General features: G+C 66.6%; 203 protein-coding genes, 3 tRNA genes, 1 other RNA gene and 3 pseudogenes (2 of these 210 cut by a window edge). 86 read left to right on the top strand and 124 right to left on the bottom strand.

The window, feature by feature from the left end; translation table 11 throughout:
• Window positions 1-746, top strand: the 3' portion of a protein-coding gene (locus C7R54_RS20780; protein ID WP_129152326.1) for an SDR family oxidoreductase. The gene continues 13 nt to the left of window position 1, outside the view; the window shows 746 of its 759 coding nt (coding positions 14-759); the start codon falls outside the window, past its left edge; the stop codon is at window positions 744-746.
• 47 nt (window positions 747-793) lie between these two features.
• Here the strand turns inward: C7R54_RS20780 and adhP are convergent, their stop codons facing one another.
• Entirely contained in the window at window positions 794-1,846 is a 1,053-nt protein-coding gene (gene adhP / locus C7R54_RS20775; protein WP_129152325.1) for an alcohol dehydrogenase AdhP, read from the bottom strand.
• 190 nt (window positions 1,847-2,036) lie between these two features.
• Here adhP and C7R54_RS20770 point away from each other — a divergent pair, with 190 nt between their 5' ends.
• From C7R54_RS20770 to C7R54_RS20760, 3 genes are all read left to right on the top strand, one after another.
• The gene (locus C7R54_RS20770) at window positions 2,037-2,546 is read left to right on the top strand and encodes a sigma-70 family RNA polymerase sigma factor (protein ID WP_129152324.1); all 510 of its coding nucleotides are present in this window, start codon (window positions 2,037-2,039) and stop codon (window positions 2,544-2,546) included.
• Between the two features lie 41 nt (window positions 2,547-2,587).
• On the top strand, window positions 2,588-3,679 hold the full coding sequence (locus C7R54_RS20765) for a FecR domain-containing protein (RefSeq protein WP_240039632.1): 1,092 nt from the start codon (window positions 2,588-2,590) through the stop codon (window positions 3,677-3,679).
• Window positions 3,680-3,853: 174 nt separating this feature from the next.
• Window positions 3,854-6,334, top strand: coding sequence for a TonB-dependent siderophore receptor (locus C7R54_RS20760; RefSeq protein WP_129152323.1), 2,481 nt, complete (start codon window positions 3,854-3,856; stop codon window positions 6,332-6,334).
• Between the two features lie 12 nt (window positions 6,335-6,346).
• Here the strand turns inward: C7R54_RS20760 and C7R54_RS20755 are convergent, their stop codons facing one another.
• Entirely contained in the window at window positions 6,347-7,120 is a 774-nt protein-coding gene (locus C7R54_RS20755) for an IclR family transcriptional regulator (RefSeq protein WP_129152322.1), read from the bottom strand.
• Window positions 7,121-7,280: 160 nt separating this feature from the next.
• Here C7R54_RS20755 and C7R54_RS20750 point away from each other — a divergent pair, with 160 nt between their 5' ends.
• The 4 genes and pseudogenes from C7R54_RS20750 to C7R54_RS20735 all read left to right on the top strand — a co-directional run bounded on the left by C7R54_RS20750 (window position 7,281) and on the right by C7R54_RS20735 (window position 11,852).
• Window positions 7,281-7,667 (top strand): SDR family NAD(P)-dependent oxidoreductase, encoded by a 387-nt coding sequence (locus C7R54_RS20750; RefSeq protein ID WP_129152321.1) that lies wholly within the window; start codon window positions 7,281-7,283, stop codon window positions 7,665-7,667.
• Between the two features lie 19 nt (window positions 7,668-7,686).
• Window positions 7,687-7,890, top strand: coding sequence for a hypothetical protein (locus tag C7R54_RS28995; RefSeq protein ID WP_192903719.1), 204 nt, complete (start codon window positions 7,687-7,689; stop codon window positions 7,888-7,890).
• A 16-nt stretch (window positions 7,891-7,906) separates the two neighbouring features.
• Window positions 7,907-8,173, top strand: a pseudogene (locus tag C7R54_RS20745) (homogentisate 1,2-dioxygenase); the annotation flags it as partial.
• 511 nt (window positions 8,174-8,684) lie between these two features.
• Window positions 8,685-11,852 (top strand): autotransporter outer membrane beta-barrel domain-containing protein, encoded by a 3,168-nt coding sequence (locus tag C7R54_RS20735; protein ID WP_129152319.1) that lies wholly within the window; start codon window positions 8,685-8,687, stop codon window positions 11,850-11,852.
• A 68-nt stretch (window positions 11,853-11,920) separates the two neighbouring features.
• Here C7R54_RS20735 and C7R54_RS20730 read toward each other — a convergent pair whose 3' ends face one another.
• Window positions 11,921-12,430 (bottom strand): thioredoxin family protein, encoded by a 510-nt coding sequence (locus C7R54_RS20730; protein WP_129152318.1) that lies wholly within the window; start codon window positions 12,428-12,430, stop codon window positions 11,921-11,923.
• Window positions 12,431-12,894: 464 nt separating this feature from the next.
• On the opposite strand from C7R54_RS20730, the gene C7R54_RS28990 reads away from it, so the two are divergent.
• The 3 genes from C7R54_RS28990 (at window position 12,895) to C7R54_RS20720 (ending at window position 15,341) form a co-directional block, all read left to right on the top strand.
• A complete protein-coding gene (locus tag C7R54_RS28990) occupies window positions 12,895-13,032 on the top strand; it encodes a hypothetical protein (protein WP_192903712.1) in 138 nt (45 codons plus the stop codon).
• Window positions 13,033-13,228: 196 nt separating this feature from the next.
• Window positions 13,229-13,963, top strand: a complete 735-nt coding sequence (locus C7R54_RS20725; RefSeq protein ID WP_129152317.1) for a response regulator — start codon at window positions 13,229-13,231, stop codon at window positions 13,961-13,963.
• Between the two features lie 7 nt (window positions 13,964-13,970).
• Complete coding sequence (locus C7R54_RS20720; RefSeq protein WP_129152316.1) at window positions 13,971-15,341, top strand: ATP-binding protein; 1,371 nt, start codon at window positions 13,971-13,973, stop codon at window positions 15,339-15,341.
• Here the strand turns inward: C7R54_RS20720 and C7R54_RS20715 are convergent.
• On the bottom strand, window positions 15,298-15,489 hold the full coding sequence (locus C7R54_RS20715; RefSeq protein WP_240039631.1) for a SapC family protein: 192 nt from the start codon (window positions 15,487-15,489) through the stop codon (window positions 15,298-15,300). The two genes, C7R54_RS20720 and C7R54_RS20715, sit on opposite strands and share 44 nt — an antisense overlap.
• A 40-nt stretch (window positions 15,490-15,529) precedes the next feature.
• On the bottom strand, window positions 15,530-16,624 hold the full coding sequence (locus C7R54_RS20710; protein WP_129152315.1) for an alpha/beta fold hydrolase: 1,095 nt from the start codon (window positions 16,622-16,624) through the stop codon (window positions 15,530-15,532).
• Between the two features lie 345 nt (window positions 16,625-16,969).
• Here C7R54_RS20710 and C7R54_RS20705 point away from each other — a divergent pair, with 345 nt between their 5' ends.
• From C7R54_RS20705 to C7R54_RS20670, 8 genes are all read left to right on the top strand, one after another.
• On the top strand, window positions 16,970-17,734 hold the full coding sequence (locus tag C7R54_RS20705; protein ID WP_129152314.1) for a FadR/GntR family transcriptional regulator: 765 nt from the start codon (window positions 16,970-16,972) through the stop codon (window positions 17,732-17,734).
• Window positions 17,735-17,767: 33 nt separating this feature from the next.
• On the top strand, window positions 17,768-19,129 hold the full coding sequence (locus C7R54_RS20700) for an aromatic ring-hydroxylating oxygenase subunit alpha (protein WP_192903711.1): 1,362 nt from the start codon (window positions 17,768-17,770) through the stop codon (window positions 19,127-19,129).
• Entirely contained in the window at window positions 19,126-19,716 is a 591-nt protein-coding gene (locus tag C7R54_RS20695) for a 3-phenylpropionate/cinnamic acid dioxygenase subunit beta (protein ID WP_240039630.1), read from the top strand. Before C7R54_RS20700 ends, C7R54_RS20695 begins: the two co-directional genes overlap by 4 nt.
• 108 nt (window positions 19,717-19,824) lie before the next feature.
• Entirely contained in the window at window positions 19,825-20,826 is a 1,002-nt protein-coding gene (locus C7R54_RS20690; RefSeq protein ID WP_129152313.1) for a Bug family tripartite tricarboxylate transporter substrate binding protein, read from the top strand.
• A 4-nt stretch (window positions 20,827-20,830) separates the two neighbouring features.
• Window positions 20,831-22,012 (top strand): FAD-dependent oxidoreductase, encoded by a 1,182-nt coding sequence (locus C7R54_RS20685; protein ID WP_129152312.1) that lies wholly within the window; start codon window positions 20,831-20,833, stop codon window positions 22,010-22,012.
• Between the two features lie 17 nt (window positions 22,013-22,029).
• Window positions 22,030-22,356, top strand: coding sequence for a 2Fe-2S iron-sulfur cluster-binding protein (locus tag C7R54_RS20680; RefSeq protein ID WP_129152311.1), 327 nt, complete (start codon window positions 22,030-22,032; stop codon window positions 22,354-22,356).
• A 39-nt stretch (window positions 22,357-22,395) separates the two neighbouring features.
• Complete coding sequence (locus C7R54_RS20675) at window positions 22,396-22,605, top strand: hypothetical protein (protein WP_129152310.1); 210 nt, start codon at window positions 22,396-22,398, stop codon at window positions 22,603-22,605.
• 15 nt (window positions 22,606-22,620) lie between these two features.
• Window positions 22,621-23,598, top strand: a complete 978-nt coding sequence (locus tag C7R54_RS20670; RefSeq protein WP_129152309.1) for a 2-hydroxyacid dehydrogenase — start codon at window positions 22,621-22,623, stop codon at window positions 23,596-23,598.
• A gap of 10 nt (window positions 23,599-23,608) precedes the next feature.
• On the opposite strand, the gene C7R54_RS20665 is transcribed toward C7R54_RS20670, so the two are convergent.
• The 5 genes from C7R54_RS20665 to C7R54_RS20645 all read right to left on the bottom strand — a co-directional run bounded on the left by C7R54_RS20665 (window position 23,609) and on the right by C7R54_RS20645 (window position 29,083).
• Entirely contained in the window at window positions 23,609-24,607 is a 999-nt protein-coding gene (locus tag C7R54_RS20665) for a Bug family tripartite tricarboxylate transporter substrate binding protein (RefSeq protein ID WP_129152308.1), read from the bottom strand.
• 140 nt (window positions 24,608-24,747) lie between these two features.
• Window positions 24,748-25,677, bottom strand: a complete 930-nt coding sequence (locus C7R54_RS20660) for a dihydrodipicolinate synthase family protein (RefSeq protein ID WP_129152307.1) — start codon at window positions 25,675-25,677, stop codon at window positions 24,748-24,750.
• 38 nt (window positions 25,678-25,715) lie between these two features.
• A complete protein-coding gene (locus C7R54_RS20655) occupies window positions 25,716-26,888 on the bottom strand; it encodes an L-rhamnonate dehydratase (protein WP_129152306.1) in 1,173 nt (390 codons plus the stop codon).
• A 104-nt stretch (window positions 26,889-26,992) separates the two neighbouring features.
• Window positions 26,993-28,039, bottom strand: a complete 1,047-nt coding sequence (locus C7R54_RS20650; protein WP_129152305.1) for a 4-hydroxythreonine-4-phosphate dehydrogenase PdxA — start codon at window positions 28,037-28,039, stop codon at window positions 26,993-26,995.
• 39 nt (window positions 28,040-28,078) lie between these two features.
• The gene (locus C7R54_RS20645) at window positions 28,079-29,083 is read right to left on the bottom strand and encodes a Bug family tripartite tricarboxylate transporter substrate binding protein (RefSeq protein WP_129152304.1); all 1,005 of its coding nucleotides are present in this window, start codon (window positions 29,081-29,083) and stop codon (window positions 28,079-28,081) included.
• A gap of 133 nt (window positions 29,084-29,216) precedes the next feature.
• Between C7R54_RS20645 and C7R54_RS20640 the strand changes: the two genes are divergently transcribed.
• Window positions 29,217-30,284 (top strand): LysR family transcriptional regulator, encoded by a 1,068-nt coding sequence (locus C7R54_RS20640; protein ID WP_129152303.1) that lies wholly within the window; start codon window positions 29,217-29,219, stop codon window positions 30,282-30,284.
• Here C7R54_RS20640 and C7R54_RS20635 read toward each other — a convergent pair.
• Together C7R54_RS20635 and C7R54_RS20630 are read right to left on the bottom strand one after the other, a co-directional pair.
• A complete protein-coding gene (locus tag C7R54_RS20635) occupies window positions 30,217-30,777 on the bottom strand; it encodes a hypothetical protein (protein ID WP_240039629.1) in 561 nt (186 codons plus the stop codon). The genes C7R54_RS20640 and C7R54_RS20635 overlap by 68 nt on opposite strands.
• Before the next feature lie 130 nt (window positions 30,778-30,907).
• Window positions 30,908-31,291, bottom strand: a complete 384-nt coding sequence (locus C7R54_RS20630) for a DUF3597 domain-containing protein (protein ID WP_129152302.1) — start codon at window positions 31,289-31,291, stop codon at window positions 30,908-30,910.
• Between the two features lie 206 nt (window positions 31,292-31,497).
• Here C7R54_RS20630 and C7R54_RS20625 point away from each other — a divergent pair, with 206 nt between their 5' ends.
• The 8 genes from C7R54_RS20625 (at window position 31,498) to C7R54_RS20590 (ending at window position 41,098) form a co-directional block, all read left to right on the top strand.
• Entirely contained in the window at window positions 31,498-32,583 is a 1,086-nt protein-coding gene (locus C7R54_RS20625) for a permease (protein ID WP_129152301.1), read from the top strand.
• Between the two features lie 2 nt (window positions 32,584-32,585).
• A complete protein-coding gene (locus C7R54_RS20620; RefSeq protein WP_129152300.1) occupies window positions 32,586-33,254 on the top strand; it encodes a GntR family transcriptional regulator in 669 nt (222 codons plus the stop codon).
• Between the two features lie 274 nt (window positions 33,255-33,528).
• A complete protein-coding gene (locus tag C7R54_RS20615) occupies window positions 33,529-34,533 on the top strand; it encodes a Bug family tripartite tricarboxylate transporter substrate binding protein (RefSeq protein ID WP_158021253.1) in 1,005 nt (334 codons plus the stop codon).
• Between the two features lie 32 nt (window positions 34,534-34,565).
• Window positions 34,566-35,489 (top strand): isocitrate lyase/PEP mutase family protein, encoded by a 924-nt coding sequence (locus C7R54_RS20610; protein ID WP_129152298.1) that lies wholly within the window; start codon window positions 34,566-34,568, stop codon window positions 35,487-35,489.
• The gene (locus C7R54_RS20605) at window positions 35,464-36,864 is read left to right on the top strand and encodes a 3-isopropylmalate dehydratase large subunit (protein WP_129152297.1); all 1,401 of its coding nucleotides are present in this window, start codon (window positions 35,464-35,466) and stop codon (window positions 36,862-36,864) included. The genes C7R54_RS20610 and C7R54_RS20605 overlap by 26 nt, the downstream gene beginning before the upstream one ends.
• Complete coding sequence (gene leuD, locus C7R54_RS20600) at window positions 36,865-38,598, top strand: 3-isopropylmalate dehydratase small subunit (RefSeq protein ID WP_129152296.1); 1,734 nt, start codon at window positions 36,865-36,867, stop codon at window positions 38,596-38,598.
• Complete coding sequence (locus tag C7R54_RS20595; RefSeq protein ID WP_129152295.1) at window positions 38,595-40,034, top strand: MmgE/PrpD family protein; 1,440 nt, start codon at window positions 38,595-38,597, stop codon at window positions 40,032-40,034. The genes leuD and C7R54_RS20595 overlap by 4 nt, the downstream gene beginning before the upstream one ends.
• Before the next feature lie 110 nt (window positions 40,035-40,144).
• The gene (locus C7R54_RS20590; protein ID WP_129152294.1) at window positions 40,145-41,098 is read left to right on the top strand and encodes a Bug family tripartite tricarboxylate transporter substrate binding protein; all 954 of its coding nucleotides are present in this window, start codon (window positions 40,145-40,147) and stop codon (window positions 41,096-41,098) included.
• Window positions 41,099-41,133: 35 nt separating this feature from the next.
• Here C7R54_RS20590 and C7R54_RS20585 read toward each other — a convergent pair whose 3' ends face one another.
• The 12 genes from C7R54_RS20585 to C7R54_RS20530 all read right to left on the bottom strand — a co-directional run bounded on the left by C7R54_RS20585 (window position 41,134) and on the right by C7R54_RS20530 (window position 54,388).
• Window positions 41,134-41,823, bottom strand: a complete 690-nt coding sequence (locus C7R54_RS20585) for a carboxymuconolactone decarboxylase family protein (protein ID WP_240039628.1) — start codon at window positions 41,821-41,823, stop codon at window positions 41,134-41,136.
• Window positions 41,824-42,076: 253 nt separating this feature from the next.
• Window positions 42,077-43,648 (bottom strand): TolC family protein, encoded by a 1,572-nt coding sequence (locus C7R54_RS20580; protein WP_129152293.1) that lies wholly within the window; start codon window positions 43,646-43,648, stop codon window positions 42,077-42,079.
• Complete coding sequence (locus C7R54_RS20575) at window positions 43,635-45,551, bottom strand: FUSC family protein (protein WP_129152292.1); 1,917 nt, start codon at window positions 45,549-45,551, stop codon at window positions 43,635-43,637. Before C7R54_RS20575 ends, C7R54_RS20580 begins: the two co-directional genes overlap by 14 nt.
• Entirely contained in the window at window positions 45,532-46,581 is a 1,050-nt protein-coding gene (gene mdtN, locus C7R54_RS20570) for a multidrug transporter subunit MdtN (protein WP_129152291.1), read from the bottom strand. The genes C7R54_RS20575 and mdtN overlap by 20 nt, the downstream gene beginning before the upstream one ends.
• A 4-nt stretch (window positions 46,582-46,585) precedes the next feature.
• Window positions 46,586-46,831, bottom strand: coding sequence for a hypothetical protein (locus C7R54_RS20565; protein ID WP_240039627.1), 246 nt, complete (start codon window positions 46,829-46,831; stop codon window positions 46,586-46,588).
• Window positions 46,832-46,869: 38 nt separating this feature from the next.
• The gene (locus C7R54_RS20560; RefSeq protein ID WP_240039626.1) at window positions 46,870-47,592 is read right to left on the bottom strand and encodes an ABC transporter ATP-binding protein; all 723 of its coding nucleotides are present in this window, start codon (window positions 47,590-47,592) and stop codon (window positions 46,870-46,872) included.
• Entirely contained in the window at window positions 47,579-48,331 is a 753-nt protein-coding gene (locus C7R54_RS20555; protein WP_129152289.1) for an ABC transporter ATP-binding protein, read from the bottom strand. Before C7R54_RS20555 ends, C7R54_RS20560 begins: the two co-directional genes overlap by 14 nt.
• 4 nt (window positions 48,332-48,335) lie before the next feature.
• Window positions 48,336-49,289 (bottom strand): branched-chain amino acid ABC transporter permease, encoded by a 954-nt coding sequence (locus C7R54_RS20550; protein WP_204524363.1) that lies wholly within the window; start codon window positions 49,287-49,289, stop codon window positions 48,336-48,338.
• Window positions 49,282-50,151, bottom strand: coding sequence for a branched-chain amino acid ABC transporter permease (locus C7R54_RS20545; RefSeq protein ID WP_129152288.1), 870 nt, complete (start codon window positions 50,149-50,151; stop codon window positions 49,282-49,284). The genes C7R54_RS20550 and C7R54_RS20545 overlap by 8 nt, the downstream gene beginning before the upstream one ends.
• Window positions 50,152-50,174: 23 nt before the next feature.
• Window positions 50,175-51,353 carry an ABC transporter substrate-binding protein gene (locus C7R54_RS20540; protein ID WP_129152287.1) on the bottom strand — a complete coding sequence of 393 codons (1,179 nt, stop codon included), beginning with the start codon at window positions 51,351-51,353 and terminating at the stop codon, window positions 50,175-50,177.
• A 47-nt stretch (window positions 51,354-51,400) separates the two neighbouring features.
• Window positions 51,401-52,882, bottom strand: a complete 1,482-nt coding sequence (locus C7R54_RS20535; protein ID WP_129152286.1) for an FAD-dependent oxidoreductase — start codon at window positions 52,880-52,882, stop codon at window positions 51,401-51,403.
• A gap of 24 nt (window positions 52,883-52,906) precedes the next feature.
• A complete protein-coding gene (locus tag C7R54_RS20530; protein WP_129152285.1) occupies window positions 52,907-54,388 on the bottom strand; it encodes an aldehyde dehydrogenase in 1,482 nt (493 codons plus the stop codon).
• 138 nt (window positions 54,389-54,526) lie between these two features.
• Here C7R54_RS20530 and C7R54_RS20525 point away from each other — a divergent pair, with 138 nt between their 5' ends.
• Window positions 54,527-55,510, top strand: coding sequence for a LysR family transcriptional regulator (locus tag C7R54_RS20525; RefSeq protein ID WP_129152284.1), 984 nt, complete (start codon window positions 54,527-54,529; stop codon window positions 55,508-55,510).
• 132 nt (window positions 55,511-55,642) lie between these two features.
• On the opposite strand, the gene C7R54_RS20520 is transcribed toward C7R54_RS20525, so the two are convergent.
• From C7R54_RS20520 to C7R54_RS20500, 5 genes are all read right to left on the bottom strand, one after another.
• Complete coding sequence (locus C7R54_RS20520; protein WP_129152283.1) at window positions 55,643-57,751, bottom strand: acetate--CoA ligase family protein; 2,109 nt, start codon at window positions 57,749-57,751, stop codon at window positions 55,643-55,645.
• Between the two features lie 27 nt (window positions 57,752-57,778).
• The gene (locus tag C7R54_RS20515; RefSeq protein ID WP_129152282.1) at window positions 57,779-58,771 is read right to left on the bottom strand and encodes an acrylyl-CoA reductase family protein; all 993 of its coding nucleotides are present in this window, start codon (window positions 58,769-58,771) and stop codon (window positions 57,779-57,781) included.
• Complete coding sequence (locus C7R54_RS20510; RefSeq protein WP_129152281.1) at window positions 58,758-59,945, bottom strand: acyl-CoA dehydrogenase family protein; 1,188 nt, start codon at window positions 59,943-59,945, stop codon at window positions 58,758-58,760. The genes C7R54_RS20515 and C7R54_RS20510 overlap by 14 nt, the downstream gene beginning before the upstream one ends.
• A 14-nt stretch (window positions 59,946-59,959) precedes the next feature.
• Window positions 59,960-60,934: a Bug family tripartite tricarboxylate transporter substrate binding protein gene (locus C7R54_RS20505; RefSeq protein ID WP_129152280.1), complete on the bottom strand. Its 975-nt coding sequence runs from the start codon at window positions 60,932-60,934 to the stop codon at window positions 59,960-59,962.
• A gap of 61 nt (window positions 60,935-60,995) precedes the next feature.
• A complete protein-coding gene (locus tag C7R54_RS20500) occupies window positions 60,996-62,162 on the bottom strand; it encodes an acyl-CoA dehydrogenase family protein (RefSeq protein ID WP_129152279.1) in 1,167 nt (388 codons plus the stop codon).
• Window positions 62,163-62,332: 170 nt separating this feature from the next.
• Here C7R54_RS20500 and C7R54_RS20495 point away from each other — a divergent pair, with 170 nt between their 5' ends.
• The 4 genes from C7R54_RS20495 (at window position 62,333) to C7R54_RS20480 (ending at window position 64,742) form a co-directional block, all read left to right on the top strand.
• A complete protein-coding gene (locus tag C7R54_RS20495) occupies window positions 62,333-63,127 on the top strand; it encodes an IclR family transcriptional regulator (RefSeq protein WP_129152278.1) in 795 nt (264 codons plus the stop codon).
• Complete coding sequence (locus tag C7R54_RS20490) at window positions 63,120-63,890, top strand: IclR family transcriptional regulator (RefSeq protein WP_129152277.1); 771 nt, start codon at window positions 63,120-63,122, stop codon at window positions 63,888-63,890. The genes C7R54_RS20495 and C7R54_RS20490 overlap by 8 nt, the downstream gene beginning before the upstream one ends.
• A gap of 180 nt (window positions 63,891-64,070) precedes the next feature.
• Window positions 64,071-64,445, top strand: coding sequence for a VOC family protein (locus tag C7R54_RS20485; protein WP_129152276.1), 375 nt, complete (start codon window positions 64,071-64,073; stop codon window positions 64,443-64,445).
• 45 nt (window positions 64,446-64,490) lie between these two features.
• The gene (locus C7R54_RS20480) at window positions 64,491-64,742 is read left to right on the top strand and encodes a UPF0175 family protein (RefSeq protein WP_129152275.1); all 252 of its coding nucleotides are present in this window, start codon (window positions 64,491-64,493) and stop codon (window positions 64,740-64,742) included.
• Window positions 64,743-64,767: 25 nt separating this feature from the next.
• Here the strand turns inward: C7R54_RS20480 and C7R54_RS20475 are convergent, their stop codons facing one another.
• The 10 genes from C7R54_RS20475 to C7R54_RS20430 all read right to left on the bottom strand — a co-directional run bounded on the left by C7R54_RS20475 (window position 64,768) and on the right by C7R54_RS20430 (window position 74,924).
• Window positions 64,768-65,550, bottom strand: coding sequence for an SDR family oxidoreductase (locus C7R54_RS20475; RefSeq protein ID WP_129152274.1), 783 nt, complete (start codon window positions 65,548-65,550; stop codon window positions 64,768-64,770).
• 68 nt (window positions 65,551-65,618) lie between these two features.
• Window positions 65,619-66,803, bottom strand: a complete 1,185-nt coding sequence (locus tag C7R54_RS20470; RefSeq protein ID WP_129152273.1) for a CaiB/BaiF CoA transferase family protein — start codon at window positions 66,801-66,803, stop codon at window positions 65,619-65,621.
• 21 nt (window positions 66,804-66,824) lie between these two features.
• Window positions 66,825-67,616 (bottom strand): IclR family transcriptional regulator, encoded by a 792-nt coding sequence (locus C7R54_RS20465; protein WP_129152272.1) that lies wholly within the window; start codon window positions 67,614-67,616, stop codon window positions 66,825-66,827.
• Window positions 67,616-68,401, bottom strand: a complete 786-nt coding sequence (locus C7R54_RS20460; RefSeq protein ID WP_129152271.1) for an IclR family transcriptional regulator — start codon at window positions 68,399-68,401, stop codon at window positions 67,616-67,618. The genes C7R54_RS20465 and C7R54_RS20460 overlap by 1 nt, the downstream gene beginning before the upstream one ends.
• A 40-nt stretch (window positions 68,402-68,441) precedes the next feature.
• Entirely contained in the window at window positions 68,442-70,388 is a 1,947-nt protein-coding gene (locus C7R54_RS20455; protein WP_240039625.1) for an AMP-binding protein, read from the bottom strand.
• Window positions 70,389-70,437: 49 nt separating this feature from the next.
• Window positions 70,438-71,160: an ABC transporter ATP-binding protein gene (locus C7R54_RS20450; protein ID WP_129152269.1), complete on the bottom strand. Its 723-nt coding sequence runs from the start codon at window positions 71,158-71,160 to the stop codon at window positions 70,438-70,440.
• Window positions 71,150-71,905 (bottom strand): ABC transporter ATP-binding protein, encoded by a 756-nt coding sequence (locus C7R54_RS20445; RefSeq protein WP_129152268.1) that lies wholly within the window; start codon window positions 71,903-71,905, stop codon window positions 71,150-71,152. Before C7R54_RS20445 ends, C7R54_RS20450 begins: the two co-directional genes overlap by 11 nt.
• A complete protein-coding gene (locus tag C7R54_RS20440) occupies window positions 71,902-72,846 on the bottom strand; it encodes a branched-chain amino acid ABC transporter permease (protein ID WP_129152267.1) in 945 nt (314 codons plus the stop codon). Before C7R54_RS20440 ends, C7R54_RS20445 begins: the two co-directional genes overlap by 4 nt.
• Complete coding sequence (locus tag C7R54_RS20435; protein WP_129152266.1) at window positions 72,839-73,714, bottom strand: branched-chain amino acid ABC transporter permease; 876 nt, start codon at window positions 73,712-73,714, stop codon at window positions 72,839-72,841. The genes C7R54_RS20440 and C7R54_RS20435 overlap by 8 nt, the downstream gene beginning before the upstream one ends.
• 34 nt (window positions 73,715-73,748) lie before the next feature.
• Complete coding sequence (locus tag C7R54_RS20430; RefSeq protein ID WP_129152265.1) at window positions 73,749-74,924, bottom strand: ABC transporter substrate-binding protein; 1,176 nt, start codon at window positions 74,922-74,924, stop codon at window positions 73,749-73,751.
• Window positions 74,925-75,177: 253 nt separating this feature from the next.
• Between C7R54_RS20430 and C7R54_RS20425 the strand changes: the two genes are divergently transcribed.
• Both C7R54_RS20425 and C7R54_RS20420 read left to right on the top strand, forming a co-directional pair.
• A complete protein-coding gene (locus C7R54_RS20425) occupies window positions 75,178-76,329 on the top strand; it encodes an acyl-CoA dehydrogenase family protein (RefSeq protein WP_129152264.1) in 1,152 nt (383 codons plus the stop codon).
• Between the two features lie 73 nt (window positions 76,330-76,402).
• Complete coding sequence (locus C7R54_RS20420) at window positions 76,403-77,221, top strand: enoyl-CoA hydratase/isomerase family protein (protein WP_129152263.1); 819 nt, start codon at window positions 76,403-76,405, stop codon at window positions 77,219-77,221.
• Between the two features lie 152 nt (window positions 77,222-77,373).
• Here the strand turns inward: C7R54_RS20420 and C7R54_RS20415 are convergent, their stop codons facing one another.
• The 4 genes from C7R54_RS20415 to C7R54_RS20400 all read right to left on the bottom strand — a co-directional run bounded on the left by C7R54_RS20415 (window position 77,374) and on the right by C7R54_RS20400 (window position 80,846).
• The gene (locus C7R54_RS20415) at window positions 77,374-78,045 is read right to left on the bottom strand and encodes a trimeric intracellular cation channel family protein (protein WP_129152262.1); all 672 of its coding nucleotides are present in this window, start codon (window positions 78,043-78,045) and stop codon (window positions 77,374-77,376) included.
• A gap of 126 nt (window positions 78,046-78,171) precedes the next feature.
• A complete protein-coding gene (locus tag C7R54_RS20410) occupies window positions 78,172-79,539 on the bottom strand; it encodes a type II toxin-antitoxin system HipA family toxin (protein WP_192903710.1) in 1,368 nt (455 codons plus the stop codon).
• Between the two features lie 5 nt (window positions 79,540-79,544).
• Window positions 79,545-79,826, bottom strand: a complete 282-nt coding sequence (locus C7R54_RS20405; RefSeq protein WP_240039624.1) for a type II toxin-antitoxin system Y4mF family antitoxin — start codon at window positions 79,824-79,826, stop codon at window positions 79,545-79,547.
• A 369-nt stretch (window positions 79,827-80,195) separates the two neighbouring features.
• Window positions 80,196-80,846, bottom strand: a complete 651-nt coding sequence (locus tag C7R54_RS20400) for a hypothetical protein (protein ID WP_129152260.1) — start codon at window positions 80,844-80,846, stop codon at window positions 80,196-80,198.
• Between the two features lie 493 nt (window positions 80,847-81,339).
• Between C7R54_RS20400 and C7R54_RS20390 the strand changes: the two genes are divergently transcribed.
• Window positions 81,340-81,597 carry an IclR family transcriptional regulator domain-containing protein gene (locus tag C7R54_RS20390; RefSeq protein WP_158021252.1) on the top strand — a complete coding sequence of 86 codons (258 nt, stop codon included), beginning with the start codon at window positions 81,340-81,342 and terminating at the stop codon, window positions 81,595-81,597.
• A 229-nt stretch (window positions 81,598-81,826) separates the two neighbouring features.
• On the opposite strand, the gene C7R54_RS20385 is transcribed toward C7R54_RS20390, so the two are convergent.
• From C7R54_RS20385 to C7R54_RS20360, 6 genes are all read right to left on the bottom strand, one after another.
• Window positions 81,827-81,903 (bottom strand) — tRNA-Pro (locus C7R54_RS20385).
• An 81-nt stretch (window positions 81,904-81,984) separates the two neighbouring features.
• Complete coding sequence (locus C7R54_RS20380) at window positions 81,985-82,956, bottom strand: OmpA family protein (protein ID WP_240039623.1); 972 nt, start codon at window positions 82,954-82,956, stop codon at window positions 81,985-81,987.
• Window positions 82,957-83,115: 159 nt separating this feature from the next.
• Window positions 83,116-85,302 (bottom strand): phosphocholine-specific phospholipase C, encoded by a 2,187-nt coding sequence (locus C7R54_RS20375; protein WP_129152258.1) that lies wholly within the window; start codon window positions 85,300-85,302, stop codon window positions 83,116-83,118.
• Between the two features lie 20 nt (window positions 85,303-85,322).
• Complete coding sequence (locus C7R54_RS20370; RefSeq protein ID WP_129152257.1) at window positions 85,323-85,559, bottom strand: hypothetical protein; 237 nt, start codon at window positions 85,557-85,559, stop codon at window positions 85,323-85,325.
• 10 nt (window positions 85,560-85,569) lie between these two features.
• Window positions 85,570-87,834, bottom strand: a complete 2,265-nt coding sequence (locus C7R54_RS20365; RefSeq protein WP_129152256.1) for a hypothetical protein — start codon at window positions 87,832-87,834, stop codon at window positions 85,570-85,572.
• A gap of 303 nt (window positions 87,835-88,137) precedes the next feature.
• Complete coding sequence (locus tag C7R54_RS20360) at window positions 88,138-88,902, bottom strand: alpha/beta fold hydrolase (protein ID WP_129152255.1); 765 nt, start codon at window positions 88,900-88,902, stop codon at window positions 88,138-88,140.
• A gap of 155 nt (window positions 88,903-89,057) precedes the next feature.
• Here C7R54_RS20360 and C7R54_RS20355 point away from each other — a divergent pair, with 155 nt between their 5' ends.
• A complete protein-coding gene (locus C7R54_RS20355) occupies window positions 89,058-89,843 on the top strand; it encodes an AraC family transcriptional regulator (protein WP_129152254.1) in 786 nt (261 codons plus the stop codon).
• 75 nt (window positions 89,844-89,918) lie between these two features.
• On the opposite strand, the gene C7R54_RS20350 is transcribed toward C7R54_RS20355, so the two are convergent.
• From C7R54_RS20350 to ppk1, 7 genes are all read right to left on the bottom strand, one after another.
• Window positions 89,919-90,800, bottom strand: coding sequence for an OmpA/MotB family protein (locus C7R54_RS20350; protein WP_129152253.1), 882 nt, complete (start codon window positions 90,798-90,800; stop codon window positions 89,919-89,921).
• 23 nt (window positions 90,801-90,823) lie between these two features.
• Window positions 90,824-91,792 (bottom strand): motility protein A, encoded by a 969-nt coding sequence (locus C7R54_RS20345; protein ID WP_192903709.1) that lies wholly within the window; start codon window positions 91,790-91,792, stop codon window positions 90,824-90,826.
• A 302-nt stretch (window positions 91,793-92,094) separates the two neighbouring features.
• Window positions 92,095-92,868, bottom strand: a complete 774-nt coding sequence (gene pstB / locus C7R54_RS20340) for a phosphate ABC transporter ATP-binding protein PstB (RefSeq protein ID WP_057653238.1) — start codon at window positions 92,866-92,868, stop codon at window positions 92,095-92,097.
• 55 nt (window positions 92,869-92,923) lie between these two features.
• Window positions 92,924-93,781 (bottom strand): phosphate ABC transporter permease PstA, encoded by an 858-nt coding sequence (pstA, locus tag C7R54_RS20335; RefSeq protein WP_129152252.1) that lies wholly within the window; start codon window positions 93,779-93,781, stop codon window positions 92,924-92,926.
• An 11-nt stretch (window positions 93,782-93,792) separates the two neighbouring features.
• The gene (gene pstC, locus C7R54_RS20330) at window positions 93,793-94,809 is read right to left on the bottom strand and encodes a phosphate ABC transporter permease subunit PstC (RefSeq protein ID WP_129152251.1); all 1,017 of its coding nucleotides are present in this window, start codon (window positions 94,807-94,809) and stop codon (window positions 93,793-93,795) included.
• A 143-nt stretch (window positions 94,810-94,952) separates the two neighbouring features.
• The gene (gene pstS / locus C7R54_RS20325) at window positions 94,953-95,987 is read right to left on the bottom strand and encodes a phosphate ABC transporter substrate-binding protein PstS (protein WP_129152250.1); all 1,035 of its coding nucleotides are present in this window, start codon (window positions 95,985-95,987) and stop codon (window positions 94,953-94,955) included.
• Window positions 95,988-96,262: 275 nt separating this feature from the next.
• Window positions 96,263-98,332 (bottom strand): polyphosphate kinase 1, encoded by a 2,070-nt coding sequence (gene ppk1, locus C7R54_RS20320; protein ID WP_129152249.1) that lies wholly within the window; start codon window positions 98,330-98,332, stop codon window positions 96,263-96,265.
• Between the two features lie 178 nt (window positions 98,333-98,510).
• On the opposite strand from ppk1, the gene ppx reads away from it, so the two are divergent.
• Window positions 98,511-99,998 carry an exopolyphosphatase gene (ppx, locus tag C7R54_RS20315; protein WP_129152461.1) on the top strand — a complete coding sequence of 496 codons (1,488 nt, stop codon included), beginning with the start codon at window positions 98,511-98,513 and terminating at the stop codon, window positions 99,996-99,998.
• 108 nt (window positions 99,999-100,106) lie between these two features.
• On the opposite strand, the gene C7R54_RS20310 is transcribed toward ppx, so the two are convergent.
• The 5 genes from C7R54_RS20310 to C7R54_RS20290 form a co-directional block, all read right to left on the bottom strand.
• Entirely contained in the window at window positions 100,107-100,943 is an 837-nt protein-coding gene (locus tag C7R54_RS20310) for a GNAT family N-acetyltransferase (protein WP_129152248.1), read from the bottom strand.
• Window positions 100,944-101,193: 250 nt separating this feature from the next.
• On the bottom strand, window positions 101,194-102,534 hold the full coding sequence (glmM, locus tag C7R54_RS20305; RefSeq protein ID WP_129152247.1) for a phosphoglucosamine mutase: 1,341 nt from the start codon (window positions 102,532-102,534) through the stop codon (window positions 101,194-101,196).
• A complete protein-coding gene (gene folP, locus C7R54_RS20300; RefSeq protein WP_129152246.1) occupies window positions 102,531-103,370 on the bottom strand; it encodes a dihydropteroate synthase in 840 nt (279 codons plus the stop codon). Before folP ends, glmM begins: the two co-directional genes overlap by 4 nt.
• 21 nt (window positions 103,371-103,391) lie before the next feature.
• The gene (ftsH, locus tag C7R54_RS20295; protein ID WP_129152245.1) at window positions 103,392-105,278 is read right to left on the bottom strand and encodes an ATP-dependent zinc metalloprotease FtsH; all 1,887 of its coding nucleotides are present in this window, start codon (window positions 105,276-105,278) and stop codon (window positions 103,392-103,394) included.
• Between the two features lie 185 nt (window positions 105,279-105,463).
• Complete coding sequence (locus C7R54_RS20290) at window positions 105,464-106,099, bottom strand: RlmE family RNA methyltransferase (RefSeq protein WP_129152244.1); 636 nt, start codon at window positions 106,097-106,099, stop codon at window positions 105,464-105,466.
• Window positions 106,100-106,116: 17 nt separating this feature from the next.
• On the opposite strand from C7R54_RS20290, the gene C7R54_RS20285 reads away from it, so the two are divergent.
• Window positions 106,117-106,731: a YhbY family RNA-binding protein gene (locus tag C7R54_RS20285; protein WP_129152243.1), complete on the top strand. Its 615-nt coding sequence runs from the start codon at window positions 106,117-106,119 to the stop codon at window positions 106,729-106,731.
• 118 nt (window positions 106,732-106,849) lie between these two features.
• Here the strand turns inward: C7R54_RS20285 and greA are convergent, their stop codons facing one another.
• Both greA and C7R54_RS20275 read right to left on the bottom strand, forming a co-directional pair.
• Complete coding sequence (gene greA, locus C7R54_RS20280) at window positions 106,850-107,326, bottom strand: transcription elongation factor GreA (protein WP_129152242.1); 477 nt, start codon at window positions 107,324-107,326, stop codon at window positions 106,850-106,852.
• Window positions 107,327-107,686: 360 nt separating this feature from the next.
• The gene (locus C7R54_RS20275) at window positions 107,687-108,997 is read right to left on the bottom strand and encodes a solute carrier family 23 protein (protein WP_129152241.1); all 1,311 of its coding nucleotides are present in this window, start codon (window positions 108,995-108,997) and stop codon (window positions 107,687-107,689) included.
• 367 nt (window positions 108,998-109,364) lie between these two features.
• Here C7R54_RS20275 and C7R54_RS29295 point away from each other — a divergent pair, with 367 nt between their 5' ends.
• A complete protein-coding gene (locus tag C7R54_RS29295; RefSeq protein WP_240039622.1) occupies window positions 109,365-109,796 on the top strand; it encodes a hypothetical protein in 432 nt (143 codons plus the stop codon).
• Window positions 109,797-110,052: 256 nt separating this feature from the next.
• Window positions 110,053-110,694 carry a histidine phosphatase family protein gene (locus tag C7R54_RS20265; protein WP_129152240.1) on the top strand — a complete coding sequence of 214 codons (642 nt, stop codon included), beginning with the start codon at window positions 110,053-110,055 and terminating at the stop codon, window positions 110,692-110,694.
• Between the two features lie 99 nt (window positions 110,695-110,793).
• Here the strand turns inward: C7R54_RS20265 and C7R54_RS20260 are convergent, their stop codons facing one another.
• From C7R54_RS20260 to carA, 4 genes are all read right to left on the bottom strand, one after another.
• Entirely contained in the window at window positions 110,794-111,567 is a 774-nt protein-coding gene (locus C7R54_RS20260) for an SDR family oxidoreductase (protein ID WP_129152239.1), read from the bottom strand.
• A 174-nt stretch (window positions 111,568-111,741) separates the two neighbouring features.
• Window positions 111,742-112,638 (bottom strand): lipid A hydroxylase LpxO, encoded by an 897-nt coding sequence (gene lpxO / locus C7R54_RS20255; protein WP_129152238.1) that lies wholly within the window; start codon window positions 112,636-112,638, stop codon window positions 111,742-111,744.
• A gap of 91 nt (window positions 112,639-112,729) precedes the next feature.
• On the bottom strand, window positions 112,730-115,975 hold the full coding sequence (gene carB, locus C7R54_RS20250) for a carbamoyl-phosphate synthase large subunit (protein WP_129152237.1): 3,246 nt from the start codon (window positions 115,973-115,975) through the stop codon (window positions 112,730-112,732).
• Window positions 115,976-115,985: 10 nt separating this feature from the next.
• A complete protein-coding gene (carA, locus tag C7R54_RS20245; RefSeq protein ID WP_192903708.1) occupies window positions 115,986-117,149 on the bottom strand; it encodes a glutamine-hydrolyzing carbamoyl-phosphate synthase small subunit in 1,164 nt (387 codons plus the stop codon).
• Between the two features lie 203 nt (window positions 117,150-117,352).
• Between carA and tal the strand changes: the two genes are divergently transcribed.
• A complete protein-coding gene (tal, locus tag C7R54_RS20240) occupies window positions 117,353-118,303 on the top strand; it encodes a transaldolase (RefSeq protein WP_129152236.1) in 951 nt (316 codons plus the stop codon).
• 166 nt (window positions 118,304-118,469) lie between these two features.
• Here the strand turns inward: tal and C7R54_RS20235 are convergent, their stop codons facing one another.
• From C7R54_RS20235 to ffs, 9 genes are all read right to left on the bottom strand, one after another.
• Window positions 118,470-119,009, bottom strand: coding sequence for a carboxymuconolactone decarboxylase family protein (locus tag C7R54_RS20235; RefSeq protein WP_129152235.1), 540 nt, complete (start codon window positions 119,007-119,009; stop codon window positions 118,470-118,472).
• A 23-nt stretch (window positions 119,010-119,032) separates the two neighbouring features.
• On the bottom strand, window positions 119,033-119,827 hold the full coding sequence (locus tag C7R54_RS20230; RefSeq protein WP_129152234.1) for an ABC transporter permease: 795 nt from the start codon (window positions 119,825-119,827) through the stop codon (window positions 119,033-119,035).
• A 5-nt stretch (window positions 119,828-119,832) separates the two neighbouring features.
• A complete protein-coding gene (locus tag C7R54_RS20225) occupies window positions 119,833-120,642 on the bottom strand; it encodes an ABC transporter ATP-binding protein (RefSeq protein ID WP_129152233.1) in 810 nt (269 codons plus the stop codon).
• On the bottom strand, window positions 120,635-121,675 hold the full coding sequence (locus tag C7R54_RS20220) for an ABC transporter substrate-binding protein (protein WP_129152232.1): 1,041 nt from the start codon (window positions 121,673-121,675) through the stop codon (window positions 120,635-120,637). The genes C7R54_RS20225 and C7R54_RS20220 overlap by 8 nt, the downstream gene beginning before the upstream one ends.
• A complete protein-coding gene (locus tag C7R54_RS20215) occupies window positions 121,672-122,949 on the bottom strand; it encodes a CaiB/BaiF CoA transferase family protein (RefSeq protein WP_129152231.1) in 1,278 nt (425 codons plus the stop codon). Before C7R54_RS20215 ends, C7R54_RS20220 begins: the two co-directional genes overlap by 4 nt.
• Window positions 122,950-123,022: 73 nt before the next feature.
• Window positions 123,023-123,631 carry a recombination mediator RecR gene (gene recR, locus C7R54_RS20210; protein ID WP_129152230.1) on the bottom strand — a complete coding sequence of 203 codons (609 nt, stop codon included), beginning with the start codon at window positions 123,629-123,631 and terminating at the stop codon, window positions 123,023-123,025.
• 14 nt (window positions 123,632-123,645) lie between these two features.
• On the bottom strand, window positions 123,646-123,972 hold the full coding sequence (locus C7R54_RS20205) for a YbaB/EbfC family nucleoid-associated protein (RefSeq protein ID WP_129152229.1): 327 nt from the start codon (window positions 123,970-123,972) through the stop codon (window positions 123,646-123,648).
• A gap of 182 nt (window positions 123,973-124,154) precedes the next feature.
• The gene (dnaX, locus tag C7R54_RS20200) at window positions 124,155-126,734 is read right to left on the bottom strand and encodes a DNA polymerase III subunit gamma/tau (RefSeq protein WP_129152228.1); all 2,580 of its coding nucleotides are present in this window, start codon (window positions 126,732-126,734) and stop codon (window positions 124,155-124,157) included.
• A 107-nt stretch (window positions 126,735-126,841) separates the two neighbouring features.
• An RNA gene (ffs, locus tag C7R54_RS20195) (signal recognition particle sRNA small type) lies at window positions 126,842-126,939 on the bottom strand.
• 107 nt (window positions 126,940-127,046) lie between these two features.
• Between ffs and C7R54_RS20190 the strand changes: the two genes are divergently transcribed.
• Window positions 127,047-127,121: transfer RNA gene (locus C7R54_RS20190), tRNA-Arg, on the top strand.
• A gap of 349 nt (window positions 127,122-127,470) precedes the next feature.
• Window positions 127,471-130,395, top strand: coding sequence for an HD domain-containing phosphohydrolase (locus C7R54_RS20185; RefSeq protein ID WP_129152227.1), 2,925 nt, complete (start codon window positions 127,471-127,473; stop codon window positions 130,393-130,395).
• 31 nt (window positions 130,396-130,426) lie between these two features.
• Here the strand turns inward: C7R54_RS20185 and C7R54_RS20180 are convergent, their stop codons facing one another.
• Window positions 130,427-131,194, bottom strand: a complete 768-nt coding sequence (locus C7R54_RS20180; protein ID WP_129152226.1) for a hypothetical protein — start codon at window positions 131,192-131,194, stop codon at window positions 130,427-130,429.
• A gap of 641 nt (window positions 131,195-131,835) precedes the next feature.
• On the opposite strand from C7R54_RS20180, the gene pbpG reads away from it, so the two are divergent.
• Window positions 131,836-133,059: a D-alanyl-D-alanine endopeptidase gene (gene pbpG, locus C7R54_RS20175; protein ID WP_240039621.1), complete on the top strand. Its 1,224-nt coding sequence runs from the start codon at window positions 131,836-131,838 to the stop codon at window positions 133,057-133,059.
• Between the two features lie 64 nt (window positions 133,060-133,123).
• Here the strand turns inward: pbpG and ybaK are convergent, their stop codons facing one another.
• The 3 genes from ybaK to fumC all read right to left on the bottom strand — a co-directional run bounded on the left by ybaK (window position 133,124) and on the right by fumC (window position 136,485).
• On the bottom strand, window positions 133,124-133,615 hold the full coding sequence (gene ybaK, locus C7R54_RS20170; RefSeq protein ID WP_129152225.1) for a Cys-tRNA(Pro) deacylase: 492 nt from the start codon (window positions 133,613-133,615) through the stop codon (window positions 133,124-133,126).
• Between the two features lie 176 nt (window positions 133,616-133,791).
• On the bottom strand, window positions 133,792-134,772 hold the full coding sequence (locus C7R54_RS20165; RefSeq protein ID WP_129152224.1) for a tripartite tricarboxylate transporter substrate binding protein BugE: 981 nt from the start codon (window positions 134,770-134,772) through the stop codon (window positions 133,792-133,794).
• A gap of 321 nt (window positions 134,773-135,093) precedes the next feature.
• Window positions 135,094-136,485, bottom strand: a complete 1,392-nt coding sequence (gene fumC / locus C7R54_RS20160; protein ID WP_129152223.1) for a class II fumarate hydratase — start codon at window positions 136,483-136,485, stop codon at window positions 135,094-135,096.
• A gap of 187 nt (window positions 136,486-136,672) precedes the next feature.
• Between fumC and tsaE the strand changes: the two genes are divergently transcribed.
• Together tsaE and C7R54_RS20150 are read left to right on the top strand one after the other, a co-directional pair.
• Window positions 136,673-137,194 (top strand): tRNA (adenosine(37)-N6)-threonylcarbamoyltransferase complex ATPase subunit type 1 TsaE, encoded by a 522-nt coding sequence (gene tsaE, locus C7R54_RS20155; RefSeq protein ID WP_129152222.1) that lies wholly within the window; start codon window positions 136,673-136,675, stop codon window positions 137,192-137,194.
• Complete coding sequence (locus C7R54_RS20150; protein ID WP_158021251.1) at window positions 137,140-138,531, top strand: N-acetylmuramoyl-L-alanine amidase; 1,392 nt, start codon at window positions 137,140-137,142, stop codon at window positions 138,529-138,531. Before tsaE ends, C7R54_RS20150 begins: the two co-directional genes overlap by 55 nt.
• 154 nt (window positions 138,532-138,685) lie before the next feature.
• On the opposite strand, the gene C7R54_RS20145 is transcribed toward C7R54_RS20150, so the two are convergent.
• Window positions 138,686-139,333: a VTT domain-containing protein gene (locus C7R54_RS20145; protein ID WP_129152221.1), complete on the bottom strand. Its 648-nt coding sequence runs from the start codon at window positions 139,331-139,333 to the stop codon at window positions 138,686-138,688.
• A 164-nt stretch (window positions 139,334-139,497) separates the two neighbouring features.
• Between C7R54_RS20145 and mutL the strand changes: the two genes are divergently transcribed.
• A complete protein-coding gene (mutL, locus tag C7R54_RS20140) occupies window positions 139,498-141,705 on the top strand; it encodes a DNA mismatch repair endonuclease MutL (RefSeq protein WP_129152220.1) in 2,208 nt (735 codons plus the stop codon).
• A gap of 71 nt (window positions 141,706-141,776) precedes the next feature.
• Complete coding sequence (gene miaA, locus C7R54_RS20135) at window positions 141,777-142,745, top strand: tRNA (adenosine(37)-N6)-dimethylallyltransferase MiaA (RefSeq protein WP_129152456.1); 969 nt, start codon at window positions 141,777-141,779, stop codon at window positions 142,743-142,745.
• A 77-nt stretch (window positions 142,746-142,822) separates the two neighbouring features.
• Here the strand turns inward: miaA and purM are convergent, their stop codons facing one another.
• Window positions 142,823-143,872 (bottom strand): phosphoribosylformylglycinamidine cyclo-ligase, encoded by a 1,050-nt coding sequence (purM, locus tag C7R54_RS20130; protein WP_129152219.1) that lies wholly within the window; start codon window positions 143,870-143,872, stop codon window positions 142,823-142,825.
• A 284-nt stretch (window positions 143,873-144,156) separates the two neighbouring features.
• Between purM and hda the strand changes: the two genes are divergently transcribed.
• From hda to C7R54_RS20110, 4 genes are all read left to right on the top strand, one after another.
• Window positions 144,157-144,861, top strand: a complete 705-nt coding sequence (hda, locus tag C7R54_RS20125) for a DnaA regulatory inactivator Hda (protein WP_129152218.1) — start codon at window positions 144,157-144,159, stop codon at window positions 144,859-144,861.
• On the top strand, window positions 144,858-145,559 hold the full coding sequence (locus tag C7R54_RS20120) for an HAD family hydrolase (RefSeq protein ID WP_129152217.1): 702 nt from the start codon (window positions 144,858-144,860) through the stop codon (window positions 145,557-145,559). The genes hda and C7R54_RS20120 overlap by 4 nt, the downstream gene beginning before the upstream one ends.
• A 6-nt stretch (window positions 145,560-145,565) precedes the next feature.
• The gene (pcnB, locus tag C7R54_RS20115) at window positions 145,566-146,927 is read left to right on the top strand and encodes a polynucleotide adenylyltransferase PcnB (protein WP_129152216.1); all 1,362 of its coding nucleotides are present in this window, start codon (window positions 145,566-145,568) and stop codon (window positions 146,925-146,927) included.
• Between the two features lie 116 nt (window positions 146,928-147,043).
• On the top strand, window positions 147,044-147,511 hold the full coding sequence (locus tag C7R54_RS20110) for a 2-amino-4-hydroxy-6-hydroxymethyldihydropteridine diphosphokinase (RefSeq protein ID WP_129152215.1): 468 nt from the start codon (window positions 147,044-147,046) through the stop codon (window positions 147,509-147,511).
• Between the two features lie 17 nt (window positions 147,512-147,528).
• Here C7R54_RS20110 and C7R54_RS20105 read toward each other — a convergent pair whose 3' ends face one another.
• Both C7R54_RS20105 and C7R54_RS20100 read right to left on the bottom strand, forming a co-directional pair.
• Window positions 147,529-149,052, bottom strand: a complete 1,524-nt coding sequence (locus C7R54_RS20105) for a fumarate hydratase (RefSeq protein WP_129152214.1) — start codon at window positions 149,050-149,052, stop codon at window positions 147,529-147,531.
• Between the two features lie 331 nt (window positions 149,053-149,383).
• Window positions 149,384-150,151, bottom strand: a complete 768-nt coding sequence (locus C7R54_RS20100; RefSeq protein WP_129152213.1) for a crotonase/enoyl-CoA hydratase family protein — start codon at window positions 150,149-150,151, stop codon at window positions 149,384-149,386.
• Between the two features lie 256 nt (window positions 150,152-150,407).
• Between C7R54_RS20100 and glyQ the strand changes: the two genes are divergently transcribed.
• The 16 genes from glyQ (at window position 150,408) to C7R54_RS20020 (ending at window position 166,130) form a co-directional block, all read left to right on the top strand.
• Window positions 150,408-151,316: a glycine--tRNA ligase subunit alpha gene (glyQ, locus tag C7R54_RS20095; RefSeq protein WP_129152212.1), complete on the top strand. Its 909-nt coding sequence runs from the start codon at window positions 150,408-150,410 to the stop codon at window positions 151,314-151,316.
• Window positions 151,317-151,327: 11 nt separating this feature from the next.
• The gene (gene glyS / locus C7R54_RS20090) at window positions 151,328-153,475 is read left to right on the top strand and encodes a glycine--tRNA ligase subunit beta (protein ID WP_129152455.1); all 2,148 of its coding nucleotides are present in this window, start codon (window positions 151,328-151,330) and stop codon (window positions 153,473-153,475) included.
• Window positions 153,472-154,011 carry a D-glycero-beta-D-manno-heptose 1,7-bisphosphate 7-phosphatase gene (gene gmhB, locus C7R54_RS20085; protein WP_129152211.1) on the top strand — a complete coding sequence of 180 codons (540 nt, stop codon included), beginning with the start codon at window positions 153,472-153,474 and terminating at the stop codon, window positions 154,009-154,011. Before glyS ends, gmhB begins: the two co-directional genes overlap by 4 nt.
• A 4-nt stretch (window positions 154,012-154,015) precedes the next feature.
• A complete protein-coding gene (locus C7R54_RS20080) occupies window positions 154,016-154,744 on the top strand; it encodes a lysophospholipid acyltransferase family protein (protein ID WP_129152210.1) in 729 nt (242 codons plus the stop codon).
• Window positions 154,731-155,828, top strand: a complete 1,098-nt coding sequence (locus C7R54_RS20075) for a M48 family metallopeptidase (RefSeq protein WP_129152209.1) — start codon at window positions 154,731-154,733, stop codon at window positions 155,826-155,828. Before C7R54_RS20080 ends, C7R54_RS20075 begins: the two co-directional genes overlap by 14 nt.
• 81 nt (window positions 155,829-155,909) lie before the next feature.
• Window positions 155,910-156,305: a lactoylglutathione lyase gene (gloA, locus tag C7R54_RS20070; protein WP_129152208.1), complete on the top strand. Its 396-nt coding sequence runs from the start codon at window positions 155,910-155,912 to the stop codon at window positions 156,303-156,305.
• Window position 156,306: 1 nt separating this feature from the next.
• Window positions 156,307-156,840: a peptide deformylase gene (gene def, locus C7R54_RS20065; RefSeq protein ID WP_129152207.1), complete on the top strand. Its 534-nt coding sequence runs from the start codon at window positions 156,307-156,309 to the stop codon at window positions 156,838-156,840.
• Between the two features lie 4 nt (window positions 156,841-156,844).
• Window positions 156,845-158,071: a nucleoside recognition domain-containing protein gene (locus C7R54_RS20060; protein ID WP_129152206.1), complete on the top strand. Its 1,227-nt coding sequence runs from the start codon at window positions 156,845-156,847 to the stop codon at window positions 158,069-158,071.
• Between the two features lie 65 nt (window positions 158,072-158,136).
• On the top strand, window positions 158,137-159,057 hold the full coding sequence (locus C7R54_RS20055; RefSeq protein WP_129152205.1) for a LysR family transcriptional regulator: 921 nt from the start codon (window positions 158,137-158,139) through the stop codon (window positions 159,055-159,057).
• A gap of 67 nt (window positions 159,058-159,124) precedes the next feature.
• Window positions 159,125-160,105 (top strand): Bug family tripartite tricarboxylate transporter substrate binding protein, encoded by a 981-nt coding sequence (locus tag C7R54_RS20050; RefSeq protein ID WP_129152204.1) that lies wholly within the window; start codon window positions 159,125-159,127, stop codon window positions 160,103-160,105.
• An 85-nt stretch (window positions 160,106-160,190) separates the two neighbouring features.
• Window positions 160,191-161,324: an NAD(P)/FAD-dependent oxidoreductase gene (locus C7R54_RS20045; RefSeq protein ID WP_129152203.1), complete on the top strand. Its 1,134-nt coding sequence runs from the start codon at window positions 160,191-160,193 to the stop codon at window positions 161,322-161,324.
• Complete coding sequence (locus C7R54_RS20040) at window positions 161,314-161,673, top strand: (2Fe-2S)-binding protein (RefSeq protein ID WP_129152202.1); 360 nt, start codon at window positions 161,314-161,316, stop codon at window positions 161,671-161,673. Before C7R54_RS20045 ends, C7R54_RS20040 begins: the two co-directional genes overlap by 11 nt.
• 1 nt (window position 161,674) lies before the next feature.
• On the top strand, window positions 161,675-163,066 hold the full coding sequence (locus tag C7R54_RS20035) for an FAD-dependent oxidoreductase (RefSeq protein WP_129152201.1): 1,392 nt from the start codon (window positions 161,675-161,677) through the stop codon (window positions 163,064-163,066).
• 74 nt (window positions 163,067-163,140) lie between these two features.
• Window positions 163,141-163,494, top strand: coding sequence for a RidA family protein (locus C7R54_RS20030; RefSeq protein WP_129152200.1), 354 nt, complete (start codon window positions 163,141-163,143; stop codon window positions 163,492-163,494).
• Between the two features lie 138 nt (window positions 163,495-163,632).
• Window positions 163,633-164,652, top strand: coding sequence for a hypothetical protein (locus C7R54_RS20025; protein WP_129152199.1), 1,020 nt, complete (start codon window positions 163,633-163,635; stop codon window positions 164,650-164,652).
• A 41-nt stretch (window positions 164,653-164,693) separates the two neighbouring features.
• Window positions 164,694-166,130: an MBOAT family O-acyltransferase gene (locus tag C7R54_RS20020; protein WP_129152198.1), complete on the top strand. Its 1,437-nt coding sequence runs from the start codon at window positions 164,694-164,696 to the stop codon at window positions 166,128-166,130.
• 26 nt (window positions 166,131-166,156) lie between these two features.
• Here C7R54_RS20020 and pyk read toward each other — a convergent pair whose 3' ends face one another.
• Window positions 166,157-167,599: a pyruvate kinase gene (gene pyk / locus C7R54_RS20015; RefSeq protein ID WP_129152197.1), complete on the bottom strand. Its 1,443-nt coding sequence runs from the start codon at window positions 167,597-167,599 to the stop codon at window positions 166,157-166,159.
• A gap of 126 nt (window positions 167,600-167,725) precedes the next feature.
• Between pyk and C7R54_RS20010 the strand changes: the two genes are divergently transcribed.
• Window positions 167,726-168,871: a glycerate kinase gene (locus C7R54_RS20010; RefSeq protein WP_129152196.1), complete on the top strand. Its 1,146-nt coding sequence runs from the start codon at window positions 167,726-167,728 to the stop codon at window positions 168,869-168,871.
• A gap of 111 nt (window positions 168,872-168,982) precedes the next feature.
• Here C7R54_RS20010 and rsmA read toward each other — a convergent pair whose 3' ends face one another.
• Genes rsmA through C7R54_RS19995 form a run of 3 tightly spaced genes read right to left on the bottom strand, consistent with a single transcriptional unit; the run spans window position 168,983 to window position 173,863 of the window.
• Entirely contained in the window at window positions 168,983-169,801 is an 819-nt protein-coding gene (gene rsmA / locus C7R54_RS20005) for a 16S rRNA (adenine(1518)-N(6)/adenine(1519)-N(6))-dimethyltransferase RsmA (RefSeq protein WP_129152195.1), read from the bottom strand.
• Between the two features lie 19 nt (window positions 169,802-169,820).
• A complete protein-coding gene (locus tag C7R54_RS20000) occupies window positions 169,821-171,389 on the bottom strand; it encodes a peptidylprolyl isomerase (RefSeq protein ID WP_129152194.1) in 1,569 nt (522 codons plus the stop codon).
• Complete coding sequence (locus C7R54_RS19995; protein WP_377815152.1) at window positions 171,386-173,863, bottom strand: LPS-assembly protein LptD; 2,478 nt, start codon at window positions 173,861-173,863, stop codon at window positions 171,386-171,388. Before C7R54_RS19995 ends, C7R54_RS20000 begins: the two co-directional genes overlap by 4 nt.
• 175 nt (window positions 173,864-174,038) lie before the next feature.
• Between C7R54_RS19995 and C7R54_RS19990 the strand changes: the two genes are divergently transcribed.
• The 3 genes from C7R54_RS19990 (at window position 174,039) to C7R54_RS19980 (ending at window position 176,684) form a co-directional block, all read left to right on the top strand.
• Window positions 174,039-175,079 (top strand): aminoglycoside phosphotransferase family protein, encoded by a 1,041-nt coding sequence (locus tag C7R54_RS19990; protein ID WP_240039620.1) that lies wholly within the window; start codon window positions 174,039-174,041, stop codon window positions 175,077-175,079.
• Window positions 175,080-175,092: 13 nt separating this feature from the next.
• Entirely contained in the window at window positions 175,093-175,800 is a 708-nt protein-coding gene (gene murU / locus C7R54_RS19985) for an N-acetylmuramate alpha-1-phosphate uridylyltransferase MurU (protein ID WP_129152193.1), read from the top strand.
• A 182-nt stretch (window positions 175,801-175,982) separates the two neighbouring features.
• Window positions 175,983-176,684, top strand: coding sequence for a DUF6776 family protein (locus C7R54_RS19980; RefSeq protein WP_129152192.1), 702 nt, complete (start codon window positions 175,983-175,985; stop codon window positions 176,682-176,684).
• A gap of 21 nt (window positions 176,685-176,705) precedes the next feature.
• Here C7R54_RS19980 and C7R54_RS19975 read toward each other — a convergent pair whose 3' ends face one another.
• The 12 genes from C7R54_RS19975 to hrcA form a co-directional block, all read right to left on the bottom strand.
• On the bottom strand, window positions 176,706-177,266 hold the full coding sequence (locus tag C7R54_RS19975; RefSeq protein ID WP_129152191.1) for a cytochrome b: 561 nt from the start codon (window positions 177,264-177,266) through the stop codon (window positions 176,706-176,708).
• A 95-nt stretch (window positions 177,267-177,361) separates the two neighbouring features.
• Window positions 177,362-178,363 carry a Bug family tripartite tricarboxylate transporter substrate binding protein gene (locus C7R54_RS19970; protein ID WP_158021250.1) on the bottom strand — a complete coding sequence of 334 codons (1,002 nt, stop codon included), beginning with the start codon at window positions 178,361-178,363 and terminating at the stop codon, window positions 177,362-177,364.
• A 101-nt stretch (window positions 178,364-178,464) separates the two neighbouring features.
• Window positions 178,465-179,424: a tripartite tricarboxylate transporter substrate-binding protein gene (locus C7R54_RS19965; protein ID WP_129152189.1), complete on the bottom strand. Its 960-nt coding sequence runs from the start codon at window positions 179,422-179,424 to the stop codon at window positions 178,465-178,467.
• Between the two features lie 48 nt (window positions 179,425-179,472).
• Window positions 179,473-180,477: a Bug family tripartite tricarboxylate transporter substrate binding protein gene (locus C7R54_RS19960; protein WP_129152188.1), complete on the bottom strand. Its 1,005-nt coding sequence runs from the start codon at window positions 180,475-180,477 to the stop codon at window positions 179,473-179,475.
• Window positions 180,478-180,605: 128 nt separating this feature from the next.
• Entirely contained in the window at window positions 180,606-181,457 is an 852-nt protein-coding gene (locus C7R54_RS19955; RefSeq protein WP_158021249.1) for a Bug family tripartite tricarboxylate transporter substrate binding protein, read from the bottom strand.
• 321 nt (window positions 181,458-181,778) lie between these two features.
• Entirely contained in the window at window positions 181,779-182,906 is a 1,128-nt protein-coding gene (gene dnaJ, locus C7R54_RS19950) for a molecular chaperone DnaJ (protein ID WP_129152186.1), read from the bottom strand.
• Window positions 182,907-183,052: 146 nt separating this feature from the next.
• Window positions 183,053-184,978, bottom strand: coding sequence for a molecular chaperone DnaK (gene dnaK, locus C7R54_RS19945; RefSeq protein WP_129152185.1), 1,926 nt, complete (start codon window positions 184,976-184,978; stop codon window positions 183,053-183,055).
• Window positions 184,979-185,067: 89 nt separating this feature from the next.
• Window positions 185,068-185,481 (bottom strand): thioredoxin family protein, encoded by a 414-nt coding sequence (locus C7R54_RS19940; protein ID WP_129152184.1) that lies wholly within the window; start codon window positions 185,479-185,481, stop codon window positions 185,068-185,070.
• A 12-nt stretch (window positions 185,482-185,493) separates the two neighbouring features.
• Window positions 185,494-186,051, bottom strand: a complete 558-nt coding sequence (gene grpE / locus C7R54_RS19935; protein ID WP_129152183.1) for a nucleotide exchange factor GrpE — start codon at window positions 186,049-186,051, stop codon at window positions 185,494-185,496.
• 307 nt (window positions 186,052-186,358) lie between these two features.
• Complete coding sequence (locus tag C7R54_RS19930; protein WP_129152182.1) at window positions 186,359-186,541, bottom strand: hypothetical protein; 183 nt, start codon at window positions 186,539-186,541, stop codon at window positions 186,359-186,361.
• Window positions 186,542-186,632: 91 nt separating this feature from the next.
• On the bottom strand, window positions 186,633-187,715 hold the full coding sequence (gene hemH / locus C7R54_RS19925; RefSeq protein WP_129152181.1) for a ferrochelatase: 1,083 nt from the start codon (window positions 187,713-187,715) through the stop codon (window positions 186,633-186,635).
• A 56-nt stretch (window positions 187,716-187,771) separates the two neighbouring features.
• On the bottom strand, window positions 187,772-188,776 hold the full coding sequence (gene hrcA / locus C7R54_RS19920) for a heat-inducible transcriptional repressor HrcA (RefSeq protein ID WP_129152180.1): 1,005 nt from the start codon (window positions 188,774-188,776) through the stop codon (window positions 187,772-187,774).
• A gap of 118 nt (window positions 188,777-188,894) precedes the next feature.
• On the opposite strand from hrcA, the gene C7R54_RS19915 reads away from it, so the two are divergent.
• Together C7R54_RS19915 and recN are read left to right on the top strand one after the other, a co-directional pair.
• Complete coding sequence (locus C7R54_RS19915; protein WP_129152179.1) at window positions 188,895-189,794, top strand: NAD kinase; 900 nt, start codon at window positions 188,895-188,897, stop codon at window positions 189,792-189,794.
• 13 nt (window positions 189,795-189,807) lie between these two features.
• Window positions 189,808-191,451, top strand: coding sequence for a DNA repair protein RecN (recN, locus tag C7R54_RS19910; protein ID WP_129152178.1), 1,644 nt, complete (start codon window positions 189,808-189,810; stop codon window positions 191,449-191,451).
• A gap of 39 nt (window positions 191,452-191,490) precedes the next feature.
• Here the strand turns inward: recN and fur are convergent, their stop codons facing one another.
• A complete protein-coding gene (fur, locus tag C7R54_RS19905) occupies window positions 191,491-191,910 on the bottom strand; it encodes a ferric iron uptake transcriptional regulator (RefSeq protein WP_129152177.1) in 420 nt (139 codons plus the stop codon).
• 79 nt (window positions 191,911-191,989) lie between these two features.
• Between fur and C7R54_RS19900 the strand changes: the two genes are divergently transcribed.
• Both C7R54_RS19900 and dapB read left to right on the top strand, forming a co-directional pair.
• Window positions 191,990-192,631, top strand: a complete 642-nt coding sequence (locus C7R54_RS19900; protein ID WP_129152176.1) for an outer membrane protein assembly factor BamE — start codon at window positions 191,990-191,992, stop codon at window positions 192,629-192,631.
• 38 nt (window positions 192,632-192,669) lie between these two features.
• On the top strand, window positions 192,670-193,461 hold the full coding sequence (dapB, locus tag C7R54_RS19895; protein ID WP_129152175.1) for a 4-hydroxy-tetrahydrodipicolinate reductase: 792 nt from the start codon (window positions 192,670-192,672) through the stop codon (window positions 193,459-193,461).
• Window positions 193,462-193,550: 89 nt separating this feature from the next.
• Here the strand turns inward: dapB and murB are convergent, their stop codons facing one another.
• The gene (murB, locus tag C7R54_RS19890; RefSeq protein WP_129152174.1) at window positions 193,551-194,747 is read right to left on the bottom strand and encodes a UDP-N-acetylmuramate dehydrogenase; all 1,197 of its coding nucleotides are present in this window, start codon (window positions 194,745-194,747) and stop codon (window positions 193,551-193,553) included.
• 52 nt (window positions 194,748-194,799) lie between these two features.
• Between murB and C7R54_RS19885 the strand changes: the two genes are divergently transcribed.
• Window positions 194,800-194,875 (top strand) — tRNA-Gly (locus tag C7R54_RS19885).
• Window positions 194,876-194,976: 101 nt separating this feature from the next.
• Here the strand turns inward: C7R54_RS19885 and C7R54_RS19880 are convergent.
• Entirely contained in the window at window positions 194,977-196,185 is a 1,209-nt protein-coding gene (locus C7R54_RS19880) for an arabinose transporter (protein WP_129152173.1), read from the bottom strand.
• Window positions 196,186-196,294: 109 nt separating this feature from the next.
• The gene (locus C7R54_RS19875; RefSeq protein WP_129152172.1) at window positions 196,295-196,954 is read right to left on the bottom strand and encodes an O-methyltransferase; all 660 of its coding nucleotides are present in this window, start codon (window positions 196,952-196,954) and stop codon (window positions 196,295-196,297) included.
• A gap of 371 nt (window positions 196,955-197,325) precedes the next feature.
• On the opposite strand from C7R54_RS19875, the gene C7R54_RS19870 reads away from it, so the two are divergent.
• Complete coding sequence (locus C7R54_RS19870) at window positions 197,326-197,970, top strand: TetR/AcrR family transcriptional regulator (RefSeq protein ID WP_129152171.1); 645 nt, start codon at window positions 197,326-197,328, stop codon at window positions 197,968-197,970.
• Window positions 197,971-198,075: 105 nt separating this feature from the next.
• Window positions 198,076-198,534, top strand: a complete 459-nt coding sequence (locus tag C7R54_RS19865; protein ID WP_129152170.1) for a nucleoside deaminase — start codon at window positions 198,076-198,078, stop codon at window positions 198,532-198,534.
• 98 nt (window positions 198,535-198,632) lie between these two features.
• Here the strand turns inward: C7R54_RS19865 and C7R54_RS19860 are convergent, their stop codons facing one another.
• The 3 genes from C7R54_RS19860 to C7R54_RS19850 all read right to left on the bottom strand — a co-directional run bounded on the left by C7R54_RS19860 (window position 198,633) and on the right by C7R54_RS19850 (window position 201,965).
• Complete coding sequence (locus C7R54_RS19860) at window positions 198,633-200,192, bottom strand: TRAP transporter large permease (protein ID WP_204524370.1); 1,560 nt, start codon at window positions 200,190-200,192, stop codon at window positions 198,633-198,635.
• A gap of 59 nt (window positions 200,193-200,251) precedes the next feature.
• Entirely contained in the window at window positions 200,252-200,839 is a 588-nt protein-coding gene (locus tag C7R54_RS19855) for a TRAP transporter small permease (RefSeq protein WP_129152452.1), read from the bottom strand.
• Between the two features lie 124 nt (window positions 200,840-200,963).
• Entirely contained in the window at window positions 200,964-201,965 is a 1,002-nt protein-coding gene (locus tag C7R54_RS19850) for a TRAP transporter substrate-binding protein (protein ID WP_129152168.1), read from the bottom strand.
• Between the two features lie 103 nt (window positions 201,966-202,068).
• On the opposite strand from C7R54_RS19850, the gene C7R54_RS19845 reads away from it, so the two are divergent.
• Both C7R54_RS19845 and C7R54_RS19840 read left to right on the top strand, forming a co-directional pair.
• A complete protein-coding gene (locus C7R54_RS19845) occupies window positions 202,069-204,108 on the top strand; it encodes a sensor histidine kinase (RefSeq protein ID WP_129152167.1) in 2,040 nt (679 codons plus the stop codon).
• Window positions 204,105-204,716: a response regulator transcription factor gene (locus tag C7R54_RS19840; RefSeq protein WP_129152166.1), complete on the top strand. Its 612-nt coding sequence runs from the start codon at window positions 204,105-204,107 to the stop codon at window positions 204,714-204,716. The genes C7R54_RS19845 and C7R54_RS19840 overlap by 4 nt, the downstream gene beginning before the upstream one ends.
• A gap of 15 nt (window positions 204,717-204,731) precedes the next feature.
• On the opposite strand, the gene C7R54_RS19835 is transcribed toward C7R54_RS19840, so the two are convergent.
• From C7R54_RS19835 to C7R54_RS19800, 8 genes are all read right to left on the bottom strand, one after another.
• Window positions 204,732-206,201 carry an N-acyl-D-amino-acid deacylase family protein gene (locus C7R54_RS19835; RefSeq protein ID WP_129152165.1) on the bottom strand — a complete coding sequence of 490 codons (1,470 nt, stop codon included), beginning with the start codon at window positions 206,199-206,201 and terminating at the stop codon, window positions 204,732-204,734.
• An 87-nt stretch (window positions 206,202-206,288) separates the two neighbouring features.
• Window positions 206,289-207,941, bottom strand: coding sequence for a dipeptide ABC transporter ATP-binding protein (locus C7R54_RS19830; protein WP_129152451.1), 1,653 nt, complete (start codon window positions 207,939-207,941; stop codon window positions 206,289-206,291).
• Between the two features lie 143 nt (window positions 207,942-208,084).
• Entirely contained in the window at window positions 208,085-208,993 is a 909-nt protein-coding gene (locus C7R54_RS19825; RefSeq protein ID WP_377815131.1) for an ABC transporter permease, read from the bottom strand.
• 32 nt (window positions 208,994-209,025) lie between these two features.
• A complete protein-coding gene (locus C7R54_RS19820; protein ID WP_129152164.1) occupies window positions 209,026-209,967 on the bottom strand; it encodes an ABC transporter permease in 942 nt (313 codons plus the stop codon).
• 7 nt (window positions 209,968-209,974) lie between these two features.
• Window positions 209,975-211,570 (bottom strand): ABC transporter substrate-binding protein, encoded by a 1,596-nt coding sequence (locus C7R54_RS19815; protein WP_129152163.1) that lies wholly within the window; start codon window positions 211,568-211,570, stop codon window positions 209,975-209,977.
• A 69-nt stretch (window positions 211,571-211,639) separates the two neighbouring features.
• Window positions 211,640-212,884, bottom strand: coding sequence for a D-amino acid dehydrogenase (locus C7R54_RS19810; RefSeq protein ID WP_129152162.1), 1,245 nt, complete (start codon window positions 212,882-212,884; stop codon window positions 211,640-211,642).
• A gap of 4 nt (window positions 212,885-212,888) precedes the next feature.
• Complete coding sequence (locus tag C7R54_RS19805; protein ID WP_129152161.1) at window positions 212,889-213,548, bottom strand: TetR/AcrR family transcriptional regulator; 660 nt, start codon at window positions 213,546-213,548, stop codon at window positions 212,889-212,891.
• Complete coding sequence (locus tag C7R54_RS19800; RefSeq protein ID WP_129152160.1) at window positions 213,535-214,461, bottom strand: DUF6963 family protein; 927 nt, start codon at window positions 214,459-214,461, stop codon at window positions 213,535-213,537. Before C7R54_RS19800 ends, C7R54_RS19805 begins: the two co-directional genes overlap by 14 nt.
• A 656-nt stretch (window positions 214,462-215,117) precedes the next feature.
• Here C7R54_RS19800 and C7R54_RS29070 point away from each other — a divergent pair.
• From C7R54_RS29070 to C7R54_RS19785, 3 genes and pseudogenes are all read left to right on the top strand, one after another.
• Window positions 215,118-215,768 (top strand): annotated as a pseudogene (locus C7R54_RS29070) (c-type cytochrome); the annotation flags it as partial.
• A gap of 132 nt (window positions 215,769-215,900) precedes the next feature.
• Window positions 215,901-216,773: a c-type cytochrome gene (locus C7R54_RS29065; protein WP_204524369.1), complete on the top strand. Its 873-nt coding sequence runs from the start codon at window positions 215,901-215,903 to the stop codon at window positions 216,771-216,773.
• A 116-nt stretch (window positions 216,774-216,889) separates the two neighbouring features.
• Entirely contained in the window at window positions 216,890-217,759 is an 870-nt protein-coding gene (locus tag C7R54_RS19785; protein WP_129152158.1) for a class I SAM-dependent methyltransferase, read from the top strand.
• Window positions 217,760-217,784: 25 nt separating this feature from the next.
• On the opposite strand, the gene C7R54_RS19780 is transcribed toward C7R54_RS19785, so the two are convergent.
• From C7R54_RS19780 to C7R54_RS19755, 6 genes are all read right to left on the bottom strand, one after another.
• Window positions 217,785-218,417: a Vgb family protein gene (locus tag C7R54_RS19780; protein ID WP_129152157.1), complete on the bottom strand. Its 633-nt coding sequence runs from the start codon at window positions 218,415-218,417 to the stop codon at window positions 217,785-217,787.
• Between the two features lie 29 nt (window positions 218,418-218,446).
• Window positions 218,447-219,682, bottom strand: coding sequence for a helix-turn-helix domain-containing protein (locus C7R54_RS19775; protein WP_129152156.1), 1,236 nt, complete (start codon window positions 219,680-219,682; stop codon window positions 218,447-218,449).
• A gap of 248 nt (window positions 219,683-219,930) precedes the next feature.
• Window positions 219,931-220,929: a Bug family tripartite tricarboxylate transporter substrate binding protein gene (locus tag C7R54_RS19770; RefSeq protein WP_129152155.1), complete on the bottom strand. Its 999-nt coding sequence runs from the start codon at window positions 220,927-220,929 to the stop codon at window positions 219,931-219,933.
• Between the two features lie 83 nt (window positions 220,930-221,012).
• Complete coding sequence (locus tag C7R54_RS19765; protein WP_129152449.1) at window positions 221,013-222,269, bottom strand: CaiB/BaiF CoA transferase family protein; 1,257 nt, start codon at window positions 222,267-222,269, stop codon at window positions 221,013-221,015.
• A 97-nt stretch (window positions 222,270-222,366) separates the two neighbouring features.
• The gene (locus C7R54_RS19760; RefSeq protein ID WP_129152154.1) at window positions 222,367-223,539 is read right to left on the bottom strand and encodes an acyl-CoA dehydrogenase family protein; all 1,173 of its coding nucleotides are present in this window, start codon (window positions 223,537-223,539) and stop codon (window positions 222,367-222,369) included.
• Window positions 223,540-223,571: 32 nt separating this feature from the next.
• Window positions 223,572-224,780 (bottom strand): acyl-CoA dehydrogenase family protein, encoded by a 1,209-nt coding sequence (locus C7R54_RS19755; RefSeq protein WP_129152153.1) that lies wholly within the window; start codon window positions 224,778-224,780, stop codon window positions 223,572-223,574.
• Between the two features lie 146 nt (window positions 224,781-224,926).
• Here C7R54_RS19755 and C7R54_RS19750 point away from each other — a divergent pair, with 146 nt between their 5' ends.
• On the top strand, window positions 224,927-225,820 hold the full coding sequence (locus C7R54_RS19750; protein WP_129152152.1) for a LysR family transcriptional regulator: 894 nt from the start codon (window positions 224,927-224,929) through the stop codon (window positions 225,818-225,820).
• Window positions 225,821-225,865: 45 nt separating this feature from the next.
• On the opposite strand, the gene C7R54_RS19745 is transcribed toward C7R54_RS19750, so the two are convergent.
• The 3 genes and pseudogenes from C7R54_RS19745 to C7R54_RS19730 form a co-directional block, all read right to left on the bottom strand.
• Window positions 225,866-226,978: an HPP family protein gene (locus C7R54_RS19745; protein ID WP_129152151.1), complete on the bottom strand. Its 1,113-nt coding sequence runs from the start codon at window positions 226,976-226,978 to the stop codon at window positions 225,866-225,868.
• 393 nt (window positions 226,979-227,371) lie between these two features.
• Window positions 227,372-227,476, bottom strand: a pseudogene (locus tag C7R54_RS19735) (NmrA family NAD(P)-binding protein); the annotation flags it as partial.
• Window positions 227,477-227,511: 35 nt separating this feature from the next.
• Window positions 227,512-227,675 carry the 3' portion of an NADP-dependent oxidoreductase gene (locus C7R54_RS19730; RefSeq protein WP_129152150.1) on the bottom strand. 772 nt of this gene lie beyond the right edge of the window, so only the last 164 of its 936 coding nucleotides appear in the window; the start codon falls outside the window, past its right edge — the gene reads right to left on this strand; its stop codon occupies window positions 227,512-227,514.

The following is a 227,675-nucleotide window of genomic DNA, read 5'->3' as shown; positions in this document are numbered from 1 at the left end:
GTAACACAATATTCATCACCGGCGGCACGTCCGGCATCGGGCGCGCCCTGGCCGAGGCCCTGCACACGCTGGGCAACACCGTCATCATCGGCGGGCGCCGCAAGGCCTTGCTGGATGAAATCACCGCGGCCCATCCCGGCATCGGCGCCGTCGAAATGGATGTGTCGGACCTTGCCAGCATCGACGCCGCGGCCGCCACGCTGATGGAGCGCTATCCGTCGCTGAATGTGCTGGTCAACAATGCCGGCATCATGCCTTTCGACGACGCCGGCGGGAAAATCGACGACGCCGTCTCGCGCCGGATCCTGGACACGAACCTGCTGGGGCCCATCCGCCTGACGTCGGCGCTGGTGGAGCATCTCAAGCGGCAGCCGCGCGCGACGATCATCCACAATACCTCGATGCTGGCCTACGTACCGCTGGCCGCCACCGCCGTGTACTCGGCGTCCAAGGCCGCGCTGCACTCCTATGCCATGTCGCAGCGTTTCATGCTGCGCGACACCAGCGTGCGCGTCCAGGAGATCGCGCCGCCCTGGGTCGATACCGACCTGATCCGGAAAAGCGGCGACCCGCGCGCCATGCCGCTGGACGCCTTCATCGAACAGACCCTGGCCAGGCTGGGCAGCGACGCCGAGGAAATCATCGTCGACGCGGTCAAGCCCTTCCGCGCCAACCCCGGCCCCGACGAGCACGCGCTGGTCAACCAGTTCAACGCGGCCGTGGTCGCGGATCCGATTCCGGTCTGAAGCGGTCGGACGGCCGGGCGGTTGGACGCCCGACCGGCACGTCGCGGCTAGGCGCCGGCGGCCTGGACGCCGTTGCGCAGGTCCAGCACCACGCGCGACGGGACCTTGCCGTGTTCCAGGCGGTCCAGCACCGAGTTGATGTCGGATAGGGGAGCCAGTTCGATGTCGGCCTTGACCGAACCCTCGTCGGCGAAGGACAGCGCTTCCACCATGTCCTGCCGGGTGCCGACCAGCGAGCCACGGATGGTGATGCGGTTGAGCACGACGTCGAACAAGGGCGTGGGGAAGTCTCCGGGCGGCAGGCCGACCAGGACGCAGGTGCCCAGCTTGCGGGTCATGGCGATGCCCTGGTGGAAGGCCGGGATGGACGGCGCGGTGATCAGCACGCCATGCGCGCCGCCGCCGATTTCCTTTTTCAACGCGGCCGCGGGATCGCCGTTCTTCGCATTGAAGACCAGGTCGGCGCCCAATTTCTTCGCGTGTTCGAGCTTGCCGTCGTCGACGTCGATGGCCGCCACGTGCAGGCCCATGGCCTTGGCGTATTGCACGGCCAGGTGGCCCAACCCGCCGATGCCCGAAATGGCGATCCACTCGCCCGGCCGCGCTTCCGTTTCCTTGACGCCCTTGTAGGTGGTGATGCCCGCGCACACGATGGGCGCGGCCTGGAGCGGATCGATGCGGTCCGGGATCCGCGCGACATAGTCGGCGGCGGCGAGTATGTATTCGGCAAACCCCCCGTTGCGCGTATAGCCGCCGTATTCGGCGCTGTCGCATTGCGTTTCCCACCCCTTGCGGCAGAACTCGCAATGGCCGCAGGCGGAATACAGCCAGGGGACGCCGACCCGGTCGCCTTCCTTGACTGTCGTCACGCCCTCGCCCACCGCGATAACGCGGCCGATGCCTTCATGGCCGGGGACGAAGGGTGCGTGAGGCTTGACGGGCCAGTCGCCCTTGGCGGCGTGCAGGTCCGTATGGCAGACGCCGCAGGCTTCGGTTTTCACCAGGATCTCGCCACGGCGTGGGGCGGGAATCGGCAATTCGCGTAGAACCAGCGGTTGGCCCAACTTCTCGACAACCGCTGCAATCATGGTGCTAGGCATGGCATACCTCCGGGAAAGTAAGCATTCGACCGCGAACCAACAGACCTGTGAACCAGCGAACAAGAATACGCAATGTTAGGTGAAGGGTGTTGATAAAAGTCATAACTCATTGCCCAACCTGTACCGATCAGGTTATAAATGATAACTATTCCTATTCAATTCCGAGGACCGCGTGACCAGCGGTTGACCGATGCCGACCGCCAACCTCCCGGCGCAGCAGGATCTGCATACGCTGTACAGCAACCATCACGGTTGGCTACTCGGCTGGCTGCGCAAGAAACTCGGCAATAGCTTCGACGCCGCCGATGTGGCGCAGGACACCTTCGTAAGCGTCATGACGGCGAAGGCGGCACCGGCCATTCGAGAGCCCCGTCCTTTTCTCGCGACCGTGGCGCGCCGCCTGGTGGCGCACCGCCACCGCCGCCACCTGCTCGAATCCAGCTACCTGGAAATGCTGGCGACATTGCCGGAAGCGCTGGCGCCCTCGCCGGAAAACAGGCTGCTGGCGCTGGAGGCCCTGCAACAGGTGGACCAGGTGCTCGACGGCCTGCCGCCCAAGGTGAAGGAAGCCTTCCTGCTGGCTCACCTCGAAGACCTCAGCTACGCCGACATCGCGGCGCGCCTGGGCGTGTCCGCCAGCTCCGTCAAGCAGTACCTGACTCGAGCCAATCGGCAATGCCTGTTCGCCCTGGCGTTCTAGTGCCGATGCACAGCCGTCCGCCCAGAGATCAGCCCTGCCCCATGCCGATACCCAGCCCCGCCGCGCAGCCCCCGTCGCCGCCCGCGTCCGCCGACCACCGCATGTCGACGCGAGGAAGCACGACGGGCACGGCCGCCGGCGCGCCGCCCATGGCCTGCGGGCAGCCCATCAGCGAGGCCACCGCCGACGCCGCGGCCGAATGGCTGACGCTCATGATGTCGGGCGCGGCCACCGACGGCGACCGGCAGCGCTGGCAGGAATGGCGCGCCGCCGACCCCGAGCACGAACTCGCCTGGCGCCACATCGAAGCGGTGACCCAAAGGCTGTCGGCCATGCAGCCGCGCGCGGCCTACCGGACGCTGTCTCCCTATGCGGGGCCTGCCGCTCGGGGACGCCGCAAAGCCGTGCGCCTGCTGCTGTGGGGGACCGCGTTCGGCACGTCCGCCCTGCTGGCCTCGCGCACGCAAGCCTGGCGGCAGGCGGCGGCCGACTACAGCACCGGCGTCGGCCAGCAGCACGCGGTGGCGCTGAGCGACGGCACCCGCATCCTGCTCAATACCGGCAGCGCCATCGACGTGAAATTCGATGGGCAGCGCCGCCTGCTGCGGCTGGTCGCGGGTGAAGCCATGATCATCACCGGCCACGCGCTGGTCGACGGCCAGCCGGATCCGCGGCCTTTCATCGTGCAAACGGAGGAAGGCCGTATCCGGGCCTTGGGCACGCGCTTCATGGTGCGCCAGGACGACGGCTACAGCGCGGTGGCCGTGCTGGAAAGCGCGGTCGAGATCGTGCCCGTCGAGGATGCCGCCGGGCTCCGCCTGCTGCGCGCCGGCGAGCGCGCCACTTTTACCCGCTACGCCGTCGAGGGCGCCGCGGCCTTATCCGACCGCGACCTGGCCTGGCCGCGCGGTCAGATCGTCGCCGAGGATCAAAGGCTGGCCGACTTCCTCGCCGAGCTGGCCCGCTACCGGACCGGGTTCCTGCGCTGCGACCCCGCTGCGGCCGACCTGCGCGTATCCGGCGTTTTCCCGCTGGCGGACACCGACCGCATCCTCGATATGGTGACCAGGGTGCTGCCGGTGCGCATCCGGCGACTCACGCGCTACTGGGTCACGCTCGAACTTGCCGCCTGATCGCGGCGGGGCAGCACGAAAGGCCGCGGCAAGGGTGGCGGAGAAAGCCGACATGGCAACCCACCGCCGTTACAACTTTCTTTCGAAAAACAGCCCCGGCGACTGCCCGATCCGCCTTCTGGCGGCACCTCTCCCATAAGGACTTCGTTTCAACCGCCATCCTGTGGGGTATCCATGCCTATCGTCGGCCGTCGCCGCGCGCGTTTCACCAACCAGAACCGTAGCCAGCACTCCCATCCCGTCCCGCCGCGCCTGGCTGCGTCCCAGCCCCGCGCCGTCGCTTGCGTCACCGCGGCCGCCTGCGGCCTGGCCTTATATGCGGGCCTGCCCGCGCCAGCCCAGGCCCAGGCGGGCGTGACAACGGCGCAGGCGGCCGCCCAGGTCTACGACATTCCCGCCGGTTCGCTGGCGCCGGCACTGCGCAAGCTCGCCAGCTCGGCCAACGTGCTGCTGACCTTCACGGAAGACCAGACCAGCGGCAAACGCACCCCCGGCATCGAGGGCCGCTATACGCCGGACGCCGCGCTGGCGTCCCTGCTGGCCGGCACCGGCCTGGAGGCCGTGCGCCAGGACAACGGCGGCTACCTGCTGCGTCCGGCGCGCATCGCCGCCGCCACGCTGCCCGACGTGAGCGTCACGGGCAAGGCCATCTCCGACGGGACGACGGAGGGCACCGGTTCCTACGCTGCCACCACCGCGACCGTGGGCAAGATACCCGTGCCGATCAAGGAAATCCCCGCGTCGGTATCGGTCCTGACGCGCGAGCGCATGGACGACCAGAACATTGCCACCATCCAGCAAGGCTTGCGCTACGTGACCGGCGTCGGCTCCGTGGACTACGGCGACGGCACGGGGTACTTCCGCGCGCGCGGCAACCAGATGGGCATCGAATTCGATGGCGTATCCGTCATGAACGGCCTGCAGTACCAGCAGCAGTTCGACATGGCCATGTACGACCGCGTCGAAGTGCTGCGCGGCCCGGCCGGGGTCACCGACGACGCGCTGGGGCAACCCGGCGGCACGGTCAACCTGGTGCGCAAGCGCCCGCAGGATGAATTCCATTTCTCCAGCGAAACGCAGACCACCACCTTCGGCGGCGCGCGCCAGGTATTCGATGTGGGCGGCCCGCTGAACCAGGAAGGCACGCTGCGCGGCCGCGTGGTGCTGGCGGGCAACAACTGGGGGCAGTCGATCGACACCACGCGCAACAGGAACGGCATGGGTTATGTCGCGCTGGACTACGACTTCTCGCCGCGCACGATCCTGTCCTTCTCGGCCGGCTACCAGGTCACGAAGATCACCGGCCAGGACTACGGCGCGGGCGGCGTCATCAACGATGCCCGCACGGCGCTGGTCGGCCGGGTGCCCGGGTCCTACCACGACAACTACAGTCCCGACTGGAACCACTCCTACGAAGCGATCAAGGAGGCCAACGCCAACCTGACGCATCGCTTCGACAACGGCTGGACCTGGGATTCGACCGCGTTCTACCGCGAAGCCGACCTCAGCTCCAAGTACGCCTACTCCGGCCCCGCCGCGACGGCCGACGGGCTCGCGTATTTCGGCGACCAGCGCCAGCTCTCCGCCCTGGACTGGGCCGGCTTCGACACGCACGCCTCCGGACCGGTCCAGGCCTTCGGCCAGACGCATATCCTCACCGTGGGCGCCAACTACGCCCAGGCGAACGACCGCAATAAATCCGGCTACGTCTCCGTGCCCGGGCCATACCCGGGCGGCTTGTTCAGCCTCTACGACCCCAACCAGGTCCCCGAAGTCAGCGTCCCCTTCAAGAATGACGCCAAGGACCGCCTCGAACAGTACAGCTTCTACGCGCAAGGCCGCGTCAAGGTCGCCGATCCCCTCACCCTGGTGCTGGGCGCGCGCGAGGCCTTCCTGAAGGAACGCACCAAGAACATGATGGCGGACCAGCCCAGCTGGGACACCATCGCCGACGTGAACCACCGTTTCCTGCCATCGGCGGGCATCGTCTGGGACATCGCGCCGTCGACCACCGCTTACGCGAACTTCTCGCGCTTCATGACGGCGCAGACGGACACGACCTACACCGGCGCCCTGTTGCCGCCGCGCACCGGCGAACAATATGAAGTCGGCGTGAAGAATTCATTCCTGGACGACCGCCTGAACACCACCGTGGCCCTGTTCCGCATCAACGACAATAACCGCGCGGTCGCCGACCCCGACCATGCCACCGGCAGCATCCCGGGCGGCAAGGCGCGCAACCAGGGCGTGGAGCTGGAGCTCAACGGCCAGCCGACGCCGAACTGGAACGTCTACGCAGGGTATACCTACCTGAACGTCAAGTTCGACAACGACCAGGCCAACCTGACCGACGGCACCGACCCCAAGCACCTCTTCAAGCTGTGGACCAAGTACAAGTTCACCGACGGCCCGCTGCAAGACGTCAGCGTGGGCGGCGGCATGCTGGCGCAGACCGCCATCACGCGCGGGGTGACGCAAGGCGGGTACGCCATCTTCAACGCGACGCTGGGATATCAGGTCAACAAGAACGTGGACGTGTCGATTGCCTTGAACAACATATTCGACCGCGACTACTACATTCGGCCACCCGGCCGCTTCTACAGCGTGTATGGCGACGGCCGCAACGCGATGCTGACGCTGCGGTATCACATGTAAGGCAGCGGGCGTTCAAACGCCGGCCCAGCGCAGGGCCGTCTCGGCCTGCGCCACCGCGGCGCGCAATTGATCCGCCAGCATGGGGATGCGCCGCGTCGTCACGCGCTGGCTCATGGCCGCCACGCTCAGGGCCGCGACCGGCTGGCCGGCGGCATTGCGCAAGGGCAGGCCTACGGCGCTCACCCCCAGGTTCAGGCGGTTCCGTATCACCGCCATCCGCGCCTCGCGCGCCTGGGCGCAAGCCGCGGCGAGATCCTCCACGGTCAGGTTGCGATAGCGGTCCAGCGAAGGCGCGATGCGCTCGATGATGTGGGCCTGCTCCTCCAGCGGCACGGCCGACAGGATCGCCAGGCCGCCCGCGCCTATTCCCAGCGGCCTGCGGCTGCCCACGTCCAGCACCAGCGTCTTGATCGGGAAGCTGCCCTCGTGGCAGTGCATGCACACCGCATCGAAGCCGCTGCGCACGACCAGGTAGATCGTGTCCTCGGTCTGCTTCGCCAGGGCCGCCATGGCCGGCTCGCAAAGGTCCCGTATGTCGTACATCATCGAACTGGCCACGCCCAGCTCGAACGCCAGCGGACCCAGCCGGTAGCGGCGCGTCTCGCCGTCATGGTCCGCCAGCCTCTCCTGCACCAGTTGTCGCAGCACGCGGTGCGCCGATGGATGCGGCAAGGCGGCCCGCGCGGCGATCTCGGTCAACGCCAGCCCCCGCATTCCCGCGCTGGCCAGGATCTTGAGCAGCAAGACCCCGCGCTTGAGGGAGCCTCCCTCCACAGTCATGTCCATTTATCGGAATTCCCCCTGTTCGGATCCGGCCGATTAGAAAACAATCGCAGCCAGGCGTCCAGGCTGGGAGCGGCTTGTAGTCCGGCCTACCGGGCACGACAGGCAGCACAACAGGCGGTCCAGCCCGCCGGGCAGTGACGTTCACTATACGGACAGATTCATGACGACAAATTCCAGCGCCGCCCTCCTGGCGGGCAAGATCGCCCTGGTCACGGGCGGCAGCAGCGGCATCGGCGCCGCCACGGCGAAAACATTCGCCGCCCAGGGCGCGACGGTCGCGATCGGCTACCACCAGGGCGCCGACCGCGCGCAAGCCTTGCTGGCGGAACTGCCCGGCGCCGGCCACCTGGCGCTGCGCCTGCCGCTCGCCGACGATGACGCCCATGCGAGCGCCGCCCAGGTCCTGCAATCCACCTACGGCCGGGTGCCCGTGGCGGTCTTCAGCAAGGCGGCGGCGGCGAGGATGCTGTCGGCCACGTCTTGCGGCGACGTCACGCGGCCCAGCGGAATGTGCCACGATCCACGCCTCGATCGACGCCACCCATGACCCCGACCTGCGCAGCTGGGTGGCATCCGCCAACGCGCCGGGCTGCGACTTCCCCATCCAGAACCTGCCCTACACCCGGTTCTCGCCCGACGGCGACGAGATCACGCTGACCGGCTATTGCAGCGCGGCCGGACGCGTGCGCATCGGCTTCGGCGAGTGCCGGGGCCGCATCTCCGCCGCCAACGCCGCCCCCGAAGAAAAGGCGCCGCCCAGCGGACGCTGACGACAAGGAGACAACCATGGCCGGCACCGCCACGCCTGCGCTTACCCACCCTGCGCTCACTTACCTCAGCGGCTTCGGCAATCGCTTCGAAACGGAAGCGATTGCCGGCGCGCTACCCGTGGGCCGCAATTCCCCGCAGCGCGCACCGCACGGCCTGTACACGGAACTGCTGTCCGGGTCGGCATTCACCACGCCGCGCGACCACAACCTGCGCACGTGGATGTATCGCATCCGTCCTTCCGCCATGCACCGGCGCTTCGACGAAATCTCCGCCGGCGCCTGGCAGACCGCGCCCTTCACCGACGCGGTCTGGAACGGTTTCACCGCGCATTTCGATGGCGGTACGCCACCGTCCGCATAATCCGCGAATACCGGGACAAGAAAAAAGCAAAAACCCAGATGGCAAGCACCAGGAGGAGAGAACACATGGACATCCATCGCCGACACCTGCTACGCGCCGGGTTCGCCCTGGCGGCGGCGACCGGCCTGGCGCCCGCGCCCGCGCGCCCTACGACCCGGTCAAGGACTTCACCCTTCCTGTCCACCGTCTCCACGTTCCCTTTCGTGATCGCGGTGCGCGACCGCCATCCCGCCCGGACGCTGCGGGACCTAATAGTGTCGCCAGGCGGCGCTTGCCCGCCGACTGAATCCTGTCGCTTTCCAACCGGCGGGGCCCGCGAATCTCGACTCGCGGGCCCTTTTTTTCATCTTTTTTTCTTCGTCATGGAAGTGTCACACGGTATCCCGACAATTCACGGCCACTTATAACCAACCGATACAGAACAACGAAGCGCATGAAACGTCTCGCCTTTTCGCCACTGGCCCTGGCCATCGCCGCCGCACTTCCCGCCCTTGCTCCGTCCACCGTCGTTTTCGCCGCCGGGGGCAGCTTCGACATCGCGACGGGCACGACCAGCACCACGGCCCAGACACTGGCCACCGGCGACACCGGCACCGTGGAACAGGGCGGTACGCTGAAAACCTCCGGCATTTCCGTCTCGATCAACGGTAACGCCACGGTCAGCAACTACGGCACCATCGTGTCCACCGGCAAGCGGGCCATACGGGACAACACCGGCAGCCTGACGCTGACGGTCACCAACGCCGCGGGCGCCCTCATCCAGGCCACGACCGACGACGCCTTCCAGATGAACGTCGGCAACAGCAACGTCACGCTGACCAACGCGGGCACCATCATCTCCGGCAACAGCACGACCAAGGGCGGCCAGGCCATCGACTGGAACGCCATCACTACCGGCGCGAACGTGCTGCGCAACCTGTCCACCGGCGTCATCCAGGCCTATGACGCCGACGCCGTGCGGCCGGGGGTCAACGGCGCGGTCTATAACGACGGCCTGATCCAATCCATATACACCGCGGACGCCAACGATGGCGTGGATGCCCAGAACAATACCGGCGTGACCATCGTCAACGCCAGCAATGGCGGCGCCACGACGGCGGGCACCGGCCGCATCATCGGCTCACGCCACGGCATCACCGGCGGCGCGGCCGACGACAGCACGCCCTTCGTCATCACCGTGACCAACAACCTGGGCGGCACCATCGAAGGCCAGGCGGGTTCCGGCATCAACATCGACGGCGTCACCTCCGTCGCCACGATTACCAACTACGGCACGATCATCGGCAACAACAGCACGGGCGACGGCGATGGGGTGGACGTGGACGGCATCGTCCATATCGTCAATACCGGCACCATCATCGGCAAGCAGTCCTACAACGACGTCAGCGAAGGCGTGACGGTCGGCGGAGGAACCATCATCAACAGCGGACTGATCGAGGGCGACAACGTCGGCGGCGGCCTCGGCCGCGGCATCACGCTGGCCGGCATCGACCACATCGACAACGACGACGGCACCACGACGACCTTTCCCGCCCAGGGCATCTACGCGGACAGCGTGATCACCAACAGCGGCACCATCCGCGGCCAGACGGACTCGGCCATCGTCATCACCGGCGGCGCCACCACCCACACGGTCACCATCAACAACCTGGCCGGCGGCCTGATCGAAGGCGGCGGCGCGACGGCGGCGGCCATCGACACCGGGGTGACCAACACCAGCATCGTCAACTACGGCACCATCAAGGCCGACAGCAGCGGCCTGGCCATCAACTTCGGCAGCAGCAACAGCAGCCTGCGTATCCTGGGCGGCAGTGCGCGAATCATCGGCGATATCGACGGCGGCACGGGTACCAGCACCGTCGCCATCGCCCCGGGCGCCGGCAACGCATTCACCTATGACTACGCGTTGCGCAACCTTGCCAGCGTGGAAATCGGCGCCGGCACCACTACGCTGACCGGCGCCAGCACCTACACTGGCCCCACCAGCGTCGACACGGGCGGCGCCCTGGTGGTGAACGGCTCGGTCGCCAGCGCGGTCAACGTCGGCAGCGGCGCCACGCTGGCCGGCACAGGGACGGTAGGCAGCACCACGCTGGCCAGCGGGTCGACGCTGTCGCCGGGCGCCATGAGCGCAGCCGGCGTGAGCAGCATCGGCACGTTGACCGTCAATGGCGACCTGACGTTCGCGCAGGGATCGACCTACGCCGTGCAGGCCGATCCCGCCAGCACCGCCAGCGACCTGGTCCACGTCACCGGCCTGACCACGCTGGCCGGGTCGGTGGTCCACATCGGCACCGACGGCAGCTATGCGCCCTTCCGCAGCTACACCATCCTGACCTCGGACGGCGGCCTGAGCGGCACCTTCGGTTCAGTGCAGTCCAACTACGCCTTCCTCACGCCGACGTTGGCCTATACGGCCAACAACGTCGACATGACGCTAGAGCGCAACGACACGTCCTTCGAAGCCCTGGGCATGACGCGCAACCAGCGCGCCGTGGCCCGCTCGCTGGACGGCCTGCCGCTATCGAACTCGCTGTACCAGCAAGTCGTCACGCTGTCCGGCGGCGACGCGGCCAAGGCCTTCAACCTGCTGTCGGGCGAAGCCCATGCCAGCAACGTCACGGCCCTGCAGACGGTCTCCACCACGGCCGTCAGCCTGCCGCTGTCGCACTTGCGCGCCAACATGGACGCCGGCATGCTGCCCGGGCGGCCGACCGCGGACCTGGGCAAGGGCGATGCGTCTTCCCTGCCGACCTCGGGCGCCTATCCGGTCTGGGTGCAGGTCTTCGGCAACTGGAACAAGGTAGGCGGCAGCGATGGGATCGCCAAGACGTCCGGCACCGACGGCGGGGTCTATATCGGGGCGGACCGCGATGTCGGCGGCGGCCTGCGCCTGGGCGGAGCGCTGGGCTACACCGGCAGCCACCTCAGCACGCGCGATGTCGATTCCAAGGCCGACGTCGACAGCTACACCGCCACCCTGTACGGCGGCAAGGCCTATGCCGCCGGTCCCGGCCAGATCCGCCTGAGCGGCGGCGCGGCCTACACCTGGCATGACTTGAGCACCAAGCGCGGCGTGAACGCCGGCACGATCAACCAGACGCTGACGGCCGACTACAGCGGCAGCACCTCCCAGCTCTTCGCCGAACTGGGCTACAAGCTGCCCATCGCCGACCGCGCCAGCGTCGAGCCTTTCGTCGGCGCGGTCTGGAGCGACATGCGCCTGCGCGGCTTCTCGGAGTCGGGCGGCAGCGCGGCGCTGGACGGCGAGAGCGAGCGCAACCAGACCACCACCACCACCCTGGGCCTGCACGCCAGCACCGACTTCAACGCCGGCGAAATGGCGGGCACGCTGCGCGCCACGGTGGGCTGGCGCCATGCCTTCGGCGACGTGCAGCCGCGCACGACGCTGGCCCTGCAGGGCAGCGACACGTCGTATTCCGTGGCGGGCGCCCCCATCGCGCGCAACGCGATGGCACTGGAACTGGGCGCGGAAGTCGCGGTCACGCGCAGCACCAAGGTCAGCCTGACCTACGCCGGCCAGTACGGCAGCGGCAATTACCAGAACACGGGCCTGGTCAACGTCAGCTATCGCTTCTGAGGCTTGTCGACCGGCAGTCAGGACTGCCGGGGCCCTCTTGCGCACCGCGCGGAGCGGGCGGCGACCGGTCACTGCGCAAGCAGGCGCTGGATCGCCGCTTCGGTCTCTTCGTAGCGTCCCTCGCCGAAATGGGTGTAGGCGATACGGCCCTGCTTGTCGATGAGATAGAAGGCGGGCCAGTAGAGGTTGCTGTAGGCCTTCCATGTGGCGTAGCGATTGTCCTGGGCGACGGGATAGGTGATGCCGAAGCGTTCGATGGCCTGTTTCACGTTGGTCTCCAGGCGTTCGAAGGGGAACTCCGGCGTGTGCACCCCGACCACGGTCAAGCCCTGGTCCTTGTATTTCTCGTGCCAGCGCTTGACGTAGGGAATGGTGTGGATGCAGTTGATGCAGGTGTAGGTCCAGAAATCGACCAGCACGACCTTGCCGCGCAATTGCGCCATCGTCAAGGGTGCGCTGTTCAGCCATTTCTCGATGCCGGTGAACTCGGGCGCCGGGTCGTTGGGCATGGCGGCGGCGTGGCCGACAGATGTGAGGAAAACGGTGGCCAGCGCCAGTTTCTTCAAGGTCTTGAGCATGGTGGGCTCCTGTGCGATCGCTGTAAAGGGTCGGTGATCCCGGCGCGCCGCCCCGGGGGGCCGGCGCGGTGCCGGATGACGCCATTTCAACGGGGCCAGGTATCCGGCCTGTGCCCGAAATGGGCCTTTTTTTCGAGTTTGTGTATCGGGCGCCGGGGCCGATACATTGCGGTACACAAGCCTTGCGGGCGGTGGCTATAAAGCGGCTACGGATTGCTTTCTCTCCCCGACACAAGACCCGCAAGGAGCTCACCCATGGCTGCCCAGACTCTCCCCGCTTTCCGCCGCCACGACACCCGGCTCGCCCATGCGGCGCCCGCCGCGCCGCTCTCCGCCGGGGAGCCGGCGCGGCGACGCGCCGGCCCGAGCGACGTGGACGCCTGGACGCTGCCTTTCGACCTGGCGTCCGGGACGGGAGCCCCGCCGCCGCGAATACTCCGCGATGACACCCAGGAGGTGTGGTCATGAGGCGCCTGCTCGCGGTGCTCGCCCTGCTGCTCGGCGGCCTGGCGACCGAGGCGGCCAGGCCGCTGCAGTGCGACCTGGTCCCCAGTACGCAGGCGCGGCGGCGCGAGGCGCCCGGCAGGCGGTCCGGACCATAAGGCGGCGTCCCCATCCTCCCGCTCCGCATATCGCGGCCCGCTCCGGATACATAGGCGTACAAAAGCCGCTTTCCCCTGCCCACCGCCTGCCGTACATTTGCGTCGGACAGGCGGTCGGCGCATGGCTCGGCCGGCCGGACCCCGCAAGCAGTCAAGAAAAGACCAACGCCAAGGCATACACGAAAGGACCCCGCGCATGGAGCACACCGACCACATCCTCATCGTCGACGACGACCGCGAGATCCGCGAGCTCGCCGGCAATTTCCTGCGCAAGAACGGCATGGACGCGACGTTCGCCGCCGACGGCCGGCAGATGTGGGCGCAACTGGAACGGGGGACCTTCGACATGATCGTGCTGGACATCATGATGCCGGGCGACGACGGCCTGGTGCTGTGCCGGGAGCTGCGCAGCGGCAAGCATCGCCGCATCCCCATCCTGCTGCTGACCGCCCGCGCCGACGACATGGACCGGGTGCTGGGCCTGGAAATGGGCGCCGACGACTACCTGACCAAGCCTTTCGTGGCGCGCGAACTGCTGGCCCGCATCAAGGCGGTACTGCGCCGCACCCGCATGCTGCCGCCCAATTTCCAGGTCACGGAGCCGGGCCGCCATCTGCGCTTCGGCGACTGGCGCCTGGATACGACGGCCCGCCATCTGCTGGACAAGGACGACACCATCGTATCGCTCAGCGGCGCCGAGTATCGCCTGCTGCGGGTCTTCCTCGACCACCCGCAGCGCGTGCTGACCCGCGACCAGCTGCTCAATCTCACCCACGGCCGCGAGGCGGATCTTTTCGGCCGCTCCATCGACCTGCTGGTCAGCCGCGTGCGCCAGCGGCTGCGCGAGGATGCGCGCGATCCCGCCCTCATCAAGACCGTGCGCAGCGAGGGCTATGTCTTCGCGTCGGCGGTGGAAGTCCTGGAGGCGTAGCGCCGGCATGTCCCCCACCGCCCCCGTATCACAGCCATCCCCCCGCCCGCCGCTCTCGCGGCTCTGGCCTCGCACCCTGGTCGCGCGCCTCTTCCTGATTTTCGTCCTGGGGCTGGTGGTGGCCCATGCCTTGTCGTTCTCGCTGCTGTTCTACGAGCGCTACACCACCACCAGAATGATGATGCTGGGCGACCTGGAGCGCGATGTCGGCATCGCCATGGACATCCTGGACCGGCTGCCCCCGCAGGAACGCGCCGCCTGGTATCCCCGCCTGACGAACGGCAACAAGCAATACCTGCCCGGCCCGGCGACGGTGCGCCAGCCGCTTGAGTCGGCCGCGCAGCGCACCGCCGCCGCGGCCATCGAAGATGCGCTGGGAGGCCGGCGACCGCTGGCCATCCTGGCCGACGCGGACGATCCCCGCCACATCCAGGCGCAGGTCACGCTGGGCGACGGCAGCACCGCGGTGCTGGACATCCACCTGCAAATGCCTGCCCTGGCGCGGTGGCTGCCCGTCGTGCTGTGCCTGCAGTTGCTGCTGCTGGTGGGATGCGCGTGGCTGGCCGTGCGGCTGGCCGTCAGGCCGTTGACGCGCCTGGCCCAGGCCGCCGATGCCATGGACCCGAACCGCAAGCCGCCTCCCGTTCCGGAAGACGGCCCGCGCGAGGTCGCGCGCGCCGCGACGGCGTTCAACGCCATGCAACGCCGCATCGCGTCGCACATGGCCGAACGCATGCAGATGCTGGGGGCGATTTCCCATGATCTGCAGACCCCCATCACCCGCATGAAGCTGCGCGTGGAAAGCATGGACGAGAGCGCCGACCGCGACAAGCTGGAGCGCGATCTCGACGAGGTGGGGCGACTGGTCCGCGAAGGCATCGACTATGCGCGCAGCGCGCATGGCAGCCAGGAAAAGGAAGCCCGCACGGACCTGGGCGCCTTCGTCGAAAGCCTGGTGTACGACTACGAGGACACGGGGCGGAGGGTCACCCTGGCGGGGCAGGAGAGCCTGCCCTGGTCCACCCGTCCCCAGGCCTTGCGACGGGTGCTGAGCAACCTGATCGACAACGCCCTCAAGTTCTCGGGCGCCGCCGAAGTGGCAATGCGCCGCCATGGCGACGGCGCCGTCTCGATTTTCGTGCTGGACCGTGGCCCCGGCATTCCGCCCGGCGAACTGGACGCGGTCTGCGAGCCGTTCTATCGGGTGGAATCCTCGCGCAACCGCGCAACCGGCGGCACGGGCCTGGGGCTGGCCATCGCCAGGCAACTGGCCGCGGCGCTAGGCGCGGAATTGGTCCTGAGCAACCGTCCCGGCGGCGGCTTGTCCGCGGAACTCAGGTTGCCGTCCCAGTCTCCGCGACAGGCTGGACCTGGTTGATCTGGGCCGGCCAGGTGTTGATCGACAGCAGATGGCAGTAAACCAGCGGCAGCCAGCCGTTCGCGCGCCAGCGCAGGAAGGTCTCGTCGGGCAGCTTGTTGAACCTGGCCTCGTCCACGACCGTGAAGGAGAGCGTATTCGAGGTCATGATCACCGCGACGCCGCACGGCGCCGCGGCCGCGACTGCCTTACAACTTCACGACTTGCAGCACCGCGTCCGCGAACTCCCTCGGCGCCTCCTGCGGCAGGTTGTGGCCGATGCCGCCCCGGAGATCGCGGTGCTGGTATTTGCCGGTGAACTGCCGGGCGTAGGCCGCCGGCGCCGGATGGGCCGCGCCGTTGGCATCGCCCTCCATCGTGATGGCGGGAACCGTGATCTTCGGCGCCGCGGCCAGGCGGCGCTCGTAATCGTCGTACCTGGATTCGCCCTGCGCCAGGCCCAGGCGCCAGCGGTAGTTGTGGATCACCACCGCCACATGATCGGGATTGTCGAAGGACCGCGCGGACCGTTCGTACGTCGCATCGTCGAACGCCCATTTCGGCGAAGCCTGTCGCCAGATCAGCTTGTTGAAGTCGTGCACATTGGCCGCATAGCCCTGCGCGCCCCGCTCCGTGGCGAAATAGAACTGGTACCACCATTGCAGTTCGGCGGCCGGCGGCAAGGGCTTGGCATTGGCTTGCTGGCTGCCGATCAGATAACCGCTGACCGACACGAGGCCGCGGCAACGCTCCGGCCACAACGCGGCCAGGATATCGGCGGTGCGCGCGCCCCAGTCGAAGCCGGCGATCACCGCCTTCTCGATCTTCAAGGCATCCATCAGGGCGATGATGTCCAGGGCCACCGCGGCTTGCTGCCCATTGCGCGGGGTATCCGCCGAGAGGAAACGCGTCGAGCCATAACCCCGCAGGTAGGGCACGATCACGCGATAGCCGGCAGCCGCCAGCATGGGCGCGACGTCGGCGAAGCTGTGGATATCATAGGGCCAGCCGTGCAGCAGGATGGCAACGGGCGCCGTGTCCGGTTCCTTCCGTGGCTCCCTCTGTAGCACATTACCCGGGCCCACCTCCGCATAGCCGATATCCAACGTACCCGCTTCCACCTGGCGGATCGCGCCGAATGCGCTGGCCCCCCCTGCCCGCCCCGCTCCGGCATCCGTCCGCGGCGCGCCTTGCGCACGGGCGGCACCGGTCCGGCCCAGGCCCAGGTCCAGCAGTCCAAGGGCGGCCAGGGCCGAGGTCGAGCCCAATAGGCGACGGCGTTGGGAATTCGGAAGGTTCGACATGATGCATGCTCCAAATAGAGGTGGGTAAGGTGCGCGTGATCGCTGCGCCCGAGCCCGTCTGGAACCGATCGCGCCGACGGGCGCTCCGGCGTTGGAGACTTTTTAGCGAACCGTGACCAGCGTTTGGTTTTTCCTTGTGTCTGGCCCGGGGAGACATACAGTGCGATACAAAAACGCCGCGACCGGCCACGCTGTGGCGCGGGCTTTCCCTAGTAGGCGCATCGGCAGCTGTACGATTATCGTATTTTCAACGGCGACGGACGGCCGGCCCGCAAGGCGCCCCGCAGTCCGCGGCCACAGGCAGTTATGGACGCTCACGGACGTTTTTCGAAAACGAACCTGCTCATGCCGACATCGCCTTCCCTCCCGCTGCTGAAGAAGAATGCCGCCGCGCCCGCCCAGTCGGAGCCCAACCTGACGGACCGCATCGCGGAAATGCTGCTGGACGAAATCACCAGCGGCGACTATCTGGTCGGCGAAGTCCTGCCGCCGGAACAAGCCATCGCCACCCGCCTCGGCGTCTCGCGCACCGTGCTGCGCGAAGCGGTTTCCCGCCTGAAGGTGCACGGCGTCGTCCAGAGCAAGCAAGGACGCGGACTCACCGTCATGCAGACGACGCGGCCGTCGGTGCTGCGCATGCAGGCCGCCGACGTCGGCGATGCCGACCAGGTGCTGCGTATCGTGGAGTTGCGCCGCGGTTTCGAGATCGAGGCGGCCGCCCTGGCCGCGCAACGGCGCGATGACAACGACCTGGCCGCCATGCGCCAGGCCTTGCGCAAGATGAGCGACGCCATTGCCTCCGGCGACGTCGCCATCGGCGTGGACGCCGACATGGAATTCCACCGCTGCGTCGCTCGCGCGACTCGCAACGAGCACTACCTGAACTTCTTCGACTTCCTGGCGGTACTGCTCAAGAAGAACCTGCGCGTCTCGCGCTCCCGCTCGGCCAAGATCGCCGGCCGGGGCAGCCAGGCGCAAAAGGAACATGAAGCGCTTTTCACCGCCATAAATAAAGGCGATGCGGAGCTGGCCCGCCAAGAGGCTCGCACGCACGTTGACAACACCGAATCCAGATTGCGCACGGCGGCTGCCACGACCGACAAGGCATAAAGCGGCCGGCCGCGATTCCAAGGGGAATGGACGATGGGGCAAAAATCGATAGATGAACTGGTGCGGGCTGACGAAGGATTGGTCAGCCGATCCATTTTCGTCGACGACGAGATTTTCCAGCAGGAGCTACGGCAGATCTTCTCCCGCGCCTGGCTGTTCGTCGGGCATGAAAGCCTGGTGCCCAAGCCGGATGACTATTTCGTGTCGCGCATGGGCACGGAATCCGTCATCCTGACGCGCGATCGCCAGGGCCAGATCCAGGTCATGCTCAACAGCTGTACGCACCGCGGCATGAAGCTATGCCGCTACGACCACGGCAACAACCGTACCTTCACCTGTCCGTATCACGGCTGGAGTTTTTCCACTGACGGCAAGCTGGTGGAGCGTCCGGGTGAACTGGTGGGCGTGCCCGGCCATGCCACCCACTACAAGGGAGAGCTGGACAAGAAGCAGTGGGGCCTGAAGACCGTCGCCAAGGTCGTGAACTACAAGGGCGCCATCTGGGCAACCTGGGATCCCGGCGCGCCGCCCTTTCTCGACTACCTGGGCAATATGCGCCTGTACCTGGATGCCGCCCTGGATCACCGCGACGGTAGCCCCGGCGGCTCCGAGGTCATCGGCGGCGTGCAGAAGTGGCGCGTCAAGTGCAACTGGAAATTCGCGCCCGAGAATTTCATCGGCGATCTTTATCACGACATCAGCCACCGCTCTGTCGACATCGTCGGCATCGGGCCCGGCGGCGGCAAGGGACGGCGCGATCCGTCTGTCAGCCGCTCCGCGATCTGCTTCCCCGATCTTGGCCATGGCCTGCTGGGCCGCCTGCCCTATCATGAAGAAGGCCCTTATGCGCCGCAGTACGCCCGTTACCCGGAGGTCGAGGCTTACTACCGCGAGATCCACGAAAAGCGGACGAGAACGCTGGGTTCGGCCATGCGCGTGCAGACCAGCGTCGGAACCATCTTCCCCAATATGTCCTTCCACGGACGCCAGCCGCGCACACTGGCCGTATTCCATCCCATCAGCCCGACCGAAATGGAGATGTGGCGCATGTACCTGGTGGACAAGGACGCGCCGGACGCGGTCAAGGAGGCGGCGCGCCACTACTTCCTGCGCTACTCCGGGCCCGGCGGCATGACCGAGTCCGACGACATGGAGAACTGGACCGGCGCCACCGAGGCCAGCATGGGCACGATGTCGCGCGAGTTGTACTTCAATTACCAGATGGGCGTCGGCCATGCCCAGCCGGTGCCCGAGATCCCCGGCTGCGCCGTCAACGGCGAGTACACCGAGGAAAACGCCCGCGCCTTCTACCGCCGATGGGGTCAATTCATGAACGGCAGGGACTGGACGCAGTTGATGGCGCGCGCCGTGCGCATCGAGGAGCAAGCCGCATGAACGCGCCTACCGCAACCGAGGATGCCGTGCCCGTCGTGGCCTCCATGTCGGCCACGGATGCAAGCGTGGACGACATGGAGATCTGGTGGCAGGCGCAACGCTTCCTGCACTACGAAGCCGACCTGCTGGACCACCGCGAATTCGAGGCATGGCTGGAGCTGCTGGACGAAGATATCGCCTACCGCATGCCCCTGACCCGCAACGTGCGTCGCGACGCCACCAGCCAGGAGTACTCAGGCCCGCGCGACGTGGCTTGGTTCGACGAAGGCATCGAAACGCTGCGCCAACGGGTGGCCCAGCTCAAGACCGGCATCCACTGGGCGGAAGAACCCGCCTCGCGCGTTTCGCACCTGGTCACCAATATACGCGTGCTCGATGTCGCACCGGAGGCAGGCGGCGGCGAACGGATACGCGTGCGCTCGCGCTTCCTGATCTACCAGAACCGGCTGCAGGCCGAAGTCAATCTCTACGCCGGCAAGCGCGAGGATGTACTGCGGCGCCGCGATGGCCGCTGGACGCTGCTCTCCCGGGAAATCCACCTGGACCAGAACGTCCTGCTTTCCAAGGCGCTCACCATCTTCTTCTAGCACGAGGCCGCGGTGCGCCGGCCCGCGTGCCGGCACACGCCACCCTGTCCCTTCACGACGACCCGCCCCGGCGGCGGGTCTGGTTCGTCCGTACCTGGAGCCGCCAGCATGCAAAGACGTTCCTTATTGAAACTGCTCGCCGCCAGCGCCGTCCCGGCCCCGTTCACATGGATGCGGACCGTCCGTGCCGCGGAGTCCGGCTACGCCACCAAGCCGATACGCCTGGTGGTGCCCTATCCGCCGGGTGGCGTGACCGATGTGGCCGGCCGCCTCGCGAGCGATATTCTCTCCACGCGTTTCGGCCAGCCCGTGGTGGTGGAGAATCGGCCAGGCGCCAATGGCATGATAGGCAACCAGCACGTAGCGGCCGCGCCGCCCGATGGCTACACGCTCCTGCTCAACGGCCTGGGCGGCATGGTGCTTCCCATGGCCACGGTCACGGGCCTGCCGCTGGATACGTCGCGCGCATTCACCCCCATCGGCGAAATGGCCGAGTTCATCAACGTACTGATCGTACGGGCCGACTCGCCCTTGCGCACGGTCGACGACCTGATCGCGCTGGCGCGCTTGCGCAGCAAGGAGGGCCTGAGCTACGGCTCCAACGGCATCGGCACGTCGGTGCACCTGACCACGGCCTTCTTCGCGCAGCGCACGGGACTGCACCTGCTGCACGTTCCCTACAAGGGCAGCAACGAGATGCTGGTCGACGTGATCAACGGCAATCTCGACTTCAGCTTCAGCAACCTTCCCCCCGTGCAGGGACTGCTGCGCAAGGGCTCCCTGCGCGCCATCGCCGTGACCAGCAGCTATCGCAGCCAGCAATTGCCCGATGTGCCGACCATGGCGGAACAGGGGCTGGCCGATTTCAACGTCACCAGCTGGCTGGGCCTGTACGGCCCTGCCGGCATGGCGCCCGCACTGGTACAGACCCTTAGCGCCGCCTTGCAGGAAGGCATGGCCACGCCCAGGGCGCGCGAAACGCTCAGCGTGGCGGGCTTCGAGCCCAAGGGCTCCACCGCGGCGGCCTTCGCCGAACTGAATCGCACCGAGCTGGCGCGCTGGAAGCAGGTCGCCCAACGCGCCGACATCTCGCTGAAATTCGGAACCTGATCCCATGCCGACCGTTTCAACGCAACACGTACATACCGCCATCATCGGCGCCGGGCACGGGGGCGTGGAGTGCGCCTGGGCGCTGCGCGCTGCCGGCATCGAGGACGGCGTCATGCTGTTCGGCGCCGAACCCCATGCGCCGTACGAGCGCCCGCCGTTGTCCAAGTCCTTGCTGACCGGCGGCACCAGTGCCGACCGCATCGCCCTGCGAGCGGGCGACGCCTACGAAAAATCGCGTATCGACTTTGCGAGCGGCGACCCCGTCGTCCACCTCGATACGGCGCAACGCGTCTTGCACACCCGCGCCGGCCGCCGCGTGGGCTATCGGCATTGCGTGCTGGCCACCGGCGCGGGCGCGCGCGCCATCGCGGGACTGGACGGCGAACATGTCCACGCGGTGCGCGGCCTTGACGATGCCCACCGCCTGCGCGAGGCCATCCGCCCTGGGCGGCGGCTGCTGGTGGTGGGCGCGGGCTACCTGGGCCTGGAGGCCGCCTGCTCGGCGCGCAAGCTGGGCGCCGAAGTGCGCGTACTGGAACAGCAGCACGGCATCCTGCCAGGCAGGGTATCCGCGGCCACCGCCGAACGCATGAGCGCCCTGCATCGCGACGCCGGCATCGACATCCGCCATGGCGTCACCGTGGCCGCCTGGCGCCACGTAGCGGGCATCTGGCGCGCGAGCCTGGCCGATGGCGGCACGGAGGAGGCCGAACTGGTGCTGGTATCGATCGGCGCCGTCGCGGCGACCACGCTGGCGGAGGCTGCCGGGCTGGCTTGCCGCGACGGCGTGGTGGTCGATGCGCAATGCCGCGCCTCGGCTCCGGATGTCTATGCCATCGGCGATTGCGCCAGCGCCTACCGCGAGGAGCTGCAACGCCACGCCCGCATCGAAAGCGTGCAGAACGCCTTGATGCAGGCACGCATCGTGGCCGCCGTCATCGCCGGCACGGCCGTACCCGCTGCCAAGCCACCGACATTCTGGTCCGAACAGCATGGCCGGCGCCTGCAGATGGCCGGGCTGGTCAACCCCGCCCTGCCTTGCCGCGACATCCTGCACACGACCGCCAGGGGGTGGCTGGTCGAACGCTACCAGCAAGACCGCCTGGCAGCGGTGGAGGCGGTCGACAGCCCGGTCGAATTCATCAAGGGCGTGCCACGCATCGGCACGCCGCAAGCCTACGCCTGAGCACGAGAGGAAGCATCATGCCTGTAGCCGTATTCGAATTGCCCGATGGCGCCGAGCAGACGCTCGATGTCCCCGAAGACTGGTCCCTGATGGAAGCCGCCCGCCGCGACGGCCTGCAGGGCATCGTCGCCGAGTGCGGCGGCGGCGCCATCTGCGGCACCTGCCACGTACAGGTCGGGGCCGAATGGTACGCGCGCCTGGAAGCGCCGGGAATTGCCGAGGAAGCCTTGCTGGAAGTCGTGCCGGAACGCTGTCCCACGAGCCGCCTGTCCTGCCAGGTCATCATGACCCAGGGGCTGGACGGCATCCGCGTGCGCGTCCCGGCTACCCAGCTGGAACTGTAGCCGGGCCGACCGGGAAAGGGATATAGCAAGGAACAACGCATGGCCGACAACAAAACCCTCAATCTCGTCGAACTGCAAGCCGGCATGCGCGTGCGCATGAACGACGGCGCGCTCGCCGAGATCGTCGAGAATCCGCGGGACGGCTTCTGGCTGATCGTGCGCTACATCGACCACCCGACCGACCCTTCCCTCATCGATGCCGGCGAGCAACAGGTCTTCGCCACCGACGTCGCCACCCTCGAAACTTGAACCCTTGGAATCCCCATGAGCCAGAAACCCAAAGTCATCGTCTCCGTGCCGCTGCCGCCCGACCTGCGTGAACGCCTGGCCGCCGCCTGCGACCTGGTCGACGTCCCGATGGGCCAGTCCCCCGCGGACGCCGTTCCCGCCGACGTGCGGGCCCAGGTCAGCGGCATGGTCTGCACCATGAAGACCAGGATCGACCAGGCCTTGCTCGACGCGCTGCCGGCGCTGAAGGTCAGCTCCAACTTCGCGGTCGGCTTCGACAACGTCGACGTCGCCGCCGCCACCTCCCGCGGGGTGCTGATCTGCAATACGCCCGGCGTGCTGGACGGCGCCGTGGCCGACGTCACCATCGGCCTGATGCTGTGCCTGGCCCGCAACCTCGTGGCAGGCGATGCCTTCGTGCGCAGCGGCGCCTGGGCCCAGGGCCCGTTCCCGCTTACGCGCGACATCCGCGGCAAGACGCTGGGCTTGCTGGGCATGGGCCGCATCGGCCGGGTGGTGGCGCGCACCGCACGGGCCTTCGACATGCCGGTGATCTACCACAACCGGCGCGAGGATCCGGAAGCCGGGGGCCTGGCAACGTTCGTGGAACGCGACGAACTGTTCAAGTCGGCGGACGTCCTCAGCATCCACATTCCGCTCTCGGCGCAGACCCGTCACTCCGTGGGCAAGCGAGAACTATCGTTGATGAAACCCACCGCCTACCTGATCAACACCGCGCGCGGCCCGGTGGTGGACGAGGCCGCCCTGGTGGACGCCTTGCGCGCAGGAACCATCGCCGGCGCCGGCCTGGACGTGATGGAGCAGGAGCCGCTACCGGCGACCCATCCCCTGTGCGGACTGCCCAACGTGGTGCTGCAGGCCCACGTCGGCAGTGCCACGCATGAAACGCGGCGCGCCATGATAGACCTGGCCGTGGCCAATCTGCTCGATGCGCTGGGCGGCAGGCAGCCCGCGGCCATGGTCAATCCGGAGACCTGGAAGGCCGCGGCCTGACGTCCCCCGGCTACCCCTTCGCGCCGCCGTACTCCACGACAATCCCGGCCTGCCTCGCCACGTCGCCCCAGCGCTTGAGCTCCGCCGCCGAAAACGCCTGGAATTCGGCGGCGTTGCGCAGCTTGGGTTCGAAACCGGCGCCGATGATGCGCTTCTGGTATTCGGGCGTCGCAAGGCCCGTGACAATGGCGGAGGAAAGCTGGTCGATGATGGCGGGCTCGACCTTGGACGGGGCGTAGATACCCAGCCAACTGGTCACGTCGAAGTCCTTGACGCCCTGCTCCTGCATCGTGGGCACTCCCGGCAGCTGCCGGGCCCGGTAGGAACTGGTGACCGCCAGCGCCTTCAGGTGCCGCCCCTCGACCATGGGCAGCGTGGGAGGCAGGTTCATGAAACAGAAATCGAGGTCGCTGTTGGCCGTGCCGACCAGCACCTCGGTCGCCCCTTTATAGGGCACGTGGTCGAATTTCATGCCGACGCGCAAGGCGAAGAGTTCAGCGGTCATCTGCGAGGAGCTGCCCACCCCATTGCTGCCATACAGGGGTTTGCGCTTGCTGGCGCGCAGGTACTCGATCAGTTCCGGCACGGAATTGGCCGGATGGTCCACGCGCACCACCAATGCATTGACGAACTCCGCGACTTGGGCGACAGGCCGCAGCGCCGCCGGGATATCCAGCGGCAGGCCGCGCAGGGTCACTGGCGGCAGCACGTTATTACCCAGGCCGCCCGTCGCCAGCGTATAACCGTCGGGCCGGGAGGACGCGGCGGCCTGCATGCCGATCACGCCTCCCGCGCCGGCGCGGTTCTCCACCACGACGCCCTGGCCGTACTTGACGTTGAGCAGATCGCCGACCAGGCGTCCCGCCAGGTCCGTGGCGCTGCCCGGCGTCGCCGATACTATGATTTTTATCGGCCGGGCGGGATAGGCGCCGCCTTCCCCCCAGGTCCTGGCTGCCTGGCCCATCCCGGCTATCAGCGCCATTATTTTCAATGCGCTTCGACGCTCCATTGCTTTCCCCTTGCACTAGTTGGCCTGCTACACGTTGCGCTCCAAAAGTCGTGACCCGGCATCTCGCGGCATACCGGACTTTGTACGATAAACATATTTGTCACAACGTAGCGCCAAATCGGGCAAGGGGCAGCTATGGCTTACCCTAGCCAGCGCAACACCAGCGGGTCCAGGCGCCGCGCCGTCTCCAGCAGGCCGGCGCGCACCTCCGGGCGCATGGCCGGGAAAGGATGGCGCGGCGCCTCGCAGGCGATGATGCCGCCGGCCTTCATCAGCGCCTTGGCGGTAAGGATGCCGCCCTGCCGGTTCTCGTAGTTGATCAGCGGCAGCCAGCGCTCGTACAGCCGGCAGGCCTCGTCCCGCCGGCCCGCGCGGTGCGCCTCGATGATGGGACGGATGCCGTCGGCGTAGCCGCCGCCTGTCATGGCGCCGGTGGCGCCGGCATCCAGGTCCGGCAGCAAGGTAATGGCTTCCTCGCCGTCCCACGGTCCCTCGATGGCCTCGCCGCCCAGGGCGATCAGGTCGCGCAGCTTCGTGGCCGCGCCCGCGGTCTCGATCTTGAAATACGACACCTGGGCGATGTCGCGCGCCATGCGCGCCAGCAGCGGCGCGGACAGCGGGGTGCCGCTGACCGGCGCGTCCTGGATCATGATGGGAATGTCGATCGCGTCGGAGATGCGCTGGTAGAAACCCACGACCTGGTCCTCCGGCGCCCGTATGGTCGCGCCGTGGTACGGCGGCATGATCATCACCATGGCCGCGCCCATCTCCTGCGCGCGCCGGCTGCGCTCGGCGCAGACGCGGGTGCTGAAATGCGTGGTCGTCACGATCACGGGCACGCGCCCGGCCACGTGTTCGAGTATGGTGCGCGACAGCACCTCCCGCTCGTCGTCGGCGAGGACGAATTGTTCCGAGAAATTGGCCAGGATGCACAGGCCGTCCACCCCCGAGTCGATCATGAAGTCGACCGCCCGCTTCTGGCTGGCGAGGTCCAGGTCGCCGATTTCGGTGAAGGTCGTGGGCACGACCGGAAAAATGCCGCGATAGCGCGGCGTTCGCGTCGTCGTCATGGGGCTTGCTCCCTGTTTGCTGGATGTTCGATCGAGGGTTATTCGATGATGTTGAAGTCGCCCAGATAGTCCGTCTTCAACGTCAGCCCCAGCCCCGGCTTGTTGTCGTCCAGGTCGAGAAAGCCGTCCTTTGCCACCGGTTCGCCGTCGAAGATGTAGTAGAACAGCTCGTTGCCCACCTCCACGTCGAACATGGGGAAATACTCGCTCATGGGCGAGGCCAGCGTGCTCATGGTCAGATGGTAGTTGTGCATCTGGCCGGCATGGGGAATGACCGGCACGCTATAGGCCTCGCACAGCGCGTTGATCTTGTGCGCCGCGGTAATGCCGCCCACGCGGTTGGTGTCGTACTGCACCACCGACACGGCCCTGCGGTCCAGCAATTGCTTGAAGCCGTGCAGCGAAAACTCATGTTCGCCGCCGGAGATGGGAATCGACGTCAGCCGGTTCAGTTCGGCATAGCCATCGATGTCGTCGGCGATCACGGGCTCTTCCAGCCAGCGGGGCTGGAATTTCTCCAGCTTGGGCAGGATGCGCCTGGCATACTCCAGGTTCCAGCCCATATAGCACTCCAGCATCAGGTCGTTGTCGTAGCCGATGACTTCCCGCACCGCTTCCACCGACTTCAGGTTTTCCACCACGCCCTTCTGCAAATGCGCGGGGCCATAGCCGAAACGCATCTTGAAGGCCTTGAAGCCCTGGTCCAGGTAGGTCTGCGCCTCCTCCTGCATGGCGCGCAGGTCCGTGCGATAGAGCTTGGAGTAGTAGCAAGGTATCTTCTCCTTGGTGCGGCCGCCCAGCAGCTTGAAAACCGGCTTGCCCACGGACTTTCCGAGGATGTCCCAGATGGCGAGGTCGACGCCGGAAATGGCGGCCATGGTCACGCCCTTGCGTCCCCACGCGAGCGTGGCGCGGTACATGCGCTGCCACAGGTATTCGTAGTCCCAGGGATCCTGCCCGGTCACCAGGGGCGCGAGATACTGGTCGATGATGGTCTTGGCCACGCGCGGCGCCAGCGCCACATTGCCCAGGCCGACGATGCCGTCGTCCGTTTCCACCTCCACCACGGTCCAGCCATGGAAGCGGAAAGTGCTCATGGTTTCCTGCGGCGAGTACAGCAGGTCCATGGCGTTGGAGCAGAAATTGCCTTGCGGCGGCACGGTCTTGCCGGTCCATTCATAAACGCGGGCGCGGACGGATTTGATCTTCATGGGCGGAGTTCCAGCGTGGAGGCCTCGGGGGACAAGAAAAGGGGCAAAAAAGGGGCGAAAAGGAAAGCGCGGGGAGACGGGCAAGGCCGGGACATGCGCGGCGCTCAGCCCTCCGCGCGATGGGCCAGGCCCATGCGGCAAGCGATCCATAGCGCCTGCGCCATGGCGTCGACATTGGCCTTGCCCTGGCCGGCGATGTCATAGGCCGTGCCATGGGCCGGCGTGGTGATGGGAATGGGCAGGCCGCCCTGCACCGTGACGCCGCGCGAGAAACCCAGCAGCTTGAGCGCGATCTGGCCCTGGTCGTGATACAGGGTGACGATGGCGTCGAATTCGCCGGCCTGCGCCTTCAGGAAGATGGTGTCGGCAGGAAACGGCCCTTGCACGGGCAGCCCCTCGGCATTGAGCGCGCGCACCGCCGGCTCGATGATGTCCACTTCCTCGCGGCCGCAGGTGCCGCCGTCGCCGCCATGCGGATTGAACGCGGCGACGGCCACGCGCGGCCGCGCGACGCCGTTGGCCACCAGGGAGCGGTATATCAGCCGCGCGGCGTCCTTGATGCCGTCCACGCTCAGCGCGGCGGCCGCGTCCTTGAGCGGGATGTGGGACGATACCCGCGAAGTCCACAGCGTTCCCAGCGTATTGAACTCGCAGAAGTAGCCGGTCACGCCCAGGTACTGGGCAAAGTGATGCAGTTCGTCGCCATGCCGCAGGCCGCCCAGCTTCATGGCGTGCTTGTTCAGGGGCGCGAAGCAGATCGCGTCCGCCATCCCCGCCAACGCGGCGTCCATGCAGGCGTCCAGCACGCGCAGCACGGAAGCGCCTCCCGGCGCCCCGGCCTGCCCCACGGTCACTTCATCTTCCCGCACCGTCTCCATGGCCAGCAGGGCGGGCAAGTGCGTATCGACGCGGTCGCGCACGGCCCCGAAGCCTGGCACGGCGCGGGTGGCCACCGTCACGCCGGCCACGCGCTGCCCCGCCTGCCACAGCCAGGGGTCGCCGACCAGGACGATATTGGCGCGGGCGCAGGCTTGCGGCAGGGCCAGCAGCCGGGCGATGAGCTCGGGGCCGACGCCCGCGGGGTCGCCCAGCGTCAGCGCGACAACAGGCTTGCGTTGCCCGGGCCTGTTTTGCAGGGTTTCTTGTTGCATGGGATCTTGTTGCATGGGCGCTTGCCGGGTCTGCATGGGTCATTCCACGGAGATATGGTTCTTCTTGATGATGGCGGCGTAGCGCTGGTTCTCCGCCTGCTGAAACTGGATGAACTGCGCCTGCGTCATCGGGGTGATATCGGCGCCTATGGCTTCCAGGCGCTTGCGCGTTTCAGGCATGGCCAGCACCTCGTTGACGGCGTCGTGCAGGCGCCGCTGGATGGCCGGGGGCGTGGTGCCCGGCATGTAGATGCCATACCAGGCGCTCATCTCCAGGCCCGGCACGCCGGCCTCGGCCATGGTCGGCACATCGGGGATCTGCGGATTGCGGCGGGCGCTCAACACCGCCAGCGCGCGCAGCTTGCCGCTCTTGATGTGTGGGATCACGGACGACGCGGTCTCGAACGTCATCTGCACCTGCCCTCCCATCAGGTCGACGATGGCCGGGCCGCTGCCGCGATAGGGAACATGGGTCATCGAAACGCCGGTGGCGTCCTTGAACAGCTCGGCGGCGATGTGCTGCGTACTGCCCGCCCCGCTGCTCGCGTAGTTCAACTCGCCCGGCTTGCGCTTGAGCAATGCGATGAGGTCCTGCACGGACTTGACCGGCAGGTCGTTGTTGACCACCAGCACATTGGGCACCGCGCCGACGAACGCCACCGGCACCAGGTCGCGGTCGTTGTCGTACCCCAGCTTGAGCAGGTGCGGCGCGATGGCGTGCGCGGTGGAGACGCCCATCACCAGGGTATGGCCGTCCGTGGACTTGGCGGTCAGGTCGGCGGCCAGGGTGTTCGACGCCCCCGGCTTGTTCTCCACCACCACGCTTTGCTTGAGCAAGGGACCCAGCTTGTCGGCCACGGCACGCGCCATGGCGTCGGTGCCGCCGCCGGGGGCCGACCCCACCAGCAGGCGCAGGGGCTTGGTCGGCCAATTCAAGGCCGGGCCCTGGGCCGGCCCCTGGGTCTGGCCCTGTGCCTGGACCTGGGCCTGCGCCGCCAGGCAGAACGCCACCGCGCCCAGCGCGGCCAGCAGACGAGTTTTCATGGATGGTCTCCTCGTTCCGATGGGCGTCCGCGCCATGACGCGGACGCCTGTTTTTGTGCGCCCATCTTAAGAAGCTTCGCTGTTTCCGTAAAATGAAACTTTCGAACCAACCGTTCACCACAGGCGATCAATCATGGAACGTCTCGCCCACATGCCCGGATTGCTGACGCGGCTGCGCATGCGACAGATCGTGCTGCTGCTCACCATCGAGGAACGCGGCACCCTGCGCGCGGCCGCCGCGCAGTTGAACATGACCCAATCGGCCGCCAGCAAGATGCTGCACGAGCTGGAACTGGCGATCGGCCAGCCGCTGTTCGAACGGGTGGGCCGGGGCCTGGTGCTGGCGGCCGCCGGCGAATGCGTGATGGGGTATTTCCGCGGCATGCGCGGCACGGTCTCCTCGCTCGGACGCGAACTGGAGGAGCTGCGCCTGGGCAGCGCGGGCAAGCTGTTCATCGGCAGCATCATGGCCGCGTCTCCCGGCCACCTCACCGACGCCCTGCTACGGCTGAAGCAGACCTACCCGCTGCTGGCCGTGGAGATATCCACCGGCACCAGCGACCTGCTGATCAAGCAGTTGGACGAGGGGCGGCTGGACGTGGTGATCGGCCGCATGGTGACGCTATCCCAGCGCGACTATGTATTCCGTCCCATCGGCGAGGAGGCCTTGTCCGTCATCGCGGCCGTCGACCATCCGCTGGTCCGCCGCAAGCGCGCCACCTTCGAAGCCATGCAGGCCTACCCCTGGATCCTGCAGCCGCATGGCAGCCCCATGCGCGATGTCATGGAACAGGAATTCCGCGCCCACGGCCACGAGACGCCCAAGGGGCTGATCGAATCGGCGTCCATCCTGACCACCACCAACCTGGTGATGAAGTCCGCCATGCTGGGCGTGATTCCGGAATCGGTGGCGAGCCGCTATGCGCGACACGGCCTGCTGGCCATCCTGCCCTACACGATAGACAATGCGCTCACCGCGTTCGGCAGCATCGTGCCGCGCAATCGGCCGCTCAGCGCCGCGGCGGGCCATTTCGTGCACTTGTTGCACGAAACGACGCCGGACGCCGTCGCCGCGGCGAGCCCCGCGCGGGGCGGCCGCGAAAAAAACCAAGAGAAGGCCAGCCGGGAGAAAATCAGCCGCGGTGGGTCTCGGCCATCTTCGCCAGCGCCACGGTCAACGCGGCGCCGCCCAGCGTCTTGATGAGGCTGGCGTGTTCGGCATAGAACGCGCTCATGTGCTCGATGATGTCCGGATTCTGCTGCTCGGCATGGCTGGCGATCTGCGCCACTTGATCGGGCGTGACGGTGGACGCCTGTTCAGGCGTGAGGGTCGGCTTGCCACCGTCCCGCGGCGCCGCCTGGCCAAGAAGGGAAGCCAGCCCGCTGCCGGCGGCGCCGCTCATGAGCGAGGCCAGCACCGCGGGCCCCATGCCGCTCAACAGCTGGTTGAGCATGCCGGCCTGCTGGTTCGGATTGGCCTGGCCGAACATCTGCGCCGCGGCTTGCGCGAACGGCGGCGTCTGGTCGGACCGCAGCATCGCGGCCAGGCCCTGGCTCAAGAGATCGGACGGCGCGTTCTGGGCCGCCTGGTCGAAATGGTCGGACACGTCGCCGGCCGGGGGCGCGGCGTTGGCGTTATTGCCGTTGGCCGCATTGACGAACTGGGAAAGCAGGTTGCCGAGATCGAAACCCATGATGGGCCTCCTGGTCCAACGACCACGACGTCCGCGTAGCGCGGTTGTCGCAAGAGGGCAGCCGCACGGGAATGCGGCCGCCGTCGAAGATGCGCCGCAAGATGCGGCGCGGGATGCACTGCCTGGACGCTCAGTTCTTCAGGTCGTCCGGCACCTTGCCGCCGTTTTCGGCCAGCTTGGTCATCACGGCCTTATGCAGCCAGATATTCATGGCCGCCGAATCGTCCGTGTTGCCCGTGTAGCCCAGCTCGCCCGCCAGGGTCTTGCGTGCCGCGAGGCTGCTGTCCAGGCCCAGCAGCTTCATCAGGTCGACGATGGACGTCTTCCAATTGAGCGTTTGCCCGCTGCTGGCCTGCTTGGCGGCGAGGATGGCCTCCACATCGACGGGAGGCAGGCTGGCGCCGGCCGGCGCGGCCGCGGGCGCCGACGCGCCGCCGCTTGCCGCCGGGGCTTCCGTATTGGCCGGATGATCCGACGGGAAGATCTTCGCGAGTATCGTGGAAAAAATGCCCATGAGCTTGCTCCTCCATACGTTGAACGGTACGGCGAATGGTAGCCGCGCCACGGGGCAAGATCCCGCACAAATGCACATGGTTACGATTATTGGATACCGCCGGCAAGCGCGGTCTGGCCCGGGCGACATGTTTACAATGCCAGCGGGCGTCCGGCCGGTCCATGCTTCGGACGGATTAGCCCCATCCTGGCCACCGATTTCCCACCATGACCACTACCTCCGACCAACGCCGTGCCGTCCATCCCGGACTGGGTATCGCTGTCTTCGTCCTGCTCGCCGTCGCGGGCCTGTTCTATGTGAAATGGTCGCCCTATTACCAGCGCGCCTTCGTGGCGGCGGAGAACCACTCCATCGGCGCGTCCATCCTGATGGGCGCCGACGCCGCGCCGCCGGCGCCGTCGCTGGCGGCCGCCCTGAACTATGCCCTGGCCTATGGCAAGGCCATCTGGCAAGCCATGGTGCTGGGCCTCTTGCTGGGTTCGGCCGTGCAGGCGCTGCTGCCGCGCCGCTGGATCGTACGGGCCCTGGGCGGCACGGGGCTGGGCAGCGTCGTCGCCGGCGGCCTGCTGTCCCTGCCCGGCATGATGTGCACCTGTTGCGCCGCGCCGGTGGTGGCCGGCTTGCGGCGCTGCCAGGCCGCGCCCGGCAGCGCTGTCGCCTTCTGGCTGGGCAATACCATGCTCAATCCCGCCACGCTGGTCTTCATGGGCTTCGTCCTGGGCTGGAAATGGACCGGACTGCGCCTGGCGCTGGGCATCGTCATGGTGTTCGGCCTGGGCTGGCTGATCAATCGCATGAGCCGCGGCGAAACGCGCGGCTTCGACGAGGCACAGGCCCGGGCCATGCAGGCGGGCGCCGCTGACGGCAACGGCGGCGAAGACGGTATGCATCCCTTCGCGCGCTGGCTGCGCCTGTTCGTGCGCATGGCGCTGCGTTTGATTCCCGAATACATCGTCCTGGTCCTGCTGCTGGGCGCGGCCCGCGCCTGGCTCTTTCCCCACGTCGATGCCGGCATCGGCAACGAGCTGCCGTGGATCGTCGGCCTGGCGGTGGCGGGACTGCTATTCGTCATTCCCACTGCCGGCGAGGTGCCCATCGTGCAGGCCATGCTCTCGCTGGGCATCGCCGCCGGCCCCGCCGCCGCGCTGCTCATGACGCTGCCGCCGGTCAGCCTGCCCTCCCTGGCCATGGTCGCCCGCTCTTTCCGGGCCGCCGAACTCGCCACCCTGGTCGCGGGCGTGCTGGTCATTGCACTGGCCGCCGCGGGGCTGGCCATCGCGTTGGGATTCTGACGATGACGGTTACCGTCCAGCGCCGCAGCGGCACCACCGTCGACCAGTTGTTCGACCGGCTGCGCCAGGCGGTCCAGGAGGGACGCTACGCGCCGGGCCAGCGCCTCATCGAGGCCGATCTCACGCGCGAATATGGCGTCAGCCGCGGCCCCGTCCGCGAGGCCCTGAGGCGATTGGCCACCGAGGGCGTGGTCGACTTCGTGCCGAACCGGGGCGCGCTGGTGAAGCGCTTCACCTCGCGCGAAATCCTCAACGTCTTCCGTATCCGGCAGTCGCTGGAAGGGCTGGCGGCCAGCCTGGCCGCGGAACACTTCCGCGCCGACGTTCATCTTGACGAAGCGGCCACCCTGCGCAGGATCGCGGCGGGCAAGCAGGATACGCAACGCCCCTTCTCCGAAGAGAACCGCGAGTTCCACAACGCGATCCTCAGGCTCAGCGACAACCCGCAGCTGGAGACCTTGATCCAGCAGCTCCTGCTGCCGCTGGTGCGCTACCAGATCCGCGGATCACTGGACGCGGCTTACCTCAAGCGCTCGCGCCGCGAGCACATGGCCATCGCCAAGGCCATCCTGGCCAATGACCCCAAGGCCGCCGGCAAGCACATGCACACCCACCTCGGCCACGCCGCTGACCGCCTGTTGGGCTTCGCCGACCTCTTCCCCAACGGCTGATTCCACCGTGTCCGACCCGCACGCTACCCGGCGCCCGGCCGGGGGCATGCGTACCCACACCCGTTCGCGACCCGGCGCGATGGCTGCAGGGGCATTTTTCTATAGCAAAATTGGTAAAATTCTCTCTATTACTGTAGGACACTTTTAAGGGGGTTTTTTGGAAGAACATCCATTAATCCTCCAGGAAAGTCGTCCAGGCGCCATGGATGGCCCTTGTTTGTCTAGCTATTTTGTCCTACACTTTTTCAATACAATTCCAAGGACGAGACAAGCAATGACTACGCCGCCCCCCTGCCGGCGAACGGCACGCAGCCGCTACGCGGCCGCCCTCTTCTCCCTCGCCGCCCTGTGCTTCGGCGCCGTCGTTCACGCGCAAGACGCCTATCCGAGCCATCCCATACGCATCGTGGTGGGCTATCCCCCCGGCCAGACCGTGGACGTGACGGCGCGCGCCTATGCCGCCTCGATGGCGAAGACCCTGAAGCAATCCGTCTACGTCGACAACAAGCCCGGCGCCAACGGCATCCTGGGCGCGCAGACCGTCGCCCAGGCCGCGCCCGACGGCTATACGGTACTTTTCGGCACCTCGGGCCAGTTGGCCATCAATCCCGCCGTCTACCGCAAGCTCAGCTACGACCCCGTCCACGGCATGACGCCGCTGGGCCTGGGCGCCCTGGGCCGCCTCTACCTGGTCGTGCCCGTCGACTCGCCCTACCGGACGCTGGGCCAGTTGTTCGACGACATCCGGGCCCACCCCGGAAAACTGAGCTACGGTTCCGGCGGTATCGGCATCACGGCGCACCTGGCCATGGAAATGCTCAAGCACGAAGCCGCGCTGGACATCGTCCATGTGCCTTACAAGGGGTCGCCCGCCGCGCTCAACGACCTGCTGGGCGGACGCGTCCAGGTCATGATGGACGCGGGCAATCTGCTGCTGCCCCAGATCCGCAACGGCAAGCTGCGCGCACTGGCGGTATCCAGCGGCAAGCGCTACACGGAACTTCCCGACGTGCCCACGCTCGCCGAAGCCGCCGTGCCGGGCTTCGAGGTCGGCTCCTGGAGCGCCGTCATGGGCCCGCCGGGCATGCCGCCGGAGATCGTCCGCAAGATCGACGATGCCCTGGTCCAGGCCGCGCAAGACCCGGACGTCATTCGCATCGTGCGCGCCGCCGGCAGCGAACCCACGCCCATGGCGTCCGCGGATTTCGCGCGCTTCCTGCAAGCCGAGACGCAACGCTGGGCGCGGGCGGTGCGGGACGCGGGGATCAGCGAGCAATGAATTCCCGATTGACCACCGCAGGAGTATCCAGCATGAACCAAGCCAGCCGCCTACGCGCCATGATCCGCGCGGACGGCATGATCGTCGCGCCCGGGGCTTTCGACGGCATCACCGCGCGCCTGACCGAACAGGCGGGCTTCCAGGCCGTCTACATGACCGGCGCGGGCACGTCGGCGTCCAAGGGCTATCCCGATTTCGGCCTGCTGACCATGAGCGAGATGGCCGACAACGCCGGCCTCATCGCCCGCGCCGCGCGCATTCCCGTCATCGCCGACGCCGATACCGGCTATGGCAACGAGCTCAATGTCACGCGCACCGTCCAGGAATACGAAATGCGCGGGGTCGCCGCCCTGCACATCGAAGACCAGGTGTCGCCCAAGCGCTGCGGGCACCTGGACGGCAAGGAGCTCGTGTCGCGCGAGGACTATCTGGCCAAGATACGCGCGGCGGTGGCCGCGCGGCGCAACCCGGACTTCACCATCATCGCCCGCACCGATGCGCGCGCCGTGGCAAGCCTGGACGAAGCGTTGTGGCGCGCCAACGCGGCCCTTGCGGCAGGCGCCGACATGGCGTTCGTGGAAGCCGCGCAGACCCTGGAGGAAATCGCCCTTGTTCCCAAGGCGGTGCGGGGTCCCTGCCTGTTCAACCTGGTCAAGGGCGGCAAGTCGCCGGACGTCACCCTCGAACAGCTGCGCGGCTTCGGCTACAAGCTGACCATCCTCCCCAGCCTGCTGCTGGTGGCGGTGGTGCAGGCGTGCGACCAGGCGCTGGGCGACCTCCAGCGTACCGGCGTGGCGCCCAGCGCCGAGTCCGGTCCGAAGTTGCAGGAACGCTCGCGGCGCTTCGGCGCCGACGAATGGAACGCCCTGCGCACACGCTTTCGCGAGCCGCCGGAGGCCGCCGCGAATCTCGATACGGAGCACGCCGGACATGAGCGCGAAAACACTGTTCGATAAGGTCTGGGACCAGCATGTCGTCAAGGTGCTGGACGGCGGCTGGGTGCTGCTGCACATCGACCGGGTCCTGTTGCACGACCTGTCCGGCACCGCCAGCCTGAATGCGCTGCGTGGGCGCGCGCTGCCCGTCGCCCAGCCCACGCTGGCCTTCGCCACGCCGGACCACGCGGTGTCGTCGGCGCCGGGACGCGGCCCGCACAGCTATCCGCCCGGCGGCCGCCTGTGGAACGACCTGCGCGCGCGCTGCGACGAGGCCGGTATCCGCTTCTTCGACATCGGGCAGCCCGGCCATGGGATCGTCCATGTCATGGGACCGGAGCTGGGTCTCATCCAGCCCGGCCTGACGGCGATATGCGGCGACAGCCACACCTGCACCAACGGCGCGCTGGGCGCGCTGGCTTTCGGCGTCGGCACCTCCGAACTCGCGCACGCGCTGGCCACGCAGACACTGCGCCTGCGCAAGCCCAGGACCATGCGCCTGCGCCTGGTCGGCACGCGCGCCGAAGGCGTGACGGCCAAGGACGTCATCCTGCACGCCATCGGCGTGCTCGGCACGGGCGCGGGCACGGGATACGCCATCGAATATGCCGGCCCGATCATCGAGGAAATGGAGATGGAGGAGCGCATGACGGTATGCAATCTTTCCATCGAAATGGGCGCGCGCATCGGCATGATCGCGCCGGACAGCCGCTGCCTGGACTTCCTGCGCGGCCGGCCCCATGCCCCCTCGCCCCTGCAATGGCCCGCCGCCGCCCAGGCCTGGCTGGCGCTGCGCGGCGACGCCGACGCGGTCTTCGACCGTGACGAGACCCTGGATATCACCGCCCTCTCGCCCACCATTACCTGGGGCACCAGTCCGGAACACGTCATGCCCATCGACGGGCGGATCCCGGACCCCGGCGACTGCGCCGATGCCGACGACCGCCTCGCCCGGCAACGCGCACTGGCCTACATGGGCCTGGCCGCGGGCGCGCCCATCGCCGGCCAGCGCATCGACCGGGCCTTCATAGGGTCCTGCGCCAACGGCCGCCTCTCCGACCTGGAAGCCGCCGCACGCGTGGTGCGCGGCAAGCACGTGGCGGCCCATGTGCAAGCCTGGGTCGTTCCGGGTTCCGAAGCGGTCAAGCGCGCGGCCGAGGCGCAAGGACTGGACCAGGTCTTCCGCGCCGCCGGCTTCGAATGGCGCGAGCCGGGCTGCAGCATGTGCGTCGCCGCCAATGGCGAAATCGCCGCGCCGGAAGAGCGGGTCGTCTCCACCACCAACCGCAATTTCGTCGGCCGGCAGGGTCCACGGGTACGTACCCACCTGGCCAGCCCCGCCACGGTCGCCGCCTCGGCGCTGGCGGGCGTCATCACCGCCGCCGGGAGACTTTGAATGCAACCCTACTCCACCGTCGAAGGACGCGCCGCCGCGCTCATGCGCGACAACGTCGACACCGACGTCATCATCCGCATCGAGCGCCTGAGCACCTTGTCCCGGGACGCCTTGGGCGACGTGGTCTTCGAATCGCTGCAAGGCACGCCCGACTATCCGTTCACGGCCGGCGATCCCAGCCCCATCCTGTTGGCGGGCCGCAATTTCGGCTGCGGCTCGTCGCGCGAGGGCGCGGTCTGGGCCTTGTCCGCGCGTGGCGTGCGCTGTGTCATCGCTCCCGGGTTTGGCGACATCTTCTTCAACAACTGCTTCCAGAACGGCCTGCTGCCCATCGTGCTGCCGGAGGAGCAGGTCCACCGCCTGGCCGCGCAGGCCGGACCGGGCTTCCGGGTCGACCTGCAAGCGCAGCGCATTACCACGCCCGACGGGGCATCCGTCGCATTCACCGTCGATCCGCTGCGGCGGGCGGCGCTGCTCGAAGGACTGGACGACATCCAGCAGACCTTGCTCCGCGCGGCGGATATCCGGCAATGGCAGGCCCGGGACCAGGCCGATCATCCCTGGCGCTGGCCGGACGAGGAAATCGGCGTGCCGTGCACGCTGATGCGAGGCGGCACCAGCAAGGGGGCATTCTTCAACGCCGAGGACCTGCCGCCGGCCGGCCCCCGGCGGGACGCACTGCTCAAGGCCGTCATGGGCAGCGATGACCTGCTGCAGATCGACGGCCTGGGCGGCTCGCGCCTGGTGACGGCCAAGCTGGCCATCGTCGGCAAGAGCAGCCGGCCCGACGCCGATGTCGACTACACCTACGGCATCGTGCCGCCGGGCCGGGGCATCGTCGTCTACACGAGCAACTGCGGCAATATCTCGGCGGCCGTCGGCCCCTATGCCATCGCGGCGGGCCTGGTGCCGGCGGGCGACGGCGTCACGGAAGTCCGCATCCACAACACCAATACCCGCAAGATCCTGATCGCCCATGTGCCCACGCGCAACGGCCGCGTCCGCGTGGAAGGCGATTTCGCCATCCCGGGGGTCCCGGGCCAGGGCGCCGAGATCTTCATGGACTATCGCGCCACCACGGGCGCCAAGACGGGCCGCGTGTTGCCCACCGGCAAGCCGGTCGATGAATTCCAGCTGGAGGACGGGCGCCGCCTGGCCGCGACGCTGGGAGACGTCGCGAATCCCTGTGTCTTCCTGCGCGCGGCCGACCTGGGCCTGGACGGCAGCGAGCTTCCCGACGCCATCAATGCCAATGACGCACTGCTGGACACGCTGCGCGAACTGCGCGGCAAGGCGGCGCAGCGCATCGGGCTCTGCGCGGACTGGCACAAGGCCGAGTCGGACTCCCCTGCCTTGCCGCTCGTCGTCATCGTCGCGCCCCCCGCGGGTTACGCCGACAGCGAGGGCCGCGACGTGCCGCGCGACGCCATGGACCTGCGCGCGCGCCTGATCTTCTACAACAAGTGCCATGAGAGCATGGCCGGCACCGGTTCCATGTGCACGGCGGCCATGTCGGCGATTGCCGGCACGCTGGTGCACGAAGCGGCGGGCGGCGGCGACAGGCATCGCCTGCGCATCGGCCATCCGCTGGGCGTCATGGAGGTGGTCGTGCGCCTGGCGCAAGACGGCCAGGGCGCCGGCGCCGAACAACCCCGCTACGAACGCCTCGGTTTCGGCCGAACCGCGCGCCGCCTGATCGCCGGCACCGCCTACGTGCGCCGGGAGGCCCTATGAGCGGGCCGGGCCGCCCCAAGCGCGAATCCTCCCTCGGGGAGGAAGTCGCGCAGCGACAGGCGGGTCATTCAACCAGCGCGACGGCCATCCTTGCCGGCTATGCCGTCCGCCCGCCGCTGGCGCTCACGGCGGCCCAGGCCGAATGCTGCGCCCGTTCGCTGGCCGACACCGTGGCCGTGTGCCTGGCGGGCCGCGCCGAGCCGGCCACCACCGCGGCGCACCGTTACCTGGAGGAAGCCGGCCTACTCACGCTGGACGGCGCAACGGCCTCGTCCACGCTGTGGGGCGCGCCCTATCGCGCCGCGCCGGAGATCGCGGCCTGGGCCAACGGCCTGGCCGGCCATGTCCTCGACTATGACGACGTGACCGTGCCCATGCGCGGCCATCCCAGCGTCGTCCTGTGGCCCGCCATCCTGGCCCTGGGCGAGGCGCGCGACCTGACCGGCCGGCAAGCCTGCTCGGCCTTCGCCATCGGCATGCAGGCCATTTGCCAACTCTCGCGGGCTTTCGCCTCCCGTCAATACGAGCATGGCTGGCACACCACCGCCAGCATAGGCATCCTCGGGGCGACGATCGCCTGCGCGCACCTGCTGGGGCTGGACGAGGCGCGCACCCGCCATGCCCTGGGCCTGGCCCTGGCCCAGGCCGCCGGCGCGCGCGCCAATGTCGGCAGCCAGGCCAAGGCGTTCCAGGCGGGCCAGGCGGGCGCCGCCGGCTTGCGGGCCGCCTGCCTGGCGGCGGCGGGGCTCGAAGCCGGCACGCATGCCCTGGAGCATCCGCAAGGCTATTTGAAACTCTACGCCGGCACGCCGGACGCCGCGCTCGAACCCTGGTCAGATGACGCGCTGGAACTCGAACGCAGCGGCCTGGACGTCAAGCAGTACCCGATGTGCTACGCCACGCACCGGGCGCTGGACGCCGTGCTGGCCCTGCGCGAAGCGCACGGCGTGGTCGCCGACGACGTCGTGGCCATCCATGTCGAGACCAGCCATGCCGCCCTGCTGCCCTTGATCCACCCCCGCCCCGCCACCGGCCTGCAAGGCAAGTTCAGCCTGCCCTATGCCATGGCGGCGGCGATCCTGGATGGTCATGTGCGGCTATCCAGCTTCACCGACGAGGCCGTGCAACGCCCCGCCGTCCAGCGCCTGCAGGCCTTGGTTACATCCGAGGAAACAGCGGGCCCGATCAACCCGCGCTGGGCCCGCGTCACGCTGGACTTGCGCGACGGCCGCCGGTTGACGCGGCAAGTGCGGACCCTCAACGGCTCGCACGAACAGCCGTTGAGCGAACAGGCCCTGTGCGCCAAGCTCGACGATTGTCTCGCGTGGGGCGGCTTCGGCGCCGGGGGCGAAGCCTTGCTGGAGCGCTGCCGTGACCTGCCGGCGCAGGGCTGCCGCGACTTCATGCGGGCGCTCGATGCGGGCCTGCGGCGGTAGCCGCGCCGGCCATCGATGCCGGACATCGACGCCAATGGCCGACGCCAACGCCCGTCGCCAACGATCCTCACCAATGACCACACCAACAATCAAACACACCGGAGACTACCTTGAAAATCCTCGCCTCGATCGCGCTGAGCGTGCTCGCGTTGGTCGCCACCGCCCCCGCCAATGCCGCCTATCCCGACAAGCCGGTCACCATCATCGTCCCCTATCCGGCGGGCGGCGGCACCGATACCGTCGCGCGTAAACTGGCGCGCAACTTCTCGCAGCGCTGGAAAATCCCCGTCATCGTCGAGAACGTCCCGGGCGCCGAAGGCCTGGTGGGATCGGAGCGGGTGCTGCGGGCGCCTGCCGACGGCTACACCCTGTTGTTCCAGATCAGCCAGATGATGCTCTGGAAGAAGACCATGCCCCAGGCCCGGGTCAATGCCGTCGAGGACTTCCGCTACATCTCCAAGATCCAGACTTCGCCGCTGGCGTTCGGCGTCTCTCCCAAGCTGGGGGTGAAGACCCTGGCCGACTACGTGGCGCTGTGCAAGGCAGGCCGCGCCGACTGCTCCTGGGGATCCGGCAGCGCCTATGCGCAGTTGATCGGCAAGCAGTTGATGGACGTGGCGGGCATCCCGAATGCGATCAATATCCCGTACAAGGGCACCGCCCCCATGATGACCGACGTTGCCGGCGGGCACATCGCCATGGCCGTGCCGGCCGTGACCTCCAGCCTGGGGCAGATCCAGGGCGGCCTGTTCCAATTGCTGGCGGTGGGCTCCGACCGCCGCTCCAGCCAGGTCCCGAACGCGCCCACCCTGGCCGAGGCCGGCTACGACGTCCACGGTGAAACCTGGTACGGGCTTCTCGTCGCGAAGAAAACGCCGCAGCCGGTCGTGGACGAAATCTCCGCCGCGGTGCGCGTGGCATCCCAGGACGCCGACCTGGTGGCCCAGATCCGCCACGATGGCGGCGAACCGGTCTTCAGCACGCCGGAGGACTTCACCCGCGACGTGACCCAGGAAAGCAAGCGGCTCGAATCCTTGCTGGAGAAGTACTGGACGGCGCCCTGAGGTCCGGCCGGGCGGTGGCCGCCACGCCCGCCCCCCTACTTCTTCGCGGACGAAGGCGCAAGCGTGGCCAGGTGCCGCTGGAGCGCTTCCCGCGCCCGCGCCGCGGCGTCCGCGTCCACGCGGTCGGCCAGCACGTCGGCGACCTGCCGCAGCTGCGACGCCGTGAGCCCCACGTTCATGCCGATGCGCATGTGCGCCTGCAATTGCGCTTCGGCGCCGGGCAGCGCGGAGAGCATGCCCAAGGTCGCCAGTTCGCGGCTTTGCCAATCCAGGTTGTCCCGCTCGAAGATGTCGCCGAACAAATGCGCGCGCAAATACTCGTTGGCCATCGGCGCGAACTCGAACAAGGGTCCCTCGACCGGTCCCCCCGACAGGGCGGTCTGGTTCGCCGTGCCCGCCGCCAGCAAGGCATCGCCCTTGGGTATGGGGCGGCTGGGCGCGCTGCCGGGGGCGTCCTGGATGCCGCGCTGCCTGCGCGCCTGCAGCACTTTCATCATTTCGCCCAGCGCATTCAGGCTGCGCGGGAAGCCGGCGTAGGCATAGAGCTGCACCAGCACTTCCCTGGCGTCGCTGACCGTCAAGCCTGCATCCAGGCCGCATTCCAGCGCGGCGCCGAGCCGGCCGATGTCGCCCGCGGCCGCGAACGCCGCGATGGGCACGAAGGCCTGCTGGCGCACCGTAAGGGTCGCGACGGCGTCGGCCATGGAGGAGGGGGATGGGTTCATGGATGTGGTTTCCTGCGCGGGAGATACGTGGACCGATACGCCGGTCAGGCTCGGCGCCAAGGCCCGCGCAACGGCGCGTTTCTGAAAGTGTCCGTCTCGCGGGCGATATCGCCGGCGTGCATGACACCGGCTTGCATGACACTTTAGGACGTCGGCTATCGATTGAGAAGATAGCTATTCCGCATACAGTGGTACAACAGATTCACCAATCGGCGCCAGATCTTGTCCGCGCGCGCCTTGGTGGCGGACACGGTTAGGGAGACAGGTCCGACAGCTTCTGCGCAGGACCCGCCTCGCCCGTGGCCAGCGCCAGTCCCGCGATCGCCGACAATGCCCCGCTATAGCTGTCCACGTAGGCATTCTCGGCCACCAGTATCTGGATTTGCGCCTGCGTGACTTCGATCAGGGATCCCACGCCGCTACGGTACGCGGCCAGCGCGGCGTCGTACGCGGTGCGGGAGGTCTTCATCAGGACGGTGGCCGCGTCATGAGACGCCAGGCTGGTCCGCAAGGCATTCTGGCCGGCGACGATCTGCCGCGCCGCCTCGTCCCGGGCGCGCGCCAGCCGCTGTTCGGCGCTGGCGGCATCGTTGCGCGCCTGCGCCAGCACGGCCGAACGCAGTCCGCCGTCATAGAGCGGCACCGTCACGCCCAGCAAGACGCTGGAACCGTACCGGCGGTTGTCCAGATTGACGGTGGCGGACTGTTGCCCGACGGCGGGAATGGCGTTGATGGCGGAGTGGCTGGAGTTGTACGCGGTCGAGGCCGACAGGAAGACCTTGGGCAGGAACGTGGTCTCCGCGGCCTTGGCCTTGGCCTGCTCCGCCTTCATGGCCGCATAGGCGCCCAGCACGTCGGGACGGCGCGCCAGCGACTCGGAGACAAGCGCGTCCACCGAATGGTCCAGGCTCGCCGGCAAGGGCCGCCGCGGCAGCGCCGCGATGCGCGGCTTGGACAATGGCGATACTCCCAGGGCAGTGACCAGGCCCAGATACGCATCGCTTTCCACGCCCTCCGAGGAAACCAGCGCCAGCCTGGCCTGCGCGACATTCTGTTCGGCCATGGCGGTTTCGATGACCGTGCCCACGCCCCGCTTGTAGCGGGCCCGCGCCGCGTCCAGCAGGATGCCAGCATTGTCCAGCGCCTGGCGATAATTCCGCGTACGCCCGCGCGCGGCATCGTACCGGTAGTACGCGATGCTGACCTCGTGGATGATCTGCTGGTGCACGCCGGTCCAGGCGATGTTGGCGGCGATGGACACCTGTTCGGCGGCTTGCACGCGCGCGTCCCGGCCACCGAAGTCGAACAGCAGCCATTGCAGGGACAGCGCGGCGACCCCGCCATGTATCGTGGAATCCAGCGACGAGCCGGAGTAAAGCCGGGTCGACGTATCGCCATGGCCGGTGAAATAGCCGCCCATGGCGGTGGCCGCCACATAAGGCAGGTAGGCGCTCTTGCCGATGCCGACCGCCAGCGCGGCGTTGCGCGCGGCGTTCCACGCGACCAGCGTGCGTGGATTGGACGACTGCGCCAGGTCGATCAACTCGGGCAGGTCATAGTCATGCGCGGGATCCAGGTCCGCGGCGGCAGGCAGTTGCGCCAGCTTCCTGTTGGCGGGCAGGGTGTAGTCGCCGCTGCCCTTGCCACCCGCAAGCGTGGGTGGCGCGGCGAGGATCTCGCCCTCGCCATCCGTGCTGGGATGCCAGGCGCCCCCGGGCTGCGCCGGCGCCAGGTCCAGCGAGGACGTGGCGCAGCCCGCCAAGCCCAGGGCGGCGGCCAGCACGATGAAGGAGGCGGTCTTGGCGTACACGTCAGGCCGACGCATGGACGGCGGCCTCCTTGTGCGCCAGGCGGGCGGCAATAGCATCGAGGCGATGCAGGCGTGCCCGTGTCGCCCCCGCGGCATCGGGTGCCTGCCCGCCCGCGAGGAAGAGCGGCGCCTCCAGCGTCGCCAGTTCGGCCAATGCCTGGCGGCGGGACGAGATCCAGGCCGGGGCGGGACGCACCCACGAAGGCTCGTAGGGAATCACCACGAGATCATCTTCGATGGCCTGGCCGCGGGCCAGGGCGTCAGCCGCCCGCGCGCGGCGCGCCACGGGATCGGCCAGTTGCGCAAGGCTGCGCCACTGCCGCAGCAAGGCCGCGAGCGCGTCGTCGATACGGGCGGCCACGCTTACCGGCCAGATGCGCGTGAAGACCAGGTAGACGACGAGATTGCCAAGCAGGATGCCGATGCTGCGGTCGCGCGCGACGGTCAGGTCGAAGCCGGGCGCCGGTCCCTGGAGCACGCACAGGAAAAAGGCGAAGGCGATCTGCAAGCCGGCATAGGCAATGCGCGGAGAGCCCACCGCGACCCAGGCCGACGCCGCGGCGCCCGCGAAGACGAGCAGCATCAATGCGCCGATCGAATCGATGGACGGCACGATGAAGGCCACCGCCACGCTGCCGGCGACCGCGCCCACCACGCAGCCCGCCAGCCGCAACGTCAGCTTCTGCACGGTCTCGGCGGTGGTGCCCAGGGACACTACGTAGCACGTGATGAAGCAGGTGTGTATGCCCTGCCAGTCCAGCTGCGTGTAGAGCAGATAGCAGAACATCGCCGCCCCCGTCGTCTTCAGGGCATAGACGACATGATCGGGATTGGTGCGCGCGTCGGGCAGGAAGAATCCATCCTTATGCCCCGCTTGCGGAGGGGGCGTCGCGGGTCCGGCGGGTGCGGGCGCCGCCGTGAAATGCACGATCGCCTCGCCCAGGCAAAGCCACGCCGCCCGCGCCAAGGGCGGCAGGTCGTCGGCCTCGGGCAGTTCCAGCGCGATGTCCACGGGGTAGCCGCCTTGCGCCAGCATGCCCGCCATGGCATCGAGCACGCCTGCCACCCGGTCGGCCATCGGCTCAGTCACCCGCTCGGCCGTCCGCCGTTCACCGAGCGTAGCCGACGCTTCCGCCGCGGGATCGCCATCGAGGGCCGCCACGGCCAGCATGATGGCCGTGCTGGCGGACGCGGCCTGCTTAAGGGCAGCGAGATCGGCCGCGTCGGCGCTGCCCTCCAGCCTGGCCAGCCTGAGCCAGGTCTCGACCTGTCCGTTGCCTTCGCGCAGGCAGGCGTCGAACGCCTCCCGCCCAGCCTCCGGCTGCCGCAGGCGCCGTGCCGACGCCGTCAGCCGCGCGGCGATCCGCAGGCTCGCCAGGCGGCGGGGCGAAGGCGCGAACAGCAGGTTGACGATGATGGTCAGCCCGGCGGGAATGGCCACCACCAGCCACATGTACAACAGGGCGCGCGTGGCGGCCTCTCCGTAAGGCAGCAAGCCCAGCTCGTCCAGCGCGAAACCGACGACCATGGCGATGATGCCGCCGACGGGCCGCAGCTTGCTTGCCGAGGTCAGATAAAGCAGGACGAAGGACAGCCCCGCCATGAAGCCCAGCCGCAGCACCGGATAGTCCAGGCTGGCCATCGCGATCAGCATCACCAGCCCGATAAGCAGCGTAACGAGCGTCATCATGAGCAGGACGAGGATGATGCTCGTCACCCGGTCCGACCGGTTGAGAAAGAACACCACATAGGCCGAGAGCGCCATTTCCGGCGTGCCGTACAGGGCGGCCACCAACACGGCCAGGGCGCAGATCAGCGCCAGCCGCAAGGACATCGCGCCGCGCCCGGGAAACGGCGCCAACAGCGCCGCCAGGCCGCGCAGGGGCGACACCCGCGGGTCAGCGGCAGGCCGGGCCATGGCGCACCTCGACGATGGCGCTGGCGCCCACGCGCAGCAGCTTGCTGTCGATTTCCTCCAACCGCACCCGGACCGGAAAGCGCTGGGCCACGCGCACCCAGTTCACCGACTTTTCCACCAGGGGCAGCGCACGCGGCAAGGTTACGCTGCCCGTATCGAGCACCCCGGCGCCGATGCCGATGACCTTGCCCGGCAGCGCGACGCGCCGATCGATCATCGAATAGACCGTCGCGCAGTCGCCCGGCGCGATGCCGGTCAGGTCGGTCTCGCGGAAATTGGCCACGGCGTACCATACGCCGGCATCGATCAGCGTGAAGATGGGCTGGGTGGGCAGCACCGTCTCGCCAGCCAGGACGGACAGCCCGGTAACGTAGCCATCGTGCGGCGCCCGCACCACGGTGTCCTCCAGCGCGTGCCGGGCGCGGGCCAGCGCGGCCTCCCGCGCGTGCAGGGCGGCCACCGCGTCGGCATCGTCGCCGATGGTGAGGACCGCCGCTTTCTCATGTTCCTGTGCCTGCCGCAGCGACACCGCCGCGTCCCGCTGCGCGACCTGCGCCTGGTCGTACTGCTGGGCGGGGATGTACCCTTGCGCGGCCAGCGGCGCCAGCCGTTGCGCCGTGCGGGCGGTCAGCGCGTAGTTCTGCTCGGCCCGCTGCCGCTGTTCCTGCGCGACGGCGGCGCGGCTGCGCTCGTCGATGAGGGTCCGGCGCCTTGACGCCAGCGCGGCCTGCGCCACCTCGACGTCTGCCTGGGCCTGGGCCACGGTCAGCCGATAGGACACCGGATCGATCTCGAACAGGATATCGCCCTTGGCGACGCGCTGGTTCTCGCGGACCGGCAGGCGGACGATGCGGCCGCCCACCGGCGAGGCGATATGCACGCGGTCGGCGTCTATGGTGGCATCGTCGGTGGACGGATAGCTGGCGCTGCGCTGGTAGGCATAGACCAGCGCGGCAAGCCCCAGCACGATGATCACCGCGGCGATGACGCGGCCCTTGAGCGTAGGTTTGCCGACACCCGCGAGCTTCATCGGTTCAGCCCGCGCCCAGCGCCCAGGCCAGCACCGCTGCCACCAGCCCGATGGCGGTGCAAACGGAAAGCTGGAGGGGAATGGTTCGCGACCAGCCCGTGGCGACGAACAGCCGGTGGGCCGCCAAGGCGACGAAGATACCGAGCACCGCACTGAACAACCAGTGCGGAAAATAAGCCCCGAACAGGGCGTAAGACGGCGCACCCATCGATTGCGTTCCCCGGCGAGAAGTCCCGTTGCCCCGGAGCATATCGCGCCGCGCCCCGGGAGTACATCCCCCGGTTACGTCTAAAGGTAATACTCCCGCGCCAGATGCTCGTGGTCGCGCTCCAGTTCGCTGGCCACGCCTTGCGCCACCACTTGCCCGGCGCGCAGCATATAGAAGCGATCCACCACCCGCGCCGCCAGCCGCATGTTCTGCTCCACCAGCACCAGCGCCACTTCCCCCTCGCGTTTCAAGGCCTGCATCATGGCGCCGATTTCCTGCACGAACAGGGGGGAAAGTCCCGCCGACGGCTCGTCCAGCAGGATCACGCGCGGCTCGGCCATCAGCGCGCGGCCGATGGCCAGCATCTGCTGTTCGCCGCCGGACATGGTGCAGGCACGCTGGTCGATGCGCTCCTTCAGGCGCGGGAAATAGCCGAACACCCGTTCCAGGTTGCGCGCATGGCGCGACTTCGCGCGCGCCAGGCAGCCCAGGCGAAGGTTGTCGCGCACGCTGAGGTCCGGAAACAGGTCGCGGTCCTGCGAAACTTGCAGCAGGCCGGCGCGCGCGATCCGATGCGGCGCGCCGGACCGCATCGTCTCGCCGAACAGGATCACCCTGCCGCTTTCATGCGGCAGGAAACCCGACAGGGCGTTCAGCAGCGTCGTCTTGCCGGCGCCGTTCGCGCCCAGCAGGCCCACGGCCTCGCCCTTGCGCAATTCGATGTCGATGCCCGCCAGCGCGGGTACCCGGCCATGGCGTACCGTCAAGCCGGCGACTTCGAGCAGGATGTCACTCTTGACCAAGATAGGCCTCCAGCACCGCTTTGTTGTTGCGCACGGCCTCGGGCTCGCCCTCGGCCAGGCATTTGCCGTAGTTCAGGACCAGGATGCGATCGGAGACGGCCATCACCAGATCCTGCACGTGCTCCACGAGCACGATGGCGATGCCCTGCCCGGCCAATCCCCGCAGGACGATGCCGAGCTGGTGCCGGTCGCTGGGCGACAGCCCCACCGCCGGCTCGTCCAGCATGATCAGTTGGGCATCGGCCACCAGGGCGCGCGCGATCTCGACCAGCCGCTGCTGGCCGAAGGACAGGTCGCCGGCGGTGCGGTCGGCCAGTTCCGCGATGCCCAGGCGCGCCAGGATGGCACGCGACCGGGCGACCGCCTCGCGCTCCGCCCGCCGCGCCGACGGCGCGCCCACCACGGTGCGCCAGAAGGCGTGCGGAATGGCCAGCTCCAGGCCGGTCAACACGTTTTCCAGCACGGTCATCTCGCGCAGGATGCCGTTGTTCTGGAACGTGCGCCGAATGCCCAGCGCGGCGATGTCGTCCGGCGCGCGGTCCAGCAAGGACTGGCCCTTGTACGAAACCTGTCCCGCCGCCGGCCGCACGAAGCCGGTAACGGCATTGAAGGCCGTCGTCTTGCCTGCGCCGTTCGGCCCCATCATGGTGAAGATTTCGCCCTGTTCCACCTGGAAAGACAGATCGTTGACGGCGGTCAATCCTCCGAAGCGCACCGTCATGTTCTCGACACGCAGCATGGGGCTACTCCTGGTACAGGCGCTCGCGGGCGCCTGGAATACGGTCGGCGATCAAGCCGCCTATGCCGCGCGGCATCAGGAACAGCACCGCCATCAGCAAGAGGCTGAACACGATCTCCTCCAGCCCCGGGAAATTGCGCAGCAGCTCCGGCGCGCCGGTCAGCAGCACCGCCCCGATGATGGAGCCGGCCAGGCTGCCCAGTCCGCCTATCATGACGATGGCGAAGTGCATCAGCATCTGCGAAAGGCCGAAGGTATCGGGCGACACCCGCCCATTGAGCAAGGCGTACAGCCCGCCCGCCAGGCCAACGATCAGGCCGCTCCAGGCGAAGGCGACCACCTTGGTGCGCAGTACCGCCACGCCGGTGGACGCGGCCGCCGCCTCGCTGTTGCGCACCGCCACGAAGGCACGGCCGACGCGCGACTTCACCAGCCCCCGGGTAGCGCCCAGGCCCAGCAGGACGACGAGCAGGAAAACATAATATTTGCCGGTTTCGTTCAGGCCGCGCCCGAACAGCGACACCTGGGGCACGTTGAAGCCGCTGGCGCCATAGGTGATGCCGTCGGCGTGCACATACACCCAGCGCATCAGCTCGCCGAAGGCCAGCGTGACGATGGCCAGGTAGTATCCCCGCACGCGCAGGGCCGGCAGGCCCACCAGCGCCCCCGCCAGCCCGCCCACCACCGCGGCTGCCACCAAGGCCAGCGGATAGGGCAGGCCCAGGTGCGCCATCGACAGGCCCGCCGCATAGGCGCCGATGCCGAAGAACGCCGCATTGGCGAAGGCCAGCTGGCCCAGGTAGCCGATCACCACGTTGAAGCCGATGGCCGCCAGGCTGTACACCAGCATGGTGTTGACCACGAACTGCACATAGTTGTTCACCGCCAGCGGCAAGGCCAGCAGCAGCAACAGCGCGACCAGCCAGGGCAGCTTGTTTTTCTTCTGTCGTTCAGCCACGATCCCGCCTCCAGTTTCCCAACAATCCCTGCGGACGTATCAGCAGCACGATGATGATGACCACGTACGCGGTGATCTCCACCAGCGCGCTGGACACGTAGCCGCCCGCCAGGTTCTCCACCACGCCCAGCGTGATGCCGCCCACCACCGCGCCGGGCAGCGAACCGAAGCCGCCCAGGGTCATGGCCGCGAAGCCGCGCACCAGCATGTGCCCGCCCATGTCCGGATAGACCAGGGTATTGGGCGCGATCAGGATGCCCGCCAGGGCCCCCATGGCGGCGCCCGCGCCCCACATCAGGTTGCGCAGCAAGGGCACGTTGATCCCCGACAGGGACGCGCCCCGCGGCGTCTCGGACGCGGCCTCCACCACCTTGCCCAGCTCGGTCCGCTGGAAGAAGACGAAGGACGCGGCCACGACCACCAGCACCACACCCATGATGAGCATGTCCTGCGGCGCCAGGACCACGTCGCCGAAGAACACCGGATCGCCCGCCATCAGGGGAGGCAGCGCGACGACCTCGCGGCCGTAGAAAAAGCGCGCGATCCCCTTGAACAGGTAGGACAGCGCCACCGTCATCATGGCCAGGCTGATATGCGGCGCGTGCTGCAGCGGCCGCATCAACCCCCGCTCCACCGCCATGCCCACCGCGAACAGCAGGCATAGCGAGAACAGCAGGCTCCAGCCATAGCCCCAGCCCAGGGTCTGCAAGGGCACGAGCACGGCGAAGGCGCCCAGCATGAAGAATTCGCCGTGGCAGAAGTTGACGATGGTGGTGGAACGAAAGAGGATGGTCATCCCCAGGGCGATCAGCGCGTACACGCACCCCACCGCGACGCCGCTGACGATCAATTGCGCGAGCATGATGGCTTACCGTCCCCGCGCGCTCACAGGCCCGAAGGATAGGCCGAGACGATCGTGGGCTTGCCGTCCTTCATGTAGATCATCTTGCCCTGCTTGATGCCCGCGTGGTCCTGCGCCGTGAACGTGAGCGGCCCGGACTGGATGCCCGGATCGAAGTTGTTCAGCTTGTCCAGCTCGGCCATGAACTTCTCGCGCGTCAGGTCCGGACCGGCATTCTTCAGGGCCTGCACGATCGCCAGCGCGCCCGTCATGCCCATGAAGCTCAAGGTCTCGACCGGGTCCTTGGGATGGGCGGCCGTGTAGATGTCCTTCCACTTCTTGAAGCCCGCGGCATCCAGCGTGGCGGAAAGCGGATAGAACACGAACAGCTCCCTGGTCGCCGCCGGATTGCCCACCCGCTTGACCATGTCCTCCAGCGACACGCCCTGCGTCGCGATGGTGGGCGCCTTGATGCCGTACTTGTTGGCGTCCCGCAGGTAGATCGTCAGCTCGGGGGGATAGAGGATCGCCAGCACGGCGTCCGGCTTGGCGGCCCGCAAGCGCAACAGCTGCGACGTGGCGTCGGTGCTGCCGCGCTCCAGGTAGACCGTCTCGACGGGTTCCAGGCCCTTGGCCTTCAGCGCCGCGATGGCGGGATCGATGTGCGACTTGCCCCATTCATCCGAGTGGCTGATGATGGCCACGCGCTTGGCGCCCGGCTTGCTGAGCGCGAAATCCACCATGGCATTCGCCACCGTGGCCGTGGTCGCGACCGGATGGAAGATATTCGCCTGGAACGGCGAGGAGATCGCCGTGCTGGCCGCACCCAGCACCATGAACGGCAGATCCGGATGATTCTTCAGCTCAGGCTTGATCGCCATCACGGTGCCGCTGCACCAGCCGCCGTGGATCATGAAGACCTGGTCCTGCGCGATCAGCTTCTTGGTGGCGGCGATGGTCTTGTTCGGATCGCAGGCGTCGTCCTCCACCACCACGTCGATCTTGCGGCCGTTGATGCCGCCGTTATCGTTGACGTTCTTGTAGATCGCCGTCGCGCCCAGCAGCGGCAGCGAGCCGACCGCGGTCGGGCCGGTCAGCGGACCGAACATGCCGATGCGGATGGTGTCCTTGGTAATGCCCGTGGTATCGGCGGCGTGGCCGGCGAGCGGCAGGAGGGCGAACGTTGCCACCGCCAGACGATGGCGCAGGGATTTGCCTAGCATGATTGTCTCCTTGGGGATTTTTTGTATCGTTTTTACTGGCCTGCCCTTCAACCCGGCTTGGCGAGCCTCGCGGCTTCCGCGCCGGACAGGCGTCCGAACACGGCGCCGCGCAGCACCGACGTGGCGCCCGTATAGGTTCCGTAGTACAGGCCCACCGTTTCTCCGGCGGCATACAGCCCCGGTATCGGATCGCCGTCGGTATTGAGCACCTGGCCGCGGATATTCACCTTCAATCCGCCGAAGGTAAAGCAGTTTCCGCAAATAATCGGATAAGCCATATACGGCGCACGGTCGATGGGCCGCGCCCAGTTCGACTTGCGTGGCCGGTAGCCGTCGCGCGTCGCCAGGCCGTCCGTCTTCAAGGGATCGAACGCGCCGCCGCCGCAGGCGCCGTTGTAGGCCTGCAGGGTGGCCTGCAAGCCGGCGGCATCCACGTCCAGGGCCGCGGCCAGCTCCGCCACGCTATTGGCGCGGATGGGCGGCTGGTCCGAACGCACGCTGCTGCGCCAGTTGGGAACATCCTCGATGCGCGCGTCGAACACCGCCCAGGCGATGCCGTCGGGCTGCTCGTGGATCACGCGGGTGATCGATTCGTAGGTCGCATCCACGGTGGCGGGCGCTTCGTCGATAAAGCGCTCGCCACGCTTGTTGACCAGCACGCCGTAGTTGAAGACCAGCACGATGGGCTCGGGCGCGCCGGAGCGCGGATCCAGCGGCTCGGCGTGGAACTGGCCGAAATCCCCGGACGGCGCCGCACCGGCGGCCAGCGCCATGCGCAGGCCTTCGCCCTTGTTGTAGTAGCCGCCGCGCGCCACGGGGCGCAGATAGCGTGCGCGCGGTCCCAGGTACTGCGCCAGCATTTCCGGGTTGCCCTCGAAGCCGCCGCACGCCAGCACGGTCGCCGGCGCGCGCAGCGCGAAGGGGCGGGCGTCCGGACCGGTCGCCACGACGCCGGCGATGGTGCCGTCGTCGCCGCGCAGGAATTCGCGCGCCGTGGTGCGGTAGTAGAAATCCGCGCCGTGCTTTTCGGCCCAGGCCGCCAGGGCCTCGACCAGCGCCAGGCCGCCTCCCACCGGTCCCATGCGGCTGGTGCAGGTCGTGATGAAATAGCCCGGCAGGAAATCGAAGCGCACGCCGAAGGTCTTGAGCCAGGCAATCGCGTGGCCGGCATTGTCGGCGAAGGTCGATATCAGCTCGGGGTCGGCGAAGCCCAGCACCTTGACGATGGACGACCAGTTCTCGTAGGCGCCGGCGGCTTCGGACACCAGCTCGGGATCCAGGTAATGGCCCGCATTCTCGGCGAAATGCGATTCGAAATCGTCGGCGACCTCGGCCTCGCTTTTCATGCGCATCATGGCTTCGGTCCAGCGCGTGTTGCCGCCCCGGTCCTCCATCGGCGCGCGCTCCAGGATCGCCACCCGCGCACCGGCCTGCATCGCGGTCACCGCGGCGCTCAGCCCCGCGATGCCGCAGCCCACCACGACGACGTCGTATTCGCGGGCCTGGTTTTTTATGTTTGTCTCGCTCATTTCCACTCCTGGCGGCATAGATGGTCAGTATTTGCGCACGAACGGATTCGGCATGTCCAGGTCCGAGGACATCCACACGCTCTTGACCTCCATGTACTCCTTCACCGACTCGAAGCCGCCTTCGCGTCCCAGGCCGCTATCCTTGAACCCGCCGAACGGCGTCATATAGCTGGTCGACCGGTAGTTGTTGACCCATACCGTGCCGGCGCGCAGCTTCTCCGACATCAGCATGGCCCGATGCAGGCTGCGGGTCCAGACGCCGGCGGCCAGGCCGAAGCGGATGTCATTGCCGATGCGGATGGCATCCGCCTCGTCCTTGAACTTCAGCACCGCCAGCACCGGTCCGAACACTTCTTCCTGCGCGATGCGCATATCGTTCCTCACATCCGCGAAGATGGTCGGCTCGACGAACTGGCCGGCGCCGTATTCGGGCCCCGACAGCGCGCGGCCGCCGGTCACGCAGCGGGCGCCCTCCTGCTTGGCGATATCGATGTACTGCAGCACCTTTTCATACTGGGGACGCGTGGCGACGGGACCGATCTGCGTATCGGCCTTCCTGGGGTCGCCGATCTTGGCCGAACGGGTAATTTTCTCGATGCGCGCCAGGAATTCGTCGTGGATGGATTCCTGCAGCAGCAGGCGCGAACCCGCCATGCAGGTCTGTCCGCCGGCGGAAAAAATACCGGTGATGACGCCGTTGGCCGCGCGATCCAGGTCGGCGTCGTCGAACACGATATTGGGCGACTTTCCGCCCAGTTCCAGCGACACCCGCTTCAAGCCTTCCGCCGCCGTCGTGTACACGCGCCGGCCCGCCGCATCGCCGCCGGTGAAGGCCACCCGGCCCACGTCCGGATGGCGAATCAGCGGTTCGCCGACCTCGGCGCCGTAGCCGGTCAGCACGTTGATCACGCCGGGCGGAAAGCCCACTTCCCTGGCCATCTCGGCCAGTACCAATAGGGACGCCGGCGTGAATTCCGACGGCTTGCAGACGATGGTATTGCCCGCGCACAGCGCCGGTCCCAGCTTCCAGGCCGTCAGCAGCAGCGACGAATTCCAGGGGGTGATGCTGGCCACCACGCCGATCGGCTCGTAGCGCACGGTATTGAACACGCCCGGCTTGTCCATCGGCACCACGTGTCCCTGGATCTTGTCGGCCAGGCCGCCGTAGTAGTAGAAATACTTGGCGCAGTACTTCACCTGGCCCAGCACCTCGCTCATCAGCTTGCCGTTATCCCGGCTTTCCACCTCCGCCAGGCGCTGCGCGTCGCGCTCGATCCGCTCGCCCAGCTTGTAGATCAAGCGGCCCCGGTCGCTGGCCGACATGCGGGACCACGGGCCGTCCTCGAAGGCCGCCTTGGCGGCCGCCACGGCGCGGTTCACGTCGGCCGCCCGGCCGCGCGGCACCTGGGCCCAGGGTTTTCCCGTGTAGGGGTCATCCGTCTCGAAGGACTCGCCGGCCTGCGCGTCCACCCATTCGTTGTTGATGAAAAGCTTGAATTGCTCCATTTTGTCCCGGCCCTCTTCAATTGCGGTTATCGAATCAGTTCGTCGATTATGATCAGGACATCCCAGGGGCGGAACTGATGAATCATCAGCAATAGATGCGGTTTCGTCATCGATCTGGTTCAGGCGGAGGAGGCCCACATGAAGCGCAAGATCCCCAGCACGGTGGCGCTGTCCATCTTCGAAGCCGCGGCGCGGCACGAGAACTTCGCCAGGGCCGCCGATGAACTGTGCCTGTCCGAAAGCGCGGTCAGCCGCCAGATCTCGGCCCTGGAAACCTATCTGGACGCCAAGCTGTTCACCCGGGTCGGCCGGCAGGTAGTGCTGAACGACGCGGGCCGTTACTACGCCAACCGCATCGCGCCGCACCTGGAGGAAATCGAACTTCACACCCAGACGCTGATGGCCAATCGCGGCGCGGGCGGCATACTCGAACTGGCGGTCATTCCGACTTTTTCCAGCCGCTGGCTGTTGCCCCGCCTGCATGAATTCCGGGCGCTGCATCCGGACATCACGATCAACTTCAGCGAGAAGCCCGAACCCTTTCTTTTTCGGGGCACGCATTTCGACGCGGCGCTGCATTTCGACCATCCGGCGTGGACCGGCGTGGTCAAGCTTGAACTGTTCGACGAGGAAGTGGTCCCTGTGTTGAGCCCGCATCACCACGATCTCGGCTCACTGCGGAATCCGGCCGACCTGGGGCACCTTACCCTGCTGCACAAGGCCGGCAAGAACGATGTGTGGCGGCGCTGGTTCGAGACCGCGGGCGTGCGCGACGATCGCGCCCTACGCGGCATGCGCTTCGAGCTGTACTCGATGGTGATCGAGGCGGCTTGCGCGGGGCTGGGGGTGGGACTGGTCCCCCGGTTCTACGTCGACCGCGAGCTCAAGCGCGGCGACCTGGCCATTCCCTTCGACATCGCGGTCAAGCACGCCAAGCGATATTGCGTGGTGTATCCCGAATACAAAAAGGATTCCCCGGTCGTCATTGCGTTTCGCGACTGGGTGGAGGGATTGGCGCAGCGGTTCCTGCGGGAACACTCGGCAGGGCTGTCCGCGCCGTCCCTGGCCGACATGGCGCCTGTCGCGCCACGTCGGCGGGAAGTCGTGTCGACGCCCGAATAGGCGCTTGGCGGGCACGCGCCCGCCGCCGGCCCGGCGCAAGAGCACCGCCATCAGTGTATCGGTGCGTGTTGCCGGTATGCCCATGGCGCAATTTCTGGCGGAGGCGGGTTTCGGTCGCCTTATGTACCCTCCTTATGTGCCCTTATCCGCCGAACGTCCGGCCAGCACCGCGTCCAGCGCGAGCACGCCCTGGCCCGCGGGCAGCGCCAGCAGCGGATTGATCTCTACCGAGTCGAGCGTGTCGCGATGCCGGTGCGCGAATCGGGACAGCGCGACCAGGGCGTCGGCCAGGGCGCCGATATCGGCCGCGGGCATACCTCGCGCCCCTTGCAGGAGGGCGTGCCCCTTGGTGTCCCGTATCATCGCAAGCGCCTCCGGTCGTTCGAACGGGGCGATACGGAAGCTGACATCCTTCAGCACTTCCACGAAGATGCCGCCCAGCCCGAACATCACGACAGGGCCGAAGACCGGGTCCCGGTGCACGCCGGCGATGCACTCCACGCCGGCCGGCGCCATCGGAGCCACCAGCACGCCGTCTATTCGCGCCTGGGGGCAATTGCGCCGCACGGCCTGGACGATCGCATCGTAGGCCTCGCGCACTGCGGCCTCGCCCCGCAGGCGCAGCTTGACGCCGCCCACGTCGCTCTTGTGCAGGATATCGGCGGAAACGATCTTCATGGCCACCGGCGCGGAAAAATCACGAGCCGCCGCGACGGCGGCATCCGCGCTGGCGACCAACTGGCACGGTGTCACGGGTATTCCCGCACGCGCCAACACGGTCATCGCCCGCACCTCGTTATAGGTCTCCTCAAGTCGCTCGCCGGGCGCCGCGTCCCCGGCAGCAAGCGGCTCGTCGCGTGCTTCCCGCGCGGCGATGGCGCCTATGGTCTTGACCGCCGCGCTAGGGTCGGCGAACACCAGGCACCCCAAGGCCTCCAATGCGCGTCGCCGCTCAGGCGAAAACAGCGCGCTGATGGCCAGCGGCACACCGGGATGACGCGCCTGCATGGTCCGTGCGAAGTTTTCGAAGGTGGGCCACAAGGCCTCCGACGATCCGGCGGCGGCCAGAAATACCGCCATCGCATCATAGGCATCGCCCTCCAGCGCTTCCTCCACGGCGTCCAGCAGCAGGCCCGGTTCGGACACCGCCTGCCCCGTGACATCGATGGGATTGCGTGCGCTACCGAAAGGGATCCGTGCCAGCAAACGCGCCTGCGCGGCCTCCGAGGGCGCGGGCAATGCCAGCCCCGCATCGACGGCCTCGTCCGCCATCAACGCGCCCACGCCTCCCGAAATGGTAAGGACCGCCAGCCGCTTCCCCCGCGGTGGACTGCGCCACGTATCGAACGCATACCCCAGGTTGAAAAATTCCTCGACGGTACGGGCGCGCACCGCCCCATACTGGCGGAACAGCGCGTCGTAGACCGCATCGTCGCCGGCAAGCGCGGCGGTATGCGACGCAGCGGCTTGCGCCCCGGCCTGGGTTCGCCCGATCTTGGCGACGACCACCGGCTTGCCGGCGGCGCGAGCGGTGGCAAGCGCGCGACGAAGCTTCTCGCCGTCCCGGCAGCCTTCCATGTAGGTCATGATGACGCGTGTGTGCGCATCGTTGGCGAGCCAGGCGATGCAGTCGGCGACATCGATATCGGCCTCGTTCCCGGTACTGATCCAGTGCGACAGGCCCAATCCCCGGTCGCGCGCCATGGAGAATGCATACGCCCCGAATGCGCCGCTCTGGCTGACCATCCCTATGCCGCCGGCGGCGATGGCCCCATTGGCTGGCGCGGGGGAAAAAGTGGCATAGACCTGCCTGCGTACGTTCATGAACCCCAGGCAGTTCGGACCCAGCAAGCGGATCCGGCGCTCGGCAGCAATTGCGCACAACCGCGCCTGCAAGGCTGCGCCTTCGTCGCCGGTCTCCGCGAATCCGGAGGTGAAGACGACCGCCCCGCCTATCTGTCCGACGCGCGCGCGGGCCAGGGCCGCCGCCGCGTGGGCTGCTGGAACGGCCAGGATCGCGAGGTCGACGTCATCCAGCGCATCCAGGTCCGGATAGGTTTCCAACCCCTGAATCTCGTCCACGCGAGGATTCACCGGCAGGATGCGGCCGTCGTAGCCGTATTTTCGCAACAGCGTGACGGGCATGGCACCTATCTTTCCAGGCGTCGCGGATGCGCCCACCACCGCGATGCCGCGCGGTGCGAACAAGCGGGACAGCGAGTCATCGTTATGCTCGATCATGATGAGTTGGAGTATCCAAGGAAGACTTCAAGAGAAACGCACGACGCAACGGCCGATGTTTTCGCGCGCCAACAAGGCGGCCAGGGTTTGCGGCAATTCGCGCGGCTCGATGACGCGCGTCGCGGTGTCCAGCCGGGCTGGCCGATAATCGTTGGCCAGCCTGTGCCACAAGCGCTTGCGCAATGGCATGGGGCTGTTGGCGTTGATGCCGATCAACTTGACGCCGCGCAGGATGAAAGGAATGACCGACGCCGGCAGTTCCGCCCCGCCCGCGTTGCCGAAGGCGGCCGCCACGCCGTCGGGCCGCAGGCATGCGATCACCTGGGCGAGCAGCCGGCCACCGACGGAATCGACCACGCCATCCCATCTAGCGGACATCAAGGGCCGCAAGGGCGCGCCCTCATCCAGGGGCGGGATCACGTCGGCTGCACCCAGGGCGCGCAGGTAGGCCTGCACGCCCGGCTTGCCGGACATGGCACAGACCCGAAACCCCCGGCGGTCCAGGATATCGATCGCGATGCCCGCCACGCCCCCCGTCGCGCCCGTTACCAGTACGTCGCCCGCCGTCAGGCCGCAATGTTCCATCCAGTGCAGGGACAGGGCCGCAGTGTAGCCCGCCGCACCCAGCGCGGCGGCCTCCCGCAAGGTCATCCCGGCGGGCAAGGGCAGCACCCATTCGGCAGGCACGCGCGCATACTCCGCATAGCCGCCGTCGTGGTCCACGCCCGCGCCGAATCCATGCACCACGACAGGCGTCCCCGGCGCCAGGGCTGCTTCGGAGGAATGCACGATCGTGCCGGAAAAATCGATCCCCCCCACGCGCGGGTAGGCGCGAATGATCTTGCCTCGTCCCGCCTGGGCCAGCGCGTCCTTGTAGTTCAAGCCCGCATACGCAACCTGAATGAGCGTGTCGCCCCCGGAAAGGTCTTCCGTCCGGAGCGACTCGAAACGCCCTTGCGGCGCTGCCCCCGCTTCATTGCCCGCATGCAGCCGATAAGCCAGGAATTCATCTTTCGCCATGCGTATCGCCCTCCCGGGATGGATAATTTGACAACAGGCGCCGCGCGAGCGTCGCGCGATGCAACTCATTGGCGCCGTCATAGATGCGGAAGGGCCGCAACTCCTGCCAGATCATGGCCACGGGGCTATCCTCCGACATTCCCAGCGCCCCCATCATCTGCACCGCGCGGTCCGCCACCCGATTCACCGTTTCGGACACGAAAACCTTGGCCATGGCGCTGTGTTGCTTGACGGACAGGCCCTCATCCATTCTGCTTGCGCATTCCAGCGTCATGAGCCGGCTGGCATGCAGTTCGATGTACGAGTCGGCTACCATGGCCTGGACCTGCTGCAGGTCGGCCAGGCGGGAGCCGAAGGAGACGCGCTGAACCACGTACTCGCGCGCGCACGCCAGCGCCCGGCGGGCGCGGCCGATATACCGCATGCAGTGCAGGAGCCGCGCCGGCTCCAGCCGCAGCTGCGCATGCGCCAGCCCCTGCCCCGGCACCCCCAGGACCGCGTCGTCGGGGACTTCGCAGTCATCCAGGAATATTTCGGCGTGACCGCCGATCTGATAACCCGTCACCATGCCGATATCGCGCGCCACGCGGTAGCCTGGCGTATCCGCGGGAACGAGGAACAGCGTTGGCCCCTCATCCGCGCGCGCCAGCACCAGGGCGAAGTTCGCACCCACGCCGCCGCTGATGAACTTCTTGTGCCCTCGCAGCACCCATCGGCCGTTGCGCCGGTCAGCGCGCGTGCGCAACATGGACGGATCGGACCCCGCGCCCGGGCCGGGTTCGGTCATGGCAAAGCACGCCCGCTGGGTCGCCTGCGCCAAGGGCTCCAGATAACGCGCCTGTTGCGCGGACGTTCCCAGGTGCAGCAGAGTGAGCATATTGGGCTGGTCCGGCGCCGCGCAATGCAAGGCGGCCGGTCCCAGGAAGCCCCGCCCGGCTTCCTCCAGCACCTGCGCCAGGTCCCTCCATCCCAGTCCCAGGCCGCCCAGATGCGGCGGCAGTTGTGGCGCGTACAGGCCGGCCTCCCGCGCTTGCTGGCGCAAGCGCGCCACGGTCCGGTCCAAGGCTTCGACATCGCGTGCGATGGCCGGCGACTCCGCCGGAATAGCCACCTCGTCCACGAAGCGGCGCACGCGCGCGCACAGGTCGGCGACTTCGTTCGCTTGCTGCTGCATGGCTGGTCCCTCGCTTATTGGATTTGCGTACCCGTCGACTTCACCAGCTTCGCCCACCAGGCGGTTTCTTCGGAGATTTGCCGGGCGAACTCAGCGGGCGTGCTGCCCAGCGGCTCCGCGCCCAAGTCCTGGAAGCGCGTCCGCAACTGCGGATCCTGCAAGGCCTTGACGACGGCCGCGTGCAGGCGTTCGATGATCGCCGGATCGGTGCCGGCGGGGGCCATCAGGCCTTTCCAAGCCATCACGACAAAGCCTTTCTCCCCCGCCTCGTCGAAGGTGGGAATATCCGGCGCGGCGGTGGCGCGCCGGTCGCTGGGGACGGCGAGCGCGCGCAGATTGCCCGCCTTCACCTGCGGCAGCAAGGCCGGCATGTTGTCGATGATGAAATCGATATGGCCGGCCACCAGGTCGGTAACCGCGGGTCCCGTGCCCTTGTAGGGCACGTGCTGGGTCTGCAATCCCGCCCGCTGGTTGAGCAATTCGCCGGCCAGCTGGGCTGGCGAGCCATTGCCGGGAGAGCCGAAGGACAGCTTGCCGGGATGCGCGCGGGCATACTTCAGGAAATCCTGCAGGTTGGCGACCGGCAGCGACTTGTTGACCACCATCAGGTTGTGCTCGCGCTCCAGGCAACTGATCGGCGCCAGGTCCTTGGCGGGATCGAACGGCATGCTGCGATACAGGCTGGGATTGATGACGGTGGGCCCGGCGGCCGCCAGCAGCAGCGTATACCCATCGGGTGCGGAGCGGGCGACGAAATCCCCGCCGATGTTGCCTCCCGCGCCCGGCTTGTTTTCCACGATGACGGCCTGTCCCAGGATGGGATGCAGCGCCTCGGCAAGCAGGCGTCCGAGCACATCGGTGGAACCTCCCGGTGCAAATGGGATGATCAGGCGTATGGGCCGGTCCGGATAGGCTGCGCGAGCCGGCGCGCCGCCGAAGGCGGCCACAGCCGCCAAAACCGCGACCCATCTTGAAAAATGCTTGAACATGGACGTCTCCTTTGGTGAGCGGGCCATCGGTTTCTTGCACGACCGAGGTCCCTGGAAGTAACTATCTGCCAGCGATGTAGCCAGCCTGGCTCAAGGTATGCCTGGCAATGGTCAGCTGATGGATCTGGCTCGTGCCCTCATAGAGCCGGAACAGCCTGACATCTCGATAAAAGCGTTCGATCCCGTAATCGGCGATGTACCCGTAGCCGCCATGCATCTGGACGCAGCGGTCGGCCACGCGGCCACACATCTCCGAGGCGTAATACTTGCAGATGGACGCGTTCAGCGTCACGTCTTGTCCGGCATCGCGCTCCCTCGCCGTCTGCAGCACGAGCGCGCGCGCCGCCTGTATCTCGGTCTGGCAATCGGCCAGCATGGCCTGCACCAGCTGGAACTCCATGAGTGGGCGTCCGAACTGCTCGCGCTCGGCCACGAAGCGCATGGTGTCGTCCAGCATGCGGATCGCCGGGCCTATGCATAGCGCAGCCAGGTGTATGCGCTGCTTGTTCAGCACCCGCATCGCGGTCTTGAATCCCTGCCCCTCCCGTCCGCCGATGATGTTGGCCGCCGGCACACGGCAATCGTTCAGGTAGACAGCCGACACCGGCGATCCCGCCTGCCCCATCTTTTCATAGGGTTGGCCCGTGGACAGGCCCGCCATGCCCCTTTCGACAATGAAGGCAGTGATGCCGCGCGCGCCGGGTTCGTCCGGATCGGTTCGCGCCATCACGGTGAACAGGCCGGCAAGCGGCGCGTTCGTGATAAAGCACTTCTCGCCGTTCAATACATAGCTGTCGCCGTCGCGCCTTGCGGTCGTCCGCAGTGCGGTGGCGTCCGACCCCGCTTGCGGTTCGGTCAAGGCGAAGCAGCCCGTAACCGCGCCGCTGGCGAGGCTGGGCAGATAGCGCGCCTTCTGCGCCTCGGTGCCGTCCGCCACCAGCGCCTCCGAGCCGATGCCCGTATTGGTGCCCACGCGGGCGCGAAAAGCCACGGCGCATTGGGACAATTCCAGGGCCGCCAGGATCAATTCCTCGGTGGTCATGCCCGCGCCCCCGTAGGCCTCCGGAATGGAATAGCCGAACAGGCCTTGCGCCGCCATCTCGGCCACCAGGTCGGCCGGCACATCGTCCAGGCGAGCCACCTCGGCTTCGCGCGGAACCAGGCGCTCTCGCACGAAGCGCCGCAAGGAATCGATGAAAGCGGCAAAGCTTTCAGGGTCCCGGATCATCGTTGTCTCCTCACTTATCGCCGCGCCCGGCCGGGAACACGGTTGGAGCAGACTAGCAAAACGACACCTACTGCGAGACTAGTGTTTCGATATCTTGAACGCCGGGGCAACCATCCGAAGCCGGCGCGTACTATCATCGAACCACCTTAGCGGCCCCATCGAGACTCGTCATGCCCACCCACGCCGACCCCGCGTTCGCGACGACCCTGGCGCACGGGCTTGCCGTGCTGCAGACGTTTCGTCATGGGGAACCCGCGCTCAGCAACCGCGAATTATCCGAGCGGACAGGACTGTCCAAGGCCACTATTTCGCGCCTGACCACCACGCTGATGCAGCGCGGGCTGCTGCGCTTCGATCTGTCCCTGCGGCGCTATCTGCTGGGCCCGGCGCTGTTGTCCCTGAGTTATCCCTTGCTGACCAGCATCAAATTGCGGCAACTTGCCCGTCCCGCCATGTATCGCCTGGCGCAGGCTGCCGGAGGCTCGGCGTCGCTGGGCATGCATCACGGCATGCACATGGTCTACCTGGAGACGTGCCGGGGCCATGATGCCATCGCCTTTCGGCCGGACATTGGCGCCCTGCTGCCCCTAATGCCCTCGGCCATGGGCCGGGCCTGGCTGGCGCAGGCGGTCGCGCGCGATGATCGGCAAGGGATTGCCATATTGGACGCCCTGCGCGGCGCCGATCCTGCCGGCTGGCGCCGCCATCAAGCGGCCTGGGAGCAGGCCAGGCGCGATTATGCGGACTTCGGATATTGCGTGTCGGAGGGTGACTGGCATGCCGACGTGCATGCAGTCGCGGTGCCGCTGCGCCGGCAGGTGGACGGCGAAACCCTGGTCTTCAACTGCGGCGTGCCGCGGCGCAGAATACGGGGCAAGGAATTGCGCTCGCGAATCGCGCCGCGCCTGCTCACACTGGTGGCCCGCATGGAGAAGGCGATCGCCACGGAGACGAGCGATGGCTAGCGGCAATCCGGACTTCGCCACCACCCTCGCGCGCGGCATCGACATCCTGTCCTGTTTCAGCGCTGGCCGGCCGATACTGGCCAACAAGGACTTCGCGCAACAGACGGGACTGTCCCGGAGCGCCGTGGCGCGGCTGACGCACACGCTCGTAGCGTTGGGCTACCTGCGGCGCATGGGAACGCCGCCAAGGTACCGCCTCGGCGCGTCGGTGCTCGCGTTGAGCTACCCGCTGCTGGCCAGCATGCAAATACGACAACTGGCCCGCCCCTTGATGAAGCAGTTGGCCGATCATGCGCGCGGCGCGGTTTCCCTGGTGGTGCGCGACAGGCTGCAGATGGTGTATGTGGAAACCGCGCGCTCCAACGAGGCCTTGCAAACACGTCCCGACATCGGGGCGGCGCTGCCCCTGCTATCCAGCGCGGCTGGCAAGGCCTGGCTCGCCCGCGCGCCCGAGACCGACCGCGCCACCGTGCTGAATCAATTACGGGTGGCCGATCCGGCATACTATGCCGCGCACATCGAGACCCTGCCGGCAGCGAGGCGCGACCTGGAGAGCAAGGGGTACTGCGGCAACAACAGGCAATGGCGCTGCGATGCCCACGGCTTTGCCGCGCCGCTGAGCAGGCCATACCAATCGCTGCTGTATGTCTTCAACTGCGGCGTACCAGCCGACGACGGTCCCTACCGCGAACGGGCGGCCGATATCGGACCGAAGCTCGTCGGCCTGGCGAGAGAAACCGAGCGGCTCCTCGGAATGGATTAGCGCGCTCATTCCGCGCCATGTGCTGCCTAGCCTGCGACACGCTCCATGCGCACATCGTCCTGGCCCGATGGACGGTGCAATAATCCCTCTTGAGTTCTATCGCGACTTCCATCGCGCCGGCGCTTCTTCCTTGAAGGCGGCGGCGACTCCACGCAGCCCTACATCGAAGGAGAAAAACCCATGACTTGGAAGCCCCGGAACTATCCCTCGATGAGTCCGTACATCGTCTGTTCGGACGCGGAGGCATACATCGGTTTTGTAGAACAGGCGTTCGGAGGAGTGCTGCTGCGCCGCTTCAATCGACCGGACGGTTCACTGATGCATGCGGAAATCCGGATAGACGACAGCGTGCTGATGATAGGTGGCGGCGCGCCTGCGCAACCCGGTGGGCCGCACATTCATCTTTACGTACCGGACGTGGAAGCGACCTTCAATCGCGCGGTGGCCGCCGGTGCGACCGTGGTGCAAGCGCTGCAGCGAAAGCGCGCGGACGACGATCTGCGCGGCGGCGTACAGGACGCCGCGGGAACGACCTGGTGGATTGCCACGCAGTAGGTCTGTCCGCGCCCGTGAAAAGGGGCGTCGACCAAGGCAGGGGACATGCCCATCTCCGTCTCGGTCAGCGTTCCCTTTACAGAGGACCTGCTGCAAGCAGGCGTCCATACCGCGTTGGCCGTCAGCCTGTTCAAGTGCGGTGCACTGACACAAGGACGGGCGGCCAAGCTGGCGCGCATGACCGTGCCGCAGTTCCTTGAACATGTCAGTTCTCGCGGAATTCCCGTGGTCGATCACGACCCAACGGAGTTGGAGGATGAGTTAGCCGCCTTCGGAACCGGCGCTGGCGATAAATGAGCCGACCGGTCGTAGTCCACCAGCCTCAGGTAATCGACCGGCACGACGAAATGCCGCCGTCCACGGTGAAAATGGCGCCACTGGTGTACTGCGAACGGTCGGAAGCCAGATACACGAACAGGTCGGCCACCTCTTCCACGGTGGCGGCGCGGCCCAGCGGCCAGGCTCCCATCATGGCTCGCACCGCGGCCTGGCCGTCCGGCTCGTTTTCGGCGCGGGCGTGCACCACCCGGGCAAGGCGCTCGGTCGCCACGGGCCCCGGATTGACGCCGACGACGCGAATCCCGTGCTGCAGGCTGCGGCCGCCCAGCGCCCGCGTGAACGCCATCAGCGCCGCATTGCCCGTCGTCCCGGCGATGTAGTCGAAGTCGAAGTTCTCTCCTCCGTTGCCGATGTTGTTGAGGATCACGCCCGACCCGCGCGCCTGCATCGCCGGATAGAAGGCGCGGGTCAGGTTGATGTAGCCGAACACTTTCAACTCCCAGCCCTCGCGCCAGCGGGCTTCATCCACTTGCCACAGCGTCCCGCCCGGAATGCTGCCCGCATTGTTGACCAGCACGTCGGCCTCGCCCGCGAAGTCCAGCACCTGGCCGACAGCACCGGCGGCGGTAAGGTCGCACGCCAGCAAGTGCGCGCGGCCACCATGCTCCACCTCGATACGGCGCGCCAGGCGTTCGAGCTTCTCGCCGGAGCGCGCCACCAGGTAAAGTTCGCAACCCTCGGCCGCGAACGCCTTGGCCAGGCCCTCGCCTATGCCCTGGGAAGCGCCCGTCACCAGTACCTTGCGTCCCTTGAGTCCAAGATCCATGTCCATCTCCTCCTAATTCCGCAACGGCCGCCCCAGCGTATCGATTGCGCGCGGGCAGCCCTGGCGATTCAGATCACTCCCTGCTCGCGCAGTTGCCCGATATCGCTCGTCGAATAGCCCACCTCCGCGAGCACCTCGTCGGTATGCTCGCCCGTCCGCGGCGCCCGTCGCTCGATGCGGGGAGGCGTGCGCGACAGCGACACCGGCGACGCCACCAGCGGCACCTCCTCGCTCACGCCGGGATAGCGCGTCCATTCGAACGCCCCGGAACCGCGCACGATATCGTCATCCAGCACCTGGCTGGGGGAGTACACGGGTCCGGCTGGAATGCGCGCGCGCTCCAGGGTGGCCAAGGCCTCCTGCCGGGTGCGCTGCGCGCACCACCGCCCCATCATGTCGCTGAGCACCGCGCCGTTTTCCCCGCGCTTGGCATCATCCTCGAAGCGCGGATCCTCCAGCAGTTCGGGCTTGTCCATCAGGCGTACCCAGCGCTTGAACATGGGCGCCCCGACCACCTGCACGATGATCCAGCCGTCCTTCACCTTGTAGATGTCGGAGGGTCCGTAGTTGGGACTGCGATTGGCCGTCGCCGCCCGCCCCACTTTCAACAAGGCCTCCTCGATCAGGCTGCCGCTGGAAAAATTCAGCGCCGTGCGCAGCAGCGACGCATCGACCTCCTGCCCCCGGCCGCTCAGCCGGCGCTCGTACAGCGCCATCACCGTGCCGAAGGCGCAAGACATGCCGGTGGCGAAATCGACCACGGGCACCATGGCCTTGATCGGTTGGTCGGGGAAGCCCGCCATGTGCACCGCCCCGCTCATGGCCTGGCCCACGCCGTCGAAGCCCACGCGATCCCGCACCACGGGGTCGGACCCGAACGCCGAGGACGCCGTCAGGATGATGTCGGGCTTGACCTCGCACAGGCTGCGGTAGTCCAGCCCCAGGCTGGCGATGGTGCGCGGCGGCATGTTCGCCACGACGATATCGGCGGTCTGGAGCAAGCGCCGCAACACGTCCCTGCTCTCTTCCGCCTCAAGGTTCAGCGTCATCGAGCGCTTGTTCCGGTTCACCTGCAAGAAGAATGCGCCCTCTCCCTCGCCGGTCACCGGCATGACATACCGGTCCTCGCTGCCACCGACCCGATCCACCCTGATCACGTCAGCGCCGAAGTCGGCCAGCAAGGCCGCGCAGAACGGCCCCGCAATGAAACGGCCGAAGTCCAGCACCTTCACACCCGCAAGTACCTTTTCCATATTCATCCTGGTCCCGCAAATTCACAGCTCGCCATCGAAATCAGCCAGCAGATCCTGAAACCGCTCCGCGGCGCAGCGCAATACAGGCGCGATGCGCTTGCTCTCTTCGGCCAGATTCGGCTGCACATCCGCCTTGCCGCAGCTCATGCTCATCAAGATACGCTTGCGTCCCACCCGCACCGGCAGCGCCACGCCATAGGCATCGCGCTGATAGCCGGACAGCACCGAACAGATCCCGATGCGCCTGAGCTCGTCGAAGCTCTGCTGAATGCCGCGCATGAGGCCAGGCGCCGCGGAGCCCGCGTGCGTGCGCAGGCGGGCCAACAGGTCCTCGCGCTCCGCCTCGGGCAGGCCCCACAAATACGCCCGCCCTATCGACGTGGTTCCCAGCGGCAGCACGGAGCCCACGCCCAGGCGCAAGGTCCTCACCTTGTGGCTGACCCGGTAGCCGACGTAGAGCATCTCCAGGTCGTCCCGTATGCTCAGCGCGACCGACACATTGAGTTCGTCCGCCAGCTCCTGCAAGAGGGGATTGGCAATGCGCAACAGGTCGCTGCTGGCCAGATACGCATGGCCGATGCCAACCGGCGCGGCCGCCAGCTCGAACTCACGTCCGCCAGGGACGTGCCGCAGGAAGCCCAGGTGCAGCAGCGTGCTGGTCAGGCGCGACACCGTCGCCTTCGAGAGGCCGGTTCGCCGCACCAGCTCGGCGTTCGACAGTGGCGCCCGCTCCGAGCGGAAGGCACGCAGCACCTGCATGCCGCGCCTGACGGTTAGCACGGTCGCGCCCGAGGCATCGTTTCCAGCGCCCATCAACCGGCCACCTTCTGCTGGATGGACGACACCATCGCCAGCAACTGCGGACCGATCTCGCGCTCCACCCTGGCGCGCGTCATCTGCTGGCTGGATCCCACGCAGGCCAGGACGAGCGGCGCATGGTCTTCTATCATCAACGGCGCGGCGACGACGCCCATATCCCGGTCCCATTCGCCCAGCGACGTGCAGAACCCCGTATTCAAGACCTGGGCGATCGCCTCGCTGGTGCGCCGCCGCACCCGCGGCCACTCCCGCGGCGTGCGTCGCTCGACGTTCTCCAGCAGGTAGTAGCGCTCCAGCTCGGGCAAGGCCGCCAGCAGCGCCCACCCCATGGGCGACGAAGCGATGCCCACGCGCACGCCCACGTGCAGATTGAGAGCGAGGCTGGACTCCGCGCTATGGCAGGTTTCCAGCACGATCATGTCCAGGCGGTCGCGCGAGCTCAGGTTCATGTGGACCTTGTGGCGCTCGGCGAAAGAACGCATGCAGACGCCCGCCAGGCGTTGCACGTCGGAATTGGCGGTGGCGCCGTAGCCCAGTGCAAGCGCGGAAGGCGCGAGTCGGTACCGGCGCCCTTCCGGCTCGTGAAACAGGTAGCCCAGCGATACCAGGGTCTGCGCGATGCGCGTCACCGTGGAGGCAGGCAGCCCGGTACGCACCGACAGGTCGCGGTTCCCCAGCCAGCGGTCGCCCGGCGTATAGGAAGCCAGGATGGACAAGGCCCGGGCGAAGGGCGCGACCAGCATGCGCGACGCGTCTGCCCCGGCGACTTTTTCCGGCATCTGCTGCTCCTGGTGGACGGTGATCTCGATGGACCGCGATTCAGGCGGCTCCCGGCAATTGTCGTATCTCTTCTACCGCCGCCGGGTTGTCCAGCGACGACAGATCGCCTGCCGGCAGCCCGCAATAGGCGCTGCGGATGACGCGCCGCATGATCTTCGAACTGCGTGTCTTGGGAAGCTGGCTGACCACATGCACGGCGCCAGGCCGGAACGGACGGCCCAGCCGCTTGTCCACGTGCTGCATCACCTCCTGCCCCAGGCCCGGCGCGGCATCGGCGGCATCGGCGGCGTCCGGCCTCGCCACGATGAAGACCACAAGCTTCTGGCCCTTGTCGGCGTCGTCCACGCCAATGGCCGCGGCCTCGGCGATCCGCGGCAGTTCCAGCACCACCTCCTCGACCTCGGCCGGCCCCAGGCGCTTGCCCGCCACCTTGAGCGTGTCGTCGGATCGGCCCATCATGAAGAACACCCCATCGGGCCGGCGCAGGGCCAGGTCGCCGTGCACCCAGATGCCGGGGATGGTGTTCCAGTAAGTGTCCAGATAGCGCGCATCGTCCTTCCAGAACGACTGCGTCATGCCGATGAAGGGCCCGCGCACGGCGACCTCGCCCACGGCGCCCGTGATCGGCCTGCCCTGGGCATCCACCACGTCCACATCCACGCCGGGCGATACCGTATTGAATCCACCCGGCGGAATGGCGCGCGACACCACGCTGGACAGCAAGGCGCCCGATACCTCGGTGCCGCCGGTGTAGTTGATCACCGGCTGCGTGCCGCGCCCGAAGCGGCGCTGGAACCAGGCGAAATGCTCCGGGTCGATCGCCTCGCCGGCGGTGATCAGCAGGCGCACCGTGGAAACATCGCCTTGCAGCGCCAGGTCCTCGTGGTTGGCCAGCCCTCTTATCAAGGTAGGCGCTGACCCGTAGTGCGTGATCCCGTGGCGTTCGATCAGGCGCGACATGCGCGACCAGTCCGGATAGTCGGGCGCACCGTCGTAGCAGACCAGCGTGGCGCCGCGCAGCAATGCGCTGCCGACGACCAGCGTCCCCGCGATCCAGCCCATATCGGCCGGCCAGCAGAATACGTCGCCGGGCCTGACGTCGAAGTGGACGATGGCGTCGTGCGCGATCTTCAACGGAAAGCTGCCATGGGTGTGCACCACGCCCTTGGGCTTGCCGGTGGTGCCCGAAGTGTAGATCACCATGAAGGGGTCGTTCGGGTCCAGCACGACCGGCTCCAGGCGGCTATCGCACGCCATCTCCATTACCTGGCGCCAGTCGACGTCGCGCGTATCGCCCAGGGTCTCGTCGCCTTCGCGCTTCCAGACCACGTGGCGCAGCGTGGGCAGCCGCTCCCAGGCCGCGCGCAGGGCGCCCTGCACGTCCACGAGCTTGCCGCGGCGCCTGAAACCCGTGGATGCAATGGTCCAGCTGGCCTCGGCCGCGGACAGCCGCGCAACGATGGCATCGACGCCGAAACCGCTGAACAAGGGCACGACGATCGCGCCCATCGACGCGACCGCCAGCAGCGAGATGATGGACTCCACCCCGGTCTCCATCAGCAGGCCAACGCGGTCGCCCCGTGCGACGCCGAGCGCCGCCAGGCCGGCGGCGAAGCGCTTCACCTGCGCGCCCAGTTCCTCGTAGCCGATGCTGGTAATCCGGCCGTCCTCGCGCTCGGCCACGATGGCCCGGCGCGTACGCGTGTCCGGCCGCCCGCCCCAGGCCAATACGGAATTCACCCAGTTCAGCCTCCCGCCGGGAAACCAGCGTGGGAACTCCGGCCGGGTCGCGGCCTCCATATAGGCCGTCGGCGGCGTCTCCCACACGAAATCGGCCTCCTGCATGACCGTGCGCCAGTAACGCCAGGGATCCTGCCTGGCGACGGCCAGCAGATCGTCGTAGCCCGCCACGCCCAGGGCACGGACCAGGCCGGCCACGCCACTGCTGTCCCAGTCGCCCGGCACGGGATTCCACGTATCAGCCATTGCATCCATCCTCTCGCCACCTCGGAATGTCATCGTTTACCGCACGGCGCTACAGCCCCATATAGGCTCGCCGCACCTCGTCGTTGCGCATGAGTTCATCGGCCGGAGCCTGCGCGACGACCGCGCCGCTTTCCAGCACGTAGCCATAGTCCGCGATCCCCAGCGCGACCTCGGCATTCTGCTCCACGAGCAGCACGTCCACGCCGTCCCGCGATATTTCGCGGACCACGTTCGCGATCTGGTCCACGACCGCCGGCGCCAGCCCGATGGTGGGCTCGTCCAGCAGCAGCAGCCGGGGGCCGGCCATCAAGGCGCGGGCCACGGCCACCATCTGCTGCTGGCCGCCGCTGAGCGCACCCGCCGCCACGTCCAGCTTGGCCTTCAAGTCGGGGAACAATCCCAGGCAGCGCTCCTGCCCTTGCGCGATGGCCTCCTTGCCCGGACGCAGGAAGGCGCCCAGCTCCAGGTTCTCGCGCACCGTCATCGCCCCGAACAGCCTGCGGCCTTCGGGCACCAGGGCCAGCCCGCGCGCCACCAGTTCGTTGGGCGCGGCCCCCCCCACCGGCGCGCCGAACAGGCGCACGGCATCGCGGGCCGACCGCAGCAGTCCGCTGATGCATTTCAGGACCGTGGACTTGCCGGCCCCGTTGGCGCCGATGAGCGTCACCACCTGGCCACGCATCACCCGCAGGCTCACGCCATGCAGCGCCGGCACCACGCCGTAGGCCGCATGCAGGCCGGCGATCTCCAATGTCGGCGTTTCAGTTGACATTCGCTTTCCCCAGATAAGCGGACAGGACCCGCGGGTCGTTGCGGACGGCTTGCGGCGTGCCCGTGGCCAGCAGCTTGCCATGATGTAGCACGTAAAGCCGGTCGCAGACCTGCATCACGGCCTTCATGTTGTGCTCCACCAGCAGGATGGAAGTGCCGAACTCGTCGCGGATGCGCCGGAACATGTCCAGCACCGACGCCACCTCGGTCTGGTTCAGGCCGGTCAAGGGCTCGTCCAGGCACAGCAGGCGCGGCCGCGGGGCGAAGGCGATGGCGATGCTCACCAGGCGTTGCATGCCATGCGGCAGATTGCCCGCCGTCGCGTGCAGTACTCGTTCCAGCCCCACCAGCGCCGCGGTCTCGCGCACGCGCTGCTCGCGGTCCTTGCGCCCGCCGCCGGGCAGGCCGCCTATGGCCCCGATGAGAATATTGTCCGCGACGCTCATGCTGCGCATCAGGCTGCCGTGCTGGAAGGTGCGCACCAGGCCCAGGCGGCTGATGGCTTCCGGCGGCTTGCCGGTGACGTCGCGGCCCAGGATGCGCAGTTGTCCGCCGCTGGGAACCAGGAATCCGCTGAGCAGGTTGAAGGTCGTGCTCTTGCCCGCGCCATTGGGGCCGATCAGTCCCAGGATCTCGCGGTCGCGGATTTCCAGGCTCATGTCGGCCACCGCCAGCAGGCCACCGAAGCGCCGGGACAGGTGGCTGGCCTGCAAGGGCGTAGCGGGCTGATCGACAAGGGCGCTCATGGCTGTGCTCCGGGGGATGGCTTGAACGCCGCCTTGCGGGGACGGCGGCAGCGACCGGCCAGGCCGACCAGGCCCCGCGGCATGAACAGCACGCTGATGACGATGGCCGCGCCGTAGAAAATGTGTTCGCCGCCGCCCATGCCCTGGGCCACGCTGGCCAGCAACACCAGCACCACCGCGCCTACCACCGGCCCGGCGGGGTGCTCTTCTCCGCCCACCTTCAGGTAGGCCAGTGCGAACGTCGACAGCAGGAAGCTGAAGTCCAGCGGGCTGATCACGTTGTTGGAGTATGCCTGGAGGGCCCCCGCGACGCCCGTCGCGAAGGACGCGATGCAGAAGCACAGCACCTTCGTCAAATGCACCGGGATGCCGACAGAGCGCACCACGCTGTCGTTGTCTCGAATGGCGACAAAGACGCGGCCAAGGTGCGAACGCTCGATGCGCACCATGCCCAGGATAAGCAGTCCGCACAACACGACGACGAAGGTCGGGAAATGGTCGGACAGCCATTCCGGCGGGAAGATGCCCACCATGCCCGAATTGCCTCCCAGCCATTCGGACCGGGTGTACAGGATGCGCATGGCCTCCGTGAAGGCGAAGCCGATCAGCAGGAAATACGGTCCCTTGACCCTGAGGGTGATGTAGCCGAAGACCGCGCTGACCAGCAGCGCCAGCATGCCGCTTGCCAGCAGCGACACCCAGAACGGCAGTTCCCAGATGGTCGCGGTCACCCCGCAGGCGTACGCGCCCAGGCCGAAGAAAGCGGCGACGGCAAAATTCAGTTCGCCGATCAGCAGCACGAAGCGGAGGCTGCAGGCCATCGTGGCGGCGATGGCGATCCACGTGATCAGGCTGGCGCCGTAGCCCGAGCCCAGCGCCACGCTAAGCAGCGCGGCCAGTGCCAGGATCAGCCCGCCCTTGCGGAAGAAATGGTCAGTCATGGCCAAACAGTCCTTTCGGCCGTACCAGCAGTACGGCCATGACGAGCACGAAGATGGACAGGTTCGCCACCGACGGATCGAAATGGAAACCCACGAAGCTTTCGACGAAGGCGATGAACAGGCTGCCCAGGATCGCGCCCGGCACGCTGCCCATGCCGCCTATGACCACGGCGATGAAGCCCTTGACCAGGTAGGCGTCCCCCAGCGTGGGCGTGACCGCCGCCACCGGCGAGATCAGCGCGCCGGCAAGCGCGCCGATGGCCGAGGCCACCAGGAAGCCCCGGAAGGCAATGTGGCGGTAAGGAATGCCTTGCAGCATCGCGGCCTCGTGGTCGATGGACACCGCGCGCAAGGCCTTGCCGAAGCGCGTGCCGCCCAGCGCCACGGTAAGCAGCACGGTCATGCCGACCGCCACGGCGCACAACACCAGCCGCTGGATCGCGATGCTGACGCCGAACACGTCGACCGCGCCCTCGAACAACGGCGGCACCGGCCGCACGCCGCCGCCGAAGGCCTTCAGCAGCACGCCTTCCACCATCAGCACCAGGCCCGTCGACAGGATGAACGACCCAGTCATGTCGCGCTCCACGCGCTTGAAGCCGAACTCGTACACCACCGCGCCGAATACTGACGTCAACGCCACCCCGGCCACGCAGGCCACCGCGTACGCCGCCCAGGCCGGCCAGCCCTGCTGCGCCAGCCACGGAACCGCGATCGACACGGTGAGCGCGGACAGCGTGAAGAACTGCCCGTGCGCAAAGTTGACGATGCGCAGCACGCCGAAGATCAGCGTCAGGCCAAGCGCGAACAGAATGTAGACGGCGCCGATCTGCAACGCCGTAAAAGCCAGTTGGAGAAAATTCTGCATGAGTGCCGTTGCTCCCGAGCACGCGCCGCCGGACTCAGCGCAGCTCGCTGGAAGGCAGGCGGGCGACTTCCACCAGCTTGCCGTCCTTGAGCTGCGTCACGATCACCGGCAGCAGCATCTGCTGCGGCGAGCCGTAGGTATCCTTGCCGCCGAAGCCGGAGTCGCCGTAGAAGGACTCGAATTTCAGCGCCGGCAGCACCTTGGCCACGTCCCCGGGCTCGATGCTCTGCGCCTTCTCGATGCCTGCCTTGATGGCGTAGACGGCGTCGTAGATGCCGATCTGGACCGCGTTGATGGACTCGCCCGTGGCCTTGCGCACCCCTTCGTCCAGGGCTCGCTGGCGCGGCGTGGCGGTTGGGCTGTCCAGGCTGATTGCCGCGCCCATGTACACGCCCTCCACCGTCCTGCCGCCAGTGGCGATCAGGCCGTCGGCGCCCGTGCCGACCTGTATGACCTTGACGCCGTTCCAGCCCATGCCGGCCATTTCCTTGAAGACCAGTCCGGCGTCCGCGGACGGCGTGGAACACAGGTCCACGGCATCCGGCTTGAGCGAGCCCAGCTTCGCCGCGACCGGCTGGAATTCGCTGCTGCCACGCTCGTACCAATCGCTGGATACCACCTTCACGCCGGCAGCTACCCAGGCCTTGCGCGCGATTTTCTCGGTATCCTGCCCGGTGGCGTCGTTGGGGTTGAGCAGGGCCACCGTCTTGATGGGATGCGCCTTCGCCACGTAGGCCGTGATCGGCCCGGAGATCTCAAGCGTCGTATTCATCTGCGTGAACGTCAGCGGGAACTTCGGCCCCTTGATACTGGCGCCCCACGCGGTGGTGAAGATCAGCACGCCCTTGCGCTCGGTCAGCGATTGCAGGGCCCGCACCGGCGCGGTGCCGATGCTGCCGGCGACGAACTTGACGTCGTCCTTGGTGATCAGCGCCTGCGCCACCTTGGCGCCCTCGGCCGCGTTGTACTTGTTGTCGTAGGTGATGCACTTGAAGTTGTATGCCCGCCCCTTGACCTTGACACCGCCGGCCGCCGCGATCTCCGCGGCGGCCTTGCCGCATAGCCATTCCGCGCCCATGCCCCAGGCCGCACCCGACCCGGACAGCGGCGCGGACAGGCCCAGCTTGATTTCATCGGCGGCCTGCGACAGTGGCGCGTACATCGCCAGCAAGGCCACGCAGGAAATGCTGCTTACGGTCTTCCTCAACATGTCTGTCTCCACTGAAGGTTTAGTAATTGTGGGCACGATTACATGCCCGCACCTGGAGCCCGTCAACGAAGAATAGTCAATGTTCCGTACTATGGAATGCGTGTGGGACACCCCTGCTCGCCTGGGGAACGCGCCATTGCGTTCACGCAAGAAGATGCTTATTTCCAATGTACGGAACAATAGCCGCAGCGGCGTTGACGCTGGATTCAGCGCGGCCGCAGCATTCCTCGTCAAATACCTAGACGGCACCGCAATGATCCGAGACCAGGAAACGCTCAATCTGCTTTTGGCCAACATTTCCCGCTTCGTCCGGGAGAGGCTCATTCCCAATGAAGAAACGGTCGCCGAGACCGACGAGATACCGGCCGATATCGTCCAGGACATGCGCGAGATGGGCCTGTTCGGCCTGACCATCCCCGAGGCGTATGGCGGGCTGCAACTGACCATGGAAGAAGAAGTGCTGGCCATGCTGGAGCTGGGCCAGGCCTCGCCGGCCTTCCGTTCCCTGATCGGCACCACGGTGGGCATTGGTTCGCAAGGCATCCTGTTCGACGGTACCGAAGCGCAGAAAGCCAAGTACCTGCCGCGACTGGCGACGGGAGATCTGATCGCCTCATTCGCCTTGACCGAGCCCGGTTCCGGGTCCGATGCGGCCTCGCTGCGCACCGCCGCCGTCCGCGACGGCGACGACTACGTGGTCAACGGCACCAAGCGTTTCATCACCAATGCGCCGCAAGCGGGCATCTACACGCTGATGGCACGCACCGATCCTGAACAGAAAGGCGCGGCCGGCATCTCCGCCTTCATCGTCGATGCCCGTTCCAGCGGCATCCACCTGGGCAAGCGCGACAAGAAGATGGGACAGAAAGGCGCCCATACCTGCGATGTCATCTTCGAGAACTGCCGCGTGCCCGCCGCCAACCTGATCGGCGGGCTCGAAGGCCGCGGCTTCAAGACGGCGATGAAGGTGCTGGACAAGGGCCGCATCCATATCGCCGCCATCTGCGTGGCGGTGGCCGAACGCATGCTGGCGGAAGCCTTGCGCTACGCCGTGGAGCGTCGCCAGTTCGGCCAGCCCATCGGAGAATTCCAGCTCGTGCAGGCCATGCTGGCGGACAGCAAGGCCGAGATCTACGCTGCGCGCAGCATGGTGATCGACGCGGCGCGCCGGCGCGACGACGGGCTTCCGGTCAGCACCGAGGCGTCCTGCGCCAAGCTGTTCGCCTCCGAAATGTGCGGCCGCGTTGCCGACCGGGCCGTACAGATCTTCGGCGGCGCCGGCTATATGAGCGAATACGGCATCGAACGTTTCTATCGAGATGTCCGGCTCTTCCGCATCTATGAAGGCACGACCCAGATCCAGCAATTGGTCATCGCCCGCAATATGATCCGGGAGCTGTACTGAAGCATGGACGCCGCCGTGAAGACCATGCGGCCCCGAGGGCGCCCCGCCTGCCTACTTATATAAACGGACGACCATGAAATACGAAGATTTCCAGTTTCTTCTCTTCGAACGCCATGCCGACGGCGTCTTGCTCATCACGCTGAACCGCCCCGAAGCCATGAATGCCACCAATGCGCGCATGCACTGGGAGCTCACCAGGATCTGGCCGGTGGTCAACGACGATCCCGGCGTCAAGGTGGTGGTGGTCACCGGGGCGGGCGACCGCGCGTTCTCGGCGGGCGGCGACCTGGGCTGGGTAGAGGAAATGGTGGGTAACGCCGAAGTGGTCGCGGCGGTGATGAAGGAAGCCGGCGACATCGTCTACAACATGCTCGCCTGCGAAAAACCCATCATCTCCGCGATAAACGGCGTGGCGGTTGGCGCCGGACTGGCGGTGGCGCTGCTGGCCGACGTCAGCGTCATGGCCGAGACGGCGCGCTTCACCGACGGCCACGTCCGCCTGGGCGTGGGCGCGGGTGACCATGCCGCCATCGTGTGGCCCTTGCTGTGCGGCGTGGCCAAGGCCAAGTACTACCTGATGACCGCGGACTTCATCGACGGCAAGGAAGCCGAGCGCCTGGGCATGGTGACGTTTTGCGTCCCCAAGGAGGAACTGATGGAAAAAGCCCTGGCCGTGGCCGCCAAGCTCGCCCGGGGCAGCCAGTCGGCCATCCGCGCCACCAAGAAGTCCATCAACAACTGGATGCGTATCGCCGGCCCCATCTTCGACAACTCCCTGGCGACCGAAATGCTGGGTTTCCTGGGCGCGGACGCGCGCGAAGGCCTGGATGCCGTGCGCAACAAGCGGACGCCGGATTTCCCGTCGGCCCGCCTGCCGGCGGACGGCGCCTGACGCGGACTGTCGACAGCCGTCCGGCTGGGCTTCGACAGGGGATATCCGGCGTCGATGAACGCCGGTCCGGGAGGGATGGCGCACCCGGTTGACGCGATCGACGCCGCGCTGGCGAGACCGGTTGCCATGTCGCCAAGAGAACGGCGTCTTCGTCAACGAGGATCCTTCAGGTCCTGCTGCGTCGATGCCTCCCCCTGCGCGCCGCGCCTGGCCACGGGAAGACGCCAGCGGCGGCGAATGGCGATCAGGCGCAGTCCGAAACAGAGCAAGGCGCCGGCCAGGGTGGCGATCGCGGCGGGAACGTCAAGGAACTTCCCTATGACCACGACGGCGCCGCCCGCCAGGGCGGCGACCGCATAAATCTCGGCCTTCAGCACGGTGGGAATCCGGGCCAGGAGAACATCGCGCGCGACCCCGCCGCCTATGCCGGTCAGCATGCCCAGGAACGCCGCCATCAACGGATTCAACCCGAACGCCAGCGCCTTCTGCGCGCCGGAGACGGCAAAGAGTCCCAGGCCCGCGGCATCGAAGATCTGAACGGGACTGACCAGCTTCTCTATGAGGGGAGTCCAATAGAACGTGATAAGGCCGGCCAGCATCGATACCATCGGATACCGCCAGTCGCTGATGCCGGCGGGCGGTACCGCCCCGATCAGGATGTCGCGCGCGATGCCTCCAAAATTCCCGGCGACAAAGGACAGCACGAAAACGCCGAAAAGATCGAGGCGCTGTCTCACGCCGGCAATCCCGCCGCTGAGCGCGAACACGAAGGTACCAGCGAGATCAAGCGCCAGCAGCAGCGTCACGGGACCGGTATTCCCCATAATCGGACCTCATAAAACGCATATTGTGCCAGTCACGCCGGGCCCGAGACGACCGTCGTTTCGACGCAGGCCTTCAAGGCCATATGGCGCCCTGAGCCCCTCGCATGACGCTCCTGCGGTTAACCCTTAACCGCGTGGCCGATTTCGCCCCTTCCGTTCAACAACAGGAGGGAGATAGCCAGACTCGTCTTCCGCATCCATCCCGTTGAACAGACGGCGCTGTGTCTGCTTGACCAAGGATCGAACCTTGTACACGACGCGCTCGGCAAGCATTGCCCGAGATGGGTTGAGCAAGGGCAGTAGGCTGTTTGCCGCCTCAGGAATAGCGATATTCACCTTACCAGCCATGTCTTGCGAGACCGCAACCAGATACTTGGGGGAGATCTTGAGCTGGGCAGCCATCGCAGCAAGCTGCTGCGGCCCGATCTTGCCAGGCTCAAACTCGCCACCGACGCTAAACGCAAAATTCGGCCCCAGCCCGGAGTAGACTCGGGTTGCCATCAAATCGTAAAACGGGGCAAGACGCAGTCCTTCGTTGCTGACGATCAACGATAGATTCTTTGCGTGGGAATCATTGTTCCCAACGTAAAGATTAAAAAAAAGCCATCTCAGGAGATGCCTTTGATCCACCGCGGGCTTACTGGATAGACGCCCCACCATTTCGAAGCACTCCGCAAAACTCGGCCCGCCCTCAATTTCGTACTTGCCATCTGAATTCCGCCCGAGCAGTTGGCATAGATCGGCCTGCCACAGCCTGGCCAAAGAACCGTCTTCGCGCCTGACACGGTCATATCGCTCAACCAGGCACGCATCGACAATAGGCTGATACTGAACACAGGCAACAGGCAAACCACATAGCGCCGCTGCCGCCATGATCAAGGTTTCATTTGCCGCAGTGGCAAACAGGTGAATATCTGTTCGGACGATGTCGGGCTTTAGGATATGTGTTGAAGGCGTGGCGCCCATGGGTCGCAATGGATTGCCTTCGGCATCAAGCGAGAGCAACATTTTCACCTGAGCACCCGAGATCGAAAGCCGTGGGGCAGCATAGGCTCGCGCCTCGTCCTCGATTGCCTGCCGCATTACCAAGTTTTTTTCGTCGGCATGCATCAGCGCGTTGACCTGTTCCCAGCTGAGTTTCTGGTATTGCGGCGATTGCGGTGCCTGGCCCTCCGAAAGCAAGACAATAGCGCCGGCCGCGTCGCCGCCGGCAACCGCCAAGAGTCCATAGACCGATGAAACATGGTGCCGCATGGTGATCAAGCGGCGTTGCTCGCCTTCGGGCAGTAGATTTTCAAAAAAAGCGTGGATCTCAGGACCGTCGTGCTTCCCTGGACCCAAGGGGAGTCCAGGCGCTAATGGTGACCTCCCGCTGGCGAGCCATTCAGTCGCATAAGAGAATGAGAGCGGAGTTGTGTGATGGAGCGTCCCTACCCGGATGTTGTCCCAGAAAACCGCCAAGCTATCCGGGATGCCCTGAGATTCTTCTTTCATTGAGGTCATCGCTCCAGCCCCTCGACGCCGCCCTTCGGGCGAATGACAACTTCCAACCCCAGCAGTGCCAGGACATCCAAAGCCTTTTGCAGCTGAACAGTGGGTTTGCCCTGTTCCAGTTCGACCATGAACCTCGGCCCCGTGCCCGCCAATCCGGCTAGATCGCGTTGAGTCAACTGCTGTTGCTTGCGCGCTTGCCTGGCCAGCCTCCCAAGGTCGTCCGCCCGACGCACGACTGCCGGCAGGCCCACGAGTTTCCCGTTCGGGAAGTTTTTATCAGCAAGCACAGTTGATCTCCATAAACATTCCCTTTCGGGAACATTTTATCGCCAGGAAACCGTTCTATCCAAGATATTCCCGTTAGGGAATTTCTTCCACGGTGGGAGCGGCAATGGGCATCTAGCCACCTAAGAAAAGCTGCTGGCAGCCGATATCAGGGATTGGCTTGCCTATGACGTGCAAGGCCCCGCTTATCGTAAAACTGTCCTTGTCTGTCTCTACCTCGGTGTGGTGGGGCTGCGTGGTGGGGCTGCGTGGTGGGGCAGAGGTGCCAATCGCTGACCTGGCTCAGAATGATGGTTGAAGGCCCCTAGGTCTACTCAAAAGGCATTGAATTGCCTAGCAGGGATGGCGCTGGACCGCCAGCGGTGTCCCCATCAGCTGAAATATTCCCAACTGAAAGGAAACGTCTCATCCTCGTCTCTAGTGATTGCAACCGCATTGAATTTGGCCTTGGCCTCTAGCAAGGTGGAATAGAAGTCTTCAACTCGCTCGAATTTAACTTCGGGCATCCGGATAGGAGGATATGTGGCGGCTTCCATCGCGGCAAAGTGAAAATTGAAGTATCGCCCGGGAAATCCGAACCATGTCTTCTGCGAGTACGTGAAGAATTTCGAACTATTGTCAGTGCGGAACCGCCGAGACGTCTCGCCCTTAATCTTATAGACGCTTTCGAAGGTATCGCGGCCCAATTGCAGGCCCAGCGGGAACACCTTGAAGCGGTTTGGCCACCGCAGACGAAGTGAAACGAGAGCAACGCTGACGACTGACTCCATCTTGACGTTGATTTGCAATAGAGCATTTCGGAACCGGTAGGCGAGCACCCGGCCCTCATCGGTATCGAACGTTTGGTGCGGCTGACCGAGTAGTTCGATCACCTTTCCCAAGTAGGTGAATGGACTAATCACTTCCAATATGTCGCTTGGCGCGATCCGATACCCAAACTTCGGTGGAACTATCCTTCGATAGACTAGCTGGAACAGCGTGACGCTATGTTTTGCTAATGGTCCCGCTAATTGGTCCATCATCTTTCACGTCCTTTTCGCTTGCGTCGGAATGGAATATAGCCCGTAAACTTGTTCGGTCAACGAAGGATGCCATACACATGTGCTCCACTACACCGCCTAAAGAAAGCCGAGCAGATGGAGAAGTTCTTCCGGACGCATGGAGGTATTCCGCCCAAGTCTGACATGTGGCCCAAATACCAGGGCGTGTTCGTACGTCGGCCGTCAGAGTGGAGTCGGGGGATGAGGCTGTACCGGAGCGTGAAGCCGTTACGGGTCGCTGAGGGCTTGTATCAGCGATGACGAAAGCCGATGCCCTGGTCAGAGCCGAGAAGCTGTTCACGTTCAATGCACGCAGCGCATCGGCTGCAAAGTCCTTCACGTTCGGCAACGCGGGGCGCCGAGCGCAGCATCGACCACGAGCGAGGCCGGCACGCCTGCGAACCGACTGTCATCGATGTCCGGCTGGCCGGGCCGAGCTGGTCCCCGGCGCGCATCATGCCGCTGCTCGGCCGGCATGAAGGATGATCCCAACAAGGGGGTTCAGGTCTCCCAGCTCAATGCCATCCGTGCGGGAGGCTTTGCCTACGACATGGAAGAACATGCACTGAATTCCTGTGCGATAGGGCTGCCGGTCGGTGTCCACGGCTCAACCCTGCTAGCGGTTTCAGTCGTCTTGCCGACCGAGCGATATGCGAAGCAGAGGCAAGCCTTTGAGTGTGCCTTGCGTGCAAGCGCCAGCGATTTTGCCAATCGGCTGAAACTGACTCGTTAGGGCTGTAATGCCCCCTGAAAATCCGGGGTGTGGATTCAGGCGGTCAGTGCAACATTTCATCCAACGCTTCAGCCGGGGTCTTGAACCCCAGTGTTTTTCTGGGACGGGAGCGATTGGCGCCCAGTGCAACAGATGACATCGCTAGCGACCAGGTGGGGTAAAAGGTGGGGTAAAAACCCTCTAAAAACAAAGGCCTTACAGAGCGATCTCTGTAAGGCCTTGATTTATATGGTCGGGGCGGCGGGATTCGAACTCGCGACCCTCTGCTCCCAAAGCAGATGCGCTACCAGGCTGCGCTACGCCCCGAAGGTTGGCAAATATACCAGAAGCCAGCCCGACACGTTATCCACAGCCTGGCGGAAATTCCCGGCGACTGGTGTATTCCCCCTACTCCTTCACCAGCTCGACCCGGCGATTCTGCCCTCGCCCCCGGTCGCTGTCATTGCTGGCGACCGGCGCCAGCGACGCCACGCCATAGGCCTCCAGCCGCTTGCCGTCGATGTGGTACTCGTCGGTCAGGGCCCTGACCACCGCGTCGGCACGCTGCTGGGACAGGGTCTTGTTATGCGCCAGCGTACCCTGGTTGTCGGTGTGCCCCACCACATACACCTTCAGCTTGGGATTGCCCTTCAGCAGCTTGCCCATCTGGTCCAATGCATCCTTGGACTCGCGCTTGATCCCGGCCTTGTCGGTGTCGAAATACACGCCGTAGATCGCCACCTTGCCAGACTGGTCCAGGGCCTGCTGCATGGCGCTGGCGTCCAGCACCTTCACCTGGCCCTGCTGCATGGGCCTGGTCTCGACCACCTGCTGGAAGACCGGCGTGATGTTGTTGGAGTCGTCGTGCATGATGTCCAGGAACACATAGACATCGCCCGCCGGCGCGGCCTTCTTCGCCAGGATCGCGTAATAGTTGCCGCCGAATACGGCGTCGCCCGCCCCGCCAGGGCGCACCTTGTCGCCGTTCAAAACATAGGACTGGAATTCGCCACCGCATTGCTCGTCGTTCTTGCAAGTGAAGAGCGTTTGGAAACCACCGTCCTTCAGCGCCGCCGTGTAGTTGCGATAGACCTCCAGCGCTGACTTGCCACCATCGATGCGATACCCGATGCGCGTCACCTTCCCTTCCAGCGGCATGACCTTGATGTTCTCGTGATCGACGATGGCCTGGTTGGGCATTTGCGCCTCGTCGTAGTCCTGCACGCTATAGGCGTTGATCCACGCCCCGGCGAAGCGGGTCAGCATGGGATGGTCCTTGGAACCCTCCAGGTCTTCCGCCGCCCGACCGGGCTGCGCAATCGACAGCATCAGCGCGCCGACCGTGGCCGCCAGGGCCCACTTTCTCGTCCTTGCTTGCATAGCGTCATACTCCATGTCGATTCAGGTCGTGCTTGCCGGACAGCAATGTCCGGCAAGGCCGGCGGCCATTATGCGGAAGTCACAAGGCGTATCTGCGCCAGGAGTGTCCAAATTGTCTCACCTCGGCAGCAGGACGGGCATGCCGTCGCAAGACAGCCTTCACGCCGCCCCCATCGCGGGATCGCTGTAGCCGTCCTTCCCCGTCTCCAGGCGGCCGGCGAAGCGGCGCGCATAGCCGCCGTCCATGGTCAGCGTGAAATCGTACCAGCCATTCGAGCCGTCCAGGTTCCACGAACGCTCGATCTGCTTGCCCGGACTCAACGCATACGTCCATGGCGCAGCGTCCCGATAGGCATTGGCGCTGACGGTGACCGTCGCGGTGCGCGTGCCCACGTTCATCACGGTCAACGCCACCGTGTTCGCCGCCGCCTCGTAGCAAACCCGCACTTCGACGTTGTCACCCGCCAGCGCCCGCGCGACGTCCCCCTCGAACAGGCGATGGTAGCCATTGGGCCCCAACACCCACAGCTTGTACTTGCCCGTATTGGGCGCCGCATAGCTGGCGGGCACCCACGCGTCGGAGATGAGCCTGCCCGGCTCCACCGTATAGCGGCGGGGTATCCGGTCCAGGTTGTATTGGTCGTAGACGTGGAACACGGCGCCCTGCGCACCGGTGTTGCTGAAGGTCAGCCATACCTGGCCCATGGCCGTGTCCAGGTTGGCGCTGGTGTGCAGTTCGTAGGGAAGCGCGCGCGAAGGGCGCGCCATCCGCGTCTGCGCGGGCAGCGGCAGGGAGCCGGCCACTGGTATCGGCACGGCGCCGGCGGCTTTCTGGCTGGTATTCAGCGCGTCGATGGCGGTCTTGTCGGCGGGCAGGCTGACGATGGCCGGAAAGGCGTCGTTGGGCGTCTTGAAGTTGAAGCAGCCGGTCATGTCGCCGAATACGGCGCGCCGCCAGGGACTGATGTTCGGCTCGGGGATGCCAAAACGCTGCTCCAGGAAACGCAGGGTCGACGTGTGGTCGAACACCTGCGAATTCACCCACCCGCCCACGCTCCACGGCGAAATCACCAGCGTCGGCAGGCGCGCGCAAGCGCCGAACGGACGGCCGTCGGGCCCGAGCGACTGGTCCGTATCATAGGGAAAGTGCGACATGGTGAAGTATTCGCGCGATACATCCACCGTCGACTTGCCCGCGTAGGAGCCGTCGCCGTTGGGCGACGGCGGCGCCGGCGGCGGCACGTGGTCGAAATAGCCGTCGTTCTCGTCGTAGTTGAGGATGAGCACGGTCTTGCTCCAGACCTCCGGATAAGCGGTCAGGTAGTTCAATATCTTCTGGATGTACCAGCCGCCCTGCTCCGGCGTGCCCATGCCAGGATGTTCGCTGTAGGCGCCTGGCGCGACGATCCAGCTGACCTGGGGTAGCCGGCCCGCCGCCACGTCATCGCCGAAGGCGGTCAGGTTGACCGGGTCCGGCATGGTATTGCCCACGCCCTTGATCAAGGGCTCCAGTGCAGCCAGCTCCGGCGTATACCCGGTGCTGATGGGGTAGCCCTGGGCATTGAGACGCTCCACCGCCGCGCGGTAGCTGGCGAAGGCCCCCAACTGGTTGTTGTTGCTGTTGTTGTTGTAGCCCTGGTAGACCTTCCAGCTGATGCCGGCCGCTTCCAGCCGCTCCGGATACGTCGTCCAGGTCAGGCCGTTGGCGGACGACTGTATCGTGCCGCCGGTGACGGTATAGCCCCAGGAGGCGTTGGAGTTGACCACATGGTCCGACACGTTGGCGCCATTGGTGCCGCTCCAAAGGAAGAGGCGGTTGGGGAACGTGCCGGTAAAGCAGGACGTGTAGTAGTTATCGCATATCGTAAAGGCATTGGCGAGCGCGCGATGGAACTGCATTTCGTGCTCGACCTCGTCCAGGTACCCCATCGTCTTGTTGCCCTTGGCCACCGGCCAGCCCGTCATGCGGCCGTGGTTCCAGGCGTTCTGCTGGTCGGCCCAGCTATGCGCCAGGCTGCCGTTGAGCGCCTGGCCCTGGGTGTAGTCCAGGTGATAAGGCTGGATGATGGTGCCGTCGCCGGCTCGCTGCAGCCATACCGGATCGCCCGAGGCCATGGGTATGGTGTAGCGGTCGCTGTAGCCCCGCACGCCTGGCATCGTGCCGTGATAGTGGTCGAACGAACGATTCTCCTGCATGAGGATGATCACGTGTTCGATGTCGCGTATGGTGCCCGTGGCATTGTTGGCCGGGATGGCCAGGGCACGCTGGATGGACAACGGAAAGGAAGCCAGCGTGGCGGCGCCGGCGGCGCCGCGCAGGAAAGCACGTCGATGTATGTTGGTCATGGGTAGGGTACGGAAACGGTTCAGGGAGCGCAGGCGCGCTGCTTGACGGCGCAGTCGCAGGTGTCGGTCGCGCCGGCCGTGTCGGCTGCACCGGCTGTATCGGCTACAGGAGCCGAGGGCGGCACCACGATGGGCGTTTCCGCGGGCGTATCGTCGTCGGAACCGCCGCCATCGAAGCAGCCGCCCAGCAACAGCGCCACGCAGGCCGCGCCGGCGGCCAGGCAGGCGCGGCGCGGCAGGAAGGCGTTCAGGGTCATGGTCGCCTCCTCAGTTGCCCAGCACGGTCGACAGCGGCATCTGCGACTGGTAGATCGACGCGACTTCGGCGGGGGTCAACAGGCGATTCCAGAAGGCCAGCTCGGTGAAGGCCGCGTCGTAGTCGCGCGATGGCGTGGCCGTGGTGACGCCGCCGGTGGCGACGTTCCATTTCGGCCGGTTGGCGTCGGTCTGGTTGTAGTAGTACATGCCCGTGCCGTCCGTCCCCAGGCCCCACGAGGCGTACCCGTTCTTGCCGCTGATGGGGGCGGCATTCAGGCCCGTGTACAGCTTGCTCATGTCAATGGACGCGCCATTCAAGGCGCCGGTGCGCAAGCCCAGTATCGGGTCGTACACATACCAGTTGGCCATCTTGCTCACGCCGTCGAAGGTCACGGCCGCATAGACCCACTGGTTGTTCGAAACCGCGGCCGAAGAGTCGACGCGATTGGTGTTGTCGGCGAAGTTCACGCGCAGCGTGCAGCCCGTGCCGGCGGCCACGCCATAGATCGCCATGGCGAAGCCCGGGTTCGCGCCGGACTTGAAGTTCTTGTTGCCCATCAAGGGATAATCGCCGCCGACAATGCAGGAATCACGCGGGATCCTGGTCCAGAAGCCCACGGAAAACACCGGCGCCGCGGCATTGGTGGGATCCAGCGCCTGCCCGTTGAACGTCAGCGCATACCCCTCCTGGTTGCCCGCGTCCGTGTACTTCAGGCTCACCTTCAATCCATGGCTGTTGGCGCCGAAAGGCCCATCGACGACCACGCCGGCCGCGGGATCGAGATCGCTGGCGAAGAGCCCGAGCGTGGAGCTGCCCTTGGCGTCGATGGCCGGCAGCGTATCGCCGAAGGGGTAGTACACGAACAGGCCATTCGCGACGGACGCCAGGATGGGAACATACGACAGCGGCGCGGACCTGATCGCACGCAGCCCTCCACCCGCGCCGGCCTGGACGGTGTAGCCCACCGTGTGGGTCCCCCCTTGGCGGTACAGGCCGGTGATGTAGTCCCGCAGTCCATTGTCGACGTAGCGCGCCGTGCCGGCGGGAAGCGTGGCGATGACCTCGCCATCGCGCAGCACGCTGATCGCGCCGGTGTCCGGCGCCGTCCAGCTCAACGTGGCGTTGGCACCGGGCTGGTTGAAATTGGTCGTGCTCAGGGCCACGTTCAACTGCGACACCGCCTGGTCGCCGACCAACTCGCTACCATACAGGGTGTAGGCCGCGGGCGGCGGCGTGGCGTTGAAATACGCCAGCACGGTGGGCGTGACATCCGCGATGCTGGGGTAGGCGTACAAGGCGCTCAACGTCGCCGGCGCCGCGGCATTGACGCCGGCGGCGTTGTTGAACGCCTGGTTCAGCGCGATGAAGGTGGTGGACTCGGGCAGCAGGGGCAGCCCATCGACGCTGCCCGTCGCGCTAAGGCCATAGGCCGACGTCAACACCACCAGCCATTTGTCGTCGGGCTTCTTGGCGGTCTCGGCCAGCAGCCTGCCTATTGCGTCATCGAGCCGCTTGACCGAATTCGCATACGACGACGAATTCACGCCATAAGCCAGCGCCACATCGGTGGCCGCGTGGTACTGCGCCACCACCGTGGTGTAGGTGCCGGCTATCAGTCCCAGCGCCTGCTGGGTCACGCAATCGTCGGCGACGGCGCTGCCGGAACAGTCGTAGAGCGTATCGAGCGCATTGCTGTCATGCTGGCTTGCGAGCAGGCCGGCTATGTTCGCGGAAGCGACGGCGGCGCCATTGGCGCCCGTGCCCTTGGCCTTGAGCGCCTCGAACACGCTGCCTCCCTGGATGGCCAGGCCCGTGGCATCGGACGTTACCTGGTGCAGGTTGGCCCAGTTCCCGGAAAGCAGCGTGGCCCAGCCCGGCGTGTGCAGATTGGCTTGCTGCGTCTGCCCGCCGGGCGCGCCGCCGCTATAGGCCAGGGAGACTTTCAACCTGGCGAAGTTCGGCAGGGTGTTATTGGCCAACCCCGCCTGGAGGGCGCCATAGGTGACGCCGTCCAGGCCGACCACCAGCACGCGGCTGACGCCTGCTTGCGCCGGCGTGTCGTCCGTGCCAGTGCCTGTGCCAGCGCCAGGGCCCGTGCCAGTGCCGGTGTCGGGCGAGGCCGGGGCAGCGCTGGAAGCCGACGATGAATCCGAACCGCCATCGAAGCAGCCGGCCAGCGCGATCGCCAAGGCCAGCGACATGACGATCGCGCGTCCCAGCCGCCTGCTCCGCGTCTTGTTCTTTTCTTTCAGGTCTTGAATGAGGGGTTCCATACAGTCAGCTGTCGGTCCGTGGTGGGGAATGTTCAGCGACTTTAAAGATGGCCAGGGACACCCTAATGACGAAAGCGCGGGAGTTTTTGATCATGTCCGTCGCTTTTTTCGACAGATACGCGATAACCCGCCCTCAAACCGCTTGCCGCGCCACGGGAGCTTTATTTCCTTGATGCAGGCCCGGCGGCAAAAGAAAGGTTCTTCACCGATTCAGCTTGTGGGCATGCGGACTTCCAGATCGAAGGCGGTTCAACATCGAGCTCTCTGCCTCTTGCCATCGTCACTGGGCGGGCGAGTCCATATCTACGACGTGGCTGTTTCGGTAAGGAAAGATTCGATGGCGCTGGCGAGCGCGAGCGGCGTCTCGTTCATCGGATAGTGGCCAGCGTTCTCCAGGATCTCAACAGTGGCATGGGGATAGCGTCGAAGGTAAGTTTTAGCCATCAACCCGGCATTGAATGTTGGATCGTGCTTCCCCACGAGCACCTTTACCGGATGCCATCCGGCAATCTCATCGCTGAAATCGGTATCGGCCCATGCACGTAAGTACGCAGCGAACGCTTCCTGAGAGGAATGCGTTGCCGAATACGCCGCTTTCCATTCGACCCAGGATGAGGGCAACCGTCCGCCAGTGCTGCGGTCGATGATGGCTCTTCGATTGCCCACGTGCTGGGCAGCATCTTCGAGTAGGCGACGCGTCGCCGCGTCGTACGGAATGCCGCCGCAAGGAACTGGCGCGACGGCAACGAGTGCTCGTACTCGATCGGGCGCGCGCGTTGCAATCCGCTCGATCGCCATGCCCCCCATCGAATGACCGATCAGGCTGAAGGCGTGGAATCCGAGTGCATCAGCAAGCGTCAGCGCATCGGACGCGATCTCATCGATCGTGTACGCGCCGCGCGTCTCCCGCATGCTCCCGTAGCCGCGATAATCCATGAATACGTAGCTGAACGCGTGGCTATTCAGCCACGGCTCAATCTGTTCGAACGAGTGCGCGTCGCCGAACCAGCCGTGAAGAACGAGGACTGGGTGGGGGCCGTTCCCCACGCGATGAAATGTATTAGGCACATTGACTCCGATGCGAATGGGATGTGGTCTGCACCCGGCGCGACGCGAATTTTCCGTAGACTTTATTGCGCCGTCGCGCGACAGGTGCGGTGATCGTAAGCTGACCGACACAGGCCCGCCTTCGGTAACGGGTCATTAAATGTAGAATTTGGGCCATGCGAAATACCTTGGTCGATCCCTTCGAGGACATCCCGCGCAGCGTGGTCGTGACGGCGAACGATTACGCCGCCGGCTCATCATTTCCAGTCCACGCGCATCGACGCGGTCAGTTCGCGTTCGCCTCTCGCGGTACGATCAGCGTGGCCACCCCTGAAGGCCGGTGGCTCGTTCCGCCTCGGCGGGCTTGCTGGATACCGGCCGGCATTTCCCACGAAATGACGATGGGCGGGCCAGTAACCATGCTCAACGCTTTCGTGTCACTGGAAGAAGCGAAGGCCGAGCAACTGCCGGGCCATTGCTGCGTCTACGGTGTCTCGGAACTTCTCAGGCGATTGCTCGAGGAGGCCATCGATTTGCCGGCCATGTACGACGTTGATGGGCGCGCCGGCAAGCTGATGAATCTGCTCGTCGCGGAGATAGCGTCAATGCCGCGTCTCTCACTTCATGCACCGCTGCCGAGCGATGCTCGTCTCGCGCGCGCATGCCAGCGTCTGTTTAATGCGCCGTCGATTACGGTCGGGCTCGACATGATGGCCGCCGAAGTCGGAATGAGCAGGCGAACCTTTACCCGACTTTTCCGTGCGCAGACCGGCGTGAGCTTTGCCGAATGGCGCCAGCAGGTCTGCCTGCTCACAGCCATCGAGCGTTTAAGTGGAAGGCAATCTGTGACCCGCGTCGCATTGGACCTGGGCTACGCAAGTCCTAGTGCATTCTCATCCGCATTTCGTCGGGTACTCGGGGAAACGCCGAGTCAGTATTTGGAGACACGCCGAGCGGCATGAGCCAACAGCCGCTAGTTTCCGGCTCGGCAAACTCATGCCGTCGAATGCGCGGCGTCGTACAGCGACGCGCCGGAACTATTCCTCTCCCGGCGCCTTCGGATCGATGCGCATGATCAGCTCCACCCGGCGATTCGCGGCGCGGCCGGCCGGCGTGTCGTTGGTCTCCAGGGGCTTGGTATCCGCATACCCGATGGCGCGCAAGCGCTTGGGTTCGACCCCATCACGCACCAGTTCGCGCAGCACCGACGTGGCGCGGCTGGTGGACAGGTCCCAGTTCGATGCGAACTGGCGGGTCAGGATGGGAATGTTGTCGCTATGCCCTTCCACCGAAACCGGGTACTTGCTGTGATTGATGACCTCGGCCAGCTTCTTGATCAGGGGCACGCCCTCCGGGCTCAGCGTCGCCTGCCCCGACGTGAACAACAGTTCGTTGCTGATGCGAAAGCTGACGGATTGGCGGTTGATGGTCACGTTGACCGCCTTGCCCAGGTCCTTCAGGCCCAGCTCCTCCGCGGTAGGCATCTTCACCGGCTCGATCTTGTCCTGCTCCAGCGGCTCGGTCGGCGCGGTGGTCGGCGGGACGGCCGGGGCGGGGTCGGGTAGCGTGGCCCATTCGGCCGGAATCACCGGCAGGTTTTTTTCCCACTCCTCGACCGGCGGCGCCGGCAGCTTGGCCAGGCTGACGCCGGCGGCCAACACCGGGGGCTTGGCGGCCAGGCCCGGCCCCAATCGGGTCAACGCCAGCATGACCACGAACAGCGCCAGCAACAGCGTGATGAGGTCCAGGTAGGTCATCAGCCAGTTGTCCGGCTCGCGCTCCAGCGTTTCCGGCACATGCCACCGCTCATAGCGGTTGCGGCGCACGGTCTTGCTGCGGTCGCGCTGCTGGCGCTCGACTTCCGCCTTGTTGCGGGCGGCGATATCGATCCAGGATGCCCGGGTGTGGGTAGTGGCCATGAGACGTGCGGAATCCGTCGAACTCAGGATCGCGATGAAGCGCGGTTGCGCAGCGCGGCATCGAAGGCGGCGGCGGCGCTGGCCGGCGGCGGCGAACTGGCGCGCCGCGCGCCGCTCGTGGTCGCCGCCTCGGCGCGCGGCGCCGTGGCCGCGGCCGACACCGAAGGCGTCGCGCGAGCGGCCGAGCCCCCACGCGTGCCCTTCCCGCCACGGCTTGCCGGCTGCTCGCGGATTTCGTCCTCGACATGCTGCATGAACGAATTCAGCGTCTCGCGCACCATCGCCGGGCCGCGGCGCTCGCACATCATGGAAATACCTTGCAGCACCATGTTCATCAACACCAGGCGCTGCTCGGTGCGGCGCTCCAGCTTGATGGCGATGGGCTTGCAGATCAGGTTGGCCAGCAGGATCCCGTAGAACGTGGCGATCAGCGCGATGCCCATTTGCTTGCCGATGACGTCCATGCCCTGCGAGCCCAGCACCGTCATCAGGTTGACCAGTCCGATCAGCGTGGCCAGCATGCCGAACGCCGGCGCGAAGCTGGCCATGGTGCGGAACATCTGAGCCTCGGCCTGCTCGCGGGCGCGCATGCGGGCGATGCGCCACTGCAGCAGCTCGACGATCTGCTCTTCGGGCGTATTGTCGATGATCAACTGGACGCCGGTGCGCAGGAAGGGGTTGCTGACCTTCTGCAACTCGCGCTCGACATTGTGCACGTCGGCGCCGGCCCAGCTATGCGCCAGGGTCACCAATTCATCGATGTCGCGCTGCGAATCCACCCGCTCATTGCGGAACACCGTGCGCAGCAGTTGCGGGATGCGGCGTATTTCGCTGATCGGATACCCGATGAACAGCGCGGCGATGGTGCCGCCCAGCACGATGCCCAGGCCAGGCAGGTTGATGAAGGCAACAGCACTGGGCGCCGAGCCGAAGATGGCGGCCGCCAGCATCGCCAAGGCAACGCCGATACCGATCAGGGTCGAGGAATTCATGAATACGGGGCCGTTAAAGAGGCGGCCGGACCAGGCCTCCGGGCCTGCCGGGTCGCGTGGAACACGGGACCTGGCCATTCTAGTCAGCCACCTCGTCGGCCAAACGCCATAAAAAAGGCCGGAATACCCCGGTCAAAACGGCTTCAGCCCTTAATCGGGCGAAATCGCGGCCGTTAATTCATAGTTCGCATGAGTTTATGCGTCCCCATTTTTAAGAAAACGGGGTCGAAAAAATGGCGCGTAACCCGCGCCGTTCTCCTGCGTGGGTCGGGCACCGGCCTTCGGCGCCCGGCCTCCCATCCTCAGCCGAAGCGGCCGGTGATGTAGTCCTCCGTTTCCTTGCGCTTGGGCTTGACGAAGATCTGGTCGGTTTCACCGAATTCCATCAGTTCGCCCAGGTACATGTAGGCCGTGTAATCCGAGCAGCGGGCGGCCTGCTGCATGTTGTGGGTCACGATGACCACGGTGTACTCGTTCTTCAGCTCGGCGATCAGTTCTTCCACCTTGGCGGTGGAAATCGGATCCAGCGCCGAGCAGGGCTCGTCCAGCAGCAGGACCTCAGGCTTGATCGCCACGCCGCGCGCGATGCACAGGCGCTGCTGCTGGCCGCCCGACAGGCTGCTGCCGCTCTGGTGGATCTTGTCCTTGACCTCGTTCCACAGCGCCGCCTTGCTCAGGGCCCATTCGACCCGCTCGTCCATCTCGCCCTTGCTGAGCTTCTCGAACAGGCGCACGCCGAAGGCGATGTTGTCGTAGATGCTCATGGGAAACGGCGTCGGCTTCTGGAACACCATCCCGACCTTGGCGCGGATCAGCGAGATATCCGTCTTGGTGGTCAGCAGGTTCTCGCCGTCGATGAGGATTTCACCCTCGGCGCGCTGGCCGGGATACAGTTCGAACATGCGGTTGAACGTGCGCAGCAGCGTCGACTTCCCGCAGCCCGACGGGCCGATGAAGGCGGTGACCTTCTTCTCGCGGATCGACATGTTCACGTTGCGGATCGCATGGAACTTGCCGTAGTAGAAGTTCAGGTTCTTCACCTCGATCTTCGAGGCCAGGGTAGCGTTTTTTTCCATTTCGTTTCCCGAGTGCCGCGCGCCAGGCGCGGCAATATGAGTTCAGTACGGGCGATCAGTGCTTGCGGAACATATTGCGCGCGATGATGTTGATGGCCAGCACCACCAACGTGATCAGCGTCGCACCGGCCCAGGCCAGGTTGTTCCATTCCTTGAACGGGCTGGCGGCGTATTGGTAGATCACCACCGGCAGATTGGACATCGGCGCGTTCATGTTCAACGACATGAACTGGTTGGACAGCGCCGTGAACAACAGCGGCGCGGTCTCGCCCGCGATGCGGGCGATGGCCAGCAGGACGCCGGTCATGATGCCGGAGCGGGCCGCCCGATAGCAGATCATGGTGACCATGCGCCACTTGGGGCAACCCAGCGCGGCGGTTGCCTCGCGCAGGCCGTTGGGCACCAGCAGCAACATGTTGTCGGTCGTGCGCACGACCACCGGCACCACCAGGATGGCCAGCGCCACCGAACCGGCCCAGCCGGAATAGTGGCCGACCTGCGCCACGTACACCGCGTAGATGAACAGGCCGATGATGATGGACGGCGCGGACAGCAGCACATCGTTGAGGAAGCGCGTGGCCGGCGCCAGCCAGCCGCGCTGGCCGTATTCGGCCAGGTAGGTCCCGGCGAGGATGCCGACCGGCGTGCCGATCAAGGTCCCCACGCCCGCCATCAGCAAGCTGCCGGCGATGGCGTTCATCAAGCCGCCGGCCTGCCCCGGCGGCGGCGTGATTTCGGTGAACAGCGTGAAGGACAAGGCGCTGCCGCCCTTGGCGAGCAGCGTGACGATGATCCAGAAGAGCCAGAACAGGCCGAACACCAGCGCGCCCATGGACAGGGTCAGCATGACCTTGTTCACCAGGTTGCGGCGCCGGTAGATCGAGTTCTGCATATTGAGTACGGACGTGGCCATGGTTCTGCTCCTCAGCTCTTCTTGCCTTCGCTCTGCGACAGGCGCAGGAGCAATACCTTGGACAGGGCCAGGACAATGGTGGTGATGATGAACAGCACCAGGCCCAGGTTCAGCAACGCCGCTTTCTGCAGGCCGCCGGCCTCGTTGAACTCGTTCGCCAGCGACGACGCGATCGAATTGCCCGGCGAGAACAGCGACCCCGTCCAGTTGAAGGAGTTGCCGATGACGAAGGTCACCGCCATGGTTTCGCCCAGGGCGCGCCCCAGGCCCAGCATGATGCCGCCGATGACGCCGTTCTTGGTGAACGGCAGCACCACTTTCCACATCACTTCCCAGGTGGTGCTGCCCAGGCCGTACGCGGATTCCTTGAGCATGGGCGGCACCAGCTCGAACACGTCGCGCATCACGGCGGTGATGAAGGGCGTGATCATGATGGACAGGATCAACCCGGCGGTGAAGATGCCGATGCCGAAGGGCGGGCCCGCGAACATGCCGCCGATGAGCGGAATGCTGCTCAACACCTCGATCAGACCCGGCTGCACATATTGCTGGAACACCGGAACGAAGACGAACAGGCCCCACATGCCATAGATGATGGACGGGATGGCCGCCAGCATTTCCACGGCGGTGCCCAGCGGACGGCGCAGCCAGCGCGGCGACAGTTCGGTCAGGAAGATGGCGATGCCGAAGGACACCGGCACCGCGATGATCAACGCGATGGCCGACGTGGCCAGCGTGCCCAGGATGGGAACGACGGCGCCGTAGCTCTGCTTGACCGGATCCCAGTCGTTGGTCCAGAGGAAGGACAGTCCGTACTTGGCCAGCGATTCGCGGCTGCCGTAGATCAGCGATATGAGTATCGCCGCCAACAGGCTGAATACGAGAAAAGCGAATAGACGCGTGAGGTTCTTGAACAGCGCATCCATCAGCGCGTTTGAATTTTGCTTCATGGGAGAAGGTGTGCCTTGGGCTGCTATGCCCGGCTCAGCGGATGAGACCGGCACATTATTATCCATTACCGCGCTCATGGATGGGCTTTCCTTGCTGAGAAAGCGGGCCCGGACGACCTGCCCGAGCCCGTGGTGCGAGGGGATGAGCATCCCCTCGGGCTTGCTGCGCCGGATGGCCGGACCCCGGTCTTGCTACCCGGCGATCCGTTCATGCCACCCGCTTACTGCCAGACAGCCTTGCCGTCGGCGCCCTTGATTTCCTTCCAGGAGGCGCGGATTTCAGTGGTCACGGCCTCGGGCAGCGGCACGTAGTCCAGCGCCTCGGCGGCTTGCTGGCCGCTCTTGAAGGCCCAGTCGAAGAACGACAGCACGGCCTTGCCTTGCACCGGCTTGTCTTGCACCTTGTGCACCAGGATGAAGGTGGCCGACGTCACGGGCCACGAAGCGGCGCCCGGTTCGTTCGTCAGCACCACGCCCATGCCGGGCGCGCTCTTCCAGTCGGCGTTGGCGGCGGCGGCGGCGAAAGCCTTCTGCTCGGGCTGGACGAACTTGCCGTCCTTGTTCTCGAGCTGCGTCCAGGCCAGCTTGTTCTGCTTGGCGTAGGCGTATTCGACGTAGCCGATGGAGTTCTTCAGCTGGCCGACGTAGGCGGCGACACCTTCGTTACCCTTGCCACCCTGGCCCACGGGCCACTTGACCGACTTGCCTTCGCCCACTTCCGCCTTCCACGAAGCGGAAACCTTGGACAGGTAGTTGGTCCAGCCGAAGGTAGTGCCCGAGCCGTCCGAACGGTGCACGACGATGATGTCGGCCGACGGCAGCTTGATGTCGCCGTTCAGCTTCTTGATCGCGGCGTCGTCCCACTTCTTGACCTTGCCCTGGAAGATGTCAGCCAGGACCTGGCCCGACAGCTTCAGCTTGCCGGCCGGCACGCCGTCGATATTCACCACGGCAACGGTGCCGCCGATCACGGCGGGGAATTGCAGCAGGCCGTTCTTGTCCAGGTCGGCGCCGCTCATGGGATCGTCCGAAGCGCCGAAATCGACGGTCTTGGCGATGATCTGCTGCTGGCCGCCGCCCGAACCGATCGACTGATAGTTCACGGCATTGTTCGTGGCGGCCTTGTAGTCCGACGCCCACTTGGCGTAGACGGGATAGGGGAACGACGCACCGGCGCCGGTCACGTCGGCGGCCTGGACGGCGAAGACGGCGGCGCTCAGGGCGAAGCCAACGGAAATTTGCTTGAAGACACGCATCGTGGATTCCTTCTCGTGCTTGTTGGTGAAGTGCGGCAGACGTCAACACGCCTGTCTTGTGTCACGGGATCGGATCTTACGGAGGCTATGTGACACGATAGTGACAGTCACATACTGGTCAAAAAGTGACGGGGACAGAGCGCTCCCGGGCCACGCAACGAAAATGGAAATAATTTGAAACAATATGAATACCCGGCGGCCGATCCCGTCCAGGCGGCCCGGCGACTAAGCGAGACTGACGGCGCCCGGCCGCGGCGCCGCCCCCTGCGCAGGTGTCAGACGCCCAGGCGCTCGATCAGGTATTCATGCAGGGAAAACGGCGTCCCGCGGCTGCGTACGCGCGTGAAATTGCCGTCGGGCTGCTGCTGCCAGGACAGTTGGTTGTCACGCAAGGCATAGGTGAAGGCTTCGTCGATCACCCGCTTCTTCAGCGCCTTGTCGTTGATCGGGAACGCAATCTCCACCCGGCGGAAGAAGTTCCGGTCCATCCAGTCCGCGGACGACAGGTAGACCGTCTCCTTGCCCTGCGCGTAGAAGTAGAAAACCCGGGAGTGCTCCAGGAAGCGGCCCACGATGGAACGCACGCGGATGTTCTCGGACAAGCCCGGCACGCCCGCCCGCAGGGCGCACACGCCGCGCACGATCAAGTCTATCTTCACGCCCGCCTGGCTGGCCTCGTAGAGCTCCTGGATCACGCCGGCTTCCAGCAAGGAATTCATCTTGGCCATGATGCGCGACTTCTTGCCCTCGCGCGCGGCCCGCGCCTCGGCGCGGATCAACGCCACCATGCCGTCATGCATGCTGAACGGGGATTGCAGCAAGGCCTTCAGGCTGCGCCGCGCCCCCAGGCCGGTCAGCTGCGAGAACACCTTGTCCATGTCCTCGCAGATGGCCGGATCCGCGGTCAGCAGGCCGAAGTCCGTATATAGCCGGGCCGTGCGCGGATGGTAGTTGCCGGTGCCAAGATGGGCGTAGCGGCGCAAACGGCCCTTTTCGCGGCGCAGCACCAGCGCCATCTTGGCGTGCGTCTTGTGCCCCACCACGCCGTAGACGACGTGCGCGCCCACCTCCTCCAGCTTGGCGGCCCAGTTGATATTGGTCTGCTCGTCGAAGCGCGCCATCAGCTCCACGACCACCGTCACCTCCTTGCCGGCGCGCGCCGCCGCCAGCAGGATCTGCATCAGCTCGGAGTCCTCGCCGGTGCGGTAGATGGTCTGCTTGATGGCCATGACCTCGGGATCCAGCGCGGCGGCAGTCAGGAAGTCGATGACAGGCTGGAAGGACTGGTAGGGGTGGTGCAGCAGATGGTCGCCCGCCGCGATGGCGTCGAACATCTCGCCCGGATCCAGGGTGCGATCGAAGGGCGCCGGCACGGGCGCGCGGTACGTCGGGAACAGCAGGGACGGCCGGTCGGCGACATTGCACAGCTGCATCAGGCGCGACAGGTTCACCGGCCCGTTGACGCGATAGGTGTCGGAAGGCCCCAGCGAGAATTCGCGCTGCAGGAAGGCCTCCAGGTCCGGCGGGGTCAGCTTGTCGATCTCCAGCCGCACGGCCAGGCCGAAATTGCGCTGCGATAGTTCGCCTTGCAGCGCCAGGCGCAGGTTGGTTACTTCTTCTTCGTCGACGTACAGGTCGCTGTTGCGGGTGACCCGCCACTGGTAGCAGCCCGCCATCGTCATGCCGGGGAAGAGTTCGCCGACGAACGCGCGCATCAGCGACGTCAGCAGCACATAGCTGTCCTCGTGGCCCGACAGCTCGCTGGGCATGCGGATCAGGCGCGGCAAGGCGCGCGGCGCCTGCACGATGGCGATCGACGCCTTGCGTCCGAAAGCGTCCGTGCCCGACAGCGGCACGATGAAGTTCAGGCTCTTGTTGTAGACGCGGGGGAAAGGATGCGCCGGATCCAGGCCGATCGGCGTCAGCAGCGGCATGACATCGCGCGTGAAGGTCGCATGGGCCCACTGCAGCTGCGCCTCGTTCCATTCCGAAGCGTGATGCAGCGTGATGCCTTCGCGTTCCATGCGGGGCAGGATCTCGTCATTCAACAGGTCGTATTGCCGCGCCACCAGGGCGTGGGTGGCTTCCTGCACCTGCGCATAGGCCTCGCCCGGCGTCAGTCCGTCGCTGCCCACCAGGTTGGGCGTCTGCAATTGCTGCGCCTTCAGGCTCGATATGCGGATTTCGAAGAACTCGTCCAGGTTGGAACTGACGATACAGACGTAGCGCAGGCGTTCCAGCAGGGGCGTGGCGGGGTTCTCGGCCATCGCCAAAACACGTTCATTGAATTTGAGCAGCGACAGTTCCCGATTCAGGAACCAGGGCTCGACCGCTTTCTGAGTCATGCAGAGTCCGTTATGTTTATGTCAGTGAGACGCGGGGGCTTTTTACTTCAGTTTCGTGACAGTTCCATGACGAGCGCGATAAGCGTAACCGGAATTTCACACTCGTGCGCCCTTCCCGGGGCGCGGTCATATTGGGTCTCTATAATGGAGCGCATCAATGTCTTTATTGCAGCGCCGCATGGATCATCTTCTCGCCGCCGTCGACCTCGGTTCCAACAGTTTCCGCCTCTCCATAGGCCGAGTCACGCAGCAGGAGGGTTCCGAACAGATCTACCAGATCGACCGCCTCAAGGAAACCGTGCGCCTGGCTGCCGGCCTGGACGCCGACAAGCGCCTGTCCCCGGAGGCCATCGACCGTGCGGTCGCGGTGCTGGAACGTTTCGGCGAACGGCTGCGCAGCTTCCATCCCAACCGGGTGCGCGCCGTCGCCACCAATACCTTCCGGGTTGCCCGCAACACCGCCGACTTCCTGCCGCGCGCCGAAGCGGCGCTGGGCTTTCCCATCGAGGTCATCGCGGGCCGCGAGGAAGCGCGCCTGATCTTCTCCGGCGTGATCCACACCCTGCCCCCTTCGGCCAACAAGCGGCTGGTGATCGACATCGGCGGCGGCTCCACCGAAGTCATCATCGGCAAGGGCTTCGAACCGGGCCTGATGTCGTCGCTGTACATGGGCTGCGTCAGCTACAGCCGCCAGTTCTTCCAGGATGGCGTGGTGGACTCGCACCAGATGAAGCAGGCCGAACTGGCCGCGCGGCGCGAAATCGAAGTCATCTCGAAGCAGTATCGCAAGATGGGCTGGAAAGAGGCCTACGGCTCGTCCGGCACCGCCAAGGCGCTGTTCGCCATACTCACGGAATGTGGTTTTTCCACGACGGGCATTACCCGCGCCGGTCTGAACAAGCTCAAGGACCGCATCATCCGTTCGGGCCGCGTCATCCCGTCGGAGCTGCCGGGCATCAAGACCGAACGCGCCGATGTGCTGCCCGGCGGCCTGGCCATCATGAGCGCGCTGTTCGATGAGTTGAACATCGACGTCATGTACACCGGCGACGGCGCCTTGCGCCTGGGCGTGCTGTACGACCTGCTCGGCCGCGACGACCAGCACGACAAGCGCGATGAATCGGTGCGCCAGTTCATGCGGCGCTATCACATCGACCTGAACCAGGCGGCGCGTGTTCGGCGCTGCGCCCTGGCGCTGTTCTCGGGACTGACGTCGCCGGACAGCGAGCGCGGAGAGTTGAAGCACCTGCTGGGCTGGGCCGCCGACCTCCATGAGGTCGGACTGTCCATCGCACACAACGATTACCACAAGCATTCGGCCTACGTGCTGGGCAACGCCGACATGCCGGGATTCTCCCGCGCCGACCAGCAGGTGCTTGCCATGCTGGCCTTGGGCCACCAGGGCAAGCTGGCGAAGCTGGAGCCGTTGGTGCGCACGCGCGACCAGTGGCTGGCGGTGCTGTGCCTGCGCCTGGCGGTGCTGTTGTTGCGGCGCCGCGAAGATCTCGCCACCCTGCCCTTGACGCTGTCGGTGCGCGACAAGTCCATCGTGGTCCGGATCGACAGCGAATGGCTGGCCGCCCACCCGCTCAGCGACTTCACCCTGCGGAGCGAGGAATCAGAATGGCGAAAAGTAGGTTTCTCGTTCGAGCTGCTTGAGCTTTAGGCGAAAACGGCGGGTTGCCCGCCGTACCAGCCGGATCTTCATTCGTCTAAGGGTTCGGCGCATCGTCCTGTCCAGGATAAAGGATAAATGCCGCCGATCCCCCGGCGGCTAGGCCACCTTGCGGGCCAGGCCGTCGGCCTGGGCGGCTTGTTCCGCCGAGACTGCCGGCAGGCCGAAGTGCCGGCGATAACGCTCGTCCATGGCCAGCATGTCCAGCAAGACCGGGAAGTCCGCGGCATTGAAATCGGGATCCCAGGCCGGCTCCCCGCAGATCTTGGCGCCCAGCTTCAGGTAACCCTTGATCAGCGGCGGCACACGGGCCGGCAGGGTCGTGCTGTTCAACTTATCGACCGGGTAGCGATGCAGCGGTTCGACGCTGGGCAGCAACTTGTCCTTCAGATGGGGCGCGACGGCGCGCCACACTTCGGCGGCGGTCACGCCGTCGTCGCGCAGGCTGACGCTGGCGCAGCCCAGCAGATAACGGTACCCACCGCGGCGCATGTACTCCGCCACGCCGGACCACAGCAGCATGATGACCGTGCCGTTGCGGTGATCGGGATGGGTGCAGGACCGTCCGGCCTCGACCAGTTGGTCGCGCAAGGGGCCCAGGCCAGTCAGGTCGAACTCGGAGGCGGAGTAGTACCCGCCCGCTTCGCGCGCCTTCTCCGGCGTGAGCAGGCGATAGGTGCCGACGACGCGACCCGTGTCCAGTTCTTGCACCATGAGATGTTCGCACCAGGGATCGAAACGATCCTGGTCAATGCCGTCCTGGGCATCCGGAAAAACCGCGCCCATGTCTTCCGTGAAGACGCGGTAGCGCAAGCGCTGTATTTCCTCGATCTCTTCCGTCGTACGAGCGAGGCCGACAACCAGTCCCGTCGAGGCGGGACCGGACCAGGCTTCCGCCGTGGTGCGATCGGATTCGATACGAACTAGTTCGAGCATTTGGGCCAACTCCTAGGGTGTCCGCATAGTGTGGACGCCTTATATGTCAGGTAATTGACCGACATGTTACGTGACTGTGAAGCCTCGTGGCGGGTCGGCCTGGCCGGGTTTTACGGCTTTTTACCCGAAAAGAATAAGTCTGCAGTATTGACTAAGGACTAAGTCGTTTATACGACTTCAGTATCAAAAAACTGTCACAAATCGGGGGGAACGGGCCGCACGCTTGCGCCATGGCGGCCCTTTTTACGTCCTATCCGGCCAGGGATGCCGCCAATTGCTCGGCGCTGGCACGGGCCAGTCGCGCATCCTCGGCCTCCACCATCAGCCGCAACTTGGGCTCGGTCCCCGATGCGCGTATCAGCACGCGGCCGCGTCCCGCCAACTGCGCTTCCACGTCCGTGCGCGCCTGGGCCAGGCCAGCGTGGGTGCGCCAGTCGACGCCGGGCGTCAACGGCACGTTGATCATCTCCTGGGGATACATGCGCAGCTCGCCCAGCCATTCGGCCAGCGTCGCCGCATTGCGCCGCAGCGCCGTCAGCACTTGCAGCGCGGCGATGATGCCGTCGCCGGTGGTGTGGCAATCCAGGCAGATCAGGTGGCCGGAGCTCTCGCCGCCGTAGAGCCAGCCGCGCGCCTGCATCTGCTCCAGCACGTAGCGGTCGCCGACGGCGGCTCGTTCGAAACCGACGCCCAGTTTCTGCAATTGGCGTTCGAAGCCGTAGTTGGTCATCAACGTGCCGACGACCCCGGCCACCGGAGCCAGCTGCATGCGCGCGCGCACGATGGCGTACAGCAACTCGTCGCCGTTGTAGATGCGGCCATCGCCGTCCACCATTTGCAGGCGGTCGGCGTCGCCATCCAGCGCGATGCCGAGCTGGGCGCCACGCGCGCGGACCTCGGCCGCCAGCGAGTCCGGATGCAAGGCGCCGACGCCCTTGTTGATGTTGAAGCCGTCGGGCTGCACGCCGATGGCGTGGACCTCGGCACCCAGCTCCCGGAAAACATGGGGCGCGATGTGATAAGCGGCGCCATGCGCGGCGTCCACCACCAGCGTCAATCCCTTGAGATCCAGGTCGTTGGGGAAGGTGCTCTTGCAGAATTCGATATAGCGGCCGGCGGCATCATCGATACGCCGCGCACGGCCCAGCGCCTCGGAGCCCACGCAACCCAGCGGCTCGTCGATCGCCGCCTCGATGGCGTTCTCGACCTCGTCGGGCAGCTTCATGCCGCCCGAGGAAAAGAACTTGATGCCGTTGTCCTGGTAGGGGTTATGCGAGGCGCTGATGACGATGCCGGCCGACAGGCGCAGCGCGCGCGTCAGGTAGGCAACCGCCGGGGTCGGCACGGGGCCGGCCAGCAGCACGTCGATGCCGGCCGCGGACAAGCCCGCTTCCAGGGCGGACTCCAGCATATAGCCGGAAATGCGAGTGTCCTTGCCGATCAGCACCTTGGGACGTCCCGCGGTGGAAGACTTGCCCGCCAGCACGCGGCCGGCGGCGTAGCCCAGGCGCAATGCGAATTCCGCATTGATCACCGGGCCGCCCACTTCGCCCCGCACCCCGTCGGTGCCGAAATACTTACGTTGACTCATGCTGCAGCTCCCTGTTCAACGGCTTGCCAAATCTTCAAAGCATCGACGGTCTCCGCCACGTCATGCACCCGCACGATCGAGGCGCCCCGGGCGACGCAGGCGAGCGCACCGGCGATGCTGCCGGCGAGGCGGTCGCCCACCGGCCGCCCGGTGACGTTGCCGATCATGGACTTGCGGGAAAGTCCCACCAATAGCGGATAACTGGAGACGCGCAGGCTGGCCAGCCGGCGCAGCAACTGATAGTTCTGCTCGGTCGTCTTGCCGAACCCGAAACCGGGATCGAGCACGATGCGGCGCGGGTCGACCCAGGCCGCCCGCAGCTTTTGCGCACGGGCGCCGAGGAAGATGCCGATCTCCCCCAGCAGGTCCGCATACGTCGTGTCGTCCTGCATGGTGCGCGGCTCGCCCTTCATATGCATCACGCACAGGCCGCAGCGCGTCCGCGCGACCGCCTCGATGGCGCCCGGCAGGCGAAAACCGTAGATGTCGTTGATCATGTCCGCGCCGGCGTCCAGCACCGCGCGCATCACGCCAGGCTTGTAGGTGTCGATGGACAGCGGCACGCCGCAATCGCGCAGGCCCTCGACCACGGGCAGCAGGCGCGCGAGCTCGTCCTGCTCGGAGACTTCCGGTGCGCCGGGGCGCGTGGATTCGCCGCCGATATCGAGAATGCTGGCGCCATCGGCGATCAGCTTGCGCGCATGCGCGATGGCGGAATCGGGATCGTCGTGCGCACCGCCGTCGGAAAACGAATCGGGCGTGGTATTGACGATACCCATGACCAGCGGGCGCTCAAGGTCGAACTCGAAGCGCCCGCACAAAAAATTATTGGCCATAGTCTACTGACCGTACCGCCCTCAAACCGCCGCGGCGGTGCTGCCACCGGTCGCCAGGCCGCTGGGCGGCGTATCGGTGGAGTCCGACGGACCCTGGGGGGTCTTGGGCGGACGGGGCGGACGGCCGGCGATGATGTCGTCGATCTGGTCGGCGTCGATGGTTTCCCACTCAAGCAGCGCGGCCGTCATGGCCTCGACCTTGTCGCGGTTGTCTTCCAGGATCTTGCGCGCGACGCCGTATTGCTCGTCGATGATGCGCCGGATCGAGGAATCGACCTTCTGCATGGTCGCTTCCGACACGTGCGTGGTCTTGGTGACGCTGCGGCCCAGGAACACCTCTCCTTCGTTCTCCGCATAGACCATGGGGCCCAGTTCGTCGGTCATGCCGTAGCGGGTGACGATGTCGCGGGCGATGGCGGTGGCGCGCTCGAAGTCGTTCGACGCGCCGGTCGTCATCTGGTTCATGAAGAGTTCTTCGGCGATACGGCCGCCGAACAATACGGCAATGGTGCTCAGCAAGCGTAGCTTGTCCATGCTGTAGCGGTCCGTTTCCGGCAGCTGCATGGTCACGCCCAGCGCACGGCCGCGCGGGATGATGGTGACCTTGTGCACGGGATCCGTCTTGGGCAGCATGCGCGCGACGATGGCGTGGCCGGATTCATGGTACGCGGTGTTCTTGCGCTCTTCCTCGGGCATCACGATGGAGCGGCGTTCCGCGCCCATGATGATCTTGTCCTTGGCCTTTTCGAAGTCGGACATGTCCACCGTGCGGCCATTGCGACGGGCAGCGAACAGGGCGGCCTCATTGACCAGGTTGGCGAGGTCGGCGCCGGAGAAACCCGGCGTGCCGCGCGCCAGCACCGACGCGTCGACGTTGGGCGACAGCGGCACCTTGCGCATATGGACCTTGAGGATCTGGTCGCGGCCGCGGATATCGGGCAGCGGCACCACGACCTGGCGGTCGAAGCGGCCCGGGCGCAGCAGCGCCGGATCCAGCACGTCGGGACGGTTGGTGGCGGCGATGACGATGACACCCTGGCCGGACTCGAAGCCGTCCATTTCCACCAGCATCTGGTTCAGGGTCTGTTCACGCTCATCGTTGCCACCGCCCAGGCCCGCGCCACGCTGGCGGCCGACCGCATCGATTTCATCGATGAAGATGATGCAGGGCGCATGCTTCTTGGCGTTCTCGAACATGTCGCGCACGCGAGCCGCGCCCACGCCGACGAACATTTCGACGAAGTCCGAACCCGAAATGCTGAAGAAGGGCACCTTGGCCTCGCCGGCAATGGCCTTGGCCAGCAGCGTCTTGCCGGTACCCGGCGAACCGACCATCAGCACGCCGCGGGGAATGCGGCCGCCCAGCTTCTGGAACTTGCTGGGGTCGCGCAGGAAATCCACCAGTTCCTGCACGTCTTCCTTGGCCTCGTCGCAACCGGCGACGTCCGCGAAGGTAATCTGGTTGGTGTTCTCGTCCAGCATGCGCGCACGCGACTTGCCGAAGCTGAATGCACCGCCGCGGCCGCCGCCTTGCATCTGCCGCATGAAGAATATCCAGACCCCGATCAGCAACAGCATCGGGAACCACGACACGAAAATATTCATCAACAAGGACTGCTCTTCGCGCGCCTTGCCGGAAACCTGCACACCGTACTTAAGCAGGTCGGAGACCATCCACAAGTCGCCCGGCGAAGTCAGCGTATACGGGCGGCCCGCGTCCGGCGTCACGTAGAGCACGTCGCCTTGCACGTCCACCTTGCGGATGCGGCCAGCCTTGGCATCATCCATGAATTGCGTATAGCTGACGCCGTCCTGCGATTGGGTGCGTCCGTCGAACTGCTTGAATACCGTGAACAGCACAAGTGCGATCACCATCCAGACCGCGACTTTGGAAAATGAATTGTTCAAGGCGAATCTCCTGCTTTCGATTCTGACCGGTGGCTGCGGCAAGCATTGCCATAGGACACAACCACAAGTATGTCAATAGCCATTCTACCCCGTGGAGGGCATGCGTGGGCTGATCCCTAAGGATCGTCGATTAATTCGAGTGGATCATAAAAAGGGGCGTATGGCTGAAATGAGGAGTGACCTCGCTAGGCTTTAAGGGTCCGTCCAACCAAAAAGGTCTCCGAGGAGTTCGAGCGCGACGCCTTGGGTTTGCGCTCGACCACGCGCTTGAAGCGTTTCTTGAACGACTCGACAATCTGCGAAAACCCGCTTCCATGGAAGGCCTTGACGATAAGGGCGCCGTCCGGTTTCAGATGGGCGCGTGAAAATTCGAGAGCGAGATCGCAAACATGCTGGATGCGCGCGGCGTCGGCGGACTCGACTCCCGACAGGTTGGGGGCCATATCGGAAATTACAAGGTCTACCGCCCGGCCTTCCAAAAGATTTTCCAATTGTTTCAAAACGGCGTCCTCGCGGAAGTCGCCTTGAATGAATTCGACGCCCGCGATGGGCTCCATCGGCAGGATATCCAGGGCGAAAATACGGCCGTCTATCACCCCGCCGGGGCCGACCAGGCGCTCGCGCGCCACTTGGGACCAGCTGCCGGGGGCGGAGCCCAGGTCGACGACGATGTCGCCCCGCCGGAGAAGTTTCTCGGTTTCGATGATTTCCAGCAGCTTGAAGGCCGCGCGCGCCCGATAACCCTTTTGTTGCGCCATCTTCACATAAGGGTCGTTGATGTGCTGGTGCAACCAGTCTTTGGAGAATTTATTCTTGGCCATTCCCGTACAATTCCGCCATGCCTATATTAGAAATTACATCCCGCGAACGTAGCGCCCTGCGCTCGGCCGCCCATCCGCTGCGCCCCGTCGTCCTGATCGGCGACAAGGGCCTTTCCGACGCGGTGCTCAAGGAAATCGATCTGAACCTGACTTCGCACGGCCTGATCAAGGTGCGCGCGGGGGGTGACGACCGCGAAGCCCGCGAGGAGATGCTGGCGCACATTTGCGACGTATTATCCTGCGCGCCGGTGCATCACCTGGGCAAAATGCTGATTCTCTATCGTCCGCTGGCCAACGGCGTGTCGGTATTGCCACAAGCCGCGCCCGCGGGCGACGCCCGCCCGAAGCGCAAGGCGTCCGAGCCCCACGTGCCGAAGAAGCTGGCCGCCGCCGGCAAGACCCTGACCAAGCCCTCTCGCGCGCCGCGCCGCGAGGAAGAAGAGGCGCCGCGCAACCGCTATGCGGCATCCGAACTGAACAAGGCCGGCAAGCCCATGCGCCCCAGCACCCGCAAGACCGCCGCCCCGGCGCACGGCATTCCGCGCCGCACCGGCAGCGCCTTGAGCCTGCGGGCCGGCGCCCGTTCCGGCATCCAGCGCGGCACGGTGGGACGCAAGTCGGCCAAGCGCTGACGCGGGGGCGGCTGCAAGCCGCCGCCATATATCCAGGCCACCATCCGTCCAGGCCACTATCCAAGCCTTCGGGCGGGGCCTCCGTCATCCTGGCTCATGCCTGGACGACGGCCAGGGATTACAGGTACTGGATGCTGATGACTTCGTATTCGCGCAAGCCAGAAGGCGCCTGTACTTCCACCACATCGCCTTCCGACTTGCCGATCAGCGCACGGGCAACCGGGCTGGACACGGAAATCATGTTGGCGCGGATGTCGGCCTCCACGTCGCCGACGATCTGGTAGACCACGCGATCGCCCGAATCCAGGTCCTCGATCTCCACCGTCGCGCCGAAAACCGCACGGCCGTCCGTGTCCAGTTCCTGCGGATTGATGATCTGCGCGTTGGACAAGGTGCCTTCAAGCTCGGCGATGCGGCCTTCGATGAAGCCCTGGCGCTCGCGCGCGGCGTCATATTCGGCGTTCTCGGACAGGTCGCCCTGCGCGCGCGCTTCGGCGATGGCATTGATCACCGAAGGCCGTTCGATGGTTTTGAGCCGGTGCAACTCTTCGTGCAGGCGTTTGGCGCCGCGCACCGTCAACGGAATCGCAGACATAACTTTTCCCAACAAAGTAGAAAACGCCCCACCAGGGAGCGTTCAGACCAAGGTCGTGCCAGGCGGGAGTGCGTCTTACGGCGCACCGCGACAGGGGGAATCCGATACGCTCCTCGCCTCGAGCCCGCTCTTCCTGAGCCGTAATCGAACCGGCGGCGGCAAGCTTCGACCAAAAAACAAAACCGCCCCCTTTTGGCGCGTCTCGCGCCGCTTGCGGCCCTGGAGATATGCAACAGGGACGCTTCTTGTCATGGGGCGGCCCGGCGACAAAAAACCCCGGCTCGGATCTGAACCGGGGCAAGCAGATGACATTGTCGGCAACTTTCAGGGGAATTGCAAGCCGTCCCCAATATCTCCGAATCAGCGTGCCGGGCGTAGCAGCGCGTACAGGATGATGGCGCCGAAAGTGGCTGTCCCGATCCCGCCCAGCGCGAATCCGCCCAGATGGACCGTGAAGTCCCCGGCGCCCATGATCACGGTCACCGCGGCGGTGATCAGGTTGCGGTTGTCGGCGAAGTCGACCCGGTTGACGATCCAGATCCGTGCGCCGGCGACGGCGATCAGCCCGAAGACCACCACCGACATGCCGCCCAGCACCGGGCCCGGTATGGTCTGGATCAATGCCCCGAATTTCGGCGAGAAACCCAGCAGGATGGCGATCAAGGCGGCGACCACGAAGACCAGCGTGGAGTAGATGCGCGTCACGGCCATGACGCCGATGTTTTCCGCGTAGGTGGTGACGCCCGTCCCGCCGACCGCGCCCGACAGCATGGTCGCCACGCCGTCGCCGACGAAGGCGCGGCCCAGGTAGCGATCCAGGTCCTGGCCGGTCATGGCGCTGACGGCCTTGATGTGGCCAAGGTTTTCCACCACCAGGATGATGGCGACCGGCACGATCAAGCCCAGCGCGGGCGCGGAGAAGACCGGCGCGGCGAACCGCGGCAGCCCCAGCCAGGGCGCCGCCGCGACGGCCGAGAAGTCGATCGGCTTGCCCAGGCCCATGACATTGGCGCAAATGGCGTAGATCACGCAAGCCGCGACCAGGCCCGCCAGGATCAGCAGGCGCTGCAGCATGCCCTTGGCGCGCACCGCGATTATGCCCACGCACAGCATCGTGACGATGGCCATGCTGGCGTCGAAGCCTGATGCGCCCATGGCCCCCTTGGCGGCGATCGGCGCCAGGTTCAGGCCGATCACCACCACCACGGCGCCGGTGACCACCGGCGGCATCAAGGCCTCGATCCACCCTGCCCCGCCACCGGTCCTGGCATTGGCCACCCAGACCAGGGCGCCGATTAGCGCATAGACGGCGCCGCAGGCGATGATGCCGCCCAGCGCCACGCCGACGTTGGGGTTAGGCCCGGCGCCGGCATAGCCGGTCACCGCGATGACACCGCCGATGAAGGCGAAGCTGGATCCCAGGTAGCTGGGCACGCGGCCGCCGACGAACAGGAAGAAGACCAGCGAGCCCACGCCCGACATCAGGATCGCGACGTTGGGGTCGAACCCCATCAGCAGGGGCGCCAGCACCGTCGAGCCGAACATCGCGACGACATGCTGCAAGCCCATGGCGGCGGTCTTGGGCCAGGGCAGGCGTTCATCGGGCGCCATGACGGTCCCGGGCACCAGCTCCCGGATCAGTCGCCAGCGTGGAAAGTAGGAACCTGGCATGCACTCCCCCGGTTTGAATCAGGCAGGTTTTATGAAGATAGGCCGCAGGATCGCGGCCATAGGCTCGCGATCAATTGCGAAAGATTGATGAAGTTGCAAGGCTGCTAGGAACAACGGAGGAATAGTGCGGATACATTACCGCCGTCGTTACGCCTTATTTACATCCAAACACATGGATGACAAGGCGGCCGCAAGTTTAGAGGCGCTTAAGGTTTTCTGAAAGCCCGTCGTTAATCGTTATGCACTATCAGCTGGTCGCGCGCTTCGGAGCAAGCCGCCACGCCAGCGTCCCGCGCGCCGCGGGGACCGTTCATCAATGCGGATGGACGGCGAGCGGCGGCCAATCTGACATCGGAGCCTTTCCATCATGACGTCGATTTCCTCCCTGACCAGCACGCTGGCGTCCTATACGCAAGTCAATTCCCGGACCACGCAATCGTCCAGCCAGGCCAACGGCACCGACGGTTCCGGCAGCACCGAGGCCGCCAGCGGCGTGGCGGGTGCCTCGGGCGCCGCCAGCAGCCAGAAGGCCGGCGGCGCCGGCGCGATGGGCGGCGCGGGCGCCTCGTCGTCCTCCTCCAGCGATTCCAGCGCGGAACAGCAGCAACTGGAAAAGCTGCAGGAGCAACTGCGCCAGGTCCAGCAGCAGATCCAGCGCCTGCAGGCCAGCAATGTGTCGGAGGACGTAAAGAACGCGCAACTTCAGTCCCTGAACTCCGAGGCCATGCAGTTGCAAGGCCAGATCACCCAGCTCCAGCAGCAGATCGCCCAGGAAGCGAGCGGCTCGATCACCGCCTGAGGAAGGACGGGGGCAACGGACAAGCACAAGGGCGCCACGGCGCCCTTATACGTTCACAACGGCGCCACGCCCCCCTTGTCCGTTCACAAGGGCGCCACGGCCCCCCTATCCGTTCACAAGGACGCCTCGGCCGCCTCTGTCCATTTACACGGGCGCGAAGGCGCCCTTGTCCATTTCTCGGTACCATCGCGGGTGTTGCCAACCCGACCTGACCGTACTGGCGCGCACGCCCGGCCGCCGCGCCCCGCCATTCCCCATGACTACCGAAATCTGGCTCATCCGCCACGGCGAAACCCCCTGGAATCGCGCCCGCCGCCTGCAAGGCTGGAAGGATATTCCGCTCAACGAGGAAGGCGCCAGCCAGGCCGCGAAGCTGGCCCGGCGCCTGACGCGCGATGCGCAGACCGGCCCGTTCGAGGCCATCTACAGCAGCGACCTGCAACGCGCCCACGATACCGCCCAGGCGGCGGCCGACCTGCTGCAACTGCGCGTGCGCCCCGAACCCGGCTTGCGCGAGCGCTGCTACGGCGTGCTGGAGGGCCTGGCCATGGATGAACTCGAACAACACCAGCCCGAGGCCGCGGCGGCCTGGCGCAGCCGGGAGCCCGACCGCCAGCTGGAAGGCGGCGAAAGTTTGCGCCAGTTCCGCGACCGCGTGGTGACGACCATGGAAGACGTGGTCGCCCGCCATCCCGACGCCCGCGTGCTGCTGTTCGCCCATGGCGGCGTACTCGACATCGCCTGGCGTCATGCGCAGCGCATCCCGCTGAACCACCCGCGCGACGCCGTGCTGCTCAATACCGCCGTCAACCGCCTGAGTCATGCGGACGGGCATTGGAGCATCATGGGCTGGGGCGACATCAGCCACATCGACGCGGCAGGCGACGATATCGTCTGAGCCGCCTGGCCGCCCGGATTCGAATACCAGCGCGCCTCGGCATGAGGGACTGCGGGACTGGCCAGAGCCGTCTCCTGCTCGCCCGGCGGCCCTGCCGCCCTATTCGCCTTGCCGCGGCTTGCGCGGCGCCTTGCGGGCCAGGCGGTCGTACACCGCATTCGGCAACACCCGCATCAAGCGCGCGACGATGCCCATCTGCCACGGAATCACCGTATAGGAAACGCCACGCGCGATGGCATCCGCCGCCCGGCGGGCAAAATCGTCCGCGTCCATCAGGAAGGGCATGGCGTACGGATTGTGCGCGGTCATCTCGGTGCGCACGTAGCCTGGTGCGATGGTGACCACGCGCAGCCCGTCCGCCACCACCTCGTTACGCAGGCTTTCGCAATAGGCGGTGACCGCCGCCTTCGAGGCGCTGTAGGCGCCGGCCCCCGGCAGGCCGCGCACGCCGGCCACGCTGGATATGCCCACCAGCGTTCCGCCGCCGGCTTCGCGCATGGCGCCGATGAAAGGCTCGAACGTCGCCACCATGGCCATGACATTGGTCTGCATGACCGCGTCAAAGACGTCGTGGTCCTCCGGATGCTCGGTCAGCGTGCCCACGCTGATGCCGGCGCTGGCGATGACGATATCGACCCGGCCGCCGCTGCGCGCGATGAAATCATGCGCGGCCGCGTGCAGGGCGTCCCGGTCCCGCACGTCCACGCCGTAGCAGGCATGTGCGTCGGGATTGGGCAGGCTGTCGGCCAGCGCGCGCAGGCGTTCGCCGCGCCGACCCAGCAGCCCCAGCGTGGCGCCCTGCCGGCCGTAGTGCTCGGCCAGCGCGTGGCCCAGCCCGCTGCTGGCCCCGGTGATGAATACATGTTTCGGCATGAGGCCTCCCTTGTCCGTGCCGCCTTGGATAAGGCGAACGCCGGCGCTCCGTGCGTGCCCCGGCAGGGCCGGGACGACGGACATATCCACAAGCGCAAGCGCGGTTGAAAAGAAAAGGCCAGGCTTGCGGCCTGGCCTCGGTCGGAGGGCATGGCTACCGCCGCGCCCTCCCCATCACAGGAAGATCCAGGCCAGGATGCCCAGCACCAGGGCCCACTTCATCACGTAGTACAGCGGCTTGTTCTTCTTCTTGACCGCCTTGCCGAAGCGCCGCACCGCGTAGACCGAACCGAAGATGCGGTTGATGCCACCCGTGCGGTCGCCCTCCTGGTTGGGCGAGGACGCCGCGCGCAGCAGCAGGCCGCCCAGGAAATGGTTGACCGCCTGGGCCCAGCGGTAGCGCATCGGCCGCTCGATATCGGCGAACAGGATGATGCGGTTGACGTCGGTCTTGTTCTCGGCGTAGTGGATGAAGGTCTCGTCGAACATCACCGCTTCGCCGTCACGCCAATAGTATGTCTGGCCATCCACGTCGATGTAGCAGGCAGGATCGTTGGGCGTGATCAGGCCCATGTGATAGCGCAGCGAGCCGGCATAGGGATCGCGATGCCGCGGCAGGCGGCTGCCGGGCGGCAGCGCCGCGAACATGGCGGCCTTCACCGAAGGAATATCGGCCAGCAGCCGGGTGGTCACCGGGCACAGCGCGGTCGCCGAGGGATGGTCGGTGCCGTACCACTTCAGGTAGAAACGCTTCCAGCCGCTCTTGAAGAAGGAGTTGAAGCCGGCGTCGTTGTATTTGTCGGAAACCTTGATGTGGCCCGCCGAAAAGAGCTGCTCGGCCTCGGCGCGGATTTCTTCCCAGCGCTCCTGCAGCACTTTCAGCTCCGGAAACTCCGACAGCGGCAGGTAGGGCTGGTTGGGCACGCGCGAAAACGCGTACATGAAGACGTTGATGGGCGACGTGAACGTGGAGTGATCCAGCGCCTGGCGCGCGAACGCGTGCCGCACACGGCCACGATAGTGCACGACGAAGGCACATACCACGAACAACGCGAGTATCCACCATTTCATGATCGACTCCTGACGACATCCAACCGTTCCAACGAACAGAGCGGCCTTGCGCCGCCCTTTACCGTTCGCGGGCCGCCGTAGCGGCCCGTTCTTACGCCGCCTTGGTCAGCGACGCGTGCAGCTCCTGCAGCGGATAGACCTGCAACCCATGCCCTTGGCGCAGGTACTGCAAGCCTTCCACCGCCGCCCGGGCGCCGGCGATCGTCGTGTAGAACGTCACCCGCGCCGCCAGCGACTGCGTACGTATCGTGCGCGAATCGGCGATGGCGTTACGACGTTCCTCGACGGTATTGATCACCAGCGAGATTTCGCCGTTCTTCAACATGTCGACCACGTGCGGCCGGCCTTCCGTGACCTTGGAAACCACCTGCACCGGAATGCCGGCGGCCTCGATCTCGGACGCCGTGCCGCGCGTCGCCACCAGCTTGAAGCCCAGGGCGTGCAAGCCGCGGGCCACTTCGACCGCGCGCGGCTTGTCCTGGTTCTTCACGCTGATGAAGGCCGTGCCGGAATCGGGCAGGCGCACGCCCGCCGCCAGCTGCGACTTGACGAAGGCTTCGCCGAAGCTGGTGCCCACGCCCATGACTTCGCCGGTGGACTTCATTTCCGGGCCCAGGATCGTATCGACGCCGGGGAACTTGACGAAGGGGAACACCGCTTCCTTCACCGAGAAGTACGGCGGCACCACTTCCTTCGTCACGCCCTGGTCGGCCAGGGTGCGGCCGGCCATGGCGCGCGCGGCGATCTTGGCCAGTTGCAGGCCGGTGGCCTTGGACACGTAGGGAACCGTACGCGATGCGCGCGGGTTCACTTCCAGCACGTAGACGTCGCCGCCCTGGATGGCGAACTGCACGTTCATCAAGCCGCTGACGTTCAGGGCCTTGGCCATCATGCCGGTCTGGCGCTTGATCTCGGCGATGACATCGGCCGACAGCGAGTACGGCGGCAGGCTGCAGGCGGAATCGCCCGAGTGCACGCCGGCCTGTTCGATGTGTTCCATCACGCCGCCGATGAAGACGGTGTGGCCGTCGGCCAGGCAGTCGACGTCGACTTCCGTGGCGTTGTTCAGGAAGCGGTCCAGCAGCACCGGCGAATCATTGCTGACCTTGACCGCCTCGCGCATATAGCGTTCGAGGTCCTGCTGCTCATGGACGATTTCCATGGCGCGGCCGCCCAGCACGTAGCTGGGACGCACCACCAGCGGGTAGCCGATCTCGGTGGCGTGCGCCAGGGCTTCGGCTTCCGTGCGCGCGGTGCGGTTGGGCGGCTGGCGCAGGCCCAGCTTGTTGAGCAGCTTCTGGAAGCGCTCGCGGTCTTCGGCGACGTCGATCGATTCCGGGCTGGTGCCGATGATGGGCACGCCGTTGGCTTCCAGCGCGCGCGCCAGCTTCAGCGGCGTCTGGCCGCCGTACTGCACGATCATGCCGACGGGGTTTTCCTTGTGCACGATCTCCAGCACGTCTTCCAGCGTCAGCGGCTCGAAGTACAGGCGGTCGGAGGTGTCGTAGTCGGTCGACACGGTTTCCGGGTTGCAGTTGACCATGATGGTTTCATAGCCATCCTCGCGCAACGCCAGGGCGGCATGCACGCAGCAGTAGTCGAACTCGATGCCCTGGCCGATGCGGTTGGGACCGCCGCCCAGCACGATGATCTTCTTGCGGTCCGTCGGCGCGGCCTCGCACTCTTCCTCGTAGGTCGAGTACATGTAGGCCGTGCGGGTGGCGAATTCGGCCGCGCAGGTGTCCACGCGCTTGTAGACCGGACGCACGTTGAGCTGGTGGCGCAGGCGGCGCACTTCCATTTCCGACGTGTCGAGCAGGAATGCCAGGCGCCGGTCGGAGAAGCCGCGGCGCTTGAGCTGCCACAAGGTGTCGTAGTCGAGGTCGGCCAGGGTCTTCTGCTCCAGGGCCAGCTCGATATCGACGATTTCCTTGATCTGCGCCAGGAACCACGGATCGATATGGGTCAGCGCATGCACCTCGTCCAGGGTAAAGCCCTGGGCGAAGGCGTCGCCCACGTACCAGATGCGTTCCGGACCGGGCTCGCCCAGCTCGGCCTGCAGCTTCTCGCGGTCGGTGGTCTTCTGGTTCAGGCCGTCCACGCCCACTTCCAGGCCGCGCAAGGCTTTCTGGAAGGACTCCTGGAAGGTGCGGCCGATGGCCATCACCTCGCCCACCGATTTCATCTGGGTGGTCAGGCGGGCGTCGGCGGTGGGGAATTTCTCGAAGGCGAAGCGCGGCACCTTGGTGACCACGTAGTCGATGGTCGGCTCGAAGGAGGCCGGCGTGGCGCCGCCCGTGATTTCGTTCTTCAGCTCGTCCAGCGTATAGCCGACCGCCAGGCGCGCGGCGACCTTGGCGATGGGGAAGCCGGTGGCCTTGGAGGCCAGCGCCGACGAACGCGACACCCGCGGATTCATTTCGATGACGATCATGCGGCCATTGGCCGGGTTGACCGCGAACTGCACGTTGGACCCGCCGGTATCGACGCCGATCTCGCGCAGCACCGCGATGGAGGCGTCGCGCATGATCTGGTATTCCTTGTCCGTCAGCGTCTGCGCCGGGGCCACGGTGATGGAGTCGCCGGTGTGCACGCCCATGGGATCGAGGTTCTCGATCGAGCAGACGATGATGCAGTTGTCGGCGCGATCGCGCACGACTTCCATCTCGAACTCTTTCCAGCCCAGCAGCGACTCTTCGATCAGCAGCTCGCTGGTCGGCGAGGCTTCCAGGCCGCGTCGGCAGATGGTTTCGAATTCCTCGGCGTTGTAGGCGATGCCGCCGCCCGAACCGCCCATGGTGAAACTGGGGCGGATCACCGCCGGGAAGCCGGACGTACCGACTTCGGCCGCGATGCGGCGCTGCACGTCCCAGGCCTCTTCCATCGAATGGGCGACGCCCGACTTGGCCGACTCAAGGCCGATGTCGGTCATGGCCTGCTTGAATTTCTGGCGATCCTCGGCCTTCTCGATGGCCTGCTCGTTGGCGCCGATCAGCTCGACCTTGTAGCGCTCCAGCACGCCATGATGGGCCAGGTCCAGGGCGCAGTTCAGCGCGGTCTGGCCACCCATGGTCGGCAGCAGCGCGTCGGGACGCTCGCGCTCGATGATCTTCTCGACCGCCTGCCAGGTAATGGGCTCGATGTAGGTCACATCGGCCGTTTCCGGGTCGGTCATGATGGTGGCGGGGTTGCTGTTCACCAGGATGGTGCGGTAACCCTCCGCCTTCAGGGCCTTGCACGCCTGCGCGCCGGAATAGTCGAATTCGCAGGCCTGGCCGATGATGATGGGGCCGGCCCCGATGATGAGGATGCTTTTAATGTCTGTACGCTTGGGCATGGTGCAATCTTTACGCGGTCTTAACTTGGCCGGCCATCTGGCTGATGAACTTGTCGAACAACACGATGATGTCGTGCGGTCCCGGGCTGGCTTCCGGGTGGCCCTGGAAGCAGAAAGCGGGACGATCGGTCAGTTCGAAGCCCTGCAGCGTGCCGTCGAACAGCGACACATGGGTAACGCGGGTATTGCCCGGCAGGCTGGCCGTATCCACCTCGAAGCCGTGGTTCTGGCTGGTGATGTAGACGCGCTTGCTCTGCACGTCCTGCACGGGGTGGTTGGCGCCATGGTGGCCGGTCTTCATCTTGAGCGTCTTGCCGCCCACCGCCAGGCCCATGATCTGGTGGCCCAGGCAGATGCCGAAGACCGGCAGCTTGCGGTCCAGGAACGCGCGGGTGGCCTCGATGGCATAGTCGCAAGGCTCGGGGTCGCCGGGACCGTTGGCCAGGAACAGGCCGTCCGGATTGAGCTTGAGCACGTCCTCGACGGGCGTCTGCGCCGGCACCAGCGTGACGCGGCAGCCGCGGTCCGCCAGCAGGCGCAGGATGTTCTGCTTCACGCCGAAGTCATAGGCGACGACGTGGTACTTGGAGGTATCCGGCTTGTCGAAGCCGCGGCCCAGGTTCCAGGTGCCCTCGGTCCACTCCAGCGGTTTCTCGATGCTGACCACCTTGGCCAGGTCCTGGCCCGACATGCCGGGGAAGCTGCGCGCCAGCTCGATGGCGCGGTCGGTATCGTCGCCGACCAGGATGCAGCCGCCCTGGGCGCCCTTTTCGCGCAGGATGCGGGTCAGCTTGCGGGTGTCGATGCCGGCGATGGCGACGATGCCCTGGGCCTTGAGGTAGTCAGGCAGCGAGCTGGTCGCGCGGAAATTGGACACGCGGGCGGGGCAGTCGCGCACGATCAGGCCGGACGCGAACACCTTGCGCGCCTCGACGTCCTCGCCGTTCACACCGGTGTTACCGATGTGCGGGTAGGTGAGCGTGACCAACTGGCCGTTGTAGCTGGGATCGGTAAGGATTTCCTGGTAGCCGGTCATGGACGTGTTGAACACGACCTCGGCCACGGTATGGCCCGGCGCGCCAATTGAAATTCCACGAAAAACGGTACCGTCCGCCAGAGCCAAGATTGCGGGAGAAGAACGATGAGTTCCCTCGGGAAAAAGTTGCGGCAGCACAGTAAACCCCGGTTTCAGAATCAGTAATCAAACCTTGGAATTATACCTTGAAAGGCCTTTTTCCCCGGAAAGCCGCGCCAATCATGGCTGAACGGCCCGTTTTCGAGGTCGCCGGCGCGCCCCGCCGGCGGTCCCGCGGTGCTACGCTAGACAACCGGGCAGCGCCCTTGGCGCCGCACACACAACCGATCGCCGAGACTCTCATGACCAGCCAGCTCGACTCCCTGCGCCAACACACCACCGTGGTGGCGGACACCGGTGACTTCGAGGCCATGCGCGCCTACCGTCCGACCGACGCCACCACCAATCCGTCCCTGATCCTGAAGGCGGTGCAAAAAGAAGCCTACCGTCCCCTGCTGGAGCGCACCGTGCGCGACCACCGGGACCTGCCCACGGAGCAGATCCTTGACCGCCTGCTGGTGGCTTTCGGCACGGAGATCCTGAAAATCGTCCCCGGGCGGGTTTCCACCGAGGTCGATGCCCGGCTGTCCTTCGACACCCGGCGTACCGTGGAACGGGCCCGCGGCCTGATCGCGCTGTACGAAGCCGCCGGCATACCCCGCGAGCGCGTCCTGGTGAAGATCGCGTCCACCTGGGAGGGCATCCAGGCGGCCCGCGTCATGCAGGAGGAAGGGGTCAACTGCAATATGACGCTGCTGTTCTCGCTGCCGCAGGCCGTGGCCTGCGCCGCCGCCGGCGCCAAGCTGATCTCGCCCTTCGTCGGCCGCATCTATGACTGGTACAAGAAGGCCGCGGGCGCGGACTGGAACGAAGCGGAGCGCGCGGGCGCCAACGACCCTGGCGTGCAGTCGGTGACCCGCATCTACCAGTACTACAAGGCCCACGGCATCCCGACGGAAATCATGGGAGCGAGCTTCCGCAATGTCGGCCAGATCCTGGCCCTGGCCGGCTGCGACCTGCTGACCATCAGCCCGGAACTGCTGACCACGCTGTCGGAAACGCAGGGCGACGTGCCGGTGCGCTTGCGGCCCGACGCCGGCGGCGCTGCGCCGGCGCCCCTGGACGCCAGCGAAATTCCCTTCCGCACCCTGCTCAACGACGACGCCATGGCGACCGAAAAGCTGTCCGAGGGCATCCGCGCCTTCGCGGCCGACGCCATCAAGCTGGACAAGCTGATCGACGCGCTGCGGTAACCGGAAGATCCCGCCCCCCCTTTAAATACTCCGCCCCTTAAGAACCTATCGGGAAAGCCGCGGAGCCGGCTTTGCCGGTCCGCTGGCTTTGCCCCTGGGGGCCCGCGTCAGCGGGTGGGGGGGGCCTGCCCTTCCGGTCCGCTGGCTTTGCCCCTGGGGGCCCGCGTCAGCGGGTAGGGGGGGCCCCTTCGTCGTGGGTATGTACTTGCAGGGCTTCCAGGAAGCGGGAAACCATGTTGTAGGCCGCCACCGTGGCGGTCAGCTCGACCGTGTGGCGCTGGCCCAGTTCCGCCAGGACCGCGTCGAAGACGGCTTGCGGAACCTGGACCTGGCGCGTCATGGCGTCGGCATAGGCCAGCACAGCACGCATGCGCGCATCGAACAGCGGAGCATCCTGCCAATGATCCAAGGCGTCGAGCTGCGCCTGCGTAATGCCTTCCTTCAACGCGATGGGCGCATGCTGGTCGGCCTCGTAAGGCGCGCCATTCATGCCGGCCACGCGCATGATGACCAATTCGCGGATATCACCCGGCAAGGTGCTCAGCTGCCGTATCGACGTCAGGTAGGTCAGCCATCCGCTGGCCACGGGCGGACTGTGCAGCAGCATTTGATAGAGCAAGAGCACGCTGCCGCGCTCGGCGACGATGCGTTCGACCAGTGGCTTGGCTTCTTCGTTGTGCAGATCGGCGTACGGCAGGCGGGCCATGTCGGCGTCCTATGCGGGGATGGTCAGAGTTTCTCGGTTTCGCCGGCGCGCGGCTGCCATTTCATCAGCCGCTTTTCCGCCAGCGTGACCAGGCCATCCAGCACCAGCGCGAATACGGTCAGCACCACGATGCCGGCGAAGACGGTATTCACGTCCAGCGTGCCTTCCGCCTGCAGGATCAGGTAGCCGACGCCGCTGGCCGACCCCAGGTACTCGCCCACCACCGCGCCGACGAAGGCCAGCCCCACCGACGTATGCAGGCTGGAAAACACCCAGCTGGTGGCCGAAGGCAGGTAGACGTGGCGCAGCAGCTGGCGCCGATCCGCGCCCAGCATGCGGGCATTGTCCAGCAGCGTCGTGCTGACTTCCCGCACGCCCTGGTAGACGTTGAAGAAGACGATGAAGAACACCAGCGTGACCGCCAGCGCCACCTTGGACCAGATGCCCAGGCCGAACCACATGCCGAAGATGGGCGCCAGGATGACGCGAGGCATGGAGTTGGCGGCCTTGATGTAGGGGTCCAGGATCAGGCTGGAGCCCTGCGACAACCCCAGCCACAGGCCGCAGCCGAGGCCGGCGACGGTGCCGATGATGAAGGCCAGGACCGTCTCGGACAAGGTCACCCAAAGGTGCTGGTAGACGTCGGCGTCGGTGACGAACCAGGCCCAGATGCGCTGGGCAACCTTGATGGGCTCGCCGAAGAAGAACGCGACGTTCTGGCTGCGCGAGGCCAGGTGCCAGGCGAGCAGCAGGACTATCAACAACGACAACTGCCACGCGCGCAGCGTCTTGGAACCGGGTTTGATCATAGTGGACATGGGCCTTACACCCGCTTCTGCTGTGCGTAGCCCTTCAGGACCTCTTCACGCAGCACATCCCAGATGGCGGCGTGCAACTCGACGAAGCGCGGATGGGCGCGCACTTCGGCAACGTCGCGCGGACGAGGCAGGTCGATATGGAATTCACCGATAGGATGCGTGCCCGGCCCGGCCGACAGCACGACCACCCGGTCGCTCATGGCGATCGCTTCGTCAAGGTCGTGCGTGATGAACAGCACGGCCTTGCGCTTGGCCATCCACAGGTCCAGCACCTCGTTTTCCATCAACTGGCGAGTCTGGATATCGAGCGCGGAAAAAGGCTCGTCCATAAGGATGACGTCGGGGTCGCGGATCAGCGTCTGCGCCAGCATGACGCGCTTGCGCATGCCGCCCGACATCTGGTGCGGGTAACGATGCTCGGAACCGCCCAGGCCGACGCGGCGCAGCCATTCGCGGCCGCGTTCCTCCGCCTCGGCGGCCGGTACGTGGGCGAATTCCAGCCCTGCCTTGACGTTGTCCAGCGCATTGCGCCAGGGCAGCAGGGCCTCGCCCTGGAACATGTAGCCGGCACGGCGATTGATGCCCTTGAGGGGGACGCCGAACACTTTCACCTGCCCGGTGGTGGGCGAGAGCAGGCCCGCGCCCACGTTCAGCAAGGTGGACTTGCCGCAACCGGTCGGTCCCACCACCGAGACGAATTCGCCAGGGGCGACATTCAGCGTGCTTTCCCGCACGGCGGTATAGCGCTGGCCGCCGCCGTCGCGGGAAATGAACGTGCAGGTGATGTTGTCCAGCGAGAGTGCTGCTTCAGCCATTCGGGTATTTCTCGTTCGCGCGCTTGGCGAATTCATTGGTCCAGATCTTGGACGGATCGACCTTGGCCGGATCGAAATCCGGCACGAAGGCGGCCAGGGCCTTGACCGCGGTGGCGGCGCCATCCTCGGGGATGATGCCATCCGGCGACAGGCCTTCCAGGCTGGCCTTCAGCGCCGCCTTGTAGACCTCCGGCTCGCCCAGCAGGTAGGACGAAGGCACCGTCTTGGCGATCTCGTCGATGCCGGCCTTCTGGATCCACTTGTCCGCGCGCACGATGGCGTTGGCCAGGGCCTGCACCGTGTTGGGGTTGGCGTCGATGTAGCTCTGCGCCGTGTACAGGGTGCCGGCCGGCATGTTGCCGCCGAAAATGTCGCGGGTGTCCTTGAGGGTGCGCGTATCGGCGATGACCTTCATGTCGCCCGAGCTCACCAGCGCCGTGACCACGGGGTCGGTATTGGACATGGCGTCGACCTGGCCCGAACGCAGCGCGGTGATGGCGCCGGCGCCGGCGCCCACGCCGATGATGGATACGTCCGAAGGCTTCAGGCCGTGCTTGGCCAGGAAGAAGTTGACCACCATGTTGGTCGAGGAACCCGGCGCCGTGACGCCGATTTTCTTGCCCTTGAGGTCGGCCGGCGACTTGTAGTTCGCCATGGTCTTGGTCGAAACGCCGAAGCCGATCAGCGGCGCGCGGCCCTGCAACACGAAGTTGCGGTAGAACTGGCCCTTGGATTGCAGGTTCAGCGAGTGCTCGAACGCGCCCGACACCACGTCGGCGCTGCCGCCCACCACGGCCTGCAAGGCCTTGGCGCCGCCGGCGAAGTCGGCGATGGTGACATCCAGGCCTTCGTCCTTGAAATAGCCCCGCACCTCGGCGATGGTCAAGGGCAGGTAATACACCAGGGCCTTGCCGCCGACGGCGATCGCCACCTTGGTCTTTTCGAGTTTCGCGGCCCGCGCGAAGGCGGGGGCCAGGCTCATGACACCGGCCGAGCCGGCGAGCTTGAGCAGTTCACGGCGAGTGACTGTCATTGTTGTGTCTCCGATGTTGGTGCCGCGTCCCGGGGACGGCGGATTCCTATCGCGCCGGACCGGGCCAGCTCTGCGATTGCTGCGGAATCATACCCCAGCCCCTGCAGGACTTCCTCGGTATGTTCCCCTAAATCCGGGCCCAGCCAGCGCGTGCCGCCCGGCGTGGCGGACAGTTTGGGGGTGACCGCCGGCAGCTTTACCGGCGTGCCGTCGCGGAAGCGATGCTGCTCGATCATGGCCCGCGCGAGGAATTGCGGATCGCTGAACATGTCGGCCACGCTGTATATCTTGCCCACCGGCACATCGGCGCGCCGCAAGGTTTCCAGCGCCTCCTCGATCCGCCGGCCGTCGCACCATTGCTGGATGGCGCCGTCGATTTCGGCCACCCGGCGGGCGCGGCCGTCGTTGCGCGCCAGGTCCGGATCGGTGGCCAGGTCGGCGCGGCCGATGGCATGCATCAGGCGCAGGAAAATGGCGTCGCCGTTGCCGGCGATGACGATGTTCTGGCCGTCGGCCGTGGTGTAGGTGTTGGACGGCACGATGCCCGGCAAGGCCCCGCCGGTGCGTTCGCGCACCACGCCGGCCACGTCGTACTCGGGCACCAGGCTTTCCATCATGTTGAAGACCGATTCGTAGAGGGCTACGTCGACCATCTGGCCCTGGCCGCCCCTCTGCCCATCCCAGCGGCCGCCCGTGGCGTCGCGATGGCGCAGGGCCATCATCGCCCCGATGACGCCATGAAGCGCGGCGATGGAATCGCCGATGGAAATGCCCACCCGCACCGGCGGGCGGTCGGGGTGGCCCGACACGTAGCGCAGGCCGCCCATCGATTCGCCGATGGCGCCGAAGCCGGGCATGTCGCGCATCGGACCGGTCTGGCCGTAGCCTGACAGGCGCACCATGATGGTGGCGGGATTGCGCGCGCGCAACTGCTCGTAGCCCAGTCCCCATTTCTCCAGCACGCCGGGACGGTAGTTCTCCACGATGACATCGGCGTCGAGCGCCAGCCGCAAGGCGATGTCGCGGGCCCGCTCGTCCTTCATGTTCAGCGCGATCGAGCGCTTGTTGCGCGCCTGCACGGTCCACCAGAGCGAATTGCCCTCGTGCAGGTGCCGCCAGGTGCGTATGGGATCGCCGCCGCCCTTGCCGTCAGGGCCGGCGGGCGTCTCCACCTTGATCACGTCGGCGCCGAACTCGCCGAACAGGCGTGCGGCGAAGGGGCCCGCGATCAGCGTGCCCAGTTCGAGGACTTTCAATCCGGCCAAGGCTGACATCCTGGCGTCTCCTTATGGTCTTCTCCGGGCTGACGCCGGGGTGGCTTGCACCGCTTGCACCGCGGATACCGCTTTACGCCGACTTGCGCTCCATCAGCGCCCAGGCGATGGTGCCGGCATCGACATACTCCAGTTCGCTGCCCGCGGGCACGCCGCGCGCCAGGCGCGTTACCGACAAGCCTCGCTCGCGCAGCGCCTCGCCCAGGAAATGCGCAGTCGTCTCGCCCTCGGCGGTGAAATTGGTGGCCAGGATGACCTCAGTGACCACGCCATCGCCAGCGCGCCTGAGCACGCGATCGAAGTCCAGCTCGCGCGGCCCAACGCCCTCCAGTGGCGCAACCCGTCCCATCAACACGTAATACAGCCCGCGATAGCCGTGGCTGGACTCGATCATGTTCTGGTCCGCCGGCGTCTCGACGATGCACAGCTGGGTGGGATCACGGCGCGGATTGGCGCAGGTCGCGCAGATCTCGTCTTCCGAGAAGCTGTTGCAGCGCGCGCAGTGGCGCAGGTTCTGCGTGGCGCCGGCCAGCGCGCGGCCGAGCAGGTCGGCCCCTTGCGGATCGTGCTGCAAGAGGTGATACGCCATGCGGCGCGCCGACCGCACGCCGACGCCGGGCAGGCGGCGCAGCGCCTCGATCAGCGCCAGCAGCGGTTCGGGTTCGGGCAGCAGGGGTTCCATGCGGTCCTGTCGAATCAGAACGGGAACTTCATGCCCGGGGGCATGGGCATGCCGGCGGTCACCGCCGACATTTTTTCCTGGCTGGTGGCTTCGGCCTTGCGCAGGGCGTCGTTGAACGCGGCCGCGACCAGGTCCTCCAGCATGTCCTTGTCATCTCCCAGCAGGCTGGGGTCGATGGCCACGCGCTTGACGTCGTGGCGGCAGGACATCGTGACCTTGACCAGGCCGCCGCCCGAGGCGCCCTCGACCAGGATCTCGGCCAGCGCTTCCTGGGCCTTCTTCATGTTTTCCTGCATTTGCTGCGCCTGGCGCATCAAACCGGCCAATTGTCCTTTCATCATGATGGAAACGTCCTTCTGGAAAATGGGATGACTGAATGAAGTCTGGAATCTGAAACTCGTAGCGTGGCCGGGACGGCGGGCGCGTCAGGCGCCCTCGCGCCGGACCGGATATGGGCGGGCCAGCGCCGCGCCGCATATTGCGTGCGCGCCCCGCACGACGGCCGCGCGGTTGGCGACGCGCCTCATGCCGCGGCCGCCAGGGGCGGCTCGATGGCCCGGATGGAGCCGGGCACGATCTTGCCGCCGAAATTATCGACCAATGCCTGCACGAAGGGGTCGGCCACGGCCGCCTCCTCGGCAGCCTGCTGGCGGGCGGCGCGTTCGTGCTGCGCGACGGCGTGGGCCGTCCCGTCGCCCGTGACGCCGAACTCGACCTCCAGGCGGACGGCCTGGCCGAAGTGCTCGCACAGCACGGTTTGCAAGCGCTGCTTGCTGGCGCTGTCGACCAGCGTGCGCACCGCCAGGCGCAGGCGCACCAGGTCGCCATGCAGGCCCGCCCATTCGCTTTGACGCGCGACTTCGGCGGCCAGGCCAGTCACCGGCAACTGGGCCGCCAGCGCCGGCCAGGACGCGGCGTCCATGTCCGACAGCCGCGGACCGCGCGCGGTCCGCGGCGTCGACCCGCGGTTCGCCACCGGGCCGCGGCGGGGCGCTTCGGTGGCGGCCGGCATGCCGCCGGCGCTGCCGAGCGTCTCGAATTCGTCCTCGTCGGCCGTGGCGGTGTAGCCGTCGTCGTTGCCAAAATAACCGTCGCCGCCGGCATAGCCTTCGGCATCGTCCGGGATGACCTCGTCGACCCAGGATGGCGGTTCGTCCGCTGCGGGAACTGCGGAAGCTTGCTGGGCCTGTTGGGCCGGCTGGACTTGTTGGGCTTGTTGCGCTGCCGGTGCCGGCCGTGCCGTCGGTACCTGCTGCCCGGTCGACGCTTGCCGTGCAGTCGATGCTTGCTGTGCGGGCGATGCTGCCGGTGCAGTCGATGCGGTTTGGCCGGCCTCTGCCGTCGGCGTGGCCGATGCTACGCCTGCCGCCGAGCGATCCTGGGCGCCACCTCGCGTCGCGGCCCGCGTCGATGTCGCGGCGTCCGCCTGGTCCCAAGGCGGCGCACCGCCGGCGGCCGGCATACCCGCTTCAACAACCCCGGTCGCCCCAGGCGCGGATGGAGCTGAAGGCTCGGGCGCGACGGCCGCCTGCCCGCCAGCGCCAGCCGACGTCCCGGATGCCGCCGATGACGTCCCGGCCCCAGGCGCCGCCTGCACGGCGGCGGGCGCGGCCATGCCGGCCGAGGCCGCCGAAGCGGCAGCGTCCGCCGTAGCGTTCACGCCAGCCACGCCCGGATGGGCAGCGACAGTTTCGGCACCGCCCCGAACCGTCGAGGAAACAGTTCCGGCAGCCGCCTGAGCAACGGGAGCGGCGGAAACATCCGCCAACGGCGGCGCAGCGGGAGCGCTCGCGGCAGCAGCCGTCGAACCCGTCCGCGAAGCGGGCACGGCACCGGCAGGCCCAGCCGAACCCGCCTGCGACGCGGGCACAACGCCGCCCGGCGCCAGCGCTTGCGCGGCGGCCACGGCCGGGGCGGCGGCCGGGACAGCCGGCGCGGATGCGGCGCCAGCGGCGCCGACGGCCCCCGCGGCGTCCTGGCTACCGCGCCCCGAAGGCGGCAGGGTCTGCGGCGGCCCCGCCTCGCCACTCAGCGACAACATCCGCAGGCAGGCCATGACGAATCCGGCGTACTCATCCGGCGCCAGCGCCAGCTCCTGCCGGCTGTGCACCGCCACGGAATAGAACAATTGCACCGCATCGGCGTGCAGCGCGCCCGCCAGCCGCGCCACGTCGGCGGCCAATGGATCGTCGGCCGGCGTCGCCCCGCGCACTCGCTGCTCGATGGCCACCCGCGACAGCAGCACCGCCAGGTCGGCCAGCGCGCCGCCATACGACAGTCCTCGCGTGGCCAGCTCGTCGGCCACCGCCAGCACCGCCAGCGCATCGCCCGCGGCCAGCGCGTCGAGCAGGCGCACCAGATGCCGCTGGTCGATGGTGCCGAGCATGCCGCGCACGGCGTCCTCGGTCAGGTTGCCGGCGCTGTACGCAATGGCCTGGTCGGTCAGCGACAGCGCATCGCGCATCGAGCCGGCCGCCGCCTGCGCGATCAGGCGCAGGGCCGGTACCTCGGCGGCGACCTGTTCCTCGCCCAGCACGTGGCTCAAGTGGCCGACGATGGCATCGGGCGGCATCTGCTTCAGGTTGAATTGCAGGCAGCGCGACAACACCGTCACCGGGATCTTTTGCGGATCGGTCGTCGCGATGATGAACTTGACGTGGGGCGGCGGCTCTTCCAGCGTCTTCAGCATGGCGTTGAAGGCGTGGCCCGTCAGCATGTGCACTTCGTCGATCATGTAGACCTTGAAGCGCCCGGCGCCAGGCGCGTACACCGCCTGCTCCAGCAACTGGGTCATCTCGTCGACGCCGCGGTTGGACGCCGCGTCCAGCTCCAGGTAGTCGACGAAGCGGCCGGCGTCGATCTCCGTGCACGCCCGGCATACGCCACAAGGCTTGGAGGTAATGCCGGTTTCACAGTTGAGCGATTTCGCCAGGATGCGCGACAGCGTGGTCTTGCCCACGCCCCGCGTACCGGTGAAGAGCCAGGCGTGGTGCAGGCGCTGCGTATCCAGCGCGTGCGTCAGCGCGCGCACCACGTGGTCCTGCCCCACCAGGGTGTCGAAGGATCGGGGCCGCCACTTGCGAGCCAGTACGAGATAGGTCATGCGCGGATTGTAGAGCCTGCCGGGCCTGAAAGACGAAAGGGACGGGCCACGACGAACACCTGCGCTTTGTACGCGGTTCCGTCATGGCCCGTCCCTATGGGAATTTCGTTGACGAGCCTTACTCCGGCACTGATCCTAAACGACTATGGCTGCTTCGTTCCCGACCTGACCAGGTTCACCGCCGAACCATGCGAAGGGGCCCGTCACCGCGAATTCTAGCAGATCGGCGCACGCCGTTGGTCCCCGCCTTCCGCCGATGTTAGAATCTCGGTCCCCACCGACGCGGCCCTCGCCGCCTCCGCTGTTCAGCGACTCGCCGTAGTTAAATGGATATAACCGGCCCCTCCTAAGGGTCAATTGGTGGTTCGATTCCACCCGGCGAGGCCAAGGCCTCCTTCCTCGTAACGCCACCCCACGGCCCCGCCACCCCACGCGCAGCGACGCCCCGCCAGCCAGGAGCAGGTACGGCGGGCGCGCAACCGCTCCCCTTGAAGCATCCGTCTGGTTTTCCCGCCAGGCCAGATTCCTCAAAGTTTCCGCACGGTTTCCTCGGCGTGTGAGTATTATTAAATGCAACACCATGTCGCTACTATTGACATAGCGGGGAGATAGCACGCCAACGGTGCGGTCATCTTCCCATCGTCCCTAGCGCCCGTAACGCGTCCTCCCGCCCCACGGCCCCGGCACTGAGGCACCTGATCGCGCCACTGGCTCGGAAAATTTCCAAGGTGTTTTTATGGCCAGCCCCGTTCAGGCATCCTCCCCGTGGCGCGACCGGCGCCTGGGTACGCATCTCGCGCTGGTGTTCGGGGCTACCGTGCTGGTGGCGGTGCTGGGACTGGTCTTCTACGTGCATCGCCAGGTAAGCGGCCTTGTCGAGGATGCCTCCCACACCCTGTTCGACCACATGGCGAACGAAAGCCGCATCCAGATCAACAAAAGCATCAGCGGGGCCGACGACCTGCTGCAGGCCTACGCCGCCGATCCGCAAGCCTACGATTTCGCCAGCGCCTCCCAGCCCGCCTTCATCGAAAGACTGAGCATCCTGCTCCGGTCCTCGCCCTTCCTGTCCGCCTTCTACGTCGGCTACGACGACGGCGGTTTCGTGCTGCTGCGGCGATTGACTTCCCCCGCCGCCCGCCAGGCGCTGGCCGCGCCCGATAACGCCAGCTACTTCCTGGAAATCGTGCAAGGCGCACGGATGGAACTGTCCTTCCTCGACCATGAGCTGAAAACCATCGGGCGCGCCGATGCGCCGGCGACGCCCTTCGACCCCCGACTGCGCGACTGGTACCAGGCCGCCAAGAAGGCCAGCACGTCCATCATCACCGACCCGTACTGGTTCTTCGTCACGAACGAACGCGGCGTCACGGTTGCGCGCAGCCTGGACTCCGGCGCGGGCGTGGTGGGCGCGGACCTGGGTCTCGCCGACCTCTCCCAGGCCTTGCGGCAGATGAAGGACACGCCGTCCGCGGCCCTGCTGCTGCTCAACGAGCGCAATGAAATCGTGGCAAGCAGCATCCCGTTCGAGCAAGGCAGCGCCGGCGCCAGGGCGTCGTGGCCATCGCCGTCCATCGGGCCCGACATGCTCGCCTTCGCCAGCGCCGCCGCTGACGGACACGCCAAGGTCGGCACCATCAATCACCAGGGCGCCAACTGGGTCATACGTTCAGCCCCTCTGCAATCCGGCCCCTGGACGTTCCGCATCGTCAAGGCCACGCCGTCCAACGAAATGCTGGCCGGCGCCCGCGACCTGGTGTCGGTCCTCCTATGGCTGGGCGTGGCCGTGGCGGTCATCGCGATGGCTGTCGTGCGGATTGCCTCGCGCAGCATCAGCCAGCCGCTGGCGCAGCTGGCGCGGGACGCCGAACATATCCAGCGTTTTCAGTTCACGCCCGCGCCGACGGAAGCACATACCTCCGTACGCGAAATCAAGAGCCTGTCGCAGTCCATAGGCAAGGCCAGCGCCACCATCCAGCGCTTCATCGAAATCGGCCATGCGCTTGCCTCGGAGCGCGATCCCGTGAGACTGATGCGGCGCCTGCTGCTGGAAACGATCCGTGTCGCCGACGCCGAAGGGGGCGTGCTTTTGATGACGGAGGACGACGGCGCCACGCTGTCGGTGATCACGCGCGACGCCGCCCCGGACGACACAGGGGCGCGCGCCATCGCCCGGCATGACATCGACGATCAGGTCCTGCGGGCGCTGGCCGGCCAGACCGTCACGCATTTCGACCGCGACGACCGCGCATTGCCGCCCTTCCTGGCTGGCCTGGTGAACCCGGCGCCGCTTGAGCAGGCGCGGATGTTCCGCTACTGGGTCGTGCCCCTGCGCAACCATTCCGACGCGGTGATCGGCGCCCTGGTCCTGGCCGCCCGCGTCCAGACCGGCGCGGCGCCGGATGCCAGCCTGGAGCTGGTGCGGGCGCTGGCCGGCACCGCCGCGATGACGCTAGAGATGACCTTGTTGCTGAAGGACCGCAAGTCGCTGCTCGACGCCGTGATCCGCATGATCGCCAATTCCATCGACGCGAAATCCCCGTACACCAGCGGCCATTGCCATCGGGTTCCCATGCTGACCGCGGCCCTGGTCGAAGCCGCCAGCCGGTCGGGCAGCGCCCCCTTCGCGGACTTCAACCCGACCGAGGACGAATGGGAGGCGATCCGCGTCGCGAGCTGGCTGCACGATTGCGGCAAGCTGGTGACGGCCGAATACATCGTCGACAAGGCCACCAAGCTGGAGACCATCCACGACCGCATCCATGAGATCCGCATGCGCTTCGAGCTGCTCAAGGCCGACGCATGGACCGCCTACTGGCGCGGCGTGGCCGAAGGCGGCGATGCGCAGGCACTGGCCGGGGTGCGGGATGCGACCCTGGCGGAACTGGACAGCGACTATGCCTTCGTGGCCGCATGCAACGAAGGCGGCGAAGCCATGGCGGAGGAACACATCCAGCGGCTGCACGCCATCGGCGACCGCGCATGGACCCGCACGCTGGACGACCGCATCGGCATTTCGCGCGACGAAAAGTCGCGCAAGGACCTTACGCCCGCGCCTCCCTTGCCGACACGGGAGAAACTGCTCGACGACCGTCCGGACCATCTCATCGCGCATCACGACAGCCTGCTCACCGAACTCGGGGCCAAGGCGGGCTTCACGATGCAGCGTCCCGAGCATCGCCTGAACCTGGGCGAACGCTACAACCTGTCGATCGGCCGCGGCACCCTGACCACCGAGGAACGCTACCTCATCAACCAGCACATCAAGCACACCATCGTCATGCTGGAAGACCTGCCGCTGACCGGAACGATGCGCCATGTGCCGGAATACGCCGGCGGCCACCACGAGAAAATGGACGGCACCGGTTATCCGCGCGGCTTGCGCCGCGACGACATGAGCGTGGTCGCCCGCATCATGGCGATCGCCGATGTCTTCGAGGCGCTGACCGCCGCCGACCGTCCCTACAAGCAAGGCAAGAAACTGAGCGAGGCGATACGCATCATGGGCGCCATGAAACGCGATCGCCACCTTGACCCCGACCTGCTCGATCTATTCCTGACGTCCGAGGTATGGCGCGAATATGCGAAGCAGTACATGAGCCCGGACCAGATCGACGAACCGGACATCGACGCGGTGCTCGCCATCACGGCGGCAGGCTAGCCGGGAATAAGGCCGGCAAGGACGGCAGCCGTCACGCGTAGCGGCGCACATCGCGCAGCGCCGGCATATACCCTTCGGTAAATGCGAGCCTGGGCATGGGATCCGGTTCGGGCGCCCACGCTTCGATGAGGACCACGTGCTGGTCTTGCGTGGCCGTGCCGCCGGGCGCCAGGTGCCGGCCCGGCCAGGGCCGCACGTGCACCATGGCGGCATCCAGGCCGCGGCCGACGAGGTAGTCCTTCACCAGGTGGACCGCCGCGACATAGGCATCGAGGTCCTCCGGCGCCACGCCGGTTTGCCCCTGCCGCGGCGCAATGATGCTGACTTCCAGCCAGGAGACCCCGGTATTCTTGTAGTCCCGCGCGGCGTGATCCAGGCGCCGGATCGAGACCGCGTCGAAGTCCTGCGGCCGCTGGGGCAGCCGCTTCAGGACCACCGGCGGCAAGGGCCACAAGAGGGCATTGCGCGGCGGCGGTTCGGGCAGCGCCGCGGCGACCCGCGCCTCGACCTCGCGCCGCAGCGAAAGACGCAGCGAGATCCGCGCGGGCTCCGCGGTGCAGTTGGCGCGCACCTGGATGGCGTCTGCATCCGCCACGCCATGGCGAAGCAGGTATTGCTTGACGGCGCTTGCTCGCGCCCGCGCCACCGACGGGGATTCGTTCCAGGTACAGGTGACCAGTTCGATGCGCTTGACGACCAGCTTGCGGAGGTCCGCGACGAAACCGTCGAGCGCGGCGCGCAGGTCGTCGCCAAAGGCCTCCGTACGCGTCGGCACGGAAATGAAATTGCCGAATGTCACGATCGAAGGAGCTGCTCCCGCGTCCAATGCGCGTAGGCCAGCGGCCCCGTCGCCAGCGGCGGCAAGACGGGCCTCGTCGCCGCTGTCGGCGGTAAGCATGCATGGTGGAGACCGGAACGTCAGGCCTCCTTGCATGGAGGACAGGCAAGAGGCCGCGTTAGCGGCGGACGATATTGCGTCGGACATGTATGGTTTCCCGTGGATTGCCCTTGACGTTGGGCCGGATGCGTAACCGCGGAGCATCTGTCCCCAATGGGTTTCGCAAGTTCCTTCCGGACGCCAGCGTGTCAAGGGCAGGCAACCAAGGCGCCGCGCGACTGCGACTCGGCATCCCGCGGCGTTACAACCCGGATTGAACCAAAGCGTTCTTTCACGGACGAATATCGCCATCCCCGTCGTGTTTGCACCTGTCCGGCCCGCCGTTTCAGTCTCGGGCCCCCTCCCGTCTTCCGTCCCTTATTGACATCCGCGGGATTTCACCGACCGACAAGCGTCGCTCGGCATGACAGGATTACGTTTTCACACACTCTGGCCTTAAAAGATTGTTTAAATTGTTCGCCTAACCCTATAATTCAAATCAATTTTTCGCCGCAGCCAGTACCGAAACATCTCTTCACACCCTGACAAGTCACGTTTTACCTATGGCGCACTCCTGGAAACGATCGGTCTACGCAGCGGCGGCGCCGCTGCTGTTCGCGCTATCGACGCTGTACTCTTCCGCCACGCACGCCGCTAGCGACCCCTGCAAAGTGAACGCCAAGTCGGCGGCCTGCAAGGCCGAGCAGGCCAAGGCCGCCAAGAAGGCGCCGGCCAAGACGTCCGCGAAGGCCCCCGCCGGCAAGACGGCGGCGGAAAAGCCCGCCGCCAAGACCGCGGCCGCGAGCACCACCAAGCCGGCCGCCAAAAGCGCTGCCAAGGCCGCGCCGGCCAGGAAGACGGTCACCACGAAGACGGTCACCACGACCAAGACCGTTGCCGGCCGCAAGGAAACCGTCATCAAGACCGCGGCCGGCAAGCCCGCCACGGTGACCACCCGCACCCTGTCGCCCGTGCGCACCACGGCCGCGGCCGACGCCGGCCAGGCGGTGGCGCGCCTGACCACCCCGTCCTCGCAGGCGGCCGCCCTGCGCTCCAGCGTCGCCTACGTGCAGGACCTGGCCACGTCGACGGTGCTGTTCTCCAAGAACGAGGACACGGTGCGCCCCATCGCCTCCATCTCCAAGCTGATGACGGCGCTGGTGGTGGTCGATGCCAACCTGCCCATGGATGAAATGCTGGAAGTCAGCGACGACGATATCGATCGCCTGCGCCATGCGGCGTCGCGCCTGCCGGTGGGCACGCGCCTGAGTCGCGCCGACATGTTGCACGTGGCCTTGATGTCCTCGGAAAACCGCGCGGCCCATGCGCTGGGCCGCTACTATCCCGGCGGCATGCCGGCCTTCGTCCGCGCCATGAACGAGAAGGCGCGCGAACTGGGCATGCTGGACACCCACTTCGTCGAGCCGACCGGCCTGTCGAGCGAGAACGTCTCGTCGCCGCGCGACCTGGTGCGCCTGCTGCGTGCCGCTTCGCAGCGCCCGCTGATCCACCGCTACACCACGGACACCGAATACGACGTGGAAATGCGCAAGGGCCGCATGCAGACCTTCCGCAATACCAACGCCCTGGTGCGCAATGCCGATTGGGACATCAAGGTATCCAAGACCGGCTATATCAATGAAGCCGGCGAGTGCCTGGTCATGCTGGCCCGTATCAATGGTCGCGACCTGGCCATCGTGCTGCTCGACTCGCAAGGCAAGTATTCGCGTGTCGCCGATGCGGTGCGCATCCGCAAGTTCGTGCAGAACGAAGTCGCGATGCTGTAGGTTGCGCGGGGGGCTGTTCGTCCCCCCGGCCGGGCATTGAAGCCGGCATGAATCCGCGTCGGGCTCAGTCTTCCAGGGCGGCGTTGACCGGCTTCGCGCCGAGCAGATCCACCAGCACGCGTGGGTCTATCCCCACCAGGTAGCCGCGCCTGCCGCCGTTGATATACACCACCGGAATGTCCAGCACCGTCGCCTCGACCCATATGGGCATGCGCTTGCGCGTTCCGAAGGGCGACGTGCCGCCGACCTGGTAGCCTGAATGGCGCTGCGCGGTCTCCGGATGGCAAGGCGCGATTTTCTTCGCGCCTGTCTGGCGGGCCAGATTCTTGGTGGACACCTCGCGGTCGCCGTGCATCACCACCACCAGCGGCCGCGCGGCCTCGTCCTCCATGATCAGCGTCTTGACCACCACATGCGGGTCCAGTCCCAGTTGCCGCGCCGACTCGCGGGCGCCGCCGTGGTCGACGTAATCATAGGGATGCTCGGTAAACGCCACCTTGTGCTGACGCAGGAACTGGGTGGCGGGCGTTTCGGAAACGTGGCGTGTTTTGCTCATGGTTCGCCGATTCTAAGACAGCGGACACAAAAACGCCCTGCCAGGCGAGCTGGCAGGGCGTCACCAAACGACCCCGCTAAAGAACCGCAGCCACCGGGGCCACCGCGGAGCTGGCTTTGCCAGTCCGCCAGTGGCGCCCCCCTGGGGGGGAAGGCGCGCAGCGCCTTCGGGGGGCCCTACTCCAGCTTGATGTTTTGCTTCTTGACGACGTCCTTCGCCCAGTCGTATTGCTGCTGGATTTCCTTGGCGAACTCTTCCGGCGTATTGCCCGACGGCGAGGAACCCTGTTCATCCAGGGCCTTGATCACCTTGGGATCCTTCAGCGCGATCACGGCGGCGTCGCGCAGCTTGTTGACGATCTCCATCGGGGTACCCTTGGGCGCCAGCAAGCCGTACCACACCGGCTGGTTCAGCACGGGGAAACCCACTTCGGCGAACGTCGGCACGTCCTTCATGTTCGGGATGCGCGTCGGCCACGCGACGGCCATGGCCTTCAGCTTGCCGGCCTGGATCTGCGGCATGGACGAAGGCAGGTTGTCGAACAGGATCTCGACCTGTCCGCCGACCGCATCGGCCAGCGCCGGGCCCGACCCCTTGTAGGGCACGTGGACGATCTTCGTGCCGGTGGCCATCTTGAACGACTCGCCCATCAGGTGCAGCACGCCGCACGTGCCCGAGCTGCCGTACGAATACTTGTCCGGGTTCTTCTTCAGGACCTCGACGAATTCCTTGAAATCCTTGGCCGGGAACTTCGGATTGATCGACACCACGTTGGCGGTGTTCGCGAAGTTGGTGACCGGCTGGAAGTCCTTGATCGGGTCGTAGGGCAGATCGTTCGGGCGGCAGGCCGGATTCACGGCCATCGTCGACACGGTGGCGATCGACAGCACATAACCGTCCGGCGCGGCCTTGGCGCCTTCGGCCGCGCCAATGGCACCGCCCGCGCCGCCCTTGTTCTCGACCACCAGGGGCTGGCCGAGCTCCTGGCTCATGCGCTGCGTGACGAGGCGGGCGATGATGTCCGTCGATCCACCGGGCGCGAAAGGAACGATCACGCGGATGGCGTGGTTGGGATAAGCCCCCGCCGCATGCGCGCCCGTGGCGGCAAAAGAAATTCCCAGGGCGATGGCCGCGGCCAACGTACGCTTTTTAATCATTGTGGAAAATCCTCCTAAGTCTCCAACCCGCCCGTTTGCGGGCTGATCTGTTTCCGGATGCGGTAATAAAAGTTGCTTTTGGCAGGCGCAGTCCTTCACACCACGAAGAATAGCAGCATTTTTTTACATCAGCCGTCAAGGAACCCCACCCCCATCGGGGACACCGCGGATCCGGGTCCCCCGGTCCGCCGGTGTCGCCCCCTTGAGGGGGCCGCGCGTAGCGCGGTAGGGGGTGGGCCTTCCTTCCGGTCCGCCGGTGTCGCCCCCTTGAGGGGGCCGCGCGCAGCGCGGTAGGGGGTGGGCCTCTCCCCTACCTATCCCCTAGCGTTTTGCGTTGGTCATTTCAGCGGGGACCACCCACTCATTGAACTGCTCCTCGGTCAGGTGCCCCAGCTTGAGCGCGGATTCCTTGAGCGACAGGTTTTCCTTGTGCGCCTTCTTGGCAATCTGGGCGGCCTTGTCGTAGCCAATGTGCGGATTCAACGCCGTCACCAGCATCAGCGACCGGTCGACCAGTTCGGCGATACGCTCGCGATTGGGCTCTATGCCCTTGGCGCAATGTTCGTTGAAGCTGTGCATGCCGTCGGTCAACAAGCGCACCGATTGCAGGAAGTTGTGTATCACCAGGGGCTTGAACACGTTCAATTCGAAATTGCCGCTGGCGCCGCCGATATTGATGGCCACGTCGTTGCCCAGCACCTGGGCCCCCAGCATGGTGATGGCCTCGCACTGCGTGGGATTGACCTTGCCCGGCATGATGGAGCTGCCCGGCTCGTTTTCCGGAATGCTGATTTCCCCCAGCCCGGAACGCGGGCCGCTGGACAGCCAGCGCACGTCGTTGGCCAGCTTGATCAGGCCCGCGGCCAGGGTCTTGAGCGCGCCATGCGCGAACAGCAGGGCTTCGTGGGACGCCAGCGCCTGGAACTTGTTGGGAGCGGAGACGAAAGCCGCGCCGGTATCGTGCGCCAGCTGGGCCGAGACCTTGACGCTGAATTCGGGATGGGCGTTCAGGCCGGTGCCCACGGCGGTGCCGCCGATGGCCAGCTGGTGCAGGCCCGGCAGCGTCGCGCGGATCTGCTGCTCGGACAAGTCCAGCTGGGCCACGTGGCCCGACAGTTCCTGGCCCAGGGTCAGCGGCGTGGCGTCCTGCAGGTGCGTGCGGCCGATCTTCACGATGTCGTAGAACTTGGCGCTCTTCTCGGCCAGCGTGGCGCGCAGCGCCTTCAGCGCCGGCAACAGGTGCTGCTCGACCTCCACCGCGGCCGCCACATGCATGGCGGTGGGGAAGGTGTCGTTGGACGACTGGCCACGGTTGACGTGGTCGTTCGGGTGCACCTTGCGACCCTCGCCGCGCTCGCCGCCCAGGATTTCCGAGGCGCGGTTGGCCAGCACCTCGTTCATATTCATATTGCTTTGCGTGCCCGAACCGGTCTGCCACACCGACAGCGGGAATTCGTTGGGCCACTTGCCGGCGATGACCTCGTCCGCCGCGGCGACGATGCCCTTGGCGATGCCGGCGTCCAGTTCGCCCAGCTCGGCGTTGACCTGGGCCGCGGCGCGCTTGAGCCGCGCCATCGCATTGACCAGGGGAGCCGGCATCTTCTCGGTCGAAATCGCGAAGAATTGCAGCGAGCGCTGGGTCTGGGCCCCCCACAAATGATCGGCGGGAACCTCGATCGGTCCGAAAGTATCTTTTTCGGTGCGCGTTTTCATGTCGGTACAGCTCCGTTCTGATGCCGCAGGCATGCCGGCTCGGCACGCGGGGGGCAGGGTTGGTAATCGACCCAGTTCACTGAAGCACTGGAATGGACGGCAAGGGAGGGGACGGACACGCCGATGCGCCGGGCGCGAACCGGCCCCTACCTATAATCCCCCTGTTTTTACCACTCGCCCCGCCACCATGTCCGCCCCCTCCAGCCTGACCGTCCATCTGCCCGACGAGCACGCCACCGAAAACCTGGCGCGCCAACTCGCTCCCCTGCTCGACGGCCGCACGGCGGGCGTCCCGGCGGGGGGCCGGATACACCTGTCCGGCGAGCTGGGCGCCGGTAAAACCGCGTTCACCCGGGCCCTGTTGCGTGAATGCGGCATAAAGGGCCGGATCAAAAGTCCTAGCTATGCCCTGCTTGAAAGCTATAAAGTTTTTAACTTATACTTCTATCACTTTGATTTCTATAGATTTAGCGATCCGCGCGAGTGGTTGGACGCAGGTTTTCGCGATTTGTTGCGGGACGACGCGGTCGTTCTGATCGAATGGCCGGAAAAGGCGGAGGGCCTGCTCTCCCCTCCCGATCTGCAAATTTCCCTGGCATATGCCGACCAGGGGCGCGATGCCACGTTGACCGCTTACACCGCTAGAGGGCAACTATGGCTGAACGCGATCGTCCCGAACCCGGCGCCCCCGTCTCCCGCGGCGCCATGACCCGGCGCCGCCTCATTGGGGCGGCCGCCACCCTGATCGTCCTGCCGGTCATCCCCCGTCTTGCCCAGGCCGCCACCCTGCTGGCCGTGCGCACCTGGCCGGCGGACGAATACACCCGCGTTACGCTGGAGCTGGACAGCGAGCTCAAGGCCGAACAGTTCACCCTGGAGAATCCGGACCGCCTGGTGGTCGATATCGAGGGCCTGTCCATGAGCCAGGCCCTGAACGACCTCGCCGGCCGCATCCGCAAGGACGACCCCTACATCCGGTCGCTGCGCATCGCGCAGAATCGCCCCAACGTGCTGCGCCTGGTGTTCGACCTGAAGCAGGCGGTGGCGCCGCAGGTCTTCACCCTCAAGCCGGTCGCGGACTACCAGTACCGCCTGGTGCTGGACCTGTATCCCAAGGTGGCCCAGGATCCGCTGATGGCGATCCTGAAGAACCAGCCCGCCGGCCCGGACGTCGACGATCCGCTGGCGCGGATCCTGGACGACATTTCCCGCAACCCGCCGGGCCCGAACACGCAGACCGCGTCCATCCCCAAGCCGGCCCCACTGCCCAATCCGTCCCAACCGCTGCCGCCGCCGGCCGTGGAAAAGCCGTCAGGCAAGCTGGCCGGCCGCAAGCGCATGCTGACCATCGCGCTGGATCCCGGCCATGGCGGCGAGGACCCGGGCGCCAGCGGCGCGACGGGCCTGCGCGAGAAAGAGGTCGTGCTGCGCATCGCGCATCGCCTGAAGGCCTTGATCGATGCCCAGCCCAATATGCGCGCCTTCCTGACGCGCGACGACGACTATTTCGTGCCCTTGCACGTGCGGGTGCAGAAGGCGCGGCGCGTGCGGGCCGACCTGTTCGTGTCCATCCACGCCGATGCCTGGATCAAGCCCACCGCCAGCGGGTCGTCGGTCTTCGCGCTGTCGCAGCGCGGCGCCAGCAGCGCGGCCGCGCGGTGGATGGCGGACAAGGAAAATGCCGCCGACCTGATCGGCGGCGTCAACCTGGGCTCGCACGACGAGCAGGTCGCCAAGGTGCTGCTGGACTTGTCCACCACCGCGCAGATCAATGATTCGCTCAAGCTCGGCTCGGTCTTCCTGCAAGAGATCAAGAAGATCAACCATCTTCACAAGGACAGCGTGGAGCAGGCCGGGTTCGCGGTCCTGAAAGCGCCGGACATCCCGTCCATCCTGGTGGAGACGGCCTTCATCAGCAATCCCAACGAAGAGTCCCTGCTGCGGTCCGCGCAGCACCAGGACAAGCTGGCGATGGCCATGTTCACGGGCATCCAGCGCTACCTGACGACCAACCCGCCACTCGCCCGCGTAGGCGATGTGAGTTAGGCCCCCCCCCTACCGCGCGGAGCGCGGCCCCCCCAGGGGGGCGACACCGGCGGACCGGGGGACCCGGATCCGCGGTGTCTGCGATCGGGGCGGGGTTCTTGCGATCAGGGTGGACTCTTATGATCGCGGAGGGGCTCTTGCGGTCGGGGGGCCTCTACGCGCGGCGGGGGAATGGCCTTTTCTTGATGATCTTCCAAATGCCGGCGAGGATCAGGGGCGCGATGGCGGCGCCGAGGCCGATCAGCACGATCAGGTTGAGATGCTCCTTGACCATCGGGATGTTGCCGAAGAAATACCCCGCGGCGACGAGGCTCACGACCCACAGCAAGCCGCCGGTGATATTGAAAAGCTGGAAGCGCGCCACGCTCATTTCCGCGACGCCGGCGACGAAGGGCGCGAACGTGCGCACCAGCGGGATGAAGCGCGACATGACGATGGTCTTGCCGCCGTGCTTCTCGTAGAAGGCGTGCGTCCGCATCAATGCATCGCGGTCCAGGAAACGCAGGTTCGTGGAAAAGACCTTGGGCCCGATGGCCCGCCCTATGATGTAGTTCAAGGTATTCCCCGTCACCGCCGCGATGACCAGGAGCACCGCCAGCAGTACGGGATCGATATGCCCCGACGCGCCGAACGCGCCCGCAATGAACAAAAGCGAATCGCCCGGCAGGAAAGGCATGACCACGAAGCCGGTTTCCGCGAAAACGATCAGGAACAGCACGAGATACACCCACGCCCCATACTTCGCAACCCAGATCCCCAGGGTCTGGTCGATATGCAACACCATATTCAGTAAATCGAGCATGTGATCGGCTTCAGCAAAAACATTGGGAGTGACCCGGGAATATAGCCGACTGCGGCAAGCAGCTAAAATCAATCGCAAACCCTGTGTTGCGGCGATACGCCGCCACGCTCTCCCCCATATTGCCGGCCTGCCGGGATCCCCGGCCCCTGCCCACCGTCCTGCCCATGTCCGATCGCCGTCCCATCGCAGCCCTGCCCGACCTCCTCATCAGCCAGATCGCCGCCGGCGAGGTGATCGAGCGTCCCGCGTCGGTGCTCAAGGAACTGCTGGAAAACGCCATCGACGCCGGCGCCCGGGCCATCGAGGTCAGGCTTGAGGGCGGCGGCATCCGGCGGATCGCGGTAACCGACGACGGCAGCGGCATTCCGCCCGAGGAGTTGCCGCTGGCGCTGATGCGCCACGCCACCAGCAAGATCGCCAACCTGCATGAACTGGAATCCGTTGCGTCGATGGGCTTTCGCGGCGAGGCCTTGGCCTCGATCGCTTCGGTTGCGCGTTTGACGATTACTTCACGCACTCGTGATAGCCAGAACGCCTGGCAGATCCAGGGGGGCGGCAGCGCGCCGACGCCAGCCGCCGGACCGGCGGGCACCACCATCGACGTACGCCAATTGTTCGATGCCGTGCCCGCGCGCCGCAAGTTCCTGCGTGCCGAGGCCACCGAATTCGGACATTGCCTGGACGCGATGGAACGCATCGCGCTGGCGTATCCCGGCATTGCCTTCCGGCTGTTCAACCAGGACCGCGCCCATCGCCAATGGCTGCCGACCGATCCCTTCCGCCGCATCCGCGACGTGCTGGGAGCGGAATTCTCCGAGCACGGGCTGCCGCTATCGCATGAGGTGGGACCGGTATCGTTGACCGGCATGATCACGCGCCCTACGGCCGCGCGCGCCCGCGCCGATCGCCAGTACCTGTACGTCAACGGGCGCTTCGTGCGCGACCGCACCGTCAGCCACGCCCTGCGCGCCGCCTACGCGGACGTGCTGCATGGCGACCGCCAGCCGGCCTATGTATTGTTCCTGGAAATCGATCCGGCCGCGGTCGACGTCAATGTCCACCCGGCCAAGAGCGAGGTTCGCTTCCGCGAGAGCGGCGCCGTCCATCGCTTCGTCACGCAGGCGGTGAGCCAGGTGCTGGCCCAGACGGGTGGGCACAATGGCGTGGCGGCCGGCCAGGCGGTTGCAGGCGTGGCCAAGACGGCCGACGATCCTGGCGCGCGGCCGGCCGGCGCGGCGGGAAGCGCGGCCTATCCCGGCTCCGCCGGGACCGCGGCCCCGGCGGCCGGCGCGGGGTTTGCACGCCCGGCCTCTGGCGCGACCGGCAGCCGGACCGGTAGCGTGACCACTCAGCGCCCGCATACCCAGGTCCCCTTCCGCCTGCATGCGCCGGCGGGCGGCGGCGACTGGCAGACGCTCTATCGCCCGCTGGGCGACGAAGTCGCGGCCGGCGCACGCGGCGACATGCCGCCCGCCCATGGCGATGCCGCGGCCCGTCACGCGCCGTACCCGGGCGATCCAGCCGTGCCGCGCACGCAGCGGGACGGCCTGGACGGCGCGGCCGCGAACGACGCCACGGGCGTGGGGACGGCGCCCCACGACGCGCCCGGTCCCGAACACCACGAACCTGGCCACTCCGCCCCTTCGGCCAGCGAAGAACCGGAATCGGCGAACGGCGCCGGCCGGGCAGGCTTCAGCTACCTGTCCCCGGAGCAGGCCTTCGCGGCGAGTCCGCCGCTGCAAACGGCCGAGCCGCCACCGGGCCGCCCGGCGCTGCCCGTCGACGACGAACAGCCCCTGGGCATGGCCCTGGGCCAGTTGCACGGCATCTACATCCTGGCCCAGAACCGGCGCGGCCTGGTGCTCGTGGACATGCATGCGGCACACGAACGGGTGGTCTATGAGCAACTCAAGGGCGCGCTCGACCAGCGCGAACTGCCGCGCCAGGACCTGCTGGTGCCGGTGGTGTTCAATGCCCAGGAAAAAGACGTGGCGCTGGTGGAGGAGTATCGCGACGAACTGACCGAGCTGGGTTTCGAATTGCGCCCCGCCGGCCCCACCGCCATCGCGGTGCGCTCCGTGCCGGCGCTGCTGGCGCGCGGCGACGTCGAGACCCTGGCCCGCGCGGTACTGCGCGACCTGGGCGCGGTGGGCGTGTCCCGCCTGCTGACCGAGCAACGCAATGAACTGCTCTCCACCATGGCCTGCCACGGCTCGGTGCGCGCCAACCGCCGCCTAACTCTCGACGAGATGAACGCGCTGCTGCGCCAGATGGAAGCCACCGAACGCGCCGACCAGTGCAATCATGGCCGGCCGACCTGGGTCCAGTGGACGGTGTCCGACCTGGACAAGCTGTTCCTGCGCGGGCAATAGGCCCGTCCCGCAATAGGCCCGTCCCGCGACTGACCGCCCCGCCCGCCCCTCTCTTGCCCGTCCGCATGGCCATTACACCCATCATCTGCCTCACCGGCCCCACGGCGGCCGGCAAGAGCGCCGCCACCCTGGCCCTGGCGCGTCGCTGGCCTCTGGAGATCATCAACGTCGATTCCGCCACCATCTATCGCGGCATGGACATCGGCACCGCCAAGCCGACGCCCGATGAACAAAGGCAGGTGCGCCAGCATCTGCTCGACATCCGCGATCCGGCCCAGTCCTATTCGGCGGCGGAATTCCGCGCCGATGCGCTGGCGCTGATCGCCGCCATCCAGGCGCGCGGCCGCATTCCCCTGCTGGCCGGGGGCACCATGCTCTACTACAAGGCCCTGCGCGAGGGCCTGGACGACCTGCCGCAAGCCGACGCCGCATTGCGCGCCGACCTGGAGGCGCGCGCGGCGCGCACGGGCTGGCCGGCCCTGCATGCCGAGCTGGCGCGGCTGGACCCCGTCACCGCCGCGCGCCTGGCGCCCAACGATAGCCAGCGCATCCAGCGCGCGTTGGAGATCTGCCTGCTTAGCGGCCAGCCGATGTCGGCCCTGCTGGGCAAGGTAAGCGACCGCGGCGGGGAGAACCGCGACGGGGAGAACGAGCCAACCCTCCGCTACGTCACGATCAGCCTGGAGCCCTCGGACCGCCTGCGTCTGCACGAACGCATCGCACAGCGCTTCGACGCCATGCTGGCGGGGGGATTGGTCGAGGAAGTGCGCGCGCTACGGGCGCGCGGTGACTTGCACCCGGGCTTGCCGTCGGTGCGCTGCGTCGGCTACCGGCAATTCTGGGACTACCTGGAAGGCGAAATCGACCTGCCTGAAGCGCGCGAGCGCGGCATCGCGGCGACGCGGCAACTGGCCAAGCGGCAGATCACCTGGCTGCGGGCGCAGCCGGGGCGCACCATCATCGACTGCCTGGCCGGCAATGCGGTCGCGCAGGTGATCGATGCCTGCGCGCCCTTGCTGGAGACGCGGCCGGGCGGCTGAAGGAGCGTGCCCGGCCGTGGCGCTTAGGCCACTTGGGCCACTTGGGCCGCTTAGGCCATTTAGGCCACTTAGGCCGCTTACACCACCACCGTCTGCGGCGCGTCGCCCTGGCGGGCCACGACCTCGCCGATGCGGCTGACCGTTTCACCCTGCGCCCGCAACGTGGCGGCGATGGCGTCGGCCTGCGCCGCCTCGACGACGATGACCATGCCGATGCCGCAGTTGAACACGCGGTGCATTTCGGTGTCGGCCACGCCGCCTTGCTGCTGCAGCCAGCTGAACAACGGGGGCATGGCCCAGGCATCGCGGTGCAAGGTCACGGCCAGCTCGGGTTGCAGGATACGCGGCACGTTGTCGAGCAGGCCGCCGCCGGTGATATGGGCCATGCCCTTGATGGCCGTGCCGTGCGCGGCCAGCGCGGCCAGCACTTGCTTGACGTAGATGCGGGTGGGCGCCATGACGACTTCGCCCAGGGGCTGCCCATGGAAATCGTCGGTCGGCTTGGCGCCGGCACGGTCAACGATCTTGCGCAGCAGGGAAAAGCCGTTGGAATGCGCGCCGCTGGACGCCAGGCCCAGCACCACGTCGCCCGGCCGGATCGACTTGCCGTCGATGATGGCGGACTTTTCCACAGCGCCGACGGCGAAGCCGGCCAGGTCGTACTCGCCATCGGGATACATCCCCGGCATTTCGGCGGTTTCGCCGCCGATCAGGGCGCAGCCGGCCAGTTCGCAGCCGCGCGCGATCCCGCCGACGACGGCCGCCGCGGTATCCACCGACAGCTTGCCGCAGGCAAAATAGTCCAGGAAAAACAACGATTCCGCGCCTTGGACCAGAATGTCGTTTACGCTCATTGCCACCAGGTCGATGCCGACGGTGTCATGCCGGTTCCACTCGAAGGCCAGCTTGAGCTTGGTGCCGACGCCGTCGGTGCCAGACACAAGCACCGGCTCACGATATTTCTTCGGCACTTCAAACAGGGCGCCGAAGCCGCCGATGCCGGCCAGCACGCCCGCGCGCATGGTACGGGCAGCCAACGGCTTGATGCGGTCGACCAGGGCGTCGCCCGCGTCGATGTCGACGCCGGCGTCGCGATAGGTCAACGGAGCTTGGGGTTGATTTGTCATGAGAAAAACCGTCGGGTGTGTGACAATTGCAGGATTTTTTGGGTAAACCACCAGGATTTTACGATGAAGCCGCCGCTTGCACGCCGCCCGCCGCGCGCCACCGGTGTCACGGGTCCTTGCGCGGCCTTGTTCAGGGTGCCGCGACGGGCCCTGCCCGGGGTCAAAGGGCAGCGCCTGGGCTTGCCCAAGGTTAAAGGGCTGCGCCTGGGCTTGCCCAAGGTTAAAGGGCTGCGCCTGGGCTTGCCCAGGGCCCTGCCCTCAGCCAGCTTCGCCAGTCAGTCGTCATGAACCGCCAGTTGTTGCTATCCGTCCTTCCCGAGTCAGCGCCCACGCTGGCCAACTTCGTCCCTGGCCCCAACCAGCCGGCGTTGGCGGCCGTGCGCGCGCTGGCGCCGGGGCGGGCGCTGTATCTCTGGGGCGCGGCCGGTTGCGGACGCACCCATTTGCTGCGCGCCCTGGCGTCCGTGCCCGGCGCGCGCTACATCACCGCGGGCATGGAAGCCCGCGCCGCGCTGCCCGCCCTGGCCCAGAGCGATGCGCAGGCCGCCATGCCGACGGTGATCGCCGTCGACGACATCCACCTCATGGACGACGCCGGACAGGCCGCGCTGTTTGCCTTGTACAATCGCTGGCGCGAATCCGCCGCCACCGGGCGCGCCTTCGCGCTGGCCGTCGCCGGTGACCGCGCGCCCCTGGCCATGCCGCTGCGCGAGGACCTGCGCACCAGGCTGGGCTGGGACCTGGTCTACGGGCTGGCCCAGTTGTCCGACGCCGACAAGCTGGAGGCGCTGGGCAGGCAGGCCGCCGAACGGGGATTGCAGTTGAGCCCGGAAGTGCTCAACTGGATGCTGACGCATTACGATCGCGACATGCGCCGTCTCGCCACCCTCCTCGACGCGCTCGACCGCTACTCGCTGGCTACCCGCCGGCCCATCAACATCTCCCTGCTGCGCACCATGCTGGCAGATCCGGATATACATACGAAATGAGTTCTGCCCGCCGCCTGGCCCTGTTCGACCTGGACCACACCTTGCTACCGCTGGACAGCGATTACCAATGGGCCGACTTCCTGGCGCGCACGGGCCGCGCCGGCGATCCCATCGAAGCGCGCGCCCGCAACGAAGACCTGATGGACCGCTACAACCGCGGCGAACTGACCGCCGAACAGTCGGCCGAGTTCATGCTGGGCCTGCTGGCGGCGCACACGCCCTTCGACCTGGCGGCCTGGCACGAGGAGTTCATGGCGCTCGTCATCCGCCCCGCCATCTCGCTGCCGGCCGTGCGCCTGGTGCAATCGCACCTGGAAGCCGGCGACCTGTGCGCGGTGGTCACCGCCACCAACCGCTTCGTCACCGCGCCGATCACGCGCGCCTTTGGCGTGCCGCACCTGATCGCCACGGAGGCCGAGTACGTCGGGGGCCGCTACACCGGCCGCATCGAAGGCGTGCCCAGCTTCAAGGAAGGCAAGGTGCTGCGGGTCAACGACTGGCTGGCCAGCATGGGGCTGGCGCTTGCGGATTTTTCCGAAACGTACTTTTATAGCGACTCGGTCAACGACGTCCCCTTGCTCGAAGTCGTCAACCATCCGGTCGCGGCCAACCCCAGCCCGGCGCTGCGCGAAATCGCGCAAGCGCGCGGCTGGGACGTGCTGGACCTGTTCGCGCACATGGAAGATGCCAAGTCCTGAAAATCGATGATCACTGAAACCATAAGAAAATTTGTCGGCCGGCTGTTCCCGGCTCGCGGTCCCCTGCGCATATCGCAAGACAAGCACGGGATCGATCGCCGCAACGTTTCGCGGCATGCAATCAAGGTGTGCGAGGTGCTGCGCCAGCACGGTTACGAAGCCTATATCGTCGGGGGCGCGGTACGCGACCTGATCGTCGGCATCGAACCCAAGGACTTCGACGTGGCCACCAACGCCACGCCCGAGGAAATCCGCCCCTTGTTCCGCCGCGCCCGCATCATCGGCCGACGCTTCCAACTGGTGCACGTGGTGTTCGGCCAGGAGATCATCGAGACCTCGACCTTCCGCGCTCCGGCGTCGGAAGACCAGGAAACCGACGAACACGGCCGTATCCTGCGCGACAACGTCTTCGGCTCGCAGGCGGAAGACGCGGCGCGCCGCGACTTCACGTTGAACGCCCTGTACTACGATCCGCTGACCGAAGAGGTCATCGACTATCACAACGGCGTCGCCGACCTGAAGAAGCGCGTGGTGCGCATGATCGGCGATCCGAACAGGCGCTATCGGGAAGACCCCGTGCGCATGCTGCGCGCCGTGCGCTTCGCGGCCAAGCTCAATGGCACCATCGATCCGGCCACGCGCGAGCCTATCCGCACCATGGCCGAGTTGATCGAGAACGTCCCCGCTTCGCGGCTGTTCGACGAAATGCTGAAGCTGCTGACTTGCGGCCACGCGATGGACTGCCTGCGACAGTTGCGCGCCCAGGGTTTGCACCATGGCGTGCTGCCGCTGCTGGACGTGGTGCTGGAGCAGCCCGGCGGCGAAAATTTCGTCGAACTGGCGCTGGAACGCACCGACGCCCGCGTACGCGCCGGCAAGAGCATCAGCCCCAGCTTCCTGTTCGCCGCGCTGCTGTGGCAGCAGGTGGAGTCGCGCTGGCGCCAACTGTCCAAGGGCGGCGAACACACCATCCCCGCGCTGATCCAGGCGGCCGATTCGGTGCTGGAAGAACAGACCGAAAAACTCGCCATCCAGCGCCGCTTCTCGTCCGACATGCGCGAGATCTGGTTCATGCAGCCGCGCTTCGAACGGCGCGTCGGCAAGACCGCGTTCCGCATGCTGGAGCAGCCGCGCTTCCGCGCCGCCTGTGACTTCCTGCAATTGCGCGCCGCCGCCGGCGAATTCGACAGCGTGCTGGCGCAATGGTGGATGGACCTTGCCAACGGCGACGACATCACGCGCGCGCAGATGATCGACGAAGCGTCGCGCGCGCCGCGCGGCCGCGATGACGAACCGGCGGCACGCCGCCGGCGCCGTCCGCGCCGCAAGCCGGTCGCCGGCTCGGCGCCGCAGGACAGCGGAGCATGACCCGCGGCGGCCCGCCGGATCGCTCCTCGGGCGCTCACGCGTCAGTGGGGGGGGATGCGGCGCCGGACGCCGGCAAAAGCGCGGGCGCCGGAGTTGGATCGGCACCCGGGGAGGTCATGGCCTACATTGGCCTGGGCGCCAACCTGGGGGATGCCGGCGCGACCTTGCGCCAGGCCCTGCTGGAGCTGGCCGCCAGCCCGGGGATCGCAGCCTGCGAGGCCTCACCTTTCTACCGGACGGCGCCGGTCGATGCCGGCGGTCCCGACTTTGTAAACGCGGTGGCGCGCCTGCGCACCACCCTGGCGCCGCTGGCCCTGCTGGACCTGCTGCAAGCGCTGGAGCACCGTCATGGCCGCGAGCGCCCCTACCGCAACGCGCCGCGCACGCTGGACCTGGATCTGCTGCTGTATGGCGACCGGGTCATGCACGACCCGCGCCTGACGCTGCCGCACCCGCGCCTGCACGAACGCGCCTTCGTGCTACGCCCGCTGCTGGACCTGGCGCCCGGCCTGGTGCTGGCACAAGGCCCCGCCGCCGCGCTGCTGACGGGCCTAGGCGGGCAGGCGATCGAGCGCCTGCCCTGAGCTAGAGCGCTCTTCGCTCAGGCCGTCGCTACGGGGATCTTGCCGATGCGGGCCTGCCACTCCTTCGGACCTGTGGTGTGCACCGACGTGCCCTGGGCGTCCACGGCCACCGTCACCGGCATGTCCTTCACGTCGAACTCGTAGATCGCTTCCATGCCGAGATCCGCGAAGCCCAGCACCTTGGCGCCGCGGATGGCCTTGGAGACCAGGTAGGCGGCGCCGCCCACCGCCATCAGGTAGGCCGAGCCATGCTTGCGGATGGCCTCGATCGCCACCGGACCGCGCTCGGACTTGCCGATCATGGCGATCAGGCCGGTCTTGTCCAGCATCATGTCGGTGAACTTGTCCATGCGGGTGGACGTGGTGGGGCCGGCCGGGCCCACCACTTCGTCGCGGACCGGATCGACCGGGCCGACGTAGTAGATGACACGGTTGGCGAAGTCCACCGGCAGGGGCTCGCCCTTGGCCAGCATGTCCTGGATGCGCTTGTGCGCGGCGTCGCGGCCCGTCAGCATCTTGCCCGACAGCAGCAGGGTCTGGCCCGGCTTCCAGCTGGCCACTTCCTCGCGCGTCAGCGTGTTCAGGTCGACCTGCCTGGACTTGTTGTAGTCGGGAGCCCAGTGCACTTCGGGCCATTCGGACAACGACGGCGGCGTCAGGTGCGCCGGGCCCGAGCCGTCCAGCTCGAAATGCGCGTGGCGCGTGGCGGCGCAGTTGGGGATCATGGCCACGGGCAGCGAAGCCGCGTGCGTCGGGAAGGTGGCGATCTTGACGTCCAGCACCGTGGTCAGGCCGCCCAGGCCCTGGGCGCCGATGCCCAGCGCGTTCACCTTTTCGTACAGCTCGATGCGCAGTTCCTCGAGCTTGGTGCGCGGGCCCCGTTCGAGCAGTTCGTACATGTCGATGTCGTCCATCAGCGACTGCTTGGCCAGCAGCGCCGCCTTCTCGGCCGTGCCGCCGACGCCGATGCCCAGCATGCCGGGAGGGCACCAGCCCGCGCCCATGGTGGGGACGGTCTTCAACACCCAGTCGACCAGCGAGTCGCTGGGGTTGAGCATGGCGAACTTGGACTTGTTTTCCGAACCGCCGCCCTTGGAGGCCAGTTGCACGTCGACCTTGTCCCCGGGGACCAGCTCGACGTTGACGATACAGGGCGTGTTGTCCTTGGTATTGCGGCGGGAGAACAGCGGATCGTCCAGCACCGAGGCCCGCAGCGGGTTGTCGGGGTTGGTATAGCCCCGGCGCACGCCTTCGTCACAGAGTTCCTGCAGGCTGCGCTGCGTATCGAAGCGCACGTTCATGCCGACCTTGAGGAAGACGTTCACGATGCCGGTGTCCTGGCACAGCGGGCGCTTGCCCTCGGCGCACATGCGCGAGTTGGTCAGGATCTGGGCGATGGCATCGCGGGCGGCCGGGCTTTCCTCGCGCTCGTAGGCGCGCGCCAGGTGGCGGATGTAGTCGACGGGATGGTAATAGCTGATGAACTGGATTCCATCGGCGATCGACTGGATGAAATCCTCTTCCTTGATGGTGACGGTCATGGCAACTGGCAACTGGTGACGGAGTTGGAAAAAGAAACGGCGGCCGAATTGTACGACCCCCACGATTTAACGCTGAAAGGACTCCGGACTCCGAAGCCGGGAGGCACAGCGGACCCGGCAAGACTCTGCCCGTTAAGAACCTATCGGGAAAGCCGCGGAGCCGGCTTTGCCGGTCCGCTGGCTTTGCCCCCCTGGGGGGGCCCGCGTCAGCGGGTAGGGGGGCCTACTTCTCCGCCCCTTAAGAACCTAGCGGGAAAGCCGCGGAGCCGGCTTTGCCGGTCCGCTGGCTTTGCCCCCCTGGGGGGGCCCGCGTCAGCGGGTAGGGGGGGGTCTACTTCCCCTGCCAGACGGGTTTGCGCTTTTCGGCGAAGGCGGTGGCGCCCTCCTTGGCGTCGGCCGACGTGAAAATGTGCGCGATCAGCGGGCGCTGGCGGTCGAACATGCCGGCCTGCTCCCAGTCGCCCGACTGCGACACGATGCTCTTGGCGGTCTGCACGGCCAAGGGGCCGTTTTCCACGATCGCGCGGGCCAGCGCCAGCGCGCCCTCCAGGGCTTGTCCCGGCTCGGTCAGGCGGTTGACCAGGCCGTAGGCGTGGGCGCGCTCGGCGTTGAACATGTCGCCGGTCAGCACGATTTCCATCGCGATGTGGTACGGCAGGCGGCGCGGCAGGCGCAGCATGCCGCCGGAACCCGCCACCAGGCCGCGCTTGACCTCCGGCAGGCCGAAATTGGCGTTGCGCGCCGCCACGATCAGGTCGCAGGCCAGGGCCATCTCGCAACCGCCGGCCAGGGCATAGCCCTCCACGGCCGCGATCAGGGGCTTGCGGGGAGGCGCTTCGTTCAGCCCGGCAAAGCCGCGGCCGGCGACCAGCGGGCGCTCGCCGGTCTGGGCGAAGGCCTTCAGGTCCATGCCCGACGAAAACGTGTTGCCGCCGCCGGTCAGGATGCCGATGCGCACGTCCGGCCGGTTGTCCAGCTCATCCAGGGCGGCGGCCATGGCCTGGGCGGCCGGCAGGTTGATGGCGTTGCGGGCATCGGGGCGGTTGATGGTGATGATCTGGATGCCGTCGGTGACTTCCACCTTGATCAGGTCGGACATGGATGTAGCTCCTCGTTGTAGATGATCGTGCGGGCGGCGGGCGCTGCCGGCGGCAAGCCGCCGCGCCCCGGCGGGCGGGCCCGATCGCCGGGGGCCACGCCGGGGCCGAACGACGAGATCGACCGTCGGGGTCCAACGTCGGGGCCGGCCGCCCGGGATTCCGCATAATACGTCCCCCGGCCGCTCCAGTTAAAATGCCGGGTTTGTCATCGACAGCCGGCCGCGAGCGCGCGTCCGGGCCAACTCGCCACGCCCTATGCTCACTTTTCAGCAAATCATCCTCAAACTCCAGGAATACTGGGACAAGCAGGGTTGCGCGCTATTGCAGCCCTACGATATGGAAGTGGGCGCTGGCACGTCGCACACCGCCACCTTCCTGCGCGCCATCGGGCCGGAGCCCTGGCGCGCGGCCTATGTGCAGCCGTCGCGCCGCCCGAAGGACGGCCGCTATGGCGAGAACCCGAACCGGTTGCAGCACTACTACCAGTACCAGGTCGTCCTGAAGCCGGCGCCGCCGGAAATCCTCGACCTGTACATCGGCTCGCTGGAAGCGCTGGGCATCGACCCGCGCCAGCACGACATCCGCTTCGTCGAGGATGACTGGGAGAACCCCACGCTGGGCGCCTGGGGCCTGGGCTGGGAGGTCTGGCTCAACGGCATGGAAGTGACCCAGTTCACCTACTTCCAGCAGGTCGGCGGGCTGAACTGCACGCCCACCACCGGCGAGATCACCTACGGCCTGGAGCGCCTGGCCATGTACCTGCAGGACGTGCAGAGCGTCTACGACCTGGTCTGGACCCAGGGCGCCAATGGGCGCCCCGTGTACTACCGCGACGTGTTCCACCAGAACGAAGTGGAGCAGTCCACCTATAACTTCGAGTATTCCTCGGCCGACATGCTGTTCGCGCATTTCAACGATTACGAGTCCGAGGCCAAGCGCCTGATGGACGTGCCGCTGGCCCTGCCGGCCTACGAAGCGGTGCTCAAGGCGGCCCACACGTTCAACATGCTGGATGCGCGCGGCGCCATCAGCGTGACCGAACGCGCCGCCTACATCGGCCGCATCCGCAACCTGTCGCGCGCCATCGCGCAGGCCTACTACGAATCGCGCGAACGGCTGGGCTTCCCCATGCTGGCAACGGCATCGAAGACGGAGGCCGCGTAATGTCCCAAACGATGAATGCATCCACACGCCCCCTGCTGGTCGAGCTGCTGACCGAGGAACTGCCGCCCAAGGCCCTGCGCAAGCTCGGCGTCGCCTTCGCCGAAGGCGTGCGCGCCACCCTGGCCGCGCGCGGCCTGCTGGCCGAAGGCTGCTCCGTGCAGCCCTACGCCACGCCGCGCCGTCTGGCCGTGCGCCTGTCGGCCGTGCTGGCGCAGGCGCCCGACCAGGAGTACGCCGAGAAGCTGATGCCGGTGAAGATCGGCCTGGACGCCGACGGCAAGCCGACCCCCGCGCTGCTCAAGAAGCTGGCCGCCAAGGGCCTGGAGCATATCGATGCCGCCACGCTGGCGCGCGAGTCCGACGGCAAGCAGGACGTGCTGGTGGCGCGCGGCAAGGCGCCCGGCGCGGCGCTGGCCGCCGGCCTGCAGGAAGCCATCGATGCCGCCATCGCCGGCCTGCCCATTCCCAAGGTGATGAGCTACCAGTTGGCCGACGGCCAGACCACGGTGAAGTTCGTGCGCCCCGCGCACGGCCTGGTGGCGCTGTTCGGCGCCGATATCGTGCCGGTGGCCACGCTGGGCCTGATCGCCGGCCGCAAGACGCTGGGCCACCGCTTCATGAGCAAGGGCGAGATCGCCATCGTCGACGCCGACAGCTACGCCACGCAGTTGCAGGACCAGGGCCGCGTCGTCGCCGACTTCGATACGCGTCGCGCCCTCATCAAGAGCCAGCTCGATACCCATTGCGCCACCCTGGCGGCCGGCCTGGGCGACGATCCCGAGGTCGACGCCCTGCTGGACGAAGTCACCGCGCTGGTCGAGTACCCCACCGTCTATGTGGGCGAGTTCGAGGCGCAATTCCTGGACGTCCCGCAGGAATGCCTGATCCTGACCATGCGGCTGAACCAGAAGTACTTCCCGCTGTTCTCGCTTGAAAATGGCAAGCTGACGAACCGTTTCCTCATCGTCAGCAATATGGAAGTGGCCAACCCAGTCAACATCATCGAAGGCAACCAGCGCGTGGTGCGCCCGCGCCTGGCCGACGCCCAGTTCTTCTTTGTCACTGACCGCAAGACGCCGCTGGCCGCGCGCGTCGAGCAGTTGGGCAGCATCGTCTATCACAACAAGCTGGGCAGCCAGTTGCAGCGCGTCGAGCGCGTGCGCGCCATCGCCCGCGGCGTGGCCGCCGCGCTGGGCGCGGACGCGCAACGCGCCGACCGCGCCGCGCTGCTGGCCAAGGCCGACCTGGGCACCAACATGGTCGGCGAATTTCCCGAGCTGCAAGGCATCATGGGCGCCTACTACGCCCAGGCCGACGGCGAACCGGAGGACGTGGTGGCGGCCCTGCGCGGGCAGTACCGCAACCGCATGGACACGCCGGTCGACGCCGCCGGCCTGACCGCCGCCATCCTGTTCATCGCCGAGCGCGCCGAGACGCTGGTCGGCATCTGGGGCATCGGCCTGGCGCCCACCGGCGAGCGCGATCCTTACGGCTTGCGCCGCGCCGCCCTGGGCCTGATCAGCGCCTTCGAGCAACTCGCCGCCGGCGGCCTGCTCAAGGTCAGCGAGAACGGCCCCCTGACGCTGGCGGGCGTGCTGGACCTGGCCGCCGCCACCTTCGATGCCGGCCAGATCGCGCCGGCCGACCTGAAGAACGCGGTCGCCGAGGTCAGCGCCTTCATCTACGAACGCTACCGCAACCAGCTGGCCGCCTTCGACCGTGCCGCGGTGGATGCCGTCATCGCCCTGACGCCGCCGCTGCACCAGGTCTCGGCACGCGTGCGCGCGGTCACCGCGTTCGGCGCCCTGCCGGAAGCGGCCAGCCTGGCGGCCGCCAACAAGCGGGTGGGCAACCTGCTCAAGAAAGCCGAGGATGGCGTCGCCGACCTGGATCCCGCGCGCCTGACCGAGCCGGCCGAGCAGGCGCTGGCCAAGGCCATCGCCGACCTCAGCCCGCGCGCGCAGGCGCAATTCGACGCCGGCGACTTCGCCGCCAGCCTGAGCACCCTGGCCCAGGCGCGCGAGCCGGTGGATGCCTTCTTCGCCGACGTCATGGTCATGGCCGACGACCCGGCCGTGCGCGCCAACCGGCTGGCCCTGCTGGCCCAGCTGCATGGCCTGATGAACAAAGTGGCGGACATTTCCAGGCTGGCCCAGTGAAACTGATCATTCTCGACCGAGACGGCGTCATCAACCACGATAGCGACGCCTTCGTGAAATCGCCCGACGAGTGGATCGCCTTGCCCGGTTCGCTGCAGGCCATCGCGCGCCTGAGCCAGGCCGACTGGACCGTGGTGGTGGCGTCCAACCAGTCCGGCCTGGGCCGCGGCCTGTTCGACATGGCCACGCTCACGGCCATCCACGCCAAGATGCGGCGTGAGGTGGCGGTGGCCGGCGGCGCCATCGACGCCATTTTCATCTGCCCCCACCTGCCGGACGAGGGTTGCGATTGCCGCAAGCCGCTGCCCGGCATGTACAGGCAGATCGCCACGCGCTACGACGTGGACCTGGCCGGCGTGCCGGCGGTCGGCGATTCGCTGCGCGACCTGCAGGCCTGCGCGGCGATGGGCTGCGTGCCCTGGCTGGTGAAGACGGGCAACGGCATCAAGACGATGGCCAAGGGCGGGCTGCCGGAAGGCACGCGCGTGGCCGATGACCTCGCCGCCGTGGTCGACGTCCTGCTCGGGGAGGCTTGAACCCTTGGCCTTCCTGCGCTCTCTCGTCTACCTGCTGTTCCTGTCCATCACCGTCATTCCCTATGCCCTCGCCTGCCTCCTGTGGGCGCCGCTGCCGCAGCACTGGCGTTACCGCCTGACGGTGGGATGGCCGCGGCTGGCGGTGTGGGGCGCGCGCGTGATCTGCGGCATCCGCTGGCGCGTGCAGGGGTGGGAAAACCTCCCCGACGGGCCCGCCATTCTCCTGTCCAAGCACCAGTCGGCCTGGGAGACGCTGTTCTTCCCCGCCCACATGCCGCGCGAAGTCTGCTTCGTCTACAAGCGCTCGCTGCACTGGGTGCCCTGCTTCGGCTGGGGCCTGGCGCTGCTGCGCATGATCGCGATCGATCGCAGCAAGGGCCGCGACGCCTTCGAACAAGTGGTGCGCCAGGGGCGCCTGCGGTTGGACGAAGGCCGCTGGCCGCTGTTGTTCCCCGAGGGCACGCGGGTGGCGCCCGGCAAGACGTCCCGTTTCAAGATGGGCGGCGCGCTGCTGGCCTCGCGCACTGGCGCGCCCGTCGTCCCCATCGCCCTGAACGCGGGTGAATGCTGGCGCCGCAATGCCTTCATCAAGCGGCCCGGCCTGATCACGGTCAGCATCGGTCCCGCGATAGAATCGCAGGGCAAGACCCCAGAAGAACTGAACCGCCAGGTTCAGGAATGGATAGAAGGCGAGATGCGTCGCCTCAACCCCGAAAGGTATGGCAAGGAATAACCAGCTCGAATTGTTGTTCAACGCGCCGGCGCCGGATGCCGGCGACGCTGCCGAGCCCTTGCCTGTCGCTGCCGCGCCGTCTCTCGGCCAGGTCCCGGATTCCGGGGCCGGCCTGGACGCGATCCCTGGCCCTGCCGGCGCGGCCAGTCCTGCTGCCCCTGCTACCCCTGCTGCCCCTCCCCTCGCCGCCGGAACGCCTGGCATACCCGGGGAGCGCGCCGAAACATCGCCGGCCGGCACCGCCGCGCCCAAGGGCGGCGGCCCCGGCCCGGGTTTCTCCCTGGCGCCGTCCAGCCCCCTGCTGCAAGTCCCCACGCCCTGCCCGCCCACCTTGCCCGACGGGGCGCGCTGGCGGGTGGTGCAAGCGCCGCAGCAGGCCATCGGCTTCATCCTGCAACGTTCGCGCCGCCGCAGCATCGGCTTCGTCATCACCGACGACGGCCTGCGGGTGACCGCGCCGAACTGGGTGACGTTGAAACAGATCGACGAAGCGGTGCTGGAGAAATCCCGCTGGATCGTCACCAAGCTGCGCGCCTGGCACGATCGCAAGGAACAGCTGGCCCTGTCGCAGACGCGCTGGCAACCAGGCGGCGCCCTGCCCTACCTGGGCAAGCGCATCGTCATTGCCCTGGGCTCGCATGACCGCCATGCGGCGCTGGCCGGCGATGCCGACCAGCCGGCCGACGGCGACCTGCTGCGCCTGGCCTTGCCGGCCGATGCCGACGGGCCGCGCATCCGCGACGCGGCGCAGGCGTGGCTGCAACAGCGCGCCGGCGTCTGGTTCGGCGCGCGCCTGGGCCATTTCCTGCAAGTGAGCGGCCTGAAGATCAAGCGCTGGCGCCTGTCTTCCGCGGCCACGCGCTGGGGGTCCTGCACCAGCGACGGCCATATCATGCTGAACTGGCGGCTCATCCATTTCTCGCCGGCCATCATCGACTATGTCATCGCCCATGAACTGGCGCATTTGCGCGAGATGAACCACAGCAGCAATTTCTGGGCGGAAGTGGGCCACATCCTGCCCGACTACGAACAGGCGCGGGACATCCTGCGTCGCCACGACCCCGCGTCCCTGCCGACGTTCTAGGCGTTTCCGGCGTCGAGCCACGGCCATGGGTTTATGATCAGCTACTTCTACAATATCGCTTTGCACTAGGAGTCCTACCCCATGCGTATTCTTCACACCATGCTGCGCGTCGGCAACCTGGAAAAGTCGATCGAGTTCTACACCCATGTGCTGGGCATGCGCCTGTTGCGCAAGAAAGACTATCCCGACGGCAAGTTCACCCTGGCCTTCGTCGGCTACCAGGATGAAAAAGACGGCGCCGTGCTGGAACTGACGCACAACTGGGACACGCCCAGCTACGACCTCGGCAATGGCTATGGCCATATCGCCCTGGAAGTCGCCAACGCCTACGAAGCCTGTGACAAGGTGCGCGAGCGGGGCGGCAAGGTGACGCGCGAAGCCGGCCCGATGAAGCATGGCACCACCGTCATCGCCTTCGTCGAGGACCCGGACGGCTACAAGATCGAATTCATCCAGCGCGGCAACCAGGCCGACTGACATGATTCGCCAGATCCTCAAGATGGGCGACCCGCGCCTGCTGCGCGTGGCGCAGCCGGTGCAGGCCTTCGGCACGCCCGAGCTGCAGGCCTTGATCGAAGACATGTTCGAGACCATGGCGGCCGCCGGCGGCGTCGGTCTGGCCGCGCCGCAGATCGGCATCGACCTGCAACTGGTGATCTTCGGCTTCGACCGCAGCGAGCGCTATCCGGACGCCCCGGCCGTGCCGCGCACCATCCTGTGCAATCCCGTCATTACGCCGATCGGCGACGAGATGGAGGAAGGCTGGGAGGGCTGCCTGTCCGTGCCCGGCCTGCGTGGCGTGGTGCCGCGCTACCGCCACATCCGCTATGCGGGTTTCGATCCGGCGGGTACCCCCATCGAGCGCGAGGCCGAGGGTTTCCACGCGCGCGTGGTGCAGCATGAATGCGACCACCTGATCGGCCGCCTGTATCCGACCCGCATGACCGACCTGACCCGGCTCGGCTACACGGAAGTCCTGTTCCCGCATCTCGATCCCAACAGCGACGACTGAGAGCATGCTGAACCGGCTCTGGCTGGCTTTCTTTGTCGCGGCGTCGGGCGCCGCGCTGGCGCGCTGGCTGGGAGGGGAACCGCGGGTCTTCGCCGCCATGGTTGCCGCGCTGTTCGACATGGCGCGGCTGTCGGTGGAAATCATGGTGCTGCTGTTCGGCACGCTGACGCTCTGGCTGGGGTTCCTGCGCATCGCCGAACAAGCCGGCCTGGTGGAGCGCCTGGCGGGCCTGCTGGGTCCGCTGTTCGCCCGCCTGATGCCGGAAGTCCCGCGCGGTCATCCCGCCATCGGCCTGATCACCTTGAATTTCGCCGCCAACGGGCTGGGGCTGGACAACGCCGCCACGCCCATCGGGCTGCGCGCGATGCGCGAGCTGCAAACGCTCAACCCCACGCCGGACGCCGCCAGCAACGCACAGATCCTGTTCCTGGTGCTCAATGCCTCGTCGCTGACGGTGCTGCCGGTCACCCTGTTCATGTATCGGGCCCAGCAGGGGGCCGCCGATCCGACGCTGGTGTTCCTGCCCATCCTGCTGGCGACCTGCGCGTCCACCTTGACGGGGCTGCTGGCCGTCGCCTGCTGCCAGCGGCTGCGCCTGCACGATCCGGTGGTGCTGCTGTGGCTGTGCGGGGCGGCGCTGGTGCTGGGCGGTTTCGGCGCGCTGCTGGCCGGCCTGTCGTCGGTCGCCATCAACGCGCTGTCGTCCCTGCTGGGGAACCTGGCGCTGTTCGGCATCATCATGGCCTTCCTGGTGGCCGGCGCCTGGAAGAAGGTGCCGCTGTACGAAAGCTTCATCGACGGCGCGCGCCAGGGCTTCGACATCGCCCGCGACCTGTTGCCCTATCTCGTGGCGATGCTGTGCGCGGTCGGGGTATTGCGGGCGTCGGGCGCGCTGGATTTCCTGCTGGACGGTATCCGCTGGCTGGCCCACGCGGCGGGCCTGGACACCCGTTTCGTCGACGCGCTGCCCACGGCGCTGGTCAAGCCCTTCTCCGGCAGCGCCGCAAGGGCCATGATGCTGGACACCATGTCCCACTTCGGGGTGGACAGTTTTCCGGCCCTGCTGGCCGCGACGATGCAGGGCAGCACGGAAACCACCTTCTATGTCCTGGCGGTGTACTTCGGCGCCGTCGGCATCCGCCGGGCGCGGCATGCGGTGGGATGCGCCCTGCTGGCGGACCTGGCCGGAGTATTGGCGTCGATCGGTGTGTGCTATTGGTTTTTCGGATAAACGCCGCGCCCGCCGTGGCAACCGCCCGGCATTTTCCTGGCCTGTGAGATAAGCGGACTCGGTTGATGAACCAGCGAAACGTGACCTACCGGATGATCGAAGCATTCCAGGCGGCGATGCTGAACAACGGCATCAGCGCCGGGGCCGACGCGCTCGGGATTTCCCAGCCCGCGATGAGCAGGCTGATCACCGACCTGCAGAAATCCGTCGGGTTCCTTTTGTTCGCCAAGAGCGGGCGCACGGTCAAGCCCACCGATGAAGCGCACGCGCTGATGGCCAAGGTGCAGCAGTCCTTCCTGGGCCTGGAACAGATCGTCGATTTCTCGGAACAGCTCAGAAAGCAGAAGCTGGGGCACCTGACCATATGCACCATCCCTTCGATAGGCCATTCGATCATGCCCTGGGTCGTTGCCCAGCTGAGGCAAAAATTCCCTGACGTCCTGGTCAGCCTGCAGGTCGCTTCCTATGGGGACGTGGCGCGCCACGTCAAGACACGCCGGGCCGATATCGGATTGACCGGGGACACGCTTTCGCTGGGGAACCTCGAAACCGTCGCGGAGTTCTCCGCGGACTGCGTCTGCATCGGCACGTCCCGGTGGCTGGACCCGCAAGCAAGCCATATGGGGGCGAAAGACCTGGCCGGGCTGCCTTTCATACTTCCGATAGGCACGTTCCGTTCGCGCCTGAATGCCTGGCTGGGCGCCAACGGCCTGCGGGTCGATGCGATGGTGGAGGCCTCGCTCTTCCAATCCATCAGCGATCTCTGCCTGGAAGGCCTGGGTGTCGCGATCGTGGACCGCCTGACCGGCATCAAGCACCAGGCCCGTGGCGGCGTGACCCTGCCCCTCAGGCCGTCGCTGGTCTACACCGTCTATGCGACGGCAATGAGCGATACGCGGTTATCCCCGCCGGCACGGGAACTTATCCGCCTGGTTGCCGCGGCGCATGGGGAAAACATAACATCCATGCATAGGTTGATCACCTAGCATCCATGGATGTCCGCGCGATGACTTTTTAGGATGGAGCCTCAAATAATTCACATGGGGAATCCTTATGGTCTTGAGCATCGCGCGTCGATCATGGCTGGCCGCCATATCCTTGGGGGCGGTCCTGGGCCCGCTGCCGGCCCACGCCGAGTGGCCCGACAGGCCCATCCGGTTCGTCGTCAACGCCGCGGCAGGCGGCGCGGCGGACGGCACGGCCCGCGTGCTGGCCGAGGGCCTGAGCAAGCGGCTAGGGCAAGCCATCATCATCGACAACAAACCCGGCGCGTCCGGGGTCATCGGCCTGGAAGTCGTGGCCAAGGCCGCGCCTGACGGCTATACCATCGGCAACGCCAATCTTGCGACGTACACGGTAACGGCGCTGACGGCGAAGTCGCTGCCCTACGATCCGGCGCGAGATTTCACGCCCATCGCCAGGCAGTGGACGCAACCCAACCTGCTTGGCGTCAGTCCGAAGCTCCCCGTCAAGACGGTCGCCCAGTTCGTGGACTACGCCAAGGCGCACCCCGGCGAGGTGTTCTACGGATCCACGGGTACGGGCACCGCGCTGCATGTGCTGGGCGCCTTGTTCGGAAATCTTTCCGGCGCCCACCTGACCCACGTGCCCTACAAGAGCGCCCCCGCGGCCGAACTGGATCTGTCGACCGGACAAATCCAGATGATGTTCAGCAACTTCACTTCCATGGAACCGCAGGTGCGGGCCGGCCGCATCCATGCCTTGGCGATCACCGGGCCGACCCGCGCCGCGTCGCTGCCCGACGTGCCGACAGTCCGCGAGGCAGGCTACCCGGCGCTGGAAATGGAGACCTGGGGCGGCGTCGTCGGCCCGGCCAATATGCCCCCGGCAATCGTGGACAGGCTCAATCGCGAAATCAACGCGGTACTCGCCGATCCCGCCGTGATCAAGAAGCACGAAAACCTCGGCGCGAAAGTGGCCCCGGCGTCGGTCGCGGAATTCAAGCAGATGCTCGATGCCGACAGCGCTCGATGGGGCGAAGTGATAAAGCGCAACCACATCACGCTCGAATAAGACGGGCGCAGCGCTCCCTTCCCGGCGCGGGCGCCTGGCGTACTGGCGGGGAGCCGATCCTCCTCGATAGCTCCAATGAATTTTTATGCCTTCAAATGAAATTATTGTCGTCGGCGGCGGCCTGGTCGGCGCCGCCATTGCGTACGGCGCGGCCAAGACGGGCGCTGCCGTAACCTTGCTGGACCAGGGAGATATCGCGCACCGCGCTTCACGCGGGAACTTCGGCCTGGTCTGGCTGCAAAGCAAGGGCGCCGGGTTCCCGCGCTATGCGCGATGGAGCCGCGATGCGGTAGACCATTGGGGCCCTTTGGCCAGGGAACTGCTGGATCTCACGGGTGTCGACGTGGATCTGCAGCAGAACGGCGGCTTCTGGATCGGGTTCAGCGAGCAGGAAGTCGCCGAGCGGCGAGCCCTGCTGGCCGCCATCGACACTGACGGCCGCACGCCGTTCGAGATGTTGAATCACCAGGAACTGAAGGCGCGCCTGCCCGAAATCGGACCGCGTGTCGTCGGTGGCAGCTGGTGCCACCTGGATGGTCACGTAAATCCATTGAAGCTGCTTCATGCATTGCACGCCGGCCTGAAGCTTCATGGCGGTCGCGTGTTCAACGGCGTGGACGTGCACGAGGTCGGAGCGGACCAAGGCGCCCGGCGCTTCCAGGCCAGGTCAGCCGACGGCCGTGTGTGGAGGGCCGACAGGATCGTCCTGGCGGCGGGCTTGAGCAACGACAAGCTGGCCTCGCAACTGGGCCTGCATGCCCCGGTGCTGGCCAACCGGGGGCAGGTGCTCATCACCGAAAGGCTGAAGAAATTCCTGCCCTATCCCACCAACAAGGCGCGCCAGACGGCGGAAGGCACCGTCCAGCTGGGGTTCTCCGTCGAAGACGTAGGCCTGGACGATGGAACGACCGTGGCCGCCATCGAATGGATCGCCAGGCGCGCAGTCATGACTTTCCCTCTTTTGTCTTCGGTAAAACTGGTCCGGGCATGGGGCGCGCTGCGCGTCATGACGCCCGACGGCGCGCCGATCTACCAGGAATCGCCGGCATTCCCGGGGGCGTTCATCGCGACCAGCCACAGCGGCGTGTCCCTGGCCGGCGCCCATGCGTATGAAATCGGGCCGTGGATCGCCGGCGTCCAGCCTGCCCCCGACGATGTGGGGCAGTTCGCCGGCGAGCGTTTCCTTGACCCGAACAGGAAATTCAACAATGCCCACTGACACCCACGAAACACCTGTATCCCTGTTCACGACGGAGCATGAACCGCGCGCGAAAAAGGTCCGCATCCACTTCGAAGGCAGGCCGCTGGAGGTTGCCGAGGGCATCAGCGTCGCCGCGGCCTTGCTGGCTTGCGGCGTGCGTTCATTCAGGTCCACCCCCGTATCCGGCGCCCCGCGCGCGCCTTACTGCATGATGGGTGTGTGCTTCGAATGCCTCGTTGAGATAGACGGCCGCCCGGGCCGGCAATCCTGTCTCGTCCCGGCGCGCGATGGCATGGCCATCAGGCGCCAGGAAGGGGCCGTGGAACCGCGCGATTCCCGCGCGCAGGCCTGGAGCGTAGAGGTCTGATATGAATTCGAATGTCGAACTATTTGACCTCGTCGTCATCGGCGCGGGGCCGGCGGGCCTTTCCGCCGCCGTGGAGGCCCGCCGCGCTGGACTGACCGTCGCGGTCCTGGACGAGCAGCAGCGAGTCGGCGGGCAGATATATCGCGCCATCGAGAACGCATCCGACCGTCGGCGCGAGGTCCTGGGCCCGGACTATGCGCAGGGCGCGGAATTGGCCAAGGCATTTTCATCTTGCGGCGCCGCCCATCTGGCGGGCGCCGCGGTCTGGAACGTCGATAGGGATAAGACCGTGTCCTATCTTCAGGATGGCCGGGGCAAGACGGTTCAAGGTCGCGGCATCGTGATCGCCGGCGGCGCGATGGAACGGCCTTTCCCGATCCCGGGATGGACATTGCCGGGCGTCATGGGGGCAGGCGCCGCCCAGATCCTGTACAAGGCATCCGGGGCGCTGCCGGCCGAACCGGTCGTCATCGCCGGATGCGGACCGCTGCTGCTGCTCCTGGCCCAGCAATACCTGGACGCGGGCGTGAAGATCAAGGCGCTGGTCCAGACCACGGGCGCCGACGATTACCTGCGCGCCGCGCCGCATATCCTGGGCGCCCTGCGAGGCTGGAGCGACCTGGCCAAGGGCGCGAAGATGCTGCGGAAGATCCGTGCCCATGGCGTCGCGACCTACGCCGGCGCCAGCGCCTTTGCCATCGAGGGGACCGAAAAGGCCGAAGCCCTCGCATTCATCCACAAGGGCAAGCGGATACGCCTGGCGTCGTCCTTGATCCTGCTCCATCAAGGGGTCGTCCCCAACACCCAGCTAAGCTGGTCGCTGAGGGCCGAGCATCGGTGGGACGCCAGGCAACTATGCTGGACGCCGGTGACGGACGGCGACGGCCAGATCGAGGAGACGCGTATCTACATCGCGGGCGACAGCCGTGGCATCGTGGGCGCGAAGGCCTCTGCCACGCAAGGCCGCCTGGCGGCGCTGGCCGTCGCGCGTGAACTGAAGAAGATCGAAATCCCGGCCGCGCGCGGTCGTCGGGAAGAACTCCAGGCCAGGCTGGACAGAGAGGTGCGGATCCGGCCCTTGCTCGATCAGTTGTACCGTCCCAGGGACGAACACCGCATCCCTGCCGACGACAGCGTACTGGTTTGCCGCTGCGAGGAAGTCCCCGCCGCCAGGATCAGGCAATACGTTGCGGTGGGCTGCCTGGGACCCAATCAGACCAAGGCCTTCGGCCGCTGCGGCATGGGTCCCTGCCAAGGCCGCCTATGCGGGCTGACGGTCACGGAGATGATAGCCAGCGAGCGCAAGGTGAGTCCGCAGGAAGTCGGGTACTACCGGATCCGGCCTCCCATCAAGCCCATCACGCTAGGCGAACTTTCCAACCTCGACCCATAGTCCTTCAGGACGTGCTTCTCCGCTCCTGGTTTTTCTCCACTTATTTTTCCCTATTTATCGAGCGAGCCTCACTCATGCAAATCAAGCGCATTGCCACCGATACCCGCCGTTCCCGTGCCGTCGTCTACAACAACATGGTTTTCGTGGGCGGCCAGACCGCCGACGACCGCAGCCAGGACATCCGCGGGCAGACGCGGCAGACGTTGGCAAAAATCGAAAAATTCCTCGCGGAAGCCGGGACCGACAAGAGCCGCTTGCTGACGGCGCAAATCTGGATCAAGGACCTGGAGCGCGATTTCGCGGGCATGAACGAAGTCTGGGATGCGTGGACCGCGCCCGGTGCGGCGCCGACCCGCGCGACGGCGCAATGCGACCTCGCCGCGAAGGACATCCTGGTGGAAATCATCGTCACCGCCGCCGTCGAATGACGGAGATGGAACGGGGGGGACCTGACAAACTCATCCGTCGCTAGTGCGTTTCCACGCCTTTCGGGCGATGGAGACTGCGCACGATGGCATGCGACTATTTGCCAGCGTTTTCGCATGACCCTGTCAAGGATCCCCATCATGCAGACTGAAAGCGTGAAAGTCCTGGAGTCCGCCGACATTTCGACGGCGACCTCCACCAGCCCCGCGCGCTCGACGCGGCGTATCCAGTCGGTGATCCGCTTCGCGGGCCTGTTCGCCTTGGTATGGATACTGCTCGACGTCTGTTATGAGACCTTGCCCATGATCCGCCCAGGGGCGGACGTGGTGCTGGATACCAAGCTCAAGGTGCTCGCCAGGAGCCAGCTCTTCCTGCCCGAGGACCGCTACCGCGTACTGGTTTTCGGCAACAGCAAGACCCTGGCGGGCTTCAAGCCCGACGAATTCGACCAGGCCTTCGGCGACGGCGTGCGTTCGTACAACCTGGGGCTGCCGGGCGATGCGCGCTTCCTGCCCATCCTGAAGACCGCGCTGGACGCGGGCAACGTGCCCACGCACGTATTCCTGACCATCCCCTGGGACGACAAGCCCAGGCCGACGCTGCTTGACCGGCTGCGTGACGAGGAGACCATCCTCTATGACCTGATCCCGTTCCGCGACCTGCCGCGCGACATCGTCGTATTCGCGGCCGCCAGCCATCTGCATTTCAAGCAGAAGTACGACGAGGCCGTGCAGGAACGCGACAAGATGCTGGCCAATCGTGGCTGGTACTACATCAAGGGCCAGAGCTACTACGCCAGCGGCGACCTGCCGGAGGGATACAGCCTGCCCACCGACCACCCGTCCCAGTTTCTCGCCCGCGCCATCCCGCGGACGTCCTTCATGCTGGATGAGTTGAGCGAGCTGGCGCGGCGCCATCGCTTCCAGGTGGTCCTGATTCCGGGCAATACACGGGACCACGCCGCCGCGCCGGCCCCGCGGATCGACGACGCGCGCAGCACGCGGGTGCCGGGGAACAGCGGCTTCCGCGTTATCGGACCGGATTACTGGGTCTATCCGCCCGCGCAATACTCGGACCCCGTCCACATGAATCCCCAGGGCGCCTCGGCGTATACCCGCGACCTGGCCCGCCTGGTCGCGCTGACCAAGGTATTCGATTGATGCGGATCCAGTAACGCGGCCCATGCCACGCGGGGGAAACGGTGCTATTCAACTCATTTGAATTCTTCACATTCTTCGCAGCCTTCCTAGCCCTCTATTTCGGCGTGCCCGCCAGGCAACAGGGCGTGGTGCTGCTGGTGGGCAGCTATATTTTCTACATGGGCTGGCGACCGTCCTTCGCCATCCTGCTGGCCTTCACCACGCTGGTCGACTACACGACCGCGCTGGCCATGCAGAACGCGCGTTCCACGGGTGCGCGCAAGGGGGCCATGCTGACGGCGCTGATCATCAACCTGGGCATCCTGGGCGCCGTGAAGTACCTGGATTTCGTCATCTCGAACGTTGCGGGCCTGACGGGATTCTTCGGCTTCGACATCCCGCCCTACGCACTGAACCTGATCCTGCCGATCGGCATCTCGTTCTACACCTTCCAGTCCGTGGGCTACACGCTGGACGTGTACAACCGTCGCATCCCCGCGGAGCGGGATTTCATTACCTACGCGCAGTACGTATCCTTCTTTCCGCAGCTGGTGGCCGGGCCCATCGAACGCGGCGGCCACATGCTGCCGCAGTTTCGACGCACCCATGTGCTGCGCTACGACAACGTCGTCAGCGGCGGTTGGCTCATCGGCTACGGCCTGTTCAAGAAAATGTGCGTGGCCGATGCCATCTCGCCTTTCATTGCGGGCATATACGAGCATCCGTCGGCCTATCCGGGCAGCTACCAGATCGTGGCGGCCTTGCTGTTCGCGGCGCAGATCTACTGCGACTTCTCCGGCTATTCGGATATTGCCCGGGGCGTGGCCCGCATCATGGACTATGAGCTGATGGTCAACTTCAGGCAGCCGTATTTCGCGTCCAGCCTGACCGACTTCTGGCGGCGCTGGCATATATCGCTATCGACCTGGTTCCGGGATTACCTGTACATGCCGCTGGGGGGCAGCCGGCGGAAGGCCAAGGCCACACGCAACGTGCTGCTGGTTTTCATCGTCAGCGGCATCTGGCACGGCGCGGCCTGGACTTTCGTTATCTGGGGTGCGCTGCACGGCGTGGGCCTGGTCGTGGAACGATGGTTTCGCGGTACGGCGCCGCGAAAATGGCTGGACGATGCGCTACCGGCACTGTCGGCGGTTCTGGGGCGCGGATGGATGCTGCTGCTGGTCCTGGCGGGCTGGGTCTTCTTCCGGGCGCAATCGCTGCAGGACGCGCTGGACGTTTTCCACCACCTGGGCAGCCTGGGCAGCCTCACATACGACAGGTTCAACGCGCTGGGCCTGTCGGCTTACCAGATCGCTACCCTCACCATGTCGCTGGTGTTGCTGGCCTGCGTGGACTACCAACTGGTCCACCGGCCCGAGCGCCTGGCGCGCCTGGCCGCCTCGCGCACGGCGAGCACCGTGGCGGGCGTGGGCCTGGCGTACTACGTACTGCTGTTCGGCGTGTTCGGGCGAACCGAGTTCATCTACTTCCAGTTTTGACCGCGCCCTGTCCACGCCGACGCGCCCTACTCCACCGCCAGCAGCTTCATTCCATTGGTGCCGCCACTGTCGCGGTAGAAATCGCCCTTGGTCAGGATGACCCAATCGCCCGCCTCCACGCGGCCCCGGCGCTTCAACTCGCCGATGGCGGCATTGCTGAGGTCGGCCGGGTCGTAGGCCGTGGGATCGAAGGGCACCGTGGACACGCCCCGGAACATCGCCACCCGGTTCTGCGTGATGCCATGCGGGCTATAGCAATAGATGGGCACGCCCGACCGGATGCGCGACATGATCAGCGGCGTATGGCCGCTTTCGGTCAGGGCGATGATGGCCTTGATGCCGGGAAAGTGATTCGCCGCGTACATCGCCGCCAAGGCTATCGTTTCATCGCAGCGGCTGAAGGTTTCGCCCAGGCGGTGATGCGAATGGGTGGTCGTCGGATGCTTTTCCGCGCCCAGGCAGACGCGCGCCATGGCCTCCACGGCCTCCACCGGATATTCCCCGGAGGCGCTTTCCGCCGACAACATCACCGCGTCGGTGTAGTCCAGCACCGCATTGGCCACGTCGGACACCTCGGCGCGCGTGGGCACCGGGCTGCTGATCATCGACTCCATCATCTGCGTCGCGGTGATCACCACCTTGTTCAGGGTGCGCGCGTGCTGGATGATGCGTTTCTGGATGCCCACCAGCTCCGCGTCGCCCACCTCCACGCCCAGGTCGCCGCGCGCGACCATCACGCCGTCGCTGGCGCGTATCAGCGCGTCCAGCGCCTCGTCGTCGGCCACGGCCTCGGCCCGCTCGATCTTGGCGATGATCCACGCCTCGCTGCCCGCCGCGCGTACCAGCGATCGCGCCTCATCGATATCGGACCCATACCGGGGGAAAGACACCGCGATATAGTCCAGCTTCAATTCCGCCGCCACCTTGATATCGGCGCGATCCTTGTCGGTCAGGCTGGGCGCGGACAAGCCGCCGCCCCGCCGGTTGATTCCCTTGTTGTTCGACAGCGGCCCGCCCACCATCACGGTGGTGTGCACCGAATCGATGTCCACGCTGTCCACCCGCAATACCACGCGGCCGTCGTCGAGCAGCAACTCATCGCCCGGCCGACAGTCCTGCACCAGTTCCGGGTAATCGATGCCGACGATGTTTTCATCGCCCTCTTCGTTGGGATGGCTGTTCGACAACGTGAACGTGGCGCCCACGCGCAGCGTCACCTTGCGGTCCTTGAAGCGCGCGATGCGGATCTTCGGCCCCTGCAAGTCGCCCATCAAGGCGACGAAGCGGCCTTGCTTTTCCGCCGCCTCGCGCACCAGTTGCGCGCGCTGGCGGTGGTCATCCGCCTCCCCGTGCGAAAAATTCAGCCGGGCCACATCCATGCCTGCACGCACCAGCGCCTCGATGCGTTCCGGGCTCGAAGTAGCGGGTCCAAGGGTGGCAACAATTTTGGTGCGACGCAGCACTGCCATGGTGGATCCTCTTGTCATTGGGCAAGCGTCATATGGTACGCCTACCCGCGCGCGGGCTCTATGACCGCGCGCGGGTATGATGGCGCGGCAAGATAAATTTCATCCTCCCGCGTAACGAGACCGCACGTGAAAATCGTCATTGCCCCAGACTCCTTCAAGGAAAGCCTGTCCGCACCCGATACCGCCGCCGCGATCGCGCGCGGCGTGCTTGCGGCCTGCCCCGACGCCGAGATCGTGTGCGTGCCGATGGCCGACGGCGGCGAAGGCACGGTCGATGCGGTCCTGCAGGCCACGCAAGGGCAATGGCGCAGCACCCGCGTGCAGGATGCGCTGGGGGAACCGATCGAGGCCGCCTGGGGTTGGGTCGAACCGCAAACCGCGGTGATAGAAATGGCCGCGGCCGCGGGACTGGAACAGGTACCGCCAGCGCGCCGCGATCCCTTGCGCGCGACCAGCCACGGCGTCGGCGAACTGCTGCGCGCCGCCTTGGACGCCGGCGCGCAACGCATCATCCTGGGGCTGGGCGGGTCCGCCACCAACGATGCCGGCGCGGGCCTGTTGACGGCCCTGGGCCTGCGCATCCTGGATGCCGGCGGCAAGCAGCTGGAGCCTGGCGGCGGCGCGCTCGCGCGGGCTGCCCGCCTGGAGACCGACGGCCTGGACCCGAGGCTGGCGCGGGTCCGCATCGAAGTGGCCTGCGACGTCGACAATCCCCTGTGCGGCCCCAAGGGCGCCTCGGCGGTCTTTGGCCCGCAGAAAGGCGCCACGCCGGCCCAGGTGGCCGAGCTGGACGCGGCGCTGGCAGTCTTCGCCGACCTTTGCGCACGCACCTTGGGCCGCGATGAACGCGACGCCCCGGGTGCCGGCGCGGCGGGCGGCCTCGGCTACGCCGCGCACACCTTCCTGGGAGCGCGCTTCCGACCCGGCGTGGAACTGGTTGCGGAACTTGGCGGCCTGGCGGACGCCATGCAGGGCGCCGACCTGGCCTTCACCGGTGAAGGCCGGATGGACGAACAGACGCTGCACGGCAAGACGCCCGCCGGCGTGGCGCGCATCGGCAAGGCGGCTGGCGTGCCGGTGGTGGCCCTGGCCGGTTCGCTGGGCCCGGGCTATGAACGCTTGAACGAGGCCGGCATCGTGGCGGCCTTCAGCCTGGCGCCCGGACCGATCACCCTGGACCAGGCCTGCGCCCGTGCGGCCGAACTGCTGGCCGACCGGGCGCGCGATGTCACTCGCCTGTTCCTCTCCGGACAGGCGCGCGGACGGGCGTAGCGAAGGGGGAGACCCAAGCCGGGGCGACCGAAGCCGGGACGCCCCAAGCCGGCCAGCGCGCCGGCGAGCGCGGAACCGCGCGGCTGAGCGCCACGCGCGTCACGCGCACGCTCAGCCGTCGAGCTCGGCGCTGTGCGGACGGGTCGGCCCGACCAGGCCTGCGTCCTGCAAGGCATCCGCCAGCGCGATGAAGCGCTCGACCGGAACCTCTTCCGCCCGCGCGGTCGGCGCGATGCCCAGCGCATCCCAGGGCACCGCGGCGGCCCAGTCTCCCAGCGCGCGGCGCAGCATCTTGCGGCGCTGCGAGAAGGCCTTGGCCACCACCTGCTCCAACGCGGCTTCGCTGCGCGGGCGCGGACGCTCCGCCGGCAGGGGCACCATGCGCACCACGGCCGACACCACGCGCGGCGGCGGGTCGAAGGCTTCCGGCGGCACGTCGAACAATTTCTCCATGCGATAGCGCGATTGCAGCATCACCGACAGACGGCCGTAGTCGGCCGATGACGGCTGCGCCACCATCCTGTCGATGACCTCCCGCTGCAGCATGAAATGCTGGTCGCGGACGTGATCGGCGCACGCCATCAAGTGAAAGAGCAAGGGGCTGGAAATGTTGTACGGCAGGTTGCCCACCACGCGCAGCGCCTCGCCGAAAGTCCCGAAATCCACCGTCAGCGCATCCGCCTCGACCACCGTCAGGCGATCGGCCGGATACTGGCCGCGCAGGCGCTGCGCCAGGTCCCTGTCGATTTCCACGACCGTCAGGCGCGCCGCCTGCCGCAACAAGGGCGCGGTGAGCGCGGACAAGCCGGGGCCTATCTCCACCAAGCGATCGTCGCGCGCGGGCGCGATGGCCCGCACGATCGCATCCACCACGCTTTCATCGACCAGGAAATGCTGGCCAAAACGTTTACGAGCCTGATGCCGCGTCATGAATCGCGTCCCCGCCCGGTCAACGGTCACCCTGGTCGCGCTTGGCCTGCTTTTCGAGTCGATTGTCGATATAGGCCTGATCGTGCAACTGATCGAGCCAATCCTCGAAGGCGGGTTCGGAACGGCGTTCGAACAGGATGCGGCGCGCCTGCATGCGCTGCATTTCGTCGGCCACGTCCTTTTCGCGCCGTTCCAGCACCTGGATCAGGTGCCAGCCGAACGGCGACTGGATGGGTTCGCTGATTTCGCCGACCTTCAAGGCGTTCATCGCCGCCTCGAACGGCGGCACGGTTTCGCCCGGGTTCAGCCAGCCCAGGTCGCCGCCCTGCGGTGCGGAGCCGTCCTGCGAGTTCTGCTTGGCCAGGGTACCGAAATCCTCGCCGCCGGACACGATGCGCTGGCGCAGCAGCTCCAGGCGCTGGCGCGCCTGCGCGTCACTGACCACGGTGGACGTCTTGATGAGGATATGGCGCGCATGGGTCTGCGTCACCTGCATCGGGCCTTGCGGCGCGGCGGGATTCCCCGGTTGCTGCGGCATGGCTTGCGGCGCGGGGGCAGGCGCCTGCGCGGGGGCGCCGCCGGCGCGATCCAGCACCTTCAGGATATGGAAGCCATTGCCGCTCTGGATGATGCCGGACACCTGGCCCTTGGGCAGGTTGGCGATGGCGCGCACGAACAGGTCGGGCCAGCCGTCCAGCGGACGAACACCCATGGACCCGCCTTGCAAGGCTTCGGGGCCATCGGAAGCGGCCGCCGCCACGCTGGCGAAATCGCTTCCGCTCTTGACGCGGGCCAGCAGGTCCTCGGCCTTCTTGCGCAGCACCGCGACTTGCTCCGTCGAGGCGCCATCCGGCACACGAACCAGGATCTGCGCCAGGGCCACGCGATCGGACGGCGCGGCGGCAACCTGCTCCGCCTGGGGCGCCGCCTGCTGTTGCAGCGCGGCCATCCCGGCGCCGCCGCGACGCCGCTGCTGCTCCTTCAGGTACGCATCGACTTCCGCGTCGGAAATGATGATATTGGCATCAACGGTCCGGGAGCGCAGGCGATCGGACAAGACCTCATCGGAAATGTTCTTCCGATACTGCTCCCATGTGATGCCGCTTTTCTCGACTTCCTTGCGCAGTTGATCCACCGTAAGCTTGTTGCGCTGGGCAACGGTGCTGATGGCCTGGTCGACCGTCGCCTTGTCCACCTTGATATTCATGCGCGCGGCTTCCTGGCGCTGCAGGCGCTGCATGATCAGGCGCTGCAGCACCTGGCGCTGCAGGATGTCCTGAGGCGGCAACTGGATTTTCTGGCGCGACAGTTCGGCGGCGGCCACCTGGGTCGCTTCCCGCACCTCGCGCATGGTGATCACGTCCTTGTTGACGACCGCCGCGATCCCGTCGGCGAACTGCTCTGCCGGCGGCGCGGGGGTGGCAGGCGCGGCCGCAGCGGCGGGCGCCGCGGCCTTGCCGCGCGAGGAAGACTTGGCGGACGTGTCAGCCGACCAGGCCGGCGACGGCGTCGCGGCGTAGATCGCCAACAGGGCGGCGGACAGGACACCGCGCCAGGCGGCACGGGGGGCAAACACACGACGCATCATTCGTACCTTTCAAAACTCGTTCCGGGCTGCACGGGAGGATTGACCATCTCGTACCCGGGGATGTTCTTCTTCATCAGCTTCAGCGGATCCGTGCCTAGCGAGCCCAGGCCGGTCAGTTCAAGCTGGAAGAAGAAAGCATTGTTTACATCGGTTGACGACACAGCATAGCGCTGGAACACGAAACGTCCGGTCCAGCAGCAATCGCCTTTGTACTCCACGCCGGCGATGGCCTGGGTCACGCGCCGTTGGGCAGGCTGGCCGGTATAGGGGTCGAGGACCCCGTCGCCGCCGCGCATCGAGTAATCGACGCGGCCGACGCCGGACCAGCGGTTGGAGAAGGGCCACTGGAAGGCCAGGCTGACCTGGTTCTGTCCCGCCGGCTGGTAGCTGGTGTAACCGGCCACCGTCTGCGGATCGCGCTGGTAGCGGTAGGCCAGCGACACCGATGTCGCGCGCTGGGGCGACCAGCGTGCGGAAATCAGGCCGCGCGACCAGCGGGAGTCATACGGATTCCACTGTCCCTCAATGGACGTGGACAAGGTATCGGTCAACGCCGCGCTGGCGGCGACCAGATAGGCCGAACGCACGTCGGTGCGGGGCTCTTCGCCCGGCAGCGTCACCTTCTGGTCTTCGAAGTAGTACTGCTGTCCGGCCGACAACGACATGCGCTCGAAACCGGTATCCGCATCCAGCCAGCGCGTGGTCAAGGCCGCGGTCACCTGGTTGGCATTGGCGATACGGTCCCAGCCGCCGGAATAGATATTCTCTTCGAAAGCCTGCGAGAAGCTGAAGTCCGCCAGCGACGTGTCGTAGACCGGCATTTTCGACTGGTCCCGATACGGCACGCGCAGGTAGTACAAGCGCGGCTCCAGGGTCTGGATGGCGTCCTTGTCGAACAGGGTCGTCTTGCGCTCGAAGGTCATGCCGGCATCGAGCGACATGATAGGCAGGGTGCGGGATGCGCTGCGGGGATAATCGTAGGCGCCGTTGCCGAAGCCCGCGTTATCGTCCGCGTACCACTTGGTGTTCTGGTACTGCGTGAAATTCACCCCGACCTTGGGGGTGATATACCAACCCGGCCGCACGATGGGATACGAGATGGTCGGATACATTATCAGGCGGTCGCCATCCGGGCCGTAATGCGTGCCCTCGAAGATCGGCCGCGAGAAGCGGGTGGCCGTGCTGGCGAATTCCAGGTCGAAGCCGTTCAGGTCGTAGCGCTGGCCGTTCAAGGAAAGCTCGGGTTCCTTGTTGTATGGCGACACGATGGGGGCGTCCGGATCCTGCAGGGTCTGGTATTTGTAGACCTGGACATAGGACTGCCAGTAACGATTGTTCCAGCCCACCATGCCCTGCCGCGGCAGATAGGTCGTAGAGGCGTCATTCACGCCTATCGACGTGAAATCGCGGAAGTAATCGCCGTCCGACACGCCGGAGATATTCCAGCTGGTGTAGAAGCCGTTGCCCAGGTTCTGGAAGTGCTTGGTGCTGTAGAGATAACGGCTCTCGCCGGTCTGCGCATCATTGGACAGGTACGTCCCCATCAGCGTACCGCTGTAGGTCGGACCGAGATAGCGGAATTCCCCGCCCAGCTGCGGACCGCGCTTGCTCAGGTAGCGCGGCGTCAGCGTCATGTCGTAGTTGGGCGCCAGATTGAAGTAGTACGGCACCTGCAGGTCGAAGCCGCTGCGGCTGCTCGAACCGTACGTGGGCACCAGGAACCCCGACTTGCGCTCCTTCTTGACCGGGAAGGTCATGTAGGGCCACGCCAGGATGGGCGTGTCCTTGAAATACAGCACGCCATCGCGCGCCAGGCCCTCGTTTTCGTCGAAATCCAGGTCGATCGAATCGGCCTTGATGTACCACGCCGGTTTGTCGCAGGAGCAGGCGGTATACGTGACCTGGTTCAGCCGCATGGTGGACCGGCTGAAGATATCGGCATGCTGGGCCTGGGCGCGGCCGCCGGTGGCGCCCAGCCAGAAATCGGGCTGCTCCAGGGCTCCCGTATTCGTGTCGACGTTGTAGCTCATGGCCGGGCCGATCGCCAAGGAGCCATCGCGCACCAGCCGCGCATGCCCTTCGCTGGTGGCGACGCCCTCCATGCGGCGGTACTTGATCGTATCGCCCTTGATGATCGTATCCATCCGGCGCACCTGGGCATTGCCGATCATCGTCAAATTGGAGTCAGGATCACCGTCGATCTGGTCGGCTTCCATGAAGCCCGCCAGCGAGTCGCCGTCGACCCTGTGCGTCCGCAGCCCGGTGGAAGACCGCAAGCCGGTGCTGTCCTTGAGCCCAAGGACCTCCACCGAGCTGGGCGCGGGCGCCGTGGGCTTGGCCTTCGCGTTCTGCTTGGACAAGTTCTTGGACGACGCGTTGTTCCACTGGTTGACGGACGAGTCCGTGGGGACTTGCGCCTGAGCGGCGGCAGCCGCGCCAGCAAGGAATAGGATCAACCACCGGACCATGCGCACGTATGAGGAAACCTGAAAAAAATGGGATGGCAGCCAGGCTTGGAACGGACAACCGGGTTCCGTCGCCCACCGCGGCGAGCCGGTATTATAGAGAAGCCGCGTGGCGGCGCGACCCGCCCTTAAAATGGACGGGTTACGCGATTAAAACAGCATTTTTCCTCCAGGTCGCCCCCTCTTGAACTCGACACCCGATCCTCGCCAGGACCAGATCCGTCACTGGCTGCGCAGCCTGCCCCTCGAACTGGGCCTGGACATCGACTCCATGGCGCCGGCCTCCAGCGATGCCAGTTTCCGCCGCTATTTCCGCCTGGACGCCGGCCCCCGCAGCCTCATCGTCATGGACGCGCCGCCCGCGCACGAGGACTGCCGGCCGTTCATCCACGTCGCCGGCCTGCTGGAGCACGCGGGCCTCAATGTGCCCCGCATCCTGGCCCAGGACCTGGACCAGGGCCTGCTGCTACTGACCGACCTGGGCCGCGACACGTATTACCAGCGCATCCAGCGGGGCGTGAACGACGCTGAATTGCAGACGCTGTACCGCCAGGCCCTGGCGGCCCTGGTCCGGGTGCAGCAGGCGGCGACCACCGGCCTGCCCGCCTATGACACCGCCCGCCTCGCCGCCGAGCTCGAGTTGTTTCCGGAGTGGTACGTCGGCCGCCATCATGGCATGCGGATGGACGACAAGACCCGCCAGGACCTGGACAAGGTGTTCGCCCTGCTGTCGGCCAGCAATGGCGCGCAGCCGCCGGTGCTGGTGCACCGCGACTTCCACTCCCCCAACCTGATGGTCTGCGACGAGGACCGTTATGGCCCGAACCCGGGGGTCATCGATTTCCAGGACGCGCTCGCCGGCCCCATCACCTATGACGTGGCGTCGCTGGTCATGGATGCCCGCACCACCTGGGAGGAGCCCCAGCAGCTGGACTGGGCCATCCGCTACTGGGAAATGGCACGCGCGGCCGGCCTGCCGGTGGATGCCGACTTCGCGGACTTCCACCGTGCCTATGAATGGATGGGCCTGCAGCGCAACCTGCGTATCCTGGGCGTCTTCGCCCGGCTGCACCATCGCGACGGCAAGGCTGGCTACCTGGCCCATATCCCGCGAGTGAATGCTTACGTTCGCCAGGTCGCCGCCCGCTATGGCGTCTTCGCGCCGCTGCTACGCCTGCTGGACAGGCTGGACGACCGCCAGCCCGCCGTGGGCTACACCTTCTGATGCGGCCGTGACCATGCGCGCGATGATACTGGCGGCGGGCCGCGGCGAACGCATGCGCCCGCTGACCGACTCCCTGCCCAAGCCCTTGCTGCGCGTCGGCGGCGAACCGCTGATCGTCTGGCACATCCGCCGCCTGGTGGCGGCCGGCATGACCGACATCGTGATCAACCACGCCTGGCTGGGCGACCGGATCGAGGCAGCCCTGGGCGACGGCAGCGCCTGGGGAGCCCGCTTGCGCTACTCGGCGGAGGCGCGGGCCCTGGAGACCGCGGGCGGCATCGCGCAGGCATTGCCGCTGCTGGGCGACGCGCCCTTCCTGGTCGTCAACGGCGATGTCTGGTGCGACTGGGACCCGACGGCCGCGCCCGCGCTGGCCGGCCTGCTGGCCTCGACGGGCGGACAGGCGTGGCTGCTGATGGTGGACAATCCGTCGCACCACCCGCAAGGCGACTTCCACCTGCTGGAAGACGGCGTCCTCGCCCCGGCCGGCGGGCGCCGTTTGACCTACGCCGGGATCGGCGTCTACCATCCCAGCCTGTTTGCCGGATTGCCGCCCGGCACGCCGGCCCGGCTCGCCCCGCTGCTGGTCGACGCCATCGCGCGCGGCACGGCACACGGCGCACGCCACGACGGGACCTGGGTGGACGTCGGCACCCCGCAAAGACTGGCCGAGCTGGACGCCATGCTCACGCTCGGGTCCGTGGAAGCGCCGGGGCGGTAAGGCCTGCGGGACGAAATACTTGGGAATCTTGAGTATTTCACAATATCAATGAGCGCAACGATGCTTGTCGAAGTGCCTATGCTCAGGCCGTAACGGGTATCCTGTAGCGCCTTTGGCGGGCCTGGCCGGTGCGTACCGGCCGCGCTCGTTGCATGAAACACAGTATTTTTTGGACGGATGGGATGTTCGGACGGTCGCAGCGCTCTGTTTTCAAACCCTCGGTATATCAGCCCGGCAAGCGCTCGCGGCGCATGCCGCGCTGGCTGGTGCTGCTGCTGGTGGGCATCGTCCTGGGCGCGGGAGGCGTGCTGTTCCTGCAAACCAACTACGGTCCGCAACGCCTGACCGTCGAACAGTCCGAGCAATTGCACAGCGAGCTGAGCGCCGCCAACCTGGACAGGCAACGCCTGCAAGGGCAGCTGGAAGAAGCCACCCAGCAGCGCGACGCGGCGCGCAGCACGCACGGCAAGCTGACCACCGACCTGGCGCAGGCGCAACAGCAGATCACCGCCTTGAACAAGGACCTGCAACTGTTCCAGGAAGCCATCCCGCCCGATCCCCGCGGCAGCAACATCGGCGTGCGCTCGGCCCTGTTGACGCGCGAACCCGGCCAGCTTGGCTACCAGGTCCTGATCATGCGTGACAACGCGAAGGCGGGCGCGCCCTTCAAGGGCACGGTTCAGTTCGCCATCGAAGGCCGCTATCCGAACGGGCGCGTCGACACCATCGCCCCCGAAGCCATCCCGCTGGACCTGGACCGCTACCAGCACATGAGCGGCTCGCTGGTGCTGCCGGACGGCTTCGTCGCTCGCACCGTGACCATCAAGGTCCTGGACGGCACGCAGCGCCAGCAGGCCATGCGCGTCTACTACGTGCGCGGCTGACCTGCCCCTGCCCACGTCGCTTCAAAGCATCCGGCGCAGCGTGCCATCGCGGCGGATGAACTGATGCCACAAGGCGGCCAGCGCGTGCAGGCCGATCAGGTAATAAAGCGCGTTGCCGATGAACAGGTGCGCGGCCTTGACGCCGGGCCGCAGGTCCGGATGCTCGCCGACCAGGGAAAAAGACCAGTCGGTTCCCATCAGGGTCACGGGCCGCCCCGCCATATTGGTCATCAGGATACCCAGCAGCGGCTGCGCGATCAGCACAAGATAGAACAGCCAGTGCAGCGCGCGGGCGCATAGGACCAGAAAGGTCCCCCCTTCCGCTTCCGGCGCCGGCACGCCATGCGCCAGGCGCCACGCCAGGCGAATTGCCGTCACGACGAGCACCGTACAGCCGGCCCAGACGTGGATGCCCGTCCACAGCGCGCGCGTATCGCTGCCGCGCGGCCCGCGGATCTCGATCGCGAACAGGGCCAGGGCGACCAGCAGGAAGACCAGCCAATGCAGAATGATGGCCGGCCGGCTGTAGCGGGCGCCCTGGGGGCTGGGCGATACGGTTCGATTGAGCGTTTCGACCTGCATGTGGACTCCTGGACGAGGGTGGAGGAGATCGCGCCCATACCCGCGCGCACGACCTCGATGAGCCTGAATTTATATCAGGTTCGAGGACGGCCGGCCTAGCGTGGCGGTTCGACCCTCGCCTCGCTCAGCACCGCGGTCCATCGGGCGATCTCCTCGGCCAGGAACACGCGGACATCGTCGGGCGTATTTCGGGATGCCGGCAATGTAAAGGCCAGGTCCTCCATCACCCGCCTCAAGGTCGGATTGCGCAAGACCGTATTGACCGACCGGTTCAACCGCGCGATTACCGCCACAGGCGTCCCAGCCGGCGCGACCAGCGCGTACCACGTCCCGCCGTCCTTGCCAGGCAGTTGGTACTCCTCGATGGCGGGAACATCCGGCAAGGCCGGAATGCGGCCGCTGGCCATGACGACCAGGGGCTTGACCGCGCCCGACCTGATCTGGGAAATGACCCCGGGCACGAGGGTGATCTGGATATCGGTGCGTCCTCCCATGAGGTCGACCAACGCTGGCGCGCTGCCCCGATAGGCGATATGCGCGATGTCGGTGCCCGATGCTTTCTTGAACACCTCGCACAGCAGATGCTCGGTCGATCCGACGCCAGCCGATCCGCAAATGAGTTCGCCCGGCCGTGCCTTCGCCGCGGCGACGACGCCGGGCAGGTCATCCAGGTCGGATTGCCGCCCCGTGACCATGACCAGGGGCACCGTCGCCAGCAGGGCGATGGGCGCGAGGTCGTGCGCGAAGTCGAAGTCGATGAACGGGTACATCAGCTTGTGCGTGGTGTTCGGCCGCGCCGCGAGGAATAGCGTATAGCCATCGGCAGGCGCTTGCGCCACGGCGGCCGCCGCGATGTTTCCCGCCGCCCCAGCCCGGTTTTCAATGATGACCTTGCTGCCCAGCTCCTCCGTCATGTAGGCGGCCATGTGCCGCGCGATCAGGTCGGACGCGCCTCCGGGCGGAAATCCCACGACGACGGTGATGGGACGTTGCGGATAGACAGACTCGACCTCGGCGGCCTCTGCGGCCGTCGGCGCCACGGGGACCGAGCTTCCCGCCAGGATCAGCGCCGCCAGCTTCTTTCTTCCTAGACTCATCTTCACCTCCACTGCCAGGGATGTGGAACCGGGAAATGGCCGATGCAAGACCGCTACCCTGGGCTTGGGTAGGCGATGCGCCGCTACGGGTTCCATCCCGCTCAATGCAGGGAATGGATGTTCCTGTCCATCAACACGGCCATCCATTTCTCGGTTTCCAGCGCGATGAGCGCACGCAGCGCCTCCGGCGAGTTTTCCGCGGGATGAGCGGGGATATAGGACAGGCGCTCGAGCGTTTCCTTGAGCCCTGGCCGTGAGAGCGCGACATTGATGGAACGGTTCAGCGTGGCAATGATGGCGCGCGGCGTCCGGGCCGGCGCCATCAGGGCATACCAGCCTTCGGCGTCCGCGCCGGGCAGGCCGAACTCGTCGATGGCGGGAACATCTGGCAGCAAGGAAACGCGCTGGCGCGACATGACGACCAGGGCCTTGATATAGCCGGTCCGGATCAGCGGCAGCGCCATGGGCAGGGGAAAGATCAGGAGATCGGTGCGGCCGCCGATGATATCGGCCATGGTCTCCACGACGCCCACATAAGGCGCGTTCACCAGCCGGATGCCCACGGACTGCTGCAGGAAGCCGCCCAGTAGATGGGACGTGGTGCCGACCTCCGCGTAGGCACAGGTATGGCCTCCCCGAGCGGTTTTCGCGGACAGGATGATGTCGTTCAGGCTGTTGAGGGCCGTGCGCTTGCCCGCGACCATGACGAACGGCATCCTCGCCACCAGGCCGATCGGCGCCAGGTCAAACGAGAAGTCGTAGTCGATTTCGTCGTGCATGAGCCGGTGCAGCACGTTCGGCCGCGCCGCCAGGAAAATGGTATGGCCATCGCGTTCCGCCCTGGCCACCGAGGCCGCGCCGACGTTGCCCGCCGCGCCGGGTCGATAATCGAGGGCGATTTCCTGCCCCAGGTCTTCGCCCATGTGCGCGGCGAGTTCCCGTATGAGCATGTCGCCGCCGCCTGGCGGGAAGCCGATGACCACGGTAACAGGCCGCTCCGGAAATAGCGCCGCGGCGTCGGCGGCCTTCGCCCTACGGGAAGCGCCGCTATCCGTGGCCATCGGCGCGGCACGTCCGACCCCTGCGCCACGCTTGCGCCGACGCCTGCCTCATTGCAGCCCCTTGATCTGCCAGGCTTCCAGGATGGCTGTCCACTTCCTGGTGTCTTCCGCGATCAACGCCCCGACGGCCACGGGATCCAGCGATGACGACGGCACGACGAACCCCAGGCGCGACAGTTGTTCCTGCTCGGCCGGGTCGGCCAAGGCCCGGTTGACCGAACGATACAGGCGTTCGATCACCGGCGACGGCGTCTTCGCCGGCGCCATGACGGCGAACCAGTCCTCCGCGCCCGCCTGGGCGAACCCGGCTTCCGCGACGGTGGGGATATCGGGCACCTCGGCGACCCGCAGCGCCGACATCACCGCCAGCGCGCGCACGCTGCCCGCGTTGATGTGCGCAAGCGCCGAGGACAAGGGCAGGCAGAGGAATTCGACGCGGCCGGCAATGACATCCCTGAGCGCCACGGGTGCGCTTTGGTATGGCACATGGACCCACTCGACCCCCGCGGCTTCCTGGAGAATCCTGGAGAGCAGGTAGTTCGTCGTTCCGACGCCTATGGTCGCCAGGCTGAACTTGCCCGGATGCGCCCTCGATGCCTTGATGGCGTCCGGCAAGGTGGCGGCCTCGGCCTCGACATGCCGCCCCGCCACGATGACCAGGGGCATCTTCGCGACCAGCGCCACCGGCGCCAGGTCCTTCGCGTAGTCATAGCTGATGTGCGGATACATCGTCTTGTGCAAGGTCGCCGCGCGGGTGCTCAAGAACAGCGTGTAGCCGTCAGGGTCGGCACGCGCCACCGCCAGCGCTGCGATATTTCCCGAGGCGCCGGGCCGGTAGTCGACGATGACTTTCTGCCCGAGGTCCTCGGTCATGTGCGTGGCGATGCGGCGGGCAAGGATATCGGTGCCGCCGCCCGGCGCCGTCCCCACGATAAGGGTGATGGCCCGCCCCGGATAGCTCGTCGCATCGGGACGCTCCGCGGCCATGATGTGGGCGGGAATCGCCCCGCCCACGATGATCAACGCAGCCAACTCACGCTTGGTCAAACTCATTACCGCCTCCGTCCACCGTCAAACATGGCTTGTTGGGGCGCGATCCGGACCCAACAGGCAATAGAGGCATGGGTAAACAGAAACGCGTATCGGGTTCCGCGAACGAGGCGGCCGGACGCCGCCCTCCCTCACCCAGGCGCCATATAGCCCAGGCGGGCAAGACGCTGGCGCACATCCCGGTTGGCCAGGACGGCATTCAGGGCGCGGTTGAGCCGGGCGACGATGCGCGGCGCGGTACCCGTGGGCGCCATCAGGGCGTACCAGTCGTCCGCGCCCGCCTCGGAAAAGCCGATTTCCTCTATGGTGGGGACGTCGGGAATCTCGTCGATGCGCAGCTGGGAGGTCACCGCCACGGCGCAGACGCGGCGCGACTTGATGTGCGGCAGCGCCGCGGACAAGGGCGTGAAAAGGAAATCAACCAGGCCGGCAACGACGTCGTTCAACGCGGCCGCGGAGCTCTGGTAGGGAATATGTTGCATGCGCATGCCAGCCGAGGCCTGCAGGATTTCACAAAGCACGTGGTTGGTCGTTCCCACGCCGACCGACGCGCACACGTACCTGCCGGGGTTGAAGCGCGCCAGTTCCATGGCGTCCAGCATATCGTTGGCGGCGACGTGATTGCCCATGACCACGACGATGGGCATCGTCGCCACCATCGCGATCGGCTTGAGATCCCGCGCGAAGTCGTAGTCCATGTAGGGATACATCACCTTGTGCAAGCTGGCCGACCGGGTGCTCAGCAATACCGTATGGCCATCCGGCCTCGCGCGCGCAACCCGCGCCGCGCCGATATTGCCCGACGCCCCGGGCTGGTAGTCGATGGCAAGGCGCTGCCCGACCTCCGCCGCGATGTCCGGCAACAGCGCCCGGGCCAGAATATCGGCGCCGCTGCCGGGAGCCGCGCCCAGGACCAGCGTGATGGGGCGCGTGGGATAGTTGGCCTCGGCACCGCCCGTCCCCGGGTCGAGCAAGACCGTCATGGCCCTTCCGGCGGCCACCACACCCGAATCTCGTGTTTCGCAATTCATTTCATCATCCCTTTCCAGTTCCACGCGCGCTGCGCCAGCACGCACCGAAGCCAAAGCGCTTCGGCTGCCCTGCCGACCAGGACCCGCCGTTCGCTTCCCCGCGCCCCCGGACATGAACGCGCCGGCAGCGCCCACATGGGTAGATCGCGCGGGGCCGCGGGTTCCGCGCACGGGGCGGCTGACGAAAAAAAAGAGCCGAGGCAACATGCCCCGGCTCTTTTCCATGCTCGTCCGCAGCGACCCGGCGCTGCCCGGACGCGACGGCGGAAAGGGTCAGCTGAAGAATTCCTTCACCCGGTCCGTCCACGATTTGCTTTGCGGCGAGTGGCGGTCTCCGCCATCGTTCAGCGACGATTCGAACTGGCGCAGGATCGCCTTCTGCTCATCGCTCAAGCGCACCGGCGTCTCCACGACGACATGGCAATACAGGTCGCCCGGATAGCTGCCGCGCACCCCGCGTATGCCCTTGCCGCGCAGACGGAAGGTCTTGCCGGATTGCGTCCCCTCGGGTATCGAAATCTCGGCCTTCCCGCCCAGCGTGGGCACCTGCAACTCGCCGCCCAGCGCCGCCGTCGTGAAGGGGATGGTCAGTTCGCAGTGCAGGTCGTCGCCGTCGCGCTGGAAGATCTTGTGCTGCTTGATGTGGATTTCCACATACAGGTCGCCCGACGGTCCGCCATTCACGCCCGGCTCGCCGTTGCCGCTGGAGCGGATGCGCATGCCGTCGTCGATGCCCGCCGGGATCTTGACCTGCAGCGTCTTGTTGCGGCGAATGCGGCCCACGCCGTCGCAGGCCACGCAGGGGTCGGTGATTTCCTTGCCGGTGCCATGGCAGGTCGGGCAGGTCTGCTGCACGCTGAAGAAACCTTGCTGCATGCGCACCGCGCCCGAGCCACCGCACGTATGGCAGGTCTTGGGCGACGTGCCCGGCTTGGCGCCGGAGCCATGGCAGGTATCGCACTTTTCCCAGCTGGGCACGCGGATTTCGGTATCGAACCCACTGGCCGCCTGCTCCAGCGTGATTTCCAGCGAATACTTGAGATCGGCGCCGCGGTACACCTGCGGGCCGCCACGACGGCCGCCCGCGGCGCCGCCGAAAATCTCGCCGAAGATATCGCCAAAGGCGTCGGCGAAACCGCCGCCCATGCCTCCGCCCATGCCGCCGGCCGCATTGGGGTCCACGCCCGCATGGCCATAGCGGTCATAGGCGGCGCGCTTCTGGTCGTCGGTCAGGACCTCATACGCTTCCTTGACCTCCTTGAACTTTTCTTCCGCCTCTTTGTTGTCCGGGTTGCGGTCCGGATGGTACTTCATGGCCAGTTTGCGGTAGGCCTTCTTTATTTCATCGTCCGTGGCGTTCTTGGCGACGCCCAGAATCTCGTAATAGTCACGTTTTGCCATGATCTTCCAGAAGCTGGATTCGACGGGCGCCGCCCCGGTTGGCCCGGCTACCCGCCGGACGGCCCGCAAGCCCGCCGCTTATACGACCGCGCCCGACACCGGAATGATCCGGGGCCGGGCGTATTTACTCACTTACATCACGACCATCACTGGTCGCGCTTCACTTCCTTGAAGTCGGCATCGACGACATTGTCGTCCACCGGCTTGGCGTTGTCGGCCGCCTGCTGCGACTGGGCGGCCTGCTGCGCCTGCATGTCGGCGTACATCTTTTCGCCGAGCTTCTGCGACGCGGTGGCCAGGGCCTGCACCTTGGCCTCGATGGCCTCCTTGTCGCCGTCCTTCAGGATCGCTTCCAGGTCCTTGATGGCGGCTTCGATGCTTTCCTTCTCGGCAGCCTCGAGCTTGTCGCCATACTCCGTCAGCGACTTGCGGGTCTGGTGAACCAGCGAATCGCCTTCGTTGCGGACCTTGGCCAGTTCGGCAACGCGATGATCCTCGGCGGCATTCGCCTCGGCGTCCTTCACCATGCGCTGGATCTCTTCTTCCGACAGACCCGAGTTGGCCTTGATGGTGATCTTGTTTTCCTTGCCCGTGCCCTTGTCCTTGGCCGACACGTGCAGGATGCCGTTGGCGTCGATGTCGAAGGTCACCTCGATCTGCGGCGTGCCGCGCGGCGACGGCGGAATGCCTTCCAGGTTGAACTCGCCCAGCGCCTTGTTGCCGGCGGCGATTTCGCGCTCGCCCTGGAAGACCTTGATCGTCACGGCCGGCTGGTTGTCGTCCGCGGTGGAGAAGGTCTGCGAGAACTTCGTCGGAATCGTCGTGTTCTTCGTGATCATCTTGGTCATCACGCCACCCAGGGTTTCGATACCCAGGGACAGCGGCGTCACGTCCAGCAGCAGCACGTCCTTGCGGTCGCCCGACAAGACCGAGCCCTGGATCGCGGCGCCGGCGGCCACGGCCTCATCCGGGTTGACGTCCTTGCGCGGATCGCGGCCGAAGAACTCCTTGACCTTTTCCTGCACCTTGGGCATGCGGGTCATGCCGCCGACCAGGATCACGTCGTCGATATCCGACACCTTCACGCCGGCGTCCTTGATGGCCACGCGGCAGGGCTCGATGGTGCGCTCGATCAGCTCTTCCACCAGGGCTTCCAGCTTGGCGCGGGTCAGCTTCAGGTTCAAGTGCTTGGGACCGGACGCATCGGCCGTGATGTACGGCAGGTTGACTTCGGTCTGCTGGGCCGACGACAGCTCGATTTTGGCCTTTTCCGCCGCTTCCTTCAGGCGTTGCAGGGCCAGCACGTCCTTGGACAGGTCAACGCCCTGTTCCTTCTTGAACTCGCCGATGATGTAGTCGATGATGCGCTGGTCGAAGTCCTCGCCGCCCAGGAACGTGTCGCCGTTGGTGGACAGCACTTCGAACTGCTTCTCGCCGTCAACGTCGGCGATTTCGATGATCGAGACGTCGAACGTGCCGCCGCCCAGGTCATACACGGCGATCTTGCGGTCACCCTTCTCCGTCTTGTCCAGGCCGAAGGCCAGGGCCGCGGCGGTGGGCTCGTTGATGATGCGCTTGACGTTCAGGCCCGCGATACGACCGGCGTCCTTGGTGGCCTGGCGCTGGCTGTCGTTGAAGTAGGCCGGCACCGTGATCACGGCTTCCGTCACTTCCTCGCCCAGGAAATCCTCGGCGGTCTTTTTCATCTTGCGCAGCACTTCGGCCGACACCTGCGGCGGCGCGATCTTCTTGCCTTGCGCTTCGACCCACGCATCGCCGTTGTCAGCCTTGCTGATCTTGTACGGCATCAGGTGGATGTCTTTCTGCACGGCCTGTTCATCGAACTTGCGGCCGATGAGGCGCTTGACGGCGTACAGGGTGTTCTTCGGGTTGGTGACGGCCTGGCGCTTGGCCGGCGCGCCCACCAGGATCTCGCCATCTTCCATGTAGGCGATGATCGAGGGGGTGGTGCGGGCGCCTTCCGCGTTTTCGATGATACGGACCGAGGCGCCGTCCATCACAGCCACGCAGCTGTTGGTGGTGCCAAGGTCGATGCCGATGATCTTGCTCATGATGGATTACCTTGAAGGATTGTTCTGAAAAATGGAAAGGAAAATTCGTTCCTGGACTAAGTGGTGCCTACCGCTGACTTTTCAAGCATTTATTGCGTCGATGCCGGGGCTGGGGGCGCCGCCGGCCCGGACCGCAACCGCCGCACCGCCTCCGTGAACTGGGGCAGGCCGGGCCAGCCGGAAATCCGCCCCAGGCGCTTGCCGTGGCGAAACATCATGAAAGCCGGCACGCCGTGCAGCGAGAATCGCTGGCCCAGCGCCACGTCGTCGTACACATTGCATTCGAACCAGGTCAGGCCCAGGTCCAGCAGCGCATCCTTGTGCAACATGGCCGTCTGCTTGAACACATTGCAGTTGTAGCAGTCCTTGCCCCACAGGAAGACGCAGCGCAGGTCGTCGCCGGGCGCCTGCACGACTTCGCGGTCGAAACCGGCGGAGTCAACGGCGCGCATGCCGAAGACCGCGAACATCCGCGCTGGGTCGAAGGCCAGGGGGCTGGACATGGACGGGCCTGCTCAGCCTTGGCCGGCCGAAACCATGACCAGCGCCGGACGCAGCACGCGGTCGGCGATCAGATAGCCCTTCTGCAGGGTCTGCACCACCGTGTTGGCGGGCTGGTCGGACGGGACGGAAGAGATGGCCTGGTGCTGGTGCGGATCGAATTTTTCACCAGCAGCCGGGGCGATTTCCATCAGGCGGTTGCGCTCGAAGGCGCTGCTAAGCTGCTTGAGGGTGCTTTCCACGCCCTCGCGCAGGGCGTCCAGGGTCTGTTCCTGCTGGGCCAGCGCGGCTTCCAGGCTGTCCTTGACCGGCACCAGGCTCTCGGCGAACGACTCGATGCCGAACTTGTGGGCCTTCGAGACGTCTTCCTGGGCACGGCGGCGGACGTTTTCGGCCTCGGCACGGGTGCGCAGCAATTGATCAAGGTGTTCGTTGGCCTTGGCCTGCGCCTCCGCCAGTTGGGCTTGCAGCGCCAGCAGGGGGTCGGTGGCGGCGGCGTCGCCGGACGCGGGGGCCTGGGTGGCGGGGTCGATCTCGGGCCCTTTATCGGCAGGCTCGTTCTGTGCCGTCATAAGACAGTTCCTCCGGAAACAAATGTCGTTCGCGAACCAGTATGGGGGTCAAAGCCCGCGTTTCAAGCGGGGACATGGGGGAAAATGCGAAAAAAAAGAACGATCCGGGGTTTTGCTCGGGCAGGCGGAATAAACGGCTGATTTTCTTGGATTTTTTCTCCCCACGGATGTGGAGAGGGACGCAGGCCGCCCTGGGCGGGCGGCCGGACACGGTGACGGAGCGCCGAGGTGGCGGCCGGAGCGGCCGGAGCGGCCGGAGCGGCCGGGGCGGCGTGGGGGGCTGGGGCCGCCGGGGACAGCCGGGGCGTCAGGGGCGGCGGCGGGGCTCCGGGTCGACGGCGATGGGATCGCTGGCCGGGAAGGTTTCCTTCAGGGCCTCGTCCAGGTCCTGTTCCACGGTCTGCTCGCGAGCGGGTTTTCCCGTGGAGGGTTTGCCCGCCGGCGGCGTGGCGGGCTTGCGGGGTTCGTGGGGCTGCGCAGGCTTGCTCATGATCGGCTCCAGGTACGGGTGTAGGAGGTGGAACGAACCATGGTAACGCCGAGCGGCCGCTCCGCGGCCAACTTCGTGCCCGGGCCGGCGCCTACTTCAAGGCCGGCCACCCTTGCAGGTTCCGCTGCACCAGGTCGCCCAACGCGTCTATCCATACGGCATCGTCGTTCACGGCGGGAATGTAACGGTAACGCTCGCCCCCTTCGTGAAGGAAGGCCTCACGGCATTCCTGGCCGATTTCCTCCAGCGTCTCCAGGCAATCCGCCAGGAAGCCCGGGCAGACGACATCGACCTCCTTCACGCCCTGGCGCGCCAATTCCCGCAAGGTCGGCTCGGTATACGGTTCCAGCCACCGCGCCGCCCCGAAACGGCTCTGGAACGTCACCTCGACCTGCTCCGGCATCAGGCCCAGCCGCTCGCGCAGCAGCCGCCCGGTGCGCAGGCAATCCTGGTAGTAGGGGTCGCCCAGTTCGATCGAGTAGCGCGGCAGGCCATGGAAGCTCATCACCAGTTTTTGCGGCCGGCCATGGTCACGCCAATAGGATTCGATACGCGCCACCAGGGCTTCCAGGTAGCCGGCATCGTCGTGGAAACGCTTGATGAACCGCAGCTCCGGCTGGTTGCGCAGCCGCGCGGCATGGCGCGTCACGGCGTCCACCACCGTGGCCGTGGTGCTGGCGGCATATTGGGGATACAGGGGCACCACGAGGATGCGCTCGCATCCGGCTGCCCGCAGCCGGTCGATGGCCGCCGGGATAGCCGGATTGCCATACCGCATGCCCAGCTCGACGTCGACCTGCAGGCCGCGCCGCGCCAGGAGAGCCGCCAGCCCTTCGGCCTGGCGCCGGCTGTAGACCAGCAGCGGGGATCCGCCGTCCATCCAGATGCCGCGATAGCGCGGCACCAGTTTCTTCGGCCGGGCACGCAGCACCATCCCATGCAGGATGGGCATCCAGAGGTAGCGGGGGATCTCGATCACCCGCGGATCCGACAGGAATTCGGCCAGATAGCGCCGGATGGCCGGCGCCGTGGGTTCGTCGGGGGTGCCCAGGTTGACCAGCAGCACCCCTGTTTTTCCGGGACCGACCGGCGCCTGTTCGGCGAAGGGATCCTTTTGCTCGGCTTCCGGCAGGAAACGTTCCGGCCAGATGTATTTGAACGCGCGCAAGAACACTATCACCTCGTTGTGGGCGCGGCGCCGGCACCCCGCGCGCCGGCGTTGACGCGGTGTTATTGGTTATGGCTCAAGGCGTTGGACAGCAGTCGGGCCGTAATGTCGACGATGGGGATGACGCGCTCGTAGGCCATGCGCGTAGGGCCGATGACCCCCAGCGTGCCCACCACCTTGCCATCGACGCCATAGGGCGCGGTGATGACCGAGACCTCCTCGACAGGCATCAACTGCGAGTCGCCGCCTATATATATCTGCACGCCCTGCGCGCGGCTGGACACGTCGAGCAATTGCAGCAGGTCGGTCTTCTTCTCGAACAGCGAGAACATCTTGCGCAGGCGGTCCATGTCGGAGGCGATGTCCGTCACCTCCAGCAACTTGCGTTCGCCCGAGATCACGACGGCATCGCCCTCTTCCACCGCCTCGGCGCCGGCCTCGGCCGCCGCCTGCATCAGGCGCGAAATATCCTCGCGCAATTGCGCCAGCTCCGTCGCCAGCGTGCGGCGCACGGCGTCGAAGGACTTGCCGGCGAAGTGCATATTGAAGAAATTGGCTGCCTCGACCAGTTCGTGCTCCGCATAGTCGCGCTGCACGAAGAGGATGCGGTTCTGCACGTCGCCGTCGGGCGTGACGATGATCAGCAGCACGCGCTTGTCCGACAGGCGGATGAATTCGATCTGGCGGAACACCTGGGTTCGCTTGGGGGTCAGGACCACGCCGGCGAACTGCGTCAGGTTCGACAACAGGGCCGCGGCCGCGTTGACCGCCCGCGTGGGCTCCGCCGCCGTCAGCATTTCGCCCATGTGGGCAGGTTCCAGCTCGTAGCCGCGCACCGCCAGCAGCGAATCGACGAACAGGCGGTAGCCGCGCGGCGTCGGCACGCGGCCCGATGAGGTGTGGGGGCTGTGGATAAGGCCGCTCTCCTCCAGGTCCGCCATGACGTTGCGTATGGTGGCCGGAGACAGGTCGAATACCTTGGACAGCGTCCGCGAGCCGACGGGTTGTCCATCAGCGATATAGCGTTCAATCAACGCCTTCAGTAGTGCGCGTGCCCGGTCGTCCATGGCGCTATTCTAAGGAATCTTTTTGCAACGGTGCCAATTTTGTCCAGCAAACGGAAATATGGCCCCATATAATCGACGCAAAATCGCTTTGAATCCAGACCCACTTCGGCGCCAGACCATGCATTTTCCCACCGTCGCCCTCATAGGCAGGCACCAGGACACAGGACTGGACGCGCCCTTGCGCGCGCTCGCCCACATGCTGACGCAGGCGGGGCGCGCGGTGCTGATAGAAGCCGACACCGCCCGCAATACCGGCCTGGGAGAATATCCGATCGCCACGCTGGACGAGATCGGCAAGCAGGCGGCGCTGGCCATCGTGATGGGCGGCGACGGCACCATGCTGGGCGCCGCGCGTTACCTGGCGCCGTTCGGCGTGCCGCTGGTCGGCGTCAACCATGGCCGCCTGGGTTTCATCACCGACGTTCCGCTACAGGATGCGCAGAACGCGCTGGCGCGCGTGCTGGAAGGCAACTTCGTCGCCGAGGACCGCATGCTGCTGCAGGGCAGCATCTGGCGGGGCGACAAGGAAATGTATTCGGCGTCGGCGCTGAACGACGTGGTGCTCAACCGCGCCGGCCGCGGCGGCATGATAGAAGTGCGCGTCGAACTCGACGGCGTCTTCATGTACACGCTGCGCGCCGACGGCCTGATCGTCGCCACGCCGACCGGGTCGACCGCCTATGCCCTGTCGGCCAACGGTCCCATCCTGCATCCGGGAATCGCCGCCATGCTGCTGGTCCCGGTGGCGCCGCAAACGCTGTCGAACCGCCCTATCGCCCTGCCGGTCACCAGCGAGTTGAGCATGACCGTGACGGCCATGGGACGGGTCGAGAGCGGCGCATCCTGCCATTTCGACATGCAGACCTGGTCCGACCTCCAGCCCGGCGACCGCATCGTCGTCCGCCGCGCGCCGCATACCATCCGCTTCCTGCACCCCGAAGGCTACAGCTTCTTCACCACGCTGCGCCGCAAGCTGCACTGGAACCTGATGCCCCAAGGCACCGAGACGCCCGAATAACCCGCCTCCGAACATGCTGCGCACCCTGCATATCCGGGATTTTGTCATCGTCGACCAGGCCGATATCCATTTCGGCCCGGGATTCACTGTCTTCTCCGGCGAAACCGGCGCCGGTAAATCGATACTGATCGACGCGCTCGCGTTGACGCTGGGCGGCCGCGCCGATGCCGGCGTGCTGCGCGAAGGCGCGGCGCGGGCGGATGTCAGCGCGGTCTTCGACACCCCGGATCACCTGCGCGCCTGGCTGGCCGACCGCGAGATCGAAGCCGAGGACGAACTGGTCCTGCGCCGGGTGGTCGATCCGCAGGGCCGCAGCCGCGGCTTCATCAACGGCGTGCCCGCCACGGTGGCGCAACTGCGCGAGCTGGGCGACAGCCTGGTCGACATCCACGGCCAGCACGCGCACCAAAGCCTGATGCGCGCCGATGCGCAGCGCGACCTGCTGGATACCCACGGCGGCCACGGCGAACTGCGCGGCACGGTGGCGCAGGCGTGGAAAACCTGGCGCGAGCGCGTCAAGCAGCTGGAAGCAGCCGAGCGCGACAGCGCGTCGCGCGAGGCCGAGCGCGAACGCCTGGCCTGGCAGGCCGGCGAACTGGAGCGCCTGGCCCCGCAACCCGGCGAATGGGAAGCCCTGCAGACCGAACATAGCCGGCTGTCGCATGCCCAGTCGCTGCTGGATGGCGCCGCCCAGGCCATCGAGGCGCTGGACGGCGAAGAGGATTCGGCGAGCAACCGGGTCAACGCGGCCCTGCACCTGCTGCAGCAGCAGTTGCGCCACGATCCGGCGCTGCGTGGGGTCTGCGAGGAGCTGGAATCGGCCAGCATCGCCATCACCGAAGCCGTGTCCGACCTGAACAACTACGTGAGCAAGGTCGAACTCGATCCGGCGCGCCTGGCGCAGGCCGAGCAGCGCCTGAGCGACGTGTTCGAAACCGCGCGCAAATTCAAGGCGGAGCCGGAAACCCTGCCGCAGCTGAGCGCCAACCTGCGCCAGCAGCTGGACGCCTTGCAGGCGGCCGGCGATGTCGACGCGCTGCGCAAGCAGACCGAGGCGGCGCAGGCAGACTACGCCAAGGCCGCCGCCAAGCTGACGGCGGCGCGCCGCAAGACCGCCAAGGACCTGGGAAAGCTGGTGACGCAGGCCATGCAGACCCTGGCGATGCAAGGCGGCCGCTTCGAGGTGGACGTGGGCGCCGGCGCGCCGTCCGCGCAAGGCGACGACATCGTCGAATTCCAGGTGGCGGGCCACGCCGGCGTGACGCCGCGCCCGCTCGCCAAGGTGGCCTCGGGCGGGGAATTGTCGCGGATTTCGCTGGCGCTCTCCGTCATCGCCAGCAGCGCGGCGCGGGTGCCGACCCTGATTTTCGACGAAGTCGACAGTGGCGTGGGCGGCGCGGTCGCCGAGGTGGTCGGCCGCCTGCTGGGCGAACTGGGCCAGCGCCACCAGGTCCTGTGCGTGACCCACCTGCCCCAGGTGGCGGCGCGCGGCGGCGCCCATTACCGGGTCAGCAAGGCCGAAAGCAAGGGCACGACGCAGTCGCGCATCACTGAGCTGGCGGCCTCGGACCGCGTGGAGGAAATCGCCCGCATGCTGGGCGGCATCCGGATTACGGACACCACGCGCAAGCATGCCAGGGAAATGCTGGCGAACTGAGCCAGTCGGCGAGCCCGTTTGTACTTGTGGCCGGGGATATCAGCGCTTGCCGCTGCAATCCCCGCACACGCCGTAGAGCACCATGGCGTGCGATTCCAGCGTGAAATTGTTGTCCTTGGCCACCTTGTGCTGGCGCTTTTCGATGTCCGTATCGGAAAATTCCACCACTTTTCCGCAGTTGGTGCAGATAAGGTGGTCGTGGTGATCGCCGTCGTTCAGCTCGAAAACCGCCTTGCCGCTGTCGAACTGGCTGCGCGCCAGGATGCCGGCCTGTTCGAATTGGGTCAGCACCCGATAGACGGTGGCCAGGCCGATTTCCACATTCTCGTTGATGAGCGCGCGGTAGACGTCTTCCGCGCTAAGATGGCGCTGCTCCGCCTTGCGGAAAATGTCCAGGATCTTCAGGCGCGGGAACGTCGCCTTCAAACCCATGGTCTTCAATTCGCTTTGATCGGTCATGGTGTGTTAATTTCCGCTGCGCCGACGCCGGAGGGGATGTTGCCGCCCCGCCGAGGGGGGGATAACCGACCTGCCGTCGATGAACACGACGCGCAGCCTGTCCGCCGCCAGCACTGGATTTGATTTAAACCTTTATGATACCGGTTTTGCCAGTATCCATTACGGGGGCCCGTTAGTGTCCACCATCGTCCGCATTTCTTCGCGCCGCCTGCAGGCGGGTTTCGCCGCCGCAACCCTCGTTTTTGCGCTGGCCGGCTGCGCCTCCGGAAAATGGGGGTTTCCCTATAAGGCTCCGGTACAACAGGGTAACTGGGTCACCAGCGAGCAGGTTGCTTTGCTGCAGCCCGGCATGACCCGCGAGCAGGTCCGCTTCGCGCTGGGCAGCCCGACCCTCACCAGCGTGCTGCACGCCGACCGCTGGGATTTCCCCTATTACTACAAACCCGGCTACGGCAAGTCGCAAGAGCGCAAGTTCACGGTCTGGTTCCAGGATGACAAGCTGGTGCGCTGGGCGGGCGACGAACAGCCCGACTTGCAGCCCTTCCAGTTGGCCAACCAGGACGTCAAGCGCGCCGATGCGGAAAACCGCCAGACGCTGCAGGATGCCCAGCGCGCCAAGGAAGACGACAAGTCCCATGGCAACGTGACGATCACGCCGCCTTCCACCGACGCGGCCACGCCTGGCGCCATCCCGGGCTCGAACTCGCCGCAGCCGCTGTAAAACCGCCGATTCAAACCGCCGATTCGAAGGACTTCATTATGCGCATCGCAATCGCCGGCGCGGGCGGCCGCATGGGCCGCATGCTGGTCGAAGCCGTGCTGAACACCCCGGGCATGGTGCTGGCCGTGGCGCTGGGGCGCCCGGGTAGCGCCGACCTTGGCGCGGACGCCGGGGCCTTCCTGGGCCGCGATACAGGCGTGCGGGTCACGGACGACCTGGACGCCCTTGCCCAGGCCGATTGCCTGATCGATTTCACCCGCCCGGAAGGCACGCTGGTCCATCTGGAAGCCTGCGTGCGGCACAAGGTGAAAATGGTGATCGGCACCACGGGATTCGACGACGCCGGCCGCGCCGCCATCCAGCGCGCCAGCCAGGACATCGCCATCGTGTTCGCGCCGAACATGAGCATAGGCGTCAATGCCACGCTGAAGGTGCTCGATCTCGCGGCGCGCATACTCAATTCCGGCTATGACGTCGAGATCTTCGAGGCGCATCACCGCAACAAGGTGGACGCGCCGTCCGGCACCGCGTTGAAAATGGGCGAGACCGTGGCCCAGGCCTGGGGTGTCGACCTGCCCGACGTAGCCACCTGGACTCGCCATGGCGAAACGGGCGTGCGCGAGCCGGGCACCATCGGTTTCTCGGTGGTGCGCGGTGGCGATATCGTCGGCGACCATACGGTGTATTTCTGCGGCCCCGGCGAGCGGGTGGAAATCACGCACCGCAGCAGCAGCCGGGCGACCTATGCCCAAGGCAGCGTGCGTGCGGCGGCCTTCCTGGCGGACAAGGCCAGCGGGCTGTACGACATGCCCGCGGTGCTGGGGCTGTAGTTCACAGCCCCAGTTCGGAACCGTAGTTCACAGTCCTGGCTCGAAGCGCCGACTCGGCGCCTCGGTGCGGGGCTGGCGCCCTCCCCTCCTCACACCACGACCGGCTCCGCCTCCAAGGCCACGCCGAAACGCGCTTGCACGTCGGCCTGGATGGCGCCGGCCAGCGCCAGGATGTCGGCGGCCTGGGCGCCGCCGCGATTGACCAGTACCAGCGCCTGCCGTTCGTGCACGCCCGCCGGTCCCAGGCTTTTCCCCTTCCAGCCGCATTGGTCGATCAGCCAGCCGGCGGCGAGCTTGTAGCGGCCGTCCGGCTGGGGGTACGACACCAGGCCGGAATGGCGCGCGGCCAGGGCGTCGCGTTGCGCCGCATCCACGATGGGATTCTTGAAGAAGCTGCCGGCGTTGCCGATGCGGGCGGGGTCGGGCAGCTTGGCGCGGCGGATGTCGCAGACGGCGGCGGCAATGGCACTGGCCGTTACGCCCGCCTGGGCGGTCGTTGGGACACCCGAGGGCGTATCGGCACTGGCACTGGCACCGGCGGCCGCGGCCGCATCGGCGGCGATAGCCGCGGCCAAGCCGGCGTGACGCTGCAGGTCGGGATAGTCCAGCACCGGCCGCCACGGACGCGGCAGTGCGAAGCGCACGGCCACGATCACCCAGCGGCCGGCGGCCTCGTGCTTGAAACGGCTGTCGCGATAGGCGAAACGGCAGTCCGCCTTATCCATGCGCACCCACTCCCGCGTCGCCATGTCCCAGGCCGTCAGCCCTTCGAAGCGGCTGTCCAGTTCGACCCCATAGGCGCCGATGTTCTGCACCGGCGCGGCGCCCACCGTGCCCGGGATCAGGGACAGGTTTTCCAGGCCGTCCCACCCTTGGGCCAGGCAATATTGGACGAAATCGTGCCAGACCTCGCCGCCGGCGGCCTCGACGATCCAGGCGTCGGCACGCTGCTCGACCAGGCGCACGCCTCGCAAGGCCATATGGGCCACCAGCCCGTCCACTTCCGCCGGCAGGACCATATTGCTGCCGCCCCCCAGCACCAGCAGCCGCCCATGACGCCCGGCCAGGTCGGACAAGGCCGGCAATTGCGCGAGGTCGTCGATCCGCACGTAGTTTTCCGCGCGCGACCGCAGGCCGAAGGTGTTGAACGGCGTGAGATCGGCGGCTTGCGGCGCCCACGAGGAAAGGGGCTGGCCCTCGCCGGCGCCGGGATGGCGCGCGGGCGCGGACGTGCTGTTGCGGGAGGGAGACTGGGCGGTGCCGGACGAGGCCGGGGTATTTGACATGTACGGGGTCACCTGTGCTATAGTTTCTTTCTTCGCTGATTTTACGCGATGCGCGGGAATAGCTCAGTTGGTAGAGCGCAACCTTGCCAAGGTTGAGGTCGCGAGTTCGAGACTCGTTTCCCGCTCCAGATTTTGATCTACAGACCCTCACTAGCGTCTGTAGATTCATTGAAAAAGGAGCTTCGGCTCCTTTTTTCATTTCCGCGAATGGCAGGAATATCCTCCCACACTAGCGATCTTCCGCTCGCCAGGCCAGGCGCAAGGCAACCCCCCACGCCAGTGCAACGGCGATGCCCCCCGCCAGATAGACCGAGGCGATACCCCGCGCGCTGGCCAATGCGCCAGCCAATGGGCTGGTGATGCCCAGCGCGATATCCAGGAATGCCACATAAGCGCCCATCGCAAGGCTGCGGGTCTGTGGCGGTGCGCGTCGCACGGCCTCCACGCCAAAGCCGGGAAACGCGAGTGAGTAGCCGAATCCGGTCAGCGCCGCCCCCAGATAGGCAATGGACGCGGTGTCGCTTCCCCATATGAAGAACTGCCCGACCGCCTCGATGGCGACGCTCGCCAGCGCCACCTTCGCGCCTCCCAGTTTGTCCGGCAGATGGCCAAAGAGAATGCGAGCACCGATGAAGGCTGCTCCGAAAGCGGTGAATGCCAGCGACGAGTCCCCCCACTGCCTGGCTGCGTACAGCAGGGCGATGAAGCCCGTGATCAGCCCAAAGCCGACACTGGACAGCGCCAGCCCTATTCCAGGCCAGAGCACCGCGCCCAGCACTTTGTAGAAGGGTGTGCGACGAGCGGCCGACGGGGCGACGGCGCGCACGCCGGACACCAGGGACGCAGCCACGAGAGCCATGACCGTCACGCAAACGGCCACGCCAAGAAACCCCCATCGGTCATTCACCGCGACGCCGAGGGGAGCGCCCAGAGCATAGGCTCCATAGATGGCAATGCCTATCCAGGCCATGACCTTGCCGGCGTTCCGCGCCCCTACCAGCCCGAGAGACCAGCCCAGCGCCCCGGTGGCAATGAGACTCTCGCCCAGCGCCAACAGGATGCGACCCAGCACCACGAACCACACCGACGTAGCGGCCGTCGCGACGAAGGCCATGGAGGCCAGGTAGGCCACTCCGGAAGCGGCGGCGAACAGGCAGCCGATGATGACCGCGCGCTTGGGGCCGCGCAGGTCCGCAAGATTGCCGGCCCATGGGCGGGACAGCAGCGCAACGGCGAACTGCAAGCCGACGATCACGCCGATCACCAGCGTGCCGACACCGAGCGTTTCATGCAGGTGCAGCGGCAGGACCGGCATCTGCACGCCGATGGTGAGGAATCCGACGAAAACCGCCAGCGTGATAGGCAGCAAGGTCATGAAGACCTGGGCACCGCCGGGTAGCGGCGCGGCCGGCGTTGAGGAAGTATGTACTTGAGACATGGGATACTCAGGAATCCAGCGTTGCGGATCCACCGGCGTAGCAGCCGGGCGGATCCGGATCCACGAACAGGCCCGGGACGGGAGCCCCGGCAGCGTCTTCGGTGTTGACTCAACCCAGCCGCATCGACAACTCCACATCCTCGCCGAACGGCACGGACAGGTAGCCGTTCTCCGGGGAACGCACGCGCGCCAGGTATTCCGGGCAGTAGTCGGCGTTGTCGGCAACGATCAGCGCACCCGGCAGCAGGCGGCTCTCGACCAGGTCGAGCACTTCGCGGTAGAGGGACTTGGCGCCATCAAGCAGCAGCAGGTCGACGGATGCCGGAAGGCCGCCAGCCAGCGTTTCCAGGGCATCGCCTTCGCGGATTTCGACCAGATCGCCCACGCCGCCCTCGGCCAGATGTAGCCGGGCCCGCGCGACCTTCGACGGCTCGAACTCGGTGCCGATCAGGCGGCCGCCGCCGTTGTCGCGCAGCGCTGCCGCCAAGTGCAAGGTAGATAGCCCGAACGAAGTGCCGAACTCGACGATGTGGCGCGCGTTCGTGCTGCGCGCCAGCTGGTATAGCAGCACGCCGGTCTCGCGCGATACAGGCAGCCACAAGTCCTTGGCGCGGCTGTAGAAGTCGCGATATTCGGTTTTGCTGCGCATCAGTCGCTCGTGCTCTTCGCGAGGGATGCCGTCCAGGTCCGGGCTGGCGGCCTGATCGGCCTGCTCGAACAGGCGTTGCAGCAAGGGCGCCAGCGGCGCGGTGGTCAGTGTGGAAGTCATGGGCGTTGTCCTGTCGATGGTTGGGGACGCAAGGCGCCTGTGGCAAGCCGCCTTGAATACGATTAAATATTCGCATTACGCAAATAATATGATTAATTCATCGCATTCGAAATTCGTATTGCCATTCGTGTTTTCGTGCCGGCCCCGGTGCACGGAAAATCGCCCGGAATCCCCGGAAAAATGGCTTTCTTCGGCTACTTTCCAATAGCCGGACGCGGGAGCCGCGGGAAAGGTTCAGGTTTTCCGTCAGGAAAAGCGGCACGGGCGCCACCACGTCCGATGCTGCGCTAAAATGCGATTTTTACGTCGCATTAAAGCGCGCGACGAAACGAACGGATCCCCGTGCTTGAGACCTGTATCTCCCCGCCACCATGAACACTCGCCGCCGTCCCCAGATCGTCTCGCGCAAGCAACCGCAACAGGCGCGCTCGACTGAACTGGTCGCTGCCATCCTGGAAGCCGCCACCCAGGTTCTGGCCGAGGAAGGCGCCCCCCGGTTCACCACGGCGCGCGTCGCCGAAAAGGCCGGCGTCAGCGTCGGATCGCTCTATCAATATTTCCCTAACAAGGCGTCCATCCTGTTCAGGCTCCAGGTCGATGAATGGACGCAGACAAGCAGGATGTTGCGTAGCATCCTGGAGGATGCCAGCATCCCTCACCTGGACCGCCTGCGTAACCTCGTGCATGCTTTCCTTCGGTCCGAGTGCGACGAAGCGGAGGTGCGCGGAGCGCTCAATGACGCGGCTCCGCTCTATCGCGACAGCCCGGAGGCACGCAAGGCCCGGGCAGACGGAGACCAGATGATCGATGCCTTCATGAGGGAGGCCTTGCCGCAGGCGTCCGCCGCAACCCGCAAGCTGGCGGGCGATCTCGTTTTCACGACGCTCAGCGCGGTCGGCAGCAGCTACTCGCAGACCCGGCGCACCAAGGCGGAGATCAAGGCCTACGCCGATGCGATGGCCGACATGTTCCACGCCTACCTTGAAGGCGTCCAAGGCGCGTCCCCGCGGCGCTAAGCCTGTCCACCAACGGCGGGCCTGCGCATCAACGGCACGCCCGAAGCGCGCCATGGTAGAGTGCGAAGGCCCATCCCGTCCTCAGCCTTCGACACTGGAGCCCCCATGTCCGATCACATTGCATTGATGCGCCAGGCCGTCGACCTGGCGCACGAGAACCGCCTGCGCGGCGGTCGTCCGTTCGGCGCCGTGCTGGCGCGCAATGGCGAGATCGTCGCCACCGGGGTGAATGAAATCATCCAGACGCATGATCCCAGCACGCACGCCGAGATGCAGGCCATCCGCGCCGGCACCCGGAAGATGGGCACGCCCTCGCTGGCCGGCTGCACGGTCTATGCCAGCGGCCACCCCTGCCCCATGTGCCTCGCGGCGCTGGTGATGACGGGCGCCGAACGGGTTTTCTTCGCCTTCGACAACGACGACGCCACGCCCTACAACCTGTCGAGCGCGGGCGCCTACCAACGACTGCGCTTGAATCTGGACCCGCCGCCGCTGCCCATCGAGCGCGTGGACACCGGTATCACCGCGGCGCAACTTTACGGCGATGCGGCGTGGCCGGCTTGAGTCCGGGTAAGGCCGAGTGCGGCAAAAAAACAGGGGCGCAATCGAAAGATTGCGCCCCTGTTTCATTCCATCGCCGTTTTATCGATACGCCGAACCGGCTAGTGCAGCAGGCGCGGCAGCCACAGGGACACGTCCGGCACGTAGGTCACCAGCAGCAGGAAGGCTATCATCGCGATCAGCCACGGCGCCACCGCCACGGTGAGTTCCGTGATTCCCATGCGCGTAATGCCGCTGGCGACGTACAGGTTCAGCCCTACGGGCGGATGGCACATCCCCACTTCCATGTTGACGACGATCAGCACGCCGAAATGGATGGGATCGATGCCCAGCTTTTGCGCCACCGGAAACAGGATGGGCGCCATGATAAGCACGATGGATGACGGCTCCATCACGTTGCCCGCCAGCAGCAACAGCACATTGACCACCAGCAGGAAGGATATCGGCCCCAGGCCCTGCGCCAGCATCCATGCAGCCATCTGCTGCGGGATGTTCTCCGACGTCATCAGGAAGGAAAACAGCACGGCGTTGGTGATGATGTACAGCAGCATCGCGCTCATGCTGGCCGAGTCCAGCAGCACCCGCGGGATGTTGCGCAGGCGCATGTCGCCATACACGCAGGTCGATACGAAAAAGGCGTACACGGCGCTCACCGCGGCCGCTTCCGTCGGCGTGAAGATGCCGGCGTAGATGCCGCCCATCACCACGACGATCAGCAGCAGGCCCCACACGCTTTCCCAGTATGTGGTCCAGACGCGCTGGGCCTCGTAGCGCAACAGGCGCGGATGCCTGAACCTGCGTCCGATGCGATACGCGACGTAGAGCCAGGCCAGCGAAATGACGACCCCGAACAGTCCGATGCCCTGGGCGGCTTCCGGCACGACCACGCGCAGCACGCCATACAGCGCGAGGCAGATCAGGGCCGGCGGCACGATCGTGAACAGGACGCACATCAACAGGCCCCACAGCGCATTGGCGGTCGCCTGCATCGAGCTGTGCTGCTCGAACTCCCGGTGGCGGGGATAGTTGTTGCGCCGCGCGATGAACCAGGTCACGCCGCCCAGCAGCAGCGCCAGCAGGATGCCCGGCACCACGCCGGCCATGAAAAGGTCGCCCACCGACGTGTTGGTCGATACCGAATACAGCACCATCACGATGGACGGCGGGATCAGGATGCCCAGCGAACCGGACGTGGTGATGATGCCCGCGCCGAAGCGCGGCGGAAAGCCCTGCTTCACCATGGCCGGCAGGATGATCGAGCCGATGGCCATGACCGTCGCCGGGCTGGACCCCGAAATCGCCGCGAACAGCGCGCACGCCAACACCCCGGCGATGCCCAGTCCGCCGTGCATGTGGCCGACGATGCTGTTGGCGAAATCGATCATGCGCCGCGCCACCCCGCCGTGCGTCAGGAAGGCGCCTGCCAGGATGAAGAACGGGATGGCCATGATCTCGAAGTTCTCGATGCCGGTGAACAGCTTCAGCGCCACCGAATCCAGCGGCACGTCGGTCATCGTGAAAAGATAGGTCAGCACCGTCAGGCCCAGGGCGATGGAGACCGGCATGCCGGTCAACAGCAGCAGGACCAGCAGGCAGAAAATGAAGGCCGACTTGCCGAAGGCCAGGATGGCGCCGGCGAGCAACACCGCCAGGATCAGCATGGCCAGGCGCGTGTTGCGCGGATTGCCCTGCGCGGGCAGGGCTATGGGGGAAGTCTGGCTCACGTGCGCGCTCCCGACTGGAGGATTTCAGGGGAATCGGCGAAACCAGCGGCCTCCAGGCCCTCCACCTGCGAATGATCGTGCTTGGGCAATTCGTGCGTGCGCAGGAAACGAACGCAGACCTGCAGGAAACGGAAGCACATCAGATAGGATCCCAGCGGGACGCAGAGGAAGACGATCCAGCGCGGCCATTCCAGGTCCGGGGAAGTCGAGTCCGTGTGCGACAGCGCCCACACGAAGCGCGCGCCCAGCGTGCCGACCACGCCGGTGAACAGCGCCCCCGCGAGCAGGCTGACCACGATATAGGCCTTGCGTGTCCTGGGTTGCAGGCGGTTGATCAGGACATCCACGCCCACATGGATACCGGAGCGCACGCCATAGGCGGCGCCGAACTTGGCCATCCAGACGAACATGTAGATGCAAAGCTCCTGCGTCCAGCTGACGTCCATCGACAGCAGCCAGTCCTGCAAAAAGGGTATGGGAACGCCGGAGGCGTAGCGGTGTAGAACGGCCAGGAAGATGACCAGCGTGGCGCCGGCGATCAGGAAGCTGATCAGCCATTCTTCCAGGTGGTCGAGCAATTTCATCATCGACGTCATCCCGGGACGGCGTCTCGCAGCGCGAGGCGCCGTCCAAAACGGTAGAAGGCCGGCGTCGGCCGGCCAGGCATTGCGGCGCGACGGCGGCGTGACGCCGCCATGCGCGGATCGATTACATCGGCTTGCCGGTGGCCTTGTACACCTGCTGGATCAGGTCCTTGCCGATACGGCCTTCCTGGTCGCGGTGGACCTTGGCCAAGGCCTTTCTCCACGCGGCTTTCTGGTCCGGCGTGAGGTCGATGATCTGCGTGGTGCGGGCGTCCTTGATCTTCTGCAACGCTTCGTCATTTTCCTTCTTGGCGATGTCGTTGCCGTAGACCGTGGCGTCGTGCATGGCGCCTTCCAGCGTCGTGCGGATGTCGGCCGGCAGGCCGTCCCAGAACTTCTTGTTCGCGATCACGGCGTAGCCGATGTAGCCGTGATTGGACAGGGTGAGGTACTTCTGCACCTCATGCATGCGTTGCGTGTAGACGTTGGACGGCGTGTTTTCGGAGCCGTCCACCACGCCGGTCTGCATGGCCTGGTAGACCTCGGAGAAGGCCATCACCTGCGGAATGGCGCCCAGGGCGCGGAATTGCGCGTCGAGGACCTTGGAGGACTGGATGCGCATCTTGTGGCCGCGGAAGTCGGCGGGTTCGCGCAGCGGCTTGTTGTCCGTCATGACCTTGAAGCCGTTGTCCCAGAACGCCAGGCCGACGATGCCCTTGGATTCGAGCTTGCCCATCAGCGACTTGCCGACCGGCCCGTCGGTGACCTTGTGCAGGTCGTCGTAGTTGTCGAAGATGTACGGCAGGTCGAAGACCTCGAACTCCTTCAGGCCCAGGGGACCGAACTTCGCCAGCGACGGCGCGAGCATCTGCACCGAGCCCAGTTGCAGCGCTTCGAGTTCTTCCTTGTCCTTGTATAGCTGGCTGTTAGGGTAAACCTCCACCTTCACCTTGCCATGGGTGCGTTCCTCGGCCAGTTTCTTGAACTGTTCGGCGGCCTTGCCCTTGGGGGTGTCGGTCGCGACGACGTGGCTGAACTTGATGACGATGGGTCCGTCCGCCCTGGCCGTGCCCGCCACGGCCAAGGTTGACAGGCAAAGCGTGGCGATCAAATATCGCATTTTCATGGTTAGTCTCCTCCGGGTTGTTTCTTGTCGCCAGGCCGCCCAAGGCACAGGCGCAGCCTGGGGGCATTCTGTGGGGTTCTGGGGCCCTTATTGGAGTCGGATTATGTCGGGGCAGACGAAGCCGGACAATACGTATTCCCCACATTTTTCGCGCTGGCGCAGCGACGCCGCGACCCAATGGCGCGTCGGCCTGCCGCTGGCGGTCATCCTGCTTATCGCGGCCGGCGCCATCGCCGCACTGCTGATATCGCGCGGAATCGAACACGAGCGCCGCGATGAGCAGATGATCTCGGACACCTTGTGGGCAGGGCAGTCGATCGATTTCGAGACCAATCGCCTGATCGAGTCCTTGCAGGTCCTGTACCGCGACGTGGAGCTGGACGGCGGGCGCGATCCGGGGCTCTTCGCGCGGCGCGCGGCCGAACTGCAACAGCGCAGCCCCGAGATGCGCCTGCTATGCCGGCTGGCGCCGGGCGAGCCGCCGCGGCAATGCTTTCCACAACGGCCGCCCGCCGGCCTGGAGTCGGCCGAACCGTGGATGGGCGTGGCGGACCGCGCCTGGCGCCTGAAGCATCCGGCCGCGGACCTCTGGCGCGGCGCTTCCGACCGTGGCATGGTGCTGCTGGCGGTCCCGGTCGACGACGGCGCGCTGGTAGCGCTGGTTTCCCTTCCCCATCTTCTGAGCGATACCCTGCCGTGGTGGTTCGCGCACGACAATGAAGTCACGCTGACCGATCTCGACGGCAATGTCCTGGCCGTGCGCGACCCTGGCGTGAAGGGACGCGGCGTCTACCAGCACCGCATGGACAGCGGCATCGCGGGCCTGGAATTCTCCTTGAACGCCAACAGCACCCGCGAACTGCCGCGCGTCGTGCCCAACCTGCTCGCGGGCGCGGTCATCGCCCTGGCGCTGCTGCTGGCATGGTCGGTGTGGATGCTGGGCCAGGACCTGAAGCGCCGCATGCGCACCGAACGGGCGCTACGCGAGCAACAGGCCTTCAGGCAGGCCATGGAGAACTCGCTGATGTCCGGCCTGCGGGCGCGCGACCTGGACGGCATGATCACCTATGTGAATCCCGCCTTCTGCGACATGGTCGGGTACGACGAAACCGAACTCATCGGCTCGCGCCCTCCCATGCCATACTGGGCCCCCGAGAACACGGAGCAATCCCTGCGGCGCCACGAACAGTTGCTGGCACGGACCCTGCGTTCCGACCCCTTCGAATCCGTCTACCTGCGCCGCGACGGCACGCGGCTGTCCGTGCTGGTCAGCGAAGCGCCGCTGCTGGACGGCAATGGCAGGCAGACCGGCTGGATGGCGTCCATCATGGACGTCACCGAGCAGAAGAAAGCCGAGGATTTCCGCCGCATGCAGGACGAGCGCATCAATCACCGCTCACGGCTGATGACGCTGGGCGAAATGGCGTCCGCTTTGGCGCATGAACTGAACCAGCCCCTGGCGGCGATCAACAGCTACTGCTCGGCGGCCGACAACCTGCTGCGCCATGCCGACCGGGACGCGGCCGCCTCGCGCGACGTGCATGGCGACATCGGCGCGATGGTCTCCAAGGCCCGCGCCCAGGCCGAACGCGCGGGGCACATCATCAGCCGCGTCCACAGCTTCGTGCGCAAGGCCGAACTGACGCTGGCCCCGGCCTCCCTGGCCGAAGTCATTACCGGCCTGTTGCCGCTCATCCGCCTGCAGACCACGCGCGGCGGCGAATCGATACAGCTGCGGGTGCCGGAGGGACTGCCGCGCGCGCTGGTCGACCGGGTGTTGCTGGAACAGGTCGTGCTGAACCTGACGCGCAATGCGTTCGAGGCGATGGCCGGCCTGCCGCCGGCGACTCGCCGAGTGCTGATTTCCGTCCGCGCGATGGACGTGGGCGGTGACGGCCACGGGCCCTTGCGCGTGGAAGTGCGCGATTGGGGCCACGGCCTGGCCGCCGACCTGGAGCAGGCGCTGGAAACGCCTTTCTTCACCACCAAGCCGGAGGGCATGGGCATGGGATTGTCCGTATGCCGCTCCGCGCTGGAAATGATGCGCTCGCATTTGCGCTACGAGACCGCGGAGGTGGGCGCGCGCTTCTACTTCGACCTGCCGGCCGCGGCGGGGATGGACACGCTACAGGAGGCCGAATGACCCGGGAATCCAATATCCACCTGGTCGATGACGACGAGGTCGTGCGCGATGCGCTGGATGCGCTGTTCCGCTCGCGCGGCCTCGCGCTGCGGGGGTACGCGAACGCGGACCAGTTCCTGCGGGCCTGGCGGGACGAGGCGCTGGCGGACACGCCTTCCTGCCTGGTCCTGGACGTGCGCATGCCGGGCATGAGCGGCCTGGAGCTCTTCGAGCAGTTGAAGGCGCACGGCCTGGCGCCGCATCATGCCGTGATTTTCCTGACCGGCCATGGCGATATCCCGATGGCGGTCGAGGCGCTGCGGGGCGGCGCCTATTATTTCTTCGAGAAGCCCCACTCGGGCAACCAGCTCGTCGACCGCGTGGAGGAAAGCCTGGCGCACGTCCGCCGGGTGGCCGAGAACGCAGCGCGCGGGTCCGGCGCGCTGCTGGAGACGCTGAGCCCGCGCGAACGCGAAATCGCCCAGCAGATCGTGGAAGACCGCAGCAACCGGCAGATCGCCGAGGCGCTGTGCATCAGCGTGCGCACGGTCGAAGTGCATCGTGCGCGTATCTTCGCCAAGCTGGAGGTCAAGAGCGCGGTGGGACTGGCGCAGCTGATGGCCAACTGAGGCCGCGTCCCGCGGTCATTGCGGCGTCCGGCGCAGCACCTGGCCGGGCCGCGCACCGGTGGCGCGGCCATCGCGCCATACCGCCTGTCCATTGGTCCAGACGGTATGGATGCCCACCGACGGCATGAGCGGCTGCGCGAACGTGGCGCGGTCCTCGACCCGCCCCGCGTCCAGCAGCACCACGTCCGCCGGCGCGCCTACCCGCAGGACGCCCCGGCCGGCCAGCCCGAAACGCGCGGCGGTCAGGCCGGTCATCTTGTGCACCGCCTTCTCCAGCGCGAACAAGCCCAGGCCGCGCGAGTAATGGCCCAGTACGCGCGGGAAGGTGCCCCACAAGCGCGGATGCGGCTTCTCGTCGTGCGGCAAGCCGTCGGAACCTATCATCGTGTCATCGAACTGCAGGATGCGCTGCACGTCGGCATCGTCCATGCGGAAATAGATCGCGCCGGCGGGCGACAGGCGGTCGACCGCCTCGTGCAGGCCGCAACCCAGTTCGCGCGCGGCCTCGTCCAGGTCCCGGCCCGTGTACTGTGGCAAGGCTCGCGACCAGGTGACGATGACGCGCGAGGCCCCATCGACCAGGTCGTGCGTCAGGATCGTGGAGGACGCGTTGTACGGATAGCAGTCCAGGCATATCGCCTGCCGCGTCATCTGCTCGCGGATGCGCGCCAGGGTTTCCACCGAGCGGCCGTGGTTGGCCGCGCCCACCACCTTGTGGTGCGAGATGACGACAGGCACGCCCAGCTCGCGGCCGACGCGAAAGCTCTCTTCCAGCGACGCCATCACGGTGTCGCCCTCGTCGCGCATGTGCGTGCAGTAAAGACCCTGCCGCGGCGTGAGCGGGCGACAGACTTCTATCAGCTCCTCGACGGTGGCTGCCGCCGCCGGCGCGTAGGCCAGGCCGCTCGATACGCCGATCGCGCCCGCTTCCATCGCCTCTTCGACGCGGTCCCGCATGCGCGCGATTTCCTGCCCGCTGGCGGGTCGCCCGAGGTCGTCCATTTCGATGACGCGCAGGTTCGTGTGCCCCACCAGCATGGCGCAATTGGTGGCCGCGGGTTGCGCGCGCAGGCCGTCCAGGTAGTCGCCAAAACGTGGATACCGGTACCAGCGGCCGCTGCCGTCCAGGAGATCCAGGGGCGGAACGGGTACGCCGTCGCGCATGGGCGGCATGGGCGCCAGCGAGATGCCGCAGTTGCCGCCGATCACGGTGGTGACGCCCTGGCTGACCTTGGGCGCCATGTCGCCGTCGGACAGCATGACGCGGTCGTCGTGCGTATGCGCGTCGATGAAGCCAGGCGTGACCGTCAAGCCTGGCGCGGCGATCTCCTCTCGACCCCGCGCGCCGGCCAGGTCGCCGATGCGCGCGATGTAGCCGCCGTCGATGGCGACGTCGGCCGTGTAGCGCGGAGCGCCGGTGCCGTCCACCACGTCCGCGCCACGGATCAGGATGTCATGGGTACTGCCATGCTTGGAAGCGTTCATCGCGTTATGCCTGTCGTCGATGTGACTGTCGTCGATATACCGGCCGGACCGGGCCCGCCAGCCGATACGTGGAAATTCCCGGCAAGATCAAGCCGCCGGCGCGGGACGGAAATGCCGGAAGTCCCAATGCCTGCCCGGCGCTGCGTCCAGCAAGGTGCGCGTATAGGCGGCGTTGGGGGCGGTCAGCACATCCAGCGCGCGCCCGCTTTCCACGATATGCCCTTTCTGCATCACCACGATGCTGTCGCAGATCTGCGCCGCCACCCGCAAGTCGTGCGTCACGAAAAGCACCGCCACGCCCGTGCGGGCGCGCACCTCGTCCAGCAGGGCCAGCACCTGGGCCTGGACCGACACATCCAGGGCGGACACCGCTTCGTCGGCGATCAGGATGTCCGGCTCCAGCGCCAGCGCCCGCGCGATGCAGATCCGCTGCCGCTGGCCGCCCGAGAACTGGTGTGGATAACGCGCCATGGCGTCGTCGTCCAGGCCCACCAGCGCCAGCAGCTCGCGGACGCGGTGCAGCGCCCGCTTTTCGTCTTCGCCGTAGTTGCTCATGCCCTCGATCAGCGACTCGCCGATGCGCACGCGCGGGTTGAGCGACCGATACGGATCCTGGAACACCATCTGCACCCGGCGCCGCATCCGGCGCAGCGCCTCGCCGCGCTTGTGGGTAATATCTTCCCCATGCACCCGGATGGCGCCCGCGCTGGGTTCGTGCAGACGGGCGACGCAGCGCGCCACGGTGGATTTTCCGGACCCGGACTCGCCGACCACGCCGAGGATCTCTCCGCGCCGGATCCGCAGGTGGATATCCACCGCCGCCGCGACCGCGCGGCGCCGGAGACCCTGCCGCGTTTCGTAGGTTTTCGCGACGCCCTCCACGTCCAGCACCACGTCAGCCGTCTTCGGCGGCCGGGGCTCGGGCACCAGGCTGGGAACCGAGGACACCAGCATGCGCGTGTAGGGTTGCGCCGGGCGCGCAAGAATGTCTTCGCGCGCGCCCGTTTCGACGACGCTGCCGCGATGCATCACCACCACGCGGTCGGCGATTTCCGCCACCACGCCGAAGTCGTGCGTGATGAAAAGCACGGCGGTGTTGTGCTTGACCTGCAACTCGCGGATCAGGGCCAGGATCTGCTTCTGCGTAGTCACGTCCAGCGCCGTGGTGGGCTCGTCGGCGATCAGCAGGCGCGGTTGCAAGATCAGGGCCATGCAGATGACGACGCGCTGGCGCTGTCCGCCGGACAATTGGTGCGGATAGGACGCATAGATGCGCTCGGGGTCCGGCAGGTGCACGGCCGCGAGCATTTCCAGCACCCGCGCGCGCCGGGCGGCCCGGTCCAGGCGGGTATGGATGCACAGGACCTCGTCGATCTGCCGCCCCACCGGCTCGACCGGGCTGAGGGCGGTCATCGGCTCCTGGAACACCATCGCCATGCGCGTGGCGCGCAACTGGCGCAGCCGCGCGGGCGAGGCCTGCAAGACGTCCTCGCCATCGACCAGGATGCTGCCGCCGGCGGCTCGCAGGCTGTCCGGCGGCAAGAGGCCCATGATCGCGAAGGAACTGACCGATTTACCGGAACCGGACTCGCCGACGATGCAAAGCGTCTCGCCCGGGCGGATATCGAAGCCCACGCCGCGCACGACTTCGCGGCCATGGGCGCCGGCGGTGCGCACGACCAGGTCGCGCACCTGGAGCACGGGCGCGCGATTATCCGGCGCGGCCTGCGCGGCGGGCATGGCGGGTATTGAAATCGTCGGGCTCATGGCACGCTACTCGCATCGGGTGGATAGGTCGAACGGCAAGGGCCGGCATGGGCCGGCATGGGGCGGCATGGGGGTCATGGGGCGTCGGCAATCGGTCGCCTTCCGATCGGTCGTTTTCATTTCGCCGCGAGCCTCGGATCGAGCACGTCCCGCAGGACGTCGCCCAGGATGTTGACCGCCAGCAACGTCAATGCCAGCACGATGCCGGGATACAGCACCAGGCCGGGCACCAGCTGGAAGTACATGCGGCCGTCGGCCATCATGTTGCCCCAGGAAGGAATCTCGGTCGGCAGGCCGGCGCCCAGGAAGCTGAGCGTGGCCTCGGTCAGGATGGCGGAGGCGAAGGTGAAAGTCCCCTGCACCACCAGCGGCGCGATGGTATTGGGAACCATGTGCCGCCACAGCAGGCGGTGGGCGCGCGCGCCCATGGAAATGGCGGCCTCCACGTACGGCTCGCCGCGCGCCCCCAGGATGACGCCGCGCACCAGACGCACCACGCGCGGGACCTCCGGCACGGTGATGGCCACCAGCACCGTCACCAGCGTGCCGCCGGTCAGCGACACCAGCGCGATGGCCAGCAGGATGCTGGGGATGGCCATGATGCCGTCCATCACGCGCATGATGATCGCGTCGGCGCGGCGGAAATAGCCCGCCACCACGCCGATGAACAGCCCCAGCAGCGCACTGGCCAGCGTCGCGCCCGCGCCGACGACCAGCGACACCCGCGCGCCATGGAGCAGGCGCGCATAGGTGTCCCGCCCGAAGGCGTCGGTGCCCAGCCAGTGCTCGGCGGACATCTTGCCCAGGCGCTGCGCCGGGTCGATGGCCACGGGATCGGCATGGGAAAGCAGCGGCGCGCACACCGCCATGAACACCACCGCCGCGAATACGGCAAGGGCGATCGCCACCAGCGGGCTGCTCAGCTCGCGGCGCCAGCGTGCGGCCCAAGCCCTTCCCGGTGGCGGCGCCACGACCTGGGCCGCGAGCGCGCCCATCTGGATGTCCTTCGTAGGTTCGATATTCATGGAACGTCCCGACCAGGCTGGAAACCGCGCCGTCAATAACGGATACGCGGGTCGAACAGCGTATAGAGCAGGTCTACCGCCAGGTTGATCATGATGTAGGTGAAGGAGAAGAACAGGATCAGTCCCTGTATCACCGGATAATCCCTCGCCAGCACCGCCTCGACCACCAGGCGCCCCAGCCCGGGCAGGTTGAAGACAGATTCCGTGACGACCACGCCCGTGATGAGGGATGCGATGCCTATGCCGACGATGGTGACGATGGGCACGGCCGCATTGCGCAACCCGTGACGCAGCAGGATGGCGGTCTCGCGCGCGCCCTTCGCGCGGGCGGTGCGCACGAAGTCCTCGCCCAGCACCTCGATGATGCTGCTGCGGGTGATGCGGGCGACCAGCGCGATGTAGATGCCGCTCAAGGCCAGGGTGGGCAGCACCAGCCGCTGCGCATAGGGCCAGAAGCCGGCGGCCGCCTGCTTGTATCCCTGCACGGGAAACCAGCCCAGCTTCAACGCCAGCAGGTAGATCAGCAGGTAGCCGATGACGAAGGTCGGCACGGAAAAGCCCAGCACCGACAGCGCCATTACCACGCGATCCAGCCATTTCCCCCGGCGGGCGGCCGCGATGACGCCCAGCGGGATCGCCACCAGCAGCGTAAAGACGATGGTGCAGGCCGCCAGCGACAGGGTGGGACCGACGCGGCCCGCGATCATGCTGGTGACGGGCGTGCCGGACAGCAAGGATACGCCCAGGTCGCCATGCAGCAGCTGGCCGCCCCACACCACGAACTGGGTGGGGATGGGCTGGTCCAGCCCCATGGTCTTGCGGATCTGCGCCAGTTGCGCCGGGCTGGCGTCGTCGCCGGCGAGGATCGCCGCCGGATCGCCCGGGGTCAGCCGCAGCAGCGCGAAGACCACCACCGCGACCATCGCCACCACCGGCACGGTGGCGATCACCCTGCGCACCACGTAGCTCAGCATGAGCGCCTCACTTGTCCGATTTCTTGAGATTCCAGAACACCGTCACCGGCGCCGCCACGATGCCCGTCAACCGGGTGCTATAGGCTGCGGGAATCTGGAATTGGCCCAGCGGGGCCACGACGCCTTCGTCGATCGCCAGCTTCTGGATCCGCGCGGCGATCTGCTTGCGCTCGGCGGCGTCGGCCGCTTGGGCGTACTTCACGCGCAATGCCTCGATCTCCGGCACGTCGGGCCATCCGGCCCAGGCCTTGCGGCCATTGGCCGCCAGCGTGGTGTTGCCGAAGGGATCGCCGCTGCTGGCCAGGATGCTGTAGGTGGAGAAGATGTTCCAGCCGCCCTCTTCCGGCGACTTCTGGTTGCCTTGCTGCGTCACCACGGTCTGCCAGTCCATGGTCTTCATCTTCACGTTGAAGCCCGCCTTGCGCAGCGCCGACCCGATGACCACGGGCTGCGCGGACAGCATGGCGATATCGGTGGGCTGCAGGACCACCACGGGCGTGCCGTCATACTTCGCTTCCTTGAGCAGGGCCTTGGCCTTGTCCAGGTTGCCCGGGATGACCCAATCCGCGCCATAGTTGTCGCCATTGGGATTGCCGCAGCCCATCACGGCCGCGCAAGTCCTGTAGTACTTGGGATTGCCCACCAGCGCCTTGAGCACGTCTTCCTGGCTGACGGCGGCCATGGCGGCCTGGCGCACCAGCTTGTTGTCGAAGGGCGGGTAAAGGTGGTTCATGCGGAAGTAGGTCCAGGCGCCCAGCTTGTCGATCACTTCCACCTTGAGGCCGTCGTGGTTCTCCACCATGGGCAGCAGGTCGAACGGCACCTGCTGGATGAAATCCACCTCGCCGTTCTGCAAGGCGTTGACCGCCGTCATCTGGTCGGGCATGCCCACCCACTCCACGCGGTCGACCTTGACCACCTTGCCGCCCGCGGTCCAGCTGGGCGGCTCGCTGCGCGGCACGTAATCCTTGTTCTTTTCGTACACCACCTTCAGGCCGGGCTTGAACTCGGCCGCCACGAACTTGAACGGGCCGGAGCCGACGTACTCGGTGATGGGCTGGGACGCCGGCGTGTCGGCGATGCGCTTGGGCATCATGAACGCAGGGCGCGAACTGATCTTGGACAGGCCTTCGAGCAGCAGGGGCGTGGGCTGCTTGAGCACCACCTTGAAGTGGCTGGCGTCGACCGCGTCCATGCTTTGCACCATGGTCATCAAGACCTGCCCCGTGGCGTCGACGCTGGCCCAGCGGTTGATGGACGCGATGCAGTCCTCCGACGTGACCGGCTTGCCGTCATGCCACTTCAAGCCGTCGCGCAGCGTGAAGGTGTAGGTCTTCTGGTCATCGCTGACCTGCCAGCTGGCCATCTGCGGCTGTATCTTGAAATGCTCGTCCAGGCCCAGCAGGGTGTCATAGATCATGTAGCCATGATCGCGCGTCAGGAAGGCCGTGGTGAGTATCGGGTCCAGCACACGCAGGCCGGATTGCATGACGGCGGTCACCGTTTCCGCTTGCGCGGCGGGACTGGCCACCAGAACGCCCGCCAGTGCCGAGGCCAGGAAGACTTGGCGGACGCCCCGCCGCAGGTTCAGTTTCAGCTTCATGATGCATTCCCTTGTGTCGTTGGTATGCCCGGCCGCCCTGCCGGTGAGTATTTCGGGCAGTCGCCCCGGCTACAGCATGAACAAGCGATCGGCGACGGCCGACGGCCGATGCGCGATGCGGTCCGCCAGCACGCCCGCGCTGCCGGCGGCCAGCGTGAATCCCAATGCGCCGTGCCCGGCGTTTATCCACAGGTTGCGATAGGGCGTGGCGCCGATCAGCGGCTTGCTGTCCGGGCGCGCCGGCCGCAAGCCCGCCCACTCCTCGGGCGGCCCCGCCTCGTTGAGCCGGGGAAGATAACGCCGCACCTGAACCTTCAGCCCGGCGATGCGGCGCGTATCCACGTCGCCCGAACGGGCGCCGATATCGACCATGCCCGCCACCCGCAACCGGTTGCCCAGGCGCGCATAGACCACCTTGTTGTGGACGTCGCTCAGGCTGGTGCGCGGCGCCCGGCTGGCATCGGTCAGCGTATAGGTCAGGCTGTAGCCCTTGAGCGGGTAGATGAGCGGATCCACGCCGACTTCGCGGCATAGCGCCTGCGCGCCCACGCCGTTGGCGATGACATAGCCGTCCGCCTCCAGCGCGCCGGCGCTGGTCTGCGCGGCCACGATGCGACCGCCCTCGGTCCGCAGGCGTTCCACGCGCGTACCGAAATGGAAGCGCACGCCGGACGCTTGCGCCAACCTTCCCTGCAAGGCGCCGCACAGCGCCAGGCAATCGCCCGCGTCCTCGCTGGGCGTGTAGATGCCGCCCACGATGCGCTCGGCGATGTCCGCCAGGGCCGGCTCCAGCGCCAGGCATGCGGCCCGGTCCAGGGCCTGCTGCTCGCAGCCGAGGCTGGCCTGGTAGTCCATCAGGGCGCGCGCGGCGTCATAGGCCTGCCTGTCCTGGTAGACGAGCAGTTTGCCGCTGGACGCGAAATCGAAGCGCAGGCCTTCCCGGGCCACCAGGTCATGCATGAGTCGCCGGCTGTGCAGGCCCAATTGCAGCAGTTCGGCTGTGGTGCGGTCCGCGGTATCGCGGCGGCACGCGCGCAGGAAACCTAGCGCCCAGCGCCACTGCGCGGGATCGGCGCGCAGGCGCAGCCGCAGGGGCGAGTTCGGCTGCGCCAGCCATGCGGGCAGCTTGCGCAGCACGCCCGCGTCGGCCAGGGGGGCCACGAAGCTGTAGCTCAGCTGGGCGCCATTGGCCCGGCTGGTCCCCACGCCGGCCTGGGCCGCGCCGTCGACCACCGTCACCGCGTGGCCGTCGCGAGCCAGCGCATAGGCCGACGTCATGCCGATGATGCCGGCGCCGATCACGAGTATATGCATGCCGTCAGCCCTCTCTCTTGTCCGCACCCGGCTGCGCGCGCGCCGCCTCGAGGTCGCACAGCGGCGTGTCGCGCAAGTCGCCGGGCAGGTTGCCCACCATGCTTTCCAGCGCCGCGTAAAGGCGCGCCCAGCCTTCATTGGTGCGCAGCGGCACGCCCAGGAAATGGCTTTCCGTCTTGGAGCGCAGCATGAGGTACAGCACGCCGGCCAGCATGATGCTCACCTGCGCGGGCACGTCGGCCTCGTCGGTAAGGCCGTCGACGCGATCGATGAACGCCCGTGCGGCGCGTTCGCGGCGGCCCGCCAGCTGGGCCGTGACCTCGTTGCTTTCGATCAGTTCCCAGCGGCGAATTTCGCGCAAGGTCTCGTTGCCGCCCAGTGCCTCGATCTGGGCATGCAGCATGGACAGTATCAGTTCCGCCGGTGGGCGCGAACTGGACTCGCCGGCCTTCAGCAGGTCCGAGCGGCCGGTCCAGTAATCCTGTTCGCGCATCCAGGCCATCAGCAAGCCGGGCAAGCCGTTGAAATAGCGGTAGATCAGCTCCTTGCTGACGCCGGCGCGCTTGGCGATGGCGTTCACGCCCACACCGGCCATACCCGTTGCGCGGATCTGGTCTTCCAGCGCCTGCAGGATCTGCCGTTCGGTCTGCTCACGCCTCGACATCGTTCATCCTCGCCAGCAAGCGGTTCTGGGCCGGCAGCGCCACCGGGCAGGCCGCGCCCGCGCGGATGCGCACGTAGAGTTCCGTGGCCGCCGCCCCGACCAGGACACCGTCGCGCCGCACGTCGGCGCCCAGGTAGACCGCGGTGCTGACCCGGTCCAGCCCAGCCAGGCGCGGGTTGGCGGTTTCCAGCGCGACGATGGTGCCCTGCGCGTCCACATGCACGCAGTCCCTGGATGCGGACACCAAGGGCACGGCGTCGACCAGGACCAGGAAGCACGACCGGGGCGCGAGCCCGCGCAGGCGGGACCATGCCAGTTCGCCCAGTTGCGCGGCCAGGTCGCCGCGCGCATAGATGGAGTTGTGCAGCAGGCCGAGGCTGGCGCCGGCCGTTGCGCGGCGGAACTCGCCCAGGTCGTCGCGTCGCCGCGCGCGGGCGCTGTTGGCCATGCCGAGCCGACCCTGGGCATCGATGGCCACCAGCCCCGCATCCCATTCGGCATGGGCTTGCAGCACGGCGTCGACCGCCTGTTGCGGCGCCTGGCCTTCCGCCAGGCGGTCGAGCGCGGCACGATTCAGGGCCGTGCCGTCTTCGCCCTGTGTGTTGGGCAGGCGATGGCCGGTGACCAGGCCCACGCCGCCCGCGCCGGCGAGGAATTGCGTCAGGGGTTCGGGGCGGTCCGGACCGCTGGAGATGATCGCGGCCACCCGCGCGGACTGCCACGACGCGGGCATTTCCAACGCGCACACGCCGCCGCGTTGCGTGACGCGGTATTGCAGCGCGCCCGTTGCATCGAGCACGGCCATGACGGCGAAGCCGCCGATCGCGCCTCGCCCCAGCAGTTCCGCGCCCAACACCGCGTCATGCACGGCCGCGCCTGCATATTCTCCAAATGCCGCAACACCGATGGTCATGGTGGCAATGGCCCAAATGTGACCACATGGTCACAAAGGAATCCTAGCACCGGTTTTCCAGACATCACAATCCCGGTGGAAACCCGAATACCGGATCGATGCGACCGCGCCTCATGGACAAGGAAGACGGTTGTCCGTCGGGGTCGATGCCAACAGAAACCCTGGAAAGTCGCCTGCGGGTCAGCTGGGCCGCTGGGCCGTTGCGCTGCTGCGCCGTCGCGCCGTCGCGCCGCTGGGCCGCTGGACCGCAGGACCGCTGGACCGCTGGGCCGCTGGGCCGCTGGGCCGCTGGGCCGCTGGGCCGGTGGGCCGCGGGGCGGCGGGGCCGCTGGACCGCTGGGCCGCTGGGCCGCTGGGCCGCTGGGCCGCTGGGCCGGTGGGCCGCGGGGCGGCGGGGCGGCGGGGCCGCTGGACCGCTGGACCGCTGGGCCGCTGGGCCAGCGGCCCAGCTACCACCCCCCGGGACGCGCCGACAGGCGCGTCCCAGCAGACGCGGCGTCTGCATAAGACCAGCGCCCAATTTCTTTATTCCTTCAAGACATTTGTTTATTATTAATAGTAATTAAAAAACCACCGCAAGGAGAAGATGCGTGAAGGACCGGGCAAGCCATCGCCATGACGATGCGCAAGGATGGGGGAAGAGAATAAGAACCGGAATGCCACGCATGGCGAGCATCCTCCTGGCGGCGGTGGCCGCACTGGGCGCCAACGTCGCCCACGCCTCGGTGGACGCCGACCAAGGCAAGGCATTGGCGTCGCAGGGCATGGGCTCCGTGCCCGCCTGTGCTTCCTGTCATGGCGCCCAGGGTGGCGGCATGGCGGCAGCCGGCTTTCCGAGGCTGGCCGGCCAAGGCGAGCAATACCTGCGCGAGCAACTGGAAGCGCTGGCCAATGGCAGCCGTACCAGTCCGGTAATGGCGCCCATTGCCAAGCAGTTGAACGAGGGCCAACGCGCTGCGCTGGCGCGCTATTACGCCCAGTTGCCGACGACGCTGGACGTGGACGGACTGGCCGCCACGGGCCGGGATGTCGCCAGCACGGCGGATCGCGGCGCCTGGCTGGCGACACGCGGCGAATGGGGACGTAATCTACCCGCCTGCAATCAGTGCCACGGGCCCGGCGGGATCGGCGTGGGCAGCCAGTTTCCCTCGCTGGCGGGACAGCCCGCCGCCTACCTTGTCGCTCAACTGCGGGCGTGGCGCGAAGGCCATCGGCCTCCCGGCCCCCTGGCGCTCATGCCAGCCGTGGCCACGCGCATGGACGACCAGGAAATCCAGGCCGTGGCGGCCTACTATGCACAATTGCCGGCGCGCGGCAAAAGCAGCAGCAGCAGCAGCAGCAGCAGCAGCAGCGCCAACACCGCCCCCACAACCACCGCATCCAATGCCCCGACGGCAACGAACGCCGCGGCCACCCCGCCGGCGACCGCCGCCCACGCGATGGACACGGCGCCCACCCAGCCTCCCCTCTTCACCCCGCCCCCCGCGTCGGCCATACCCGACAATGCCTTCGGCAAGATCGTCCGCCAGGGCGAACAGATCTTCCTGCGCACGCCGGAGCTGGCGCCCGGCTTCGTCGGCAACAACCTCACCTGCGCCAGTTGCCACCTGGACGCCGGCCGCCGCCCCGATTCCGCGCCCATGTGGGCCGCCTACGTGGTCTATCCCGCCTACCGCGCCAAGAACGGCCATGTGAATACCCTGGCCGAGCGCCTGCAAGGCTGCTTCCGCTTCAGCATGAATGGCAAGCCGCCCGCCGCCGACGATCCGGTGCTGACCGCTTTGCAGACCTATATGTTCTGGCTGGCGCAAGAGGCGCCCACTGGCGTCAAGCTGGCCGGCCAGGGGTACCCCAAGCTGGCGCCGCCGCCGCAAAAACCCGACTACGTCCGCGGTTCCGAAGTCTTCGGCCAATTCTGCGCGGCCTGCCACGGCTCCCAGGGTCAAGGCCAGAAACAGGGCGACCATTGGGTCTTTCCCGCCCTGTGGGGGCCTGACTCCTACAACTGGGGCGCCGGCATGCACCAGATCGGCAATGCCGCGGGATTCATCCTGGCCAACATGCCCCTGGCGCAAGCCGGGCTGCTCAGCCCGCAGGAGGCCTGGGACGTCGCCTATTTCATGAACGCCCACGAACGGCCCCAGGATCCACGCTACAAGGACTCGGTCGCGGCCACCCGCAAGCGCTATCACGACGACGACGATACCCTCTACGGCCTGGAGATCAATGGCCATGTGCTGGGCAGCGAGTCGCCCCCGGCGGGCGGACGCCTGCAGCGCGATGCCGAGGCGGACGGCACGGCGGCGCGATAGCGCCTGCCCTGCGTCGCTATACTGGTCATTCCCGCAAGCACCGAAGCACGCATGCATCCGAGCAGCATGCATCCAAGCAGTACGCATCGATGCATGCATGCACGGAAGCACCCATCATGACGAAGATGCCAGCCCCTGAACCGGAAAGCAGCGCAGCACGCGTCGCCCTGTGGCGGGCGCTGCACCTGGAGGTGGATGCCCCACCGCCCATCCTGGAAGACAGGATAGGACTCGAACTGCTGGCGCCCGATCCCAACTGGCGCGAGCGTGGCGACATGCACCCCGGCTTCACGCGCCCATTCCGCGCGTCCATCGTCGCCCGGGCGCGCTACATCGAGGACCTGGTCGCGGAGCGGGCGGCCCTGGGCGTCGATCAATACGTGATCCTGGGCGCCGGGCTGGATAGCTACGCGCAACGCCGGCCGCAAGCCGATGACCACGTGCGGCGCGTGACGGTCTACGAGATCGACCGGCCCGGGCCGCAGGCATGGAAGCGTCGGCGCCTGACCGAACTGGATTACGGGCCATCCAGCCAGCCCCGTTTCGTCCCGGTCGACTTCGAGGCCGGCGACGACTGGCGGGACAAGCTGGCTCAAGCCGGTTTCGATATGGGGCGGCCCGCCGTGGTGGTCTCCACGGGCGTCAGTATGTACCTGAGCAAGGAGGCGAACCTGGCCACCTTGCGCCAGGTGGCGGCCTTCGCGCCGGGATCGACCTTCGCCATGACTTTCCTGCTGCCCTTGCACATGGCCGATCCGGCGGTAAGGCCCGGACTGGAACTGGCCGAGCAAGGCGCCCGCGCCAGCGGCACGCCGTTCATCAGCTTTTTCCTGCCCGAGGAAATACAGGCGCTGGCGCGCGACGCGGGATTCGCCGCAGTCCGGCATGTCACGGCGGCCGAACTGGGCCGCCGCTATTTCTCAGGCCGCAGCGATGGCTTGCGGCCGCCCGAGAACGCCGAGGAACTGCTGATCGCGACGACCTGACCTCGCGTCGACGACCCGGTCCCGCCTACGACGCCGGCCGCCGCACCACGCGGATCTTGCCGCTATCGCCGCCGCCGCAATAGAACAATCCCGCGCCATCGGATTCGAGCCCGGATACGCCAACGCCTTCGGGCATGTCCAGGCTCTCCCGCACCTCGCCCGTCTCGGGGTCGACGCGGCGCAATTCGCTATGGTTGTCCTCCCAGGTGCCGTGCCACAGCTGGCCGCCGACCCAGCTGACGCCGGTCACATGGCGATCGCACCCGAGCGTGCGCAGGACCTTGCCGTCGGCGGGATCCACCTGGAGGATCTGGCGTTTCTGGTACTGGCCCACCCACAACATGCCATCCGCCCAGGCCAGGCCCGAGGCGGCGCCACCGGGCGTGGGGATCGTGGCCAGGACCTTGCCGGATTCCGGATCGACCTTGCGGATGTGTTCGCCGGCGATTTGATAGAGACACCGACCGTCGAACGCCGTGCCCGCGGCGGCCGGGATGTCCAGCTTGCGCACGGTATTCCCACTGGACGGATCGAGGGCGTGCAGGTGTTCGCCCGAGGCGAACCAGACGTGATGGCCGTCATAGGTCAGGCCATGTACGGCGGACACGCCAGGCATGGGGCCGTACTCACGGACAATTTCAGCGTTGGATCGTTTCATGCTCGCTCCTTGGTTGGTTTGAGGTCATGCTACGCGGCGGCCGGCGCGTCCGTGAGTAAAAAATTTGTCGTGATATCGGCGCCCTGCGGCACCGTCCAGCGCCTGGCGCGGCCTCGTCCCAGGGCGCGCACCCGTCCCTGCCCCGCCAGGCTGTCCAACGCCCGTTGCAGGGTGCGCTGGCTGACGCCCAGGGCCAGGGCCAACGCGGAGCTGGACCACGCCTCGCCGTCCGCCAACAGGGCCAGCAGGTCGGCGTTGGGCAGGTCGACGGGCGGCGTCAGCACAGCGACGGCCAATGCCGGCGCGGGGATATCGACGCCCGGCGCCAAGGCATAGCCCGCCGCGGTCGCGCGGATGCCGGCGACCGGCCGCAACGCCGCGCGCAACCTGCCGATTTCCACCCGCAAGCGGGCCCGATAGGACTCGTCCGCGGCCTTGCCACGGAAGATCCGCTGCACCAACGCGGCGCGCGGCACATCGCCCGGCCACGCCTCGCCCAGCGCGCGAGCCAGGCGGAACAGCAAGGGTCGCCGCGCCAGCGATATCGTGGTGGCGCCGGATTGCACGGCATGGCGGCAGCCGTCGATCACCAGCGTGGAGGTGTTCAACAAGGCCTCCACGTCATCCAGCCGCAGCAGACGGACGGCGCCATCGACATGCAGGCAAGCGGTCGGCGCGGCGAGCGCCCGGCGCATGCCCTCCACCTCGGCAATCAAGGCGGCGACGCCGGAACCGTGCGCGGCGCGTGCCGCGCGGTCCAGGGCCAGCCGCGCCGACCGCGCCTGCATCTGGCGCAGCGCGATACCGGCCAGCAGCAGGGCATGGAGGGCCCGCATCGCCGGCGGCGCGACAGCGGCATCGATTGCCACCAAGGCGGCCCGCGCCTGTTCGACGTCGCCGGTCAACAAGCGGCGGCGTGCCTGCAGCAAGCGCGCATACAGGGCATTGACGCCATCGCCGTGGGAGTCGAAGACCGCTTGCGCGTCATCGAGTGCCTGCTCCAATCCGGCCAGCTTGCGCGTGGCCAGCGCGATTTCCGCCTCGACCAGGCGGCAGCGCGCCCGCGCGACGGCCGCCTGGGCCCCGAAGGCCCGCGCGGCACGGCGCACCAGCCCGCGCGCCCGCGCCATGTCGCCGATCTGGGCCATGGCGATGCCGCGCAGCGCCAGGGCGGCGGCATCGTCGCGCAAGGCGACGCGGTTCAGCGCGCTCAAGGGATCGCCCGCGGCCAGGGCGCGGGCGGCGGCTTCGATGCTGGGGTCCATCCGATCTCCGCGAGCAAGCGCCGCGTCATCCGTGGGGGCGGCGTTGGCGCCAATCTAGCATAGGGACGGCGCCCCGCCCGACGCGCGATTGCAACCACGGCGGCACAATGGGACGGCTGCCGCGGCGCGATGGAATGGCTGCGGGGCGCAGCCGGATACGAGCCGGCGCCGGTGGTCGCCGCGCTCGCGCATCGCGCTTCCGCACTGCCACCTCACTCCTCCTAACTGCACCCGCTCACTGCGTCCCCTCACTGCGCGGTGATGCGCGCTTCCTTGATGATGTCCGCATAGTGCGCCGAGTCCTTGCGCATCAGCTCGCCGAACGCCGCCGGCGTGCCGCCCGCCGGCATCAGGCCCTGCTCCATCAGCTTGCGGCGCACGTCGGGGTCATTCTTGGTGATGGCGGTAATCTCGTTGGCCATGCGGTCGATGACGGGCTGAGGCGTGCCCTTGGGCGCGAGCAGGCCGACCCACGACTCGGTGGTGAAGCCGGGGAAGCCGGCCTCCTCCATGGTCGGGATGCCAGGCTCGGTGGGCCAGCGGGCCGTGTGGCTCAACGCCAGCGCCTTGAGCTTGCCTTGCTTGACGTACTGCATGGGCACCAGGATGGGATCGAACACCATGGAGACCTGGCCGCCCAGCAAATCGGTGAGGATGGGGGCGCTGCCCTTGTAGGGTACGTGGGTCATGGACATCTTGGCGCGCAGCGCGAAATCGGCGCCCACCATATGCGCGCTGGATCCCGTGCCGCTGGAGGCGTAGGTGAGCTTGTCCGGATGGGCACGTCCGTATTCCACCAGTTCCTTCATATTGTTGGCCGGGACGGAATTGCTGACGAACAGGAACAGCGGCAGGTCGGCCATGTGCACCACGGGGACCAGGTTCGCCGGATCGTAGGACACCTTGTAGAGGTGGCTGTTGATGACGTAGGCGGGCAGGATGCTGAGGAAGGTATAGCCGTCCGGCTCGGCCTTGGCGGCGTAGGCGGCGCCCAGCTGGCTGTTGGCCCCCGGCTTGTTCTCGACGATGATGGTCTGCTTCAGGCGCTCCCCGAGTTTCTCCATGATGATGCGCGTCACGATGTCGGTCGCGCCCCCGGGCGTATAGCCCACCACGACATGGATGGGCCGGTTGGGCCAGGGCGCCTCGGCTCGTGCCTGGCCACCGAGGCAGGCCGTGGCGGCCAGCGCCAGGGAGAACAGGCGGGCTTTCAGGCGGGCGCGCCGCGGATGCGTGGGTTGGTTCATATCGTCTCCAATGCTGCCGGATGGGTCCGGCTGTTTTAGTCTCACGGCGCCGGGTGGCGCGTCGTGGTTTGCTGCTTGAAAACTCAGGCCGGCTCGCCAGGCAAGGTCAGCACGCCGCGATCGCGCAGGGCGGCGAGCTCCTCGTCCGGCAGGCTCAAGAGGCGTTGCAACACGGCGCGGGTGTCCTGCCCCAGGACGGGCGGCGCGTTGCGTATGGGCAGGCGCTGGCCGTCGAACCGGTAGGGCGGCGCGAAGGTGTAGGTACTGCCCGCCACGGGATGCGGCATCTCGCGCAGCATGCCCGCCTGCCGTGTGCGTTCGCCGGTCAAGGCCTCGTGCAGTCCCGCCACCCTGCCGCACGGAATGCCGCAGGCGGCCAGGCGCGCCAGCAGCACCTCGCGCGGGAAGGCGCGGATAGCCTCGATAAGCATGGGTTGCAGCACCTGGCGGTGCCTGCTGCGCTCGACGTTGGTGGCGAAGCGCGGATCGTCGGCGAGGTCCGGTCGCATCACCACCTGGCGGCAGAACTTTTCGAATTGCACGTTGTTGCCGACCGTGATGATCAGCGGCCCATCGGCGGCCTCGAACATGCCATAGGGCACGATGGAGGGATGGGCGTTGCCATAGCGCTGGGGATCGCGCCCCAGCTGCATCGCGTCCAGGCCGTAATAGCTGGTGGTGAGGACGCCGCAGTCGTACAGCGACATCTCGATGTGCCCGCCGCGGCCCGTGCGCCCGCGCCGCAGCAGCGCGGCCAGCACGGCCTGCGCGGCGCACATGCCCGTCATCATGTCCACCACGGCCACACCGAACTTCAGCGGCGGCTGGGCGGCCTCGCCATTGATGGCCATGAGACCGCTCTCCCCCTGGATCACCAGGTCGTAGCCGGGCCGCCCCGCTTCGGGCGAGTCGCTGCCGTAGCCCGCGATCGCGCAATAGACCAGGTCGGGCTTGATGGCCTTGAGCCGTTCATAGCCCAGCCCCAGCTTCTCCGCGCCGCCATGCTTGAAGTTGTGGAGCACCACGTCGAAGCGCGGCAGCAGTTCGTGGACGATGCGTATCCCTTCCTCGCTTTGCAGATCCAGGGTGACGGACTGCTTGTTGCGATTCATGGCTGAGTAATAGGTCGATTCCGTCTTCCCTATGCGCATCCCCCAATCGCGCGTGTCGTCGCCGCGGGCGGGGTGCTCGACCTTGACCACCTCGGCGCCGAAGTCCGCCAGCACCTGGCCGCACAAGGGTCCGGCAAACACCCGCGACAGGTCCAGGACCCGGATGCCCTCCAGCGGCAAGTCCGTACCCTCCCCTTCCAACGGACGGGCCGCGCCTTGCCCGGCCATGGGCGACGTTCGCGTCTGGTTCACCTTCGTCTCCTCCTTATTCGTGGTCGCGACGGCGATGGCGGCCGCCGCGCGACGCCGTATCGCCTGACGGTCCCTATGCCCGCAAGGCCACGCTCCCTGCGGACGCCGCCGCGTCCTCCCTCGCAAGCGCCACGTAGCGGGCCAGGTGATGATCCTCGTCGCCGAACTGGTGGTCGATCATGACCAGCCGCTTGGCGTAGTGGGCCAGGGGCAGTTCCCAGGTCATGCCGATGCCGCCATGCAGCTGGATGCTTTCCTGCGCCACCAGCGTGCCGATGTATCCGGTACTGTACTTGGCCGCCGACAACACGCGCTCGCGCGCCACGCGATCGTCCGAATCGATCGCGGCCGCGGCATTGATGACGGCCGAGCGCGCCTGCTCCACTTCCAGCAGCAGGTCGGCCATGCGATGCTGCAAGGCCTGGAAGCTGCCGATGGGCACGCCGAACTGCTTGCGGATGCGCAGGTAGGCCAGCGTCTGTTCCTTCGCCACGTCCATGGCGCCCAGCGCTTCCGCGCACAGCGCCAGGATGCCATAGCCGCTGACGCGCTCCAGCACGTCAAAGCCGGCGCCCGCGCGCCCCAGCAAAGCGTCGTCGCCCACGCGCACGCCGTTGAACGCCAGCTCCGCCGCGCGGCCACCCTCGAAGCGCCTGTAGCCGCGCGTGGCCAGGCCCGCCGCGTCGCCCGGAACCAGGAAAAGGCTGATGCCGGCCGTGTCCCCCGGGTGGCCCGCGGTGCGCGCCGACACCAGCAGCAGGTCGGCCTTGTCGCCAAAGCCCACCACGCCCTTGACGCCGTCTATCACCCAGCTTTCGCCGTCCCGGCGCGCCGTGACGGCGACGTTCTCCAGTTCGTAATGGCTGCCCGGTTCGTCGTGGGCCAGCGCGGCAAGGCAGCCGCCGCCCATGATGTCGTCCAGCCGCCCCCGTTGCGCCGGACTGCCGGCATGGAGCAGCGCCTGGCCGACCACCAGCGCGCCCAGCAGCGGCTCGGCCACCAGGCCCCGGCCCAGGCATTCGAACACCACGCCGATGTCGTGGCCACGGCCGCCCAGGCCGCCCGCCTCTTCCGGGAAAAGCGCGGCGATGGCGCCCAGCTCGGCAAACCGCGCGTACAGGGCGGGGCTGTGCCCTTCCTCGCCATAGGCGATCCTGTTGCGCGTCTCGATGCCGTACCGCTCCGAGATGAAGCGGTTGAGCGTGTCCGCCAGCATGCGGCGGTCTTCGGTATGTTCCAGATTCATATCGCCACCCGGTGTCTCGGTGTCTCTGCGTCTTACAGGCCCAGGATCATCTTGGAGATGATGTTCTTCTGGATTTCGTTGGAGCCGCCGTAGATGGACAGCTTGCGGTAGTTGAAATAGGCCGCCGCGGCCGACTGCGCCTCGGGCGGACCGACCGGCGGGTCCTCATGGCCGTAGCGCAGCGCCGATTCGATATACGGTGCGGCGTAGGGCCCCATCGCGCGGCGGATCAGCGACAGCAGTTCCTGGCGTATCACCGTGCCCTTGATCTTCAGCATGGAGCTTTCCGCGCCGGGCGCGCCGCCGCCGGCCACCGCGGCCAGCACGCGCAGATTGGTGGTCTTCATGTTCTCCAGGTCGATCTCGACCCGTGCCACCCGGGCCGCGAAAAGCGGGTCGCGCAGCAGGGGCTGGCCCTGGTAGCGCAGGCGTCCCGCCGCGGTCTTGAGCTTTTCCAGCAGGGCCATGGAAAAGCCCACGCCCGCGATATTGGTGCGCTCGTAGGTCAGCAGGTACTTGGCGCAAGTCCAGCCCTTGTTCTCCTCGCCGACCAGGTTACCCACCGGCACCTTCACATTGGTGAAGAACACCTCGTTGACCTCGCGCCCGCCGTCCAGCGTGACGATGGGACGCACCTCGATGCCGGGCGTCTTCATGTCGATGAGCAGGAAGCTGATGCCTTGCTGGGCCTTCGCGTCCTTGTCGGTGCGCACCAGGCAGAAAATCATGTTGGCGTGCTGTCCCAGGGTGGTCCAGGTCTTCTGGCCATTCACCAGGTAATAGTCGCCCGCGGGATCGGCGACCCGCAACGCGGACGTCTTGAGCGAAGCAAGGTCGGACCCCGCGCCCGGCTCCGAATAGCCCTGGCACCACCAATCGGCGCCATTGAGGATGCGCGGCAGCCAATGCCGCCGCTGCGCTTCGCTGCCGTACCTGATCAACACCGGCCCCAGCATGGTCAGGCCGAAGGAAAGCAGGCGCGGCGCGCCGGCGATGGCGCACTCCGTCTCGAAAATGAATTTCTCGAACACGCTCCACCCGGTGCCGCCATACTCCCTGGGCCAGTGGCTGGCCAGCCAGCCGCGTTCGTTGACGCGCGCCTGCCAGTCCTCCATGTCCTCCTTGGACAGGTGCAGATTGTTCTTCACCTTGTACGCCAGCGACTCGGGCAGCTGGTCCTTCAGGAAGCCGCGCACCTCATCGCGAAAAGCCAGCTCTTCGGGCGTGAATTGCAGATCCATCCATCCGTCCTCCAGACATTCCAGCGCGGCGGGAACCGGTTGCGCCCCTGGTGCCACGTGGAAGCCCAGGATTCTGGCATCGACAAAATCCCTTTACAATCCAGCAAGACATTGACAATCCGTTCAATTTTATTTGACACCGAGCCATGGATCTCGCCTCGCTGACCATGCTTGTCGAGATCATCGACAGCGGCAACCTCAGCCAAGCCGCGCGCAAGCTGAAGGTGACGCGGGCCAATGTCAGCTACCACCTGGCGCAGCTCGAAAAGGCCGCCGGCGTGCAGTTGCTGCATCGCACGACGCGGCGGGTGGAACCCACGGAGGTAGGCGCGCGCCTTTATCAGCACGGACTGTCCATCCGCAACGAAATGCGGGCCGCGCAAGAGACCATCGCCAATCTCAGCCAGGGGCTGGTGGGCCGCATCGGCATCAGCGTGCCCAGCGGCTATGGACAACTGGTGGTGAGCGACTGGTTGATCGAGTTCAAGCGCCTCTATCCCGGCATCGTCCTGGACGTGCTGTTCGAGAATCGCGCCGACAATCTGCGCGATGACGTGGACATCGCCATCCGCATCCTGCCCGAACCGCCGCCGTCGCTGGTCGCGCGCCACTTGGGCGACGTCCACTACGTGGCGTGCGCCTCGCGCGAGTACGTGCGGGCGCACGGCCTGCCGCACACGCTGGAAGCGCTGCGCGATTCGCCGCTGATCACGTCCAGCGTAATGGGCAAGCAGTTGCGCTTGTCCGCCTACCGGGATGGCGAGCGCCACATGCTCATGCTCGAACCCACGCTCGTTTCGGAGCACTTCCCCTTCCTGAGGCAAAGCATCCTGGCGGGCCTGGGCGTGGGGCTGGTGCCGGACTACGTGGTGCAGGACAAGCTGGCCACGGGCGAAATACTGAGCACGCTGGAGGAATACCGGCTCAGCATCTTCGGTACGCACATGTACTTGCTCTACCTGTCCAACCGCCACCAGACGCGCGCGGTGCGCACATGCATCGCGTTCCTGCTGGAGAAGGCGGAAGTCCAGGGGCCATAGCGAGGCGCGCCTGGCCGGGCCGCGCCCGCCATGGCGCCCCGCGTGTCAGGCGGCCATGCCGGCGAAGGGCGCGCGGCCCAGGGTACCGAGCAGGTCGGTCTGGGAAATGATGCCGGCCACGCGGCCGGCGGCGTCGGTGACGATGACCGCGTGCGTGCGACCGTCGGTGAGCACCGGCAGCAGCGCGGCGGCCGGCTGGTCGGCGCTCGTCGTCCGCGCGGACGCCAGGATGTCCGCCACCGTCGCGGCGGGGCGAAGCAGGTCGCGCAATCCGACCGTGCCTAGCAGGTGGCCATGCTCGTCCAGCACCGGCAGCGTACGGATATCGTGGCGCAGCAACAGCTCCTGCGCCTGCGCGGGCGTGGTGTCCGGTCGGGCGGAAATGATGTCGCGCGACATGATGTCGGCGCAGCGCAGGTCGGCATGCGTACGCACCAGCGCCTGCACTTCGATTTCATGCAGCAGCTGCTGCAGGTCATCGGGATCGATGTCGAAGGTGGTTCCCAGCTTGGCGAGCGCGGCCTCGACGTCCTCCTGGCGCGGTCCGACCCGGTCGGCGGGCGAGGGATCGGTAGTGCCGTGCGGATTGACGGCGGGCGCCGGCTTGTGCGGATAGGCCCGGCGCGTCAGCTTGTGGAAGAAGATGCCCAGCAGCACCAGCATGCAGGAATTCAGGCCTACCGGCACCAACGGGAACAGCGCGCCCCACTTGGCGACGGCGGGGCCGCCCAGCGCCACGGTCAGCGCGGCGGCGCCGCCTGGCGGATGCAGGCAACGCGCGATCGACATGGCGCCGATGGCGAAAGCCACCGCGGCGCCGGCGGCCATGATGGGATTGGGCACGACCTGCCCGATGATATAGCCGGCGAAGGCGGACAGCGTATTGCCACCGATGATGGACCAGGGCTGGGCCAGCGGACTGGAGGGCACCGCGAACAACAGGACCGCCGATGCGCCCATGGGAGCGACCAGCAAGGGCAGTTGCGGACCGTTGCCCAGCATCACGGCGCAGATCAGGCCGGTCAGGCCGATGCAGGCCAGCGCGCCGATACAGGCAATGATGCGTTCCCGCGCGGTCGCGCCCGCAAGCATGGGCCGGAAGAAACGCAGCCGTCCGGCTGGCGGCGTCTTGGAAGAAGAATGGAGCAGCGGATTCATGGTGTCATGAACTGCCGTGCAAGGGGAAGAAATCGCCTGCCGTCACAGTTCGGCCCAAAAAAGGGGCCGCCGGATTATTCTGCATTAGTTCCTTATAAGCAAATAACCCCGTCCGGTCCGTGGCCAAACCGGGGCTGCGGGCCGAGGCCGGGCATGGGAACGTTGCCCACGCCACATGCCACTTCGTCGGCACGCCCCATCCTGCCGAGCGGGATCCGCTTCGCCAGCGTCTCGCGCACTTCGTCGGACGCCGCCGCGATCATGGCGGTGTCGGTCGGTCCCGGTGCGGCCGCGAGGAAACAGCGGAGATGCCGTGGTTCCATTGTCAGGCCCTCTGCGTCCCGGCTATCCAAGGATTACTGGCTCGGCCCCGATCTTTCGCGGGCGAAATCACGATAGATCGCGAACGAGCGCGCGAACATTGGCGCCGCGCTTGGTGAGCTGTTCGATGACCTGGCCGCCGACAGTGCCAGTCGCACCGGTAATGAGAATGGTCATGATGACTCCTGGCTTGATTTATTTCTCTGGAAAATTCAGGACGCGATGAAATTCACGACCGTCTTGCCAACCTGCGGCTGGGTGCGATTGCGTTCGATCGCCGCCGGCAGTTCGTCGAAGCGAACGACGGCACCGACGTTGGACTGCAAGCGTCCGTGCACCACGTCGTCGGCGATCGCTTGCAACCGCGCCGTATCTG

This window comes from Achromobacter aloeverae, assembly GCF_004121055.1.
GTDB lineage: Bacteria > Pseudomonadota > Gammaproteobacteria > Burkholderiales > Burkholderiaceae_B > Bordetella_C > Bordetella_C aloeverae.
Note: the sequence above shows the minus strand (reverse complement) of the source record. Positions and strands in the feature narration are given on the sequence as shown.

Excerpts from the sequence above, each read along its gene's own strand:
- C7R54_RS19970 (WP_158021250.1), bottom strand. The coding sequence starts at position 178,363 with ATGAGTCTAGGAAGAAAGAAGCTGGCGGCGCTGATCCTGGCGGGAAGC.
- C7R54_RS20505 (WP_129152280.1), bottom strand. The coding sequence starts at position 60,934 with ATGTTCAAGCATTTTTCAAGATGGGTCGCGGTTTTGGCGGCTGTGGCC.
- C7R54_RS20730 (WP_129152318.1), bottom strand. The coding sequence starts at position 12,430 with ATGCTCAAGACCTTGAAGAAACTGGCGCTGGCCACCGTTTTCCTCACA.
- C7R54_RS19975 (WP_129152191.1), bottom strand. The coding sequence starts at position 177,266 with ATGCAGGTCGAAACGCTCAATCGAACCGTATCGCCCAGCCCCCAGGGC.
- C7R54_RS19960 (WP_129152188.1), bottom strand. The coding sequence starts at position 180,477 with ATGAGTTTGACCAAGCGTGAGTTGGCTGCGTTGATCATCGTGGGCGGG.
- ppx (WP_129152461.1), top strand. The coding sequence starts at position 98,511 with ATGGATCATCTTCTCGCCGCCGTCGACCTCGGTTCCAACAGTTTCCGC.
- C7R54_RS19955 (WP_158021249.1), bottom strand. The coding sequence starts at position 181,457 with ATGACGGTCTTGCTCGACCCGGGGACGGGCGGTGCCGAGGCCAACTAT.
- fumC (WP_129152223.1), bottom strand. The coding sequence starts at position 136,485 with ATGAAAACGCGCACCGAAAAAGATACTTTCGGACCGATCGAGGTTCCC.
- C7R54_RS20720 (WP_129152316.1), top strand. The coding sequence starts at position 13,971 with ATGTCCCCCACCGCCCCCGTATCACAGCCATCCCCCCGCCCGCCGCTC.
- C7R54_RS29065 (WP_204524369.1), top strand. The coding sequence starts at position 215,901 with ATGGACACGGCGCCCACCCAGCCTCCCCTCTTCACCCCGCCCCCCGCG.
- glyQ (WP_129152212.1), top strand. The coding sequence starts at position 150,408 with ATGCTCACTTTTCAGCAAATCATCCTCAAACTCCAGGAATACTGGGAC.
- C7R54_RS20045 (WP_129152203.1), top strand. The coding sequence starts at position 160,191 with ATGCCTTCAAATGAAATTATTGTCGTCGGCGGCGGCCTGGTCGGCGCC.
- C7R54_RS20220 (WP_129152232.1), bottom strand. The coding sequence starts at position 121,675 with ATGACAGTCACTCGCCGTGAACTGCTCAAGCTCGCCGGCTCGGCCGGT.
- C7R54_RS19815 (WP_129152163.1), bottom strand. The coding sequence starts at position 211,570 with ATGAAGCTGAAACTGAACCTGCGGCGGGGCGTCCGCCAAGTCTTCCTG.
- C7R54_RS28990 (WP_192903712.1), top strand. The coding sequence starts at position 12,895 with ATGAGGCGCCTGCTCGCGGTGCTCGCCCTGCTGCTCGGCGGCCTGGCG.
- C7R54_RS20585 (WP_240039628.1), bottom strand. The coding sequence starts at position 41,823 with ATGAACCCATCCCCCTCCTCCATGGCCGACGCCGTCGCGACCCTTACG.
- tal (WP_129152236.1), top strand. The coding sequence starts at position 117,353 with ATGACCAGCCAGCTCGACTCCCTGCGCCAACACACCACCGTGGTGGCG.
- C7R54_RS20030 (WP_129152200.1), top strand. The coding sequence starts at position 163,141 with ATGCAAATCAAGCGCATTGCCACCGATACCCGCCGTTCCCGTGCCGTC.
- C7R54_RS20390 (WP_158021252.1), top strand. The coding sequence starts at position 81,340 with ATGAAGGATGATCCCAACAAGGGGGTTCAGGTCTCCCAGCTCAATGCC.
- dnaK (WP_129152185.1), bottom strand. The coding sequence starts at position 184,978 with ATGAGCAAGATCATCGGCATCGACCTTGGCACCACCAACAGCTGCGTG.
- C7R54_RS19800 (WP_129152160.1), bottom strand. The coding sequence starts at position 214,461 with ATGACCATCGGTGTTGCGGCATTTGGAGAATATGCAGGCGCGGCCGTG.
- C7R54_RS19980 (WP_129152192.1), top strand. The coding sequence starts at position 175,983 with ATGTTCGGACGGTCGCAGCGCTCTGTTTTCAAACCCTCGGTATATCAG.
- C7R54_RS29295 (WP_240039622.1), top strand. The coding sequence starts at position 109,365 with ATGACGTCGATTTCCTCCCTGACCAGCACGCTGGCGTCCTATACGCAA.
- C7R54_RS20420 (WP_129152263.1), top strand. The coding sequence starts at position 76,403 with ATGAAATACGAAGATTTCCAGTTTCTTCTCTTCGAACGCCATGCCGAC.
- C7R54_RS20215 (WP_129152231.1), bottom strand. The coding sequence starts at position 122,949 with ATGTCAGCCTTGGCCGGATTGAAAGTCCTCGAACTGGGCACGCTGATC.
- C7R54_RS20345 (WP_192903709.1), bottom strand. The coding sequence starts at position 91,792 with ATGAATTCCTCGACCCTGATCGGTATCGGCGTTGCCTTGGCGATGCTG.
- C7R54_RS20375 (WP_129152258.1), bottom strand. The coding sequence starts at position 85,302 with ATGACCAACATACATCGACGTGCTTTCCTGCGCGGCGCCGCCGGCGCC.
- C7R54_RS20555 (WP_129152289.1), bottom strand. The coding sequence starts at position 48,331 with ATGCTGCGTGTCGAGAACATGACGGTGCGCTTCGGAGGATTGACCGCC.
- pstB (WP_057653238.1), bottom strand. The coding sequence starts at position 92,868 with ATGGAAAAAAACGCTACCCTGGCCTCGAAGATCGAGGTGAAGAACCTG.
- C7R54_RS19820 (WP_129152164.1), bottom strand. The coding sequence starts at position 209,967 with ATGCTGAGCTACGTGGTGCGCAGGGTGATCGCCACCGTGCCGGTGGTG.
- def (WP_129152207.1), top strand. The coding sequence starts at position 156,307 with ATGATTCGCCAGATCCTCAAGATGGGCGACCCGCGCCTGCTGCGCGTG.
- C7R54_RS20380 (WP_240039623.1), bottom strand. The coding sequence starts at position 82,956 with ATGCAAGCAAGGACGAGAAAGTGGGCCCTGGCGGCCACGGTCGGCGCG.
- C7R54_RS20060 (WP_129152206.1), top strand. The coding sequence starts at position 156,845 with ATGCTGAACCGGCTCTGGCTGGCTTTCTTTGTCGCGGCGTCGGGCGCC.
- recN (WP_129152178.1), top strand. The coding sequence starts at position 189,808 with ATGCTGCGCACCCTGCATATCCGGGATTTTGTCATCGTCGACCAGGCC.
- C7R54_RS20430 (WP_129152265.1), bottom strand. The coding sequence starts at position 74,924 with ATGTTGAGGAAGACCGTAAGCAGCATTTCCTGCGTGGCCTTGCTGGCG.
- C7R54_RS20425 (WP_129152264.1), top strand. The coding sequence starts at position 75,178 with ATGATCCGAGACCAGGAAACGCTCAATCTGCTTTTGGCCAACATTTCC.
- murU (WP_129152193.1), top strand. The coding sequence starts at position 175,093 with ATGCGCGCGATGATACTGGCGGCGGGCCGCGGCGAACGCATGCGCCCG.
- carB (WP_129152237.1), bottom strand. The coding sequence starts at position 115,975 with ATGCCCAAGCGTACAGACATTAAAAGCATCCTCATCATCGGGGCCGGC.
- C7R54_RS20165 (WP_129152224.1), bottom strand. The coding sequence starts at position 134,772 with ATGATTAAAAAGCGTACGTTGGCCGCGGCCATCGCCCTGGGAATTTCT.
- C7R54_RS20510 (WP_129152281.1), bottom strand. The coding sequence starts at position 59,945 with ATGCAGCAGCAAGCGAACGAAGTCGCCGACCTGTGCGCGCGCGTGCGC.
- C7R54_RS19880 (WP_129152173.1), bottom strand. The coding sequence starts at position 196,185 with ATGTCTCAAGTACATACTTCCTCAACGCCGGCCGCGCCGCTACCCGGC.
- C7R54_RS19750 (WP_129152152.1), top strand. The coding sequence starts at position 224,927 with ATGGATCTCGCCTCGCTGACCATGCTTGTCGAGATCATCGACAGCGGC.
- C7R54_RS20625 (WP_129152301.1), top strand. The coding sequence starts at position 31,498 with ATGACCACTACCTCCGACCAACGCCGTGCCGTCCATCCCGGACTGGGT.
- C7R54_RS19840 (WP_129152166.1), top strand. The coding sequence starts at position 204,105 with ATGACCCGGGAATCCAATATCCACCTGGTCGATGACGACGAGGTCGTG.
- C7R54_RS20075 (WP_129152209.1), top strand. The coding sequence starts at position 154,731 with ATGGCAAGGAATAACCAGCTCGAATTGTTGTTCAACGCGCCGGCGCCG.
- C7R54_RS20575 (WP_129152292.1), bottom strand. The coding sequence starts at position 45,551 with ATGGCCCGGCCTGCCGCTGACCCGCGGGTGTCGCCCCTGCGCGGCCTG.
- C7R54_RS20750 (WP_129152321.1), top strand. The coding sequence starts at position 7,281 with ATGACGACAAATTCCAGCGCCGCCCTCCTGGCGGGCAAGATCGCCCTG.
- C7R54_RS20520 (WP_129152283.1), bottom strand. The coding sequence starts at position 57,751 with ATGATCGAGCATAACGATGACTCGCTGTCCCGCTTGTTCGCACCGCGC.
- pbpG (WP_240039621.1), top strand. The coding sequence starts at position 131,836 with ATGGCGCACTCCTGGAAACGATCGGTCTACGCAGCGGCGGCGCCGCTG.
- tsaE (WP_129152222.1), top strand. The coding sequence starts at position 136,673 with ATGTCCGCCCCCTCCAGCCTGACCGTCCATCTGCCCGACGAGCACGCC.
- mutL (WP_129152220.1), top strand. The coding sequence starts at position 139,498 with ATGTCCGATCGCCGTCCCATCGCAGCCCTGCCCGACCTCCTCATCAGC.
- recR (WP_129152230.1), bottom strand. The coding sequence starts at position 123,631 with ATGGAACCCCTGCTGCCCGAACCCGAACCGCTGCTGGCGCTGATCGAG.
- mdtN (WP_129152291.1), bottom strand. The coding sequence starts at position 46,581 with ATGAAGCTCGCGGGTGTCGGCAAACCTACGCTCAAGGGCCGCGTCATC.
- C7R54_RS19760 (WP_129152154.1), bottom strand. The coding sequence starts at position 223,539 with ATGAATCTGGAACATACCGAAGACCGCCGCATGCTGGCGGACACGCTC.
- C7R54_RS20735 (WP_129152319.1), top strand. The coding sequence starts at position 8,685 with ATGAAACGTCTCGCCTTTTCGCCACTGGCCCTGGCCATCGCCGCCGCA.
- C7R54_RS20540 (WP_129152287.1), bottom strand. The coding sequence starts at position 51,353 with ATGCTAGGCAAATCCCTGCGCCATCGTCTGGCGGTGGCAACGTTCGCC.
- C7R54_RS19770 (WP_129152155.1), bottom strand. The coding sequence starts at position 220,929 with ATGAACCAACCCACGCATCCGCGGCGCGCCCGCCTGAAAGCCCGCCTG.
- C7R54_RS20620 (WP_129152300.1), top strand. The coding sequence starts at position 32,586 with ATGACGGTTACCGTCCAGCGCCGCAGCGGCACCACCGTCGACCAGTTG.
- C7R54_RS20670 (WP_129152309.1), top strand. The coding sequence starts at position 22,621 with ATGAGCCAGAAACCCAAAGTCATCGTCTCCGTGCCGCTGCCGCCCGAC.
- C7R54_RS20615 (WP_158021253.1), top strand. The coding sequence starts at position 33,529 with ATGACTACGCCGCCCCCCTGCCGGCGAACGGCACGCAGCCGCTACGCG.
- glmM (WP_129152247.1), bottom strand. The coding sequence starts at position 102,534 with ATGAGTCAACGTAAGTATTTCGGCACCGACGGGGTGCGGGGCGAAGTG.
- C7R54_RS19850 (WP_129152168.1), bottom strand. The coding sequence starts at position 201,965 with ATGAAAATGCGATATTTGATCGCCACGCTTTGCCTGTCAACCTTGGCC.
- C7R54_RS19775 (WP_129152156.1), bottom strand. The coding sequence starts at position 219,682 with ATGGACCCCAGCATCGAAGCCGCCGCCCGCGCCCTGGCCGCGGGCGAT.
- C7R54_RS20565 (WP_240039627.1), bottom strand. The coding sequence starts at position 46,831 with ATGCTCCGGGGCAACGGGACTTCTCGCCGGGGAACGCAATCGATGGGT.
- C7R54_RS20665 (WP_129152308.1), bottom strand. The coding sequence starts at position 24,607 with ATGGAGCGTCGAAGCGCATTGAAAATAATGGCGCTGATAGCCGGGATG.
- C7R54_RS19830 (WP_129152451.1), bottom strand. The coding sequence starts at position 207,941 with ATGCCCGCCGCGCAGGCCGCGCCGGATAATCGCGCGCCCGTGCTCCAG.
- C7R54_RS20355 (WP_129152254.1), top strand. The coding sequence starts at position 89,058 with ATGCGAAATACCTTGGTCGATCCCTTCGAGGACATCCCGCGCAGCGTG.
- C7R54_RS20120 (WP_129152217.1), top strand. The coding sequence starts at position 144,858 with ATGAGTTCTGCCCGCCGCCTGGCCCTGTTCGACCTGGACCACACCTTG.
- ybaK (WP_129152225.1), bottom strand. The coding sequence starts at position 133,615 with ATGAGCAAAACACGCCACGTTTCCGAAACGCCCGCCACCCAGTTCCTG.
- pstA (WP_129152252.1), bottom strand. The coding sequence starts at position 93,781 with ATGGCCACGTCCGTACTCAATATGCAGAACTCGATCTACCGGCGCCGC.
- C7R54_RS20535 (WP_129152286.1), bottom strand. The coding sequence starts at position 52,882 with ATGAGCGAGACAAACATAAAAAACCAGGCCCGCGAATACGACGTCGTC.
- greA (WP_129152242.1), bottom strand. The coding sequence starts at position 107,326 with ATGTCTGCGATTCCGTTGACGGTGCGCGGCGCCAAACGCCTGCACGAA.
- C7R54_RS20290 (WP_129152244.1), bottom strand. The coding sequence starts at position 106,099 with ATGGCCAAGAATAAATTCTCCAAAGACTGGTTGCACCAGCACATCAAC.
- C7R54_RS20715 (WP_240039631.1), bottom strand. The coding sequence starts at position 15,489 with ATGACCTCGAATACGCTCTCCTTCACGGTCGTGGACGAGGCCAGGTTC.
- C7R54_RS19940 (WP_129152184.1), bottom strand. The coding sequence starts at position 185,481 with ATGTCCAGCCCCCTGGCCTTCGACCCAGCGCGGATGTTCGCGGTCTTC.
- purM (WP_129152219.1), bottom strand. The coding sequence starts at position 143,872 with ATGACAAATCAACCCCAAGCTCCGTTGACCTATCGCGACGCCGGCGTC.
- C7R54_RS20650 (WP_129152305.1), bottom strand. The coding sequence starts at position 28,039 with ATGCAACAAGAAACCCTGCAAAACAGGCCCGGGCAACGCAAGCCTGTT.
- pstS (WP_129152250.1), bottom strand. The coding sequence starts at position 95,987 with ATGCGTGTCTTCAAGCAAATTTCCGTTGGCTTCGCCCTGAGCGCCGCC.
- C7R54_RS20515 (WP_129152282.1), bottom strand. The coding sequence starts at position 58,771 with ATGGCGAAAGATGAATTCCTGGCTTATCGGCTGCATGCGGGCAATGAA.
- C7R54_RS19745 (WP_129152151.1), bottom strand. The coding sequence starts at position 226,978 with ATGAATCCGCTGCTCCATTCTTCTTCCAAGACGCCGCCAGCCGGACGG.
- pyk (WP_129152197.1), bottom strand. The coding sequence starts at position 167,599 with ATGGCAGTGCTGCGTCGCACCAAAATTGTTGCCACCCTTGGACCCGCT.
- hda (WP_129152218.1), top strand. The coding sequence starts at position 144,157 with ATGAACCGCCAGTTGTTGCTATCCGTCCTTCCCGAGTCAGCGCCCACG.
- dnaX (WP_129152228.1), bottom strand. The coding sequence starts at position 126,734 with ATGACCTATCTCGTACTGGCTCGCAAGTGGCGGCCCCGATCCTTCGAC.
- C7R54_RS20205 (WP_129152229.1), bottom strand. The coding sequence starts at position 123,972 with ATGATGAAAGGACAATTGGCCGGTTTGATGCGCCAGGCGCAGCAAATG.
- C7R54_RS20050 (WP_129152204.1), top strand. The coding sequence starts at position 159,125 with ATGGTCTTGAGCATCGCGCGTCGATCATGGCTGGCCGCCATATCCTTG.
- C7R54_RS20260 (WP_129152239.1), bottom strand. The coding sequence starts at position 111,567 with ATGCCGAAACATGTATTCATCACCGGGGCCAGCAGCGGGCTGGGCCAC.
- C7R54_RS20025 (WP_129152199.1), top strand. The coding sequence starts at position 163,633 with ATGCAGACTGAAAGCGTGAAAGTCCTGGAGTCCGCCGACATTTCGACG.
- C7R54_RS20100 (WP_129152213.1), bottom strand. The coding sequence starts at position 150,151 with ATGTCCGACCTGATCAAGGTGGAAGTCACCGACGGCATCCAGATCATC.
- C7R54_RS20370 (WP_129152257.1), bottom strand. The coding sequence starts at position 85,559 with ATGACCCTGAACGCCTTCCTGCCGCGCCGCGCCTGCCTGGCCGCCGGC.
- C7R54_RS20770 (WP_129152324.1), top strand. The coding sequence starts at position 2,037 with ATGCCGACCGCCAACCTCCCGGCGCAGCAGGATCTGCATACGCTGTAC.
- C7R54_RS20480 (WP_129152275.1), top strand. The coding sequence starts at position 64,491 with ATGCCCATCTCCGTCTCGGTCAGCGTTCCCTTTACAGAGGACCTGCTG.
- C7R54_RS20275 (WP_129152241.1), bottom strand. The coding sequence starts at position 108,997 with ATGCCAGGTTCCTACTTTCCACGCTGGCGACTGATCCGGGAGCTGGTG.
- C7R54_RS19900 (WP_129152176.1), top strand. The coding sequence starts at position 191,990 with ATGAACACGACGCGCAGCCTGTCCGCCGCCAGCACTGGATTTGATTTA.
- C7R54_RS20415 (WP_129152262.1), bottom strand. The coding sequence starts at position 78,045 with ATGGGGAATACCGGTCCCGTGACGCTGCTGCTGGCGCTTGATCTCGCT.
- gloA (WP_129152208.1), top strand. The coding sequence starts at position 155,910 with ATGCGTATTCTTCACACCATGCTGCGCGTCGGCAACCTGGAAAAGTCG.
- pstC (WP_129152251.1), bottom strand. The coding sequence starts at position 94,809 with ATGAGCGCGGTAATGGATAATAATGTGCCGGTCTCATCCGCTGAGCCG.
- ppk1 (WP_129152249.1), bottom strand. The coding sequence starts at position 98,332 with ATGACTCAGAAAGCGGTCGAGCCCTGGTTCCTGAATCGGGAACTGTCG.
- C7R54_RS20530 (WP_129152285.1), bottom strand. The coding sequence starts at position 54,388 with ATGGAGCAATTCAAGCTTTTCATCAACAACGAATGGGTGGACGCGCAG.
- adhP (WP_129152325.1), bottom strand. The coding sequence starts at position 1,846 with ATGCCTAGCACCATGATTGCAGCGGTTGTCGAGAAGTTGGGCCAACCG.
- fur (WP_129152177.1), bottom strand. The coding sequence starts at position 191,910 with ATGACCGATCAAAGCGAATTGAAGACCATGGGTTTGAAGGCGACGTTC.
- C7R54_RS20440 (WP_129152267.1), bottom strand. The coding sequence starts at position 72,846 with ATGACTGACCATTTCTTCCGCAAGGGCGGGCTGATCCTGGCACTGGCC.
- C7R54_RS19915 (WP_129152179.1), top strand. The coding sequence starts at position 188,895 with ATGCATTTTCCCACCGTCGCCCTCATAGGCAGGCACCAGGACACAGGA.
- hrcA (WP_129152180.1), bottom strand. The coding sequence starts at position 188,776 with ATGGACGACCGGGCACGCGCACTACTGAAGGCGTTGATTGAACGCTAT.
- C7R54_RS19785 (WP_129152158.1), top strand. The coding sequence starts at position 216,890 with ATGACGAAGATGCCAGCCCCTGAACCGGAAAGCAGCGCAGCACGCGTC.
- C7R54_RS20610 (WP_129152298.1), top strand. The coding sequence starts at position 34,566 with ATGAACCAAGCCAGCCGCCTACGCGCCATGATCCGCGCGGACGGCATG.
- C7R54_RS20580 (WP_129152293.1), bottom strand. The coding sequence starts at position 43,648 with ATGCGTCGGCCTGACGTGTACGCCAAGACCGCCTCCTTCATCGTGCTG.
- C7R54_RS20225 (WP_129152233.1), bottom strand. The coding sequence starts at position 120,642 with ATGGCTGAAGCAGCACTCTCGCTGGACAACATCACCTGCACGTTCATT.
- C7R54_RS20500 (WP_129152279.1), bottom strand. The coding sequence starts at position 62,162 with ATGATCCGGGACCCTGAAAGCTTTGCCGCTTTCATCGATTCCTTGCGG.
- rsmA (WP_129152195.1), bottom strand. The coding sequence starts at position 169,801 with ATGACGCGGCATCAGGCTCGTAAACGTTTTGGCCAGCATTTCCTGGTC.
- C7R54_RS20150 (WP_158021251.1), top strand. The coding sequence starts at position 137,140 with ATGGCTGAACGCGATCGTCCCGAACCCGGCGCCCCCGTCTCCCGCGGC.
- C7R54_RS20350 (WP_129152253.1), bottom strand. The coding sequence starts at position 90,800 with ATGGCCACTACCCACACCCGGGCATCCTGGATCGATATCGCCGCCCGC.
- C7R54_RS20595 (WP_129152295.1), top strand. The coding sequence starts at position 38,595 with ATGAGCGGGCCGGGCCGCCCCAAGCGCGAATCCTCCCTCGGGGAGGAA.
- grpE (WP_129152183.1), bottom strand. The coding sequence starts at position 186,051 with ATGACGGCACAGAACGAGCCTGCCGATAAAGGGCCCGAGATCGACCCC.
- C7R54_RS20410 (WP_192903710.1), bottom strand. The coding sequence starts at position 79,539 with ATGAAAGAAGAATCTCAGGGCATCCCGGATAGCTTGGCGGTTTTCTGG.
- C7R54_RS20760 (WP_129152323.1), top strand. The coding sequence starts at position 3,854 with ATGCCTATCGTCGGCCGTCGCCGCGCGCGTTTCACCAACCAGAACCGT.
- C7R54_RS20265 (WP_129152240.1), top strand. The coding sequence starts at position 110,053 with ATGACTACCGAAATCTGGCTCATCCGCCACGGCGAAACCCCCTGGAAT.
- C7R54_RS20690 (WP_129152313.1), top strand. The coding sequence starts at position 19,825 with ATGCAAAGACGTTCCTTATTGAAACTGCTCGCCGCCAGCGCCGTCCCG.
- C7R54_RS20495 (WP_129152278.1), top strand. The coding sequence starts at position 62,333 with ATGCCCACCCACGCCGACCCCGCGTTCGCGACGACCCTGGCGCACGGG.
- dapB (WP_129152175.1), top strand. The coding sequence starts at position 192,670 with ATGCGCATCGCAATCGCCGGCGCGGGCGGCCGCATGGGCCGCATGCTG.
- C7R54_RS20455 (WP_240039625.1), bottom strand. The coding sequence starts at position 70,388 with ATGGCTGATACGTGGAATCCCGTGCCGGGCGACTGGGACAGCAGTGGC.
- C7R54_RS19755 (WP_129152153.1), bottom strand. The coding sequence starts at position 224,780 with ATGGATCTGCAATTCACGCCCGAAGAGCTGGCTTTTCGCGATGAGGTG.
- C7R54_RS20545 (WP_129152288.1), bottom strand. The coding sequence starts at position 50,151 with ATGCTCGCGCAATTGATCGTCAGCGGCGTCGCGGTGGGGTGCGTGTAC.
- C7R54_RS19765 (WP_129152449.1), bottom strand. The coding sequence starts at position 222,269 with ATGGCCGGGCAAGGCGCGGCCCGTCCGTTGGAAGGGGAGGGTACGGAC.
- C7R54_RS20630 (WP_129152302.1), bottom strand. The coding sequence starts at position 31,291 with ATGGGCATTTTTTCCACGATACTCGCGAAGATCTTCCCGTCGGATCAT.
- C7R54_RS20705 (WP_129152314.1), top strand. The coding sequence starts at position 16,970 with ATGCCGACATCGCCTTCCCTCCCGCTGCTGAAGAAGAATGCCGCCGCG.
- C7R54_RS20365 (WP_129152256.1), bottom strand. The coding sequence starts at position 87,834 with ATGGAACCCCTCATTCAAGACCTGAAAGAAAAGAACAAGACGCGGAGC.
- C7R54_RS20035 (WP_129152201.1), top strand. The coding sequence starts at position 161,675 with ATGAATTCGAATGTCGAACTATTTGACCTCGTCGTCATCGGCGCGGGG.
- C7R54_RS20055 (WP_129152205.1), top strand. The coding sequence starts at position 158,137 with ATGAACCAGCGAAACGTGACCTACCGGATGATCGAAGCATTCCAGGCG.
- C7R54_RS20185 (WP_129152227.1), top strand. The coding sequence starts at position 127,471 with ATGGCCAGCCCCGTTCAGGCATCCTCCCCGTGGCGCGACCGGCGCCTG.
- C7R54_RS20685 (WP_129152312.1), top strand. The coding sequence starts at position 20,831 with ATGCCGACCGTTTCAACGCAACACGTACATACCGCCATCATCGGCGCC.
- folP (WP_129152246.1), bottom strand. The coding sequence starts at position 103,370 with ATGGCCAATAATTTTTTGTGCGGGCGCTTCGAGTTCGACCTTGAGCGC.
- murB (WP_129152174.1), bottom strand. The coding sequence starts at position 194,747 with ATGTCAAATACCCCGGCCTCGTCCGGCACCGCCCAGTCTCCCTCCCGC.
- C7R54_RS20765 (WP_240039632.1), top strand. The coding sequence starts at position 2,588 with ATGCCGATACCCAGCCCCGCCGCGCAGCCCCCGTCGCCGCCCGCGTCC.
- C7R54_RS20400 (WP_129152260.1), bottom strand. The coding sequence starts at position 80,846 with ATGATGGACCAATTAGCGGGACCATTAGCAAAACATAGCGTCACGCTG.
- C7R54_RS20695 (WP_240039630.1), top strand. The coding sequence starts at position 19,126 with ATGAACGCGCCTACCGCAACCGAGGATGCCGTGCCCGTCGTGGCCTCC.
- C7R54_RS20230 (WP_129152234.1), bottom strand. The coding sequence starts at position 119,827 with ATGTCCACTATGATCAAACCCGGTTCCAAGACGCTGCGCGCGTGGCAG.
- C7R54_RS20725 (WP_129152317.1), top strand. The coding sequence starts at position 13,229 with ATGGAGCACACCGACCACATCCTCATCGTCGACGACGACCGCGAGATC.
- C7R54_RS20450 (WP_129152269.1), bottom strand. The coding sequence starts at position 71,160 with ATGTCAACTGAAACGCCGACATTGGAGATCGCCGGCCTGCATGCGGCC.
- C7R54_RS20485 (WP_129152276.1), top strand. The coding sequence starts at position 64,071 with ATGACTTGGAAGCCCCGGAACTATCCCTCGATGAGTCCGTACATCGTC.
- C7R54_RS20635 (WP_240039629.1), bottom strand. The coding sequence starts at position 30,777 with ATGGGTTTCGATCTCGGCAACCTGCTTTCCCAGTTCGTCAATGCGGCC.
- C7R54_RS19865 (WP_129152170.1), top strand. The coding sequence starts at position 198,076 with ATGTCCGATCACATTGCATTGATGCGCCAGGCCGTCGACCTGGCGCAC.
- C7R54_RS19930 (WP_129152182.1), bottom strand. The coding sequence starts at position 186,541 with ATGAGCAAGCCTGCGCAGCCCCACGAACCCCGCAAGCCCGCCACGCCG.
- C7R54_RS19860 (WP_204524370.1), bottom strand. The coding sequence starts at position 200,192 with ATGCTGATCCTGGCGGTGTTGCTCGCCGGCGCCATCCTGGCCTTCGGC.
- C7R54_RS20605 (WP_129152297.1), top strand. The coding sequence starts at position 35,464 with ATGAGCGCGAAAACACTGTTCGATAAGGTCTGGGACCAGCATGTCGTC.
- C7R54_RS20470 (WP_129152273.1), bottom strand. The coding sequence starts at position 66,803 with ATGGAAAAGGTACTTGCGGGTGTGAAGGTGCTGGACTTCGGCCGTTTC.
- C7R54_RS20655 (WP_129152306.1), bottom strand. The coding sequence starts at position 26,888 with ATGAAGATCAAATCCGTCCGCGCCCGCGTTTATGAATGGACCGGCAAG.
- C7R54_RS20235 (WP_129152235.1), bottom strand. The coding sequence starts at position 119,009 with ATGGCCCGCCTGCCGTACGCCGATCTGCACAACGAAGAAGCCAAGCCA.
- C7R54_RS19855 (WP_129152452.1), bottom strand. The coding sequence starts at position 200,839 with ATGAAATTGCTCGACCACCTGGAAGAATGGCTGATCAGCTTCCTGATC.
- pcnB (WP_129152216.1), top strand. The coding sequence starts at position 145,566 with ATGATCACTGAAACCATAAGAAAATTTGTCGGCCGGCTGTTCCCGGCT.
- C7R54_RS19825 (WP_377815131.1), bottom strand. The coding sequence starts at position 208,993 with ATGAATATCGAACCTACGAAGGACATCCAGATGGGCGCGCTCGCGGCC.
- glyS (WP_129152455.1), top strand. The coding sequence starts at position 151,328 with ATGAATGCATCCACACGCCCCCTGCTGGTCGAGCTGCTGACCGAGGAA.
- C7R54_RS20465 (WP_129152272.1), bottom strand. The coding sequence starts at position 67,616 with ATGGGCGCTGGAAACGATGCCTCGGGCGCGACCGTGCTAACCGTCAGG.
- C7R54_RS20000 (WP_129152194.1), bottom strand. The coding sequence starts at position 171,389 with ATGATGCGTCGTGTGTTTGCCCCCCGTGCCGCCTGGCGCGGTGTCCTG.
- C7R54_RS20680 (WP_129152311.1), top strand. The coding sequence starts at position 22,030 with ATGCCTGTAGCCGTATTCGAATTGCCCGATGGCGCCGAGCAGACGCTC.
- C7R54_RS19780 (WP_129152157.1), bottom strand. The coding sequence starts at position 218,417 with ATGAAACGATCCAACGCTGAAATTGTCCGTGAGTACGGCCCCATGCCT.
- C7R54_RS20525 (WP_129152284.1), top strand. The coding sequence starts at position 54,527 with ATGAAGCGCAAGATCCCCAGCACGGTGGCGCTGTCCATCTTCGAAGCC.
- lpxO (WP_129152238.1), bottom strand. The coding sequence starts at position 112,638 with ATGAAATGGTGGATACTCGCGTTGTTCGTGGTATGTGCCTTCGTCGTG.
- C7R54_RS19845 (WP_129152167.1), top strand. The coding sequence starts at position 202,069 with ATGTCGGGGCAGACGAAGCCGGACAATACGTATTCCCCACATTTTTCG.
- C7R54_RS19870 (WP_129152171.1), top strand. The coding sequence starts at position 197,326 with ATGAACACTCGCCGCCGTCCCCAGATCGTCTCGCGCAAGCAACCGCAA.
- C7R54_RS19835 (WP_129152165.1), bottom strand. The coding sequence starts at position 206,201 with ATGAACGCTTCCAAGCATGGCAGTACCCATGACATCCTGATCCGTGGC.
- C7R54_RS20460 (WP_129152271.1), bottom strand. The coding sequence starts at position 68,401 with ATGCCGGAAAAAGTCGCCGGGGCAGACGCGTCGCGCATGCTGGTCGCG.
- leuD (WP_129152296.1), top strand. The coding sequence starts at position 36,865 with ATGCAACCCTACTCCACCGTCGAAGGACGCGCCGCCGCGCTCATGCGC.
- C7R54_RS19805 (WP_129152161.1), bottom strand. The coding sequence starts at position 213,548 with ATGTCGAGGCGTGAGCAGACCGAACGGCAGATCCTGCAGGCGCTGGAA.
- C7R54_RS20675 (WP_129152310.1), top strand. The coding sequence starts at position 22,396 with ATGGCCGACAACAAAACCCTCAATCTCGTCGAACTGCAAGCCGGCATG.
- C7R54_RS20145 (WP_129152221.1), bottom strand. The coding sequence starts at position 139,333 with ATGCTCGATTTACTGAATATGGTGTTGCATATCGACCAGACCCTGGGG.
- C7R54_RS20110 (WP_129152215.1), top strand. The coding sequence starts at position 147,044 with ATGGCCTACATTGGCCTGGGCGCCAACCTGGGGGATGCCGGCGCGACC.
- C7R54_RS20310 (WP_129152248.1), bottom strand. The coding sequence starts at position 100,943 with ATGCTCGAACTAGTTCGTATCGAATCCGATCGCACCACGGCGGAAGCC.
- C7R54_RS20435 (WP_129152266.1), bottom strand. The coding sequence starts at position 73,714 with ATGCAGAATTTTCTCCAACTGGCTTTTACGGCGTTGCAGATCGGCGCC.
- C7R54_RS20755 (WP_129152322.1), bottom strand. The coding sequence starts at position 7,120 with ATGGACATGACTGTGGAGGGAGGCTCCCTCAAGCGCGGGGTCTTGCTG.
- C7R54_RS20490 (WP_129152277.1), top strand. The coding sequence starts at position 63,120 with ATGGCTAGCGGCAATCCGGACTTCGCCACCACCCTCGCGCGCGGCATC.
- C7R54_RS20640 (WP_129152303.1), top strand. The coding sequence starts at position 29,217 with ATGGAACGTCTCGCCCACATGCCCGGATTGCTGACGCGGCTGCGCATG.
- C7R54_RS19810 (WP_129152162.1), bottom strand. The coding sequence starts at position 212,884 with ATGCATATACTCGTGATCGGCGCCGGCATCATCGGCATGACGTCGGCC.
- C7R54_RS19965 (WP_129152189.1), bottom strand. The coding sequence starts at position 179,424 with ATGGCCACGGATAGCGGCGCTTCCCGTAGGGCGAAGGCCGCCGACGCC.
- C7R54_RS19875 (WP_129152172.1), bottom strand. The coding sequence starts at position 196,954 with ATGACTTCCACACTGACCACCGCGCCGCTGGCGCCCTTGCTGCAACGC.
- C7R54_RS20660 (WP_129152307.1), bottom strand. The coding sequence starts at position 25,677 with ATGACGACGACGCGAACGCCGCGCTATCGCGGCATTTTTCCGGTCGTG.
- dnaJ (WP_129152186.1), bottom strand. The coding sequence starts at position 182,906 with ATGGCAAAACGTGACTATTACGAGATTCTGGGCGTCGCCAAGAACGCC.
- C7R54_RS20105 (WP_129152214.1), bottom strand. The coding sequence starts at position 149,052 with ATGACCGTCACCATCAAGGAAGAGGATTTCATCCAGTCGATCGCCGAT.
- C7R54_RS20040 (WP_129152202.1), top strand. The coding sequence starts at position 161,314 with ATGCCCACTGACACCCACGAAACACCTGTATCCCTGTTCACGACGGAG.
- C7R54_RS20285 (WP_129152243.1), top strand. The coding sequence starts at position 106,117 with ATGCCTATATTAGAAATTACATCCCGCGAACGTAGCGCCCTGCGCTCG.
- C7R54_RS20710 (WP_129152315.1), bottom strand. The coding sequence starts at position 16,624 with ATGTCGAACCTTCCGAATTCCCAACGCCGTCGCCTATTGGGCTCGACC.
- C7R54_RS20700 (WP_192903711.1), top strand. The coding sequence starts at position 17,768 with ATGGGGCAAAAATCGATAGATGAACTGGTGCGGGCTGACGAAGGATTG.
- C7R54_RS20645 (WP_129152304.1), bottom strand. The coding sequence starts at position 29,083 with ATGAAAACTCGTCTGCTGGCCGCGCTGGGCGCGGTGGCGTTCTGCCTG.
- C7R54_RS20475 (WP_129152274.1), bottom strand. The coding sequence starts at position 65,550 with ATGGATCTTGGACTCAAGGGACGCAAGGTACTGGTGACGGGCGCTTCC.
- C7R54_RS20445 (WP_129152268.1), bottom strand. The coding sequence starts at position 71,905 with ATGAGCGCCCTTGTCGATCAGCCCGCTACGCCCTTGCAGGCCAGCCAC.